Raw genomic sequence first — 230,062 nt, 5'->3', positions numbered from 1 at the left:
CCACGGTGTGCCGTCGCTCTGCAGCAGCACCTTGCCTGTGGTCACCGCGTGCCCGAGCAGATTGTTGACGACGACGTCCGCCCGCAACCGGCGCGAGAGACCGTACGCCGTGGCGTTCCGCAGATACACCGGCGTGAAGTCGTCGTCGGCGAGCCGGGACAGCTCCTGTTCGACCCGCACCTTCGATTCCCCGTACGGTGTCACGGGATTGAACGGCGCCCCTTCATCCAGTTCGAGATCGCTGCCCGCGCCGTACAGGCTGCACGAGGACGAGAACACGAACCGGCCGACGCCTGCCGTCTTGGCCGCTCTCGCGAGCCGGACGGAGGCCGCGAGGTTGATGTCGTACGTCAGGCTCGGATCGATGTCGGACAGTGGATCGTTCGACAGGGCGGCGAGGTGGACGACGGCGTCGAAACCGACGAGATCCGCCGGGGTGACGTCCCTCACGTCGATCCGCAGCGTCGGCAACGGATCGGGGGGTGCGAGGAAGTCGCACCCGTCGAAGTAGCCGGTGTCGAGGCCGACGACGTCGTGTCCGAGGCCGACGAGCAGCGGAGTCATCTCCACGCCCAGGTACCCTAAATTCCCGGTGACCAGAATTCGCAGGGGTGATGGTGCGCTGTCGGTCATTTCACCGGCTCCTCGCTGATCGTTCTACGTGACTTCGAGTACGGACGGATCGAATACGAGGACGCCGTCGGGGCTGCCGCCCTGGTCGTACATCGCGACGATGTCGTCGGGTACCCGGTCGTAGGTATCGGCGCGCAGGTAGTCGCGGACGGAGGTCCCGGTCGAATGGGAATCGACGTTCTTCGGGCCCGCCTGCGTAATCAGATCGTCGAGGCTGATCGTGCGGAAGTCGAAACTGAAGCGGGCCTGACCGGTGGTGTTCGGCACCGTTGCGTGCAGTTGGGCACCGGAGAACGACAGGATCGATCCGGCCTCACCGAGGATCCGGACTTCGCTGCCGGGATCCTGTCCGCTGAGCCGGGGATGCGGCCGCGGATCCTCCTTGATGTAGAGCGCGGCGTCGCGGCGGGAGGACCGGTTCCATTCGTAGGCGTCGAAGTCGGCGCTCGAATTGTCGGTCGGCCGCTGCCAGTACTCGGGATGGAATGCCATGCAGCTCCTGTCCGTCACTCCGACAATCGGTGCCCACCAGTTGTTCTGGCACTGCGGCGAGGAGTACCAGGTGTCGCGGTGCGGTGTGTAGTTGTATCCCAGGCCGGCGGTGAGATAAGACGCCGGCGGTACCGCGCGCAGTTTGGGCACATCGAAGTATGTCCGGGTGATGTCCGCTCCGAGGTCCACGAGAACGTTCCGCAGGAGTTCCTTGGAATGGGGATGGTGGGTGAAGCCGGTCTTCAGAGGTCCGAGGATGCGCACGTACTCCTCGACCGGGAGGTCGTCGTGGGCGGTCAGCGGATTGTGCGCGCCGAACGCGGCTTCGATAAGCTCCCAGGCGAATTCGCCGAAAGCGCGGACTGAGTCGCGGGGCGGGAAGCAGAACACCTCGCCCGAGAAGATTCGCGAACGTCGGGCCTCGTCCGTGACGTCGGACTCGGTGGAAATAACGAATGCCATGGGTTTGTCCTCACATCGTGTCGATACTCGGTGACTGTCGGAGGCAGCGCCGAATGACGCTCGACGGCATCGCCGTCCGCCGCCTGGTGTGCGGTGGCATAGACGGGCCCGAAAGCATCAGGGTCTCGCGCGTCGTTGTGAGCGCGTCATCCGATTTCGCCATCGTCTTGATCTCCCGCCCCGGCCCCCACCGGCCGGCGCGCCTACGAGGGGCGGTGTCGGCTCGGGTTCCGATCAGACCAGTCTTCCACATTTCTGAGACAAAACAAACCTATGCCCCGTTATTAGGGAAATTGTCGTTCTTTTCCCTCGTTTCTGGTGCTCAGCCGCCGGCGCCGGCTGCTCCCGAACCGGTGCGATCGAATTGGTAGACGATCGTGTGCTCGTCCTGCAACCGGATCGACCACTGCGGACTGTCCCGGAACTGACCCTCGAATTTTGCCACTGCCTCCGGTGTGAAGTACCGGTAGTAGTCGATGGCGTCCAGGGCCTGCCGTGTGAACACGAAATAGGTTTCTGCACTGCTCGATTCCGCGACCAGGGTGATGTCCTCGAACTGTCGGGCATCGGGAAATTTCACCGGAAACTCCGGCCATCGGTCCACAATCGGCGTGTCGAAATCCTGATCGTACTTGGCCAGATCGGCGTAGTCGGCGGTGCCGCGACTGGGGAATCCCGCCGAATCCAGACTGGTGATCATCGCGGGGCCATGGATGTCCGCGGTCAGGTCATCGAAAAGCGTGACCTGCGATCGGTACTCTACGACGAGAGACCACAGCCCGTAATACCCTTGCATTCCGGCGACAGCCGCACCAATCAGCGCGACTGCGGCGAATGATGCGGTCACTCGGTCGAGAACGGCATGACGACCGGTGTGCGTGACCGTCGTGACGAACAGGGGAGCGATCAGGATTGCGCACCCGGGAAGCGCGTACAAGTACACCCGGAAGATCGCCTCGCCGCCGTAATTCTGCAGGAAGAGCAGCGAGAACGAACTGAAGGCGATGATCACCGGTGCGAGGAACGGCCGGCCCTGACGCCACCACACGAAGATTCCGGCGACGGCGAGCACGATCACCGCGGCGGACATTCCCCGGCAGATCGTGGATGTGAACAGCTTGCCGAGCGAACCCGCGTACTCGACGTTGCTGGATCCGTTGGCCACGGGATTCACCCCCGAGAACAACCCGTGCGGGAGTACGACGTACATCCGCGGCACCAGGTAGCCGACGAGCATCGCCAGGTACGGGACTGGGAGCCACCAGGGCTTGATCTGCCGTGTCACGGCCAGCGCGACGATGACCCCGAGCAGCCAGTACGGCGTCAGCTGATGTGTCGGGATGAGCGCGGCGAACGCGAGAAGTGCGATATATCCGGCATGGTGGCTAGTCCGGGAGGCGATGAGCAGCGCCAGGATCGCGACGGCCATGAGCAGTGCAAACGCCTGGGGAGCGAAGTAGTCCTGCCCGACCCAGTTCACCAGTTCGATGATCATCGCGGCGGCGAGCGCGTGCCGGATCTCCAGCCCCAGCAACATCGCGAGGGCGCCGACGAGCAACGCCAGCAGGGCATGGATCACCGGCGCGAACCACTGTGCGACGAGCAGTGAGTCGACGGACGTGATCTCGCCGAACCACGCGAAGGCTGTGAAGAAGGCCGGCCATTCTCCGTACACGTCGATACCGCGCGGCGGAAGCGTCTGATGCTGCTGCAGGTAGTCCACGACGCCGATGTGCTTGTACGTCCATGTGTAGATCGGCGCCTCGGTGATCAGGCTGACGGTCGCGCGTTGCACGAGGATCACGGCGCCGATGATCGACACGGCGGTGACGAGGTGATTCCTTCGCAGCGCCCACGTGAAGGCCCCGACCATTGATGCCACGACGAGCACGAGTCCCGGCCCGGTGCCGACGGCCAGCAGACCGAACTCGGAATAGGGCACGTCGATCAACCCCGGCAGGACGGCCATCCAGGCGCCGATCATCGCCAGCGTCACGAGCAGGGGTGCGTTGCCCCGCAACGTCGTTCCCCGAAGTGCGGAGGGGGCGAGCGTGGCGAGTCCGCCCTCGTGGCGTGCGTGGAGGAGGGTCGAAACCGTCACCCCGGCGACGAGGGTCAGCAGGAACGGGACGGGAACCCAGCGATTCGCCCATCCGAGTACCGCCGTGAAGCCCGTCATCATCGACAGACCGGTCAGGGGTATTGCGGCGGCGACCGCGGGTGCCTGCAGTCTCATCCACGTCACCACGGCCAGGCCCGGCCCGGTGAGGATGAACGTCGCAAGCAGGATCGCGCGCAGTTCCGGCGAGAGCGGAGCCAGCGCCAGCGCACCGACCGCCGCCGACACGAGGGCGAGGATGTCGTAGCGTCCGGGCTCCTCGGCGTCGGCCGTGGCAGCGACGGGCGTGGGCCGGGTTGCGTCGAGCGGGGGCGCGGACCTAGTCACCGGTAACACGTACCCAGTCGACAACCATCGCGGCCGGGAAAGGTGTGCTGCTGTCGGGCGGGCCGGGCCACTCGCCGCCGACGGCCACGTTGAGCAGGAGGAAAAACGGCTTGTCGAACACCCACCGCTCGTCGGGCGGGAGGCTCGCCGCCGTGACGCCGCCGGTGATCTGGCCGTCCACCCCGAACGTCACCCGGCCAGGTGCCTTCTCCACCCAGTACGTGTGGAAGTCGTCCACGAATGTGGGAGCCACGTCGGTGGTGGGGCCCGCCTGCCAGTCGCCGCCGGTCGTCCGCGGCCCGATCACACTGCTGTACAACTGGCCGGCGCCGTTGACCGCCTCGACCACGTCGATCTCGCCGCTTTCCGGCCAGCCGACGACTCCGAGGTCTGTGCCGAGCAACCAGAACGCCGGATGCATTCCGGCTCCGCGAGGAAGCTTCGCCCGCGCCTCGGCGCGACCGTAGAGCAGGGACGTGCGTCCCTGAGTCGTCACGCGGGCGGACGTGTATGCGCCGCCGTCGTTGCGGACCTCGATCACCAGGTGCCCGGCACCGTCCAGCCTGACGTTCGACGGTGCCGCCGTGTAGGTCTGGGATTCGCCGTTGCCCCATCCGCCGCCGCCGGTGTCGTAGGTCCACAATTGCGGATTCGGTGGCGCTCCGGCGGGTCCGTTGAAGTCGTCGTACATCAGAGCCTGCTGCTTCTGGTACGACGAGACCGTCTGCACCGCGAGGTCGGCGGGCGGACCGGCCGCCTGTGCGATCAGCACGGCGCTCATGCCGATCAGCGACGCGCCAGCCGCTCGAGCCCACAATCGTCTACTCAACTCGCTCACCTCCCGGATCGTGTGCGGGAATCCCGTCGTACCCGCGTTCGGGTGAGGCCCGCCGAAGCCAGAGGATCACCGGACCGATCAGCAGCAGTGCCGACACCGCCTCGGCGGCGAGGTAGGCCCAGCCGACGCCGACGACACCGATCGCTCGCGTGCCGATCACGGAGCCGCCGACGATGATCAGGGTGGACACGCCGCGGACGACCAGCGCAAGTGTCAGCCTGCGGTGCACCCGCGCGAGCCCCTCGTAGACGGCGCCCACCACGGACAGGGGAATGAACACGCCGGCGAGGTAGAGCAAACCGGTGCTGTGGATGCGGTATTCCGCGCCGACGACACCGAGGAGGACAGGCCCGACGACCACTAGTCCGACCCCGCCGGCGCACGCCACCACTGCGAGCGTGCGCACCAGTCGGCGCGAGAGCGCCGCAACCCTGTCCGGATGGGCGGCGACTTCCGCCACGTACGGGCTGACGACCAGATGGACCATCAGATACAGCGCGCTGATCATCGCCCACGCGATCGCGAAGTACGCATTCGCCTCGGCGCCGACCTGGGTGACGACGATCAGCGGCACCACGAGAGGCCCGATCGCCCACAGCGCGGTGATGCCGAAGGACGAACCGAAATACGACCACAACTCACGGCGGGGCGGCAGGTTCGGCGTCGCGAGAAATCGGGGGTGGGACCGAGACCGCCGGTGCAGCGCAACCAGAATGCACAGGGCCGCGGCCGCCGCGGTCGCACCCCACGCGGATACGATGGACACGGCGACGTCGGTGCCGGCCAGCGCGAGCAGGGCGACGAGTTTCGCCGCCGCGTGGAAGGCGTTCTTCGCGGCCGACCATCTCGCCACCCCGAGTCCGGCGGTGGCCTTGTCCTGCAGGGTGAACACACCGAGCACCATCACGAAGACCGGGAAACAGATCTTCGCCCAGCCGGATTCGAACAGTGGGTCGCGGGGTCCGAACACCACGAGCGCGGTCCCCGACAGCAGAGACGTCGCCGAAACCAGGAGGAATCCGTGTTTGAGTAATGCTCCGGTGCGGGTGCCCGCCAATGGCAGGAACCGCTCGTACATCGTGTCGATACTGAGGATCGACAACGTCGACAGCATCACGGCGGACGTGATCAGCGCCGATGCCACCCCGACTTCGCGGGCGGGGAACAGCCGGGCGGCGGCGGCCCAGAAGGCGAGTCCGAGAAGGCCCGCCAGGGCATTGGCGAGAATCAGGGCGTTGGTGTTGAGGCGCAGGTTCCGCTCGGCGGGGTGCTCGGTGTCGGCACGCCGCGCCTCGATGGGAGGAATGCCGGGAGTCACAGTTCATCCATTGAACGACGCGGGAACGTACTTGGCGGCCGCGCGGTCCACTGCCGCAACGGCGCGGGCGACCGTCCCTCCCGACGCGCCGACCGATAGGCCCACGGTCCCTTCACGATCGACCGGAGGGTGGTGGAGCCGAGGCCCGCGGGCAGGAGTCCTGCCAGGTCGGTCGGGGGAGCCGTCTCGTTCGACGAGGCTCTGAGATGGCGAACGAATGCGCCGCCGCGCCGGGCCGCCGTCGTCGCGGCGAGCGTGGCCATCTCGGGGTCGCCCGCAATCTTCGCGAGCCACGCTCCCAGCCCGAGTCCGTAGCCGCGAGACTGGACGAGGAGCCCTTCACCGTCCGCACGGTGCCGATGCCACACGATCGCCGCCGGTTCGTGAACGAGTCGACGCCCCGAGCGCAGAATCCGGAAGAACATGTCGATGTCCTCGCCCCCGCCGGTCGGGGAGCCGGCCCCGAGCGCCTCGTCGAAACCCCCGAGGCGGCGAACCACATCCCGCTCCACCGCGAAGTTGGCACCCGTGCCGTAACAGCGAACGGTGAAGGGGAACAGGGGAACGTCGTCGGGCGGCGCGGTCCAGTCGAAGACCCGGGCGTCGGTCGAATCCGACCAGCCGACCCGCCGGTCGAAATAGGCCTGCGCCGGAGTCCGGATCTCGCCGGCGGGCACCATCCCGGACACACACGAGACGGACAGTGCCCGGCCGAACCCGTCGACCAGCGCGGACAGCCAGTGGCGGTCGACCACGACGTCGTCGTCGGTGTACGCGACGATGTCGCCTGTGGCCGCCGACAGCCCGGTGTTCCGCGCCCGCGACAGGCCCGGGAGGGGTTCACGGATCAGGCGTACCCTCGGATCCGCGAGACCGAGCACGTACTGCCGGGTGGCGTCGGTTCTGGGTGCGTTGTCGACGACGAGTACGTCGAACGCCGGATAGTCCACCGCGAGTACGGATCGGAGCGCCGCGCCCAGCATAGACACCCGGTCGCGTGTGCAGATGACGACCGTCACTGGCACGGCGTCGCCGTCGGCCACGCGAGCCGGACCGGTCCGCAGGGAACGGTCCGGCTCGGTGACTCGCAGGCCCGCGACTCGGCGCCTGAGCTCGCCGAAGTTCACCGAACCTTCCGACACCTCGATCTCGACGAATCCGAGCGGGCGACCGCAGGCACGCACGAGCAGTCGTGCCCGGCCGTAGCCCTCCGCGTCCGCCAGTCGGCAGCGGACCGGGATCCCCGCCGCGCGGTTGAGCCGTGCGGCATCCTCGATCGCGTCGACCCACACCTCGCCTGTCCACACCGCACCGTCCCACGCCGGGCGCTCGGGACTGTCCATGGCGGGGCGGAGCGTGAGAGCCGGTGCGGCGGGATCCATCAGGTCCTCCCGGTGCGTAGACGGATGGCGGCCCTGCCCTGTATGTACCCGGCGGTGGTGACTGCCAGACCCAACAGCAGGACCGTTGCCCGCGCGAGGCCGTCCCTTCGCATCGACAGCCCTTCGCGCAGCACCGCACGCGGCAGTACGTGAAGGGTGTAGCTGCGTTCGCTGCTCAGTGCGTCCGATGCGGTGGTTAGTTCCGCAACAACCGCCTTCGACAGTCCCTCGTGATGGCACCTCCGCACGAAATAGCGCAGGGTGGCGCGGTCCGCCGACACGTGGTGCTGAACCCGCATGTGCGGGTCGAACAGGATCCGATTGGAGTTCAGGTTCGCCCGGATGCGGATGCAGAGTTCGGTCTCCTCACCACCGACCGGAACCGAGCCGACGCGGCCTACCTCGGATCTGAATCCGCCGACCGAATACAGAACGGAGCGGCGCATCGACATGTTGCAGCCGATCGGGTTGCGAACGGGTGCGACCTGCGTCGGCAGGCCGACGTAGCTGCAGCCGACGACCCAGTCGAATTCCTCCGGTAGCCACGCGGGGCGTTCCCCGGGCCAGCTCGGGACCGCATACCCGCCCACGCTGGCAACTCCACGATTGCGGTAGTGGTGCATGAGGGCCTGCGTCCACCCCGGTTCGGCGCGGGCATCGTCGTCGACGAACGCAACCACGTCACCGTGGGCGGCTCGGACACCGGTGTTGCGTGCCCCGGACAGTCCGCGGGTATCCGCATTCGCCAGGACCGTCACCCGCTCGTCCGTGCGGAATCGGTTGCACGCGCGGACGTACAACTCGTCGCAGTGATCGATCACCAGGATGAGTTCCAGATCGGCACCCTCCTGACACAGCACCGACTGCACCGAGAGGCACAGGTCGAACCAGCGCCGAGTGGTGTAGGCGCAGATAACGACGGAGAGGGACTCGGCCGGGCCCACATCAGATTCGTCGGTCGGGTCCAGGAGCGAATGCCCGGCGGCCGGGACTTCATCGGGCAACGTAATCACCGCGATCGCGGGACCGCCACGAGTAGACGGATCGGCGGCTGAGCGAGGTGGGCCGCTCGACCGATTTCGCGGTCATTTTCGTGCCGTTGCGGTATTCCATTCGCACCGTCCGGAGCACTCGGAACCCGTCGCGCACGACGTTCAGATTGCTCTTGCCGCTGATCCGGCGCCGTTCGAAGCTCGGAATCTCGACAATGCCGAGGCCTGCAGTCGCCATCCGGACGTTGATCAGCGTCTCGATCTCGAAGCCGTCACCCCAGTGCGCGTCGGGGCGGTCTGTCTCGGGCAGCGACATCACGCTAACGTGCCGACGCCAGAACGCGTTGTATCCGTAGCAGAGATCGGTGAACGAGACGGCGAATTCCATGTTGACGAACGAGTTCAGCATCCAGTTGCCCAGCTTGCGGGTGAACGTGATGTCTGCGCTCCCGCCGCCGGCGATGAACCGGCTTCCCTTCGCGAAGTCCGCACCGTGGATCAGTGCGTCGACGAACGCCGGGATCTCGGCGGGGTCGGTGGATCCGTCGGCGTCGATCATCACCACGATGTCGGACGTCGCGTGCATGAACCCGCAGGCCAGCGCATTGCCCTTACCCTTGCGGGTCTGCGTCAGAATCTTCGCGTCGGGCCACAACCGCCGGGCGACCGCGACGGTGTCGTCGACGGAGTTTCCGTCGACGAACACGAGTTCGTCGATGCCTGTGGGCATCCGGGCCGCCACGAAAGGCAGGTTCTTCGCTTCGTTCAGTGCCGGCATCACCACTGACACGGTCGGTCTCGTTGTGCTCTTCCTCGGATTGTCGTTGGGGTGTATCTCGGTCACGTGTGCATCCATGGCCTTCACGTCCATTGCGTAATAGGGGCTTTCGAGTGCCCTTGTCTTGCTGAAGTTTGGGTCTTCTCCGGAGGAATGCCGCGGTCCGGAGGCTGATGGGTGAATCGTTCGTCGCAGTGAATCGTTCGTTTCCGGTAGAATTCACCCCGGTCGTTCCCGGCCCTTCTCCGATCCGAGTGCACGTCGGCGCCTCGACGCGCGGAGCGCGCTGAGGGCGAACAGCAGACTTCGGCGCATCTGCATGTCGTAGGCGTTGATTCGGCCGAGTATGCGGTCGGACAGCGGGACCTGCCACTCGGGGTCATGGACCAATCGGCTCGTGAACTCGAGTTGCTGAGCGAGTTGCGAACGCGCCGAGGTCAATGCAGTGGTGGATTCGCTGCCGATCCGGAACGACGCCAGTGTCCTCGGCACGCCGAAGAAGTCGCCTTTCCGGACGAGCCTCGACCAAAGGTCCAGCTCCATGGGAAAGAGGAGTTCGCCCCGGAACCCGCCGCATCTGTCGAAATCGACCCGCCGGAACATCCCGGCCACCGGGGGCCCGATGGGGTTGCTGCCGCTCCGGACGATTCGCCGGACCACGGTTCGTCCCGAATTGCGTCCGACGATTCCCCGGAGCCCCCGCGCTGGACGGAGTAGGGCGCCCTCGTCGTCAATGAAATCGGTTCGCACGGACACGAGCGCGACATTGTCGTCGGCCTCGAGTACCGCGACTTGTGTTGCGATGCAGTCGGGCTCGATGGTGTCGTCGGCGCAGATCAACTTGACGTATCGTCCCCGGCTCTCGCGGATCGCGAGGTTGAAATTGTCCACCATCGGCACCGTCGTCTTGTTCCGGATGATCCGGATACGGTTGTCGTGGAGTTTCTCCAGGATCTCGCGGGTGCCGTCCGAACTGTTGTTGTCGACGATCACGATTTCCAGGGCGGTGAAGGTCTGCGCCAGAACGCTGTCCAGGGTTGTCTGCAGATGACGCTCCGCCTGATAGGCGGGGATGCACAGCGAAACAGTCGGGGGCCGGTTCCGGCCCGGTCCGTGCCCTGTGTCGGCGCGCCTTGATGTGTGCGCGGCCTCCGAATTCGTCACCATGCTGTTCTCCCGCCCCGGCCCCGCACCCGCCGATTCGCGCAGGCCGCGGCTTCACTCAGACTGCGCTCTCGTCACCGGCCGCACGTCCATGCGCTGCCGTGAAGAGTGCCGTGGCTACAGCATTCTCGGCTTGGGTTCCGATCAGACCAGTGTTCCACATTCAATGCTAAAAACATACCTTTCCCCTGTTACTAAAGGAATTACTCAACTAGAGGCGGGTTTTGCTGAATATGGTTCCCGTTTGCCATCGTCGAAAATCCGTTGCCCGCCGCTGCCGTGGTCCGTAGTGTCACGAGGCTTTGTCCACCCGTCGACAGAAGGAGTTCTTTTCGTCATGGAACCCGTCACCGAACACGACATCAGGTCGTCGTTCATCAATTGCTCCAAAGGCGACGCCAAGCGCCTACCGGTTCCTCGTGACCTGGACGATCGGCCGTGGGAGGATCTCGACTTCCTCGGCTGGAGCGACCCGTCGTTTCCCGGCCGCTGCTATGTCGTCGTGCCGCGGGAGGGTCGTCTGGTCGGCGTCGCGCTGCGCTACGAGACGGGCGGTTATCGACGCGCGCAGATGTGCACGGTCTGCATGACGACGCATGCCAGTGGCGGCGTCTCACTGATGACCGCGCGTAAGTCGGGGGAGTCCGGACGCCGGGGCAACTCGATCGGCACGTACATGTGCGCCGATCTCGCGTGCTCGCTGTACGCGCGCCGGAAGAAGTCGCCCGCGCTCGGCAGGCAGTACCGCGAGGATCTCGAACCGGAGGAGAGGATCGCGCGGGTTCGCGACAACCTCGACGCCTTCATCTCGCGCGTCTACGGCTGATCGAACCCTGACACACCAATCTGCAGCCCGGCGGCTGCCGACAAACCCGCTACGCTCGCCGGCACCGAGAACTGAAGTGGGCGAATGCCTTCGCCATGATCGGGGTGGTGACGAGCATGATAACCAGGCGTAGCACCTGAGCGGCCGCGACGAACGTGACGTTGGAGGAGGTGGAGGCCGACACGGCCAGCACCGCCGCCAGACCGCCTGGGGTGGTGGCGAGATAGGCCTCGAGGAGGCTCGCTCCGGTGAGGTGGGCGAGGAGGACGCCCAGGCCTGCGCAGGCCGCCCCGACCAGGAGAGTGAGCAGCGCGGCGTACGGCAGGATTCGTCCGATCGCCCGCAGGCTCGCCCGGTCGAATGCGAGCCCGGCCTGCCAGCCGATGAGGATCAACGCGGCGGTCATCAGCATCGGCGGGACCGAGACCGCGTCGCTCCAGCCGCCGAGTTCGAATCCGGCGCTCACCGCCAGCGGCCCCAGCGTCGCGGGGGCGGGCAGTCGCAGGAGTGACGCCACGGCGGTGCCGCCCACGATGAACAGTGCCAGGAACGGCAGTGCCACATACCATTCGGCGCCGCCGCCGTCGGTGGCCGTCACCGTTCCCGTGCCGGTATCTGCGCGGAAGCCGAACGTGACGATCATCGGCATCGACACCACGACGAGCGCCACTCTCAGGTATTGCACCACCGCGACGATGCGGTCGTCGCCGCCGAGTTCGCGGGCCATCGCGACGAGTCCGGTGGCGCCGCCCGCCGTCATGGAAAGGGATCCGGTCACCGCGTCCACGTCGCGATGCAGCGCGAGGAGGGCGCCGGCCGCCACGCTGATCACCAGGGTCGCGGCCGCGATCGAGACCACCGGCACCCACAGCGAGCCCAGGGCGGCGATCGTCTCCCGGTGCACCATCAGCCCGACCGCGCTGGCCAGCACGCCCTGCGCAAGCTTGCCCAGCGAGCTCGGCACGCGGGACGGACCCCATCCGGTGACGGCCAGGGCTGCCGCGACGATCAGGGCGGCGAAGAGACCCGCTGCCGTGAGTCCGATGTTCTCGCCGAGCGCCCAGCCTCCTGCCGAGAGTGCGATCAGTGCAGCCCACCGGAGTCCGTGACGACGCAGTCGGGATGCGCGCGTCGGCACGGTTCGTTCGGGGGTGTGCACGTCGTTCACGATCGGACGCCTGCTTCGGGATAGTGTTCTTCAATGGTGTGCATCAATGTATACCTTAGCTCATACCACTGCGAACGTTAGGATGTATGCATGGCGGGCGAGAGCAAGAGTGAGCAGGTATACGGGCAGCTCAGGGCGGACATCCTGAACGGGGTTCTGTCGCCGGGGCAGTCGCTGAGCGCTCTCGACGTCGGCTCGCGATACTCGGCGTCCCGTACCCCCGTCCGGCAGGCCTTCCTTCGGCTCGAGGCGGAAGGGCTGGTCTCGCTCGTCGACCGGCAGGGCGCACGGGTCGCTCCCATCTCGATCAAGAGCGTCCGCGACCTCTTCGAACTGCGCATCCTGCTCGAGGCGGCCGCGGCGCGGATGGTCGCCGAGGCCGTCACGCGCGATCGTGTTGCGCGGCAGCAGTTCGAAGAGGTGGCGGAAGCGCTCGGGGCAATCGCCGAGGAGGCGCCGTCCGACTCCCGGCATGATCGCTTCTACGCGCTCACGGAAACCTACGACCAGGCCGTCATCGCGCACACCCGGAACGCGCAACTGGCCCGCTCGATCGCCGAACTCCGGCCGCACACCGAGCGACTGCGCAACATCGCTCACTCCCGCCCCGACCGCCTGGACGTCTCGTTGGCGGAGCACCTGACGATGTGCCGTGCGATCCTCGCGGGCGACGGACCGGCAGCCGCTGCGGCGTGCGCCGAGCACCTCACCCAGACGCAGAAGACCATCCTGGACGCCGTCGTCGACCCGCAGGGATCGGCCATCGCCATCGATTTGGTCACCGCGTAACCGGCGTGGTCAGAGCGCGAGGATGGCGGGAACGCTGAGGACCGCCACGTAGTACCCCATGAACAGGACGCCGGCGTGGATCTTGAACGCCCGTGACAGGAGACCGCCGACGAGTCCGACCGTGAGGGTGACGGCGAGTCCGAGGATGCCGCCCTCCCACACGCTGATGACGACGACCAGGCCGGTGAAGGTGGCGATGATCGCCTCGTGGCTGACGTGCCGGACGACGAGGGTGGCCGCGCGGTGGGCGAAGTTCATCGCGAACGGGTACGCGATGATCGCGGCGATCAGCACCGCGCCGAGACCGTAGAGAAGGAACTCCCAGTTCGTCAGTGCCGTGGACAGGTTGCGGATCTGCCCGGTGCCGTCGTCGGTGGTGAAGACCGGCGGGGCGTTGAACAGGGGAGCGGCAGGCCCTGCGGCGACCGGACTCAGTGGCAGGCCGAACGCGATGAGCGGGATGAGCGCTTCGGCGATGTACGTCGATTCGGTGGTCCCGTTGCGGGCGGCGATGACCGACGTCAACCGGTGGTAGCCCTGCTTGACCCGGGATCCGACGACCTCGCCCATGAGCACGGTCATGGCGACCGGGCTGAAGACGAACGTTGCGCTGGATACCGTCGCGGTCGCCGCGACGTGCGCCGTCTGCTTACTGTCGAGCATCCGGAACGGGTTCGGGAAATATCCGTTCCACCCCTTGATCTCGGGGGCGAGCCACACCGTCGCCGGGTCCTTCCGGGCCATGTCCTTGCGTCCCGACGCACCCAGCACGAGGAACAGATCCGCGATGAGGGGGCCGACCGCGATGCCGAGAAAGTAGCTGATGTTCAGGGAGACGTCGTAGCTCTTGGTCAGCGACTTCAGGGCAAGGACGAGAACGACGAACGGCACGAGCGCGGCCACCCCGGACCATTTGCCCGGGGACGTGTAGGCGATCGCGACGGCGGCCACGAGGAACAACCAGGGCGCGATGGACTGGACGGTGTCGGCGACCGGTGCGAGCAGGGTTGCGAACAGCACCGCGACGGGGACGGCGATGAACGCGGAGATGATCGCACCCGAGATCGCCTTGCGCAGAGCGATGTGCGGCACACCGAGGCTGCGCAGCAACCGTGCCTCGCGCATCAACGGCACGGCCATGGTGTCGCCGGGGATGCCGAGCAACGTGGTGGGCACCGCGTGGGTCATGTGCTTGGCGACGGCGCCGGCGAGGAAGAAGGTGAACACCGCCGCGGGCGGGGCGCCGAGCAGGATGACCAGCAGGGTCAGTGGTGCGATGGTGGCCGTCTCGTCGGTCCCGGACACCAGCCCGATCAGGGAGAACACGATGGCGCCGATCACGCCGAGCGCGATCGCGACGAGAACGTCGTTGGTGAACAGCACGCTCATGGTCGTCCGCCCGTCTCGTGGGTCCGATTCTCGGCCTCGACGAACCGGTCGTAGAGGTCGAGGTCCTTCAGTTCACGGACAGTCTGGGCGGGCAGATCGTCGACCGAACCCAGACCGCGGCGCTCCTCCTGCAGCACCCGGATGACGTCGCCGACCGCGTCGCCCTCCGACGAGTCGACGGCGATGTTCCGCTTGGGGCGGAACAACTTTCCGCTGACGACGCCCGCGACGAGGCATCCGGCGATCCCGACCAGAAGCGCATATGCGTCTGCCAGAGACGAATCCGCGACGAAGGAATTGAACAGCGCGGTCGCGCCGAGAAGCGCGCAGACGCTCAGGACGATACCGATGACGACCGAGACGGCGAGGTCTCGTCCGGCCACCGTGTCGCCCCACACCTCGAGGTAACGGGGGCGCGGCGCCTGATCGTCGGTGGGCGGGGGCGCCTGCGGTGCTGACTGGCTTTCGATGGACATCGTCTGTACTTCCGTGTGAGGGGGTGTCGTGCTCTAGGAACGGGCGGCGGTCAGGGCTGTCGCCACCCGCGACGGGCTGGGATGGCCGATGTGCCCGGCCATCCAGTGCGAGGTGTCGGTCAGGGTATCGAGGTCGATGCCCGTGTGGATGCCGAGGCCGTGCAGCATCCACACCAGGTCCTCGGTGGCGAGATTCCCGGTGGCCCCCTTCGCGTAGGGGCATCTGCCGAGTCCTCCCGCTGCGGTGTCGAATTCGGTGACTCCCGCGATCAGTGCGGCGTGGACGTTGGCGAGCGCCTGACCGTAGGTGTCGTGGAAGTGTCCGGCGATCGAGCCGATCGGAACACCCACGGCCTGCACGGCGTCGAGCACCGCGCGGACGTGACCGGGGGTGGCGACGCCGATGGTGTCACCGAGGGAGATCGACGTGCATCCCATGCCCGCCAGTTCCGCGGCGACAGCGGCGACGCGGCCGGGATCGACCCGTCCCTCCCACGGGTCACCGAAGCACATCGAAATGTAGCCGCGGGTCTCGATACCCGCGGCGTGCGCTCCCTCGACGACCGGCCGGGCATTGCCGAGAGCCCCGGCGACGGTGGTGTTCAGATTCTTCCGGGCAAATGTCTCGGTGGCGCTGACGAAGACGGCGATCTCGCGGGCCCCCGCGGTGAGCGCTCGCTCCAGCCCCCGCTGGTTGGGGGCCAGCACGACCTGGCGGACGGTGTCGGGCAGGTCGAGTTCGGCCATCAGCGACTCTGCGTCGGCGAGTTGCGGAATCCATTTCGGGGAAACGAAACTCGTCACCTCGAGTGAACGGACCCCGGCGGCCACGAGCCGGCGGCAGAACTCCGCCTTGACTGCGGTGGGCACGAGCGTCGACTCCGCCTGGAGCCCGTCACGCGGTCCGACTTCGTAGATGCGGACCGCGGACGGCAGCGACGGGTCGGCGAACTCGTGGGGCGCCGGACGCCACACCGGGTCGGGATTCGCGGGGGTGGTCATGTCAGTGTCCGGAACGGAGATCGGCGAGCACCTTTTCCGCGTGTTCGACGCGGATGCGCTGATCGTCGATGAGCCGCGTGACCACGAGTTCGAGTTCGTCGCCGGTGGCGCCGGCCGAGGCGGCGATGGTGCGGGCGTGCAGACTCATGTGGCCGCGCTGGATTCCCTCGGCGGCCAGGGCGCGGCACGCTCCCAGGTTCTGCGCGAGCCCCACCGCGACGATCACGTCCGCCAGCTCCGAGGCGGTGGAGACGCCGAGCATCTTCACCGCCGCCTGCGCGACGGGGTGCACCTTGGTGGCGCCGCCCACCAGCCCGACGGCCATCGGCACCTCGAGGGTGCCGGAGAGGTGACCGTCCGCGGTCTTCTCGAAGTGCGACAGCGCCGTGTACCGGCCGTCTGCGGCGACCGCATGCGAGTGGCAACCGGCCTCGACGGCGCGGGTGTCGTTTCCGGTGGCCAGGACGGCGGCGGTGATGCCGTTCATGATGCCCTTGTTGTGGGTCGCGGCGCGGTAGGGGTCGGATTCGGCGAGCGCGGACGCATGCACGATGTTGTCGACCACCTCTGCGCCGCCGAGCAGATCCTTGTCGAACACGGCCCGAGCCCGGGTGGTGCGGAGGTCCGCCTTGTTCGTCAAGATCCGCAGCAACGAACGCCCGCCGGAGATTTCGGCGAGCCGGGGAGCGATCGCCTCGGCCATGGTGTTGACGGCATTGGCGCCCATGGCATCTCGCACGTCGACGTGGATGTGCACCACCACGTGCACGCCGGTGCGGGTCGGGACGAGTCGCACGGTGAGGTCGCGGGCGCCGCCGCCGAATCGGACCAGCATCGGATCCTGGGCATTGGCCAGTTCGATGATCTCCGTGCGTGCCTCGAGCACCCGCAACCGGGACGCCTCGGGGTCGGGGCAGTCGAGGATCTGGATCTGGGCCTGCATCACCGGATCGGTGCTGGAGGTGTGGAAGCCCCCGTGTACCCGCGCCATCCGGGCGGCGTTGCTGGCCGCGGCCACCACGGACGGCTCCTCGGTGGCCATCGGGACGAGGTAGTCGCGCCCGTTGACGGTGAAATTGGTTGCGACACCCACCGGGATCGCCATGACCCCGACGACGTTCTCGATCATGTGATCGGCCTGATCGATGCCGAGACCCTGCCCGGGATCGAAGACGGCGACGTCGAGTTCGGACAGGCCGGTCCTCTGGGCGATCACTGTGCGGCGCTGCTGCGCGCTGGAATCCTTGAGACCGGGGATGCGGCTGTTGACGGGCACTGTGTTCCTCCACGTACTCACGGGCGGGGGCGTGTGGTGAGCCCCGACGGCAACCCTGTTCTGTGCTTCGGTTCACACAGTAGGGCCGCACCGACGACCTCGACATGTACTCATCGCACATGCTTGTCGGTCAGGAATGTGTGACCGTCACTGTCCCCTGAGTTCGTCGAGACGCACCGCTGCCGAGATCCGGAACAGGTGTTCGTCGGCGCGCCACTCGGGCCCCAGCAGCATCTCCAGCCTGTGGAGTCGCTGCAGAATCGTGTTGGTGTGGTAGTTCAGGGCCCGCGCCGTCTTCGTCGGGCTTCCCTCGTTGCGGACGAATGCACGCAACGTGGCGAGGAGGTCCGTTCCCTTGCCGTCGTCGTAGGCGCGCACCGGCCCGATCGTCTCGTCGATGAATGCGTTCAACGTCCGCGCATCGGTGTCGAACAGCAGCGCGTAGGGCAGATACGCGTCGGTGCTGACCGCCGCGTCGGTGGTGCCGAGCGCGGCAAGCAGACGGGAGGTGCGCAGCCCCGACTCGAATCGTGCGGGGAGCGCGTCCGGCAAACCTGCCCGGGGCGTCGTGATCGTCAGCACGGGGCCGTGCAACGTCTCGCGCAGGTGGTTGCGCAGGTCCGCGGTGAGCTCGGGTGGGGCGGTCGCGGTGAGAACGGCAACGACGACGCCCGCGTGTTCCCCGACGAGGCCGTGGCCGCCGACGAATGCGGTCGCGGCACGAGCAGCGGTGGCGCGGTCCTCGGCCGGGACGGCGATCAGCACCACGGTCTCGAGGGCTGCGAGGGCGACGTGCTGGGCGCGCGCCCGACGTTCCAGGTCACGGCGCCGTTCCGGTGCCGGGTCGAGCAGGTCGGCAACCAACTCGACCCGGGCACGGAGGTCCGCGTCGGCCATCGCGTTCTGTTGCAGAACCAGCAGTGCGCCGACCTGCGCCGCACGTTCGATGGTGCGCTCGTCGACCGGTCCCGGTTCGGTATCGCCGGCGCCGACCAGCACCGCGCCGAAATAGAGCTCGCCCGCGATCACCGCGGCCACGATCGGAGTGACGGGGTCGTCGACGCGGACGCAGTGGCCGGTGGTGCGGCTCGACGCGATGGCATCGCGCACCACCTGCGGCAACCGGACGGACAGCGGGTCGGCGGGCGCCGGGTGGGAGGCGACGGGATGCAGTTCCCGGTCGACGATCGTGACCGTACGTCCGAGTGCGGTGGAGAGTGTGCCTGCCACCTGCTCGAATCCGCCACCGACCAGAACCGCCTCGATCAGTTCCTGGTGCACCACGGTGGAGCGGTCCCGGTCCTGCAGATGGTCGGTCAGACGGTCGAGCGCGGTGCGGGCCTCGTCCTCGGACCTCCGGACCTGCTCGAGGGTGCTCGCGGTCTGCAGCACCACCGATGCGTGATCGGCGAGCGCGGACAGTACCGCGATCTCGTCCGGGGTGAACGTGTGTTCCTGGCGGGTGGCGGCGAACAGGACGCCGAGCACGTGACCGTCCGACAGCATGGGCACCCCGAGAATCGACACGATCCCCTCCGCGGAGACCGCGTCGTCGATCAGCTCCTCGTGCGGTCCCTCCGCGTAGTCCTGGTACCGCAGAACCCATTGTGCAGCACGGGAATCGGCAATCTGGCTGGCCAGTCCCATCCCCGGGGGAACGCGCAGGTGCTGGAACTGCGGCGTCACCGAGCCGACGGTCTTGCGGACGTTCAGTTCCCGGGTCGCGGGTTCGAACTCCGAGAGGTAGGTGACGTCGGTGCCCATCATCTCGTGGGCGCGGCTCACCAGCCGTCCGAGGAGTGCGTCGATGTCGCGGAGTTCGGCGAGTTCGCGGGCACTCGAGAACAACACCCCGAGTTCGCGTTCGCGCCTCCGCAAACGGGTCAGCTCGACCTGATGTCTACGCACCTTTTCCGCGAACGCCGCCCTGCCGGCCGGACCGGCCGCGACCTGCGCGAGTGCCTCGCGCACCGCGGCCGAGTCGACCGTCAGTTCGCCGGCCATCGCGTCGGCGAGTGTTGCCAGCGCATCGCCGCTCCCACGTGAGTCCATGCCTTCAGCCTGCCCTGACGGCCGGAATGCACCTACCGCCGGGGATCTAGCCGGGTGTATTGAACCGGTCTAGTTCGGGCTACTATGGGTTGCCGCGCGCATTCCGTGCACGAGCCGAACCGCCACCGTGGTTCCGCTTTCGGGTCGGATACGCTGTGGTGTCTCGTGGTCCGGCGAGGGTGAAGGGGCTGAGTATGCAACGCGACGACGACGCTCGGAGTGACGGCCCCGCGCAGGCTGCGAAACGCGCCGTCACGATGCAGGACATCGCCGACCGCGTGGGTGTGTCGAAGGCCCTGGTGTCCATGGTCTTCCGCCGTGTCGCCGGACCGAGTGCCGAGACCCGCAAACGCGTCCTCGAGGTGGCGGACGAGCTGGGTTACCGGCCGAACCGCACGGCCGCGTTGATGTCGCTTCGGCGTACGCATCTCGTCGGAGTGATGGCCGATATTCGCAGCAGTTTCCACGCCGAGATGGTCGAGTACCTCGTCGCCGCCGCGGACGAACACGGATACGAGGTGGTGCTGGGTGCGGTCACCCCGACCCACGGGGAAGAGAAGGTCGTCGAGACGCTCCTCGACTTCCGGTGCGAGGCGCTGATCCTGCTCGGTACCGAACTCGGCACCGGTGTGCTCGACGCACTCGCCGAGCGGGTTCCGGTGGTCGTGGTGGGGCGCCGGGTCGGCGGCAACGTCGACGTGGTGCGGACGGCCGACGGCAAGGGCATCGGGACCGTCGTCGACCACGTGGTGGGGCTCGGGCATCGCCGGATCGCGCACCTCAGCGGCGGTGACGGCACGATCGCGGCCGACCGGCGATCCGGGTACACGCGCGCGATGCGGCGGCACGGACTCGACGCCGACGTGGTGGACGGCGACTTCACCGACGGTGCTGGCACCGAGGCGGCGCGGACCCTCCTGGCGCGGCCGCAACTGCCGACCGCGGTGATCGCCGCCAACGACCGCAGCGCCATCGGGCTCATCACCGAACTGCGGCGGGTGGGCCTGCGGATTCCCGAGGACGTCTCGGTGTCGGGCTACGACGACAGCACCCTGGCGCAACTCGCGCACCTCGACCTGACGTCGGTCAATCAGCAACCGCGGGAGCAGGCCGCGAAGGCGGTCGCCGCCGTCATCGAACGTCTCGACCAGGGGCGCACCGAGCCCGCCTCGATCGTGCTGCGGCCCCAGCTCGTCGTGCGCCGGACCACCGGTCCGGTGTCGGCGTCGGTGGAGGGTCCGCGGTCCGGCGTGTCCTGATTCGGACTGCATACTCACGCAATACTTTTCGTCCGTCATCAACCCGCGGCTGCGCGCCTGTGGTCTGTCGTGACGGCCTCTCGACGTGTGCATTCGTGCGTCGCTCCGCGTAGGGCTTGACACCGCGGCGTGACTCAGCTCATAGTAGTCGTACTAGACCGGTCAAATAGACCGAACTAGCCGGAGGCTTCCGCACACGCTCGGGCACCTCCGAACCGGACACCCCGCTCGTTCATCACCCTCTCGAAAGGCCTCATTCATGACCTCCAACTCGATCGGTGTCGCCGTCATCGGCGGCGGCATGGCCGGACGAGCGCACGCCGCCGGGTACCGGACTGCGTCGACGCTGTTCGGCACCGACCGTCCCGACGTGCGGTTGGTCGCCGTCGCCGACACCAACGAGGCCGTGGCCGACGACACCGCCAAGCGGTACGGCTACGAGCGGGCCGAGTACAGCTGGCAGGCGATCGCCGAATCCCCGGACGTCGACGCGGTGAGCGTAGTCGTCGCCAACCAGTTGCACCGGGAGATCGTCGAAGGGCTCCTCGCCGCCGGGAAGCACGTGCTGTGCGAGAAGCCGCTGGCCGGGTCGATCGCGGACGCCGAGTCGATGGTCGCCGCGGCGGCGGACGCCGACACGATCGCGACCGTCGGATACACCTACCGCCGCTCACCCGCGATCCAGGCGATCCGGGACGAACTCGAGACCGGGCGTCTCGGCGAGATCATCCACTTCAACGGGCACTACTGGTGCGACTACGGCCTCGACCCCACCTCGCCGATCACCTGGCGGCACCGCGGCGGGCCCGGCACCGGCGCGCTCGCGGACGTCGGCAGCCACCTGCTCGACATGGCCGAGTTCGTGTGCGGCCCCATCGTCGAGATCAGCGGCGCGACCTTCGCCACGGTGATCACCGAACGTCCCGTCCCGGCCGGAGTCACGTACGGTCACACCAAGGCCGAGACCACCGGGGAGATGGCTCCCGTCGAGAACGAGGACCTCGCGACGTTCACCGCGCGCTTCCAGAACGGCGCGGTCGGCACGTTCTCCGCTTCCCGTGTCGCGCACCAGCTTCCGGACGGACTCGGATTCGAGTTGTTCGGGACGTCCGGCTCCGCCGCCTTCGATCTGGCGCGCGCCGCGGAGTTCTCGGTGTCCAGTGAGGGCATCGACAGCACCGTCAACGGTCAGCGGCGAGTGATCGTCGGCCCGCAGCACCCGTACATCCAGGGTGGCCTGCCGATGGACGCGGGCGGCGTCGGACACGGCAAGGCCGAGTTCTTCGCCTACCAGGCCCGCGCCTTCCTCGACCAGATCGCCGGCATCGACAACCTGGGACCGTTGCCGACGTTCGCCCACGCCCTACGCGGCATGCAGATCGTCACCGCCGTCGCCGAGTCCGCCCGCTCCCACGGGGCAGCCGTCAAGATCGGCTGACCCGGCCCCCTCGCCCGACCCACACTTTTCTCACCAGTAAGGACCACTCATGAAGCTCGGTGTCTACACCGCCATCCTGCACGACCGCAGCCTGCGCGAGGCCCTGGAGACCATCGCGTCCCTCGGGCTCGAGGGCGCGGAGATCAACGCGGGCGGATTCCTGCCCACCCCGCACCTGCCCGTCAAGGAACTCCTCTCCGGCGAGGTGTCGCCGCAGGAGTACCTGAAGGTGTTCGACGAGACCGGCGTCGCCATCGCCGGCCTGAACTGCAACGGCAACCCCCTGCATGCCGATCCGGAGGTCGGCGTCGAGGACGCCGAGGACCTGCGCAACGCCATCCGCGTCGCCGGCCTGCTCGGTGTCGACCGGGTGGTCACCATGTCCGGGCTGCCCGCCGCGCACCCGGGCGGTCAGTGGCCCGCGTGGCACGTGAACACCTGGGACAGCGGCTATCTCGACTCTCTCGACTACCAGTGGGATCAGGTCGCGGTGCCGTTCTGGAAGGAGATCGACGCGCTCGCTCGTGAGAACGGGGTCAAGGTCGCGATCGAGATGCATCCGCAGAACCTGGTGTTCAACCCGCCGACGCTGAAGCGTCTGGTCGAGAAGACCGGTGCGACGAACGTCGGTGCCGAGATGGACCCGTCGCACCTGTTCTGGCAGGGCATCGACCCGGTCGCCGCCGTCGACTGGCTCGGCGACCTCGTCTTCCACGCGGCGGCGAAGGACACCCGGATCAACGAGAACTGCAAGATCTACGGTGTTCTCGACGACCGGTTCACCCGGATCCCCGCCGACCAGAACCCCACCGGGCTCGGCGGCAAGCACGTGGTCAACAAGTGGCCCGAGGACTCGGCGTGGGACTTCGTCGCCGTCGGCCGCGGCCACGACGTCGACTTCTGGTCGCGGTTCCTCGCGGCGCTGCAGAAGGTCGACCCGGACATGGCCGTCAACATCGAGCATGAGGATGTCGAACTCGGACAGCTCGAAGGGCTGCAGGTCGCGGCCCGCACCCTGAAGGACGCCGCGTCCGCCGTCGCGTCACGCTAGGACCCCGGACTCCCCACCCGCCGCTGAGCGGGTGGGGAGTTTGTCCGTTGTGCGGCGAGGCGGTCGAGGACCAGTCGCAGCGGCGGCCAGGTGGACCTGCCGCGGCGGGTCACGGCGTACGCCGTCAGCACCACCTCTGGGTCGGCGAGCGGCAGGACGGTGACCTCTTCGCGGGTGGGACGGTCGGCGGGCAGCAGGCCCACGCCGTAGCCGGCGGTGATGAGGTCCTCGACGAGGTCGAGGCTGTCGATCTGGTGGGCGATCCGCGGGGTGAAACCCGCGAGCGAGGCCAGCGTGCGGACGGCGTCCTCGTCGGCGGTGTTGCGGGAGTTCACGATCCACGGCGAATCGGCGTACGACGCGACGTCGGCGGGTTCATCGGCGGCGGGTGCGGGGACGCCGAGTCCCCAGGCCGTCGACCACAGCGGGACGGCCTCGAGCGCCGCGCCGGGCGACGCCGGCGCCAGGTTGTAGTCGTAGGTCAGGGCGAGGTCGAGTTCGTCGTCGGCGAGCAGAGCGAACGCCTCGACCGGCTCGTATTCGCTGATCACCACGTCCACCTGTGCGTGGGTGAGCGCCAGTTCGGCGACGACGGGCAGCAGCGACACCCGGATCCCCGTCGCGAACCCCCCGACGCGCAGGGTGCCGACCGGTTCGGCGTGGGGGTCGAGGTCGAGCCGGGCGGCGTCGACGGCCGCCAGGATCGTGACGGCGTGATCGGCGAGCCGGCGACCGGCCGGGGTGAGCCGCACCCGTCGGCCGATCGGTTCGACGAGCGGCGCACCCGTCTCCTTCGCCAGCGCGGCGATCTGCTGGGAGACGGTCGAGGTGGTCAGCCGATGCGTCTCGGCGACCTCACGCATCGAGCCGAGGCGGGAGAGCTCGAGCAGGAGATGCAGGCGTCGGGTGTCCACCTACGTATTGTTCGCGATACCCGAACGGTTTGTCCAAGAAAGTCACGTGGACGTGAACGGTCGGGTTGTCATTCAATGCAGGGCATGACCAGGAACCCGACCCGCGTCGGCGCGACGATGGCGCTGACCTCGATGCTGTGCGTACAGACCGGACTCGCGATCTCCGTCGGCGTCTCCGAACGCGTCGGCGCCGAGGGCGCCGCCTGGTTGCGTCTGGCCTGGGCCGGGGTGCTGCTCGCCGTGATCGTGCGGCCCCGGCCGAAGGCATTCACGCGTTCCTCCCTCGTCGCGTGCATCCTGCTCGGGGTGGTCACGGCGGCGGTCACCCTGCTGTTCATGGCCGCGGTGGACCGGATCCCGCTGGGCACCGCGAGTGCGCTCGAGTTTCTGGGACCCCTCGGTGTCGCGGTCGTGCACGGGCGGGGTCGCCTCCGGTGGCCGGCGCTGGCGGCCGTGGGGGTGCTGCTGCTGACGCAACCGTGGGTGGGCGGCGTCGACCCGGTCGGAATCCTGTTCGCTCTGGGCGCGGCCGCGTGCTGGGCGTTCTACATCCTGCTCACCCAGCGCGTCGGGGACGAGGTGGCGGGTATCAACGGTCTCGCGGTGTCCATGCCGGTCGCCGGACTGGTCGCGACCGTGGTGGGCGGACCGTCGATGCTCGCGAAGATGACGCCCGACCTGTTGATCATCGGGCTGGGATTGGCGATACTGCTGCCGGTAGTGCCGTTCACGCTGGAGATGCTCGCCCTGCGCCGGCTGAACACGGCGGCGTTCGGGACGCTGATGAGTCTCGAACCGGCGTTCGCGTTGATCATCGGGCTCGTCGTGTTGCACCAGGTACCGGACCACGCGGCGGATGCCGGGATCTGTTTCGTCGTCGCGGCGGGGATCGGCGCAGCGCGGGCCGGGGCGCGCACGTCGCCCGATGTGGGCGAGGTGCAGGAGTCTGCCGCACCGTTGGCGGCGCCGACCTGCTACCTTGAACGTCGTTCAAGTTTGAAGCAAGAGGAGTCGTCATGACAGAAGTCGGGAGTGCTCGAGTGTCGAGGCTCGGTATCTCAGCGCGGGACATGGCGCAGATCGCGGTGTTCGCCGCACTGATCGCGGCACTGGGTCTGCCCGGCGCCATCACGGTCGGCTTCAGCGGCGTGCCGATCACGCTGCAGACGCTCGGGGTCATCCTCGCGGGCGCCGTGCTCGGGGCGCGCAAGGGCACCGCCGCCGTCGCGGTCTTCCTCGCACTGACCCTGATCGGACTCCCACTGCTGTCCGGCGGACGCACCGGACTGACGGCGCTCGCCGGTCCCAGCGCGGGATACCTCATCGGCTGGCTTCCCGCGACGCTGGTCATCGGCCTCCTCACCGCCCGGATCCTGCCGAAGTACCCGATCGCGCTCGGTCTGCTGATCAACGCCCTCGGCGGGATCGTGATCATCTACCTGTTCGGCACCATCGGTCTGCTGCTGCGCACCGACCTCGGTGTCGGCGCCGCCATCACCACCAACTTCGCGTTCATCCCCGGCGACGCGCTGAAGGTCGTCGTCGCCACCGTCGTCGCCAAGAGTGTGCACCGCGCGTACCCCGGCCTCATCCGTACGTGATTGCAGCACTCGGCGGCGCCGGCGATCAGCCTGCACTCGACGTCGACGGCCGCACGTACACCTACGCCCAACTCGACCGGGCGATCGACGAGCACTGCTCCGACGCGTCCGTCCACGACGCGTCGGAGTTGCCGCTTGCAGACGCGTTGATCTGCGTCTGCGCCGCCGCGCGGCGGGGGACCGCGGTGATCGTCGAGAACCCCGACGCCCGTCCCGACCGGCCCGAGGTTCCGCCGTCGGCTTTCCTGCTGGTGGCCACGTCCGGTTCCACCGGCAGGCCCCGCCCGCTCGCGCGTACCGCGGCGTCCTGGTACGACAGCTTCCCCGCCTTCACCGCGATCACCGGGATCGACGCCACGGACCACGTGCTGATCACCGGCCCGCTGCACGCCACGATGCACCTGTTCGGCGCAGTGCACGCACTGTGGCGTGGAGCGTGCGTCACCGACGACCCGTCGCGGGCGACGGTGGTGCACGCCGTGCCCGCCGTTCTCCGTGACGTGGTGGGGAAGGCCCCGAAGCTGCGCACCGCGATCGTCGCAGGCACCGCACTGGACGACGGCGCCCGCGCGGTGGCGGACGGGATCGAGATCGTCGAGTACTACGGCGCCGCGGAACTGTCCCTCGTCGCAGCGCGGCGGGTCCCCGAACCGCTGCGGCTGCTCGACGGGGTCGACGCCGACATCCGCGACGGACTGCTGTACGTCCGCTCGCCGTACAGCGTGATCGGGGCACCGGACTGGTTCGGCGTCGGTGACCTGGCCGAACTCCGCGACAACGGCGAGCTGATTGTCCGCGGCAGGGGCGAATCCGCGATCAACGTCGGCGGCACCACGGTGGTCGCCGAAGACGTCGAACGCATCCTGGAGACCCTCGACGGCGTCGACGCGGTCGCCGTCGTCGGATCGCCGCACGCGGTGCTCGGGGAGACCGTCACCGCCGTGGTGGAACTCGACGGCACCGAGGAGATCGCGGACATCCGTTCGCGCGCCCGCCGGGTGTTGTCGAAGGAAGCCATGCCCCGCCGCTGGGTGCCGATCGAGGCGTTGCCGCGGACCGCCAGTGGCAAGGTCGCCCGGGGCCGAGTGAGAGACTGGCTGGCATGAGCTCTGTCCCTGTACTGGTGGCGCCGCGCCGGACGCCGATCGGCAATGCCGGGCACGGGTTCGCCGATCTGACCACCACCGATCTGGCCGCCCCGGTATTGCGCGACGTCCTGGACTCGCTGCGCGGGTCGGGCCTCGACGCAGAGGTCGACGACGTCGTGCTCGGCAACTGTCTCGGACCGGGCGGTGACCCGGCGCGGGTCGCCGCCCTGCGGGCGGGGATGGGTGTGGAGGTTCCCGGGGTCACCGTCGACCGTCAGTGCGGTTCCGGCCTCGACGCGGTGATGCAGGCCGCGCTGCGCGTCCGCAGCGGCGCCGACGAGCTGATCCTCGCGGGTGGCGTCGAATCGGCGAGCACCGCGCCGTGGCGGTTCTGGCCGCCGGTCTCGGGCGCCGACCCGGTGCGCTACACCCGCGCTCCCTTTGCGCCGCACGGCTTTCCCGACCCCGACATGGGCGTGGCCGCCGACGATCTCGCCCGGGTTCGCGGCATCAGCCGTGAGCGGCAGGACGCGTACGCGGCGCGGTCGCACACCCTCGCGGCGGCCGCCGATTTCTCGTCGGAGATCGTGCCGATCGGCGACATCGCGAAGGACCAGCGCATTCGCGTCGGCATGACGGAGGCCCGGCTCGCGCGACTGCGCCCCAGTTTCGGTGCCGGCGGAACGGCCACCGCCGGGAACTCGTGCGGCATCTCCGACGGCGCCGCGGTGCTGGCCGTGACCACCGAGACGCTGGCCGCCGGACTGCCTGCGCTGCGGGTACTCGGCTCCGCGGTCGCGGGATCGGACCCCGCGTTGCCCGGGCTCGGCCCGGTTCCCGCGATCCGCAAACTCCTGAAGCGAACCGGACACGACGTGGCGGATCTGGGTGTTGTCGAGATCACCGAGGCGTTCGCGTCGGTGGTGCTGGCGGTGTCGGACGAACTCGGACTGGACGAATCCGTGCTCTGCCCGCAGGGCGGCGCCATCGCCATGGGACACCCGTGGGGGGCGTCGGGCGCGATCCTGCTGGTGCGCTTGGCAAGTCAGATGCTGCGCGAGGACGGACCGGCGCTTGGACTCGCCGCGTGCGCCATCGGCGGCGGGCAGGGCATCGCCGTGCTCGTGGAGCGTGTGTCGTGAGTGAGATCGTCTTCGACTCGGTGAGTCACGCGTTCGGTGACCGCCAGGTGCTGCGCGGCGTCGACCTGCGCTTCGCCGAGCGTCGCGTCGGCATCATCGGATCCAACGGTTCCGGCAAGTCGACGCTGGCGCGCATGATCAACGGGTTGCTGAAGCCCACGTCCGGCACCGTCACGGTCGACGGCGTCGACGCCGCCAGGAAGGGCGCGCAGGTGCGGCGCAAGGTCGGGTTCGTGTTCACCGACCCCGACACCCAGATCGTCATGCCCACCGTGTCCGAGGATCTGGCGTTCTCGCTGCGCCGGTCCGGTCTGAGCAAAGAGGAGATCGCGGCCCGCGTCGAGGAGATCCTGGTGCGGTTCCGGCTCGACAAGCACGCCGAGCATCCCGCGCACCTGCTGTCCGGGGGCCAGAAGCAGTTGCTCGCCATCGGCGCCGTCCTCATCCGCAGGCCCGAGGTGGTCATCGCCGACGAGCCGACCACGCTGCTGGATCTGCGGAACGCGCGCGTCGTCTCCGAGGCGCTCGATTCGATGGACCAGCAGGTGATCGTCGTGACCCACCAACTGGCGTTGCTGGAGAGTTTCGAACGGGTCATCGTCATCGACGACGGACTCGTCGCGTTCGACGGCAGCCCGGACGACGCCGTCCCCGCGTACCGGCAGCTGGTCGAATGATCGGGCTGTACCGGCCGGGCGACTCGCTGCTGCACCGGATGCCGGCCGGCCTGAAACTGCTGCTGTTGATCCTGTCGATCGTCGCGTCCACCGTGTTCGTGCGCACCCCGCTCGAGGTCGGCGTCGTCGTCGTTCTGGTCGGACTGCTGTTCGTGGTGGCCGCCATCCCGTGGCGGGTGGCGGTGGCGCAACTGCGCCCCGTCGTGTGGATGTTGTTGATCATCGCGGTGTTCCAAGTGTTGATCACGTCGCCGTCGCGGGCGGTCGTCGTGTGCGGGGTGCTGCTGATCTCGGTGGCGCTCGCCGCGTTGGTCACGCTCACCACCCGGGTCACCGACATGCTCGACACGGTCTCGCGCGCGCTCGGGCCGCTGCGGAGGGTCGGGGTCGACCCGGATCGGATCGGGCTGCTCCTCGCGCTGGCGATCCGGTGTATCCCGCTGCTCACCGGGATCGTGCAGGAGGTGGCGCAGGCGCGGAAGGCGCGAGGGTTGCAATGGTCGATGACGGCGCTGGCCACACCGGTTCTGGTGCGTGCACTCCGGACCGCGGACGCGATGGGCGACGCCCTCGTCGCACGGGGAGTGGACGATGACTGAGCTGCCCGCCGAACGCATCGCCCGACGCGCCGCCGGCAACCCGGAGGCGGTCGCGATCGTCTCGGCCCGCGAGACCGTCGACTACGGCCGGTTCTGGTCGCGCGTGGCCCGGACCGCGGCCGGGCTAGACGGCATGGACCGGGTCGCCGTGCTGCCGACGTCGGATGTCGGGTCGCTGGTCGTCGTGACGGCGGCGATGCACGCGGGCGTCAGCGTCGTCCTGCTGCACCGGCACCTGCTGCCCGCGCAGCTGACGCGGGTGCTCGAACTCGCGAAACCCGGAGCCGTCGTGGCCGCGCCGCACCAGCATCGCCGGCTGCGGAGACTGGGATTCGACGGGACCGTCGAGACGGCCGCCACCCTGGAATCCGACGGCATCGCCGGCCGGGCACACCCCGGCGCCGAACTGCTGGTCGGCATCACCTCCGGCACCACCGGCGAACCGAAGCTGTTCGTGCGCAGCCAGCGATCGTGGGCCACGACCCTCGACCGCTCCGACACGACGTTCGACATCGGCGGCGGCGACCGCGTGTCGGTGCCCGGGGTCCTCGACCACACCCATTTCCTGTACGGCGCGATCCACGGTCTCAGCCGCGGCGCGACCGTGGACCTGCGGCCGGTCACGCAGTCGCTGGGCGACGCGGCCACCCATCTGTACTCGGTGCCGACCATCGCCTGGGACGTCGTGCGGTCGGGGATCGGCCCCGTCGACAGTGTCCGCGAGGTGCTGTCCTCGGCGGCCCGGTGGCCGCGGACGGGGCGTGAGGCGTTGCAGGACGTCCTGCCGAATGCGTCGCTCGTGCATTTCTACGGAGCCTCCGAACTGAGTTTCGTGTCCTACGACCGGGGTCTCGGCGCCGCCGACGAGCATTCGGCGGGCGACCTGTTCGACGGCGTCGACGCCGAGATCCGCGAAGGCCTGGTGCACGTGCGCAGCGACATGCTGTTCGACGGGTACCTCACCGAGGACGGTGTGGTGAACGGCCCCGACGACGGGTGGATGACGGTGGGCGACCGCGGCCGGGTGGTGGGCAACAGCCTGCAGTTGTTGGGCCGCGACAGCGACACGGTCATCCGGGCGGGACTCAATGTCGAACCCGCGGCCGTCGAAGCGGCACTGACCGCGCTCCCCGGGATCTCGGAGGCCGCGTGCATCGGGGTTCCCGACGCGCGGATGGGGGAGGCGCCCGCCGCCGCGATCGTCGTGCACGGCGACGCCCCGAGCACCGCCGAGATCTGGCGGCATCTGCGCGCGACCCTCCCCAGCCCGAGCATGCCGGTCCAGGTCCTCGTGGTGGACAGCCTGCCGCGCACGCCGCGCGGCAAGCTCGATCGTCCCGCGCTCGCCGCCACCCTGGCCGGCTCGCGGAACCCGAACCCCGTTTAGACGCCCCGGATTTCGAGACTGAGCAGGTGGTAGCCCAGCGTCTTGCCGTGCCCGTCGAGTGCGGGTGAACCCGTGACGCCGCCGCCGAGGACGCCGGGCAGTTCGAACACCATCGCCAGCAGGTTGGGCTGGCGGGTGCGCCGGGCCGGTCCGGTGATCAGTTCACCGTAGTGGGCGGCGACGACGTCCGCGGCCAGTTTCCGCTCGAGGAGGTCGTAGGCGGCGCGGTCCCGGGCCAGCACGGCGACGATGAGCGTGTCGCCCTTGTCGCCGGCGCGGACGTCCGCGAGTGCGTCGATGCGTCGAACGGTTGTGGGCGTGGTCATTTCGACACCTCCGTGAGATGCACGCGGGTGGGCACGAGTTCGCGGGGGAGGGTGCAGGAGCGGATCGCGAGCACCTCGATCGACGAGCGCCGGGCACCGCCGCCACCTGCCGGTCCGTTGGTGTACAGGCTTTCCACCTCCCAGCCGACGAGGTCGGCTTCCTCGCGGGTCCGTGCCCGGGCGGTCACCCGAACGCGGACCTCGTGGGCATCCTCGTCCGTGTCGAGTCCGCGGAAAGCCGCACCGGCGCCGATGTATTCGACGGAGACGGCGTCCTCGGTGAAGCCGTGCACGTCGACGAGTCGTTCGGTGACGATCTCGGCGGCGAGCCGGGCCCGGGGGTAGGCGCGCGGTCCCGCGTAGCTGATCTGCCCCTCGCCGAGCCAGCCGCCGCGGAAGCCGAGAGTCACCTTCAGTTCCCGCGGGCGGGGGCGCCCGGTTGCACCGGTGATGGCGACGCGGTCGGGTCCGGCGCTGCCGAACGACACGTTGCCGAAGTCGGCGGTGACGTCCGGGGTCAGGTACGTCGTGGGATCACCCACCTCGTACAGCAGTTGCTCGGCGCAGGTTCGTTCGGTGAGGATGCCGCCCGAACCGTCGAGCTTGCCGAACGTCGCCGATCCGTCGGCGCGGACGTCGGCGAACGGGAAACCGAGATCGGCCATGCCCTTCACCGGTTTGGTGACGGGGTCCGCGTAGTACCCGCCGGTGAGCTGCCCGGCGCATTCGAGCAGGTGCCCGACTGCGGTTGCGGCGCCGATGGTTTCGTGATCAGCCAGGTCCCATCCGAAGTGGTGGGCGAGCGGGGCGACGTAGAGGGACGGGTCGGCGAGGCGGCCGGTGACGACGACGTCGGCGTCCAGTTCGAGCGCGGGGAGCACGGCCTCCGCACCGATGTACGCGTTCGCAGAGACGAGCACGTCCTCGTGCTCCGACAGGCGTTTTCCGGTTTCCCACACGACGGGGTCGTGGCGCCGCACCTGCTCGAGCACCGCATCGCCCGTGACCGCGGCGATGCGGACCGGCCGGTCGGCGGACCGGGATGCGATGCCGGAGACCAGTTCCGCGGCGGCGAGCGGGTTGGCGGCGCCGGCGTTGGTGATCACCGTGGTCCCGGACGCGAGGGTGTGCGGGAGCACCGCGCGCATGCGTGCGGCGAGCAGCGGATCGTAACCTTCGTCCGGGTTGTCCAGCCGGCGAGCGTTTCCGGCGGCGACGGTGCGCTCGCCGAGGCATTCGAAGATCAGGTAGTCGAGGTCGGCGTGCCGGGCGAGTTTCTCTGCGGGGTCGATGCGATCCCCGGAGAACCCGGATCCTGCGCCGAGTCGCACGCTCCGCGGGGCGCTGCCGTGGGTGCTCGATGGTGTCACGGGTTCAGAGTCCTTTGCTGGTTCGACGGGTGCGGTGGTGTCGCGGACGTTGGTGTTGCGGACGATCACAGCGAGATGGCACCGGTGAACAGGGCCACGACGGTCATCACGATCGTGGTCCCGAACGCCCAGCCGAAGATGAACCGTTGGTGCTTGCCGAGGTCCACCTTGCTCAGTCCGATCAGGATGAACGTCGCGGCGGTCAGCGGGCTGAGCGGAAATCCGGTCGTCATCTGGCCGAGGATGGCGGCACGGCCGATCTCGGCGGGGTCGCCACCGAACGACGCGGTGGTCTCCGCCAGCACCGGAACGACGCCGAAGTAGTAGGCGTCCGGGGTGAAGACCAGGCTGAGCGGCATCGACGTGACCGCGGTGATGACGGGGATCAGGGAGCCGGCGGACTGCGGAATCCAGGAGACGAACGTCTGCGCCATCGCGGTGATCATCCCGGTGCCGTTGAGAATTCCCGTGAGCACGCCCGCCGCGAGGATCATCACCACCACCATGGTGACGTTGCCGCCGTGCTTCGCGAACAGGGCCTGCTGATCGTCCCACTTCGGGCGATTGACGGCGAGCGCGAGCGCGAAGGCGATGGCGAACGCCACCTCCAGCGGCACGAGTTGGAACAGCAGGATCACGATCAGGACGAGGGTGAGCACCGTGTTGAACGCCATCACCGCCCGGTGGCGGCGGGTACGCACCGGCAGGTCGGAGACGTGCGGGGTGCCGGGACCGCCTTCGCCGGGAGAGACGAGTTCGGTGACGCCGAGCCGCTTCCGTTCCGTGCGGCCGATCATGTAGGCGGCGAACAGAACCCACAGGACCCCGGCGCCCATCGCGGGCAGGACGGGTGTGAAGATGTCGGCGCTGGTCAGGTCGAGCGCGGCCATGGCGCGGACGGTCGGGCCGCCCCACGGAATCATGTTCATCAGACCGGCGGCCAGGCAGACGATGCCGGTCAGGACGACCGGGCGCATCCCGAGTCGCTGGTAGATGGGCAGCAGCGCCGAGATGGTGATCAGGAAGGTCGAGGTTCCGTCGCCGTCGAGCGCGACGAGCAGCGTCAGCACCGCGGTTCCGACGGCGATCTTGGTGGGATTGCCCCCCGCCCACCGGACGATCCGGCGGATCGCCGGGTCGAACAGTCCCACGTCGACCATCAGACTGAAGTACAGGACCGCGAAGGCGATCATGATGGCGACGGGCGCGACCTTCAGGAGGCCGTCGCCCACCATCTCCCCGAGGTCGGGTGCCCACCCTCCCACGATCGCGAACGCGATGGGAACGAGGATCAGCGCGACGAGCACCGAGACCCGGCGGCTGAACGCCAGCGCCAGGAAACACGCGATCGTGGCGAACCCGAGTGCGGCAACCATGTGACCTCCTTCGAAACGGAGTCTCAGTGTCGCGCGCCTCACAATTGCGCGTCAAATATCAATGACTGATCGATTCATGATTCTGGCTCATTAATGGGTTGCGTGGATCGGCCGACGAACGGGACTGCTCGGCGCATGAATAGCGGCCATACTGATGCACATGAGCATCAATCTGGGGATCTCCCACCTGAGGAGCATCGTCGCCATCGCCGACTACGAGAGCTTCACGTCGGCTGCTCACGCCCTCGACGTGTCCCAGTCCTCGCTGAGCCGCTCGGTCGCCGAGGCTGAGCGCAGACTCGACGTCACGCTGTTCGAGCGCACCACCCGCCGCGTCGAACTGACCACGCACGGGCAGGAGATCATCGAGCACGCCCGGCGGATGCTCCACGACTTCGACGACGGGCTCACCCAGATCGAACGATTCGTCACCGGCGACCGCGGAATCGTGACGGTGGCGTGCCTGCCCTCGCTCGCGGCCACGTTCCTTCCCCCGTACGTGGTCAACTTCCGCGAGCAGCATCCCCATGTGCGGCTCCAGATCCGTGACGGCCTGCGTCAGGAGGTTCTCGACGCCGTGTACTCGGGGACGGTCGACCTCGCCCTGGTCACCACGTCGGGGATTCTGCCCGGCCTGCAACAGGACGTCCTGACGAGCGACTCCTTCTATTGCGCGGTCCCGCCGACACATCCGTTCGCCGAACGGCCGGTGCTGCAGTGGTCCGATCTCGCCGGGCAGCCGTTCATCGCGTTCGGTCCCGAGAGCAGCATCGCGGCGCCCGTCCGCCGGGCCGTCGAGGACGCCCGCATCGAACTCGGACCGGTCATGCAGGCGCAGAACATCGGCGCGGTAGCGGGATTGGCGGCCGCCGGGCTCGGCGTCACCGCGGTTCCCGAACTGGTGCTCCCCATGATCTCGTTCGCCGGGCTCGTCCACATCCCCCTGGAGCCGAGAGTCGAACGCACCATCTCCCTCGTCCAGGTCGCCGGCCGGCCGCAGACGGCAAGCACCCGCGGTTTCGTGCAGGCCCTCCTCGCCGGCCGGATCTAGTTCTGTTGTGCGACAGGGCCGGTGGTCGCGCGGCGGACCAGGTGCGGGGCGAGCACGAGGTCGACGGCCTCGCCCCCGGCGATCTGAGCCAGCGCCGCGTCGACCGCGGCGTCGGCCATGTGTGTGGCGTCCTGCGAGATCGTCGTCATCTGCACGTGCGGAATCCGCGCCAGGCGGGAGTCGTCGTAGCCGACGACGGAGATGTCCGCGGGCACGTCCCGGCCGCGGCGGACCAGTAGGTCGAGGACGCCGGTGGCGCACCGGTCGTTGAACGCGACGACCGCGGTCGGGGGAGCGGGCAACTCGAGCAGTTCGTGCATGCCCTGTGCGCCTTCGGTTTCCGTCGGCCCGCCGGCCACGACCGTTGCCGAATCCGACAGTCCGTGCCGGTCCATCGCGGCCAGGAAGCCGGCCCGCCGGTCGGCGCCGCCGGGAGCGTCGGCGCCGTCGATGTGGGCGATGTTCCGGTGCCCGAGTTCGGTGAGGTGGTCGACGGCCAGGGTGATGCCTGCGACGTCGTCGCCGCGCACGGCGCCGACTCCGGGTAGACCGCTGGCGCGTGCCACGACGAGGGCGGGCAGGCGGTCGGCCAGCGCGCCGAGTTCGTCGGTGTCGAACCGGGAGCCGAGGAGGATCGCGGCCTCGCAGCGTTCCCGCATCAGCGCCTGGACCGCGACCTGCTCGGCGCGACTCGGGGCGACGGCGCTGAGCATCACGTCGTAACCCCGGCGGGTGGCCGCCGCGTAGATCTGTTCGACGAGATCGCCGTGGAACGGTTGCTGCAGTTCGAACACGACGCCGAGGAGCCGGGAACTGGCCTGGCGCAATTTCTGTGCGCGACGGTCCGGCACGTAGCCCATCCCGTCGGCGATCTCGAGCACCCGCTGACGGGTCGCCTCGCTGGCGCCGGGAACCCCGCGCATCACGATCGAGACGAGCGCCGTGGAGACTCCGGCCGCTCGCGCGACGTCGCCCATCGTCGGACGGGCACCACCGGTCGATCCCGCCACCGGTTCGGCCACGTGCACGACTCCTGTCTCCCGGGCCCGCGCTCGGGGCCGCTCTTGACCAATGATCTCACGAGTTCTACGGTCTAGAACTAGAACGTACTAGTTCGCCTCTACCTCCACCCTTCACCGCTCTGGAGCGCATCCATGTCACTCACCGAAACCGCACCCGTCCGCACGGCGACGCCCGCTTCCCAGCCGGTCCGCATCGCGACGATCGGCGCCGGACGCATCGGCTCGAATCACGCGGAGATCGTGGCCCGCCTCGTCCCCGGAGCTTCGCTCGTCGCGGTCAGCGACCCGGTCGGCGAGTCGGCGCAGCGTCTCGCCGCGACGCTGGGCGCGCCGCTCGCCACCACGGCCGTGGACGACGTCCTGACCAGCGACGAGGTCGATGCGGTGCTGATCACCGCCCCCGCGCGGAGCCACACCGACCTGGTGGTCGCGGCGGCGGCCGCCGGCAAGCACGTCTTCGTCGAGAAGCCGATGGCCGTGACCCTCGAGGACGCCGACCGCGCCATCGCGGCGGCCGCCGACGCGGGCATCGTCCTGCAGGTCGGGTTCAATCGCCGGTTCGCTCCCGGGTTCGCCGCCGCCCGCGCGGCGATCGACGCGCAGAAGGTCGGCACCCCACACCTGCTGCGTTCGCTGACGCGCGACCCCGGCCCGTTCACCGTCGATCCGGCGCGCATCCCGCAGTGGACCATCTTCCTCGAAACGCTCATTCACGACTTCGACACCCTGTGCTTCCTCAATCCGGGTGCGCGACCGGTGCGGGTGCACGCGATCGCCGACGCCCTGGTGCGACCGGACGCCAAGAGCACGGGCCACCTCGACACCGCGGTCGTCACCGTGCAATTCGACAACGGTGCCATCGCCACGGCGGAGGCGAGTTTCAGCGCGCTGTACGGATACGACGTCCGCGCCGAGGTGTTCGGCTCCGGCGGCATGGTCACCGCGGGCAGCGGGCTCAGCACCGACATGACCTACTACGGCCCCGACGGGCAGCACGCCGACACCGCGCGCCGCGACACCGACCTCCTCCACACCGCCTACGTGGGCGAACTGACCGCGTTCGTCGGCGCGATCCGCGCCCACACACCGGCCGTCGTGACGGGCGAGGATGCCCGCACCGCGCTGTCGATCGCGCTCGCCGCGATCCGCAGCGTCGAGACCGGCGCCGCCGTCGAACTGGACCGGTGACCCCGATGACGTACTCGCTCGCCGCCAGCGCCGAAATGCTCTACCTCGAACTGCCGTTCGCGGACCGCGTCCAGCGCATCGCCGAACGCGGACTCCAGGTGGAGATCTGGGACTGGTCCACCAAGGACATCGATGCCCTCGCCGCGAGCGGTGCCGAATTCTCGTCGATGACGGGCTATCTGGAGGGCAACCTCACCGAACACGACGGCATCGAGGCGCTGCTCACCACCGCACGCCACTCCCTCGACGTCGCGAAACGGCTCGACTGCCCGAGGCTGAACCTGCACGGCACCGGACTCGACAACCGGGGACTGCCCGTTCGTCCCGTCGAAACCGTGACGCCCGCAATGTGGCTCACCGCCGCCGACACCCTGCGGAAGGTCGCCGAACTCGGCGAACAGGCGGGCCGGGTGTTCACGCTCGAGAACCTCAACCTCGCCGTCGACCATCCGGGCACCCCGTTCGCGACCGCGGCCGACACCCTCGCTCTCGTCCGGGCGGTCGACAGCCCGCATCTGCGCATGAATCTCGACCTGTATCACGCCCAGATCGGCGAGGGAAACCTCGTCGAGCTCGTCCGAAAAGCGCTGCCCTACATCGGCGAGATCCAGGTCGCCGACGTCCCCGGACGCTGCGAACCCGGAACCGGCGAAATCCACTATCCGGCCGTCGCCGCCGCCCTCCGCGACATCGGCTACACCGGCGTCGTCGGGCTCGAGGGCTGGGCGAAGAACGACCCGGACGACGCGCTCGACGCGTTCGAGGCTGCCTTCGCGTAGCCCTGGTTCCATTCAGTCCTGGTGGCATGCAGCAGTCACACCGGGGTCATCGTCGGCGGTCGCGTTCCGAGCGGCCGCCGGTCGCTCCGGTGGCCGGACGCGCGTCCGGTCGTGTGGGCTTCGATCATCTGTTGCTCGTCGCGCTGGGAGCCGCGAAGTCGCAGCGACGAGGCGGCCGCGGCGTCGAGGAGCGCGCGCAACGCAGGCTGCTCATTCGCCAGTTCGCGCCACGCCGCGTTCACGGGCGTGCCGTCCTCGACCGCCTGGTCGAGACGGGCGGCGAGATGGTTGCTCCACCGGTGCTGCAGGGCGAGCAGAATATTGTCGGACGAACCGAAAAGCTGGATCGCGCCGGGTACTTCGTCGAACCGCAACGCCAGCGCGGGGTCGACGTGTGCCCGCGCCAGGACCTCTTCGAGTACCGCCCGGCGTGCACGGAAATCGTTCCACGACATCTCGGCCACCTCCCTGGTTTCGTTGTTGCCCGCAACGCTACGGATCCGCGGAGGCGGTTTCGCCGTGCCACGGTCGCGTTCTCGTCTCCTACCGTGGGCGGAGGCCGCGTCCGCTCCGGAGACGACGCGGCCGGGGTGAGTGTTCGCCTACGCTGGTCGTGTGCAGGTGACGACATTTTTTCGTCGACGCGTGGCGGAGAGCGAGTACGACTACCCGCTCGCCGTGCCGGTGTTCGCGCACATCGCGGTCGTCGCCATTGCCGGTGCCGCTGTCGCGCAACGCGACGGCTTCGTGCCGCCGGGGTGGGTGCTGCTGTGCGGTCTGGTCGCCGCGGTGACCCCCGTTGCGGGAGACATGATCAGACTGGGCGTGGTGCTTCCGCGGCCGTTCCTGGCCGTCGTCGTGACCGCGGCGGCCGCATTGCTGCTCCTGCAGCAACCCGACACCGCGTTCGACTTCGCCCCGCTCATCCTGGTGATCCTCACCGGCGAGGTCGCGGCGACGGCGTCGCTGGGGGTCAGCCTCGCCACCCTGGTCAGCTCGATCGCGGTCCTGTCGGCGTTCGGCGTGGCGGGGCGACTCGACGGCGCGCCCTACGCCCTCGCCGGAGTCGTACTGGGCTGGGCTTTCGGGTATCTGATGCTCACCCAGTTGCGTCTCCTGCATCAGGAGCGGGCCTCGAAGGCGATTCAGTCGGAGCAGGCCGCCACCCGTGAGCGCCAGCGGATCGCCCGCGAGGTGCACGACGTCATCGCGCACTCGCTGAGCATCACGCTGCTGCATCTGACCGCGGCCCGCCGCGCGCTCGAGCAGGACCGCGACGTCGACGATGCCGTGGATGCGCTCTCCGACGCCGAGCGGCTCGGGCGGCAGGCGATGGCCGACATCCGCCGCACCGTCGGGTTGCTCGACGCGGGCCCGGCGGGTACCCGCCCCGAACCGGGGGTTGCCGACCTTCCCGAGCTGATCGACGACTTCCGCCGCGCGGGTCTCCCGGTGGACTTCGACCTGCAGGGCAACCTGTCCGCGGTGACCGGGACAGTCGGTCTCGGCCTGTACCGGATCACGCAGGAGTCGCTGGCGAACATCGCCAAACATGCGCCCGGCGCGGGCGCCGACGTGCGGCTCACGATCGAGCCGGAGCGGGCGATCCTCGCGATCCGCAACCCGATCCGGGGCCGGGGTTCGGTACCGGACAGCTCGCGCGGTTCCGGTCTGCGGGGCATGCGCGAGCGCGCCAAGTTGCTCGGTGGCACGCTCCGCGCCGGCCCGGACGGCAGGCGGTGGTCGGTGCACGCCGCGGTGCCACTGCCCCGAGACTCGTGCCGGCCGGCGATTCTCCGGCATATTCCGGGACTGTCGTGACGGGCCCGGAGATCAGGGTGCTGCTGGTCGACGACCAGGAACTGGTGCGGTCGGGACTGCGCCGGATCCTGCGGCGCAAGGACGGCTTCGTGATCGTCGGCGAATGCGCCGACGGCTCGGAGGTGCCGGGCGCGGTCGCGGAACACACTCCGGATGTCGTGCTCATGGACCTGCGGATGAAGAAGGTCGACGGCATCCGGGCGACCCGCGATCTCCGGTCCGCCGCCCAGCCGCCGCCGGTGCTGGTGCTCACCACGTTCGACGACGACGATCTGCTGTCCGGATCGCTCCGCGCCGGTGCCGCAGGGTTCATCCTCAAGGATTCGCCGGCCGAGGATCTGATTCGCGCCGTGCGCACCGTCGCCGAGGGCGGCGCCTGCCTCGACCCGGCTGTGACCGGACGGGTTCTCGCTACGTACCGCACCGTAGCGCCGTCGTCCGACGGGGACCGCAACCGCCTCACCGAGTTGACCGCGCGGGAACTCGACGTGCTCGCGCTGATCGGGCGCGGGCACAGCAACAGCGAGATCGGGCGTGAGCTGGGCATCTCGGGCGTAACGGTGAAGAGTCACGTCGGGCACATCTTCCTCAAACTCGATCTCCGCGATCGCGCGGCCGCCATCGTGTACGCGTTCGATCACGGCATCGTCTCCCCGGGCGACACCGGTCCGGCCGTGTGATCAGCTGCCGTGGTTCCCTGACACCGACAGCTTCCTGCGCCTAGGATTCGCATAAAAGCCCGAGCCACTCTCACAGAGGAATTGGCCATGATCGCAATCGGTGTGGTGCTCATCGTCGTCGGCTTGGTCGTCAAGATCTCGTCACTGTGGATCGCAGGCCTCATAGTCGGCGCAGTCGGCCTTCTCCTCCTGCTCCTCGGGCTGATGGGCCGCAAGGTGGGCGGACGCAAGTACTGGTACTGACGGGGTCTGGCCCCCGCCAGTCACGTTGTGGCCGTGTCGAATCGAAGCGTCGCGCGCGGCTACGGTCGGCGCACGGGGAATCGGTCACAGGGGAGGGTGGTGGGGGCAGCGGCGGCACCACCGACTGGCGGCACAACACCACCCCGCCGAACCTCAACGGTGGCAGCGGTGGCGGTGGACTGTTCCCCGTGCCGTCGGATTGTCCTCGCCGGATTCGGTCCCGTCAGTCGTGGTCACGTCCGAGCTTCCCTGACGGGTTGTCAGGCCACTCTCCGGTGATCGGCCACCATTTGTATGTAAGTGGAAGTCACGGCAAATTGTTTCCGCAAACTCTTTACTGAGTCCAGAAAAGTAGTCCATAGTGGGTGGGTGCCGTCGATGCCGGATTACGCAGCGTTACTGCGCGGGGCTGAGCTTCGCGTGACCCGCCCGCGGGTCGCGGTGTTGGAGGCGGTGCACGCACGTCCGCACGCCGATACGGAGACGATTTTCGGCGCGGTGCGCACGGTTCTGGACGGGGTGTCCCGGCAGGCCGTGTACGACGTGCTGCACGCAGTGACCGCGGTGGGATTGGTGCGCCGGATACAGCCGGCCGGCTCCGTGGCTCGTTACGAGTCGCGGGTCGGAGACAATCACCACCACGTGATCTGCCGGTCGTGTGGGGCAATTGCGGACGTCGACTGCGCCGTCGGCGAGGCGCCCTGCCTGACCGCGTCGGACGACAACGGTTTCCTCGTAGAGGAGGCCGAGGTCATCTACTGGGGTCTGTGCCCCGACTGCTCGACAACACAGACTTCTCGATCGAAACCCTGACCAACAGCCCAAATTGGTCTCTCCCGGAAGGAATGTTGTGTCCGATAGCTGCCCGGTCGCTCACGAGGGAAACACTCAGAGCACCAGTGAAAGTGAAAACCCCGCAATCCCGTCCCCCACTCCGACGGCGCACCGCCCGAGGACGAACCGTGACTGGTGGCCGAACCAGCCCGAGCTGTCGGTCCTGCACGCACATTCGTCCAAGTCCAACCCGATGGGCGAGAACTTCGACTACGCAGCGGAGTTCGCGAAGCTCGACGTCGAGGCACTCAAGCGCGACCTCACCGATCTGATGACGGATTCGCAGGACTGGTGGCCTGCCGACTTCGGCCACTACGGCGGTCTGTTCATCCGGATGAGCTGGCACGCCGCAGGTACCTACCGCATCGCCGACGGCCGCGGCGGCGGCGGCCAGGGCGCCCAGCGTTTCGCGCCCCTCAACAGCTGGCCCGACAACGCAAGCCTCGACAAGGCGCGCCGCCTGCTCTGGCCCGTGAAACAGAAGTACGGCAAGCAGATCTCGTGGTCCGACCTCCTCGTCTTCGCTGGCAACGTTGCACTGGAGTCGATGGGATTCAAGACCTTCGGGTTCGGATTCGGACGCGAGGACATCTGGGAGCCCGAGGAGATCTACTGGGGCCCCGAGGACACCTGGCTGGGCGACGAACGCTACAGCGGTGATCGTGACCTCTCGGGTCCGCTCGGGGCCGTGCAAATGGGTCTCATCTACGTGAACCCGGAGGGTCCCAACGGCCAGCCGGATCCACTCGCCGCCGCCCGCGACATCCGGGAGACGTTCGCCCGCATGGCGATGAACGACGAGGAGACCGCCGCGTTGATCGCCGGCGGCCACACGTTCGGCAAGACCCACGGTGCAGGCGACGCCGACCTGGTCGGTCCGGAACCGGAAGGTGCCCCGATCGAGCAGCAGGGCCTGGGCTGGAAGAGTGCTTACGGCACCGGCGTCGGCAAGGACGCGATCACCAGCGGTCTCGAGGTCGTGTGGACCCCCACACCGACGAAGTGGGACAACAGCTTCCTCGAGGTTCTGTACGGCTACGAGTGGGAGCTGACCAAGAGCCCCGCCGGTGCCTGGCAGTGGACCGCGAAGGACGGCGCGGGCGCCGGCACGATTCCCGACCCGTTCGATTCGTCGGCGGGACGCGCCCCCACGATGCTGACCACGGACCTCTCGCTGCGCATCGACCCGGCCTACGAGAAGATCACCCGCCGTTGGCTCGACAACCCGCAGGAGTTCGCCGACGCGTTCGCCAAGGCGTGGTACAAGTTGCTGCACCGCGACATGGGACCCGTCACGCGCTACCTCGGCCCGTGGGTCCCGGAGGCGCAGCTGTGGCAGGATCCGGTCCCTGCCGTCGATCACCAGTTGATCGGTGACAGCGAGATCGCCGCCCTGAAGGGCAAGATCCTCGACTCGGGGCTGTCCATCTCCCAGCTGGTGTCCACCGCCTGGGCGTCGGCCGCCACGTTCCGCGGCACCGACATGCGGGGCGGTGCCAACGGGGCCCGGATCCGGCTTGCGCCGCAGAAGGATTGGGAGATCAACAACCCGGCCGAGCTGTCCAAGGTTCTGCAGACCCTCGAACAGATCCAGCAGGACTTCAACTCGTCGCAGTCCGGCGGTGTGAAGGTCTCGCTCGCGGATCTGATCGTTCTGGCCGGTGCCGCGGCTGTCGAGAAGGCCGCGAAGGACGCCGGGCAGGACATCACTGTTCCGTTCACACCGGGCCGCACCGACGCCTCGCAGGAGCAGACCGACGTCGAGTCGTTCGCCGTCCTCGAACCGCGGGCCGACGGGTTCCGCAACTACCTGCGGCCGGGAGAGAAGTTGCCTGCCGAGGCGCTTCTGGTCGAGCGGGCCTACATGCTGAACCTCACCGCTCCCGAGCTGACGGTCCTGATCGGCGGCCTGCGTGCGCTGAACGCCAACTTCGGGCAGACGGCGCACGGCGTGTTCACCGACCGGCCCGGGGTGCTGACGAACGACTTCTTCGTCAACCTCCTCGACATGGGGACGGTGTGGAAGGGGGCCGCCTCCGCCGAGAACGTCTACGAGGGCAGTGACCGTGTCACGGGTGACGCCAAGTGGACCGCCACCGCCGTCGATCTCGTGTTCGGTTCCAACTCGCAACTGCGTTCCCTCGCCGAGGTCTACGCGACCGACGACGCGCAGCAGAAGTTCGTGCAGGACTTCGTTTCCGCGTGGGACAAGGTGATGAACCTCGACCGGTTCGACCTCGACTGATCACGGTGGTCGGTCGGCCCCGGGGCCGACCAACCGTCACCTGACCCGGCATCCCGCGAGCATCTGCTCGCGGGATGCCGGGGGTTCAGGCCATCGACAGTTTCTCGGCGTTGCGTACCGCGGTCTCGAGGTGCCTGTCCGCGGTGCTCAGATCCAGCCGGGCGTCGCTGAGGCTGTCGATCACCCCTTCCCGCGAAGCGCCGTCAACTGTGCTGTCGAGAAGGTCGAACGCGTCGGTCAACTCCTTGATCCGGTGCTCGAGTGCCTGCAGATCGGCCCGCAACCGGGCGGTGCGTTCGACGAGGTCGCCGGCGTCCACGGCTGCCCCCTTTCATCCCGAACTCACTGACGCGTCACCACCTCGTCTACCCGCGGTTGCGGCCGCGAAACCACCACCTCAGGGCGAGGCCTACCGGTACACGAGGCCGCCGTCGATCAGTCCGGCCTGCCCGGTCATGTAGTCGGAGTCCGGTCCGGCGAGATACGACACGTATGCGGCGACGTCCTCCGGTGTCTGTGCGCGACCGAGGGCGATGCCGCCGACGAACTTCTCGAACGTGGCACCCTTCGGCGCCCCGGTGAGGGCTGCGAAACGCTCGTCGATGGTGACCCACATGTCGGTGCCGACGACACCGGGGCAATAGGCGTTGACGGTGATGCCGTCGGACGCGTACTCCTTCGCCGCGGCCTGGGTGAGTGCGCGGACCGCGAACTTCGTCGCCGAGTACACGCCGAGCATCGCGAACCCCTCGTGGCCGGCGATCGACGACGCGTTGATGATCTTCCCGCCGTGCCCCCGCGCCCGGAACTTGTCGGCCGCGGCCTGGATTCCCCACAGCACACCTTCGACGTTCACCGCCAGGATCCGTGACACGTCCTCCGGCGTCGCGTCGGCGATCGGGTCGACCTGGGCGATGCCCGCGTTGTTGACGATGATGTCGAAGCCGCCCAGTTCGCGCTCCGTCCGGTCGACGGCGGACCGGACCTGATCGCGGTCCGTCACATCGGCGACCAAAGAGATCGCCTTCGAACCCGCCGCCCGGACCTCGTCGGCCACCGCGTCAATCCGGTCGGCGTTGACGTCGACGAGCGAGATGTCGGAGCCGTCCGACGCCAGCCGCAACGCGATCGCCCGTCCGATGCCCTGGCCCGCGCCGGTGATCAACGCGACTTTGCCCTCGATGCTCATCCCTAGCTCCTTTCCTATGTGACCGTGCTCACACGAGAGCCAAGCATTGCCGGCCGTGACTGTTCAAGGGTTGCAGTCGATTGCATTGTGACGAGATTAAGACCGATTACGTTCTCTCCCAATGAAAGTGTGTCCATAACGGTCATGGTTCGGCGCTCACATTCCCGGTAGGCTCCGAGGTGTGAGTACTACCGGTTCGGTTCGGCACCGCCTTCCCGCTGTCGGCTCGGGGGTGGATCTTCCCCGGCACGCAAGGTTGTTGAGTCAAGTGCACGATGCAGTGCTGTCGGGTCGGCGACCACCGGCGCAGCCGCGCGAGATCGTCGGCAGGTCGTGGTCGCGGTTACAAGCGGACGGGGTGAGTCCCGACAGTTGTGAGGACGTGGTGCTGGCCGACTGCGCCGAGGTCGAAGCCCGGCGGACGCGTACCGCCCTGCGTTCGATTCTTCCGGAGCTTCGCAGCGCGTTGACTCAGGTGGCGGAGGACGCGAATTTCATCGTGGTGATCGCGGACTCCGACGGGGTGGTTCTGTGGAGGGAAGGGTCCCGTGGCCTGCGGAAGGCCGCCGATGCCCTGGGATTCATGGAGGGCGCCCGATGGTCCGAGAGTTCGGTGGGTACTAACTCCATCGGGACGGCGTTGGTGGAAGATACTCCTGTGCAGCTGTTCTCGGCGGAGCATTACGCACGGTCTCATCGTGGCTGGTCGTGCACGGGCTCTCCGGTGCACGATCCGCGGAGCGGCGAAGTGCTCGGCGTCGTCGACATCAGTGGCTCGGCGATGTCGGTTCATCCGACGACGGTGGCGCTGGTGCAAACGGCGGTACGGTTGGCCGAGGCCACACTGTGGCAGGAGCACACGATCAACCTGGAGAAGCTTCGCGGTCATGCGGCGCCGGTGCTCGGGGCAACCGCCGGTCCGGCCCTCGTGGTGGACCGGCACGGCTGGGTCGCCGACGCTCGTGGGATCGCCGCCCCCGATCGGGTGTCACCTCCGTGCCCCGGCACGCCGCTGTTGGTCCCCGGATTGGGGCTGTGTGTGCCGGAACCGCTCGGTGACGGTTGGCTGGTACGGCGCGAAGGCAGGCCGGCGACCATCGGAGTGGAACTAGATCTCGGCGAGTCCCCCCGGGCAACGGTGCGGGGCGATACGAGTTGGACCCGCGCGCTCTCTCCGCGCCATGCGCAGATACTGCGAGTGCTGACCGAAAGCGGTTCCGCTGGAATCGATGCCGCGTCGCTGAGTGTGTCGTTGTTCGGTGACCGCGACCACGTGGTGGCCGTGCGCGCCGAGATCTCCCGTCTCCGAAAGAGTCTCGGCCCCATTCTGTCCACCCATCCGTACCGGTTCGCGGACGGCGTGGACGTGCACGTCGTCGGCTGAGGCGGACGTCCGAATCCCTGGCCTAGCGCCGCGCCGAGCGCACGGCGACGAAGTGACGCAGGTCCGCGCGCAGTTGTGGATCGAGCCGGTGACCGGCGGGTCCGGAAAGGATCCTGCCGAGCCGGGCCACGTAGCACGCGGGTGTCATCCCGAATTCGACGAGGAGATCGCCGGTGGTGCCACCGCCGTAGGGGAGCCAGCGCCGGGCGAATTCGACAACCCTTGCGTCGTCGATGACGGAGTCGTTCATCATGGAATCTCCTGCATGCTCGAGTTGCGGTGTTGGACTGCCTGCGCGTGGAGGCGGCCGGCGCGGTACGACGAGCGCACGAGCGGTCCGGCCATGACGCCGGCGAATCCGATCTCCTCGGCGGCCTGGGAGTGCTCGACGAACTCTTCGGGCTTGACCCACCGCTCGACGGGGTGGTGCCGGGGGGAGGGGCGCAGGTACTGGGTGATGGTGAGGATGTCGCAGCCGGCGGCGTGCAGGTCGAGCATCGCCTGGTGGACCTCGTCGGGGGTCTCGCCCATGCCGAGGATCAGGTTGGACTTGGTGACCAGTCCGAAGTCGCGGGCGGCGGTGATCACGCCGAGGGAGCGTTCGTAGCGGAACGCGGGGCGGATCCGTTTGAAGATGCGGGGCACGGTCTCGAGGTTGTGGGCGAGGACCTCGGGGCGGGAGTCGAAGACCTCGGCGAGCAGGTCCGGCTTGCCGTTGAAGTCGGGGATGAGGTTCTCGACGCCGGTGCCGGGGTTGAGCTGGTGGATCTGGCGGACCGTTTCGGCGTAGAGCCAGGCGCCGCCGTCGGGGAGGTCGTCGCGGGCGACGCCGGTGATGGTGGAGTACCGCAGTCCCATCGCCTGCACGGATTCGGCGACGCGGCGGGGTTCGTCGCGGTCGAGGTCTGTGGGTTTGCCGGTGTCGATTTGGCAGAAGTCGCAGCGGCGGGTGCACTGTTCGCCGCCGATGAGGAACGTCGCTTCGCGGTCTTCCCAGCATTCGTAGATGTTGGGGCAGCCGGCTTCTTCGCAGACGGTGTGCAAACCCTCGCGTTTGACGAGGCCCTCGAGCTCGGAGTATTCCGGGCCCATCTTCGCTCTCGTCTTGATCCAGTTCGGTTTGCGTTCGATCGGAGTCTCCGCGTTTCGGATCTCGAGGCGGAGCAATTTGCGGCCGGGCGGGGCCTGCACGGCCCCGGACGATGTTCGTGGTGTGGCAGTCACGTGTCGATTCCTGGGTGGTGGTTCCCACCGAACCGCGGTGCCGGAGGGCAACCACGGTTCGGCGGGGAGTGCTACATGTTGATCGGGCGGCCCAGCGCCGACAGGACCGACTCGTGCATGGCCTCGGACAGCGTCGGGTGCGCGAAGACCACGTCCGCGAGATCGTCACCGGTAGCCTCCAGGGATCGTGCGATGCCGAATCCCTGGATCTGCTCGGTGACTTCGGGCCCGACCATGTGGGCGCCCAGCAGTTCACCGCTGTCGGCGTCGAAGATGGTCTTGACGAAGCCTTCGGCTTCACCGATGGCGAGTGCCTTGCCGGAGGCCTGCAGATCGAACTGTCCGATCTGCAGGGAGCGCCCGGTTGCCCGTGCCTGGTCCTCGGTGAGGCCGAGGCTGGCGACCTGGGGCCGCGAGTACGTGCATCCGGGGACATAGTCTTTGTCCAACGGTGTCACGTGCGGGGCTCCCGCCAGCTTGTCGACACACAGCACGCCCTCGTGACTGGCTTTGTGGGCGAGGCACGGGGCGCCGGCGACGTCGCCGATGGCGTAGATCCCGAATGTGCTGGTGCGGCACCACTCGTCGGTGGTGACGAACCCGCGGTCCACCTCGACGCCGACGTCCGCGAGCCCGAGATTCTCGATGTTTCCCTGGATGCCGGCGGCGACCAGAACCCGCTCCACGACCCGTTCTTCGAGGGTTCCGTCCGCGCATTTCACCGTCACGGCGACGGAATCCGCGCCGACGGTGAGTTCGGACACCGAGGCGCCGGTGTGGATCTCGATCCCGCGCTTCTCGAACTGCCGGCGCACGTGGCCGGCCACCGTGGCATCCTCGACGGGCATGATCTGCGGTGCCAGTTCGACGAGGGTGACCGCACTGCCCAAATCGTGGTAGAGGCTCGCGAACTCGACGCCGATGGCACCGGAACCGATGACCAACAGCGACTTCGGAAGTTCCTGGGGTACGAGCGCGTCGAAGTAGGTCCAGACCCGATCGCCGTCCGGTGTCACCCCGGGCACCGACCGGGGGCGCGCACCCGTGGCGAGGATGATGTGATCGGCCCGGTACTCGGTGAGCGGCGACGCCGGGTCACCGCCCTCCCGAACACCCACCACGCCCTTTCCGGTGAGTCGCGCGGTGCCGCTGATCACGTCGATGCCGTTCTTCTTCATCAGATACCCGATGCCGTCGGACAACCGACCCGACACCCCGCGGCTGAACTCGACCAATTGCGCCATGTCGAATTCGACACCGCTGGTGGAGAATCCGAGGGGACGCAGATTCGCCAGCGTGTGCGCGACGTCGGCGCCGTGCAGCAGCGCCTTGGTGGGAATGCAACCCCAGTTCAGGCAGATGCCGCCGAGTCGGTCCCGTTCGATCACCGCTGTGCGGAGTCCGTGTTGGGCGGCGCGGATGGCGGCCACGTAGCCGCCGGGCCCGCTTCCGATCACCAGGACGTCGTATTTGTCAGTCATCAGCACTCCCTAGACCAGCATCAACGCGGGTGATTCGACGAAGCGCCGCAGTTCCTGCAGGAACGTCGCGCCGAGGGCGCCGTCGATCACGCGGTGGTCGCACGACAGCGTGACGGTCAGCATCGCGCGGACCTCCACCCGGCCGTCCACGACGACCGGCCGTTGCTGCCCCGCACCGACGGCGAGGATGGCGCCCTGCGGTGGGTTGATGATCGCGTCGAATTCGCGCACGCCGAACATACCGAGGTTCGAGATGGTGAACGTGCCACCCTGGAACTCCTCGGGCGTCAGCTTGCCGGTCTTGGCCTTGGTCACCAATGCGTGGACCTCACCGGAGATCTCGGCGAGGCTCTTGCTCTCCGCTCCGCGAACGATGGGCGTGATCAGGCCCGACGGCAGGGCGACGGCTACCGAGATGTCGGCGGCGGAGAATCTCAGCACCGATTGCGCCGCCTCGTCGAACTGGACGTTGACGTCCGGGACCTTGCGCAGCGCCGCAGCGCAGGCTTTGACCACGAAGTCGTTGACCGACAGCTTGACTGCCGGCACCGTTGCGTTGATCTCCGTGCGGAGTGCGAGGAGATTGTCGATCTCGAGGTCCGCGGTGAGCCGGAAGTGCGGGGCGTTGCGCTTCGATTCCTGCAGGCGCTGACCGATCGCCTTGCGCATCGAGTTGAACGGGATCGTCTCGAACTCGGGCAGCACGTGCGGGGCGTCCGCACGGCCGGCGGGCGCGGGCGCCGGTTCGGGAACCAGTCGGAACGTCCTTTCGGCTTCCCGGACGTCCGCCTCGCAGACTCGCCCCCGCGAACCGGTGGCCCGGCAGTCGTGCAGGTTGATGCCCAGGGATCTCGCCAGTCGACGTGCCACCGGTGTCGCATCGACCGTGCCGTCGTCCTCGGCGGAGCGTCCCGGCACACCAGACCGAGTGGGCGCCGGTGCGTCTGCGACGGTTCCGCCTGCCGAGCGAATCGCGTCGTGGACGTCCGCGACCGAGATCCGGCCGTCGCGGCCGGTCCCGGCCACCCGGCCCAGATCGAGTGACAATTCTTCGGCCAACCGCAGGGAGTGCGGCGTCGCGAAGACGTCACCATTCGTCCGTCCCCGTAGCGAATCCGGGACGGTGGTGGTGCCGGGTGGCCGCGCCGATTCCTGGGCCGCCGGAGCGGACGGGGTGGGCGTCACCCGCGGCTCTGCGGGAGTGGGCTGCCCGCCCGGTGTCCGCTCCGGCTCGGGCGCGGGGACGTGATCCGCTCCGATTCCGGTCAGGAACTCCTCGATCTCGGCATCGGAGACGGCCGCGTCCGCCGATACCGCCAAGACCGCACCCACCGGCAGCGTGGCGCCCGGCTTGGCGACGATGCGACGCAGTGCGCCGTCGAACGGCGCCTCCAACTCGTTGGTGATCTTGCTGGTTTCGATCTCGCAGATCAGATCGCCTTTCGCGAAGGGTGTTCCTTCGTCGATCAACCACTCGGTGACGGTGCCCTCGTCCATGGACAGGCCCCATTTGGGAACTTCGATCAGCTTGATGTCGCTCATGGTCAGGCAGTCACCACCTTGCGTACCGCGGCCTCGATGCGTGCCGCGTTGGGAAGCCATGCCTGTTCGAGCACGGGGGAGAACGGCACGGGGGTGTGCGGCGGGGTGACCAGTTCGATCGGTGCCTTCAGCGAACCGAACGCCTTGGTCGCGATCAGTGCGGCGACGTCGTGGCCGAATCCGCACCGCGCCGCGGACTCGTCGACGATCACGACCCGTCCGGTGGACGCGACGGATTCGAGGATGCCTTCCTCGTCGAGGGGTGAGACGGTCCGCGGGTCGACCACCTCGACGGAGATGCCCTCGGTGGCAAGTTTGTCGGCGGCCGTGTTGGCGGCGTTCACCATCGCCGAGAGCGCGATGATCGTGACGTCCGTGCCTTCACGGGTGTAGTTGGCGACACCGAACGGGATCGTGTACGGCTCGTCGGGAACCTCGCCCTTCAGGTCGTACAGGGTCTTGTGCTCGCAGAACACCACCGGGTCGTCGTCGCGAATGGACTGGATGAGAAGACCTTTGGCGTCATACGCGTTGGACGGGGCCACCACCTTGAGGCCGGGGACCGCGGCGAACACGTTGTACGGAGACTGCGAATGCTGCGCCGCCGCCGAGAATCCGGCACCGATCATGCCGCGCACCACGAGCGGGGTGCGGGCCTTGCCGCCGAACATGTAGCGGAACTTCGCCGCCTGGTTGTACAGGGCGTCGTAACAGACTCCGAAGAAGTCCATGAACATCAGTTCGGCGACCGGACGCAGCCCGGTCAGTGCGGCGCCGGCTGCCATGCCGATGATCGCGGACTCGGTGATCGGGGTGTCGATGACCCGGTCGGAACCGAATTCGGTCCACAGGCCCTTCGTCACACCCAGCACCCCGCCGAACGCCTCGAGTTTTCCGGACTCGAGTTCCGGATTGGTACCCGCCTGACCGCCACGTAGGTCTTCACCGATCTGCACAACCGTCGCGTCACGTTCCATCTCCTGGGCGAGCGCGGCCTTGATTGCTTCGCGGTACGTCGTCTTCGACGTTGTCATTTCTGTTCTCACTCTCAGTACGACACGTAGACGTCGGTCAGAAGGTTCGCCAACGGTGGATACTCGGCCTGCCGGGCCTTCGCCACGGCGTCGTCGACCCGGGCCCGCGCGTCGGCGTCGATCGCGTCGAGTTCCTTCGCGGACACCTTCTTGCTGTCCGGGTGGTTGCGGAAGTTCAGTAGCGGGTCTTTCGTCTTGCGCAGCTCCGCGACCTGGTCCGCGGTGCGGTACAGCTGCGCGTCACCCTCGAAGTGTCCGTGCCAGCGGTACGCGATCGCCTCGATCGACGTGGGCCCGCCTCCCATGCGCGCACGTTCGACGGCCTCACGGGTCGCCTCGTACACGGCGAAGAAGTCGGTTCCGTCGACGGTGACGGCAGGCATGCCGAACGACGCCGCACGGGAAGCGATACTGGGTGCGCCGACGGCGTAGTCCCGGCCGGTGGCTTCCCCGAAACCGTTGTTCTCGGTGACGAAGACGATGGGAAGGTCGAGCACGACGGCCATGTTCATGGCTTCGAAGACCGTCCCCTGGTTGGAGCCGCCGTCGCCGGTGAACGAAGCGGCGACGCCGCCGTTGCGCAGGGTCTTCGCGCTGAGCGCCGCACCGATGGCGAGGGAAGGCGCCCCGCCGACGATGGCGTTCGCGCCGAGCATGCCCACCGAAAGGTCGGCGATGTGCATCGAACCGCCCTTGCCGTGGCAGAGGCCGTCGTCCTTCCCGAAGATCTCCGCCATCATCCCGTGGAGGTCGCACCCCTTGGCGATGCAGTGCCCGTGACCGCGGTGGGTGGACCCGATATAGTCACTGTCCTGCAGGTTCTCGCACACACCGACGGCAATGGCTTCCTGACCGGAGTACAGGTGGATGAAGCCGGGAATGTCGCCGGTGGCGTTCTCCTCGTGAAGGCGGTCTTCGAACGCTCGGATCTCGGACATCTTCCGATACGCGCTCAGTAACGAATTCTTGTTCAGCGCCATTGCACTCCCTTGGTTTCTCCGTTGTCGCCGGCTACGTCGGGGCCGACCTCCGAGCGCGATGCGGCGCCGGAACGGTTCGTGCCTCGTGTAACCCGGGTCATGAATGTAGGGAGATATGACGAGCGCAATAAAGGTTGCAGCAGATTGCAATGGGGCGACCCTCCACGCGAAGGTCATCACCGAGGCGGAGGTGAAACAAGCAGCCGTTCGCAAACGCGCCCCCGCGGTGGCTTCGAACGGAGAATCTGGCTCGCGTGTCAGAACGGGTTATAGATCCACACCCCGCGGTAGTCCCACTCGCTCGACCCGGTCGGAATTTTCACCAGATCGAGTTTGTGCTCATTGCCGAGGTGGTCGAACTGGCGACACCAACCCTGCCCGTGGAAGGACGCACACTCGATCGTTCGGCTAGTGCCGTACGGACTCAGGATGATCGACTTGTCGGCGTTCGCGCCGAACGCTCCAGGGTCCAGGGGCGTGACGAAATAGGAAGTCCGATCCTTGTACCCGAACGGGTCGGGATCGACGGGATCGGCGGATGCCGTCGACACGCAGAGGCCGAAGGGGATGAGGGACAGGACGGTTGCCGCGATAGCCCGCTTCACTTGCACTCCATTCGCATTCGGGACGAACCGCCGTCCCTGACCGAGTCGATGCTCTCACTCGACTATCGCGCGCGGTCCGATTGCGTTACGCCGCATACCGCTACTCCAATGTGATGGGTGAATGCTCGTCGCTCTCTTCGCACGTCTGCTGCACCCTGAGCGCGGAAAGAGCTTTCGATGCACTGTCGGCCGGAGCGCCTAGTTCCCTAAGCGAATTATCGGTGACATCGCCGGCGGCGCGGAGGACAATAGAAACCGACCGGCCCCGGCACGTGGAGTCGGCCGTGGTCGTGTTGTGTCAGAGTCTCGTTCCGCAGGGGCCGAGGCTGCATGCCAGCGTGCCTCGCGTCAACCTGCATGGAGTTGAGATGTCTGATCGCAGCCCGACGTCGACAGCCTGCGAAGTTTCTGGACCTCCGACTCGACCGTGCACTTTCCGACCGGGACATGTCACGGGAGCGACGAGATCGCCGTCTACTTCGACCAGGTCTTCGCCGCCGTCTCCGACTTCGACCACTTCGTCGTCGCCGGCGGAAAGGTCGTCACCAACACGGTGCGCTACGACCAAATGGAGTTCGCCCGCCAGATCAAGTTGCTTCCGCCCGACGGTTCGATTGCGGATCGCGCGTTGAAGGCGGCTTTCAACGCCACAACCCGTGTAGTGGGTATCGCTCGTCGTCGCTAGCTCGCGATCACGGATTGAATCATTCGATGCAAGCTATAGAAGACCGGACAATCCTCGTTCGGGAACCGCGGTGGCCGAGACGAACTCGGCGACCGCGGGATCTCGCAGTCGAACTCGATCCGGGGCTTCATCTGATCTCGTGTCAGATCAGGGCGCAAACTTCCCGACGGCGTCGAGGTTAGCGAACACCTCACCGGGCTGGACGAGGTTGGCGCCGGCGGTGTCGTTGAAGACCTGCGCGAAATATGGGGTGAAGCGGAACGGCCAATATGTGGGGCCGATCCCTCCGCCGTGTGGCGTCATGAGCGTCGGCATCATTTCACCCACGTTGTAGGTGGCGACCATTCTCTCGCCCTGAGGGACCCCGTTGATCGTCACCAACCCGTAGGCGCCGTCCATCCGCAGCCAGATATTCTCGACCGCAACAGAATTCCCGGTCTTGCTGATCAATCTCGGACCGCCGGGGTAGTACACACCCTGGCATGCGTCGATATAGTTGGTGTGAGAGCCGATTGGCAGATAGAGACCGGTCTTCGCGGGTTTGGCCTCGAATGGTGTGATACCTTCGACCGCGATCTCGTTGTCGTTCAGCAGCGCAACCATTCGCGGGGGAAAATCGAAGTTGGCATATCCGAACGGCGTGAAGTACGGCATTCTCAGACACTCGGCCTGAGCAGTGGGCACAGGCGCGTGAAGAGACAGTCCCAGAACCAGAATGATCGCCCCAGCGATCCCTCCTACAAACGCACGCAAGATACGCATCTCTGCTCCAATCTTCGGGTTTGTATGGCGCGGCATCGGGCGACAAGTAGCACCGAGAAGCGCTAGGAAGCGCCGAGAAGCCTCATGTAGTAGATTACGCGCCCAGCGCCCGACATTGAATCGCTATTCTTGCTGGGCTGGATTTTCTGTTGGGAGAATTGGCGCTGGGCCTGAAGTTCAACTTCAACCTCAGCTTCCGTGCGAGGCGTCGTCAAGCGACCGGCACCCGTTGGCTGACCCCGAATCGCCCCAAATCTATTCCGCGTACTTACTTCTCGATGCGACCTCTCGGGTGACGCTGAGACGCATTCAGGCGATGCCGGATCGTCCACGCGAACGGCGGCTTGCCAATCTCGTTGCATACGCAAAGCAATTGGTTAACTGTGCCGAGTTCCGCGGCATTGCCTGAGCCCAACCCGGGTGCGGGGGAGCCTAGGTCGGCGCGATATGAACGCGACCGCCACCTCGGGTGAGGTGGCGGTCGCGGCTGTTGTACGTGGTGCTCAGAATATCGCGGGTACGGCTACCAGGATGAACCAGCACAGCGCCGGTGCGACTGCGACGACGATGCCTGCGTTGAGGAGAAGCTGGCGGTAGAACGCGGGGCGCTCGATGTTCTGGGCGTTGGCGAGGACGAGTGCGCCGTTCGTCGAGAACGGGGACACGTCGACGACGGTCGCCGAGATGGCGAGGGCCGCGACGACACCGACGACGGGGAGTGCGCCGGTCTGCAGTAGGGGCAGGGCGAGCGGGATGATCGCGGTGAGCAGTGCGGTCGAGGATGCGAACGCGGACGTGACGCCGATGACGTAGCAGAGGACGAACGCGACCAGCAGTGGTGCGCCGACGGTGATGGCCATTTCGGCGAGGTGGTCGATGGTGCCCATTTCCTCCATGATCGAGATGTAGGTGACCATTCCGGCGACGAGCAGGACGGTGGACCAGCTGATGCCGGCGATGGCTTCGTTCTGCTTCGACAGGTCGGTGAAGGCGAGGACCGCGCCTGCGGCGATGGCGACGAAGCTGATCGGCAGATGCAGCACCAGTACGAGTACGAGCACGGTGGCGATGAGGAACAGGGTGAGCTTCTGGACCCGGGTCACGGGGTGTGCGTCGGGGACGATGGTGGTCGCCGTGGGCTTGCGGGTGAGTACCTGCGTCCCGCCCGACGAGCCTGCGCCGCCGGTGGTCGGCGTCAGGTCCGGAGCCGCGCCGGTGGTGGGTCGCGTTGTACCGCTGCCGGTTTCGTCACTCGTTCCGGTGGCGGTGTATTCGAGGTCGCGGACTCGGGCGAGGACCGAGTAGCCCACGACGGTCAGCACCGACAGCAGGAGGTTGATGCCGTAGCTGGCGAGGAACAGGGTCCAGGGTGCGATGGTCAGACCGCTGGAGTTGACGATGTCGGTGACGAGGACACCGGAGACCGAGATCGGCGAGAACGCGCCGGCATGAGCGCCGTTAATCGTCATGATGCCCATCACGAGTGGGCTCATCCGGGTGCGGGCGGCGAAGGACATCGCCGCGGGTGAGATCAGCGCGACCGCTGCGGGGCTGAAGGTGCCCAGCGCCGTCAGTACGGAGGCGGAGAAGAAGAACACCCAGGGAACGATCACCGTCCGGCCGCCGACTGCGCGGATGCAGGCGTTGACGAGGAGGTCGATGGTGCCGTTCCTCTTGGCCATGCCGAAGAAGTAGGTGACGCCGATGATCGTGAGCACGATCGAACTCGGGAACGCGGCGAGGATTTCCTTGTCGTCGTAACCGAGGGCGAAGGCGCCGACGAGGAAGGCTCCGATGAAGCCCAGGATGCCGATGTTGATTGGGAAGATGGTGGCGGTCACGAACATCGCGACCAAGGCGATCAGGGGGAGTATTTCGATGGAGGTCATGGTCGTTCTTTCGCTTGCTGTCCGGCGGGGTCGCCTGCCCGGTCGTCGGCTGTTCCGGTGGCGTGAACAAGGGGGGCCTCGGCGCGTCCGCGGGCACTGAATGGCGGTGCCGTGGTGCGCGTCTGTGGTGTCTCCCGACTTGTGACGGGGTCACGGTGTGGGGTCAGAACGGGCGCGGTGGAATCGACCAGTTCGGTGGACAGCTCCTCGGCCCGGTCCCGGTCGGCGGGAACGTCTGCGCTTTGGGGTAGCGGGCTCGTGGTTCGCATGTCACATCCTCTCGTCGATCATGTCCTACATCACGTTAGAGACGACAGATGTTCAGAACAATGTCGCGTTTCTATCCGGGGGTTCAGTTCTGCTTAAGTCAGTGCGACAGGTCCGCGGCCTGTCGATCGCCGTGCGGGAGCTAGCCCCGCTTGGTTACCAGTAGCTATGCGCGCCGACTGGAGGGGCGATCGCCTCGCGATATAAGTCAAACTTAAGGGTGGTCCCCATATTCGAAATTGTGCTCCAGCCTGGTGTGGCACAGGGTTGACGGTGTCACCGCTGGAGATTCAGTTCCCTTACCCCGATCAGAGCCTTCGGCGGTGCCTCAGACTTCGTCCAAAAACGAAAGGCGGCCGGGCGGTGTTCACACTCCGTGGAACCTGGATGCGAGGCGGCACCAGCAAGTGCTGGCTCTTCAACGCTGTTGATGTCGACCCTCTGGTCGAACGGGCGGGCGGGCTCGACGCCATACTCACGTCGGCCTTCGGGTCGGGTGACCCCCGTCAGCTCGACGGCGTGGGCGGCGGCAGCTCGACGACGTCCAAGGCCGCGATCGTGCGCCGATCCGCCGAGCCGGGCATCGACGTCGAGTACCTGTTCGCGCAGGTAGCGATCGGTGATCGCCGGGTCGAGTGGGGTAGCAACTGCGGAAACTGCGCCACCGGGATAGGGCTGTATGCGCTGCAGTCGGGGCTCGTCGCGGTCGACAGCGCGACGACGATCGTGCGGATGCGCAACACCAACACCGGTGCAATCCTCACCGCCGAGATCGCGACCCCGGGCGGGGTGATCCCCACCGAGGGGGTTGCCGCCGTGCCGGGGACCAGTGCGCTCGGCGTTCCGGTTGCCCTGACCTTCACCGGCCTCGCCTCCGGTACCGCTCTGCTGCCCACCGGGTCGGTGTCCGATTCGATCACGCTCGGTGATCGCCGGTACCGGGGCACGATGGTGGCCGCCGGGGCGCCGGCCGCGTTGTTCGACGCCGCCGCTCTGGGCCTGAGCGGGGTGGAGGAGAATTCGGTGATCGCCGACCACCTCTCCGTACTCGTCGCGTTGCGGCGCGAATCGTCGCTTCGGATGGGACTGAGCAAGCCCGGCGACCCGATCTCGCATGCCATTCCGAAGGTCGGTGTGATCGGCCCGCCGCGGGACTATCGCACGAGCGCGGGCATCGACATCGCCGGCGAGGACTACGACGTCTCGGTCCGCATGCTCTCCATGCTCGCCCCGCATCCGGCGATCGGCCTGACATCCGCCGTCGCCGTCGCCGCGGCCGCCGCCGTGCGAGGGGGAGTGGTGGCAGACAACGCCCGGGTGCGGTGGCCCGGATCGCTGCGACTGGGAACGGCCGCCGGCGTCCTCGACATCGACCTCACCACCTCCCCCGACGGAGTGATCGAGGCGGTCTCACTACACCGCGCGGCACGGCGCATCGCGGCCGCTGAACTGTTCGTCGCCTCCCCGGCCGCCGTGCTGGCGGGATCCGCACGGTGACCCGGCCACAGCATCTCGCGGGGATCGGATCAACGATCACACCACCCACTACTGGTCGGACGACGTCGACCGCCTCGCGGGACTACCCGGCCCGGGCCGGGGTGATGCTCGCCAAGACCGAGGCGGCCGACCCGCTTGGCCGACGATCACGCACTCGCCATGCGCCTACGCGTCGGCGAACCCTTCCTCGAGGCGCCGCGCTGCCGCCATGCACTGCGTGATGGCCTCCTGGGCGGCCGGGCTCAGCCGCCGCTCGGTCAGATGCGCGACCAGGATGCGGCGCTGCGGAGAACGGGTGGCGAGCGGGATCGACCGGACGTCGGGGCGGGGATTGAGGACCGCGAGCCGCGGTGCGATGGCCACCCCCAGCTCGACCCCCACCATCGCCTGAACCTCCCCGTAGTCGTGGGCGAGGAAGCTTGTCCGGGGCGTGAATCCGCCTTGCTGGCAGAGCCGTTCGAGGGTGTGCGCCACCGGGTGATCGTCGGCGCGTACCACCCACGACTCGTCGCGGAGTTCGGTGATCCGGATCGACTCCCGGTCGGCGAGTCGGTGCTTCTCCGACACCAGCAGCAGGGTCGGGTCGTTCATCAGGTGGTGGTACGTCAGCAGCGGATCGTCGACCCGGTTCCACTCGTAGTCCCACAACAGGGACAGCTCCGTCTCCCGGCGGCGAAGCGATTCGACCAGCTGCGCGAATCGTCCACTGAGAACGCGCAGATCGATGCCGGGGTGGTGGGTCTTGAATTCCTTGACCACCAACGGCAGCAGCGTGGATCCTGCCGTGGGGAAGGTGCCTATTGCCAGCATTCCCGCGCGCAGTCCGCGGATCTCCGCAAGCTCGGCGTCCGTCGCCTCGAGTTCGACGAGGATCCGTTCGGTGTGTTTGACGACCGAGCGGCCCGCGTCGGTGAGCATGATGCCCCGGGCGTGCCGTTCCAGCAGCGGTTGCCCGGCCTCCTTCTCGAGCTTGGCGATCTGCTGCGAGACCGCCGAGGTGGTGTAACCGAGCGCGGCGGCAGCCGCGGTGATGGAGCCGTGCTTCGCGACCTCGCACAGCGTGAACATCCGCGTCGTGTCGAGCACGTCGGCCACCTGCCTTTAGAAGAATTTAAAGGGCGTCATGATACTTGCGATTGTACTTCACTCAGACGGGTGACGGATTGGAGTCCGCACACGCCGGACGGTGCGGCCCGACGGAAGGACGTCGGCATCGGCGACGGGGACACCCCGCTGGACGAACTCGCCTGGGCACGAAAGGTTGTGAACATCTTCGTGGAGTCCGGCGGAGCCGCCGTCCAGCTGCCGGACGGCGAATTCGTGGATCTGCCCGTCGCCGAGCGGGCTCGCGGAATCCTTCAGTCCACAGAGGGTGTTACTTGGCCGGCGTTTCGTAATCGACGGTGACGATCAGTTCACTGTTCGGGAACGAGAATTCTGTGAGCGCTTGGTGAGCGGGGTGAACGTAATACTCGCGTGCGTCTTCCCGGTTCTCGAACTGGGCGGCTGGGGCCTGTCCAACAGGACTGTTATCGCCGTCTACTTTGCGGTCAACTATGGCGACCGGACGGGCTGACCGCAGCCGGACTTCCGTTGAACGGAATGAGGTAGTCCCGTATGTCAGCGGCGCCGCGGTCGTGCGGGCCCACTGTCGGCCCCCAATGCACGGGAAATGCCGTGTGCAGCAGTCAGTAGTGCGGGGAGGGTGAAGGGCACGTTGGTCTCGCCGCGCGGAACGGTCGCGTTCAACACTGCGGCGATGTTGTTTCCGGCGCCGAAGACTGGAACGGCAATGCCCGTCCATTCCTTGACGGCGATCCCCGGTATCGCCGCGTAGCCGCGCTGGCGGATCTCGGCGAGGTGCCTCCGGATCACCTGCGGGTCCGTAATGGTCTCCCCGGTCACCTTTTCCAGCGGGCCGGCGAGAACTTCTTCCTGAAGCGCGGAGGGGGAGTAGGCCAGCAGCACCAATCCGGAGGACGTGGAATGGACGGGTGCCCGCTGCGCGATGTGCCCCGCGTCCAAGGCGTTTTCCAGAGCTGAATCCGGTGCCGAAAGGCGCTCGAGGTAGAGGACGGACCCGTGGTCCAGAATCGCCAGTGTGGTGTACCGGTGTACTGCGGCCTGAACGTCCTCCATGTAGGGCAGCGCGATTTCACGCAGCGTGAGGGCCCGGGAACCACGGGCCGCCAGTTCCCACAATCGCAGTCCCACGCGCAACTGTCCGTCAGGGTCCCGTTCGATCAATCCGTACTTGACCAGTTCCTCCACGAGGCGGTGGGCCGTGGTCAACGGCAGGGCGGCACGATGGGCGAGCCCGGACAGCGTCATCGACGGCTGTTGCCGGTCAAAGGCGTTCAGCAGTCGTACGACACGGCCAATCACCGAATCGCCGGTGGGGGAATTGGCCATGAATCGAGTTTGCCACACACGCTCGGGTGACTTCTTCCGTTCATCGGAAGAGCCTGCGGCCTCGGCAATCGCCGCTCCCTACAGTGTGATCGTCCTCATAACGACTGGGACGTCCCGAAGCTTCCGATTCCAGCGTTGGGGAAGTGGTCATGGGAGGACCACCCAGCGCTTCATTAGGAGAAACACATGTCAGCAATCACTGCCGCACCGCCGAAGAGCGGCAACGCGCTCTCTCGGGTCATTGCGGCGTCCATGGTCGGGACCGTCATCGAGTGGTACGACTTCTTCATCTTCGGCTCGATGGCTGCCCTCCTGCTCGGCCCCGTCTTCTTCCCGAGCGACAACGCGGCACTGAGCACCATGGCCGCGATGGCAACGTTCGCCGTCGCGTTCTTGGTCCGCCCATTGGGGGCGGTCGTGCTGGGGCACTTCGGGGACAAATTCGGCCGGCGTTCCACCCTGGTCCTGGCGCTGCTCCTGATGGGCGGCTCCACCCTCTTTGTGGGCCTGATTCCGACCTACGCGCAGATCGGTGTTGCAGCGCCGATCCTGCTGATCGTCTGCCGCGTCGTGCAGGGTTTCGCTTTGGGCGGCGAATACGGCGGGGCGGTGCTCATGGTCGTCGAGAACTCGCAGGCCCGCAACAGGCGTGGGTTCTTCGGTGCCTTCCTGAGCGCAGCATCCCCCGTCGGATTCCTGCTCGCGACCGCAGTCATCGCCCTGACTACCCTCACCACCACCGACGAGCAGATGGCCGCGTGGGGTTGGCGCATCCCGTTCCTCACCAGCGCCATCATGGTGGGCATCGGCTTGTACATCCGGATCAAGCTCGAGGAGTCCGATGCGTTCAAGGAACTCCAGGAGAAGGCAGACACCGAAGCGAAGTCGGCGCAGGACGTGCCGTTCATCGCGATGCTCCGTAGTTACCCGGTCCAGGTGCTCAAGTCGATCCTGGTGCCCATGGGTGTGCAGGCGGGGTACTACATGACCACGGTTTTCCTGCTGTCCTTCGCGCGCGACTTCGGCGGCTTCGACGTCGGGCAAGCCAACTCGATGGTCATGATCGCCGCACTGTTCTTCCTGCTGTTCATCTTCGTCGGAGGTCTCTGGTCGGACAACGCTCCACGATGGGTGCCCATGTCCGTTGGTCTCGGTGGGTTCGCCGTCGCGGTCTTCGTGATGTTCCCGATGGTCCAGTCCGGCAACTTTGTTCTGGCCACAGCGGCTTTCGTGCTGGGCCTGGCTTTCGTGGGCCTGCTCTACGGGCCCATGAGCATCTACATGGCCGAGCTGTTCGCCGGCGGTGTCCGCTACACCGGAATCTCCTTCGGCTACCAGACAGCCTCGGCCATCACCGGGGGACTGACGCCTGTATTCGCCGTCGCCCTACTCGAGCAGACCGGCTCGCATATTCCCGTTGCCGGCTACGCGGCCGTCATGATGGGCATCGCATTCGCCGGCCTGATGCTGCAACGCAACCGGACCAACTGGGACAAGGCCTGATGTTGGGCGTCAGGCAATGCGCCTGACGGTCTGTGCGGATTCAGGGTCGGTTGGTTCGGATACCAGTCGCGTGCCACGTTGCCGGGGGACCGACGTGCCACGAGTCCAGGACATTTCATCGCTTTTCCGCAGTTCTCGATCAATCCGTATGCTGTGCCGAACCCATGGGTCGGGACGCGAGGCCGTGTTCCCATCGGATGTTGTGTGAGTGCAGGTCGTGCTCACCCCGTACCTCGCCAAAACACCCGCCCCGGCCGCAGAGGCGCCGGGGCGGGTGTTCCAGAGGCCGGAAGTTGGCCCCCCGATCTGGTGGTCACACGCGGTGACCGAAATTCGGTGGTGCACTTCCAATGAATCGCAGTATCAGCGATCTTCGGCTTTTCAGAGGGTGAACGGGATGCGGAAGCGATGCCCAGTTTTGCATCAGCTCTTACGCTTTCGAACGATCTGAGTCGACTCGAGCACCTTCTCTCGCTTCTCCGCACGGCGTTCCTTGAGTGCCCGTGCGGACTGTTTCGAACTCTTGACGGCGGACTTGTCAGCCATTGTCGGTCCTTTCCGAATCGGCAACCGCGAACTGACCTCGACCATACTCAACAAAAGAAATAAGTCCAGATCCCGGGGTGTAAGGCGCGCAGGAGATTTCACGACTTGCTTATTTCTTGCCGATGGCTATGGTGCAGGTCAGGATGCCGCATCTATTTGGAGGACTGAAATGTGAACGCAGCTACCGACCGTCAGTGGGCGGTTCGTGACGCTGTTCTGAGTTGGCTTCTCGCGAAGACAAACGAGGGCTATCGCAGCCCGATTCTCGACGCGGATGCCATCGGCGCGGAAGTCGGGTGGGTAGCCTCGGCGCTCACTCACGACGAGGTGGCCGACGCCTCGATGTTTCTCTTCAAGGAGGCCTACGTCGCCGGCGTGCCGGTAATGGGAATCGGAATTCCACGACCGATACTGACGGTCGCGGGACGTCGGGTGGCCAAGGCCGGCAAACCTCTCAGGTACAAGGACGATGCTCGGCGAGCGAAGTTGCGCCGGCGTCCGCCGGCTCCGCTCGCAGAGACATCCGCAACGACGGCGACGGCGGTAGTCGAGTGAACGAGCGAAAGGTGCGGCCAGCTACTCGCCGATGAACGCGTGACGATGGGTTGAAGCCATTGTATTTGCTCCACCTCGACGAAGGATCTTCCCGTGAACCTCAATGTCGCCCTGCTGTTCCTTCTCCTCGCCGGCGGAATAGGTGGTACAGCCGCCGTCCAAGCCGTTTTACGCCGTTCTGCCGATCGCCGCCTGGCCGCGCCCAGGGTGCGGTGTTCCACGTCGATGGCTGATTGATCTTTCTCGTTACCACGGGTGCACGCCGCGCGATTACCGCGCGACTTGCTGGAATCTCCGCCGGCCACGGTCCCGGCGGAGGACCGTCAGCTCGCCGAAGCCGGCGCGCTGCGTGAAGGTGCCGGAAGCGTGCGTCGTCGTCAGCCTGCCACGGGTTCGGCGACGGGGGCGTTGACGGCGTCGTAGAACTGAAGTGCGCTGGCAACAGCGACGGGGCCACCCACGATGATGGTTCCGGCCACGGCTCCGATGGCGCCTGCCGCGGCCCCGGTCACCAGGCATCCGCCGAGGAATCCGGGGACGGCGAGGGTGCCGATTGTCGGGACGCCGACCGCGGTTCCGACGAGCGCTCCTCCGGCGATGCATCCGATGCCGGCCCCGATCGCTGTTCCGATCAGACTGCCCATCCCGATGCCGAGCGCCACTTCGGTTCCGAAGTTGACGATGGCAGCGGTGAATTCCGGCGATTGGACGTCCAAGGCGGTCGGCTGCAGTGGGAGCGCTGCATCCTCGAGCGGGGTGGCGGTTGCGGGGTCGGTGCTAGGTGTGAGTGTGGCACTCCTGCCGTCGATTTGAGCGGCAACCGGCCATTCTTTTCCATCCCTGGAGTAGGTCAGCGGGAAGCCGGCTACCAGATTTCCGGCGGCATCGAGTACCTGGAACTGGTTGCCCTGGGTGGTCAGTGAGCCGGCATCGGTGGTCAGGACGACGGACTTGTCGACGATGCTCGCGGTGTAGTGGATCCCGGGAAGAATGTCCGTTTCGAGTGTCGGTGCATTGTGTGGGTCGACCGGTGCGGGGGCGGCACTGGCGGTGCCGGCGGTTGCGACCGCTGCCGTAACGGCAAAGGCTGTCACCGCAATGAGGCGTGTCAACATTATGGATTCTCCATCGTGAGGGTTGGGGGAGAGGGCTGGACGGTGGGGTGGCCGAGTTGAGATTCAGTCGGAGATGCGGTGGGCCGTCGGCGTCCGAGGCAGTCGAAGCGCCGCGAGTGCGCCGGGGATCGACATCGCGGCGAGCAGGACGAGGATGACCCTCGGGGTGTCGAGGAACAACTGCGGGGCGAGCACGAAGACCACACCGCCGAGGTTGCCGGCGATCGAGAGGAATGCGGTTGCCGATGCGGCATTCGCAATGCCCGCGTGGATCTCCGACCACTCGAAGACGACGGGCATTGCCGCCATCATGAAGAAGCCGACGACGATGGCGAGCACCAGCAGAATCCCACGATTGCCCGTCGCCGCGAACGCCAGGAATCCGACGACCTGGACGACGCTGATGACGATCAGGGCGGTGCGCCTGGCGTCACGCCTGGCCGCGAAACCGGGGATGGTGATGGCGCCCGTGATGCCCCCAAGGGTCAGAGCGATCACGAGCGGTCCGCCGAACCCGGCATTGCCGAGGTGGTCCTGGACCGTCTCGATCCACGTGATGAACGCGTTGAACAGGCCGAAGAGGACGAACATCACTCCTCCGAGCAGCCAGAGTTCCCGGGTCCGGCGGAGGTGTCCCCGGACGACGGCCGGCTCGGGGTCCGTCACGACCGCGGGCACCCGAACCACGACAACCATGATCAGCAGCGCCGCGCCGGTCGCGGCGCCCAATGCCCCGTGGACTTCGACCAGCCGGTTGATTCCCCCGCGGTCGTACAGCGGCTGGCCCGTGACGGCGGCCAGGAGCACACCGGCGTAGAACGACGCCGAGAGCAGAGCGATTACCGTGGGCCGCTCCTGCGCGGAGAAGTACCGTGCCGGGTACTTGGTGATCGCGTTGGCGACGAACGGCGTGCCGGCGGCGAGCAGTACCTGTCCGGCGAGGGCCCATCTGTAGGACGAGGGATCGACGACGCGGAGCAGGGGCCCGGCAGCGATCATGGCGGCGCCCACAGCGAGCGTGGCATCGAACCGCCGGTCCAGGAATCGGCCGGAGAGGGGGCCCAGGAGCACGAGGAAGAGCGGGGAGAGCAGCGTGAGGTTCCCGACCGTCGCCTCGGTGACTCCGAAATCCTCTCGCACGCTCGGTGTGACCGAGGCGTAGGCCAGCACCGTCGTGGTGCTGGCGGTGAGCGCCGCAGCGTAGGCGGCCATCACCGCCCACCGTGTCGCGGACGGCTTGGTCGTGGTGTTGGGGTTCGTTGTTGTGCCCTGGGTCATCGGGCACTCCTTCCGGCGTCTGGTCACGTCGAAACTGGACTCGTTTGCCGGTTTCCGACGTTCGCGGTGCAGTCGTGGAGTGGTGAGGGCCGGGTTCGGCAGATCAGCTCCGGGACAGCGAATGTGAAGTAAGACACTCTCATTCGGGACCCGGTATGCGGCTACACCAATGTGCCCCAGTCTTTGGAACCGCGAGGTGCGGTTTGCCCCTCTCGGTCTGGCACAGCCGTTCGGCACGTCGCGGGCAGTGGGAGGCCTGGCGCTCGCCGAGCCCTTCGGTCACTATCGACTGGTGGACCGCACCGCCAGACTCACCCTCGCCGTCGAGCGGCAGGGTGGGCGATGCCTGTGGTGTGGGCGGCTTTTCGGACCGTTGATTCCGCCAACCACCGATCATCTGGTGCCGCGGCTCAAAGGCGGGCCCAGCATCGTGGCCAATGAGGCCGCCGCGTGCCGGCGGTGCAACGCGGACCGTGGCCACACCGGTCCGGTCGACTGGCTCGCGCAATCCCGGCGCCGCCATGGATGGGCTCCACAGGCAACCCTGCTCGCGACGCTGCTGAACGCGTTGGACATCGAGCTGGAGAACGTGGGTGGTCATCGCCGTGCCAGGCGGTACCTGTCCAGCCAATTACGACGCTGCCGGAGCAGTCACTGATGTGACTCGCCCAGGTGCGGTCGGTCGATCCGTTATCGTCTACGGATGAGCGATGACGCGACTTCGTCCGGTCCCACCCGCGCTCCGACGAGCACCCGGCGCGCGGTGCTCAACACGATGAAGGGTTCGGCAGGAAACCTCGTCGAGTGGTACGACGTGTACATCTACACGGTCTTCGCGACGTATTTCGAGGCGCAATTCTTCGACGAGAACGACTCCAACTCCACGGTGTACATCTATGCGATCTTCGCGGTCACCTTCGTCATGCGACCGGTGGGGTCCTGGTTCTTCGGCCGGTTCGCCGACCGTCGCGGGCGCAAGGCTGCGCTGATGCTCAGCATCACCATCATGTCTTCGTGTTCCTTCCTGGTGGCGGTCATGCCGACTCGCGAAACCATCGGGTATTGGGCGGCAGTCATTTTGGTTGTTGCCCGGCTTGTGCAGGGGTTCGCCACGGGTGGCGAGTACGGCACCTCGGCGACGTACATGTCCGAAGCGGCGACCGCGAATCGGCGTGGCTTCCTGTCGTCGTTCCAGTACGTGACCCTCGTGGGCGGTCACGTCCTCGCGCAGTTCACGCTCCTGATCGCGCTCAGCGTTCTCGACGTCGACGCGTTGCACGATTGGGGATGGCGGATCGGCTTCTTCATCGGCGGCGTCGCCGCCCTGGTCGTGCTGTGGATTCGGCGTTCGATGGACGAGTCGCTCAGCGAGTCGCATCTGAAGGCCATCCGTGCCGGTGAGGACCGGACGGCGGGTTCGTTGAAGGCGTTGTTCACCCAACACTGGCGTCCGCTGCTGCTGGTGTTCCTCATTACCGCGGGTGGCACGGTCGCGTTCTACACCTACAGTGTCAACGCGCCGGCGATCGTCAAGTCCACCTTCGGCGACGACCGGGCGCTGACGGCGACGTGGATCAACCTGATCGGACTGATCTTGCTGTTGTTGCTGCAGCCGGTCGGCGGCATCATCAGCGACCACGTCGGGCGCAAGCCGCTGTTGATCTTCTTCGGTGTGGGTGGCGTCCTCTACACGTATGTCCTGCTCACCTATCTTCCTAAGACCACCTCGCCGCTGTCGGCGTTCGCGCTGGTCGCGGTCGGCTACATCATCCTCACCGGGTACACCTCGATCAACGCGATCGTGAAGGCGGAGCTGTTCCCCGCCGACATCCGTGCCCTGGGTGTGGGGCTGGGCTACGCGCTCGCGAACTCCGTCTTCGGCGGTACGGCGCCGCTCCTGTACCAGGCGTCGAAGTCGGGCGGCCACGTCACCTGGTTCATCGTCTACGTGACGGTCGTGATCGGGATCAGCCTGCTGGTCTACATCTTCGGGCTGAAGAACAAGGCGGTCACCGTGCTCGATCGCGAACAAGGGAGCGCGTGGGGCGTGCCCGCATCTTCGAGTCCACGCTGATCCCGGCTGTCTCGATCCGGCGACGAGCCAGGATTCGCGCCGCACGATCGGTGTCGATGCCCTCGCTCTCGGCGAGCGAGTAGACCTCGGCAAGCGTGTCTCCGATGCGTCGGGTGCGTGCTCCGACTGTCTCCTCGCTCCAGCCGAGGACTTCTCGGCCGACCAAGTGAAACGCGCCGCCGGCGTTGGCGACGAAGTCGGGCGCGTACAAGACACCGCGCTGGTGGAGGATCGTTCCTGCCTCGACGTCGGCAAGGACATTGTTCGCGGCGCCGACCACTGCGGACGCGGGCAGTTCACCGGCGACCGCGCTGTCGATTACCCCGCCCATCGCGCAGGGCGCGAAGATGTCGCACGGCGTGGACAGGACGGCATCGATCCCGACCACGGTGTGACCGGCTTGCCGCGCCCAGGCCAAGCGCTCGGAGTCGGTATCGGAGACGAGGAGGCGCGCCCCGGCCTGCGACGCGAGGACGGCGAGTCCGCTGCCGACCGCGCCGAGGCCCTGAACAAGCACGGTGAGACCGTCGAGCGTCCCGAGTCCCCGGTGCGCGGCAGTCGCCTTCATCGCCTCGAAGACGCCCGACGACGTGTTGAGTGCACTGGAACCGGCACCGCCCCGCGCGGTGGAGCGGCCGAAGACGAACTCGGTGGTGTCGTTGAGAATGTCCATGTCCGAGGAGTTGGTATTGACGTCGGGCCCTGTCCAGTAGTTGCCCCCGAGTTTGTCGACGTTCTCGGCGTGCACAGTCAGGATTCGTTTCCATGTGCCCGGGGCGATCTCATTGCGTGGAGCCGGGAGAGCAATGACCGACTTGCCACCGCCCATCGGGAGGTTGCTGACGGCCATCTTCAACGTCATTGCACCCGCGAGTCTGCCGGCATCGTCGAGCGCCTCACCGAAGGAGGCGTACTGCGCCGCACGGGTGCCGCCGGCGGCGGGTCCGAGTCGGGTCGAGTCCAGGCGGATGACGAAGGACGCCCCGGTTTCCCGGTCGTGCCGCGTCACCGTCAGTTCGCCGTCCCAGCACAATGTCTCGTCGAGTCTCATAGTGTCACGCCCTTCGAAGGTTGTTTCGCGAAATCCACTGCTGTCCAGGCCATTGCGATGGCCCCCTCGAGAACGGCTCTGTCGGCTGCCGGGGCGACGCAGGCGGCGGTGAATTCAGGTTGGTGGTTGACCGCGGGGTGACAGTCCAGGCCGAGCATGGGGTGAATGGTGGGCACGGCGTGAGAGACGTTACCCATGTCGGTCGCTGCACCCGACATTCCCTCCGGCAGATCGGGGAAGGTGCGACCGAGGGCTTCTGCATTCGCCCGGTACAGGGCAAGCAGCCTGGCGTTCGGCCGCAGGTCCGCGTAGTCGGGTCCGCTGGGAGTGATCGACAGTGCGCATCCGGTGGCCAGCGCCCCGGCTTCGAAGCAGCGTTTCACGCGCGAAGTGAGCGTGGCGAGTTCCTCCGCGGTATCGGAACGGACGATCCAGCGTCCGGCCGCACCGTCAGGGATCACGTTGACGGCGGTGCCGGCATCGGTGACGATGCCCTGAATGCGGTCGGTTCCCCGAGTTTGTTGGCGCAGTTGACCTATCGCCACCTGCGCGATGAGCATCGCGTCGGCGGCATTGACCCCCAGTTCGGGATACGCCCCGGCATGGGCGGGCTTGCCCTTGTACGCAACTTCGAACTGGGAAATGGCGGTGCCGGGCATCGCCGCCATCTCGACGGCGGCGGGGTGGACCATCATCGCCGCGTGGAGCCCGTCGAAGGCACCGCGTTCGAGCATGAGGATCTTCCCGCCGCCACCCTCTTCGGCGGGGGTGCCGAGGAGGGTGACGGTCAACCCCAAGTCGTCGACGAAGTCGGCCAGGCCCAGGGCGGCACCGACGCCCGCTGCGGCGATGATGTTGTGGCCGCATGCGTGCCCGATCTCGGGGAGGGCGTCGTACTCGGCGCAGATTCCGACATGCACCGGACCCGATCCGATGGTGGCGCGCACCGCCGTCGGTAGGTCGTAGCAGCCACGCTGCACCTCGAATCTCCCGCTGTGGAGTTCGTCGGCGACCCACTCGCTGGCTCGGTACTCGTCGAATCCCAATTCGGGGTTCGCGTGGATGCGGTGAGACAGCTTCAGGAGCGTCCGTTCGTACCGTCGAATTCTGTCCTCGACAGCAGCCTTCGCTCCGACGGCAGCCGGTGTCATGAGAGCGTGGACGCAGTTGCGGGGGCGGCGTGAATCGTTGCGGGCCGGGTCGCGGCGTCGTATGCGGCCCGGGCGCCGGTTGCGCCCATGCCGCTGTCGCCTGCGGGTTCGTAGAGCCTCTCCGGGCCACCGCCCTGCCACTGGTTGATCCAGGTCACCCCGGCAGGGATTCGAGCGGCTGCGGCGGCGTGGTCGGGGTTGTGCGTGTAGACGGTGGCCCCGAGCGCAAAGCGCGACGAACCGGCGCGCTCGAGCGCCTCCTCGAACGAGGAGACGACAACGATCGGGGCGATCGGGCCGAACGTTTCCTCGGTCATCACCAGCATGGAGTCGTCGACGTCTGTGAGCACCGTGGCCGGGTAGAAGAACCCCTTCCGCTGCGGGATCGCGCCGCCGGTGTGGACGCGAGCGCCACGCTCGACGGCATCGGTGACGTGCCCGTGGACGATGTCGCGTTGGCGTGCATCGACCAACGGCCCCAGCACGGTGTCGGCGTCGTGGCCGTCGCCGAGGGTGTAGGTGGACGCAATGTGGACCAGGGCGTCGACGAATGCCTCGGCGATGTCCTGGTGGACGTAGATGCGTTCCATGGATGTGCAGATCTGTCCGGTGTTGACGAACGCGCCGAAGGCGACCGCGGCGGCGGTTGCGACAGGATCGACCCCGGAGTCGACGATGACCGGGTCCTTGCCGCCGAGTTCGAGGATCGATCGGCACAGTCGCCCACCGGTTCCGGCGCCGATCCGGCGGCCGGCCTCGACGGAACCCGTGAAGTGCACCAGCCGGATCTGTCCGTGCTCGACGAGCGGTGCCCCGGCCCGCGCGTCGCCGAGGACGAGGTTGACCACGCCGGCAGGCAACGTCGACAACTCGAACAGCCGGGCGGTGGACAGTGGAGACCGTTCGGACGGCTTGACCACGACGGTGTTGCCCGAGGCGAGCAGCGGCCCGAGCGCACCCAGGACCATCGGCACGGGGAAGTTCCACGGGGTGATGACGGCGGTGGCGCCGAGTGGGTGACGCAGGATCGTCGTTCCGCTGCCGTCCGCGCCGGGGAGGGTTTCGACGAACGGATAGGTCAGGGCCTCTTCGACCGCGGCGCGAAACCCGTGGACACCACCTTCGATGAAGGTTCTGCCGAGGGCGACCGGCTTCCCCATTTCCCGACATTCGAGCTCCGCGAGTTCCTCGGCGTGGTCGGCGATCTCCGCGGCCCACCGGGTCAGATATTCCACACGTTCGGCGACCGGCAACTCCGCCCACCCGGGCTGCGCCTCGACTGCCGCATCGACGGCGCGGTCGACGTCGTCGGCTGACCCTTCGGGGTAGCGTGCGATCACGTCTTCGGTGGCGGGGTTCACCAGATCATGGAGCGACACGCTGTGGGAGTCGACCCATTTTCCACCGATCAAGTTCTGCAAGGTCTTCATGTGAAAGGTACTGCCTTCCCTGTGATTACGAGTTAGCGGATGCGGTCGGCCATGAGCTCGCCGACCATGATCGCCGTCAGGTTGGTGTTTGCTCGCGGGACGGACGGGAAAATCGAGGCGTCGACCACCCGCAGCCCGTCGGTTCCGAGGACGCGGCAGGACGGGTCGACCACGGTGTCCGTGCTTCCGGTTGCACCCATCCGGCACGTACTGGTGGCGTGCTGAACATCGCTCACGGTCGCGAGCAGGTAGTCGTCGAGTTCGCTGTCACTGTCGAGCACCGAGAACAGGGCCCTGTTCTCGGTCACGAGCGGCCCGTGCGTGATAGCGGCGACCGCCGGGTCACGGGCGAGTTCGACCAGGTCGCGAATCCCGTCGCGCAAACGGACCAGATCCCGCTCGTCGGAGAGCATCCGGGTGTGAATCTGGGGTTGGTCCGCCGGGTCGGCCGACGTCAACGTCAACACACCGCGGGAGTACGCCTGGTTCACCCAGACACCGAACGCGCCTGCCAGGGCCCGCATATCGGGATTGGCCATGGCAACGACATTCTGATTCTGCGACACGAACATCATGTCGCCGGTGGGAGCGCCGGGCTCGCTCGTGTAGCGGACGCAGACGTTGGTGTGTCGGTCGTCCGGGCTTTGGATCCCTGCCTCGTCGATCAGAGGAATCGACACCACCGCCATCGGATGGTCCTGCAGGCCTCGCCCGACCGGAAGATCTTGGCGCACCTCGATTCCCAGCGAGCGCAGATGTCCGGACGGACCGATTCCGGAGCGCATGAGAATCGCCGGGGAGTGGACCGCGCCGGCGCTGAGCACCACGTCGTCGGCGTGCTCGGTCACCACCGTGCCGTCGACGATGATCCGGACGCCGATCGCGCGGCTTCCGGAGAAGAGCACCTGGTCGACCAGGGCGTTACCACGGATCGTCAGGGTCGAGGATTCGCGGGCGGCCTCGAGGTAGGCATCATTGACGGACACTCGGCGCCCGGATCGTGAGTTGATCGGATACGGCGAGACTCCGATCGCGTGGGGTGCGTTGACGTCCGCGGCCCACGCATGACCGGCGGCGAGGGCGGCCGCGCTCAGCGCGGTATCGACAGATCCCCAGTTCTCCTGTGGCGTACGGAAAATAGGAGTCGGACCGCCCCGGCCGTGATAGGCCTCGTCGCCGTAGTTCTCGTCGTCCTCGAGTTTGACGAAGTACGGGAGAACGTCCTCGGGGCCCCAGCCCGCGCAACCCCAGCCGACCCAATCGTCGAAGTCCTCCATCGGGGGTCGAATCGCGATCTGTCCGTTGATCGAAGAGCTGCCGCCGACCCCTCTACCTCGCCAGTAAGGTGCAGGCGCCTGCTTCTCGGTCCGCGCCGCGTCGAGCCCCGGCCAGACCAGATCTGCGGTTGCCGTCGGGTCGAGCAGTGCCCTGATCGGGTTGGGTGACCGCCACGCCTCGTGCATGTGCGCCGAGCGGTAGTCCGGTCCTGCCTCCAGGAGCAGGACCCGCTTGCCTTTCTCGGCGGATCGGACCGCGAGCGTGGCCCCCGCCGAACCTGCACCCACCACGATGACGTCCCAGCCTGTTTCGGTCACACCAAACCTCCGTAACGAGTTGCGCGAATGAGGTCTCCGGAAGCGCCCGGGTCCTGACGAGTAGGATTCCGCAGAAGGAGAGTTCAGTCAAGAGTGAATGTTCATTTTAAATTGATCTAATGGAGGTGGCGGTGTCCGACAGCGACAAGAGGGCTTCCCTCATCGAGGACTTCGGTGTGCATATCGGCGGTGCGATGGGCTGGCCTCCCATGGCGGGTCGAGCCGCGGGAGTGCTAATCCTCAGTGAAGCGCCGATGACCATGGCGCAATTGCAGGATGCACTCGATGCGAGCAAGGGATCGGTGTCGGAGACGACCCGGTTGCTCATGACCACCGGCACCGTCGAACGATTCAAGGAGCCGGGGAGTCGCCAGTTCGTCTACCGTTGGCGCGACGACGCCTGGATCGGGTGCTTGCAGCACCAGCTCGAGCAGACCACCGAACTGCTGGCGCTGGCGGAGAGTGCCCGAACCCGGGGACAGGACCTGCCGCCCGAACAGCGCGCCCGCTTCCACGCGATGCACGAGTACTACAGCTTCATGGTCAGCCGACTCGAGTCGCTCCTCGAGGAGTACACGGCCGCGTTCGAGGCTGCGCAACCCTGACCTGGCGGGCAGGCGTCGACAAGGCGTTTTCGGCTACGGGTACGGCGACCCCGCGGCGAGCCCCTGGGCGGCCGCCGCGGCACGCACGGCGTCGATCACCAGTTGCAGCGGCTGCCGGTGCGCTTCCGTCCCCCGATGGGCGATGGAGATCGTCCGCATGACCGGTTCGGTGAGCGCGACGACGTCCATGCCGGGCGGGCGCAGCGTCAGTCCGAGATCGGAGACGAGGGTGACGCCCAGACCCGCGGACACCATCGCGAGTGCCGTCGCCTGCTCGCCGACCTCGTGGTTGATCTTCGGTTCGAATCCGCAACGCTGACAGGCCGAGCGCACCGCGCGGCCGAAATGCGAAGTGGGTCCGGCGAGGATCCAGGGATGCTCGGCGAGGTCCGCCAGCGCCATCGTTCTGGCGGACACCGTTCCCGGGGGCAGCGCTGCGTGCAGTCGCTCCACCGCGATCACCACGCGGGTCAACTCCGGATCCCACGGCATCGGATAGTCGGAGTAGTTGATCACGAACGAGAAGTCCAGTGAGCCGTCCCGCACTGCGACTGCGGTGTCCTCCGGCGCGAGTTCCTTCGTCCGCACCTCGATGCCGGGATGTTCGGCGGCCAGCAACGACAGCGCACTCGGCAGCAGGCCCGACGCGACGGACGCCCACACGCCGACGGTCAATCGGGCGGTGACGCCCTCCTGCGTCTGTTCGAGGGCGGAGGTCGCGCGGTCCACCGACCGCATGATCTCCTCGGCGTGCTCGGCGAGGAGCAGGCCGATCTCGGTGAGCTGGACCCGCCGACCGCGCCGCTCGAATAGTTTTGCGCCGACGTCACGTTCGAGCTGGGTGAGCTGTTGGGATACCGCGGACGTGGTGTAGTGCAGGGCCTGCGCGGCGGCTGTCACGGTGCCTCGGCGGTGCAACTCCCGAAGCATCCGCAACCGGCGCAGAGACAGCTCCATGCCCCCACCCTATGCATCCGGTCCGAACCGTCAATCGGGCCACGCGGTGCGCTGTGTAGAAAGCGTGAACGCAATCATTCAAGATTCTTAACTGGACGCCTGGTCACCGGGGCGCGCACTCTGACGTCATCGGCTGAATGGTCGAAAACGGCGAAGTTTTTCCGAGGACGATTGGGGTAACTCGAGGTGACGACGACGACGGAATCCGGGTTCGGGCGCATCCCCGAGCACCGTGAGTACGACCACCGCGAGAACACAGCGACGCAGCGTCGGATCGACGTGGCGACCGCGCACAGCGGTGAGCCCCTGCTACGTATGACGTGGAACGATCCGGTCACCGGTGCTCGGGGCTACCTCGTCGTGCACACGTTGGTGTCCGGCCTGGCCACCGGGGGCACGCGCATGCGGGCAGGCTGCACGATGTCGGAGGTGGAGGACCTGGCCACCGGCATGGCCGCCAAGACCGCGGTTTTCGACCTGCCCGTCGGCGGCGCGAAGGGCGGCATCGACTTCGACCCGAAGGACCCCCGCGCCGTCGAGGTGCTGGAGCGGTTCTGTCAGGCGATGCGCCCGTGGCTGGACGCGCACTGGGTGACCGCGGAGGATCTGGGGGTGCCGCAGCATCTGATCGACGACGTCTTCGCGCGGCTGGGCCTTCAGCAGTCGTACCATGCGGCGATCAGGCGTGCGGAAGATCCGCAGAGGACTCTGCGCCGGGTGCACGCCGCGTTGAACGCCCCGGTGCCCGGTGGTTTTCTGCTGGGCGATGTGATCGGCGGTTACGGAGTCGCGCAGGCATGCATCGGTACGGTCAATGCCTGTGGATGGGTTCCGGCCGACACCACGGTGGCAATCCAGGGCATCGGCACCATGGGGGGCGGCGCGGCCTGGTACCTCCACGAGGCCGGTATGCGCGTGGTTGCTGTCGCCGACGCCGTCGGCACGCTGTACTGCCCCGACGGCTTGGATGTTCCCGCACTGCTCGACCTGCGGAACGGCTACGGCGAGATCGACCGCTCCCGCGTCCCCTCGCATGTTCAGCGGTTGCCGCGCGCGGCTGTGATCGCCACTGCGGCAGACATCCTCGTCCCGGCCGCGATCTCCTATGCGATCACGGCGGACAACGTCGACCGCGTCGCCGCGAAAGTCGTGATCGAAGCGGCAAATGCCGCGACGACCCCGCAGGCCGAGGCGGTGCTCACCGGCCGGGGCATTCCGGTGGTCCCGGACTTCGTCGCCAATGCCGGAGCAGTCGCCTGGGCCTGGTGGGTACTGCTCGGTCACGTCGGCACCGACCCGGAGGACTCGTTCCAGCGGTTGCGGACCGAAATGCTGGCCAAGATCGCGTTGCTGCTCGGGCAATGGATGCTGGACGGCGTGACGCCGCGGCACACCGCGTTGGACCTCGTCGCGGCCAACCGCCGCACACCGGCACCGGGCGATCCTCTGGCAGCGCCGCTCACCATTCCGTAAACGGACTCCGTTCTCAGGACAGCAGACCGCGTAGGAGGCTGCGCAAGGCATCCTCGAAGAGGTCCCGATCCGTGGGCGCAGGAGTCGCGTCCGCGGAGATCGCCCTGGCCACGTGTGGGTACGCATGGCTGTCGATCGGGGGAAGTGCGGGCTGCGAAGCGAGCTCGCTGCGAGCGAACAGCGTCGTGACTCCCGTTGCCATCGCGATCGCTTCGAATTTTGCCCGACCGGAGGCCGTGACCGGTTCGAGTACCTGCAGGCAGTGGTCCAGCCACGCCAGGGCTTCGGGGCCGAAGGCGGGCGATTGCTGGGTGACGTCGACGAGCCAGGAGTGACGCCGATACAGCTGCAACTGTCGGCGGGACATCTCGACCATGGCGTCCAACCACTGATCATGGCCGGCTGGGTACGGGCGGAGTTCGCGCATGACGTGATCGGTCATGAGCGCGAGTAGTTCGTCCCGTGACGCCACGTACCGGTACAGCGAAGCCGCACCGGTACCCAGCACCGCGGCAACGGACCGCATGGACAGGCCGGCCAGGCCTTCTCGATCCGTGAGTTCTATTGCGGCTGCGGCGATGTCATCACGGCTGTGTGCGGGGACCGGACCTCGTCGACGCCGCGGCGTCTCCCCGGCGGAGGCTGTGCGTTGGCGCGGTCGGTGTGGGTCGCTCACCTCACAATCCTAAACTGCGAACACTGTTTGCTATTGTTTGTGTACGCACTCAGGGAGGCAGCGATGCAAGAGCGGATCGAACGGGCGGGCGACGTCGTCCTGCACACGGTTGGTGACGGCCCCGCTCTGGTGGTCGTTCACGGCGGCGGGGTGACGATCGATTCCTATCGCCGACTGGCGCGCAAGCTGTCGGACAGGTTCACCGTGCACCTCTACAACCGACGCGGGCGCGGAGATGCGCCGCCCCGTTCGGAGCCCTACGACGTTCAGGAGGACGTCGACGACCTGCGGACGGTACTCGAAAACACCGGCGCAACTGACGTTATCGGCCACAGCAGCGGTGGGTTCATCGCCCTGACGGCTGCCCTGCAACTGCCCATCGCGCGTCTCGCTCTCTACGACGCAGCAGTGTCCGTGAACGGTCTCTTCCCCGCGCAGTGGCTGGAAGGCGCCAGAGCAGCGGCCCGGGACGGCGACGTTGCACGCGCGATGGCAATCACCGGGGCCGGCATCAACACCCAGTCGCGGGCGAGCGCCCTGCCACTGGGGGTGCAGATCGCCATGAGCCGACTGTTGTTGCGCACTCCCGTCGGGCGCACCATGGGAGCCTTGTTGCCCATGACGTTGGACGAGTCGCAGGCAATCGCACGCGCCGACGGTCCGGCGAGTCGCTGGGCGGGGGTGACTGCGGAGGTTCTGTTGGTGAGGGGCGCGGACGGACCGCCCTACTACGAACAACTCAACGATGCCCTTGCTGCCGCACTGCCCCACGGCCGTGCGGCAGCGGTCCGCGGGGGCCATGACGGCATCAACCGCGCCTCGGCCCAGCTGATCCAGACGTTCGCGGACTTCTTCGGACCTACGGCGCACGGTCAACGCTGACCATGCGCGCGTCGTGTCGAGAGCGCTACCGCAGTTGGTCGCGGCGGCGTGTCAGGTAGGCGGTCTCGGCGGTGTTGCCCGCCAGGTCGATTGCTTTGTCGTAGGCGGTGCGCGACTGCTGACTGCGGCCCAGTCGGCGGAGCAGGTCGGCGCGGGTGGCGTGGTAGGCGTGATAGCCGGACAACGTGGGTTCGAGACGGTCGACGGTTGCCAGTGCCACCTCCGGGCCGTCGAGTTCGGCGACCGCGACGGCCCGGTTGAGGGCGATGATCGGCGAGGGGTCGATGCGGACGAGTTGGTCGTAGAGGGCGAGGATCTGCGACCAGTCGGTGTCGCGCATGTCGCGGGCGGAGGTGTGGACGGCGTTGATCGCGGCGAGGATCTGGTAGCGACCCGGCGCGATCCCGGCGGCGGCAGCGGCGAGGCGCGCGCGGACCAGTCGATGGCCCTCGGCGATCAGTGCCGCGTCCCAGGACCCGCGGTCCTGCTCGTCGAGGGCGACCAGTTCGCCGCCGGCCGAAACCCGGGCGTTGCGGCGGGCGTCGGTGAGCAGCATCAGCGCCAACAGCCCGGTCACCTCCCCATCGTCGGGGAGTAGGGCTCGGATCAGGCGGGTGAGCCGGATCGCCTCGGCGGTCAGGTCGTGACGTACCGGATCGGTGTCGGGGCCGGTGGCCAGGTAGCCCTCGTTGAACACGAGGAACAGGACAGCGAGGACGCCGGACACCCGTGCGGGGAGATCGTCGGCGGACGGCACTCGATAGGGGATACGTGCCGCCTTGATCTTGTCTTTCGCGCGGGTGATCCGCCGCCCCATGGCACTTTCGGTGACCAGGAAGGCGCGGGCGATTTCGGGCACGGTCAGGCCGCCGACCATCCGTAGCGTCAGTGCCGCGCGGGTTTCCATCGCCAGCGCCGGGTGACAGCAGGTGAAGATCAGCCGGAGCCGGTCGTCGTCGATGGCGCCGAGAGGCTCGGGCGGGTCGTCGTCGTGCACCATCCGAGCCTCCTTGTGTTTGTCGTCGCGCTTGTTCTCGCGCCGGATCCGGTCGATGGCCTTGTGGTTGGCGGTGGTGGTGAGCCAGGCGCCGGGGTTGGGGGGTACGCCGTCGGCCGGCCACCGCTCCACGGCGGTCGCGAACGCCTCGGCGGCCGAATCTTCGGCGATGCCGAGGTCGCCGAACCGTCGGGTCAGGGCGGCGACGACCCGGGCCCACTCGTCGTGGTGGGCCCGGGTGATCGCCTCCCGGACCTCGCTCACTGGAATGGCCGCACCTCGATCTTGCGGTCGCAGATCTTCGACGCCTCGGTGGCGAGTTCGAGTGCGACATCCAGGTCGGGGGCCTCCCACACCCAGACGCCGGCAAGGTACTCCTTCGACTCGACGAACGGCCCGTCGCTGAACACCGGTTGCTCGCCCCGGTTGTCGATGACCGTGGCCGTGGTGGTGTCTGCGAGTCCGCCCGCGAAAACCCAGTAGCCGTCGGCGATCAGTCGTTCGTTGAACGCGCTGATGTCGGGCTGCCGGTCCGTGCTGCCGGGATTGCTCTTGTCATCGATCACGGAAACCAGATACTGCATCGGAAGGTCCTCTCCTGTGGTGTCGGACTGTGGGGTGTATCGGTTGGAGATTTCACGCTGGTGCGTACTGCGGGCGCCCGGCCGGCCGGTAGACCTGAATCGTCACGCCCTTCGAGTCGACTCGCGACTCGACCAGATCGAGCGCAAGGTCCGGTCCGGCCTCGGGGAACAACCGCGCGCCCTGGCCGAGGACCACGGGGACCACGATCAGGGTCATCTCGTCGATCAGATCGTTCTGCAGCAACCACCGGGTCAGGGCGCCGCTGCCGTGTACCTGCAGCTCACCTCCCGGTGTTGCCTTCAGGTCCGCGATGGCGGTGGCGAGGTTGTCGGACAAGACGGTGGTGCCCGACCATTCGGGATCGGCGAGCGTGGTCGATGCCACGTACTTGGGCTGTGTGTTCAATGCCCGCAGGACGGGCTCCCAGCCGGGGACATCCTGCTCCGTCAAGGACCCCCAGGAGCCGGCGAACAGCTCGTAGGTCCGGCGGCCGAGCAGGAACGCGTCGGCGCGTTGGTAGGTCTGGTTGATGAACGCGTGGGTGTCGTTGTCGCCCTTACCCCGGGCCCATCCGCCGCGGTCGAATCCGTTTCTGCGGTCCTCGTCCGACGCGCCGCCGTTTCCCTGCATCACTCCGTCGAGGGTTACCTGGGTCATGGTGGTGAGCTTCATGGTCGCGGTTCCTTTGCCTCGGCGCCGCCCCTCGTGGGCGGCCTCACCCCTTCTACGAACGCCACCGCCCCGATCGGACACCGCCTCCCAAGTTTCTTCGAAGAACTTTTCCGTTCCTCTGCCACACGGTGCGGCCGGGCCGCTCAGACCAGGTAACGATCACCCCGCTGGTCTGGGGTTTTTGCGCTGATTGGCGTTGAAGCGCGCCTTCTTCTGGCGATTCCCGCACGTGTTCATGTCACACCATTTGCGGGTGCGACTCTGGCTGGTGTCGAAGAAGGCGGCTTGGCAGGTCGGCGATGCGCACAGCGCCAATTTTCCGTCTCGTTCGCCTGCGATGATGCTGATCGCGTCGGCGGCGATCACGCCGAGGGCATCTTCCACGCAGGACGCCGAGCTGAGCCGCCATTGACGCTTGCCCTCGGGCGTCAGGATCGCCGCGGCCCGACCCCGAGCGCTGCGGTCATTGATGACGTGGACAGCAGACGCAGGGAGGGCGTCCCCGATCGCGGCCGCTGTCACGGTGGCGTGAATCGACTCCCGTAGTTCGCGAGCGAGGTCGAGTTGGGCGGTGGTGCAGGAGTCGACCGCGAGGCCGTTCACTGCCAGCCAGTCGACGAGTCGCTGCGGCGTGGGAATGCGCTCCACAGCGTCGCCGCGGCGCTCCGTCAGAGTCGCCGTGAAGCTGGTCGCCAGCACGCTACCGAGGCGGAAGTCGGGGAACTCGGCACGCATGGAACCACCTTAGCTGGTTGCATGCCGGCAGGAAGGCATGTTAGAACCGTCTTAGACGGTTCGCACTAGTTCCTAGCCGGTTCCACGGTGACCAGGAGGTCTCATGCCCCGCCTGACCAGCGACGTGCACGCATTCGAAGCCCACGCACCTGACGCTGACCTCGACGATCTGCGCGCGCGATTAGCCGCGGCGCGGCTACCGGAGGCCGAGACGGTCTATCGCGCCGCGCCCGACCCTCGCCGATGGGAACAGGGAGTTCCTCTCGCCGACCTCGTCGAGGTCGTGAACTACTGGCGCACCGGATACAACTGGCGGTCGTTCGAGGAGCGCCTCAACCGGATCGGCCAGTTCCGCACGACCATCGACGATCTGGGAATCCACTTCCTGCACCGCCGATCCGCGCGCGCCGATGCCACTCCGCTGATCCTGACGCACGGCTGGCCGGGCAGCATTGCCGAGTTCGTGGATGTGGTGGACGAACTGGCAGATCCGACAGACGCAGACGCGCCGGCGTTCCACGTCGTGGTCCCGTCGCTACCGGGCTTCGGTTACAGCGACAAGCCGGCCACCACCGGGTGGGGGACTGAAAAGATCGCGGCCGCATGGGTGGAACTGATGGGACGGCTCGGCTACGGAAAGTTCGCAGCCCACGGCGGCGACTGGGGAGGCAACATCACCACGGTCCTCGGCGGCCGGTTCCCCGCGCACGTTCTCGGCATCCACACATTGTTCGCGGAGGCACCACCCGGGTTGACGACGGACGGGCTGACGGAGGTCGAGCGCAGGTGGACCGAGGAGACCCGCAACTTCTGGCACCACCGCGCGGCGTACGCGAAGCAGCAGGCGACCCGACCCCAGACCATCGGCTACTCGCTCGTCGACTCGCCGGTCGGACTTCTCGCCTGGATCCTGGACAAATTCGCCGATTGGTCGGACACCGAAGACAGCCCGTTCGAGTCGATGTCCCGAGACAGAATTCTCGACGACGTCACCCTGTACTGGCTGACGCGGACCGGCGCGTCGTCGGCCCGCATCTACTACGAAAGTCACAACTCGCTCGACCCCGACCTCCGGGTCGACGTCCCGTCGGCAATCACCATGTATCCCCGCGACATCGAGAAGTGTCCGCGCCCCTGGGCGCAGGAGCGGTACCGGCAGATCGTCCGATGGAGGTCACCGGAATCCGGGGGACATTTCCCGTCGCTGGAGGTTCCCGAGTACTTCGTCAAGGACCTGCAGGACGGTCTCGCGGCAGTGCTGGCCGCTGGTCGGTGAACGCGGGCTCCCTCACCGTCGGTGCCGGAGGATTTGCACACTGTGAAGGGATCGCGGACCGTGAAGCCGTAGGTCGCCGACTCGGTGGCCTACGCGGGGCGGGCCGTATCCAGACCGGTCTGTCGTCACCGAGCGATCCGGCGGTTGGCCGGCAACTCACTTGCCGGTGGCGCTGTGCACGTTGTGACCGCGATGGATCAGGCCGACGCTGACGAGCGCTACAAATGCGAGGAGTACGACGTACACGGCGAATCTCCACGCGTTGCCGCGTTCTCCGTCGATCAGGGCCACCATGACGATGGGTGTGAGGCCTCCGATGACCGTGGCGATCTGGTATCCCAACGATGCACCTGAGTACCGTACGTGCGGGGGAAACATCTCCGCGAAGAGCGCGGCCTGTGGGCCGTAGCAGACGCTGATCAAGGCCGACGCGACGACGACGGACACCCAGATCGGCGCAGTGTTCTGCGGGGTCGCATGGCTGAAGATCCACCACATCGGTACGGACCACAGTCCGATCGCCACGACTCCGATCGTGTAGACACGAAGTCTGCCGAAGATGTCCGAGGCGAGCGCAGCCACCGGCATGAGAACGACCTGTACACCGGCGCCGACGAGGATGGGTAGCAGGACCTGGGGTGTCGCAATCTCGAGCACCACGTTCGCGTACTGCAGAGACGAGATGATCGTGGCGTAGAAGACGGCGTTCACCACGATGAACGTGCCCGCCGCTTGCAGAATCGTGGCGAAGTTGTTCCTCACAACTTGGAGCACGGGTGAGGTGGATTTCGCTGCGGATGCGAGGGACGTCTCGGCGGCGCGGAATGCCGGGGTTTCCTCGAGGTACCGGTGAATGTAGAGCCCGACTCCGAGCATCACGATGCTGATCCAGAACGGTATCCGCCACGCCCACGTCAGGAAGGCGTTTTCACCGACCGTCCCGTTCAACACCAGGAAGACCAGATTTCCCGTGAGCACGCCGATCGGCACCCCGATCTGCGCGAAGCTCCCGTAGAAGCCGCGGCGCTTTTCGGGGGCGTACTCGGTGGCGAGTAGCATCGCTCCTCCCCATTGGGCGCCGAGAGACAGTCCTTGCGCAACCCTGAGGACGATCAGGAACGTCGGCGCAAGCCAGAGCAGTTGGGTGTCCGGAGTGAATCCGGTGAGAAACGTCGCGACGGCCATCAGGATTATCGCGGTGATCAACACCGGTTTGCGGCCGACCTTGTCGCCGAAGTGTCCGGCAATCACACCACCGAAAGGCCGGGCAGCGAACGCAACGGCGAAAGTTGCGAAGGAATTGACTGCGGACATGACCGGGTCGCCGGTATCGAAGAACGTTTTGTTGAAGACGAGCGCGGCAGCGGTGCCGTAGATGAAGAAGTCGTACCACTCGAGCGACGAGGCGAGCGCGGCAGCGACCGAGGCCTTCCGGGCTTGTGCACGGAGGTTCGGTGGGGTGGCAGTGGCGGTGAAAGTCATTGCCCTACTGTGACGGTCCTCTCACCTGGTGGCGAGATGCGGCGGCGAAGATTGTGAGCATCCACGGGACAATTTGGGGGTGCGTCACAGGTCGGATGGCGCCCTCATTCTCACTTGTGTGGACGCACAGACGAGTTTGTCACCAATCCACTGGTGACGCAGAAGGCCTGTTCCTACAGTTCGTTTCATGGTCAATTCATCGGGGCAACCGCAGAGTCTGCCGGGTAGTGCCGCGGATGTCGACTGCGATCTGGGTTGGTCGGTCAGCACAGTTCAGCGCCACTTCAGCGGTCTCGTGGCGCCGGCTGTTGCCGATCTACCCCATGGCACACGGGGCTACCAATTGCTCCACACCGTGCTGCGCAAGGAATTGCCTACCCAGATCGGTCTTGCCGATTACCTCGGAATCGATCGCACCGTCATCACCTACGTGATCGATGCCCTGGTAGATGCCGGTCTCGTCGAGCGAGTACAGGATCCGGCGGACCGTCGTGCTCGCAAGATCGTCCCGACGGACCTCGGAACCGCTCACCATGCCGCCCTCGAACGCGATGTGCGCGTCGCCGAAGAGGCGGTTCTCCGCGTACTCGCCGCGGACGAGCGAGTTGTATTCCGTTCGCTACTCGGCAGAGTTGCCCGTGGTTCCCGCGACGACCTGACCTGACAACACTCAACTCACGACACGAATAGGACAGCACATGACAACTCGTTCGAAGGTTCTCGTCATCGTCACCAGCACCGGCGAGTACGAGAAGGTGGGTTACCGAACCGGTCTGTGGCTCGGGGAACTCACGCATTTCTGGGATGTGGCCGAGGAGGCCGGGCTGGATCTGACGATCGCCAGCATTGCGGGCGGACGCGTTCCCATCGACCCGGAGAGTCTGTCCCACGATTTCCTCGACGATCTCGGAACCGGAAACCGGTATGCGGATCGCGATTTCATGAATCGTCTCGACAAGACCGTGTCGGTGGCCGAGGTGGATGCGGCGGACTTCGACGCGATCTACCTGACCGGCGGACACGGTGTGATGTTCGACTTCCCGCAGAGCCGGACACTCGCCGAACTGATCGCACAGTTCTACGAGGCGGGGAAGATCGTGTCCGCGGTGTGCCACGGTCCGACCGGGTTGCTCGATGTCAAGATCGGCGACGACGAATACCTCGTGAAGGACCGCTCGGTGACGGGATTCACGTGGAAGGAGGAGGAACTTGCACAGCGGGGCGACGCGGTGCCGTTCAGTCTGGAAGACGAACTGCGCAGCCGCGGAGCTCGGTTCATCCTCGCACCGAACCCCTTCGACCCGTTCGTCGTCGAGGACGGCCGACTGATCACCGGGCAGAATCCGAGCAGTGCCCGCAAGGTGGGCGAGGCCGTAATCCGGCAACTCGGCTGAGTGAGGCTGCCGGCCGGGAGTCCGTCGCGGCTCCCGGCCGGCGGGCCGCTGATGCGTGGGCAGATTTCAGATTGGCTGCAGCGCCTTCACCACTGCTCGATTCGTTCGAGCAGAGACTGCATCCGTTCGGCACTCCACGAGTGGTCGGCGTCGAACAGTGCAACCGCTCTCCCGACCGCCGCTTCGAACGAGTCGGCAGTTCCGGCATCGATATCGATCTGTGCGAGTTCGCGAACCATGACACCCCTCGAGAATCGGCAAGCACCCATGTGCAGTGGCCCGATGGACGCACTACCGACACGGTAGGCGGCCTGAGCCGGGGGGCACAGTGTCCGAATCACAGACTGCCCTGTGAACGATCGACAACCGTGCATCGATGCGGGCCACTACGCGAGCCCGACGCCCTGGGCGCCGGTGGCGGTCCCGGCGCGGGTACGTTGACCGGCACCAAGCCTCATGCGACCGGACGCCCCACATGCGACCGGGCGGCGCCGTACCGGGCTAGCGTGTGAGGTATCCACAATGCCGAACGGCACACCGGTATGGCGCGTGGTGTCGTACCGGGACGCACATCGTTTTCGGCACTTCGATAGGGGTGACGCCCGTGGTCGACCGACCGCAGTCCGACGCACAGAACCTCACGCGCGAACTCGCACAGCACGTCCAGGACACCGTGCACGAGGTCGCCGCGCTCGCCGCGACCCGGATCTGCGAGCAGGTGCCGAGTTATCGGGACAATGCCGATCCCGGTTTGCGGGAGGACGTCGCCGCTCACTGCCGCGACGTCTTCGACACCTTCGCGCACAGCCTGGCGCAGGACCAATTCCCGTCGCGCGACGACTTCCGGATCACCGGAAACCACGCGCTGAGACGGGTGACGCAGTCGATTCCGCTCGCCGACTTCCTCCAGGCGTTCCGGATCAGCCAGTCGACTCTCTGGGAGAGTGTCCTCGACATCGCCCGGCAACACCCCGACCTTCAGGCCGCGGCGACCGACTCCGTCAAATTCATCATGGGCGTGATCGAAGCGGGCAGCACGATCGCTGCAGAGGGGTACCTGGAGGCGCAGCAGTTCCTACTCGCGGACGCTGCCAGGGCTGCGCGGGACCTCGTCGACGACCTGCTTGCCGGCAAGACTCCCACCGTGGGTTCCCGGCAGGCGACGCTGCGGACCGCGGGCCTCGAACTCGGCTCGACGATCGTCGTCGCGTCCGGTCTCTCGGCCTCGGACGGAGGAAGCCGACAGGCGATCGTTCGTGCGTTGGGCGCCACGGGCGCAGACCACACCCGCACCCGCGGCCTGATCGCTTTCCGGCACGGGGAATTCATCGGGATCTTTCCGGCGGATGACGGCAGCAGCGACACGGTCACCCAGGGCCTCACTCATGCCTTCGATACCCTGCGTGCACAGCGCATCGAACTGGCGATCGGCATCAGCACGGTGCACCGCGGTCTCGACGCCGTGCCTCGGGCCTACTGCGAAGCCGTCACCGCCCGCGAAGCGTTGGCCGATCGCCCGGGCGTCAAGCCGCTGAACGACCTGACGAGTTTCGAATACCTCATCACCAAACGCGACGACACCGCGCGCCGTCTCATCGATCCCACGGTCCGGCGTTTCGTGGAAGACGACCTTGCCGCCGATCGCGTGTACATCGACACCCTCGAGGCCTACGCCAAGGCCAACCTCAACGCGAAGGCGGCAGCCGAGACACTGTATGTCCACGGCAACACCGCCTACTACCGGCTGGACCGTATCGCGGAGCGGACCGGAAAGGACCTTCGGCGCTTCGACGACGTCCTGGATCTCCTCGTCGCCGTCAAGTTGCTCACCCCGCGCGGTCCGTCCGGTCGCGAGTCCTGAACTCTTCGAGGTAGAGAGCGGCTGCCGGTGCGTCGCCATCACGTGTGTGCGGTCTGTGGTCCGGGCACCAATTCGGTTGGTACTACACCACGAAATCGTCCGTCGGACGTTCGCATCGCTTCGATTCTGTGATTCGATCGAGTTCGTCTCGACGCGATTCCAGACAGTTGGTCTCGCCGTCGTCGGCGACCTCGGCCACGAGACTTCCGACGTCCCCTCATCGTCGGTAGATGCTCGAGGGGCTCACGCCCGCACGGTCTACCGTCACGCTCAATGCACATATCTTCGCTTTAAGGAGAGGGATGTCGACCTCCATCCACACGCGCGAACGCACCGCACCAACATCCGGAATCCTCGCCCTGCCGCTGTTGAGCGTGGAACTGCTCGCGTTCTTCTTCGCAGCGAGCGCTCCCTCGCCGCTGTTCGTCGTCTTCCGGAACCGCTGGTCCCTGGGCGCGTCCACCCTCACCATCATCTTCGCCGTGTACGCGATCGCGTTGCTGGTCGCACTGTTGACGGCCGGCGCCGTATCCGACCACATCGGACGAAAACCAGTCGTCATCATCGGCATTCTCGTACAGATCGGCGCCATGGCGATGTTCGTCGCGGCCGATGACGTCCACTGGATTATCGCCGCGCGAATCGTGCAGGGACTCGCGACGGGCATCGTCACCGGCGCACTGACCGCGGCGATCGTCGAGGCGGCGCCGCCGGACAAGAAGCACATCGGAGCCATGCTGGGCAGCGTCTCTCCGCTTGCAGGCCTCGCGCTCGGCGCTCTCAGTTCCGGGTTGATCCTTCAGTTGTCTGACACGCCGGTGCTGTCGACCTTCATCTCGCTCGCCGTGTTCTTCGCCGTCGCCGGCGTGCTGACCTTCTTCATCCCCGAATCGGCTACACCGCGCCCGGGCGCCCTCACCTCGCTCATCCCCCGAGTGTCGGTTCCACCCGCGGCCCGTGCGGTCTTTCTCGCCAGCGTCCCGGCCATCATCAGCGTGTGGATGCTCGGAGGTCTCTACCTTTCGCTGGTCCCGTCGACGATGACCGAGATTCTGCACATCCACGCCGGGCTCGCCAGCGGGGTTGCCATCGCCGTTCTCAACGGAGTGGGCGCACTGACTCCCATCATTCTGCGCAAACGTGACAGCCGAACCACCACGCTCATCGGTGCCGGCGCGCTGGCGGCGGGAGTGCCAATCACAATGACCGCCATCGGGTTCGGCTCTGCCCCCGTGTTCTTCATCGGCACCGCCGTGGCGGGTGTCGGCTTCGGGTCCGCCTTCGCCGGCAGCATTCAACGCCTCAGCCCACTGGTGGCACCCCACCAGCGTGCCGAGTTGTTCGCGGCGTTGTATGTCGTCAGCTATCTATCGTTCAGCATTCCGGCGATCATCGCCGGCCGCATGGTCGCACCGTTCGGCCTAGTGCAGACCGAACTCGTCTACGGCGCGGTCCTCGTCGCGATGGCGCTTGTCGCTCTGATCACCGGTCTCGTCGGGGGAAGAGGCCGAGGGAAGTAGTTCCATTCGCTCGTCGGGTTGCCGGCGGAACGCGGTGTAGGGGTGGGCCTGTGACCACGGTGTTGTGGATGCTGCCGATGCCGTCCACGGTCATGGTGACGGTGTCGCCGATGGTCAACGGTGGTGGTTGGCGGTCACCGCGCCATCCCCACAGTTCGGCGAGGCAGCCGCCGCCGCAGGTCCCGGAGCCGAGCACATCACCCGGCCGAACCCAGGTGCCCCGGCTGGCGTAGGCGATCAGCTCGGCGAACGTCCAGGCCATGTTCGCGAGGGTGTCGCCTCCGATGCGGGTGTCGTTCACGAAGACCTCCATCGCGAGGTCGTAATGACCGTCGCGCCGGAACCCGGTGAGCTCGTCCGGGGTAACCAGCGTGGGGCCCAGAGTGGTGGCGGTGTCCTTTCCCTTGGCCGGTCCGAGCCCGACGCCCATTTCGCGGCCCTGCAGGTCGCGGGCGGACCAGTCGTTGAGGATGGTGAATCCGGCGACGTGGCCGAGGGCTTCGTCGACGGACAGGTTGAATCCTGGTTTGCCGATCACGACCGCGACTTCCAACTCGAAATCGAACACCTCGCATCCCGGCGGCATCGGAACCACAGCTCCGGAGCCGATTGCCGCGTGGGGATTGGTGAAGTAGAAGGCGGGCGCGTCGTACCAGGCCTGCGGTATCTCGCTGGTGCCGGTGACCGATCGCAGGGATCCGGCGGTGTGTTGTTCGAAGGTGATGAAGTCGCGGATGCTGGCGACCGGGACCGGCACCGCCAGTTGTGCTGTGGGCTCCCACGGAAGGCGTGGGCCGGTCGCCGCGTCGCTCGGGTTGTCGGCGGCGAGTGCGGCGAAGACGTCGGTCGATTCGGGTAGCAGGGTGATGTGATCGTCGTCGACGATGCCGTAGCGCTGGATGTCGTCGACGTGCAGGGAGCCGATTATCATGCCTGCTCCTCGTCGAGGATCGCGACTGCGCGGGTCCAGCCGGCGGAGGCCTGGTGGATTTTCACGGGGAAGCACGCCACCTGGAAGCCCGAGGAGGGGATCGCGTCGAGGTTGCCGAGTTTCTCGATGTGGCAGTACCCGATCTCGCGTCCGGCGCGGTGCCCTTCCCAGATGATGCTCGGGTCGTGGTGGTCGGCGTACCGCCGGGCGGTATGCAGGAACGGCGCATCCCAGCTCCAGGCGTCGGTGCCGGTCACCCGCACACCCTGCCGGAGCAGGTGCAAGGTTGCGTCGCCGCCCATGCCGCAGCCGGAGTTCACGTAGTCGTCTCGGCCGTAGCGGCTGCCGGCGCTGGTATTGACCAGGACGATGTCGAAGGGGGCGAGGGTGAACCCGATCCGCTGCAATTCTTGATCGACGTCGTCGGGGGTGACGACGTAGCCGTCGTCGAGGTGCCGGAAGTCGAGTTTGACGCCGCGTCCGAAGCACCAGTCGAGAGGAACTTCGTCGATGGTGATGGCGCGTGTGCCGCTGTCCATCGTGGATGCGTAGTGGTAGGGGGCGTCGAGGTGGGTGCCGTTGTGGGTGGACAGGCGGACCCGTTCGATGGCCCACCCTTCCCCGTCGGGCAGGTCGTCGACCGTCGCGCCGGGGAAGAATTGCAGCATGTCGTCCCGGGTGTGGTGGTGGTCGAGGTAGTCGATCTCCGGCAGGTGGCCGGGTGGGTCGGAGGCGATGCCTGCCTGCAGGGTGACGGACAGGTCGACGATTCGGCGCATGAGGATTCCTCATCGGTTGGGGGAAAACGGGTGTTGTCGTCGAAGTTCGGGAGGGCTTGTCTAGGCCGGCGGCGGTATCACCGGCAGGAGCAGTGATGTGCGGGAGTGCGGGCCGGTGTGCAGTGTTGTTGTGCCGTCGTAGATTCCGGCCCGAAGGTCGTCGGGGTCGTCGTGCACGAAGACTCCGTTGCCGCGTTGTTCGATGCCGTACAGCACCGGCCAGGGGCCGTCGCCGGGCATCTGGAAGTCGCGGCCGGAGAGGGTGACGCCGAGCCGGTAGCCGGGTGGGATGACGAGGGAGGTGGGCCAGATCTCGACATCGACGTCGACGGGCTGCCCGGGGGTCAGGGGCAGTGTGCGGGTGTGGGAATGCCATGGCTGGTGGGGGAGGGTGCGTTGCTCGTCCAGTTCTCGGTGGGAGGCACGCAGCCACCCCACGGCGAGTACCCCGTGGGCGTCGATCGCGGAGACAAGCGACACCTCGTTCCCGCTGGGGTCTTGTACGCGCAGCGTGACGAACAGGTCCGCGTCGGTGGTCGTGGACGACACCCGGACCCGGGCCGAGGCGGGCCCGGTGATCTCCAGCGGGTCGGTCAGGGGAGCGGTCCAGAAATCGGCGCCTGGCCCGGGTGCCGGGAAGTCGGCCGTGTGCTCGGCGGTCGGCTCGGTGGTGCTCAACGTCGCCGACGCGGCGTCGAGGTAGAAGCGGGTCCACCGGGTTCGGGTGAGCGGCCACTGCTGTTCGTCGCGGCCCTCGAAGGAGCCGTCGACGTGGCGCACGTTCAGTCGAACCGGCGGCTGCTGCTCCCAGCCGGTCGCTTCGTCTTTGAGGAAGTGCCCGAAGAACCGCTTCTGGAGTGCGACACCGTAGTCGGTGTAGAACTCCGCATAGTGTTCGTGACCGTGCACTTCCAGCCACTTCCGGGGTGAGGACACCGTGGCGTAGCCGTCGAAGTTGCCGCGAGTGTGCAGATGGTGCGCCCAGTTCGCGGCGGACAGGACGGGCACCTCGATGCGGGTGAGGTCCGGGGTCCGTACACGGCTGAACTCGTCGAGCAACGCGCGGCGTTTCCCTTCCCCGATCGTCTCGACCCGGTTCGCGGCGAGTTCGTCCTCGCTCAGCGTCGGCGGACCGGCGACGAGTTCGCCGTTGTTGGGGTTGCGCCTGCCGCGCTCGCCGACCCCGTGCTGCACGGTGAAGATCTGGTGGTCCTGCCACGCCTGGCCGAAGCGGTTGAGGATGCCGCCGTGCCTGTTGAGGTCGCGGTAGAAGTCGGTGAAGCCCTCCCACGGGCAGATCGCCTCCAGGTGCGGCGGCCGCAGCGCCGCGACCAGCCATTGGTTGGCCGCGTAGTAGGAGATCCCGAGCAGGCCGACGCGACCACTCGACCAGCCCTGCACGCCCGCCCACTCGATCGCCTCGTAGTAGTCGCGGGCCTCCTGCTCGCTGAGCATGTCCAGAAGCCCGGCGGAGCGGCCGGCGCCGCGGGAATCGACCCGGATGCAGATGAACCCGTCCGGTACCCACTTCTCCGGGTCGGGCGTTTCCCACACCTGATAGGCGTTGGTCGAGCCGGCCACGGCATCGGGGTAGGCGGTCGCCAGGCGCTGCCACATCCCGGCGAAACCCTCCTGGAACGCCAGGCCCTTGCCGTACGGGCCGAGGGTCATCAGGACCGGATATTCGCCGTCGTCGTCCGGGCGGAAGACATCCGCCCGCAAGACCGCGCCGTCCGACATCGGCACGGGCACGTCCCAGTCGATGCGCATGCCGTTCACCGACTCGCCGCGCGGGGTGATCTCGTCACCGATCACCGTGGTCGTGAGTTCGGGTGTGATCGATCGTTGTGTGCTCATCTCCGCCTCCCATAAACGCAAGTTTCCTGCGTTAGAAGTATGCGCTGAGTCACACCGTAAACGCAAGAGACTTGCGTTAAGCTGGGGTATGACCGAACCCGGGAACCGGCGCCCCGGCGGCAGATCCGCCCGGGTCCGCCGCGCCGTACTCGACGCCACCCTCGACCTGCTGCACACGCACGGCATGGACGGCCTGACCGTCGCCGACGTCTCGGCTCGCGCCGAAGTGCACGAAACCACGATCTACCGCCGCTGGGGCACCCGCGAAAACCTCATGATCGACGCACTGCTCGAGGACGCCGAAGAATCACTCCCGATTCCCGACACCGGATCTCTGCGCGACGACCTGATCGGCTACCTCACCTCACTGGCGGTCTATCTCGGCACACCCCGGGGCAACGACTTCGATCGGGCACTCGCCGCCGCCGGCGACGACCCGGCGGCCAGTGCCGCCCGCAACCACTACTGGAACACCCGCTACGCGCGATCCGGCCACATCATCACCCGTGCCATCGACCGCGGCGAACTACCCGACACCACCGACCCCCGCCAGACAGTCGAAATGTTGGTCGCACCCCTGCATTTCAAGGTCGTGCTCACCCGCGAACCACTCGACCCGAACCTACCGGCTCGACTGGTCGACACACTCCTGCACGGGATCGCCGCAACCCAGCCCGCACCCATGACCACCACGCGCACCACGGGCATCTCCGAGTCAATGCGCCCCTGACCTGCGAACCGGAAACGCAGCGACAATCCGGCACAATCTTCGTGCGAACAACGTGGGCGGTGGACGTACACCCTTGCATCGGCTGAGGGCTGATGGACTGCTCCTGCCGTGCAACGTCGTCGTTCGCACCGGCCCCGCCGGCCGGTCTCGGTGCTGATCGGATCCGTGGTGGCGGGAGGGTCGGTCACCTGGGCTTTCAGTGTTCTTTCAGCTTGCGTGTGTGACGATCTGGCAAAGTGACCATCGACAACCGAACAGCGACTGCGGGATCGTCTCGCGCGCCATGCACTGCTCCCGTCCGGCATGGCGATCAGAACTGTGACAGCAGAATTCGTCTGTGTTGATCAGGGTTCGGTCGCCGCGCCGGCGAGAGGCTGAGAAGAAGGGGGCGTGGGTGATCATTCGTTTTCCGGGTGTCTATCGCCCCCAGCATGATTCGCAGATTCTCGTGGAATCACTCGCCGTCGAGCGGGTGCATCCGGGTACGCGGGTTCTGGATCTGTGCGCGGGTTCCGGGGTCGTCAGTGTGTGGGCAACGCAGTCCGGTGTTCGCCATGTGACCGCGGTCGATATCTCGCGCCGTGCGTTGGTCAGTACCTGGCTCAACACGGCAGTTCGTGGGCACCGTGTGCGCGTTGTTCGCGGCGATCTGGTGTCCCGGGTACGTCATCGGCGATTCGACTTGATCGTGGCGAACCCACCGTATGTTCCTGCCGAGCACGACGAGCTGCCGACAAGGGGTCGTGCGCGGTGCTGGGACGCCGGACATGAGGGGCGGGCGTTGTTGGACCGGATTTGCGCTGATGCCCCGGACCTCCTCGAGAACGGGGGGCGGCTGGTGGTCGTGCAATCGACGCTGAGCGGGCTGGAAAAGACGCGAGCAATGCTGGGGGAACGCGGCTTACGCGTCGAGATAGCACGCCGCATGCGTGTCCCGTTCGGGCCGGTACTGCAGCAGCGCCGAAGCCTTCTCGTTGCACGCGGTGTGATCTCGCCACAGCAGAGCACCGAGGAGCTCGTCGTGTTCCGGGCGGTCAAATGAGCACCCGGCAGATGTGGTCGGGCGTGCTCGCCGAGCGAGACCGAGGAGTCCGATGACAGCCCCAGGTCCGCCCGACCGCGTGGTTCCCCTGACCGCGGCGCAGCGGGCGATCTGGTTCGCCCAGAAGCTGACTCCCGACGTGCCCTACGTCATCGCCCAATACGTGGACCTTAGTGGACCCGTCCAGGTGGAGGCGCTGGTGCAGGCGCATGGGCGGGCGAGGGACGAACTCGCCGCGGAGGTCGTCCTGGTCGACGTCGACGGAATACCGCATCAACTCGCGGAACCTTCACCGGCCGGCCGGGTCCGTGTTCTGGACTTCCGCGCCGAACACGACCCCGCCGAGTCCGCCCGCGCGTGGATGCGCCGGGACTGCACGGTCCCGCTCGAGATGGACGGGCAGTCGCTGATCTTCTCGTGCGTGCTGCGGGTCGATGACGACCGTGTGTTCTGGTATTCCCGTGCGCACCACATCGCATTGGACGGATACGCGGCGATGCTGCTGATGCAGCGGACCGCCCAGTGGTACACCGCAGCACTCGGCGGCAAGGAGGCGGACCCGCACCGCGAGGTGGGGCCGGAGCAGGTCGAACGCGAGGATCGGGACTATCGATTGTCTCGTCGGTTCGATACCGATCGGGAACACTGGAGCCGCGTCGCCCACGATCTGCCACCCGTGGTCAGCCTCGCCGGCCGGGCCGCCTTGCCAGGTCCGGGTGTCCGGGTCACCGGTCCGCCGATGCGGGTTCCCTGCGCACCGATACTCACGGGTCGGTCGGTGCTCGACCGCACCGCAGTCCTCGTGGCGGCGTTCGCCGCGTACCTGGCGCGGATGCGAGATGTCGACGACGTCGTGGTGTCTCTTCCGGTGACGGCGCGCACTACCGGACTGTTGCGTGCTGCGGCGGGCTCGGTCTCGAATGTGGTGCCCGTGGCGCTGCCGGGAATCGGGGCCGGCACGGTGGATTCGGGCATCGACGTCGCCCGGTCGGCGGTGATCGCGGCACTACGCCGCCAACGGTATCGGCGTGAGGACATCGGCCGCGACGGCGGCACGGTGACCGGCGAGCTGACCTCGTTCGGGCCGGTGCTGAATCTGATGCTGTTCGAACCGGACATCCGCCTCGGTTCGGTCACCGGTCGCGTACACGTTCTCACGACCGGTCCGACTGCGGACCTGGCGGTGAACATCTACCCGGGCAGCACGGAGCTGATGCCGCGCATCGACTTCGAAGGCAATCCCGCCCTCTACAGCGAGAGGGAACTGAGCACTCACCACCGCCGGTTCACCCAGTTTCTGCACACGTTCGTGGCCGAGATCGGCCAGGGCTGCGCGGTGGCGGACCTCGAGATGTTCCTGCCCGGTGAACGCGAGGTCCTGGTACCGGCGTGCGGCCCGGTCGATGTCGAACCGGCGACCCTCGCACAATTGCTCACCATCACTCTCGGTGACTGCGGTGACCACGTCGCGGTCCGTGACGGTCAGCGATCCTTCTCGTACCGGGATCTCGACCGTCATGCGACCGCGTTGGCGGGCAAGCTGTCCGGCACCGGCATCGGTCCGGAAGATCTTGTCGCGGTCGCCGTCCCACGCTCGTACGAGTCGGTGGTCGCCGTGTGGGCGGTCGCGGCCACCGGCGCCGCTTCTGTGCCCATCGATCCGACGCATCCACGCGCACGCATTCAGTACATGCTCGACGACTGCGCGCCGGCGGTCGGTCTGACCGCTGCGGGCACCGACGGTCTCCCGGACACCCTGCGATGGCTCACCGTCGACCTGGACACCCTCGACGTGCCGCCCCCGAGCCCGGTGCGCCCCGTGTACACGGAAACCCCGGCGTACGTGATCTACACGTCCGGGTCGACGGGTGCGCCCAAGGGCGTCGCCGTCACCCACCAGGGATTGGCCAATCTCGCGCAGGAGATCCGCGACAGCTACGCCCTGTCCACCGCCTCCCGCGTCCTGCATTTCGCCTCGCCGAGCTTCGACACCGCTGTGGTCGAAGTCCTCGCCGCAGCCCTGGCCGGCGCCACCCTGGTGGTGACCCCACCGGATGTCGTCGGCGGCCACGAACTGGCCGACCTCCTGCGCACCGAACGCGTCACCCACGTGCTGTCGACGCCGTCGGCCCTGGCGACGCTGGACCCCGCAGGTCTCGACGATGTGGAATTGGTCCTGGTCGGCGGCGAGGCGTGCCCTCCGGAGTTGGTGACGCGCTGGGCGAGCGGGCGGACGATGCGCAATGCCTACGGGCCGACCGAAACCACGTGCAGTGTCACCCTCAGCTCGCCGATGGCAGCGGATCGGTCGGTGACGATCGGGGCATTGATGCGCGGCGTCGACGCGGTGGTGCTGGACCGGCGCCTGCGGCCGGTCCCGCCCGGGACGGTCGGCGAGTTGTACCTCGACACCCCGGGCCTGGCCCGCGGGTACGTGCGCCGAGCCGGGATGACCGCCGGCCGGTTCGTCGCAAATCCGTTCGGGAAACCCGGCTCGCGCCTGTTCCGCACCGGCGATCTGGTCCGATGGACACCGGAGATGACCCTCGAGTATCTCGGCCGCAGCGACGACCAGGTGAAGGTCCGCGGGTTCCGGATCGAACTCGGCGAGATCGACACCGCGTTACGCGACCATCCCGATGTGGAGTTCGCGACGACCGTGGTCCACGACAGGTCGGGGGATGCCCTGCTGGCCTCGTATGTGCTGCTGCGGGCGTCGTCGACGGTGACCCCGGCGAGTCTGCGGACGGCGGTGGCCCAGCTCCTGCCGGACTACATGGTGCCCGCCGTGATCACCGTCCTGGACGATGTGCCGCTGACACCGACGAAGAAACTCGACCGGGCGGCGTTGCCGACCCCAGATTTCGGCTCCGCCACCGGCTCGACGAGACCCCTGCGCACACCGGAGGAAAAGGCGGTGGCCCGGGTGCTCGCCCGGGTCCTGTCCACCGACGTGGTGGACGCGGAAGCGTCCTTCTTCGACCTCGGCGGCGATTCACTGTCCGCCACCCGGGCGGTCGCGGCGCTCAACACCGATTTCGGCGCCCGGCTCGGTGTGCGTGACCTGTTCGAGGTCCCTACCGTCGCCGCCCTCGCCCAGCGTCTCGCCGACGGACCCGCGGAGTCGAGTGATCTCTCGTCGCTGGACGAGTTCGCAACACAGGCGCTGCCCGCGCGGATCCCGCTGGCCCCGGCCCAGCAGTTCCTCGACCGCACCGCCACCCGCCCTGCCCTGTACAACCTGCCCTTCACCGTCACGATCCGCGGCACCCTCGACACCGAGGCGCTGCGACGCGCCACCACCGACGTGCTCGACCGACACCACCCGCTGCGCACGATCTACCCCGATTCGGCCGACGGCCCCTCCCAGCAGCTCCTCGATGCCACCGACACCGTCCCGGACCTCACGCCGATACGCGTGAGCGCATCCGCCGCCTCGACCCACATCCGTCCTCTGCTGCACAGTGGCTTCGACGTCCGCACCGAACCACCGCTGCGGGCCGCACTGCTCACCACCGGGCCCGAGGAGCACCTGCTCGCGTGCGTGATCCACCACATCTCCGCCGACGGATGGTCGCTGGCGGTCCTCGCCCGGGACCTGCTGGCGGCGTACGCGGCCCGCGCGGCCGGCACGGCACCGAACTGGGCCCCGCTGCCGGTGCAGTACGCGCACTACAGCCTCTGGCGGCACGACCTTCTCGGCGACGACGCCGACTCCGACAGCCTCGCGGCCCGTCAAATCGACTTCTGGACAGCAGAACTGGCAGGGCTGCCCGGGGAACTGAAGCTGCCGGTGGACCGACCCCGCCCGGGGCGCTGGACGTATGCGGCCGGCCGCATCGGCTTCGAGGTCGACGAACACACGCACCGGGCACTGCTGACCATCGCCCACGCCCGGCACGCGACCCTGTTCACGGTGCTGCACTCCGCGCTGGCCCTGCTCCTGGTGCGCCTGTCCTCCCAACCCACGATCGTGATCGGCACACCGACCGCCGGCCGCAGCCACCCCGACCTCGACGAAGTCGTCGGCATGTTCGTCAACACTCTCGTTCTCCGCTCGACGATCGACCCAGCCGCCACCCTTGCCGAGCTCCTCGACCAGTCGCGTACGACAGAGCTCAACGCGTTCGCGCACGCCGACGTCCAATTCGAGCGCCTCGTCGAAGTGCTCGACCCGCCCCGGTCGGAGTCGCTGCACCCGTTCTTCCAGGTGGCGTTGTCCCTGAACAACTTCACCGCCGCCACACTCGACTGCGACGGACTCGAATTCGCGATCGCGCCGCAACCGCTCGAGATCGCCAAATGCGATCTGCATTTCCATTTCACCGACCATCACAACGCAACAGGCGACCCGGCCGGCATCAGCGGCGAACTGGTGTACGCGGCCGATCTGTTCGACCACGACACCGTCGCCGGATTCCTCCCCGCGCTGCGGGCCATCCTCGCCGAAGCCCTCGCATGAAGTCCGACACCGCACCGACGCCAGGGCAGCGGTGGCGGTGTCGGTCACACTGAACACCATGGACCGCCGCAGCCTGCACCCCGGAAACTGGAACGTGCGGGTACGGTCCACCGCGGCCGCGGTCCTCGCCGTCACGCTGTGCCTACTCCTCGCCGGCGGGGCACTCCTCCTCGTGCTGTACCGCACGCTCGAACATTCCGCCCGCGACGCCGCCGACTCACGGGCCCGCCAGATCATCGAGCAACTCCACACCCAGACACCCCAGGAACTCGACTCATCGCTGCTGGCTACCGACGGCCAAGTCGGGGCCATCCAAATCCTGGACCACCGGGGAAACGTCGTCGCCACCTCGGCCGGTATCCCGTCGTCACCCGTCCTCGCCTCCCCGCTCCCACCCGGCGACACCGCCTACCTCGGAAACCTCCATTTCGGGCACGACCGCGACTACTGGGTGGCCGCCCATGGCACCACCTCCCCGAACGGTCCCGTCACCGTCGTCACCGGCGCCGACCGCGAACCGGTCGAAGGTGTCCTGGCCACCGTCGCGGTGCTCCTCGCGATCGGTGCCCCGATCGTCATCGGCTTCGTCGCGGTCGCCACCTACCGGCTCATCGGCGCGGCCCTGCGCCCGGTGGAGCGGATCCGGGCCCGTGTTTCGGCGATCTCGCCCGATCAACTCGCGGAACGGGTGCCCGTGCCCGCGGCCCGGGACGAGATCGCCGATCTCGCCGTCACCATGAACAGCATGCTCGCGCGGCTCGAGGCCGGGCACCTCGCCCAGCGGCGCTTCGTCAGCGACGCCTCCCACGAACTGCGCAGCCCGCTGGCCACCATCACCGCCGCGCTCGAACTCGCACAATCCCGCCCTGACCTGATCGACACCGCACTGGTCGACGAGTCATTGCTTCCCGAAGCCCGGCGGATGAGTGCGTTGCTCGAAGATCTCCTCCTGCTCGCCCGAGCCGACGAATACTCCCTTTCCGAGAACCGTGTCGATGTCGACATCGACGATCTGATCCTCGCCGAACGCGCCCGACTCCGGGGTGTTCCCGGCGTCGTGGTCACCGCCACCGTCGAACCGGTGCGGGTGTCGGGTGATCCGCAGCAGCTGGCGCGACTGGTCCGCAATCTCGTCGACAACGCCGTCCGCCACGCACATACCCGCATCACCCTCGGATGCCGACGATGCGAGAGCAACGCCGTCGTGGAGGTGACCGACGACGGCCCGGGCATCGCCCCGGCGGACCGGGCCCGGATCTTCGAACGATTCGTCCGCCTCGACACCCCCCGCACCCGTGCTTCCGGTGGTTCCGGACTCGGCCTCGCCATCGCCGCGGAAATCGCCGTCGCCCACCACGGATCGATCGACATCGGCGACCGAAAGGGTGGCGGTGCACAGTTCGTGGTCACACTGCCGATCGTCGACGAACCCTATGCTTCCGACCGCATCGAATAACCGACACCTCGCACCGTATCGATACTCCTCGTGCCGAACGGGGCATCGATCTTCCGCCGGAGATAGCCGATGTAGACCTCCACGATGTTGTCGTCACCCTCGTAATTGGAGTCCCAAACCGATTGCAGAATATCGTGTTTGGTGACGACCGCCCCGGAGTGGCGCATCAGGAACTCGAGCACGCTGTACTCGCGCGGAGTGAGCTGAAGGCGGGTGTCACCGCGGGTGACCCGCCGCATGGCCGGGTCCAACTCGAGCCCGGCGACACTCAAGACAGCCGGCCGCGGCGGGGCGCCGCGCCGCACCAGCGCCCGCAACCGCGCTACCAGCACCACGAACGAGAACGGTTTGACCAGATAGTCGTCGGCACCGAGGTCGAAGGCGTCGGCGAGGTCGTATTCACCGTCCTTGGCCGACAGCATCAGCACCGGCGTCCACACCTGCTGCCGGCGCATCTCCCGGACCACGTCGTACCCGTGTTTGCCGGGCAACATGATGTCGAGGACAACCACATCGAAACCGCCACCTGCCGCGGCCGCCAATCCGGCGACGCCATCGTGTTCGACCTGCACGGTAAATCCGTCGGCCGTCAGGCCGCGGCGCACCGTCTCGGCCAGTCGTGTTTCGTCCTCGACCAGCAACACCCGCACCGCAGCCTCCTCCATCCCATGCTCGCAACCAGTGGACCAACGGTACGACGGACGTCGCCGTCACCGCGCTACCGCCTGTGACCACCGAACTGCGCCGTGGGCGCGTCAGTCGACCGCGGCCACTTACGCCTGATGTCCCCGGTCTCGTCTGCGCGTTTCGTCGGGGTTGCGGAGGGTGTCATTCCGGCAGTCGCCAAACCCAGCAGCACCGCCGCCAGCGCGAGCACCAGCGGAGCGGTCGCGGGGGTACCACCGACCGCCCCGGTCGACGCCAGCCAGAGATGCTCCCAGCCGGGCAGCTGCGCCCAGTTGTATCGGTGGTTGAGGATCCCGGTCTCGAGATTCGCGCTCACATGCTCGTACACGCCGAACAGAGCCGCGGGGATGGCACACAGCGCAACCAGTCGGGCCTGCGCGATGGAAATCCGCGAGCGGGTGAACACGACGATCGACACCGAGCAGAACAGCACACCCAGCACAATCCACGGCACGATCTGCTCGGTGCTCTTCCAATGCCTCAACGAGGCCAGTTCGACCGCGACGAATGCGCATGACAGCGCGGACAGCGCGAGTAGTGCCGCCTGGAATCGCGCGACGAGCCGCGCGTGACGTGCATCGCCGCGGTCCGGGGCAATCCCATGGTGCACAGCCACCTCGTCACTCCTACTGTGGGGCCAAAACGCTGAGAATGGTGTTCAGCGTCTGTTCGTCGATGCCGTATTTGCCCAATTCCTTCGTCAGGGTGTCGGAGATCGTGTCGGGACTGTAGGGGCCGTACTCCGTGACCTCTTTCGCCCACTTTCCCGCGTTGCTGACGCCGGCCGCCTCGAACGCCGCCTGAATCTGACTCTGGCTTGCCGTGTTCGGATCGACCTGAGCGACCTCCGCGGCACTGCCGCCCGGGGCCATGGTGGAGGACACGACCACCGACGTTGTCGGGCTCGCCGACTGCGCGGTGTCACCGTCGTTGGAGCCGCACCCCGCGAGCAGGCCGGCGGCGAGCAAGACCGGAATACCGAACTGGACGATCCTTTTCGTCATGGCGGTCAACCTACTTTCGCTGTCCGGCAGCAACCTGGCTGCCGGCTGAGAACTAGCTGGCAGAACGCATCGCCATCATGCGCGGTGGCAGCTGAAAGAGCGCTGAAAGTCAGTGGCCGGCGTCCACACCGTCTACCGAGTGGGTTGTACCTGCTCGTCGCCGCCGGTGTAGGGAGCCCATTTCACGGCGAATGCGAGGACCTCTGTCTGGTAGCCGATCATGTCGATGTCAGAGGTGGCCTTCGACGAACTGCGCGATGCCGTTGCCGAAAGACCAGTCATCGCGCGTGTTCTCGACGACCGAGACGATCACATCGGTTGGCGCCATACCGGTCTCGGTGCGCAGTTGGTCGGCCAGCGCCCGGTACATCGCCTGCTTCTGGTCCACGCTTCTGCCCTGTTGAGCGATCTGCACGACGACGATGTCGTCGGTGCGCTCGAATCCCAGCCCGGTGTCCTCGGCGATGATCTGGCCTGGCTTGTGTTCGGTAATGAGTTGGTAGCGGTCTCGATCGGGTGCGGCGAAGTGTTCGAGCATCACATCCTGCACCACGTCCGCAAGGCGGCGAAGCTGCTCGGGAGTGCGCTTGTTTTCGATGACATGGATGTGGACGAGTGGCATGACGTGTTCCTCGCGTGTGCGGTGGTGTGTGGGGGCCTGCGCGGGGCGCGGTCCGAGATCCGCGCCCCGCACGGGTGATTGGTGGGGGTCTAGTTGTTCTGGGGGAATCCGAGGTTGAGGCCGCCGTGGCTGGGGTCGAGCCAGCGGGTGGTGACGACCTTGCCGCGGGTGAAGAAGTGGACGCCTTCGGCGCCGTGGGCGTGGGTGTCGCCGAACAGGGAGTTCTTCCAGCCGCCGAAGGAGTAGTAGGCCATCGGGACGGGGATGGGGACGTTGATGCCGACCATGCCGACCTCGACCTCGTTCTGGAATCGGCGTGCGGCGCCGCCGTCGTTGGTGAAGATGGCGGTGCCGTTGCCGAACTGGCTGGAGTTGACCAGTTCGAGGGCTTCGTCGTAGGAGTCGACGCGGATGACGGACAGGACGGGTCCGAAGATCTCGTCGGTGTAGACGCTCATGTCGGTGGTGACGTGGTCGATGAGGGTGGGGCCGAGCCAGAATCCGTCGGCGCCGCCGTCGGGTTGAACGGTGCGGCCGTCGACGACGATGGTGGCGCCGTCCTTTTCGCCGGCGTCGATGTAGGAGGCGACCTTGTCGCGGTGCACCTTGGTCACCAGCGGGCCCATGTCGGAATCTTTGGTGCCGTCGCCGATCTTGAGGGTGTTGGTGCGTTCGGTGATCTTCGCGACCAATTCGTCGGCGATGTCCCCGACCGCAACCAAAGCGCTGATCGCCATGCAGCGTTCACCGGCGGATCCGAAGCCGGCGTTGACCATGGCGTCGGCGGCGAGGTCGAGGTCGGCGTCGGGCAGGACGATGGCGTGGTTCTTCGCGCCGCCGAGTGCCTGGACGCGTTTGCCGTGGGCGGTGCCGGTGGCGTACACGTACTGCGCGATGGGGGTGGAGCCGACGAAGCTGATGGCCTTGATGGCGGGGTTGGTGAGGAGTTCGTCGACGGAAGTCTTGTCGCCCTGGAGGACGTTGAATACGCCGGCGGGGAGTCCGGCTTCGGCCCAGAGTTCGGCCATCCAGATGGCGGCGGTGGGGTCCTTCTCGGAGGGCTTGAGGACGACGGTGTTGCCGGTGGCGATGGCGATGGGGAAGAACCACATCGGGACCATGGCGGGGAAGTTGAAGGGGGAGATGATGCCGACGGGGCCGACGGGTTGGCGGAGGGAGGAGACGTCGACGTTGGTGGAGGCGTTTTCGGTCATGCCGCCCTTGAGCAGGTGGGCGATGCCGCAGGCGAATTCGACGACCTCCTGGCCGCGGCTCACCTCGCCGAGGGCGTCGGAGACGACCTTGCCGTGTTCGGAGGTGATGATCTCGGCGAGTTCGCCCTTGCGTTCGTTGAGCAGTTCCCGGAATTTGAAGATGATCTGGGTGCGCTTGGCGAGGGAGGTGTCGCGCCAGGCGGGGAAGGCGGCGGCGGCGGCGTCGATGACGGCGCGGGCGTCCTCGATGCTGGCGAGGGCGACCTGTCCGGTGACGGCACCGGTCGCGGGGTTGGTGACGGGGGCGGTGTTACCGCTGGTGCCGGGGAAGGTCTTGTTGTCGAACCAATGGGAGATCGTGGCGACCACGTGAATCCTCTCGAAGGAGTGGCGGAGTGCGAAGTTGGTTGCGGTGAGTGCGTCAGAAGATGGCGTAGGCCTTGCGCACGGTGTCGGTGACGTCCCAGCGGCTGGACCAGCCTGGGGGCAGGACGACGAAATCGCCTGCCGAGATTTCGGTCTTGGTGCCGGTCTCGTCGTCGGTCAGTGTCGCCCTACCGGAGATGATGTAGCAGGTTTCCGTGTTGGGCCGGTCGACGACGGGCCAGCCGCCCGGCCGGCATTCCCAGATTCCGATCTGGGCGTCGGTGCCGCCGTCGAGGGGCAGCGTGCTGAGTTGCGGGTCGCCGCTGTCTGCTCCGGGACGCTGCCCCGCGGGGGTCAGCTCGCCCTGAACTGTGCCGGCGGGCAGGTGGATCAGTGATGCCATGGTGTTTCTCCCGAACGGTGTGTGGGTGACGGTCAGTGGGCGCCGGTCAGCTTTTCGAGCAGCGCGGAGACTTTGGACGGTTTGTTGGTCACGCGCTCTTCGAGGTCGGCGGTCGCGGCGGCGCGCAGGCCCGCGTTCACGCCGAACCACCGGAACGGCTCGATCTCCCACTTCGGCGAGCGGTGGTTGACGACGGGGAGCGAATTCAGGTTGTCGCGCTTGTCGAGGATGAGGTTGCGCAGGATGCGTCCGGCGAGGTTGCTGGTAGCGACACCGTCACCGACGTACGGTCCGGCCCAGGCCGTCTTGTTGTTCTGGTCGTAGCCGACCGAGGGGAACCAGTCGCGGGGAACGCCGAGGGGGCCGCCCCATCGGTGCGTGATCGGTACGTCCCGCAGGGCCGGGAAGAACTCGTGCATCGTGTCGATGATCTTGTCGTGGATCTTCTCGTCGACGTCGAAGGACGAGTCGACCTTGGATCCGAAGTGGTACGGCGCTCCCCGGCCGCCGAACAGCAGGCGGCCGTCGCTGGTCGGGTGCGCATAGATTCGAAGGTTGCGCATGTCGTTGAACGCGGTGCGTCCGTCGAGTCCCAGATCCTCGCGAAGCCCCTGGAGTAGGGGCGCGGTGGCGACGACAAGCGAGTACAGCGGCGCTACGTTGCGCCGGTACGCCGGAAATTCGGGGGTGAACGCCTCGGTGGCGCGGATGACGACGGAGGCGGTGACCGAGCCTTGTTCGGTCCAGACGATGCCCTTGCCGATCTCGTCGACCGCGGTGTCTTCGTAGATGACGCCGCCGTGTTCCTCGACCCAGCCGGCGAGCCCGCGCACGAGTTTGTCCGGGTGCAGCAGTGCACAGTGCTCGGTGTAGATGCCGCCGAGGACGTTGGTGGCGTTGATCTTCTCCTGCGCCGCAGTGGAATCGAGTAGTTGCCACTGCCCGCGAGTGCCGAACTTCTCGGCACCGGCCACGGTCGCCTTCGCCCGCGCCCACTGTGCCTCGCTCCGCGCGAGGGAGACGAATCCGTCGCGGGCGTATTCGCAGTCGATGCCCTCGGCGTCGACGACCCGGCCGATCTCGGAGACCGTGTCGTTCATCGCGGCCTGCAGGTCCAGGGCGGCGCGGTGCGAATACAGCTGTTCGACGCGGGCGAGGGAGACCGGGAAGATCGACGACGCCCACCCGCCGTTACGCCCGGAGGCCCCGAATCCGGCGAATTCGCGTTCGAGCAGAACAACTTTCAGCGACGGGTCCGCCTGCAGCAGGTAGTAGGCCGCCCACAGTCCGGTGAACCCGGCGCCGACGATGGCGACATCGGCGGTGACGTTCCCGGGCAACGCCGGCCGCCGGGCAGTGAACTCTCGATCCTCGCGCCACAGGGGTGTACCGTGTGCGGCACCTGACACGTCGCGCCCGGGTTGGGTGTTACTGACTACCATCTAGAGCCTCCAGCCCTCATTCGTTTCGTGCGTCGGACTCCAGTGTCGTGTCAGCATGTGAGCCCCGACATACTCCGGATTCACAGACTTCGACCCGGCGCGCTGTACGTTTGTATGAGGAGGTGAGGGCGGTGATCTCCGTCGATCAACTGGTCGCGATCCCGTCGCTCGGGTTGCGGTATCTCGCCGGCGAGAGCGGCGGTACCCGCCTGGTGACCTGGGCGCACGCGTGCGACCTCCCCGATCCGTGGCTGTGGTTCGAAAGCGGCGACCTGGTCATGACGACCGGCGGCGGGCTGCCGGACAATCCCGCGGAGCAGTCCGAGTGGATGGCCCACCTCATCGACAGCCAGGTCAGTGCCCTGGTGATCGCACGAGGGCCCGGCACCCCGGAAGTCGCGCCCGCGCTGTTGGACGTCGCGCGTGAGCGGAGGTTCCCGGTGCTGTCCGCGAGCTTCGACCTGCAGTTCGTCACGTTGGCACGGACCGTCATCGAAAGCGCCGTCGAATCCGAACGCCAACGTCTGGCAACCATCACCCGCCTCTACGACGTGTACTGGCAGTCCCTCCACGCCCGTGGCAGCTTCGGTGACCGGATCTCCACGCTCGAAGGCACCACCGGGTGGGCGCTCGAAGTGCGGGATCACGACGCCGGGGGAGAGGTCGTGGTCAGCGGACGCCTGGCCCTGCACCAGCGCACCGTCGATCAGGACTCGTTGCCCGAGCGCGTCAACATTCCCATCCCGGGCGCCGGGGACGTCGTGCTGACCGCCCGTGCCGGCCGCAATCCGGTCAACGACCGGCCGCTTCTCCAGCATGTCGGCGGTTTGATCGCCCTCGAACTCGAGCACCATGCCGCCGAACGCGACCGACTCCGCGCCTCCGGGCAGGACCTACTGCTCGGACTGCTCGACGAGACCGTCACGCTCGCCGCGGTGTGGCCCGAACTGCGGCACCGGGGTATGCCCGATGCCACGGCGATCGCGTGCTGGAGCCCTGGGGAAAGCGCTGTGCTGCATCATGAGTCGATACATCGGCAGGTGTGTCTGCAGCAGTATGCGCCGCTTCTGTTGCCGTCCGGGACGATGCTGATGGGGCTGGTGCCGCGTGACCTCGAGTTGCTGGCCACGATCAGTGCCAAACTCGGCCCGGACTGCGCCGTCGGTGTCAGCACCGCCCTGACCGCGAATTCCAGTGTCGCCGAAGCGGCACGTCAAGCTCAGCTCGCGGTGGCCCGCGCGCACGAGCAGGGACAGACGGTCAACGTCTACGGGGACGACCGTGACGACGTCAGCTTCCTCCCGCGCAGCATCGAGGACACCCGCACCCTCGTGCGCCGGGTCCTCGGCCCGCTCATCACCCACGACAAGGACAACGAAGGAAGCCTGCTGGACTCGGTGCGGGTGTTCCTCCGCAACGACGGCGCCTGGCAGAAGAGCGCCGACGAGCTGAACATTCACCGGCAGACCCTGGTCTACCGGCTGCGTCGCGTCGAGCAACTCACCGGTCTCAAACCCACCTCCACCGAAGGGTCGGCGATGCTCTGGCTCACGCTGTCCGGGGCCGAACGTGCCAAGCTCTCACTCGACGACCTTCTCGAGTAACCGGGAGGCGGTCCCGTAGGCCCGGACGACGAGAAACACATCGACGGCAGACGCCGTCGATGTGTTTCCGGGTCGGGTGATTCGCTAGGAGGGATGGACGGGGGAGGGCGGAGTCTCGACGTCGGCTGAGCGGGCGGTATCGAGGTCACGGGATCCGCGGGCGGTGCGGGCCCTCTTCTTCACCAGGTAGATGACCGTCAGCACCACCCAGACGGCGACGCCCTGCATCAGCTCGATCCGGTTGGCGTCGCGCAGGCCCATGCTGACCAGCACCGCAACGATCGCGACGGTGACCAGGATCGGCAGGCCAGGGTACAGCCACATCCGGAACTCGAGGCCACCCGGGTTTTCTTTCTCCCACCGGCGACGCAGCCGGAGCTCGGAGATGCAGATCATGAAGTACACGAACAGGAACACCGCACCGGAGGCGTTGATCAGGAAGAGGAACACCGTGTCCGGGAACAGGGCGGCGAGCACCACGCATCCGTAGCCGACCACCGTGCACGAGAGGATCCCCTTCACCGGGACACCTCGCTTGTTGGTCGAGGTCATCCACGCCGGAGCGTCGCCGCGTCCGCCCATGACGAACAGCAGCCGCGAGGACGTGTAGAGACCGGAGTTCAGGACCGAGAGCACCGCAACCAGGATGACGAGGTTGAGCAGGTCCGCCGTACCCGGAATGCCGATCCGATCCAGGGCCGCGACGAACGGCGATTCCCCCGGAACCACCGAGTCCCACGGCACGATGACGGCGATCAGGAACGTCGAGATGACGAAGAAGGCGAGGATGCGGAACACCACCGAATTGACGGCCTTGCGGATCGATTTCGCCGGCTCCGCCGATTCGGCGGCCGCGATCGTGACGACCTCGACGCCGGTCATCGAGAAGATGACCACCACCACGCCGATGAACAGGGTGGCGAGGCCGTTCGGGAGGAGGCCGCCGTGGTCGGTGAAGTTGCCGAAGTCGACGTTTGCGCCGGGCCAGAGACCGAACACGAAGAGGGCGGCGACGGTGATGAAGGCGACGATGGCGACGACTTTGATGCTGGCGAACCAGTATTCGGCTTCACCGAATGCGCCGACCGAGAGCAAGTTCACGGCGGTCATGACCATCATCAGGGTGAGGGCGATGGCCCACACCGGTATCGACGGGATCCATTTGTTGATCATCTGACCGCCGACGACGGCCTCGAATCCGACGACGATGACCCAGAAGTACCAGTAGAGCCACCCCGTCGAGAACCCCGCCCATTCGCCCCACGCCATCCGCGCGTAGTCGGTGAACGAACCGGAACACGGTTTGGCGGCGGCCATTTCGCCGAGCATGCGCATCACCAGCAGCACGATCAGTCCCGTGATGGCGTACGTGATGAACGCGAGCGGCCCGGCCTGGTTGATGATTGCGCTCGAACCGACGAACAACCCCGCACCGATGACTCCACCGAGCGAGAGCATGGTCAGGTGACGCTGTTTGAGGCCGGGCTTGAGTTGATGGCCTCCGTCCGGAGTTGTACCCATGGCATTCCCTTCATCAGGTGCGTGCCCGCGTCCGTCGTAATCGCGGGCGGGATCGAGCGTGTGATGGCAATCACCCTTGCCGCCCGGGCGTGCGTTCACTATGCGCAAACGCGCTAACGGTGAAGGTGCCGGTTCATACAATCTGATGAACGTTCGAGCCGAAGATCTATCTGACCAGGCGTTCCGGCTCCGCGCACGGAACGAATTTCCAGTTCCCTACGACTAGGACGGAAGCGTCCGGGCAAGGAAGGTCTCCGGGATGGACGGCCAGTCGGGCTGCCAGCGGCCGCGGCGTTGATCGTCGGCGATGTCGGCGAGGAGTCCGGTGACGGGTTCGCCGCCGTCGGCGACCAGGCGGGGCAGTCCGTATTCGGCGCAGTCGGCGGCAACGGGAATGAGGACCTGTTTCGCGTCCGTGCCCCTGCCCGCGGCTGCCAGGCACTGGGCGAGCAGTATCTTGGCCTCGAGGAGGGCCCGCGGTCGCCGCGCTGTTTCGAGTGCCTGGACCACCGCTTCCGAACGGGCACAGGCTTGGTCGTAGTCGTGTGCGGTCAGGAGCAGCCGGATCTGGGAGTCTTCGTCGAGCTCGGTTGTCCTTGTGCCGAGGTCTGCGGGTCGGTGTTGTGCCGTCGATCGCTCGGTGCGAGTGCGGAATTCGGTGCCCGGTTCCAATCCGCAGCGAATCCGCTCGTTGTCGATCCGCGCGGCGAGCCGCGGCAGTGACAACTTCCGGGCGGTGTCGGCACCCTCGTCCAACCGCTGCACCGCCGCGGGCATGTCCCCACGTAAGGCCTTGATCCGGGCTCCGGTGCCGTAACTGGCGAGCATGAAATCTACGACTCCGCCCTCGGCGCCGAGTCGGTAACTGGCATCCAGCAGTTGCTCGGCCTCATCGATCCTGCCCCGCTGATACAGCAGGTCGCCGAGCAGGGCACCGGACAGCTGTGCCGCGTACGAGTGGACTCCGACCGAGGCAACGGCGAGGTCCCACGCGGCCCGGAAGTGGCCCTCGGCGGCGGCGACGTCGAGAAGTTCGTTGTCGGCGATGCCGGCGAAACAGTACCCGATCATCCCGAAATGCGGGCCGCGGGTCTGCTCGTGATAGCGCCGCGCCCAGGCCTGCCGGCGACGGGCGGCGGCGAACTCGAAGCTGCAGATCTCTGCAAACGAGGTGATGTCGGCCGCGGCGGCGACGACGAAGGGCGGCAGGGTGTCCGGTCGTTCCAGGCATTCACGGACCTGCTCGCCGGCCTCGTCGATGACGTCGGCGTGACACCGGCCGACGTCGGCGATGACCGCTGCCTCCACCCGTAGATCGATCGCCTGCGCGTCCGTCAGGGTGTGCTCGTCGAGGGCGGCTTCGACTCGCGCCAGGGCTACCTGCATCGGCTCGAGGCGATGCAGCAGGACGTTGGCCCACGCCACGATCAACTGGAGCCGGGCCCGGTTCTGTGCGAGCGATGCGGGCAGTTTCGTGACCAGCGCGAGGACCGTGCCCATCTTCGAGCTTTCGATCAAGGGCATCGCGTGCGACTCGATCAGGTCTACGGCACGGTCGTCATCGCCGGCGGCCAGTGCATGATCGACCGACTCACCGAGCGCGTTGTGGCCGGCAAACCAGTCCGACGCTTTCCGGTGCAACCGGACGAGCCGCTCGGGTGCGTCGCGCTCGAGCCGGCGTCGGAGAAACTCGGCGAACAGGTGGTGATAGCGGAACCAGTCGCCGTCGTCGTCGAGGCTGCGCAGGAACAGATCCCGCTCTTCGACCTCCTCGAGCAGCGCCTGCCCGCGGGTCGTGTCGGCAAGGATCCCCGCGAGTTCGCCGCAGACTCGTTCCGGAACCGAAGTGGCCATCAGGAAGTCGAGCAGTTCGGGTTCGAGTGCATTCAGAACGTTCTCGGCCAGGAACTCACCGATGGCATGATGTCGGCCCGACAGGTGCGCGATCAACTCTCCTGCTCCGGATCTGCCGCGGAGCGACAGGGACGCGAGCTGCAGTGCGGCGACCCATCCGTCGGTGGAGCGGGTCAGCGCCGCGAGCTCGGTGGCTTCGAGGGCAAGTCCGTTCACGTCCACGAGAAAGCGGGTGGATTCGTCGAGATCGAACCGCAGGTCCGCGGCCGTGACCTCGACCAGTTCGTCGCGAACCTTCATTCGACCGAGCGGCAGTCCGGATCGGGTCCGGCTGGTGACGATGAGCTGGAGGTGGTGGCAGCCGTTGTCGAGCAGGTAGCCCAGGGCGGCGAGGGTCGCGGAATCGGTGACCCGGTGCCAGTCGTCGATCACCACCGCCACCGGCAGCCCCCGGTCGTGCACCTCGTTGACCAGTGAGGTCAGCACGTAGCGGTCGGCGTCGTCGCCGCGGTCCTCGAGCACCTGACCGAGATCGTGACCCAGAGTGGGCTGCACACGCCGGATCGCCTCGATCAGATGCGCGAGAAACCACACGAGGTTGTTGTCGTCGTTGTCGACGGAGAGCCACGCCACTACCGTGCCTCCCTCGACGAGCACCTCGCGCCACTGGGCCGCGAGCGTGGACTTGCCGTATCCGGCGGGAGCATGGATGAGCACCAGCCGCCGCCGCCTCGCGGCCCGTAAAGCCTCGAGCAGCCGTGCCCGGGGTACCAGGGCCTTCGGTGCGGTGGGTGGCCGGAACTTCGTCGCCGGGGACGGCGGCGCAAACCTCCTCCGTTGCGTGCCGGCGAGCGGCTCGGCCGGCACGGACACCGAGGTCGGCGAACCTACATACACATCTGCGGGACCGCGGAGCGGCGGGTCTTCCTCGGCATGCGCTCCAGCCCGGGTCCGAGCGTCGCGCAATTCGTCCCCGAACTCCGCCGCCGTGCGTGGCCGCGCCGTGGGTTCTGTGGCCATGGCGTGTCCGATCACGGCCGTCACCGCATCGGGAATGGCCGGATCCCGCAAGTCCGGCACCGGCTCGGTGGTGATCCGGACGAACTGGGCGACGAGCTGTTCGCCGCTCCGGCGTTCGAACGCGGCGTGCCCGGTCAGCGCGCAGAACAAACTCGCGCCCAGGCTGTAGACGTCCGACGCGGGGGTGGGGCTCTGCCCGGCGAGGACCTCGGGGGCGGTGAACGCGGGCGAACCGGTGATCACACCGGTACCGGTCTCGAAGCCCCCGGGAATCCGGGCGATCCCGAAATCGGCCAACTGCGCGTCACCGTATTCGGTCAGCAGGACGTTCGCCGGTTTCACGTCGCGGTGCACGACCCCGGCCTGGTGGGCCGCCTCGAGCGCCCCGGCCAACGCGATCCCCATATTCAGCGTATCGGCCCAGCTCAGGGGGCCGGTGCGGCGGATCGTGGCATCGAGCGAGCCGTACCGGTGATACGGCATCACGAGATACGGTCGGCCCGCCGGCGTGGTGCCCGCCTCCAGAACGGTGACGATGTGGGGGTGCCCGGACAGTCGGCCCATCGCCCGCTGCTCGCGCAGGAACCGCTCCAGATCCTCCGGGTCCGGGTCCACGGCAAGTACCTTGACCGCGACCGTGCGGTCCAGATGCGGCTGACTGCATCGGTAGACGACGCCGAACCCACCGCGGCCGATCTCTTCGAGGTCGGTGAATCCGGCGGCCTCCAGCTCTGCCGTTATGTCCCCGGCGTCGTCACGCTGGGTGGCAAGCGGATCGAATTCGGCCATCGCACACCCCATCCCGGTCGGCGTCACCACACCGCTGGCCGGCTCGAGTCATCCCGTCGCAGGCGGACAGTGATCCCAGAGTATCCCCACACCGACACCAGGGGTACCGATCGCGGTGTCGCTCCCGCCCGCCAGGAGGCGCGGAACCCGCCTACGCGTTTGCGCAGCCGGGGCGACAGCTCGATTTGCACCGAGGGGAATGACCCGATCGTCGCGCCCGTGCACGATCGCGGATTCAGATACACCGGTGCCGGCCGATAGCGAGTTGGTCTGCGCCCGCGGGTGGGTGTCGCTCGGCGAGTGTTACCCCACCAGATACACATCGCAGGGGACTCCGTGCGGATGACGGACTGCGGAGCCGATTCCCAACCGGTGTTCGATTCCGCAAAGAGAGTCACTGTCTGCCTCGAATCGGAAGCCGAGTCGAAAGTAGTACTCGGCCGGGTCGACTATTTCGCCGGCACGAAACCTCGCAGAGGTGCTCGGGTCCGCGCAGCGCAATCCGAGCCCGTGGACGAGAAGGTGGGAGTCGTCCTCGGCTCGGACGGTGCACAGCCGGCAAAGCTGCCGTTCTTCCCACCGCCGGGACAGTTGGGCCAGCTGCCGTTCGTGCCGCCGCCCGGACTCTGGGACAAGCCGTGGAAATGGGTTCGTTGACGAGCCACGACATCAACAGATGGTCGAGCCTCTACCCGCAAGCCGTCCGGTTTGACGTTGCCCAAGACGGACCCCGGTGCCCGCTGAACGGCGCTTCGGCCCGTTCAGCTCCTCGACAGGGCTCGCGTGAGAGCTGATGCAGTCAATTGTTCGTGACCGTCAGCTACTCGTACCCGAGAGAGCGCGCGGATCTCCACGCGCAAGTCGGGTCGGACGTTGCTCCACAAGCTTGCAACCGGCAATGACTCAGTTACACCTGGAGAAAGCGTGGATTCGTCGGTCGGGTGTCACGGTCACATGATCGACTTCTCGCGTCGTGACCTGCGTTCCATCAGAGTATTTCGCGGTCGTAGTTCCGACGAAGGCCTGGGCTGCTGCACCCTGTGGCGACGTAGTGGAAATGCCGTGGCCTTCGGAAGTCGCAGTTACTTCGGGCAGCGAGGGGTCGAGCGGAATCCCGGTGATCGACTGCGTCAAGGTCGTTCGGACATGAAGACGGCCACCCGAGTTGGTGACGATGTCATCGGTCACGGTGAGGGTATCGGTGAGGGTGTAGATCGGGCCCCCGTCGCATGTCACCGGTCCATCGAAAGTGAATGTTTCGGTGAATGTTTCGGTGCTGTGTTGTGCGGGATCAGCATGCGCGGTGCCCGTGACAGCAATAACCCCACAGAGCACGAAGGCGGTTGCTGCCGCCATACCCTGAACAGGGTGACGTGCGCGGTTGCCCAGTCGCGGAAGACGCCTGAATGCAGTGTTCATGTGGTCCAATCCTCTCGACGGTGCGCACCACGGACGACGTAAACACAGTTGATTTTCAACGGGTGTGGTGCGTCATTTTGAAGATCGGCCGGCGAGTAGTGGTCGTTACCGAATTCGGCTTCCACGGTTCGTGGTCCACGGAAGTCTCACCCACCGGAACCGAACTCTTGGAACAGTCTCACCTGAGATCTCGGCAGTGTTGCGGGGACTTAGCCGCAGGGCGGGACCAATGGACGCGTTCTCGACGCTTTGTCGTGTCCGTGGTGACTCACAGCAGCGTAGGCGCGGTCACACTGGTCGAATGGGCATTACATGGTGTGACGATTTGTCGACTGCTCGCTGACTCGAGTAGCGAGACGAGGACTGGCGACGGCTGGCGGCTTGATGGCCAGTCGCCTTCGACAAGTACGCACGCCTAGTTCGTATCCCAGACCCGGCCTATCCGGCACAAACGGAATGTGATGCCCAGCGCGACCCGAAGGGGCTGTCAGACAACGAACAACTCGGGGTCGTTCTGGCCGAACTCCCGAAGCCCTGAGTCACCCTCCAATCCAACGTTCCTCGACCGCCCGAGCCAGGGACGCATCCAACGGCGCTGCGCCAGACATGACCTTCTGCACACTGGATAGGTCGTACTCGTCCGAGAGCGGCCTCTTCGGCAAAGAGCAATCGTCAACGAGGATTCATTGCTATGGAAGCACTCTACGAAGTCGTAGGGGTGTCGGGTCGAGGCCTCCAACGCGTGGGGGCTGGCCCGAATTCGTAGGTTTCGTCGGGGGCGTCGACCGGAAGGAGTTCGGTGTCGCCATCGTCGTAGATCACGAGAAAATGGGGCTGCTCTCGCGCGGTGGTTGTGGTGAGGATCCGCTTGGCCCCCACCAGCGACGCCGAACGCCGCAAGGCCCTCGACGCCGGACACGACCTCGACCGCATCCTGACCACCGACGACCTCGTCGCCGGGGACAACGCCTTCTTCGCCGCCACCGGCGTCACCGACGGCGACCTCCTGCGCGGGGTGCGCTACACCCACGCCGGCGCCACCACCGAATCCATTGTCATGCGCTCGAAATCGGGCACCGTCCGCACCATCGACTCCCAATACCGCCTACTGTGACCAGACCGGCCCGCAACGACCTTCCTCGACGACGCCATCAAGGACGCTCATGACCCTCACCGCTCACACGCCGACAACGGCGGATGGCCTGAACACCGAACCGGTGACGGCCCGCCGAGCCAAGTTCGTGTGCACCCTCGGCCCCGCGACCGCCACCGCGGACCGCATTCGGGAACTCGGAGCAGAACTACCACCGCCGCCGCCAAGCCTCGCAGCTGTCGGGCTCGCCGGTGAGGCATCCTCGTAGGCTGGCATCCCTTGCAGACGTCGGCGAGGATGGTGGGGGATCGGACCTCGGCCGGTTCGAAGTCCGGTGAGCACCGTCTTGCCCTTCTCCCGCCGAGCAAACTTGGCCTGTCGGCCAGACTCAGGTCTGCCGTTCTCGACACAGCTGCCGCTCGGGAATCCTGATCCGACCCGTCGCGGCATGAACGCCTTCTACCGGCCCGCAGCGACGCTCTCAATGCTTTGCGGCGGGCGCTCCCCGAACTGCTGCACAAAGCCCTGGCCCGCGGGTTCCGTGTCCGATCCTCATCGCTTCTGGCTGCGGATCGAGACGGCGGCGAACCGAGGGGGTGGAAACGGGCCCGAATTCCCGGGATGGTTGGAGGGGTGTTCACCTCTAGCGAATAACCGCAGGGGTGCCTTTGGCGATCATCGAAACCAGAGCGCCGACTCCCTTTCAACTGAACGAACGAACGAACAATTCTGTTGGACGAGTGATCAAAATGGAAAATGGACGACTGATCAAAATGTGTGCAAATTCCCGGGCGGCCGATCGGTCTGTGTTGGGCTATTGATGACGAATGCCTGCCACGAGTAGCGTAATAATCAGCGGCCGCGCGGCCGTCGGGACTATCGGATGCGTAGTCGTCCGCTTCGCGTTTCACCTCAGGCGCGAATCAAAGGAGTGCGGCCATGATCACCTTCGCAAGTCCAACTACCGGTCCGGGATCGGTAGGCCAGGGCATGCATGTTCGGCGTCGGCAGACGCGACGGCTCAGGACGCCAATGTTCGCACTCGGCGCCGCGGCCAGCGCGATGGTCCTGATGGCCACCCCTGCCGCAGCGGTTGCTGTCGATACAGCGACGGCGGTGTCCGTGCAGGGTACCGTCGCGACCACCTGTCCGGTCACGCTGACCGCGAAGATAACGCCCGTAAACGCCGCTGGCACGGTGGAGTTCAAGGACGGGAACACGGTAATTGTTCCCGCAGCCGTCGTGACGAACGGCACCGCCACAGCCAACCACACCTTCAATGCGACAGGCGTGCACGTCATCGGCGCCAAATTCAAAGGAACAGGAGACTTCAAAGAGTCGACGGGCAGCACGAACGTCACCGTCGCGACGGGACTCAATCTGGGCTCGATCTGTCTTCCGATAGGTTAATCGACGGCGGGCACCGCCCGATCGACTCCCAGGAATGGTTTGTCGAGCGAACCATCGAAAGACGCTCCGGTGCAGTAGGATCCGATGATCGGGACAAACGCGTCGCCCGCGGCCGAGGCGGAGTGGCTCGGCTCCCACCTGGCGAGTCGAGCCACCGCCGTCCAGACCGTATTACTGGTCAGCCAATTCCGATACCGCCTCCGAACGTGATACTCAACCACTTCAGGAACGCCCCGAAGGCGACGGCGATGTCAACACCTGCAGAACCCATGAACCCTTCACTCCTCTTGCTTTCTGTTATCGACGGGCACCGAACCCGCTTACTCCTATATCGGCGGTGGGCGCCCCAAGCGTTTCATAGAATGCCAAACAATTTTTCTCTCAAATTGAACGAAAGCCCACTTTAATTGGACGTGTGATCAAAATAGGAAATTGGACGACTGATCAGAATATTGAAAGATTTCATAGATCGACTGGCGCAACAGAGTGAGCCCTCTCGGCGATACGGTGACCGCGATCGGGTTGGCGCCAGGTTGCGATGCGGGCGCCGGCGATCTGTGCATCGCCCCTTCAGACGTGGTCGCCGCTGATCATTGTGGGATAAGCCCCCGGCCCGAGCGTCCGAGCATTTACGCTCGGCACATGGCGAAGAAGCTCCCCGCCGATGAGCGTCGCGCCCAACTTCTCGAGGCGGCGCTGGCAATAGCGGCCGAGCAGGGCGTCGACGCGCTGACCATGCGTCCACTCGCCGCCGCAGCGGGGACTTCCCTCGGGATCGTGCATTATCACTTCCACGACAAAGACACTCTCCTCACTCAGCTTGCCGAAACCCAGATCCTGCAGGTCAACGACGCGATGCAGCTGGCATTCGGGCACTACACCGAATCCGCCGGGCTGACCGGGACCCCTGCCCTCGAGAACCTGCTGCGCGCCGGAATGCGAGGACTGTGGCCGATCATCGAATCCACCCCCAACCATCAACTGCTGACCTATGAGATCACCGCCCACGCGCTCCGCCAACGCAGCGCCGGCAACGTGTCGGCCGGGGCGATCGCCGAGCGGCAGTACCGCACCATGGACGCCGAGGCCGTCGCGTTCCTGACCCTGTGCGCGAGGCGAGCGAACGTCACCTGGACCACTCCGGTCGATCAGGTTGCTCGATTCGCGCTGACGTGCATGAACGGGGTGGTGCTGCGCTGGCTCGTCGACCGGGACAGCGATGCCGCTCTCATCGCCCTCGACAACATCGTGCAGATCCTCACCACCAAAGCCAGCTGACCCTCAGTTGTCCGCGCGCGATCCGGCCAGCGCGCTCCTGGTCGTCGGATCCTGCGGCAATAGGCTGCGCACAGAGGCTAATCGGTGTTTCCGGCGTGCCGGCGGTGCCGCTCGCGGAAACGAGCGCGGTGCCGCTCGAGGGCGACGGCCTCGGTATCGCAAAGGATCTGCCGTTGCCCGCGGGCGATGGCGTATCGCAGGGCGGCACTTCGCTGTCGCAACTTCTGTGCGTGTGCGGCCGCCACGTCATCGTCGAACAGAATCGCTGCGGCCGTGTCGCACTCGATCAGCACCCACTCGTATGCCAACCGGGCGGGGGCGCCGTCATCGAAGAGTGCCGGCATCGCTACGTCGTCGAACAGGCGAAACGGCGCAGACGTGAGCCGATATTGGAGGCGGCCGAACGCTCGTGCTGCGCCTGCGACTCCCATGACGACGGATGATACACCGTACGACTAGTAGGCGGTATCAAATCCACAGCCTCACAGTCGAATCGGAGTTCGCGTCAGGCGTGACCGATGAGCCCCCCACCGGCGGCAAGTCGCGGGGAGTGCACCCCGAGGGAAGGCGCGACGACCCAGTCCGGCCAGGGACAGCGTGAGGTCTGCGGTACCGATCGGGATCCCGTCGAGTCCGGGTGTTGCGCAGATGGCGTCGGCGTAGGCCAAGCCGTTGGTGTCCTCGATCATCAGGTAGACCCTTTGAGGGGGCGCCGAGGCGGAACGTGATCACGCGAAACAGGAAAACCTGTCGTCTCAATTCGGCCGTGGGTGGGCGGCGTCAGGGCTGTGTGTCGGGCGGGGCCGCGAACGAGCCGGATGCCCCGAGGATGGCGTGGACCGCGGCACGGACCCGGTCCGAAACGGAGTCGGCGGAGAACTTGCCGTCGAGGTGTAAGAACGCCAAGCCGTGCACCAGCGCCCACACCGCATCTGCCATCGCATCTGGGTCTGCAGTAGGAAATGCCTGCTGCACAATAGATTTGACGTATTCATGGATCGCCGTTGTCGCGGCCACGCGCTCGGGATTGGTGGGGTCACAGGGTTCGGCGAACATCACGCGGAACAGCCCGGGCCGTGCGAGCGCGAACTGGACATAGGCAATGGCGATCGCCGCGAGGTCATCGGCGGTGGTCGGAACCGGATGCGCGGCGGCCAGCCGGTCGGCCAGGTCGCGGTATCCGACCGCGGCGACGGCGGACAACAGAGCATCGCGGTCGGAGAAATGCCGGTAGGGCGCGGCAGTGGACACGCCGGCGCGTCGAGCGGCGGCGCGGAGCGAGAGTTCGGCGGCGCCGTCCTCTTCGAGGAGTTCTACGGCCGCGCGCACCAGCGCGTTGTGTAGATCGCCGTGGTGATACGGCTGGATCGTCGTTGCCATAATCTCAATGTAGCAAGTGTTGACAACGCTTACATTTCCGCTCCCGGGGGTACGTCCCAGACTCAGAGCCAGGCGACGTGCTGCCATGGCCATGAGTTCGGGCGTGACCGTGTGCGGCGATGGGCCTTCCACCTCCACCTCGGCCAGGACCTTCCCGGACGACTCACGGGCGACCGCGACCGCGATGCGGGCTCAGCCCCCTTCGTAGAGGTCCGGTAGCGAAGTAGCCGATGTCGATGGACCACGTTGCTGCGCTGCCTTGTTCGGCGGCCTCGGCCGCTACCCACCCCACGCGTTCGAAGGGCCCGACGCCGGTGACGAGTACGTCGCCCGCCTCGATCAGAGCCTGCACGCCGGCGGGGTCGGCAACCCGGTACTCCAGGCCACTGTGCAGCGGACATGGTGGGGGACTCCGTCGAGTGGTGTCGGATGTCGAAGCCGATGCGATGCCGATTACCGGTTGCGGATCGAGAACGGGACCGGCATGTGCAACGCGGCTTGCGCCTCGGTGCTGACGTCGAACCGGATGGTGCGGATCGGCGCGAGTGCGCGCAGGTCGTCGGCCATGCGTCCGTCGCCGACGGTCAAGTCGAGCCCGCGCGGGAACATCGACGTTCCGGTAGCCAGCACGTTGGTCTGGTTCAGAGTGGACTGCCAGGTGCCATCGACCTTCGTGTACGAGGTCAGGGTGGACACCTTTTCGCCGCTGCGGGTGCGCTTCTGGGTCGGTGTCGGTGCGGAGAAAGCGAGGTCGACGCCGCCGTCGGCGTTGGCGATGCGGGCGGCGGTCCGGCTGTCGTCGATGTTCACGTCCAGCTCGGTGACCCATTTCGGAAAGCCGTAGCCGTGGTGGCCGCGCACCTGGGCGATGTCGGTGTTCACCGGTAGCGAGAGCACGTACGAGTGGAGGTGATCGTTCGCCAGCGCGGAGGCCACGTCTGCAACCGGGAGTTTGCCGTGACGGGCGGGGCGCACCGCGACCCCCACCGCTGCCTCGGTGTAGAAGTCGATGTCGCAGACGTCGTAGCGGAAGAACATCACCGACACCAGACCCACACCAGGAGCGATCTCCAGCGGGGCGAGCTCGCGCGGGATCCGGTTCCGGATCGCTCTGCTGGGAGCGATCATGGTCAGACGCGCCGACGACATCGCGTAATAGAAGTTCGGAGTCGAGGTGGGCCCGATACGGGACTCGACCCGGGTCTTGGGAAGTGTCCGGAAGAAGTCGACTCCGCTGACCCGCGGATCGCGCGCCACCTCGTCGAGGTCGGTGTCGATCCGGAAGCGCTCGAACAGGCCGCCGGCGGGGACTGTAACGGCGTGTCCACCCAGGTCGACCTCGACGGTGTTTTGCTCGATTGAAGTCATGTGTCGGTCCTTCACCAATCGGTATGTGTGCACTGCTTACATAAAGCTAGAACGGTAATGTAAGCAATGTCAACACCTTGGTCACGGCTCAACCTTCCGGGTTGTTGACGCCGCTTACATTCGAGCATAGTGTAAGCGGTGCTTACTTGCTTCAGGGGTCGACCCGAAGTTTCTGGCCGAAAGGGTTCGAGGTGTCCGAGAAAATATCCGCAACCGACTTGTTCCAGCCGATCACGTTGAGGTCCGGGCACATGCTGCCCAACCGAATCGTGAAGGCTGCGATGGAGGAGGGGATGGCTGCCATGGGTCAGCTGCCCACCGATGGACTGATCGAGCTGTACCGCCGCTGGGGTTCCGGGGGTGCCGGGGTGCTGATCACCGGGAACGTGATGGTGCACGCGGAGGCGCTCACTGGACCTGGGGGTGTTGTGCTCGACGAGGATTCGCCGCTGGGGCCGTTTACCGCCTGGGCGAAGGCGGGTAAGGCCGGTGGTGCCGCCATGTGGATGCAGATCAGTCACCCTGGTCGGCAGATTCAGGCGAACATGCCCGGCGTGATCTGGGGGCCGTCCGACAGGGCTGTGGACGTTGGCAAGCACTCGAAGAACTTCGGTCGCCCGACCGCCATGACCGCCCAGCAGATCCACGCCACCGTGGACCGGTTCGCAACCACCGCGCGGCGCGGGGAAGCGGCCGGATTCGACGGTGTCGAGATCCACGCCGCGCACGGCTACCTGCTGTCGCAGTTCCTCTCGCCACTGGTCAACACCCGCACCGACGGATGGGGTGGCTCGCTGGAGAACCGAGCGCGAATTCTCCTGGACATCGTGCGAGAGGTGCGCGCACGGGTATCACCGACCTTCGTGGTCGCGGTCAAACTCAATTCCGCTGATTTCCAACGCGGCGGGTTCGACGCCGATGACGCCCGCAGCGTGATCGCCATGCTGGCGCCACTCGGCGTCGACCTGGTCGAGGTGTCCGGTGGCAGCTACGAAAGCCCGGCGATGTCCGGACGCCCGGTGGACGGGCGCACCGCGGCCAGGGAAGCCTACTTCCTGGAATTAGCGGCCGAGCTTGCCCGGAACAGCCCCGTGCCACTCATGCTGACGGGGGGAATCACCCGCCGCGAGACCGCGGAGCACGTACTCGCCAACAACGTCGCGCTCGTCGGTATCGGCACCGCCCTCGCTGTGACACCCGATCTGCCGGCCCGCTGGCGCGCGGGAACCGACGCCACGGCCTCGCTCAAACCGGTCACATGGAAGGACAAGCCGCTGGCGTCCCTCGCCGGGATGGGCATGGTGCGCTATCAACTGCGCCGGTTGTCCCGCGGAAAGCAGCCCGCCGTCAACATCGGCCCCGCCCGCGCACTGTTTGCCGACCAGTTGGTCAAACGGCGCGCGCTTCGGCAGTACTCGAAATGGCTTGCTGCCCGGCCGCACAGCGAGATCGGTGCGTCTCGCGTGTGAACCCGCCTATACGGCGGAGGGGAACGAGCACTCGCAACTACCCGGGCAAAGACCAGGTGGAGTCGCCACGTACGCGGTTGACGCGGACGCACGCCCCGCGTACTGGACTTTCGGAGGAACACATCATGACAAAGGTCTTGTTCGTAGTAACCGCTGCCGACCGTTGGACGCTCGACGACGGCACCGTTCATCCGTCGGGCTATTGGGCCGAGGAACTCGCGGTGCCCCACCGCATCTTCTCGGAAGCCGGATGGGAGATCGCCGTGGCCACCCCCGGCGGCAGAACGCCGACCCTCGATCAGCTCAGCCTCGGTATCTCCGGAGGGATGCCGGGGAAGCGCCGCGAGGTGAAGAGCTACCTCGACAGCATCGCCGATGTGCTCTCCCACCCGGCATCGCTGGATTCGGTGGACCCAGACGAATTCGACCTGGTGTTCTATCCAGGCGGTCACGGTCCGATGGAAGATCTTGCCTACGACAAGACTTCAGGGGATCTGCTGACCCACCGTCTGGCGTCGGGCAAACCGCTGGCGCTGCTGTGCCACGCGCCGGCGGCGGTCCTGGCCGCGACCAACCCGGATGGCACCTCAGCCTTCGCCGGTTACCGGATGACCGGACTGTCCAACCGCGAAGAACTACTGAACCGGTTCGCCAAGAAAGCGCCGTGGTTGCTGGAGGACAGGTTGAAAGAAGCCGGCATCGAGTACTCCAAGAAATTGATCCCGCTGCGTCCGTACGTGGTCGTCGACCGCAATCTGTACACCGGGCAGAACCCTCAGTCCTCGGAGAAACTGGCGACCCACCTCGTCGAGGTCGTCGGCTCCGCGAAAGGCTCCACGGCCGGATAGGCTTGGCCGTGCTCGCATGTCGGTGTTGTTGTCGGCGATCATGCGTTGCTCGGCGCAATCAGGCAGGCCGTGCTGAGAACGGCGACGGCAGAGTGTGGTCCCGAGGCGTTCAGCTTCCCCTTTTCCTGCGATCAGAGCTCGAGAACCCTCGGGGGTGTCGGTTACCGCGACGAGCACTGTCATGACCGGATCCTTCTGGACGAAGTGTGGTCATGAGTACTTCGCGCGGAAATGGTCTTCGAGTTCTTCGAGGGAACGTCCGCGGGTTTCGGGAACCTGGGTGGTGAAGATCAGTGCGAGAAGGCCGAGTCCGGCAAAAATGAAGAATGTCATCGCGATGCCGATGGCGGCGACGACCGGCGGGAAGAACAGCGCCACGAGGGCGTTGGCGATCCAGAGGACGAAGATGCAGACACCGATGGCGAAGCTGCGGATCTTCAGTGGGAAGATCTCCGCGAGCATGAGCCAGGCCAGTGGTCCGATCGTGCCCTGCATGGAGAACACGAACAGGACGACGAATACGAGGATGCAGTAGGCCTTGACGGTGCCATCCGGCAGGAGCACCGCCGAGAGGCCGATCAGCAGGTGAAAGACGGTGATGAGTGCGAAACCGACGAACAGCATGGTGCGACGGTTGACCTTGTTCATCACCTTCAGCGCGATGGTGATACCGAGAACGCTGACCAGACCGTTGAGGGTGTTGGCGATGATGGCGGCGCTGGAGGAGAAACCGGCGTCCGCGAGTAGCTGGGTCCCGTAGTACATCACCGAGTTGATGCCGGTGAACTGCTGAAACACCCCGAGGCCGATCCCGATCAGGAGCAGGCGCCGGATCCACTTCACGGACAGGTCGATCGGGCCGCCGACCTGAGTGAGCTTCTCTTCTTCGGCGAGGGCTTCGACCTCCGCCATCTCGGCCTGGGCTTCTTCCGGTGTGCGGACCTGCTGAAGTACTGCGAGCGCGTCGTCGTGACGGCCCTGCGAGATCAGCCAGCGGGGGCTTTCGGGCATCCGGAGCATGCCGACCAGCAGGACGATCGCCGGGGCCACGGCGACCGCCAGCATGTACCGCCACACCGAATCGTGCTCACCCCAGATGTTGAAGATGATCGCGTTGATGACGAATGCGGCGAATTGACCCGAGACGATCATGAACTCGTTGCGTGAAACGATGCTGCCGCGACGTTCCGCTGGGGACAATTCGGCCAGATACACAGGAACGGTTGCCGACGCACCGCCGACGGCGAGGCCGAGGACGAATCGGAAGGCCGCCAACACCTCCCACGTCGGTGCGAGGACGCAGCCGAGGGTTCCGATCATGAACACGACCGAGAGCAACAGGATGTTATGGCGGCGACCGTATCGGTCGGAGAGCCGGCCGCCGATCAGTGCCCCGAACGCGGCGCCGAAGATGAGGATGCTGACCACGAACCCCTCGGTGACCGCGGTGAGTCCGAGGTCTTCCTTGAGCGGTTCGAGAGCGCCGTTGATGACACCCGTGTCGTATCCGAAGAGTAGGCCGCCGAACGTCGCGATGAAGGCGATGAAGCCGAGCCGCTTCGAGGGCCGGCTTTTGCGCGTCGGACTGGATGTGGCCACGGATACGTGGCCGGAGTCGGTCAACATGAAACATTCTCCTCGTCGCGCTTCAGGGCATGAAGTGCGAATTGCGCTGGCGTGGTCATGTGAAGCCTTTCCGCGGCGCCGGGGTCGGCGACCGGAGTATGCGTGCGGATGTCGAGGGAAGGTCCGCGGTGTCCTGGAAGTAGCGCTGGGACAACGTGTTCGGAAATCTTGTTCGGCCGACACGGCTTCCGATCCGACAGGTCGTCACAGCTTTCCTTTCGTCGTACCCCTGCTAGTCTTGCTGTGACATGAGCCTCAATCAACAGGCATTGTCCATCATTTTCACCTCGAGGGAGAAGTTGTGGCGCATAGTCGTTACAAGGTTCGGGAGATCGCCCAACAGGCGGGCCTCAGCGAGGCGACGGTCGACCGCGTGCTCCACAACCGTCCGGGAGTGCGGGAAGGCACTCGCGCGGAAGTCGCACAGGCGATCATCGACCTCGACAAACAACAGTCCCAGCTGCGGCTGGCGGGGCGAAAATACCTCTTCGACGTTGTCATGCAGGCACCGCCGCGATTCTCCGGAGCCTTCCGGGAGGCGGTGGAGGCGGTACTGCCGTCCCTCGCCCCCGCGGTGGTCCGGATCCGGTTTCACTTTCGGGAGACCGGCTCGGTGCCGGCCATGGTCGACGTGCTCGACAAGCTGATCAAACGCCCCTCCCACGGGATCATCGTGAAGTCGCCGGACACCCCGGAGGTCTCCGATGCCATCGACCGGCTCACCGAGGCGGGGATCCCGGTCGTCACCTATGCCACCGACGTGCCGGGCAGCAGTCGGGTCGGCTACGTCGGCATCGAGAACCGGGCGGCCGGGGAAACAGCCGCCTACCTGCTCGAGCAATGGCTGTACAACACCCCCTCGAGTGTGCTGATCACGCTCAGCAGCAACGCGTTTCGTGGAGAGGAAGAGCGCGAGATGGGATTTCGCGGCGCCCTGCGCCGCTCGGGCAGCGTCGGAGGGTTCGGATCGCAGCGCACCCTGATCGACATTTCCGAAAGCGAAGGCCTCGACACAACGGTCGAGCACCTCGTTCTCGACACCCTCGAACGTAACCCGGACATCGAGGCCGTCTATTCGATCGGCGGCGGCAACACGGCGACCGTGCGTGCCTTCGAGAAACTCGGCCGCAGTTGCCGCGTGTTCATCGCCCACGACCTCGACGAGGACAACAGGCAACTGCTCCGGGACAAGAAGATCTCCGCCGTCCTCGAACACGATCTTCGTTCGGACGCGAACCTCGCGTGCCGCATGCTGATTCAGGCACGCGGCGGACTGTCGGGAGTGACCACAGCGATGTCACCCATTCGCATCATCACCCCCTACAACATGCCCTGACGGCAAGACAGCACCGCCCCGATGGCGTCGGGGCGGTGCAGTCGTCGTAGCGAATGATGGAGTGGGTTCAGCGCCGTAGTTCGTGGGTGAGTGCTTCGAGTTCGTCGCCGCCGGCCATTTGCTGGGTGAGTTCTTCGAGGCTGATTTCGTCGAAGGTGCAGTCCAGTTTCTGGCGGCCGCGGTTGAGGAGCACGAAGTGGTCGCCGACCATGTAGGCGTGGTGCGGGTTGTGGGTGATGAACACCACCCCGAAGCCTTGTTCCTTGGCGGCGGAGATGTAGCGCAGGACCATCCCGGACTGTTTGACACCCAGGGCGGCGGTGGGCTCGTCGAGGATCAGGACGCGGGCGCCGAAGAAGATCGCCCGGGCGATCGCCACGCACTGGCGTTGACCGCCGGACAGCGATCCGATGGGGGCGTCGACGTCGGGCAGGTCGATGCCCATCTTGTGGAGTTCTTCCTTGGTGGTGGCGCGCATCGCGTTCGAGTCGAGGGACCGCAGCGGGCCCTTGCGCAGTTCCTGGCCGAGGAAGAAGTTCCGCCACACCGGCATCAGCGACACCACGGCCAGGTCCTGGTAGACGGTGGCGATGCCCTTGGACAGGGCCTCCTTCGGCGACCCGAACGTCAGCGGGTCGCCGTCGACGAGCAGGTCCCCGGAGCTCTGCTGGTGCAGGCCGGCCATGATCTTGATCAGGGTGGACTTGCCGGCCCCGTTGTCGCCGAGGACACCGGTGACCTCCCCGGCCTTGACGCGCAGGTTGATGTCTTCGAGGGCGATGATGTTGCCGTACTGCTTGCCGACGTGTTTGAGTTCGATCAGCGGGATCTTGCCGCCTCCACCGGGTTCGGTGTCGACGGGGATCTGTTCGGTGGTACTCATACCGGTCACCTCTTGGCGGCGTAGTTGCGGAAGGCGTTGTTGGCGATGACCGCGAACAGCAGCATCGCGCCGAGGAAGAATTTGAACCAGTCCGGGTTCCAGCCGGCGTAGACGATGCCCTGGTTGGTCATCCCGAAGATGAACGCGCCGATCGCGGCGCCGATCGCGGTGCCGTAGCCGCCGGTGAGCAGGCAGCCGCCGATGACCGCGGCGATGATGTACAGGAACTCGTTGCCGATTCCCTGCCCGGATTGGACGGTGTTGAACGAGAACAGCAGGTGCATGCCGACGAACCAGGCGGCGAACCCGACGGTCATGAACAACCCGATCTTGACCTTGGTGACCGGCACGCCGATGGCGCGGGCGGAGTCCTGGTTGCCGCCGACGGCGAAGATCCAGTTCCCGATCCGGGTCTTGAACAGCACCCAGGTGGCGATCGCGGTGAACAGCAGCCACCACACCACGGTGATCCGGACGGACACCCCACCTACGACGAACGAGGACGCGAATACCTTCTTCGCCGAGTCGAAGCCCTGCATGTCGGAGACGCTGGGGGTGGCGACCTGCCCGGTGATCAGTTTGGTGACCGCCAGGTTGATGCCGGTGAGCATCAGGAACGAGCTCAGGGTGATCAGGAAGCTGGGGATCTTCGTTTTCATCACCAGGTAGCCGTTGAAGAATCCGACGGCGAGGGACACCACCAGGGCGAGGGCGGCGCCGGCCCACAGGTTCAGGTGCAGGTTGTAGGCGATCATCGACGCGGCGAGGGAGCTGGTGGTGACCGCGACGCCGGCGGAGAGGTCGAATTCGCCGCCGATCATCAGCAGCGCGACCGCGCAGGCCATGATCCCGATGGTGGAGGAGGCGTAGAGGACGGTGGCCAGGGCCTCGGGGCTGCGGAACGGGGGTGCGACGATCATGAAGAAGATGAAGATCGCGATCGCACCGAACAGGGACCCGACTTCCGGGCGTACCAGCAGCCGTTGCAGGCGTTTTTGTTCCTTCACCCGCTCGTCGTGGACGACCTTGTGACTGGCAAGGTCCAGATCTTGCTGTGTGGACATGACTTTCCTTCCGTGACGCCGACGGTGCCCGGCACGCGGTGGTGTGCCGGGCACCGTGCTCAGCGGGTTCCGGCCTTGGCGTACTCGGCGATCGAGTCGATGTTGGACTGGTCGATGAAGGCGGGGCCGGTCAGAGTGGGCGTGCCGCCGCCGATGGTGTTGCGGTTGTTCAGGTACAGCCACAGCGAGTCCACTGCGAGGTAACCCTGCAGGAACGGCTGCTGGTCGATCGCCCACTGCACGTCGCCGGCCTTGATCGCGTCGACGAGGGCTGCGTTGGTGTCGAAGGTGACGATCGTCGCGTCGCTGCCGGCGTTGGCCTTGGATTGGATGGCCGTCAACGCAATTGGTGCGCCGAGTGCGACGACGTGATCGATCGAGGGGTCCTGCTGCAGTTTCGCGGTGATCGTCGCCTCGACCGAGGGCATGTCCTTGCTGTTGACGTTGAGGATCTCGGTCTGTCCCTTGAAGCCTTCGATCACACCCGCGCACCGGGTTTCGAGTGCGATCTGGCCCTGCTCCTGGATGACGCACAGCGCCTTCTTCGCGCCGTCGGCGGTCAGGCGCTTCCCGGCCGAGATGCCGGCGAGTTTCTCGTCCTGACCGAAGTACTGTGAAATGCCCTGTGCCTGGTACTGGTCCATTCCTCCGTTGAAGGCGACGATCGGGGTTCCCGCGTCGACGGCGGCCTTCACGGCCGGTGCCATCGCGTCCGGCTTGGCGAGCGTGACGGCGATGCCGTCGACCTTGCTGTCGAGGGCGCTCTGGACCAGGTTGGCCTGGTTCGGTGCCTCGGGGTCTGCGGAGTATCGCAGTTCGACGTTGTCTTTCGCCGCCGCGGTTTCGGCGCCCTTGCGGATCAGGTCCCAGAACGTGTCGCCCGGCACCTCGTGGGTGATCATGGCGATGGTAGCGCGGGGGGTGTCGGCGCTGCCGGAGGCCATTCCGCTACCGGTCGATTCGGGTTTCCCGCCGGAGCTCGAACATCCTGCGAGCAGCACGGCCGCGGCGACGCCCAGCGCCAGGGTGGTCACCCGGCGAGTGGTCGTCCGCGGGAGTGGGGTGTTCGGGCCGTTGTGTGTGTCCATGTCGTGGACCTTTCGGGAAGCGGCAACCATGCAGGCATGGCGACGCAGCGGGGGAGGGGGTAACACGGTGAGGCAAGGGTGTGGAGGTCCCGCCGGGCCGGACGTCGGAAGTCGGTTCTCACGGCCCGGCGGGGTGAAGGGGTCTACCGGAGGGGCAGGCCCGCGGCGCGGTACGCGGAGTCGATGAGCTCCATGGTGGTGACCGCGTCGTCGGCGTCGATCGGGAACGTGGTCCCGTCGGCAAGGTGTCGAGCGAAGGTGTCGAGCTGATAGGTGTACGTCGAACGGGTGCCGAGGTGCTCGACGGCGGTCCCGGCGTCGGTGGTGACGGTGATCCGGTCGTCGCCGGATTGGAGCATGTAGTCGTGCGCGAGGGCTTCACCGCGGTCCCCGACGAGTCGCAGGGTCATCTCGAACCGATCCCAGGTCATCGAGTTCGTGTTCGATCCCGTTGCGCCGCTGGGGAAGACGAGCTCGATGTCGCAGGACTCGTCGACTCCGGGGGTGCGTTCGACGGCGCGTGCTGCCACCACGGTGGGTTCGCCGCCGGCGAAGCGGGCGAGATGGCGGTGCACGTGCAAGCCGTAGCAGCCGAGGTCCATCACCGACCCGCCGGCGAGTTCGAGCCGCCACCGTGGGTCGTCGGGTTTGGGTTCGGGCATCCGCATGATCACCTCGACCCGTTGCAGGGTACCGAGGGTGCCGTCCTCGAGCAGCTCGAACATCCGCCCGACGATCGGGTGGAAGAGGTAGTGGAATCCCTCCATGATCGGCACACCGCGCTCGCGGGCCGCGCGGCGGACCCGATCGGCTTCGGTGGCGTTGCGGGCGAACGGTTTCTCGGTCAGCACCGCCTTGCCGGCCTCGATCGCCTTCAGATTCCATTCGGCGTGGAAGGCGTTGGCGAGGGGGTTGTAGATCACGTCGACTTCGGGGTCGGCGATCAGCTCGGCGTACGAGTCGACGACCCGCTCGACGGCGTGCGTCTGCGCGAACGTCTCGGCGCGGCCACGGTCGCGGGCGGCGACCGCGACCAGCCGGTGACCCAGGATCTGGGCGGGCTTCACGATCGCCATCTCCGCGATCCGGGAGGCGCCGAGGACGCCGATCCGCAGCTCGGTCACAGCTGCAGGCTCCGCAGGAATGCCGCGCTGGTCTTGACGTCCGTGACCGGTCCCTCACCGTCGGGTTCGCCGGCGAGGATGGTGTCCTGCTCGAGGGTGAACCAGCCGTCGAAGCCGGAGCCGACGAGGTGCCGGACGACGCCGGCGACGTCGACGTCACCGGTGCCGAGTGGGGTGTACATGCCCTGGGCGACGGCCTCGGTGTAGCTCAGCTCACCGGCCTGCACGCGGGCGGCGAACTCGGCGTCGACGTCCTTGAGGTGCGTGTGGGTGATCCGGTCGGCGGCGGCCCGGGCCAGCTCGAGCGGGTCGGTGCCGCCGATCAGCAGGTGCCCGGTGTCCAGGCACAGCGGAATCGAGGAGCCGTCGAGGACCCGCTGGACCTCGATGTTCTGCTCGATCATGGTGCCCACGTGCGGGTGCAGGACCGCCCGGATGCCCTGCTCGGCGGCGACGTCGTGCAGCCGGTCCAGGTTCGACAGCAAGGTCTTCCAGCCGGCGTCGTCGAGGTCGGGCCGCGAATCGTAGCCGTCGGTGCCGGTGATCGCGGCCAGCACCAGCACCTCGGCGCCGGCGGCGGTGAACGCGGCCAGGGTGCCGGTGATGTCGGGGACCGGGTCGTGGCCGGCGTCGTGCAGCAGGACCGGGGTGAAACCGCCGACCGCCTTCAGGTCGTACGAGGCGAGGGTGGCGGCCAGTTCCTGCGGGTCGGCGGGCAGGAATCCGTCGGGTCCGATCTCGGCGGCTTCGAGGCCGGCGTCGCGCATCTCCGAGAGCACCCGTTCGGGGCCGAGCTGGTGACCCCAGCCGGGAACTTCACAGACACCCCACGAAATAGGTGCTCCTGCAATACGAATCATCGTCGAACCTCACTCATCTGGACGGGTCGGTGGTGGGAGAGGGACAGCGTGGCCGCCTCGGCGATCCACGCCACCTCGAGGGCGTCGGCGGCGGTGCACGGCGAGGGTGCGGTGCCGGCGATCACCTCGAGGAACGCGCCGAGTTCGGCGCGGTAGGCGGAGGTGAAGCGGTCCATGAAGAACTGGTGCGGCGGGCCGTCGGGGAAGGCGATGCCGGGTTCGAGGTTGCGCACCGGGGCGTTCGCGTCCCAGCCGGCGACGACGCTGTCCTGGGAGCCATGGACCTCGAGGCGACAGTCGTAGCCGCGGGCGTTGTAGCGGGTGTTGGAGACGACCCCGAGGGTGCCGTTCTCGAAGGTCAGGGTGGTGGTGGCGGTGTCGACGTCGCCGTGGTCGGCGAAGATCGAGTCGCCCTGGTTGGTGCCGGCGGCATACACCTCGGTCACCTCGTGTCCGACGACCCAGCGGACGATGTCGAAGTCGTGGACGCTGCAGTCGCGGAAGATCCCACCGGACGCGGCCACGTACTCCGCCGGCGGCGGCGCCGGGTCGAGGGTGGTCGAGCGCACCGTGTGCAGCCAGCCGAGTTCCCCGCCGACGACGGCGTTGCGGGCGGCGACGAACGCGGGATCGAACCGGCGGTTGTACCCGATCTGCACCGGGACAGTCGAGGACTTCAGCCGCTCGACGACCTGGTAGCTCTCGTCGGCGGTGAACGCGACCGGCTTCTCGCAGAACACCGGAATCCCGGCATCGACGGCGGCCAGGATCAGCGGCGCATGTGCCGGGGTGGCGGCCGCGATCACCACCCCGTCCACGCCCGAGGCGAAGACCGCAGCGGCGTCCTCGACCGCGCGCGCCCCGAACTTCGCGGCCACGGCCGCGGTGACGTCCGGACGCTCGTCGGTGACGACGAGGCCGTCCACCCCCGGCAACTGAGCCAGGGTGTCGGTGTGGAATGCGCCGATCCGGCCGAGGCCGATCACGCCGAGTGTCGATCCCATCAGTCCTGCCCTCCGATAATGGTCTGGTCCCAGTCGATGACCGAGCCGGTGACGACGCCGCTGCGCTCCGAGAGCAGGAACACCACCATGTCGGCGATCTCGTCGACCTGCCCGAGTTTGCCCATCGGCACCTTCGCCGCGGCTTCGGCGGCCCAGTTGTCGTCGGCGCCGTGGAAGCGTTGCTGGATCGCGGTCTCGCCCTCGGTCTCGGTCCAGCCGATGTTGAGGCCGTTGATCCGGATCCGGTCGAAGCGGTGCGCGTAGGCGGCGTTGCGGGTCAGCCCCGCCAGCCCGGCCTTCGCCGACACGTACGGGGCCAGGTAGGACTGCCCGCCGTGCTGCGCGATGGAGATGATGTTGACGATCGTTCCCGGCGCCTTCCGTGCCACCATGTCCGCGACGGCGGCCTGCATGGTGAAGAACGGGGCCCGCAGGTTGACGGCCATGTGCTGGTCGAACAACTCCGGCGTGGTGTCGAGTAGGGTGCCGCGGGTGGTCAGGCCGGCCGCGTTGCACAGTGCGTCGATGCGGCCGAACTCCTCGATGGTCCGCGTCACCGAGTTTTTCGCCTCGGCCGGGTCGGCGAGGTCGGCTTGCACGAACCGGACCTGTGCGCCCTCGGATTCGAGTTCGGTGGCCAGGGTCTTACCGGCCTCGGCGCGGCGACCGGTGAACACGACCTTCGCGCCCTCGCGGGCCGCGGCTCGCACGACGCCTGCGCCGACACCTTGCGTCCCTCCGCTGATCAGAACTACTTTCCCGTCCAACAGGGTGGCCACTGGATTCCTTTCGATCTGTCCCTACCGACATCAGTGCCGGTGGGTCGGTCATGCACACGTCCGGTCCGCGTATCAACAGCGTCGGCGGGTGCTGTCTGTGTGCCCTTGTCAGTCTTGTTGTGACTTACGCCTCAATCAAGACGGTATTTCCATCATTTTCGCCTCATCGTCGCGGACGGGATGGCGACGGGAGATCCGCTGAGATCAGGTGTTGCCCTGTTTCGCGGCCACCGCGTCGGCGATCTCGAAGCACTGCAGGACGCCGCCGCGTGCCCGGGTGAGGGCGTCGACGACGGGCAGCTGCCGGAACTCCTGCGACATGTGCTCGACTCCCCACGGTCCGTCGAAGCCGATCCGGCGGACCGCGTGGATGAATTTCGGGACGTCGAATTCGCCCTCACCGCAGGGAACTCGGTTGTCGAAGGTGTCCTCGAGGTCGGTTCCCCGGACAGTGGACCAGCCGTCGTCGAGTTCGACTCCGAACACGAACCGCGATGGAACGAGCTGCGGAAGCGTGTCGTAGTCGGTGCCGCCCCGGAAGGCGTGCCAGATGTCGAGGATGAGTCCGCCGTTGGGGTTGTCGACGTCCTGGACGAACTGCGCCGCCTGTTCGGTCGTCTTGACGTGGTGCGAGAACGGGGTGTTCTCGAACGCGATCTTGACGCCCGCAGCCGCACCGTCGGTCGCCAGGGCATCGAACTGCTCGCAGAGCAGGTCCCGGGAGACCGGGACACCGTCGTCGTCCGCGCCGACCTTGATATTGTCGACACCGAGGATGGGGGCGGCCTCGAACAGATCCCGGCGGACCTCGTCGGAGGCCGCGCGGGCGTCGCCGGTGGTCCACCAGTTGGTGATCCACTCGAGCTGCACATGGGTGATGCCGTTGTCGGCCAGCATCTTCGCGACCTCACCGAGCCCTACCGTTTCCCGGGCGGCGACCAGATCGGGGCGGGTCAATCCGAACCCGGTGTAGCCGGTTCGGGCGACGGCCTCGATGCGCTCGCGGATCGGGATCGGACTCAGGTCCAAGCCTCGCGCCGGCATCACATTGCCGGCGGAGGTCCAACAGGCGGCTAATAGTTCCGGACGTGGTGAGTTGATCATGCCCCGTACCCTTCGGTGGTCGTCTCGATCGTAAAACGCGGATGGCGAGTAAGTCGTAGAGCGACGGTCATGAATTCCTCACCGGGGTGACGGCGCCAGCGTTGTTCATCGAGTCGATCAAGGCGGCGGCGACCTCGGTGGCCCGCAATCCGTCGCGGGCGGTCGCCAAGGGGGTGGGTGTGTCTGCGGCGAGCGATTCGACCCAGGCCTGCAACTGGCGTCGGTAGGCGTCGGCGAACAGCGGCCGCCAGTCCTCCGGGTACGTGGCCGCCGAACGCAGCGACGAGTCGACCGTCAGGGCATGACTCGGTGCCAGACTGACCGCTCCGGTTTCGCCGACGACCTCGCAGCGCACGTCGTAGCCGTAGCGGGCATTGACGAAGACGTCGACCAAGGTCAAGGCGCCGTCGGCGGTCCTCAGCAGGAGCACCTGCGGGTCCTGCCGCGAGGTGTCGTGGGACGTCGAGCGCGGTGCATGCCAGCTGACCTCCACGATCGGCACCCCGAGAAGCCAGCTGGTGATGTCGATTTCGTGGATGGCGGAGTTGGTGACGGTGCTCGCCGAGTCTCCACCGGGATACGCGGCGACGTTGCGGTGCGAGCTGCGCACGAGCAAGGGAGTGCCGATGGACCCGGACCGCACTTCGTCGGCCAAGGCCACGTAGGGGTGGTGGAATCTGCGCATGAATCCCACCGAGACGAGTGGTTTCGCGAGAGCGAGCGCATCTTCCTTCGCGACCAGGTCTCGGCATTCGTCGACAGTCGGGGCCAGCGGCTTCTCGCAGAGCACCGGCTTGCGGTGATCGAGGCACAGACCAACCTGCTCGGCGTGGGCGGAGTCGTGGGACGCGATGATCACCGCGTCGACGTCGGGGGCGGCGATCAACTCTGCCGCGGTTGCGACGGTGCGGGCGCCGACCTCTTCGGCGATCGCGGCGGCGCGGGAGGCGTCGAAGTCGGTGACCGCGGTGACCGTTGCCCCGGAGACCACCGTGTGCAGTGTCCGGACGTGATCGGCGCCCATCACCCCGACGCCGATCACCCCCACCCGGACTGTCATGACGCCACCGCGGCCGGTTCGCGGCCGTCGAGGACCGCAACTGCGCCCTCGACGGCCGCACGGATGGTCAGGGCCATCGCGCGGTCGGTGAATCCCATCAGGTGTGGACTGAGGACCGTGTTGGCGTGATCGAACACCGGGTGGTGCTGCGGCGGTTCGGGGTCGAAGACGTCGAGGCCGAGCCCGGCCAGCTGTCCGGATGCCAGCGCCGCGTGCGCGGCATCGAGGTCGATCAGCGCGCCCCGGCTGCAGTTGACCAGGATCGTTCCCGGTCGCATTGCAGCCAGCCGGGTTTCGTTGATCAGATGGTGGTTTTCCGCGGTCAGCGGCGTGTGCAGGGTGACGAAGTCACTCGCGGCGAGTACCTCGTCCACGCCGGCGCAGTGGTACGCCTGTGGGATGTCGGCGAACGGGTCGTAGGCGCGGACGTTCAGGTCGAACGCCTCGGCGATCTGCGCGACCTTGCGGCCGATCCGTCCGAACCCGACGATGCCCAAGGTCGCCCCCTCGAGATCCCCGACGGTCACCTGCCCCCGCTCGGCCCAGCGGCCGCCCCGCACCAGGCCGGACAGCGTCGGCAGCCGCTTCACCAACGACAGCAGGTGCGCGAAGACACCCTCGGCGACCGAGACGGTGTTGCTGCCCGGGGTGATGACCACCGGAATCCCGCGCCGCCGCGCCTCGGCGACATCGACGAGGTCGGTGCCGACACCGGTGCGGGCGAGGACTTTCAGCGCAGGCATCCGGTCGAGCATCGCGGCGTCGACGGTGAACGCCGCCCGCACGATCGCCGCCTCGGCGACCGCCAGCTGTTCCTCGGTGGGATCGAGAACCAGCGTTTGATGCTCAGCCAGGAACGGGTCGACGAGTTCCCGGTCGAGTGGGCCCAGGCCGACGAACAGCTGTGTCGAGGTGGTCGTAGTCATCGGAATCCTTGCAGATGTCGAAATGGTGCGGGGCGGGATGGACGGCGCGGTGGGCCGTCAGGCGGTGCGGGACGCGGTGGTGCCGGCGATGTCGTCGAGCTTCTGCCACTGCCCGGTGGCGGCGGAGGTCTCGGCGGCGGTGACGATCGCAGCGGCCGACGCGGCGTCGTGCACGTTCGAATTCTCCTGCGGCCCACCGGTGACGGCGAGCAGGAACTTCTTCGCCTCGATCGTCTTGAGGTCGTCGAAGCCGAGGGCGTTGCCCGGTCCGGGCTGGAAGCGGGAGTAGTCGCCGTGCTTCGGGCTGGCGTTGACCGTCGTGTAGCCCTGTTCGGCGTTGGTGCGTCCCAGGCAGACCTTCAGCTCGTTCATCCGCTCGAAGTCCCACTTCAGGGATCCCTCGGTGCCGTAGATCTCGATCTGGTAGCCGCACTCGGGTCCGACGATGACCCGGGAGGCCTCGATGGTGCCCACCGCACCCGATCCCGGCCCCTCGGAGCCGAATCGCACCAGCGCGGCGGCGTAGTCCTCGTTCTCCACCGGGCCCATCTCACCGTTCTCGATGACCGCGAAGTGGGTTCCGCTGCCCATCGCCAGCTTCGGGCGTTCGGTGTAGACCGTGCTGGTGAGCGCGTTGATCTCGGCGATCGGCCCGACCACGTACTGGCACAGGTCGCTGGCGTGGCTGAACAGGTCCGCCAGCACACCGGAGCCGGCGAGTTCGCGGTCGAATCGCCACGACAGGGCGCCGTTGGGTTCGTTGGCGTATCCGGAGAAGAACGAGGCCCGCACGTTGGTGATCCGGCCGAGGCTGCCCTCGGCGATCAGCTTCCGGGCGTGCTCGACGGCAGGGGCGTGCCGGTAGTTGTAGCCGATCGAGGTGATCACCCCGGCGTCGGTGGCCGCCGCCTCGATCGCCGCGGTCTCGGTGTAGCTGCGTCCGACGGGCTTTTCGATCCAGAAGTGCTTGCCCGCCTTCGCCGCGGCGATGCCGATTTCGGCGTGCAGAAAGTTGGGTGCGCAGATGGAGACGACGTCGACGTCCGGGTGCGCGAGCACCTCGCGGTAGTCGGTGGTCCCCTCGGCGAAACCGAGGACATTCTTGGCAAACTCGACGCGGCTGTCGGCGGTGTCGGCGGCGATCACCAGCTTCGGGGTGACCCCCAGTTCGGGGTAGACGATCGGGACATCGCGGTAGGCGCGGGCGTGCAGCTGGCCCATCCAGCCGACGCTGATCAGTCCGACTCCGACGGTGCGGGTTGTGTTCACGATGACTTCCTTTGCGGGTCTTGTTCGGGGCGGGCGGTGGCGAAGGCCTCGGTCAGGGCCGCGGCGAGCAGGGTCGAGTCGGAGCCGATGGCCACGAATCGGAATCCGAGTTCGACGTAGCCGGCGGCCAGGGCGGCGTTGGCGGCGAGGATGCCCGCGGTCTTGCCGTGCTGGTGGGCGGCTTCGAGCACCCGCCCGAGGGCGGTGGTGAACACCGGGCTGTCGAACTGCAGCGGCACTCCCAGGGCGAACGACAGATCCAGCGGGCCGACGAACAGCACGTCGACACCGTCCTGGGCGGCGATCTCGTCGACCGCGTCGAGGGCGGCGAGGGTTTCGATCTGGATGACCCCGAGCGAGGCCTGTTCTTCGGCGAGCAGCACGGAGCGATCCATGCCCCACCGGCAGGAGCGGTTGTAGGTGGCGACCCCGCGGTCGCCGCGCGGCGGATACGCGAGGTGGGTGATCGCGTCGACCACCTGATCGGGCTTGTCCAGGCGCGGCACCATCACCCCGGCGGCGCCCTGATCGAGGACCCGTCCGATTCGGATACGTTCCCCGGATTCGACCCGCACCACCGTCGGCACCCCGTAGGCGCCGGCGGCGAGGATCGAATCACGCAGGGCGTCTTCCGATCCGGCACCGTGTTCGAGGTCGAGCAGGATCCAATCGGCACCCGCCGCGGCACACACCTCGGCCGCGGTCGAGGAGGCCATGCCGACGAACGTGCCGACGGTCGTCTCACCCTGCGCCAGACGCTGACGCAGGGTTCCCGCGTCGAGAGGACTGTTGTTGCTCATCCGAACCACCTCTGCCGTCCCACGGCGTTGTCGTAATCGGCGCGCAGGGTCTGTACCCATTCCTGGTTCGAGACTTCGGCGGGGGCCACGTCCCACCAGACGTCCCCGCCGGGCAGATCCACGTGCGGCACTGTCGGAACCACGATGACGACCGGACCGGACACCTTGCGGGTGTCGGCCAGCGCGGCGCGGACGTCGGCCGTGGTGGTGGCCCGGATCGCGGTGGCGCCGAGGCCTTCCGCGATCTGGCGCAGGTCGACCTTCAGGTAGTCGCCCTCGAGGCGCGCCTTGTCCCCGCTGCCGGCGAGGAGGTCACCGTCGGTGCGGTAGCGGAACTCGTTGCCGAACTCGCGTCCGTTGCGGTTCATCTGCAGGCGGTGGATGACCTGGTAGCCGTGGTTCTCGGAGACGACGATGGTGACGTCGAGGCCCTCCTGGGCGGCGGTGACCAGTTCGGTCGGGGCCATCAGGTAGGTGCCGTCGCCGATGAAGGTGACGATCCGCTGGCCCTGGTTTCCCTCGGCCAGGCGCACGCCCATCGCGGCCGGGATCTCGTAACCCATGCAGGAGAACCCGAATTCGATGTGGCAGTGCCGATTTCCGGTGGCGTCCCAGACCTTCTGCAGGTCGCCGGGCGGGCCGCCGGCCGCAGCGATGATGGTGTCGCCGTCGCGGGCCTGTTCCTGCAGGATCCCGATCAGTTGCGGCTGGGTGAGCACCGCGCCGGTGACCGGTGCGTCCGGGTGCTCGGCGGGGTCGAACGCGGTGTCCGGGTCGAGGGCGGCGGCCCGGATCGGAGCCCAGTCCGCCTTCGCCGTCCGCACCGTCTCCTGCCACGCCGTGCTGGTGGTGTGTCCGGCCAGCGCGGCGGTCAGCGCGTCGAGGCCGAGGCGGGCGTCGGCGAGGATTCCGGTGGCACCCTGCTTGCGGGTGTCGGCGTCGACCACGTTCAGCGATGCGAAGCGGACGGTGTCGTTCTCGAAGATCGACTGCGAACCGGTGACGAAGTCGGTCAGCCGGGTGCCGACACTGATCACCAGGTCGGCCTGCTTGACCAGCTTGTTCGAGGCGAAGTTGCCCTCGAGGCCGACACCGCCGACCTGCCACCACTCGTCGCGGCTGACCGCGCCCTTGCCGCCGAACGACTCGACGACCGGAATCCCGACCTGCTCGGCGAGCTCCTCGAGGGCGGCGGTGGCATCCGAATAGTGCACGCCGCCACCGGCGATGATCACCGGACGCTCCGCCTCCCGGATCTGGGCGGCGACCTCGTCGACCTCGGCGGGGTCGGGGAGCGGGCGGCGGATCTTCCAGTCACGGGGTTCGAAGAACTCGACGGGAAAGTCGAAGGCGTGGGACTGGATGTCCTGCGGCAGCGACAGCACCACGGCACCGGTGTCGGTGGGGCTGGTCAGCACCCGCATCGCCTGCGGGAGCGCGGTCAGCAGTTGCTCGGGGCGGGTGATGCGGTCGAAGAACTTCGCCACCGGACGGAACGTGTCGTTGACCGTGAGGTCGGATTCGCTGGCGTGCTCGAGTTGCTGGAGCACCGGACCCTGGTGCCGGGTGGCGTAGGTGTCACCGGGCACCAGCAGCAGTGGGAGCCGGTTGATCGTCGCCAGCCCGGCGGCCGTGACCAGATTCAGTGCGCCCGGTCCGATGGAGGCGGTGACCGCGAGGGTGGCGCGGCGGCGGCTGGCCTTGGCGTAGGCGGTGGCGATGTGCGCGAGGTACTGCTCGTGCCGGCCTTGGATGAACGGCAGGTCGTCGGACAGTTCGTCGAGGGCCTGTCCGAGGCCGGCGACGTTGCCGTGTCCGAAGATGCCCAGTGCGGCCGGGATGAGGCGGCGGCGGTCGCCGTCGGCGACGGAGTACTGCGCCGCGAGGTACTTCACGACCGCCTGGGCGGTGGTCAGCCGGATGGTCTTGTGGGTGCTCAGTGGTGTCATGTCGTCGTTTTCTGTGAGTGCCACGAAAGTGTCTGAGGGGGAGTCGGTTACCAGGGGCGGCCGTGCAGGATGATGGTCTTCTCCTCGGTCATTTCCTCGACCGCGGAGCGGACGCCTTCCTTGCCGATGCCGCTGCCCTTGAGGCCGCCGTAGGGCATGAGGTCGGCGCGCCAGAGCGGGGTCCAGTTGATGTGGATGTTGCCGGCGTCGATCTGCCGCATCGCCCGCGTCGTGGCGCTGACGTCGGAGGTGAACAGCCCTGCGCCGAGGCCGTAGTCGTTGTCGTTGGCGAGGGCGATCGCCGACTCGATATCGGGGGCGGACGAGACGGCGACCGCGGGGCCGAACAGTTCGTCGCGGCTGAACGGGGAGGTCGGGTCGACGCCGGCGACGACGGTCGGGGTGACGACGGCGCCGTCCCGGTCACCGCCGGTGAGGACCTTCGCCCCGGCCAGCGCGGCCTCGGCGATCGCCGAATGCACCCGCGTCGCTTCGGCTTCGGAGATCAGCGAGCCGAGCTTGGTGTCGGCGTTCGCGGGGTCGCCGACGACGATGTTCTCGACCTTCGGGACCAGGGCGTCGAGGAAATCGGCCTCGACGGACTGATCCACGATGACCCGCTGCACGCTGATGCAGACCTGGCCGGCGTTAATGTAACCACCGGCCGCGACCGCGGAGGCGGCGAGTTCGATGTCGGCGTCGGGGAGAACGATGACGGGGCAGGAGGCACCCAGCTCGAGCGACAGCTTCTTGACACCGGCGATGGACGCGATGCGGGTGCCGATTCCGGTGGAGCCGGTGAAGGACACCTTGCGCACCCGTGGGTCGGTGACCAGGACGTCACCGAGAGCGGAGCCCGAGCCGGTCAGCACCGACAGGGCCTCGGGGGCGAGGCCGGCGTCGACGAAGCACTCGGCCAGCTTCAGCGCGGTCAGCGGGGTGGTGCGGGCAGGCTTGAGCACCACCGCATTACCCGCCGCCAGCGCGGGCGCGATCTTGTGCAGCACCAACAGTGCCGGGTAGTTGAACGGGGTGATCGCTACGACGATCCCGCACGGCTGGCGCAGCGTGAACCCGACCTTCTCGAGCCCGGTTCCCGGGTTGGCGTCCAGCGGCAGCGTCGAACCGTACAGCTGGCTGCCCTCGAACGCGGCCAACCGGATGATGCTGCCCGACCGGCTCGCCTCGCCGCGGGCTTCGCTGATCGGCTTCCCGGTCTCGGCGCTGATGGTCTGCGCGATGTCCTCCGCGCGTTCGTCGGCCAGATCGGCGGCGCGCATCAAGATCGCCACCCGCTCGTGCGCCGGGGTGGCGCGCTGGACCCGGGCACCGACCTCGGCCCGGTCGAGGGCGAAGGCGGCGTCGCCGACGGTGGCAACCGGAACCGAATCGACCGCGTGACCGTCGAACGGGGACCGGACGTTCTCGGTGACGTTGTCAGCGGCGCCGCGCCACTGACCGGCAAGCAACATATCCATGTCGGACTCCATATCGGGACTCGTTCGCCGTCACACCGCCGCAGCGGCAAGACGACACGACAGAACAAACGGGTGAAAAACAGTGGTGTCGAATCGAATACATCCGTCGCGTTCGGCGACGGCTTTGTGTCGAATCGGAAAGGGGACTCGCACTCAGGACGGAGGGACCGTCCGGGACGAGATAACTGAGGGGAGGGCGTGCGTGGTTGGACTACTGCTCGTGCTCATGCAGTTAGTCTTGCTGTGACTCGCGCCTCAATCAAGGTGGGAAACACCTCAAATTCACCTCATGAGCTCTCGAAGACGTGTAGAGGTCCGAATTCACCACGACGTCCAGGCTTGCCCATTTCCACGCGTCGAGCACCGTTCGATGGAACCGACCGCGGACACAGTCGCACCTCGACTCACAACTCGGCACAGGCCAAGATGTAATGACCTCGTGTGAGGAGGACGCATGTAGAAGACGCGAAGGCCGCGGCGTTGTCGGCGTGCCCGACCCCCGTGGCAGCACCCTCACCGAGTCCGAGTCGACGTAGGAGGAGTTGTGTTTGTCCCGTTCAGTGTCAACGATTTTCTCGACCGCGCGGCGACCGTGTACGGGGATCGGATCGGTGTGGTCGACGAACCCGACCAACCCGCCCCGTCCCAGGGGTCGCTGACCTACGCCGAGATCGCCGACCTGGCCAGCCGCCAAGCCGCCAAGCTCGACGAACTCGGCATCGGCGCCGGTGAGCGGGTCGCGATCGTCAGCCACAACTCGAGCCGGCTGATGACCTCGTTCTTCGGGGTCAGCGGATCGGGGAGGGTGCTGGTCCCGGTCAATTTCCGGCTGCGCCCCGACGAGGTCCGCTACATCGTCGAGAACTCCGGCGCCCGCGTCCTCTACGTCGACCCCGAACTCGAGGAGGCGCTCGAGGAGGTCGACTGCGAGCACAAGTTCGTCCTCGGCTCGGACACCGACCTCTACGCCGCCCCCGGAACGGCCCCTCAGCCGTGGGAGCCCGACGAATCCGCCACCGCCACCATCAACTACACCTCCGGCACCACCGCCCGCCCGAAGGGTGTGCAGATCACCCACCGCAACATCTGGGTCAACGCGGTCACGTTCGGGTTGCACGCGGGGATCGGTGACCGGGACGTGTACCTGCACACGCTGCCGATGTTCCATTGCAACGGCTGGGGTCAACCGTTCGCGCTGACCGGCGTCGGGGCCCGGCACATCATCCTGCGCAAGGTCGACGGCGCCGAGATCCTGCGCCGGGTCCGCGACCACGGAGTCACGGTGCTCTGTGCGGCGCCGGCGGTCGCGTCCGCGGTCCTCGAGGCCGCGCAGACCTGGGAAGGCGAGATCCCCGGCCGGGACCGGGTGCGGATCATCATGGCCGGTGCGCCGCCGCCGACGAAGACCGTCGTGCGGGTCGAGGAGGAACTCGGCTGGGAATTCATCCAGATCTACGGCCTCACCGAAACCTCGCCGCTGCTGACCGTCAACCGCACCCGAGCCGAATGGGACGACCTCGACCCCGAAGCCCGGGCGGCGAAACTGATCCGGGCCGGCGCCCCGGCACTCGGTGTCCGGCTGGAGATCGAGGAGGCTGATGAGGGTGCCGGGGAGGTGCTGGCCCGGTCCAACGTGGTGATGGACGGCTACTGGAACAAGCCCGAGGAGACCGAGTCCGCGTTGGCCGGTGGCTGGTTCCACACCGGCGACGGCGGCGCGATCGGCGACGACGGGTATCTGACCATCGCCGACCGCAAGAAGGACGTGATCATCACCGGCGGTGAGAACGTGTCCTCGATCGAGGTCGAGGACTGCCTGTTCTCGCACCCGGCGGTGTCCGAGGTGGCCGTGATCGCGGTGCCGAGCGAGAAGTGGGGAGAGACGATCAAGGCCCTGGTGGTACTGCACCCGGACGTGGAGCCTGGCGACAGCACCGAGGCGGAACTGATCGGCTGGTGCAAGCAGCACCTCGCCGGATACAAGGCACCGACCTCGGTGGAGTTCCGAGATGAGTTGGCCCGCACCGCGACCGGGAAACTGCAGAAGTTCAAGCTGCGTAGCCCGTACTGGGACGGACACGGACGTCAGGTCAACTGACATCGAGTTTTCAGTGTTGGACGTACCGACCGTGTAGGTCGGCACGTCCCACACCTCAAAGAACCAGCGGTCGAAATTCGTAGAAGGTGGCAGAAAGTGTCGCCCAGTACGGCAACCGGATTCGTGGGCACCGACCTGTGAGTCCGTCGTCGGCACCAACACGCGGCCGGAGATTGACGGAGCCAGCGTTTCCTATCGGCGCTGCGCCCGTGATGTGGTCCGATTGCCCGCGGGGTCGGTGATCGTTGCAGCGTCGACGCGGACCCTGAATGGGCTGGCTTAGTACTCAAGTTCGAGGAAACGATGTTCTTCCGCGGCTTCGACCTGCACGTGATCACCGAGGTGCCGTCCGCTCTGGATTCGCGGTTGGATTCGATATCTGTCAATATTGACGCATGTCGAAACAGAGACTGGCGGCTGAGGCCGAGCCGTGCTGCTCCCCGCTGGTCCGCGAACCGTTGACCGAGGACTGGGCCGGGGATCTGGCCCGGATGTTCAGGGCGCTCGGGGACCCGGTCCGGTTGCGGCTGCTGTCGCTGGTCGCCTCCCATGCGGGCGGCGAGGCGTGTGTCTGCGATATCTCCGAGACGTTCGACCTGACGCAGCCGACGATCTCCCATCACCTGAAGGTGCTGCGCTCGGCCGGACTGCTGGACTGCGAGCGCCGCGGCACCTGGGTCTACTACTGGGTGATCCCGTCCGCGCTGCAACAGCTTTCGGCGGTGCTGCTGACCGAGAGTGGCCCCGCGGTGCCGTCCGCCGCCTGCGCGTCGACGGAGGTCCCGGCGTGACTGAGGCCACCACCGAGCAGCACCCGGCCGTCGTCGGGAAACTCTCCACCCTCGACCGGTTCCTGCCCGTGTGGATCGGCGTCGCCATGGTCGCCGGCCTGCTGCTGGGCCGGATGATCCCCGGCCTCGGGGGCGCCCTGTCCGCGGTGGAGATCGACGGTATCTCGCTGCCGATCGCCGCCGGGCTGCTGATCATGATGTACCCGGTGCTCGCGAAGGTCCGCTACGACCGCCTCGACACCGTCACCGGCGACCGCCGCTTGCTGATCGGCTCCCTGGTGCTGAACTGGGTCCTCGGCCCGGCGCTGATGTTCGCCCTGGCCTGGCTGCTGCTGCCGGACCTGCCGGAGTACCGCACCGGCCTGATCATCGTCGGTCTCGCCCGCTGCATCGCGATGGTGATCATCTGGAACGACCTCGCCTGCGGCGACCGGGAGGCCGCTGCCGTCCTGGTCGCGCTCAACTCGATCTTCCAGGTGATCATGTTCGCGGTCCTGGGCTGGTTCTACCTCGACGTCCTGCCCGGCTGGCTCGGGCTCGAGCAGACCACCATCGACACCTCACCGTGGCAGATCGCGAAATCGGTGCTGATCTTTCTCGGCATCCCGCTGCTCGCCGGCTACCTCACCCGCCGGTTCGGCGAAAAAGCCAAGGGCCGCACCTGGTACGAGACCAAGCTGATCCCGCGGATCGGACCGTGGGCCCTCTACGGCTTGCTGTTCACCATCGTGATCCTCTTCGCCCTCCAGGGCGACCAGATCACCTCCCGACTGCTCGACGTCGTGCGCATCGCGATCCCGCTGCTCGCGTACTTCGCGATCATGTGGGGCGGCGGCTACCTGCTCGGCGCCGTCATGGGCCTGGGCTACGAGCGCACCACCACACTCGCATTCACCGCCGCGGGCAACAACTTCGAACTCGCCATCGCCGTCGCGATCGCCACCTACGGTGCCACCTCGGGGCAGGCCCTCGCCGGGGTCGTCGGCCCGCTGATCGAGGTCCCCGTCCTCGTCGGCCTGGTCTACGTTTCCCTCGCCCTGCGCAACCGATTCGCCCCGACCGCGGGAAAGGTGCCTACCCCGTGATCGACAAGCCGAGTGTGCTGTTCGTCTGCGTCCACAACGCCGGCCGTTCCCAGATGGCTGCCGGCTTCCTCGCACACCTCGCCGGTGATCGGATCGAGGTCCGCTCCGCCGGGTCCGCCCCGGCCTATCGGGTGAACCCGGCCGCCGTGGCGGCGATGGCCGAATTGGGTATCGACATCTCCACCGCGTCCCCGAAGATCCTCACCGTGGACGCGGTGCAGGCCTCGGACGTGGTGATCACCATGGGTTGCGGAGACACCTGCCCGGTGTTCCCCGGAAAGAGTAACCGGGACTGGGTCCTCGACGACCCGGCCGGCAAAGGCGTCGACGCGGTCCGCCCGATACGCGACCAGATCCGCACCAGGGTCGAGGACCTGATCACCGAACTCCTGCCTGTCGAGGCTTCCTGAACCTGAACCACCCGTGCATGGGTCGACGGGGTCCGCCGGCAAGGTCGTGCCCGCCGACCCATGTTCGTCAGGGCCGGCATTCAGCAGCAGGACGCAGTGCCCGCGTTCTCGGCCGATGCGTCGCTCTCGGCGGCCGCGGTGGTGCCGCAGCACATGCCGCCTTCCGAATCCCCGTCCTGGTGTCGAGGGCTGTGGCCGAAGCTCTCGGAATCGGCCAGCACGGTGTAGACCTCCCATTTCTCCCCGGCCGGGCCGGTCACCCACACCTTGTCCTGGGTGGCGAAACAACACGTGGTGCCGATCTCCTCCTCGGTGAACAGGCCCTCGCCGCTCAGGCGGGCGATCTCCGCGTGCACCTTCTCCGAGGACTCCACCTCCACCCCGAGGTGATTGAGGGTGCCCCCGGAACCGGGGTTCTCGATCAACACCAACTTCAGCGGGGGCTCGGCGATCGCGAAGTTCGCGTAGCCCGGCTTGACCTTGGCCGGTTGGGCATTGAACAGCGTCGAGTAGAACGTGACCGCCTCCTCGATGTTGTCGACGTTGAGGGCGAGCTGGGTGCGGGACATGACACTCTCCAACCTGTGTGACTTATGTCGAATTAGTGGGCAACTTCAGAATCTCACCTTTTCGACATAAGTCAAGAAGCTGGGTAGACTTTTCCGTATGCCGAAGACACTGCCCGTGGTCGATGTCAGTGCCCCGATCTGCTGCGCACCGGTGTCGGCCGCACCGATGGACGACGACGCCGCCCTGCAGGTCGCGTTGCGGCTCAAGGCGCTGGCCGATCCGGTGCGGATCAAGCTGATGTCGATCCTGTTCACCGCCGACGACGGCGAGGTCTGCACCTGCGATCTCGCTACCGGTGTCGGCCTGTCGGAATCGACCGTCAGCCACCACCTCGGCCAACTGAAAAAGGCCGGCATGGTCGAGGCGACCCGCCGCGGCATGAACGTCTACTACTGCGCCCGCGGCGACGCCCTCAATGCGCTGCGGCAGGTGCTCGACCCGAACTGCTGCATTTAGGCCCTGCCCTAGCACACGGGGTCGGTCTCCGATCCCCATCGCGTCGTGCTGCCGATCGTGGGCGCAGTCCGAGGAGATCAACAACGTCCTCGACGTGCGCGCGCCGGGATGCGATGTGGTCTTCGCGAAGCTCTGCGAGTAGAAACGGGCCCGAATCCCCAGAGGCCAGGACCCGGCGGCCGTTCGCAGGGTGCGTCGGAGGTGATGGCGTCAATTGGTATCGCTGAATCAGATGTGTGCGCACCATGTCGATGTGCGGCCGTTCGGTGACGTCCATGGCAGAAATTGTGGTCGCATCGGTGACGGTGGGAAAGAGTTTCCTGGTTCTAACAGCGAGTACGCACTTCTTTGGCATTGTGGGTGGCGCGCGCGGCCGAGGCGGGGTGGGCTAGCACTCGACCTCGGCCCGCGCGCGGCGGGACACCCCGCGGGCCGAGGGGTTCGGCGGCCGGAGCGGGGCTGGCCGCCCGGTCCGCCATTACGGCGCGGGGCGGCGTACTCAGCGGGTACCCGCATGCAACTGCGCTACGCGGGTTTCCCTGAAAACCTCAGACCTGGCGGTCGGTTGGTGTCCTCCTGTCCGGACCGGATAGCGGTAATCAACGAGTTGCTCGCCGAGCACGAGGAGAAGTTCGCCTCCGCTCTCCACGAACTGGAGGGCTGCGCCCAGTACCTGGTGAGGGGCCGCTGCGTCGAGGAGACCATCACCAGGGAGATCGTCGACGAGATCCCGGAGGCCACTCGCCTACCGGAGTCGATCCGCGACCAGCCCGAGAAAACTGACCTTGGGAGTCCGGATAGCGTTGGTATCAGCAGGTTTTCACCGTTTCGGCGCATACGCGCGGCCAGGTGCTCGAGGCGGAACGGCCTCCCGAGCCACTTGGGGTCCTGGCTTGCGTCGTCGGCGACTGTCCCGGCTCGGGCAACGTTCCGTGGCGGATTGAGCGTCGCCGCCCCGGGGTAGTCGGCGGGGGAACGAACGCACCACCCACCGACCACGGCCCCCACCCTTTCGCCGACGCCGGCGCCGAGGTGCACCACATCTACTCGACAAAGGGGTTGGGCGATGACAGGCAAAGGTCAGATGGCGTTGGCCGTGGGCGCGGGATACATGCTGGGCCGCACGCACAAGATGAAGCTGGCGCTGATGCTCGCGGGCGCCGGAGCATCCAGCCGGTTTCCCTCCGGATCACTCGGTGTGCTCGGTCAGGCCGGCAAGCTGCTCGCGGATTCGCCCGAGGTCGCCAAGCTCGGAGCGACGGTCCGCAAGGAGTTGATGAACGCGGCGAAGACGGCCGCGGTGACCGCAGCCAGTCACCGGATCGATTCGCTCAACTCCCGGTTGCAATCGGGCGGCGACGATGCCTCGGGTGGGAAGGGGTCCAAGCGCGGGCGTCGTGAGGAGCCCGAGGACGACTACGACGACGAGTACGAGGAGAACGAGACCGCCGAGGACGACGAAGCCGAGGACGAGGCGCCCCGCGCCCGCAAGCGCCCGGCCCCGCGCCGCCGCACCTCGAGCAGCGGTAGTTCCCGGCCCCGATCACGGTCCCGGTCGTCGACGAATAACGACGACGACGAGGACGAAACCGCCACCGGCGCCCGGAAGGCGCGCGCCAAGACGACGACCGATGTTATCCCCATTCGACGCACCCGGAAGTGACGACGATGACTGCGAACCTTGACAGTGCGGCGAAGAAGCTGCGTAAGAACGTCTCCGGTGCCTCCGGCAAGGCCGCATCGGTGTCACCGCTGCAGAAGGCGGCACAGGGCCTGCTCGGCACCGTGACCGACAAAGCGGTCTCCGCCGTCTCCGACAAGGTGGCGGGCGCCACCGACCGGCTCACCGACTACGCCGAGGGCGGCGGCGGAAGCCTGCTGTCCGCAGTCACCGGCAAAGAACACAACGGCAACGGCAACGGTGACGGCAACGGCGACGGTGACGGGAAGGGCGACGGCAAGTCACTGTTCTCCGGGCTGACCGACAAGGTGAAGGACACCGCGTCGAATCTGAAGGACGCGGTCAGCGGCGGCGGTGGCGGTAAGGGCAAGAAGCTCAAGTTGACCAACATCGTCGAAACGATCGATGTCGGTGTCCCGGTGCAGGTGGCCTACAACCAGTGGACTCAATTCGCCGACTTTCCCTCCTTCATGAAGAAGGTCGAGCGGGTGGAACAGGAATCGGACGAGAAGCTCGAGTGGAAGGCCCAGATTTTCCTCTCGCATCGAACGTGGGAAGCGTCGATTCTCGAGCAGGTTCCCGATGAGCGGATCGTGTGGCGGTCGAAGGGGGCCAAGGGTTTCATCGATGGTGCGGTGACGTTCCACGAGGTGACTCCCGATCTCACCCGCATCCTGCTGATACTGGAGTATCACCCGAAGGGCTTGTTCGAGAGGACGGGAAACCTGTGGCGTGCACAGGGGCGGCGAGCGCGGCTGGAGTTGAAGCATTTTGGGCGTCATGTCATGACGCAGTCCATTCTCCATCCTGACGAACTCGAGGGCTGGCGCGGGGAGATCCGGGACGGCAAGGTGGTCGAGCCGGAGGAGGACGAAGCGCGGCCCGACGAGGACGAGCAGGACGAAGCGCAGCTGGACGAGGGCGACGAGGACGAGACCGACGACTCTGCCGAAACAGACGAGGACGAGTCCGAGGAGCCGGAGGAATCAGACGAGGACGAGGAGTCTGCCGAAACGGACGAAGGCGAGCCTGAGGAGCCGGAGGAATCAGACGAGGACGAGGAGCCGGAGGAGGCTGAGGACAAGCCGCCGGCTCGCCGTGGCCGCCCGCGTAAGACGGCGGCCGCGAGTGAGGACAAGCCGCCGGCTCGCCGTGGCCGCCCGCGTAAGACCGCGGCGAAGTCTGCCGGCTCGAAGCAAGGAGCGCGGCGATGACGTCAATACAACCGGCAGGTCGTGGCGGTGGCGGCGGCGGAGTCAGCGGCGGGCCCAGCTCGAGTAGCCTCGCCGACGTCATCGACACCATCCTGGACAAGGGCCTTGTGATCGATGCGTACGTGCGGGTCTCGCTGGTCGGCATCGAACTGCTGACCATCGACGCCCGCGTCGTCGTCGCCAGCGTGGACACCTACCTGCGGTTCGCGGAAGCGGTGAACCGGCTCGAGATCGGCAGCGAGCCCAAGGGCCTGACGGACCTGGCTGGGGGCGGCGCCGAGGACGGCGCCGAAGATGGTGCCGAGTCGAAAACCCAGGGCGCACTCGGGGCCGTCGGTGAGAAACTCGGCGACATCCTCGGCGGCGGGAAGGAAGAACCTGAGCGCGAACGGGTTTCACGCAAGTCCACGCGGGAGGACAAGTGATGTCGACGTCGGAACAGGCCAACGTCGCACCCGAGGAGCCACGCACCAGTGGTGTCTACGTGTACGGCATCGCGCCGGCCGACGTGGAGACCGACGAGGACGCGGTCGGTGTGCGTGACGGGTCGGTCAGCATCGTCACCCGCGGCGACATCGCGGCACTCGTCAGCGAAATTTCGGTGGACAGGCCGCTCGGCACACCCGAGGACCTGCGGGCGCACGCGCATCTTCTGGACGGCACGTCGGGTGTCGCACCCGTCCTCCCGCTTCGTTTCGGGGCAGTCATGACCGATGAAGACGCCGTCGAGGAGGAACTGCTCGCCGCGCACGCTGACGAGTTCGCTGCGGCGTTGAAGGAACTGGAGGGTCGGGCTCAGTACGTCGTGAAGGGGCGCTACGTCGAGAAGGCGATTCTGCGTGAGGTGATCGACGAGAACGCACAGGCCGGCGAACTGCGTGACACCATCCGCGATCAGCCCGAGGAAACCACCCGCGATGCGCGGATGGCGCTCGGCGAGATCGTGAGCAACGCCATCGTGGCCAAGCGGGACGAAGACACCGCGAAGGTGGTCGAAACGCTCACCCCGCTCGCGGGTTCGGTCAACGTGCGGGAACCCACGCATGAGGAGGAGGCGGCGCAGGTCGCCGTCCTGGTCGAGGTCGCCCGGCAGGAGGAACTCGAGGAGGCGGTGGAAGCATTGGCGAAGGAGTGGGACGGCCGGGTCGATATGCGTCTGCTCGGGCCGATGGCCGCCTACGACTTCGTGGTGACCCGGAAGCCGGACTGAGGCTGCTTGCTTGACCGACCAGTCGACGAGGAACGACACAATACCCGGGTGGGCGGCGTTTCGAGGAGCCGACCGATCGGACTGTTTCACGCGGGGTGCATCCGCCGAATTACTCAGTCCCTCTCGGTCTTTGATCGATTGAACAATTGTCGTTCGGGGTAGTCCGGTGGTCCGCACTGACGTCTCGGTGAGAGCGCAGAGCGGGCCGAGGAACGACCGGTACCGCGAGAAGGCGCTAGCGGGGCAGGGAGGAGCACGAGGATGACCACAGCGGGTGGGCCGAGTTCGAGCAGCCTCGCCGACGTCATCGACACCATCTTGGACAAGGGCCTGGTGATCGATGCGTACGTGCGGGTCTCGCTGGTCGGGATCGAACTGCTGACCATCGACGCCCGCGTCGTGGTCGCCAGTGTCGATACCTACCTGCGGTTCGCGGAAGCGGCGAACCGGCTCGCGATCGGAAGTGAACCGAAGGGGCTGTCCGATCTGGTGTCGGGCGGGACGGAGAAGATCGCGAAGTCGAAGACGAAGGGTGCACTCGAATCGGCGGGAGAGAAGCTTGGTGATCTGCTCGGCGGATCGAGCAGCGAACGCGAACCCACACCCCGCCGGAGCCACAAATGACCTCCCCAGAGGACACCGAGACAGACACCGACGACGACGGGGCCACGGCGGAAGCATCCGGGATCTACGTGTACGGCATCGTGCCCGCCGACGTGCAACCCGAAGACGACGCCACCGGCATCCACGACGCCCCGATCGAGATCGTCACCCACGGCGACATCGCGGCATTGGTCAGCGAGATCGACCCGGACCAACGACTCGGCACCCCCGCAGACCTGCAGGCCCACGCCCACATCCTGGACGGCACCTCGCACGTCGCGCCGGTGCTGCCGCTGCGGTTCGGTGCCGTCCTGTCCGACCGCGACGCGGTGATCAACGAACTGCTCGCCGATCACGACGACGCGTTCACCTCCGCCCTGAACGAACTCGAGGGCTGCGCCCAATACCTGGTGAAGGGCCGCTACGTCGAGGAGACGATCATCCGGGAGATCGTCAACGAGAACCCGAAGGCCTCCACCCTGTTGGAGTCGATCCGCGACCAACCCGAGGAACTGACCCGGGATGCCCGGACGGCCCTGGGGGAGATCATCGGCCACGCCCTCGAGGCCAAGCGGGAGACGGACACCGGCACCGCTCTCGACGCGCTGTCGCCGCTGACCGAGACCGTCACCGTCCGCGAACCCACCCACGACGAGGACGCCGTCCAGATCGCGGTGCTGGTCGAGGTGGACCGACAGGACGAACTCGAACAGACGGTCGGAGACCTGGCCGCACGCTGGGACGACCGGATCACTATGCGCCTCGTCGGCCCGATGGCGCCCTACGACTTCGTGGTGACACCGAAGCCGGAGGGCTGACCGGGGGATGTGCTGTCCTTCCTCTGTCACGCTTCCCAGCCGGTGAACGGTGTGATCTCGCGGACGGAATTGATCCAGCGGCCAGATCGCGCAGGCGGTGCACGATCCGGCGGCGGTTCGACGTGCGCTCGAGGAACTCGAAGAGGCCGCCCCGCGGGCAGGAATGGATGGATGGATGTGGATGGAGGGGTGTTCACCTATTGCGAGCAATGTTGCGGGCATTAGTAGTTCAGTGAACGGACTGGCCGGTAATCACGCGTAACAGGCACCCGAATCACACGTGATTCCGGTTCTCGATGTGGACCTGGACCAGGGCTACTACGACCGCGGCATCACAGCCCGCCGCGACGCCCACACCCACCTCGAGGGCGTCATCGACATGCTCGTCGGTTTCGAAGACGAAGCTGACAAACCCTCACCGATCTACTGATGCTGCGCAACCACACCGGGGCTGACAAGCCTGTCTGGATCACGAGTGCATGACATTTGAAAGACGGGCGGCCGGGTCATGCGACTCACTCCTCGAGTACGTCACGGGTGCGCCGGATACTCGGCCAGTCCCGACCACGTGACTCCCGCTAGAGGGCAGTGATGAAGTGCCACGGGTCGTCGGCGCCGGTGGCGGTGTTCCCGAGTGTGCGGGACCATTCGGTTTCGTTGCCGAATTCTTCGCGCCAGGACCAGAGTCGGGTAGTGGCGAGTCGGAGTTGGTGTTCGTGGGTGGTGCCGATGGCGCCGTGGATTTGGTGGGCGAGTTCGGCGACGACGCCCGCTCCGCGGCAAGCGTTTATGCGGGCGGCAGCGATGGCGGGTGAGCCATCCGGGCGCTCGGCGGCTTTGCGTGTTGCGCTGGCGACACTGACGTCGAGGATGGTGGCCTCCCCGGCGATCTGGGCGAGGTGTTGTTGGACGGCTTGGAATTGGGCGATCGGGCGGCCGAACTGGGTCCGTTGTCCGGCGTATTCCACGCTGTGGTCGAGCGCTCGTTGCGCGGCGCCGCTGATCTGGATGCTGCGGGCCAGTGCGCCGCGCGATCGTAGGTTCAGCCGGTAGGGGAGGGTGCCGACGTCGTCGGTATCGATGGTGACGCCGTCGAGCCGAATGTCGTCGCGGGGTTCTCCGGCCAGGTTCTCGCCCTCGGTGATGGTGCATGTGTTCGGTTCGATCAAGCAGACCCGCTCGTCGGTGGCGATCACAATCCTGGTGGCGCGGCGGGCCCAGGGCACGCGGTTGAGCGTGCCGTCGAGCCGTAAGCTCGATCCGTCCCGGCTCGCGTGCACCCGCAGGTCGCCACCAGTGGCGTTCGCGATGGTCAGGGGGCCATCGGGTATCGGCATCCGGGCATCGGCGAGAATCGGGGCGGCCAGCCAGAGTGTTTCGGCGAGCGGGATCCGCGCGGCGTGATAGGCCGCCGCCCGCAGCACGATTCGTGCTTGGTCGGTGGTGCCGCCGCTGCCGCCGAGGTGCTCGGGGATGCCGATGCGGGTCAGGCCCATGACCTCGATCTGCTGCCATGCGTCGGCGCCATCGGTCAGCGCGCCGAACACCTGGTGTGCGGTGTCGGACAGCAGCTTGGTTTCGGTGTTCATCGCACTCCTAGCGCACGCGCGATGACTCCGCGCAGAATTTCGTTGGTGCCGCCACGCAGCGTGGCCGTCGGCGAGCTGGTGATCGCCTGGGCGAGCAGCCGGGCGAGTGGATCGTCGGAGCGGTGGTCGGGTTCGAGGCCGGTAGCGCGGGCGGCCTCGACGACCTCACGTTCGAAGCGGGTGCCGAGGTCTTTGACGATGGCTGCGGCGGTGCCGGGGGCCTGCCCTGAGGTCAGCGCGAATGCAATCGAGATCGACGCTTCTCGTAGCGACCACATGCGTGAGACGAGCCGGCCCAGTGTCGGTGGGTCGATTGCGTTGCGGCGGGCGAGTTGGCGCAGCAATACCGTCGTGGACAGGATTCGCTCCGGGCCGCTGCGTTCGAAGGCGAGTTCGGCGGTGATCTGTTGCCAGCCGGATCCGACCTGACCGAGCACCATCGCGTCGGGCACGAATACGTCGTCGAAGATGACTTCGTTGAAGTGGTGCTCGCCGCTGAGCGAGTAGATCGGTCGGATGACGATGCGGTCGTCGGGAACTTCGATGATCATCTGGGTCAGTCCCTCGTGTCGGCTCGGTCCTGCGTTGCCGGTGCGCACGAGTGTGACGATGGCGTCGGCGAGATGCGCGGCGCTGGTCCAGATCTTGGTTCCGGTGACCTTCCAGCCGCCGTCGACCTTCGCGCCGCGGGTGCGGACCGAGGCCAGGTCGGAGCCGCTGTCGGGTTCGCTCAGTCCGATCGCGGCGATGAACTCACCGCTTGCGATTCGGGGTAGGAATCGGTGGCGCTGCTCTTCGGTACCGAAGTTGAGCAGCGCGGGTGCGATCTGCCGGTCACCGCCCCAGTGCAGGTTCACCGGTGCGCCGGCCGCGAGCAGTTCCTCGGAGATGACGAACCGTTCGAGCATCGATTTCTCGTGCCCACCGTACCGAGCTGGGATCGCCATCCCGAGCCAGCCGCGGGCGGCCAGCTTCCTGGTGAAGGCGCGGTCGGGGTGGATCACCCAGCAGTCCGGTTTCGGGGTGAAGCTCCCGGCGGCCAGCTCGGCCGCCAGGAACGAGCGGACTTCGGCCCGCAGCGGTTCGAGCTCTGCCGGCAGTAGTTCCGGAACGAGCTCCACGGTGGTTTTCGAGGGTACTGCCGTACTCATGGATCACACCTCAACTAGGTTCTCGACGAACGACTTTGCCCATCGGTAGTCTGGTTTGCCCGCCGGTGAGCGGGGGATGGCACCGACCTCGATGAAGATCTTTGGCCGCTTGTAACGCGCGATCTGATCGGACATCGCTTCCACCAGTTCCGAGTGCGCGACGGGTGCGTCGAGCACGACGACCGCGACGACCTGTTCGCCCCATCGCGGGTGCGGCCGTCCCACCACGATCACATCGCGCACACGCGGGTGTCGCCGGACCGCGCGCTCGACCTCCTCGGCAAAAATCTTCTCCCCACCGGAGTTGATAGTGACCGAATCGCGTCCGAGCAGTCTCAGCCCACCGCCGTCGAGCAGCATTGCGCGGTCTCCCGTGAGGGCGATCCGCTCGCCGGCGACCTCGATGAACGTGGTCGCGGTTTTCGCGGGATCGTGTAGGTAGCCGACCGGAAGCGGCCCACGTGCGCCGAGCCATCCGTGCTCTCCCGACCCTGCTTCGGCGAAGCGTGACCGATCCGCGCTGATCACACACGCCCGCGGGGACAGGGCGAAGGTGCCAGATGTGGCAACGTCCCCGGGTTGGGCGGTCGCTCGCAGGATGCCACCGGTCTCGGACGACCCCGCGGAGTCGACGAGTTCGGCGTTCGGCATCGCCGCCATGAGCGCACTCTTGGTCTCCATGGTGGTGATCCCTCCGCCGAGACCGACGAAAGTGACGCAGTCGAGGTCGTACTTGTTCTCCGTCAGGTGCCGGGCCATCGGGTTGGCGAACGCCTCGGCGACGAGCAGCACGCAGTTGATGCGTTCATGTTCGATCAGCGCACACGCTTGGGCCTCGTCGAAGCGGGTAACCGCGTCGGGGATGACGACCGTGCCGCCCTGCGCCAGAACGCGCATCAAGAACCACAGTCCGGCACCGTGCATGAACGGTGCGGACGCCAGGAACTTCGGCCCGGGAACCTCGTCGGCGAGACGACCCATCTGCGCGGCCGTGATATCCGCCGGGTAATCCGCACCGCCGCAGGCGGCGATCCACAGATCGTGGTTACGCCACATGACGCCCTTCGGTCGGCCGGTGGTCCCGCCGGTGTACACGAGGACGAGGTCCTCACCGGACGGTTCGGGTAGCTGGGCCGTCGGCGCAGTCGTCAGTGCGTCGCCGAACCAGACTGCACCGGGGAGCAGTGGGTAGTCCGAATGGTCCGGCACCTGAACCAGGACCGGTCGGTGCGGCAGCTCGGGCAGCACGTCGATGAGTGTGGCCGCGAACATCGAGTGGTAGACGATGACGGCTGGCGCGGCATCGTCGAAGATCGCGACGAGCTCCGTTGCGGTGTACCGGTAGTTGACGTTGAAGGGCGCCGCCCGCGCCGCCATCGCCCCGTACAGTGCCTCGGCGAACTCGAGCCCGTTGTGCAAGTACAGCGCGAGCCGTTTCTGGTTGGTATCGAACGCGCCGGTATCGGTGCACGCCTCCTCGCACCCCGCACCGCGAGAGACGAGGTAGCGGGCGAACGCATCGACGTTCGCGACCACTTCGGCGTACGTGCGACGCGTCCGACCGTGCACGACGGCCTCACGATCGCCCACCGTGGCGGCGACCGCACGAAGGATTTCGACGACTCCGGGCCGGGGCCCGGACCTCGCCTCGTGAGTCGCAGTCACAGCGACAGGTCCTTCGCGATCACAGTCTTCATGATCTCGCTCGAGCCCGCCGCGATCCTCGCCAGGCGGATGTCGGCATAGAGTCGTGCGATCGGATATTCGAGCATGTAGCCGTAGCCGCCGTGCAGCTGCAAGCACTTGTCGACGACACGACCGGCCATCTCGGTGGCGAACAGTTTCACCTTGGCGACATCTGCGACGGTGAGTGTCTTGTCGTTGTAGGCGAGAATCGCCCGGTCGACCAGCGCTTGGGCGGCTTCGATCTCGGTGGCGCATTCGGCGAGCACGAACTTGGTGTTCTGGAACTGCGAGACGGTTTGACCGAAGACTTTGCGCTCCTTGACATATGGGATCGCCTGGTTCATGGCGGCGCGGGCCGTGGCGACGGCGGCGATGGCCTGGATGAGTCGCTCTGCGATGAGGTTGAAGGTGAGGTATCCGAAGCCTTTGCCTTCCTCACCGAGCATGTTGGTGTTCGGCACCCGCACGTTCTCGAAGTGCAGTTCGGCGGTGTCGGTGGAGCGGCATCCGAGTTTGTCGAGTTTGCGGCCCTTGGTGAAGCCCGGCATGCCGTCTTCGATCACGAGCAGGCTCATTCCGCCGCGCCGGTCTTCCTCGCTACGCGAGGTGCGGCAGGCGACGACTACCAGGTCCGCGTTGATGCCGCCGGTGATGAAGGTTTTGGCGCCGTTGACTATCCAGTCGTCGCCATCCCGGACCGCGGTGGTCTTGATACCGGACAGGTCCGATCCGGCACCGGGTTCGGTCATGGCAATCGAGCACATCTTGCGGCCGGCGGCGATGTCGGGCAGCCAACGCTTTTTCTGCACGTCGTCGGCGCAGTTGAGGAAGTAGGGTGTCACGACCTGGGTGTGCACCCCGAGGCCGCCGATGCCGGAATAGGTCAGGTGCACCTCCTCGATGAATACCGCGTTGAAGCGGAAATCGTCGACACCGCCGCCGCCGTATTCCTCCGGGATGTTCAGCCCGGCCAGGCCGAGGTCGCCGAAACGCTGGAAGATGTTCTTCGGCAGCAGGCCGTCCTGCTCCCACTGCGGCATGTGCGGTGCGACTTCGGCCTCGAGGAAGCTCCGCACCATCGCGCGGAAGTCGTTGTGATCCTGTTCGAAAAGAGTGCGTTCCATCATGTGTATTGCTCCAGTGTTGTGATGTCGGGTTCAGGACGCCGGCTCGGCGCCGACGACGGAAATAAAGCTCACGCAGTCGCCGGGTCGTCCGCCCAGGTTGTGGGTCAGGCCGAGCTTCCGTTCGCCGGTGACGATGCTCTGGACCTGTCGTTCCGGCGGTGCCTGCTGCCGTAGTTGCAGCCAGCATTCGAAGAGCATCCGCAGGCCGGACGCGCCGATCGGGTGGCCGAAGCTCTTGAGGCCGCCGTCCGGGTTGACCGGTAGCGCGCCGTCGAGGTCGAACGCGCCGTCCATCACGTCGCGCCATGCTTCGCCCTTTTCACTGAACCCGAGGTCTTCCATGAGCACCAGTTCGGTGGGGGTGAAGCAGTCGTGCACTTCGGCCATCGCGATCTCTTCGCGGGGATTGCGCACACCGGCTTCGGCGTAGGCGGCGTCGGCGCATTTGACGACCTCGCGGATGGAGGTGTAGTCGAAGGTCGGGTCCATTGGACCGTCTCCGGGGCCGGCGACCATCGACAGTGCCTTGACGAAGATCGGCTTGTCGGTGTACTGGTAGGCGTCCTCGGCGCGGACGATGATTGCCGCTGCCGAGCCGTCCGAGACACCGGAGCAGTCGAGCACGCCGAGCATGCCGGACACTTTGGGGCTGTTGCGGATTGCCTCCATCGACAGCTCCTTGCGGAACTGTGCGCGTGGGTTGCGCGCACCGTTGTAGTGGTTCTTCCAGGCTATGCGGGTGATGACCTCTTTGAGGGTGTCGTCGTCGAGCCCGGCCATCTTTGCGTAGGCGGGAGCGAGCAAGCCGAATGCGGCCGGAGTGGTGATCGCGACCGCGGTGCCGTCGTGCGGTGGCGGCGTGGACACCAGACCGGAGTAGCCGGAGTCCTTGAGTTTTTCGACGCCGATCGCCATCGCCACGTCCACAGCGCCGGATGCGACGGCGTAGCAGGCGTTGCGGAAGGCCTCCGATCCGGTGGCGCAGAAGTTCTCCACACGGGTGACCGGCTTGTAATCGAGTTTCAGTGTGCGCGAGAGCAACTGGCCCGAGTATCCGGATCCCATCGTGCCGAGCCAGTACGCGTCGATGTCGGCCTGGGCGAGGCCGGCCGAGGCGAGCGCCTCGGTGTTGGCGTCGACGAGAAGGTCCTCGGCGCTCTTGCTCCAGTGCTCGCCGAACGGGGTACATCCCATGCCGACGATGGCGACCTTGTCGCGAATTCCGTGGGTGGCCATGTGCTCACGCCTCCTTGTCGGCGTCGGTGGCGCGGCCGACCGGGCGCGCCTTCCAGAAATAGTTGTGCACGCCGTCGCCGGTGGTGTACAGGCGGCGGAACGTCATCTCGACCTCGTCACCGATCTTCAGGGTCGAAGCGTCGGCGTCGGTCACCTCGCACATCAGTCGGCCACCACCGGCGAAGTTGACCGCAGCCCCGATGAGCGGTGGGCTCAGGGTGTAGGCGAGCAGATCGGCCTGATATGTCGCGATGGTGCCGCGCTCGTCGGCCACCCGCTCCCGGTCCATCTGATCGACGCTGTGGCAGTGACGGCACACCCGGATGGCCGGCATGTGCCGGGTGCCGCACGACCGGCAGCGGGACGCAGCGAGCCCGAACTTCCAGTCCGCGTTGCGGGCCGACGGTGGGGCCGCGGGACGGTCCGGGTCCGGTCGCCGCGGCGCTTCCCGCCTGAGGTAGCCGCGCCAGGTCAGGTAGCGCTGGTAGTCGACGGTGCGGCCGCCGGTTACCTGCTCGGAGACCGATTTCGCCGTGCGGTTCTCCCGGAATGCCGGCAGCGAGGCGGTGGCCTCGAACACGAGCGCATCGGCACCGTCCGCCAGGTTCACAATGAGGATGGTCTCCTCCGGCGCCGCCTCGTCGAGCGCGGTGGCGAGCAGGATGCCCGGCTGCGCGGTGCCGGTGGCACCGATGGTGTCGGACAGGTCGTCGACCAGCAGGAACGGAGCCTGCGGATCCACCGAGTGTGCGGCCGCCTCACGCGAGAGCGACTTGGCGAACGCCTTGACCGCGCGGCGGTGGAGACCCCCCACTGCGACCCGGTCGATGTCGGCCATCGTCAAACCGGCGGCCTTGAGTGCGCCGTCGACGGCTTCCTTCGCGAGTTCGAGGTACGCGCCCTCGGCGAACCGTTCTTCCCACAGCTTGCTGCTGGACTCGCCCGGAATCCGCCAACGGTCCAGGAACTCGGCGGAGGCGGAGCCGTGCCCGATCAGTGCGGCGACAACGTCGTCGCCGGTTCCGAACAGCAGCGCCGCGGCGCCGTCACCGCCCTCGCGCTCGTCCGCCGAACTCGGCATGCCGGTGCGGACGTCGGACAGCACGGCCAGGGTCGGGCGACCTGCGGCGCCGGCGTCGGCGGCGGCAACGATGGCGCCGACCCCCGAGCGTGAGGCGCCGACGAAGTCGTATGCCGACACCGACCGGTCGAGGCCGAGCGCGGCGTGCACGATTGCGGCGTTGGACTTGTCGGCGTATGCCGCTGTTGCGGTGGCGAATACGATTCCGCTCGCACGGCCGGCGCGGCCGAGGGCCGCTCGGCCGGCCTCTACACCCATCGACGTGGAGTCCTCGTCGTCGGCGGCCGCCGAGCGGGAACCGTGTCCGCCGCCGGAGCCGAGGGCTGCACCGATGTCCTTGCGCTGCAGGCGCCAGATCGGCAGATACACGCCGTACGCGGTGACCCCGATCGGTGGTGTCCTCATGTGTAACTCCTTACGATTTCGGCGGTTTCAGGGCCAGGAAGCCAGAATTCGGCGGATCCGTCGATGGCCACGCCGCCGGTCTGGCGGGTGCAGGTGAGCGTGATTTCGACGGTGCTGCCGCCGTCGCCCGCATGCACATCGGTGACCTCGCCGGTGCAGGTCAGCGTGTCGCCGGGCCACACCTGTTCCTTGAAGCGGGTGGTGAAGCGTCGCACGTTCTCGGCCCCGAGCCAGTTCGCGGCGAACGTGGCGAGCAGGCCGGCCTGGAACATGCCGATGGAGAAGATGCCGGCAAACCCGGCCGCCTTGGCGGCGGCTTCGTCGTGGTGCAGCGGGTTCATGTCGCCCGAGGCGCCGGCGTAGCGGACGATGTCCGTGATGGTCAGCGGGCCGAAGGTGTGTTCGGTCGCCTTGTCGCCCACGGTGACGGCACGAGTTTCGGTCGTCGTCATGGCTCAGGCCTCCTTGGGTGCGTGTGAGGTCTGCACGCCGGTCGAGCGCTGCTCGGCGACGAGGCGACCGGTCTTGTCGCGGAATTCGACGACCGTCTCGACGAAGGTGAGCGTGCCGCCGCGGCGGCCCTCCTTGGTGTAACGGTCGAGGATGCGCGCCTGTGCGGTGAGTTCGTCACCGGCACGGGGCGGCTCGCCGTGGAAGATGTATTCCTGCTCGGCGTGCAGCGTGCGCTTCGGGTCGAGGCCGTGTGCGCCTGCTTCCTTGGATTCGGCTGTTTGCCAGAAGAATCCGGCGGTTGTGAGGAACGTCGGTGGGATCACCGGGTTGGCGCCCTGGTACGCCTGGTTGTCCGACATGGTCGCCTTGGCGAACTCGCGGATCTTGCCCCGTTCCACCGGCATGTCGAAGATGGGCACGTTCTGCTCGCTCACTACTTGCCCATCTTGTCGGCGTGCTTGCCGGGGATGGCGTTCGACGGCCTGGACGGCATGTGCTTGGTCGCGGCGGCGAGTTCCTCGATGGTCCAGCGCGCGTCGCTGGTGACCTCGTCGACGACGGTCCAGCCCTGGTACAGGCCCACCTCGCCACCGAGCACGCGGAACGCGTGGCCGGTGAACTCGCAGTTCTCTGCTGCGAGCAGCGCAACCAGCGGCGAGATGTTCGCGGGGTGCCACTCGTCGAAGTCCTTGTCGATGGACTCGACCATCACCTGGCCGAGACCCGGAGTTGCCTCGGTGAGGCGGGTGCGGGCCACCGGCGCGATGCAGTTGGACCGCACGTGGTAGCGCTCGAGTTCCTTGGCGGCGATCTGGGTCATCGCGGCGATGCCGGCCTTGGCGGAGGCGTAGTTGACCTGGCCGGGGTTGCCGTGCAGGCCCGATCCCGACGAGGTGTTGATCAACGACCGGTCGATTTCCTTGCCGGCCTTGGCCTGGTCACGCCAGTAGGCGGCGGCGTGGCGGGTGACCGCGAAGGTGCCCTTGAGGTGTACGTCGACGACCGTGTCGAACTCTTCCTCGGTCATGTTGACCAGGGTGCGGTCGCGCAGGATGCCGGCGTTGTTCACGACGACGTGCAGGTCGCCGAACTCCTCGACGGCCGTGTCGATCAACCGCTTGGCGCTCGCCCAGTCGGTCACGCTGTCCCGGTTGGCGACGGCCTTTCCGCCCGCCGCGGTGATCTCGTCGACGACCGACTGTGCGGCCGAGATGTCCGAGCCATCGCCGATCGCGCTTCCGCCGAGATCGTTCACTACGACCGTCGCACCCTCCTTGGCGAAGAGCAGCGCGTGCTCCCGCCCGAGGCCCCGGCCACCTCCGGTGACGATTGCCACTCGGCCATCCAAAGTTCCCATTGTCCAATCCTTTCGAGTGTGCGAGGTCGTGTTGCAAGAGCGTGGCGAGAGACGGCCACCTGACGTCGAGTCGCTCTCGTCCCGAGAGACCTCGATCTCAATCCAATGTAAATGATCGTTAATTAGAAGAAAAGTGCCAATCTTCCTTGAGCGGTGTTAGGTTCTGGTTATGGATCGGCGACATCTCACGAACTTCATCACCGTGGCCGACGCGGGCAGCCTCTCGGAGGCCGCCCGGCGACTGCACCTGAGTCAGCCGTCCGTCTCCCAGACCATCAAGGACCTCGAACGCGACCTCGGCACCGTGCTCTTCGTGCGGGGCCGCCGCATGACTCTCACCCCCGCGGGCCGCGCGCTGGTCGGCCCCGCACGTCAGACGCTGCGCGCGTTCGACAACGCGCGTGCCGCCGTCGAGGCAGTCGAGTCCCTCGACTCCGGGCGCCTCGACATCGCCGTGGTCTCCGGATACGCGGTCGATCCACTGTCACGGCTGCTCGAACAGTTCCACACCCGACATCCCCGGGTGACGTTGCGCGTCATCGGCGCCGCTTTCGGCACCGAGGGGTTCGAAACGCTGCGACGCGGTGAAGCCGAATTGCTGCTCAGCGACCACCCCGGGCCCTATCCGCGGCATTCGGCGATCTCGGTGCCGACCGCGCGACTGATGGCGGTATTTGCGCCAGGCGTCGGCGATGTCGGCGCCGGACCTCGAATCTCCTTGGCAGAACTGCTGCGTCATCCCCTCATCAACGGTTTGTCTGCCGAGTCCGCCGCGCTGGGTCGCTTCGTGGCTTACCTTGCGCGAGAGGGCCTCCCGCTGCCGACCTCGGTGCTCGAAACCGACCACCGCGATCTGATCCAGCACCTGCTGTTGGCAGGCTTCGGGGCCGCCCTGCTGCCGGAACCGGAAGCTGATGCCGCGCGTGAGCTGGGTGCCGAGGTGCGCGAGCTGGATCTCCCCGAACTGCGCAAGGCCTTCCTCTATTACCGGGAGGACCCGCTGTCGCCAGCCGCGCGCGCGTTCGTCGAGCTCGTACCGAGCAGCGGTGCTAGCGGCCGGTGAACATGGGGGTCCGCTTCTCTTTCATGGCGGCGATCGCCTCACGTGCGTCTTCGCTGGTCGCGACCAGGCCCATATGCGACGAGATGAGGTCCAGGCTGGTGCGTAGATCGGTGTCGAGGCTGCGGTACACGGCGCGTTTGATCATCCGGATCGCGAGCGGCGGGCCGGCGGCCAGGCGCGCGGCGAAGGTCTGGGTCTCCTTCAGCAGCGACTCGTCGTCGACAACTCGAGCGACCAGGCCGATCCGCAACGCTTCGTCCGCGTCGACGAAGTCGCCGGTGAGCAGAAGTTCCAAAGCCTTTGCCGTTCCCACGATGCGCGGTAGGTAGTACGCACCCCCGTCACCGGGGACGAGGCCGAGCTTGACGTACCCTTCGCCCATCCGTGCGCTGCGGGCCATGAATCGGATGTCGCACATCAGCGCCATATCCATGCCCGCACCGACCGCGACACCGTTCACCGCCGCAATGGTCGGCTTGTCCATCGCCTCCATCGCGAAGGCGACGCGGTGGATACGGTTCGCGAGGGCCTCCTTGCCGGCCATCGCCCGGGAGGTCATGTCCGATATCGTGCTCAGATCACCGCCCGCGCAGAACGCATCGCCGGCGCCTGTGAGCACCAACGCCCCCACTGCCGGATCCCGATGCGCCTGCTGCACGTACTCGGCCCACATATCGACCATGTCCAGCGTGAATGCGTTCTTCGCCGTCGGTCGGTCGAGCGTGATGGTGGCGACACCGTCCTCGACGGCGTAGCGGATCCCGTCCATGAATTCTGCCCTTTCGAAATCGGAAGCAACGCCCTCCGGCGGTTCCCGGCGCCATTCGGACGCACGACCCGAGCGTATGACGCAGTATCACGAGAGTCAATGATCGTTAACTAGACTGCGCGAAAACTTAGCGAACACCCTGCAAAAGGTGTCGTCCTATACGATCGGATTCATGAAAGGTCGTTCACCACTGCGGAGGCGCCGATGAACTCCCGAAACGGGCAAGCCGGCCGTGCGCCAGGCAGCCGCCGCAAACGGTTGCCCGCGGCCGAGCGCCGGGTCGAGATCCTCACCCGCTCCGCTCGACTGTTCTATCAACGTGGCTACACCGGCGTCAGCGTCGACGACATCGGCGCCGACATCGGCATCAGCGGTCCGGCACTGTACCGCCACTTCGCTGGCAAGGAAGCGATCCTCCTCGCCATCGGTGTGGGTGTGCTAGACGACCTTGTGTCCATCGTCGACGCCACCCTCGCGGACGCCGCCGAACTGTCCGCGCGGCAGAGACTGGACCGGACGATCGGCCCGGTCGTCGAGTACTGCCTTGGACACCGAGCCGAACTCGCCGTCGCGCTGCGCCACGTGCGCAACCTCAACCCGGACCGGCGCGCCGAGATCACCCGCAGACGGGACGAACTCGGCGATCGCCTCGTACCGATCCTGCTCGACGTGCACCCGCAGCTCGGGATCGCCGACGCCGAACTCTACGTCCGGGCAAGCGCGGGTGGCGTGATCGGACTGGCGCGTGTCGGCCACCGCAACATTCCGCGTGCCCGGCTCGTCGAACTGGCGACCGGCCTCGTCTCGGCCGTCCTCTCGGTGTCGCTCGCGCCCGGGGCCGAAGGTCCGGTAGCCCACACGATTGGCTGGGTACGCTCGTCTCGCCGAGAGCAGATCCTGCACACGGCGATCGGTCTGTTCCGTGAGCGAGGCTTCCGCGGGGTGTCCATGGTGGACATCGCCGAGGCCGTCGGCGTCACCGCCGCCGCGCCGTACCGTCACTTCAAGAACAAGGAGGACATTCTCGCGACCGCCCTGCATCGCGCCGGTGAGCGCGTGACCCTCGGCATGGACGCCGCCCTCGCCGGCGCCGATTCCGCGGATTCCGCGATGAACCGGCTGCTCCGGTCCTACATCGACGTCATGCTGGAGATCCCGGATCTCATCGTGGTCGCGGCCGCGGAGCAGCATCACCTCGGACCGGACGCTCAGGCAGAACGCCAGCGCAAGCAACAGGTGTTCATCGAGGAGTGGACGCACTGCCTGACCACCACCCGACCCGACCTGTCGCCGAGCGACGGGGCGGCGATGGTATCGGCGATCGCCGGCATGTTGAACGAGGTGATGCTGTCCGAAACTCTCGCGGCCCGACCCGGCATCTCCGACGAACTCTTCCAACTCTGCCACGCCGCGCTGTATCCGACCGTCGACGACGAGGCTATCGGGGAGACCGTGGGGCAGTGAGGACGCTATCCACGAGCGGATCCGACCTCCCATCCTGCGAAATTCCGAACATCCGCAACGCCTCCGCGACCGAGCTCGGGTCCGCCGTCGGCGGCTCCGGAACGCCGGGCGGCGTCGCGTCGAATCGAGGCGCCGGCATCGGCTGCACGATGCCGTCGAGTGCTGCGAAGGTCCGTCGCGCCGAGACATGCGGATGCGCGGCGGCCTCCCTCATCGCCAGAACCGGCGTGGTGCAGGCCTCGGTGTCGGCGAAGACCGCCTCCCATTCCGTGCGAGGTCTGCTCGCGAACAGTCCAGCGATCCGCTCGCTCTGCTGCGGCCAGGCGTCCCGGTCGAACTGATCGGCGAACAACTCGTCACCGTCGAGCCCCAGGATCTGCAGGAATTCCCGGTAGAACTGGTCCTCCACACACCCGACCGCCATGTGCCGGTCGTCGGCACAACGGTAGGTGCGATAGAACGGCGCCGCCCCGTCGAGCATGTTCGAGCCACGCTCGTCGACCATGGACCCGTCCGCGTAATGACCGTATGCCATCGCCATCAGCAGTGACGCACCGTCCACCATCGCGGCGTCCACCACCTGGCCGGAGCCGGTCGCGGCCGCACTGACCAAGGCGCACGCGATCCCGTAGGCCAGCAGCATCCCACCACCGCCGAAATCGGCGACCAGGTTCAGCGGCGGCACCGGATCCCCACCCTTGGGCCCGATGGCGTGCAGTGCACCGGTCAAGGAGAGGTAGTTGATGTCGTGCCCCGGCGCCTGCGCCCAGGGTCCGTCCTGACCCCAGCCGGTCATCCGGCCGTAGACCAATTTCGGGTTGATGTCGTGAAGCTCCTTGGGCCCGAGCCCGAGTCGCTCCGCGACGCCCGGGCGGAAACCCTCCACCACGACGTCGCTGTGCTCGGCGAGCCGGCGCACCGCGGCGACACCCGAAGGGTCCTTCAGGTCGACCTCGACGGTGACCCGCCCGCGGTTGAGGATCGGGTTCCGGCTGCTCCATCCCGCACCACGAACGATCCGGATCACCGTGGCACCCATGTCTGCGAGCATCATCGACGCGAACGGCCCCGGCCCGATACCGCCGAGCTCGAGCACCCGCACACCCGCCAGGGGGCCTGCTTTTCTCGCCGCCATGTCAGACCTTCTCCGTGCCGACGATGGACATGAACGAGACGCACTCGCCCGGGAATCCGCCCAGGTTGTGGCCCGAGGCGTCGATCGGATGGCCGAAGCTCACGAGTCCGCCGTCCGGGTTCACCGGCAGCTCGCCGTTGCGGTCGAAGAGGCCGTTCTGGACGTCCTTCCAGCCCTCACCGCGTTCGGAGAATCCGAGGTCCTCCATCAGGACCAGTTCGGTCGGCGTGAAGCAGACATCGGCACAGAACACGTCCTGACCGAGCCGGAGAGCCGCCGCGATTGCGGTGGCGTCGGTCCTGTCCTGATGGGCCGTCTTCGTCGTGGCGAACAGCACGTTCGCCGGTCGCGGTGCGGCCCCCGCCGACGCGACAATTCGGTGTGTGGGACCCATTTCTGTTGCTCCTCGAGAGACTGGATGAAAGTTCCGTGGTCCCTGCACGTTCAGTTGGTGCTCCACCAAGTGACGAGCGCAGACAATGCGCTCACGAGCGCGAGCGGGCGCTCGAGCATCAGGCTGTGGCCGCAGTCCGGGATGTCGAACGCCACTGCGCGGGGACCGAGCCGCTCGACCAGTCGGCGGCACATCGCCGCGTCGAGTGAGCCGTGCTCGGCACGGACAACGGCCACCGGACACGACGTGGGAAGCACCTCGTCGATCAGCATCGGCGTGCACTCGAAGATCTTGGGATCGAAATGCCAGCTGTAGCCGTTCTCTCTGCGTCGCACCGATTCTCGCCCCACGTATCGTTCGAGGTGGGGCGCGATCGGGCGCGACTGCGGCAGCGCCGTGAAGCGGTCGGCGAGTTCGTCTGCGCTGGCGTGGATCCGGTGCGGACGGCGTGCCCGCTCACGCAGCGGCAAGGTTTGGGCGTGACTGTCCTTCACCGGCGAATCCACCACGACGACGCCGCCGAGTTCCGCCCCGTGGCAGGCGGCGGCGTCGAGCACAACAAATCCACCGAGGCTGTGCCCGATCACGATCGGACGCGGCCCGGACGCCTGCGCCACCGCCATCACCTCGGCGACCCACTGAGCGCGACTGTAGGAGTCGCGGTGATCACTGTCACCGTGCCCGCTCAGGTCGAGTGCGAACACTCGTCGGTTCGTCGCCAGCCACGGAGCCAGATGATCCCACCAACGCGAGTGCGCCGCGCTCCCGTGCACGAGGACCACGGCGCGATCGCCGTCCTCACCCCAGACGCGGTACGCGATCCTGGCACCGTCGACGACGATCTCGCCTTTGCCGGGAGGCACCGCGGTCACTCGGTCGAACCACGTCCGGTCGGGGTCCGCGCACTCCGATTCGACAGCAGGCCCGTCGCACGCCGAGGACGCCGTCACGAGACGTACTCGTCGCGAAGCTTGCGCTTGAGAATCTTGCCGACCGGCGACAGCGGCATTGCATCGACAATGCTCACCGTGCGCGGTGCCTTGTAGCGGGCGATGCGCTCGCCGACGAAATCGCGCAGATCTTCGGCCGTCAGTGTGTGCCGCGGTTCGAGGACGACGACGCAATGCACCCGCTCGCCCCAGACCTCGTCGGGAACTCCGATCACAGCACAGCTCGCGACGGCGGGATGTGTGTGAACGACCTTCTCGACCTCGGCCGAGTAGACGTTCTCACCACCACTGACGATCATGTCTTTGAGCCTGTCGACCAAGAAGAGATAGCCGTGGTCGTCCATGTAGCCGGCGTCGCCGGTGTGCATCCAGCCACCGCGCAGGGCCCGGGCGGATTCCTCCGGGAGGTTGAGATAGCCGAGCATCATGTGCTTGCCACGGACCACGACCTCCCCGACGGTGCCGCGCGGCACCTCCACGTCGCCGGGATCGACGATCCGGACCTCCGCGTGGGCGGCGGCGCGGCCGACCGAGCGCAGCCGCTCGGGATGATCGCGGTCGTAGTGATCAGCATTGGTGAGAATCGTTGCCGCCGGCGCCAGCTCGGTCATGCCGTAGACCTGACGCAGACGGATTCCCGGAATTTCATCGATCAACTTGCGCACCAACGGTTCCGGCATCGGGGCAGTGCCGTAGCTCATGCACTGCAGACTGGACAGGTCGGTCCCGTGCTCGGCCGCGTAGTCGAGCAGCCACTGCAGCATCGTCGGCACCAGAGTCGTCATCGTCACGCGCCTGGTCGAAATCACCTCGGCCAGTGCCTCGACGGTGAAGTCGCCGATCAAGACGTGCGTCGAACCGATCATGATGTGCTGAAGCGCTCCGCAGTAGGCTGCGAGGTGGAAAAAGGGCGCGACGTGCAGGACGCGCTGCGCCTGGTTGTCCAGGCTCGCCGTGATCGTGGCGCCCATCGCCGAGACCATCACCTGGCCGGAGGTGAGCATCACGCCCTTGGACCGGCCCGTGGTGCCACCGGTGTACATCAGCAGGGCGAGCTCGTCGGGGTCGACGAAGCTGTCCTCGATGGGTTCCGCGTCCGCGATCATCCGCTCATAGTCGACGGCGGACCCGTCGGTATCGTCACCGTCGATGCACACCAGGGTGTGCAACTCCGCTCGGCGCGTCCGTAGTTCCTTCGCGGTCTCGAGTCGGGGCTTGTCCACGACGAGAATGCCGATGCCGGCGTCCTCGATCTGGAAGGCCATCTCGTCGAGGCTCCATCGGTTGTTCACCGGGGAGGAGATGACGCCCAGCCACGCACACGCGAGTATGTACTCGATGTACTCCACCCGGTTGGTGGCGAGGATGCCGACCCGGTCACCGGGCCGGGCGCCGAGAGACTGCAATCCACCGGCCAGTCGCGCGACGCGTGCACGTAATTCCCGGAAGGTGACCTCGCGGTCTCCGTCGATCACGGCGGCGCGGTCGGGGTTCTGCTGAACCGACCGGTGCAGGCCTTGGGTGAAGTACATGTCGAACCAACCTCTTGTGCCTCAGTAGAGTGCGACTTGTGTCTACACTCGTTCACTTGAACCATTTCTGAATTTGTGGACAGTCGTCCGCGTGACGGGCCACGTTGCGAATTTCAGTGGGGATACGTCGCGGCATTGCTCACGTCACACCGTATCCCCACTGTCCATCACAGTCAATGGTCGTTAACTAATCGATCGAGCGAGCCGCAAGGGAACCGACATCGCCCTGCGCAACCCGCCCGGGGCGATCACGCACCGGATCGATCAGCAGACCGCCCAGGACACCGCCGACGATCACGACAAGGCCGAGAAGCCCGAACCCGCTCCGGTAGCCGGCCATGGGGGTCTCCGCACCACCGACGATCGCACCCAGCACCAGAGGCGCGAACACACCCGCCATGCTGTAGAACGCGACGAGAGCACCCATCACCGAACCACGCTGACTCTGCGGCACCACATCGGAGACCGCCGACATCGCCACACCGGCCGACGCACTCGCCAGCGAGGCTCCCACGACGATCAGGAGCAGATTCGGCAGGCCACGGCCCAGCTGGGCGAAGACGAGCGTGCTGACACCGGCAGCAACGACGAGCGATGCCGGGAACACGCCACGCGAGAGGCGGTACTGCACACCACGCTTGGTCATGACCCGGGACACCCACCCCGTGACGAGTACCATGACGGCGACGGCGAGATACGTCAGGGCCACGAAGCGTCCGGCGCTCGCCGCGTCGTAGCCGAGTCCTTGCCGGAAGTACACGGGCAGCCAGCTCAGTTTGATTGCGGCCGACGAGTACATCGCGAACATCAGGACAGCGACTCCGATCAGGGTGCGGTTGGTGAGCAGCTTCATTGCCGGGATCCGCTCCTCCGACCCCGCAGCGATCCGGGCCACCGGCTCGGAGTCCGCGTCACCCCAACGGCCGAACGCCATCCACAGCGGAAGCCAGAGCGCGCCTACAAGAACGAGGGCACCGAAGGCAGCGTGCCAGCTGTGGTTGACGATCACCGTGGTCAGCAACGGCGCCGCGAGCAGTGGGCCGATGCCCGCGCCGGCGGTGACGATGGACGTCGGAATGGTGCGCTTGTCGGCTGTGAACCAGGAGTGCACCACCGCGAGCGCCATCGCAGTGGCCGGGCCCTCCGCCAACCCGAGCATCATCCGGGACGCGATCAGCACCGCGAAACTCTCGCTCCACAGCATCGGGAGCATCGCCAGCGCCCACAGGGCGGCCGTTCCGGACAGCAACCACTTGGCGGGAACTCGCCCGATGAGCAGGCCACCACCGATCGAGCCGATTGCGAACAGCCAGTAGAAGCTGCTCTGCACGAGTCCGAACTGAGCGGGGGTGATGTCGAGGTCGCGCATCAGCTCGACGCCGGCCAGGCCGACCACGACCTTGTCCGCGAAGTTGACGAGAATGAAGACGGTGACGAGACCGACGATCAACCAGGCACGCGACGGTCGAGCGCCGGCCCGGCCGGGTTCTGATTCGACGGGATTCGTCGACATGGTGTCGAAATGCGAAGACATTCGGTGCCCTCCAGGAGTTGCGCACCCGTCCGGGTGCTGAGTATGGCAAGTTGAGACGTTGTCGCCGAGGGACGCGTCACCCCGGCCGGCAGCAACACTGTGGTCCGGATCACTGCCCGTTCAGTTGACCAATAAATGACGATAAAAGCAACCCACGCAACGCAATTGATTCCACTCGGGGGTCAGCCCGACGAATCGTGTGAACGCCGTCCGCACTTTTGTCGGAGAAACGACGACGCCCGCCCCGATCGAATCAGGCGGGCGTCGCGGTCCTCCGCGGGCGGTGGGTCACACACCGATCCCGACGGGCCGATCACCGACAATCGAAATACGTTCCATCATGCGCTGGTTGGGGTGATAGTCGCTCGATGCGTAGTGTTGGCAGGCCCGGTTGTCCCAGAAGGCGATGGTGTTCTTGCGCCACCGCAGCCGGACCTGGAACTCCGGACGCATGACGTGCCGGTACAGCAGGCGCAGCAGCTCGTCGGATCGCTGCGTCGACATGCCGAGGATGCGTTGCGTGAAACTGACGTTGACGAAGAGCGCCCGTCGGCCCGTCTCGGGGATGACCCGGACCACCGGGTGCTCGATCGCCGGAAACTCCGGACGCAGCTTGGCCACGACGTCGGGATCCATCAGGCGACCGAAGCTGTTGATCCAATCGTGTTCGGCCGTAGAGTTGTCGATCTCATCCTTGATGTCCTGCGGCAGCAGATCGTAGGCGGCACCGGTGTCCGCCCACAGCGTGTCACCCCCTACGGCCGGGATCTCCACGGCACGCAGGACCGCGGCGAATGACGGGTACTCGTGCCACGTCACATCGTTGTGCCAATTGTTCTCGTAGCCCGCCGTGGTCGCGTTCTTCGCGAAGGTCGCCACATCGACGTCGGATTGCCCCGGCATCATGTGCTTGAAGAAGGGGTGCTGCTCGAGCTCACCCCACCGTGCCGCGAAGGCGCGGTGGTCATCACGACTGATGTCCTGATCCCGGAAGAACAGCACTTTCCAGTCAGTCAGCGCACGTCGGATCTCCGCCATGGTCTCGTCGTCGAGAGAACCGGAGAGCCGAACTCCCGCGATGTCCGCGCCGATCGTGGGCGCGACCGGTTCGACGGTGATTCGCGAATAACCGGATGTGTCGGCCGGTGGGCGGGCGACCAGCGGCCCGGAAGCCTTGAGCGGGTCGGCACCGGTCCGAACCATCCGGAGGGTATCGAGAGAACTGGTGACAGCGGTCATGGATTGACTCCTTTGACGGGATTCAGAGTGATGGACCAGCAGTGAACTCGGCCGAGTACGAGCGCCGCTCAGTAGTCGGCCTCGGTGTACTCGATGATGCCGCGGATATTGCGGCCCTCGAGCATGTCGGCATAGCCCTCGTTGATCTGGTCGTGCCGGTAGGTTCGAGTGACCAGATCGTCGAGATTGAGAATGCCGCTACGATACAGGTTGAGCAGTGTAGGGATCTGCGACCGTGGGCTCGCTCCACCGAAAATCGCACCTTGCAAACGCTTTTCGTAGAGAGTGAACATCGTCGAGTTGAACGGAACCCCCTCGGCCATCGTGGCCATGCCGGCGAGCGCGGTGACCACTACGGTTCCACCCTTGCCGGTGAGATCAAGTGCCTGCTGAATCATCTCCGGCTCGATCACGCCCGGGGTCAGGATCGTGACGTCCGACATGACGCCCCAGGTCAGATCCGGCAACTGGACGGCGGCCTCCTCAATCGACGCGAACGCATGCGTGGCACCGAACTTCAGAGCCTGCTCCCGCTTGAACTCGACCGGATCGACTGCGACGACGAACCGTGCGCCGGCATGGGAGGCTCCCTGTACGGCGTTGATGCCGATACCCCCCACACCGATCACGACGACGTTGTCGCCGGGCTGCACACCGCCGGCCGAAACCGCCGAGCCCCAGCCGGTGCACACTCCACAGCCGAGCAGCGCCGCGCGGTTCAGCGGGATGTCGTTCTCGATCTTGATCACACTCGAGTGATGGGTGGTCACGTACGGCGCGAAAGTCCCGAGGCCCGACACGCGGTTGAGCGGGTTCCCTCCGAGGTGCGCCCTGTAGGTGCCGTCGACGGACAGTCCGGTGGAGTTGTCGGCGCCGCGGTCGCACAGGTTCTGCCGTCCGCGTGCGCACATCCGGCAGGTTCCGCAGGCAGGCAGGAAGGCGAGCACGACATGGTCGCCCTCGGCGAGCCCCTCGACGCCGACACCCACCTTCGTCACGACACCGGCGCCCTCGTGCCCGGCCAGCAACGGGAAGAAGGCGGGCGGCAGGTCGCCGGTCCGGAAGTGATGGTCGGAGTGGCAGAGCCCGCTGGCTGCCAGCCGGACCTGCACCTCACCGGCCACCGGGCCGCCGAGCTCGAACTCCTCGAGCGTCCATTCCCGCCCGACTCCATGCAGGATTGCGCCACTGATTTTCATGATATGTCCTGTCTCCCTGTCTATCCGGCGATCGAAATGGACTTGGCCTCCAGAAACGAACGGAGCCCTTCCTCGCCGAGCTCGCGGCCGATGCCCGAGTTCTTGAATCCACCGAACGGTGCGGTCGGCTCGGTGGCGAATCCGTTGACCGTCAACGTGCCGGTGCGGATCCGGCGTGCCACCTCGATGCCGTGCGCGGAGTTCGCGGTAAAGACCGCGCCGGAGAGGCCGTAGTCGGAGTCATTGGCGATTCGGATGGCGTCCTCTTCGTCGTCGTACGGAATCAGGCAGACGACCGGGCCGAAGATCTCCTCCTGCGCGATCCGCATCGAGTTGTCCACGTCGCCGAAGACCGTCGGCCTGACGTAGCAACCTTGCTCGAGCCCCTCCGGGACACCGCCCCCGGTGAGCAGCGTGGCGCCCTCCTCCCGGCCGATCCGGATGTAATCGAGGACACGCTGCTGCTGACGACGCGACACCAAGGGCCCCACCTGGGTCTTCGGGTCCTCTGGATCCCCGACGACCGCCGCCTTCGCTGCTTCGGTCAACCGGCGAGCGATCTCGTCGTAGCGTGATCGCGGTGCGAGCACGCGGGTAAGCGCCACACAGGCCTGGCCGTTGTTCAGCGCCCACGACGCGGCACCGATCGTGCTCACCGCATGGTCGAGGTCAGCGTCATCCAGGATGATGGCCGCCGACTTGCCACCGAGCTCGAGGGTGACCCGGGTGAGGTTCGCCGCGGCGACCTCCATAATTCGCTTTCCCGCACCGACCGACCCGGTGAACGACACCTTGTCGATTCCAGGATGCGCCACCAGATACTCGCTGACCTCGCGGTCGGCCGGCAGCACACTCAGCACGCCCTCGGGCAGGCCCACCTCCTCGGCGATCTCAGCGAGGATGTAGGCATCCAAGGGTGTCTCGGGAGACGGCTTGAGCACGACGGCACACCCCGCAGCGAGTGCGGGCGCCAGCTTGTTCATGGAGACGAACGCCGGCGCGTTCCACGGAACGACCGCGGCGACGACACCGACCGGTTCGTATCGGACGATGACCTCGTTGCGGAGCCCGGCGCGACGCACTTCGAACGCAAACGCCCGTGCGGTCTGCACGGCCAGTCCGCACACCGTTGCCGGCGCACCGGCCTGTGAGGCCAACGCCCACGTAATCGCCGAACCGTTCTCACTGGAAATCACCGCTGCCAGCTGCGGGATTCGAGTCTGAAGGGCGGCAGCGAACCGCTCGAGCACCACGAGACGCTCCTCGAGCGGCAGCCGCGGCCAAGGCCCGGAATCGAATGCTCTGCGCGCCAACGTGACCGAACGGTCGACGTCCTCACGGGACGCATGCGGCACCCGCCCGACGATCTCACCCGACGACGGACTGACGACCTCGATCACATCGTTGCCCGACGGGGCCTCCCAGCGCCCACCGATGAACAGTTCCTTGTGTTCGACGAATTCCCGGACCATGTCTCCCTCTCGTATCTTGTCGGAATATCAATGATCGTTAACTTAAATGAACATGAGAGTAGAGACGGCTCCACTTGTGCTTATTAGTACAGATATTGGTCCAAAGCGGCTCGATCGTCGCCAGACCTGCGACGCCACGAAAGTCAATGATCGCTAACTAACGTCGATACTACCTAGCCGTTGTCAATTCGCAAGACCCAATTTGCAATACCCTCTGTGGATTCCAATCGTCATATGCGGCAGCGGTTGCCAAGCGCGGTCGAGCCCACGGGGCCCACCGTTCGAGGTCAGCCTCACTCTCCCAGTAGCAGATCGGAGACGTCGTTCCCTGCGTCTCGTGATGCTCTCGAACCGTTCTCGACCCGCAGTGCGTGCCGCCCTACTCCCGTGGTCCCGTCAACACGGCGACGCATGAGTCGACAAGGGTATCGACGACGCGATCTGACATCTCACCCGAACCTTCATATCGGGCCAACGCGAAACTGGCGAGAATCACGACGTGCTCAACTTTCGCGCGGCCCACAGGACCTCCGCCAGCGGCGATTTCCAACCTTTTGATGACGTCGTTAACGCTTCCAGCATTTACGTGGTTTCGGGCAATTTCCGCGAGTGAGGGGTCTGCAACGACCTGCGCTAGAAAACGCGCATATCTGCTGCCCGGTCTGCCGACTGTGTTGTCGGCCAATGGTCGCACGAGAGCGTCGGTCAATTGTCTTACAGCTGGTTCACTCTCGGCCGTATCGAGTTTGTCGAGCAACTCTCGACGCGCACGATCGACCGGGCCCATTCGATCCTCGAGGATGGCGCTGATCAGTCCTTCGCGAGACCCGAAGTGATATTGCGCTGCGGTTCTGTTGGCTTGGCCCGCCGCTTCCTGGACCTTTCGTAGGGTCATTGCCGGCATTCCCCGCTCGGCGACGATGCGCTCGGCAGCATCGATCATCAGCTGTCTCGCGGTGGCGTGCGTCACACAAGGCAGATTAGTGCGGTCGCATTAACCTGTCAACGGTCCGCGGTGACTAACCCAGAAAGCTGGAGTCTCGGCTACGCCACCATCTACGACCGGCACCCGCGGCAACCCGGAACGGACCCGGGCTCGAAGGGCAGCGACACCATTTGGATCGACGGTGTCCTCTACCCGACCAGCCTTCCGGAAGGGCTGCACGACACCGAGCCGATCGACGCCAAGATGGACGTTGGGGTTCACCACTTCGTTGAACGACTCGGACTACCCTGACATGCGGATGCCGTTCCAGCGCGGCACCCTCGCGTGGGAGGCGTCCTATCACCGCAGGGTCGGCATCGAGAGCCTGTGCGCCGACCTCAAGCGCAACCGCCTCGATGTGCACCGCGGGTACTTCCGCGGCTTCGGACAACCCGAGCGCCGACCCCGCCGGCGGCGTCGCAGCACCCACTCCGCCACGCGCCACGCAACATCCCTGGCCGCCACGGGACCGGGCAGATAGCGATCCCGCCCCGGCACCGGAATCCACGGATCCCGGTAGCCGACCTCGCCTGTCCGCCGAAAATGACCCAATCTCAGGCACGGGTTCTCCAAATTTGCTGCTCTCGCAGCGTCGAACGTCTCGCACATTGACAGGAGATCCGCTGGAAACGGGCGTCACAGCGTTGAATGCGCCGATATCAGGATCCGAATCCGATCCCGGGCCCAATAGGTGAACCCAACAGGCGCTATTGGGTGAACACCCCGTGTGAGGGGCGTTTACCTATTGCGAGCGATGATGTGGGCAGTGGTCGTTCGACGAACTGACTGACCGGTAATCACGCGTAACAGGGACCTCTAATCACACCTGATTCCGCTTGCTGTGGGCGAGGGCGCGCACTACGGGCGAGGGGCGTGGACTGGCTAACCGCAGTGTCCGCACCAGAGAACAGCACACTTCCGGTACGGGGCCTACGGGCCTGCCGGACGACGGGGTTGGTGCTGTAGAAACCATTTACGCAGCGTCTCGTGAAGACGTGCAGATCAGCGCAGTTTTTGCGTTGCTGCGACTTCGACGGCTCCCTTGTGGTGGGAAACGGCCAGTCGGCCCGTGACCCGCCTCTGGGGCCGTCGGTCGGAGTCGGTGAGACTCGGGCCGGTGGTGCGTTAGTCGTCGTCGGTGGGCCTGTGTCCTCGCCTGATGGGTTCGGTCCGGCGGGCGTACTCCTCCTCGGTCAGCTCGGCGAGGCCGGGAACGACTGGTCCTGCCCAGCCACTGGGGATCATATATGCCGAATACGGTGCGCAGGGGTGTGGTCCCAAGTTCTCTACACGGGCACTAGCGAACGTACGTACGTTTGCCGTAGTGTTGGGGGCCACAGCAACACCTGTACGGCTAAGGAGAATGATGTTTACTCTCGTCGACGCTATTCGTCGCAACGAGCGGCTGGTGCCTGGGCGTGAAGCGATCTTCGACGGGACGCGACGGCTTACCCATGGAGAACTCGCCGACCGAGCGTGGCGGATCGCCGCGGGCCTGCGGACGCAGGGCGTCCAGCCAGGTGACACCGTCGGTGTCCTGGCCGGCAACACCGCCTTCAGTATCGAGACCTTCCTGGGAATCGTCGCTGCCGGCGCCGCCTTCGTCCCATACAACTGGCGATGGGCGACCGAAGAGCTCGCTCACGGCATCAACGAGACCGGCGCCCGCGTCGTGCTCGTCGGTGACGGCTTCGACGGCGCCATCGCGGAGGCGTTGGCCGGCGGTGGTCTGAATGCGCCCGTCACCGTCGTGCACGAGGGCGACGAGTTCGACCACCTGCTGCGGTCGGAACCGATCAGGGAAGTTCAGGTCGGAGCGTCGGACGCGGCCTGCATCTTGTTCACCGGCGGAACCACGGGGTTCTCCAAGGGAGTCGTGCTCTCGCACTCGGCGATCCTGACCAATGCCGTCAACGAAATCGCCGACTGCCGCATCGGCGGCCGCCCCAACGATCGCGGCCTTGTCGTCACACCGCTCTTCCACTCCGCCGCTCTCCTGTGCTGGTTCCTGCCCCTCTATGTCACGGGGAACAGTTCGGTGCTCGTCCACAAGTTTGTGGAAGAGGAGATCGCGGATCTCGTCGGGCGCGAGTCGATCACCAACATGTTCCTCGTGCCCAACATGATCCGGCGCATGCTCAAGTCGGGCACGTTCGATACCGACGGGTTCCGCAACAATTTCAAGGCACTGCACACCGGTGCCGGGTTGCTCCGCATGCCGGACAAACTGGCAGTGTCAGCGCTGATCCCGGATGTCGACCTGTACTTCCGCTACGGCCTCACCGAAGCCGGGCCGATGGTCACCCGATTGCTCCCGCAGGACATGCTCCGGCCGGAAATCGACGGCTCGATCGGCACCGAATACCTCCTCACCGAGGTCGAGCTGCGTGACCTCTACGACGGAACGCCCACGGCCGTGGGGGAGATCGGGGAGATCTGTGTTCGTGGCCCCAACCTGATGACTGGATACTTCGGTCGCCCGGAGGCCACCAAGGAAGTCCTGGAGGGCGGCTGGCTGCGTACCGGTGACCTCGCTGTCCGCGATGAGAACGGGTACCTGTATTTCCGTGACCGGGCCAAGGACATGATCAAGACCGGTGGCGAGAACGTGTACAGCTCGGAGATCGAGCAACTGCTCCACACGCACCCAGCTGTCATGGAAGCCGCTGTTCTCGGCGTTCCGAGTGAGGAGTGGGACGAGGAGGTGCGGGCGGTGATCGCCGTGCGGCCTGGTCAGACTGTCACCGAGACAGAGATCGCGACGTTCCTGCGCAAACACTTGGCCGGATACAAGGTTCCCAAGATGATCGCGCTCGTGGGCCCGAACGCCCTGCCGATGAATCCCAGCGGCAAGATTGTCAAGACCAACATCCGGGCAACGATGGGCTGGTAACAACCGCGTTACCAATCGGTGAGAACAACTATCGACTAACGTACGATTGTTCCTGAGACCGCTTGCCGGCCCCTGCGGGGACCGACCAATTTACCTCGGAGGGGCACAGTGACTCGAGCAGCTCGGGTGACACGCGGCGGCGCGCGCACCAACGTCGCCATTCGGGAGGCCGCGGCCAGCCTGTTCTACGAACATGGCTACGAGGCCACGTCGCTACGCACTGTTGCGAGCGAGGTCGGCATCCAGGTCGGCAGCCTCTACAACCACATCAGTGGTAAGGAAGAGTTGCTGACCGACATCATGGTGTCGGTCATGGACGAACTGCTCGACGCGGTGAACCAGGCGCTCGTCGGTGTCGACGGGAGTGCGCTGGACCGGTTCAAGGCGGCGGTCGACTGCCACATCCGCTATCACGCGGAGCATGCGCGGGAGACGTTCATCGGCAATACCGAACTCCGGGCCCTGAGCGACGGAGACCTGGAGCTGGTCCTCGCCAAGCGTGCCGAGTACGAGCGTCTGCTGCAGAAACTCATCAAGGATGTGGCCAAGGAGACCGGCGCGGACATCCTCGATGCCAAACTGCAGACGTACTCGATACTGGCTCAGGGTGCACATGTGTCCTCCTGGTACAAGCCCGGCGGGCCCAAGTCGCTCGACAAGGTCGTCAACACCTACATCAAGATGGCGCTGCGACAGCTCGGCGTCGAGAGCGACAGTTGACCTGACCCGTATCCCCGGCCTCCATCGTGTGGGTCTCCGGCGGGCTGGGGGTACGGCGACGACATGAACTTGTGGCCGATAGGTCGCGCCGGGCATCGACCACCGCACCGCCGTCGGATGGCGCCGCGTGCCGTCGAGTGCAGGGCGATCGGCAAGGCGGTGGCGGCCCCTTCGTCGGCTGTCATCAGAACCATCTGACCGTGATGTTCCGGTCTCGTTACAGCCGGGTATTTCATTGGCGTGGAACGCGTTTCCCGGTGCCTCTCCGATTCTCTATTGACGGCCGCCCCTGATGCGCACTCTTCGGGAGTGTCAGCAGCGGCATCATCACCTGGTTGACATTTGTTGTCGCTCAGATCACACTCAATATAAACAAACGCACGTACGTTTTTATCAGTTACTCCGCCGAAATCGGCAGGGAAGTACATCGAGAGAGATGGGAAACGCAATGAGCCGCTTGGAGGGCAAGGTCGCCCTGATCACCGGGGCCGCACGCGGCCAGGGTCGTTCGCACGCACTCGGACTGGCGAAAGAGGGCGCTGACATCATCGCCATCGACATCGCCGACCAGATCGGTAGCGTGCCGTACCCGATGGCCTCGCTCGACGACCTGAAGGAAACGGCGCGACTAGTCGAGGAACTGGGCCGCCGCGTCGTCATCGCCCAGGCCGATGTCCGAAACCTGCAGCAGATGGAATCCGCGGTCGCCGACGGCCTCGCCGAATTCGGCAAGATCGACATCGTCTGCGCCAACGCGGGCATCATCTCGGCCAACAAGGTCCTGGATCTGACCGAAGACCAGTGGAACGACATGATCGACACCAACCTCACGGGTGTCTTCCACACCGTCAAGGCCGCGGTCCCGAACATGGTCGAGCGCGGTGAAGGCGGCTCGGTCATCTTCACCGGATCGACGTCGAGCCTGAACGGATACCCGAACGTCGGCCACTACGTCACCGCGAAGCACGGCATCGTCGGGCTGATGCACACACTCGCAAATGAGCTTGGCCCCAAGGGTATCCGCGTCAATGCGGTCCACCCGACGAACGTCAACACCAAGCTCCTGCAGAACGAGACCTTCTACGGACTCTTCCGCCCCGACCTCGCGCACCCGACGCTCGAGGACTCCCGCGACGCCTTCGCAACCATGCATTCGCTGCCGAACATCCCGTGGGTCGAGCCCATCGACATCACCAACGCCGTGCTGTTCCTGGCCTCGGACGAATCGCGGTACATCACCGGAATCAACCTGCCCATCGACGCCGGCGCAAGTCAGAAGGTCGGCGGCTAGATCGACCGGCCCCCGCGGTACGCGAGCCTGACCGCGGGGCCATCTCTCCACACTTCCTTGGAGTCCACAAAGGCAGTGGAGAAACGAACAGCGCATCTCCGCACCGCCTCCGCCCACGCCGAGCGGCCGGAGATGATCATAGAGACGTACTGCCCGCACCCTGGCTGACACTCCGGGGGTGCGGGCAGTATTCGTTTACTCACCAAGCGGTGGCACGTTCACCCACCGCGCTCGCCGAGCCGGGGGACCAAGATATTGCCGAGCGCGACGGAGTTCGCTCGCCCTGGTCAGCGGGGGTATCCGGGCGCTCTTCGCCAGGGGGCGGCACGAGAGAAATCCCGGACCGTCGGTGACGGTCCGGGATTCGGGAGGAGATCGGTGGGAGGCGCTATCCGAGAGACATTCCGCCGTCGACGGGAAGCACCACACCGGTCGTCCAGTCGTCTTCGAGTGCGAAACGGGCGATCCACCTGGCGGTGTCGACGGGATCGCCTACACGGCGCAGCGGGATCGCGGCCGCACGCTCACGCAGCAGCGTCGACTCCTGCTCGGCACTCATCCCCGCCGTCCGGTAGATGGCGGTGGGCGTCGGGCCCGGGGCGACGGAATTGACCCGGACACCCTCGGGGCCCAGTTCGAGTGCCCAGCAACGCGTCAGGTGCGCCACCGCCGCCTTGGAGGCTGCGTAATGCGCATTGCTGGCGGTGGGCTTGAGCGCGACCGCACTCGCCACATTCACGATTGCACCCTTGCTGCTCTTCAGTGCGGGGAGCAGTGCCTGTGTGACGAGCGTGGTACCGAGTACGTTGACGTCGAACAGGGAGCGTACTGATTCCGCGTTCACCTCGGCCAGCGGGCCCACCAAGAAGGCGCCCGCACAGTTGACAACGAAATCTATTTGATCCCACTGCTTCTCCGCTGCTGCGGCCGCCGAAGCGACCGCAGCAGCATCGGTGACGTCGACAGTGCGGGCTGCGACATCCTTGCGTCCGGCAAGATCTGCCAACGCCTCGTCGCTACGATCCCACGCGTCGACGCGGGCACCGTGGTCGACCAGCAGTTCCAGGCAAGCCCGACCGATCCCGGTGCCCGCACCGGTGACGACACCGGTGAGGCCTTCCCGCCGCGGTGCGAGCACCGGTGCACTCATACCGGGGTGACGCCGTTGCGGCGGGCCGGGGCGGTGCGGTCCCGCTTGCGGTAGAGGGCGAGGCGCTGGGTGAGTTCGTTGCGGAGTTCGTTCGCGGGCACGACCGCTTCGACGGCGTTCTCGTTGGCGATCTTGAACACGTCGATCCCGGCGGCGTACTCGGCCTGCTTCTCGGCGATGAACGCGGCCCGCTCCTCCGGGTCCTCGATGGCCTGGATACGGTTGTAGTGGATGCCGTTGACGGCGGCGTCCGGGCCCATCAGGGCGGGCTTGGCCGTCGGCAGCGCGATCAGGGCGTCGGGCTGCATCGGGGCACCGGACATCGCCAGGTAGCCGCCGCCGTACGCCTTGCGCAGCAGCACGGTGATGCGCGGGACGCGGGCCTCGGAGACGGCGAAGATCATCTTCGCGCCGTGCCGGATGATGCCCTGGCGTTCGACCTCGGACCCGATCATGTAGCCGGCGATGTCGACCAGGAACAGGATCGGGATGTTGTAGGCGTTGCAGATCCAGATGAACCGGGCGGCCTTGTCGGAGGAGTCGGGGAAGATCACCCCACCCTTGACGGTGGGCTGGTTGGCGACGATGCCGACGCTTTGGCCGTTCAGGCGGGCGAAACCGGTGACCAGTTCCTGGGCGAACAGGTCCTTGTACGGGAAGAAGCTGGCGTCGTCGACGAGGGAGTCGATGAGCTCGTGGATGTCGAATATCTCGGATTCGACCTCGGGGACGATCTCCTTGATGGTCCGCAGTCCGGACGGTTCCGCCGGTGCGGTGACCGGGGGCTCCTGCTGCCAGTTCGACGGCAGGAAGGACAGCCACACCCGGACCGCGGCGATCGCTTCCGCGTCGTCCTCGACCAGGACGTCGGACAGGCCCGAGACGGTCGAGTGCATCTCCGCCCCACCCATTTCCTCGAGGGTGACGTCTTCGCCGGTCACCATCTGGGCAAGTCGGGGCGAGCCGAGGTAGGCGGTCGCGTGACCGCGGACCATGATCGTCAGATCGCACAGGGCGGGTACATAGGCCGAGCCGGCGGGGGAGGGGCCGAAGAGGGCGCAGACCTGGGGGACACGACCGGAGATCTGGACCTGGTTGTAGAAGATGTTGCCCCAGGCGCGGCGACCGACGAAGCTTTCGAACTGCTCGTCGATGCGGGCGCCGGCGGAGTCGAACAGGTACACGATCGGGGTACCGGTGGAGTCGGCGAGTTCCTGTGCCCGCACGATCTTCTCGAAGGTCCGCTTGCCCCAGGTGCCGGCCTTGACGGTGTAGTCGTTGGCGATCACGACGATGTCGCGGCCGTCGACCTTGCCGACGGCGGTGACGACGGCATCGCCCGGCAGGCCCTCGTCGTAGCGGGCGAGCAGGCCGTCCTCGAAGGACCAGCCGTTGTCGAAGAGCAGCTCGAGGCGGTCGCGGACCAGCATCTTGCCGGCGTCGATCTGCTTCTGGCGCTGTTTCTCCGAGCCGCCGAGGCGCGCCGCGGCGAGGCGGGCGTCGAGTTCTTCGTGCGGTCCCACCGGGGCTGCGGTGGTCTTCTCGTCGAGAATGTCAGTCATGATCTTTCCAAACTGTATGGGATGTAGTGGATTACGAATCGGTGGTGCGGGTCAGCGATAGCTGAACAGGAGCGAGGCGCCGCCGTCGATCACGGTGGTGGTGCCGTTGACCCCGCGGGAGGAGCGGCCGGCGAGGAAGCCGATGACCGCGGCGACATCGTCGGGTTCGAGGATGCGTCCGGTCGGCGTCTTCTCTGCCATCCGCTGCGCCGCCGCGTGATCGAGCATCGGGGTGACCATGGCGCCGGGGGCGACGGCGTTCACGGTGACCGCGGTGCCCCAGAAGTCGAACAGCAGCGAACTGGTCAGGTTGATCAGTGCGGCCTTCGACGCGGCGTAGGCGGGGTACTCGTAGCCGCGGGTGCCGGCGAAGGAGGCGCAGTTGATCACTCGTCCGTATTCGGCGGACTTCAGGTCGTCTGCGAAGGCCTGGGTGAGCAGGAACGGGGCGGTGACGTTGACGTCCATGACCTGTCGCCAGGATGCCGCGTCGGTGTCGGCCAGATGCGTGCGGCGCAGAATTCCGGCGATGTTGACCAGATGCGAGACCTGTCCGAGGTCGGCGTGTACGGCCTCGGACAGTGCGCCGGCCGCCGATTCCGAGGTGATGTCCACGCCGTAGGCCGTGCTGGTCACGCCGCGGTCGTTCAGTTCGGTGGCGGTGCGCTTGGCGGCCACCTCGTCGATGTCCACACAGGCGACGGCGAGCCCGAGGTCGCCGAGGATCGAGGCGGTGATCGCGCCGAGGCCACCCCCGGCACCGGTGACCACGGCGACCTGCTGTCCGAATCGGGTCATGTCACTGCGCTTCCGGAACGACGGTGGCCAGAGCGACTCCGGCGGCCACGACCTGGCCGACCTCGACGTGCAGGGACTCGACGACACCGGTGATGGCGGCACGGATCGGGTTCTGCATCTTCATCGCCTCGAGGACCATGAGGATCTGCCCCGCCTCGACCGGGGCGCCGACCTCGACGTCGATCTGCGCGACCGTGCCCTGCATCGGGCTCTTGACGTCACCGGTCGCGGCAGCGCCCCCGCCGCGCTTCTTCCGCGGCCCGCTGCCCGCGCCGGTCGCACGCCTGGCCGGGGCCTCGGCCGCCGGGGCGCCGGGAACTGCTGCGGCAGTGGGCGAGAAGAACGGGATCACGTAGCGGCGATCGCCGACCCACACCTCGTTGCGGAGTTGCACCTCGTCGGCGTCCTCGTCGTCAGGGTCGGCGGGGTCCTCGACCGGCGGCAGCAACGAGGCGAAGTCGATGTCGCGTTCGAGCCAGTTGGTGTGCATGGCGACATTGCGGAAATCCTTGTGCGCGATGATCTGTCGCGCGGCCGGAACGGTGGTGGGAACCCCGTCGATGACCAGCTCGTCGAGTGCGAGGGTCAACCGGTCCAGGGCCCGGTCCCGGGTGGGGGCCCACACGATGAGCTTGCCGACCAGGCTGTCGTAGTAGGGCTGGACCTCGTCGCCGGATTCGTAGCCGCCGTCCCAGCGGACTCCGGCCCGGGTGGGTGCCTGCACCGCGGCGATGGGGCCGGGACTGGGCATGAACAGGGCGCCGCGGGTGTCCTCGGCGTTGACGCGGACCTCGATGGCGTGTCCGCGCGGGGTGGCGCCGGAGTCGGTGATCGACAGCGGTTCGCCGGCGGCGACGGCGAGTTGTTCGGCGACCAGATCCAGGCCCAGGGTCATCTCGGTGACCGGGTGCTCGACCTGGATTCGGGTGTTCATCTCCAGGAAGTAGAAGGCGTCCCGGTCGGCCTCGACGAGGAATTCGACGGTGCCGGCGCCGACGTAGCCGACCTGTTGGGCCAGGCGGACCGATGCTTCACCCATGGCGCGGCGCAACTCGTCCGACAGGCCGGGGGCGGGAGCCTCCTCGATCAGCTTCTGATGCCGGCGCTGGACCGAGCAGTCGCGGTCACCGATCCACACCGCGTTGCCGTGGGTGTCGGCGAAAACCTGGACCTCGACGTGGCGGGCACTGGAGAGGTATCGCTCGAGGTAGACGTCGTCGCGGCCGAACGCCGCAGCGGACTCCTGCTTGGCGGAGGCGAACGCGGATTCGGCGTCCGCGGCGGAGGCGACCGTGCGCATGCCGCGGCCACCGCCGCCGTAGGTGGCCTTGATCGCGACCGGGTAGCCGTGCTCGTCGCCGAACGCGATCACGTCGGCTGCCGAGTCGATGGTCTCCGGCGAGCCCGGAACCTGCGGGACCTCGGCCTTCGCGGCGATCTCCCGGGCGGCGATCTTCGAGCCCATCACCTCGATCGCCGACGAAGGGGGTCCGATGAAGATCAAACCGGCGTCTTCGACCGCCTTCGCGAACCCGGCGTTCTCGGCCAGGAAGCCGTACCCGGGGTGCACGGCCTGCGCGCCGGTGCTCTTGGCCGCCTCGATGATCTTGTCGATCGCCAGGTACGACTCGGATGCCGGCGCCGCGCCGAGCAGCACCGCCTCGTCGGCCAGTCGCACGTGGAGCGCCTTTTCGTCGGCCTCCGAGTACACCGCGACGCTGGCGATGCCGGCCTCTGCACACGTGCGAATGATGCGGACCGCGATTTCGCCGCGGTTGGCGACGAGGACCTTGGACAACATGCCCGGACTCCTTGGGGTTTTGAAATACCTGTGCCGATGAACGCCCCGGGATGGGGTCGCCTTCGTATGACCGTATCGCTTAGACAAACAATCGTACGTTCGCTTACGGTACCGTTCGAGGGGGAACTGGTCAACGATGGTTCCCGCCCCGCCCCGTGGGGCGGGGTCGACGACAAGGAGGGCGCTGACGGTGATTGCCTCGGCCGAACAACTCGAATCGCTGGTCGACGCGCTGCGTGTGACTCCCACCGGGGGTAACCGGTTCCATGGACCGACCGCGGTGCGCAGACTTCCTCGGCTCTTCGGTGGGCAGGTGCTCGCCCAGGCCGTGATGGCGGCCGGGGCGACAGTGCCCGAGGGTCGGTACCCGCATTCGCTGCACACGCTGTTCCTGCGTGGCGGAAACCCGGAGGTACCCGTCAGCTACCAGGTGACGGTTCTGCGCGACGGCCGCTCCTTCAGCGCCCGCTTGGTCACCGCTACCCAGGGTGATGCAGTGCTGGCGACGCTGCAGCTGTCGTTCGCCACCGAGCAGAGCGGCCCGGAGCACGAATGGTCCCCGCCGCTGACCGAGACGGCACCGGACGAGCTGTTGCCGCTGTACCAGCGGCTCGAGGTGGAGTTCGCGGCGCTGCCGGCGTGGTGGTCGCAGCCTCATCCGTTCGATTTCCGCTTTCTCGAGCATCCTGAGGCGCTGGCCGCGGCGGGTACCCGCGAGCCCGAGCAGCGGTTTTGGGTGCGCGCGGCGGCTCAGGTTCCGGACGAGCCGCTGTTGCACGCCGCGCTGCTGGCGTATGTCAGCGACCTGACCTTGCTCGATCCGGCGCTGATGCCGCACGGGCGCTCCTGGTACGGCAACCGGGTGATCGCCGGTGCCAGCATCGACCACGCGATGTGGTTTCACCGCCAGTTCTCCATGAACGACTGGATGCTGTGTCGGCAGACCAGCCCGATCGCCACCGGCGGTCGGTGCCTGTGCACCTGCGACTTCACCACCGAAGCGGGTGCGCGCATCGCCTCGGCAACCCAGGAGGGCGTGCTGCGCGAACCCTGAGCTAGACGGAGCCGTCAGACCGGCACGATCTCCGACTCGGAGGCGAGGAACCAGGTGATCTCGCCGATGAACTCTTCCTCGTGCTCGCGCACCGCGTCGGCCTCCGGTGAGGAGAACGCCTGGGCCACTGCGGCGACCGAGGGGAACCACAGCTCCGCCATCCCGTCGTACGCCCAGTCCTTGCGGTGCTCGATGGCCGGGTTCTGCACGTAGCGCTCGAGTTCGGGGAGCTTCCAGACGTAGTGGGGGTGCTCGACGTTCCAATACCGGAGGAATTCGTCGCGAGAGAGCTCGGACTTCGAGGTGATGAGCGCAACGATCTTGACGGACATGCATTTCTCCTTTTGTCGGGGTCGGCGAGGGGATCGGCGACCAATCGGGCATGCACGGCGGCGTTCGACCGGAGAGCACAAGTTCCGGTCGAACGCCGCCGTGGGGGATCAGTGCGAGAGGGTCTTCGTCTTGTCCAGACCTGCCCCGGTCAGGGCCCGCACTTGAAGTTCGTCGAAGGCGGCGTCGTCGGCAGGCTCGCGACTGAGGTAGCTGCCCACGATGCAGCCGAGGAATCCTGCAGGCACCGACAGCAGAATGGGGAAGGCCAGCGGGAACGGGGCGGTGGTTGACAGCGAATCCGACAGCAGCGGTGCCAGGCTCGGCCACACGAGTGGACCGGTCAGGATCAAAGCCAGCGCCGTCAGTAGACCCGACAATGCGCCGACTACGGCCCCGAGGGTGCGCATCCGCCGCCAGAGCAGTGTCATGATCAGCACGGGGAAGTTCGCGCTCGCCGCGGTCGACGTCGCCAGCGTGGCCAGGAAGGTCACGTTCTGGGTGCCGCCGATCGCCAGGGTGACGCCGACGGTGACGATCACCAATGCCACTGCGGCGATCCGGCCGACCGTCATTTCCTCCCGTTCGGGACGGTGGAACGTCTTGGCCCACAGGTCGTGGGCGATCGTGCTGGACGCGCTGAGCACCAGGCCGGCGGATACGGCCAGGAGTGTGGCGATCGAGACCGCGACCACCAGTGCCAGCAGCAGGTCGGATGCGAAGCCGTCGCCGCCGCCGAGCCACACGGTCAGGGCGGGCAGGGCGAGATTGCCGCCCTTGCCGGCGATTTCTTCCCCGCCGGCACCGAGGGCGGCGCGCGCGGAGATGCCGAGGAAGGCGATGAGGACGTTGAATCCGCCGATCAGGCTGATCGCCCAGATCGCGGACTTGCGGGCCTCGATGGCGTCGGGGACGGTGAAGAACCGCATCAGCACGTGGGGCAGGCCCACGGCGGACAACGTCACGGCCACCGCCATGGAGATGATGTTCCAGGGCCCCTTGAAGGAGTTGCCGGTCGCCAGGTAGTGGTCGCCGAATTTACTCTGTGAGATCGCCTGCTCGATGATGTTGAGCGGGTTGGGGTCGATCCGGACGAGAACCAGGATCACCAGTAGTGCGACGACGCTCATCAAGGCGACGGCCTTGATGATCTGCAGCCACGTGGTGGCGAGCATGCCGCCGAAGAGCACATAGGTCAGCATCAGGACTGCGGCGATCACGACGCCCCAGGAGAAGTCGATTCCGGCGAGTGCCTCCATCAGCACGCCGCCGGCGACCATCTGGGCGAGCAGGTAGAAGACGCAGATGAACAGCGTCGAGATCGCCGAGACGATGCGGACCGGACCGGACCGCAGCCGGGTGGCGAGGGCGTCGGCGAACGTGAAACGCCCAAGGTTGCGGAGCTTTTCGGCGATCAGGAACATCACCATCAGGAAGATCCCGCACGCGAAGATCGCGTAGACGATGCCGTCCATGCCGTAGAGGTAGGCCAGCCCGGCGTACCCCAGCAGCGAGGCCGAGGACAGGAAATCGCCGGCGATGGCGGTGCCGTTCTTGCGTCCGGTCATACCGCCGCCGGCCGTCCAGAACTCCGCCGAGGTCTTCGTACGGCGCGAGGCGAAGTAGGTCGCCACGAAGGTGATCGCCAGCAGCAGGACGGTGACGGCAACGGCGGTGGTGTTGAATCCGTCAGACATTGCCCGTGACCTCCCGCTCCCGAGTGGTGGTGGGCGTGCTCAGCACGGCTGCGGCGAGAGTGTCCCAATGACGTGCGCGGCGCACGTACCAGGCGCCGAGGCTCATCACGGTCGCGACATAGGTCAAGGCGAGGATCAGTCCGATGCTCAGGCCCGGCACAGGGCGTTTCGCGATGATCTCCGGGGCGAAGGCCGCGAAGCCGACGAGTGCGAAGAAGGCCACCGCGAACACGCTCCAGGCGATGGTGAAGAAGCTGCGGCGGTCATCTCGCAGGCGGAGCATCGCCGGATCGGACCAGAGCCGACTCCAGTCGACGGCGGTCTCGGTGAAAGGCATGGTCACCCTTTCTCGTGGTCGGTGCCGTCTCTCGCGCGTGTACCGCGAGTTCACGACGAGTGAGAGCGGGGCCGAGACGGGTTGTCGAACCGTGCGGCCTACACGCCCTCTGTAATGGGCATCACACACGTTATACGAACGGGTGTTTGTTTGTCTAGACCGGAGGAAAGGCCTCCTGGCACCTTGGAAAAACGTGCGTTCGTTTGTATCGTGGGATGCGTGACCAGGTCACAGCCCGGCGGCCGCACCTTCGCCCCGGAAGGGCGCCGTCACCCGAGTTGGAGGAGTCCCATGATTGGAAGCGGCACGCTGCCGGACACCACGGAGCAAGCGGATCTGCGCGAGATGGTGCGCGAGATCATCGAGAAGGTCGCACCTGCGCAGCGGGTCAGGGAACTCGACGACGCGAACGCGTTCGACCTCGAGTTGTACCGTGCCCTCGGGGAGGCCGGCCTGATCGGACTCGACGCCCAGGCCGACGGCACCACCGGCGCCGACCCACGACTTCAGATCATCGTCCTCGAAGAGCTCGCCGCGGGCCCGACCTCGATGGCGGTGTGCCTGGTCGTGCAGTACATGGGAGTGGGACTGCTCACCGAGTATGGCACCGACCAGCAGCGCAGCACGGTCCTGGCCCCACTCCTCGACGGCCACGAACGGGTGGCGTTCGCGCTGACCGAACCAGACGGCGGCACCGACGTCGCCCGCGTCATGCGGACCCGGGCGACGCAGTCCGACGACGGCCGGTGGATTCTCAACGGCGCCAAGACATGGATCTCGGGCCCGCAGCACGCGAGGAATCTCATCGTTCTGGCCCGGACCTCGACGCCGGAGTCCTCTCCGATCGACGGCATCACCATGTTCGTTGTCCCCACCGACACCCCGGGCATCACGGTGAAAGAACTCGACACCTTCGCCATCCACAGTCTCGACACCTGCGAAGTCATCTTCGACAACGTCGAAGTCGACGCCACCGCCGTGCTCGGGCAGATCGACCAGGGGTTCCGGCAGGTGCTCGGCACCCTGAACGGGGAACGGCTCAACGCCGCTGCTGCCGCCCTCGGGATCGCCCGGGGCGCTCTGGAAGCGGCCGTCGACTACGGCCGCCAGCGTCAGGTCTTCGGGCGCCCGGTCGGCAGCTTCCAGGCCGGCCAGCACCGCCTCGTCGACGGCGCCATCGCGATCGAGTCGGCCCGCGCCCTGATGCTCCAGGCCGCCGAGGCCACCGCCACCGGCAAGCGCGCCGACATTCTCAGCGCCATGGCCAAGATCGCCGCCTCCGACGCCGCGGTCGCCGTCACCGACGCCGGGATGCGCCTGATGGGCGGATCGGGGTTCAGCAAGGAGTACCCGATGGAGCGGTTGTTCCGAGACGCCCGCCTCTACACCTTCGCCCCGCTGACCAACGAGATGCTCCGTAACCACATCGGTGAGAAGTATCTGGGATTGCCCCGGTCGTTCTGACATACATACCCGCACAACACAACACAGAAAGACACGTCACCATGACCGCAATCACCCCCTTCGCCGACGAACTCAACGCACTGCCGCCGATGGCCTCGCGGTACGTCGACGTCGACGCTTTGCCCTGGCGGCCCTCCGGGTACGAGGGCATCGACATCAAGGTGCTGCTCAAGGACGAGGAGAGCGGCCTGCTCACGGCTCTGTTCCGGTGGCAGCCCGGTTCGGTCCTGCCGCTGCACGAGCACGTCCGGATCGAACAGACCTGGGTGCTCGAAGGCAGCATCGTCGACGAGGAGGGCGAGACTACCGTCGGGAACTTCTCCTGGCGCCCGCAGGGCAATCAGCACCGCGCCTCCGCACCGAACGGAGCCCTGGTGCTGTGCTTCTTCCTGACTCCCAACAAGTTCCTCGAGGGCCCGAACGCCGGCTCCACGCTGGAATGACCGCACCACCGCGACCTGAGGAGCTTGCGTTGTCTCAACCCACCATTCATCGCACCCGGCTGTTCTCACCGCTGACCCTGCGCGGTGTGACCTTCCGTAACCGCCTCTGGGTGGCACCGATGTGCCAGTTCTCCGCCGACGACGGCGTACCCGACGACTGGCATCTGGTGCACCTCGGCTCGTTCGCCAAGGGTAAGGCCGGGCTGGTGCTGACCGAGGCGACCGGAGTCAGTCCGGAAGGGCGGATCAGCCCCAAGTGCACCGGGCTGTGGAACGACACGCAGCTCGAGGCGTTTGCGCGCATCAACAGGTTCGTCACCGAGCACGGATCGATCCCCGGTATTCAACTCGCGCATGCCGGCCGCAAGGCCTCGGCCTACGTTCCGTGGGAGGGTGACGGCACCGTCCCGATTAGCGAGGGCGGCTGGGAGACAGTCGGTCCGTCGGCGACGGCCTGGGGGGACCAGGCCGTGCCGCGCGAGATGACCGTGGCCGATATCGCGAAGGTGGTCACCGACTTCGCCGACGCTGCCGCCCGTGCGCTGGCCGCAGGCTTCCGGGTCGTCGAGATCCACGCCGCACACGGCTACCTGCTCCATCAGTTCCTGTCACCGATCACCAACCGGCGCACCGACGACTACGGCGGAGACCCCGACCGCCGCGCCCGGCTGCTGCGGGAAATCATCGCCGCGGTCCGCTCTGTCTGGCCGGAGGAGTTGCCGCTGTTGCTTCGGATCTCCGCTACCGACTGGGCCGAGGACGGCTGGGACGTCGACGACAGCGTCGCATTGATTCGCTCGCTCGAGGGTTCCGGCATCGACCTCGTCGACGTTTCCAGCGGAGGCCTGACCCCGGAGCAGAAAATCACCGTCGGACCCGGATATCAGGTGCCGTTCGCTCGCCGGATCCGCAACGAGACCACCATTCCGGTCGCGGCTGTCGGGTTGATCACCGACTCCTCCCAGGCCGAGCAACTCCTCGTCGACGGGGCCGCCGACGCCGTCTTCGTCGGGCGGAACCTGCTGCGCGAGCCGATGTGGCCGCTCAGGGCGGCAAAGGAACTCGGCGTCGAGGACACGCTCGACTGGCCGACCCCGTACCGATCTGCCCGCTACCGCGGCAACATCCCCTGATCGTCTGGTGGGCGCAATCGTTGACATGGACGGGTGCCCACCCGGTACCGTAAGAAAACAATCGTTCGTATGTGGTAAGTGCGGCGGGTCCCGAGGGCTTCCGCGCGCGCCCGGCGGCACCCACGGCCGCATCATCACCGCCAGCGTTCGTGTGTTCGCCGAGAGCTCTACCCGAAGGAGAAAAGATGTCCGAGACCAGCCCGAGCCGTCATCAACTACTGATCGACGGTAAATGGGTGGATCCGGTCGAAGGTGGCACCGTCGACGTCTTCAACCCGTCGACCGGAGAAAAGCTCGCTGAGATCGCCGCCGGCGGCCCGCACGACGTCGAACTGGCGGTGCAGGCCGCACGCCGTGCATTCGACGACGGCCCGTGGCGCCGGATGCCGGCCGAGGCCCGCGCCCGGATCCTGCACCGATTCGCGGACCTCATCGAGGCCAACGCAGACGAGATCGCGCTCATCGACACCCAGGACTGCGGAAAGCCCTACGCGTTCATCCGCGATATCGACCTGCCGAACATGGCCGACCTGGTGCGCTACATGGCCGGGTGGACCACCAAGCTCGAGGGGCGCACCATCCCGCTGTCGCGGCAGAACCCCGGAGACTTCTTCTCCTACACCCGGCGGCAGCCGGTCGGCGTCGTTGCCCAGATCATCCCCTGGAACGGCGCCGCCCTCGCCGCGATCTGGAAGCTCGCCCCGGCGCTGGCCGCCGGATGCACCGTGGTTCTCAAACCCGCCGAACTCGCCTCCCTGGCCCCACTGCGCCTGGCGGAGTTGGCTGTCGAAGCCGGTGTACCCGACGGGGTGGTCAACGTGATCACCGGAACGGGCGCGGCCGCCGGTGCCCCACTGGCCGGTCATCCGCAGGTCGACAAGGTCGCATTCACTGGCTCGGTCGAGACCGGTAAGCGGATCGTCGTCGCGGCGGCATCGAACCTGAGCAAGCTGACCCTCGAGCTCGGCGGCAAATCCCCCAATGTCATCTACGACGACGCCGATCTCGACATCGCGGTCGACGGAGTGCTCGGTGCCGTCCTCTATGCCCAGGGTGAGGCCTGCACGGCAGGGTCGCGGCTGTATGTGCAGCGCAAGGTCTACGACGAGGTCCAGACCCGCATCGCCGCCAAGGTGCCGCAGATCAAGATCGGTCCCAGCGCCGAGCGCGGCGTCCTCGTCGGCCCGATGATTTCCGACCAGCACCGCACCAAGGTCAAGACCTTCGTCGAGGGCGCGCTCAGTGACGGAGCGCAGATCATCGCCGGTGGTGCCCAGACCCGCGAACCCGGCTACTACCTCGAGCCGACCGTGCTCGGCGGGGTCGACGACGACATGACCATCGCCCGGGAAGAGATCTTCGGCCCGGTGGTTTCGCTGATGCCGTTCGATGACGAAGCCGAGGTGCTGCGCCGCGCGAACGACACCACCTTCGGTCTGGCGGCCGGAGTGTGGACGAGCAACGTCGGTCGCGCCCACCGCTTCGCCGAGTCGGTCAACGCAGGTGCGGTCTGGGTCAACTGCTACAACGTCTTCGACGCCGCGCTGCCGTTCGGCGGATTCAAGCAATCCGGCTGGGGCAAGGAAATGGGCGGCGAAGCCCTCGACGGCTACCTGCAGAGCAAAGCGGTCACCATTTCCCTCGCCTGACACCGTTCGATGCCTCGTGAACGCCCGGCTGGTGCACCAGCCGGGCGTTCGCATGTTCTGAGACCGAATACGACTCGACCTTCTTGATCGCCGCGCCGCGGGTTGAGTCCGGTCGCACGCCTCGTTGTGATCGTTGACACGACAGTCGAGATAGAACTAACATACGTACGTTCGTTTTTTGGTTGACGATTCCCTCTCGCGCCGGCGCCTGTCAGTCGTTTCGAGTGCGGCGCACGGTCGAATCCTTTCCGTGCCATGTGCATTTCGGCTCTTCGCAACCATTCCGACGCCACCTCCTGCCGTGTCGGCGGAGGATCCAGCTACTAGGAGCCACGTCATGACAACATCGACGCTCACCGGCGCGCGTGTGACCTACACGCGCGCGCCCCTCTACAGTTGGTGGGTCCTGCTGGTCAGCCTGCTGTGCTTCATGTGCTGCTTCATCGGTCTGAACACCGTCGCCGTGTTCGGCACAGTCATCCAGGACGACTGGGGGATCAACGCCACCCAGCTGTCGTTGCTCACCACCGCATCGATGCTCACGTTCTGCGTGGTTCCGGTCTTCGCCGGCAAGTGGGCCGCCCGTATCGGGGTGAAGAAGATCGTCGTCATCGGCCTGCTCTGCAACGCCGTCTCGGCGCTGTTGATCCCGGTGGTCGGTGAGTCCTACGCCGGCATGCTCGTACTGCGTCTGCTCCTGGGCTGCTGCGGCGGTGTGATGAATGCGTCCCTGGCCACGCACGCCTCCTTGTGGTTCCCCAAGAACCGGCGCGGGTTCGCGACCGGCCTGCTGATGGGCTTCCTCGGCGTCGGCTTCTCCATCACCTCGTTCGCCGGGCCGCTGCTCACCGACGGCGGCATGTCGTGGGAGATCGCCTCGATGTGGCTGACCGTGGTCCCGAGCGTCGCCTGCGGTGCGTTGTTCGTGCTCACGGTCAGGGACTTCCGCATGGCTCACCCCGGTGTGCCCTCGATGGACGCCCTCGTGGCCGAACCCGTCGGGCTCCGCCGCCCGCACTCGACCCGTTTCGATGCGCTGCCCAAGCCGGGATCGCTGGCCGAGGCGCTTCGCAGCTCCCGGGTGTGGTGGTCCTCGCTGTACGGGGCAGGGACGGCGATCACCCTCTACGGCCTCTCCTACGCCCTGCCATTGTTCCTCGAACAAGACCGCGGCATGACACTGCTCGAAGCCTCGGCGATCATCGGCGTCACCTTCATGTTCAAACTCGTCGCCGCCCCCGTCGGCGGGCTGATGTCGGACCGACTCTTCCGCGGCGAACGCTTCCAGACGAACATGATCGGTGCCGGCCTGGCCGGCATCATGGTGGTCGCACTGCCCGGGATTCCCGCGAGCACCCTCGGGATCTACCTGTGCATGATGTTTCTGGCCGCCTCGTTGTACGGTGGCACCTACTGGGCGTGGGCAGCGGAACTGTCTCAGCCGCAGGCGAATTACCAGACGAGTGGACTTATCGTGACCGTCAGCAATGTCGGCGCCGTACTGGCCGCCCCGATGCTGGGGCTGATCATCGACACCACCGGCAGTGCCACCTACGCCATGGTCACCATCGGAGTACTCGGGCTGTTGAGCGTGGAGTGCGCTCGCCGCTCCCGGCTCTAGACCCACTCCACCCCTGATCGTCGACCCCGCGAGGCCGCCTACCAGCCGTTGCGCCATCCTCGTGGGTCGGCTCCCAAACGCTCTCCGGTTCCGGACGGTTCACACCACGGCGACGCATGCCGGAGCCGGAGAGCACTCCCGCGCATTTCCGCGGGGCCGCGCTCGACCCCACCCGAGATGCCCACGGCACGACGGGGACGAGCACGGCGAAAAGGGGGGGCTCGGACCGCGATCCGGTCCGAGCCCCCCTTTATCGTCGACGAAGGAAAGTCAACGGATGGTCCAGCCGCCGTCTGCGACGTAAACCGCCCCGTGTACGAAGCTCGCCTCGTCGCTGACCAGGAACAGCGCGACGTTCGCCAACTCCTCGGGCTGTGCGTGCCGGCCGGCCGGTGCACTGCGCAGCGCCTCGACGACCGGCAGATCGTCGTTGTACAAGATGTCCTTGGACATCCCGGTCTCCACCGCACCGGGCGCGATCGCGTTCACCCGCACATTCTGGTGTGCGTAGTCGAACGACATCTGCCGGGTGAAGCCGACGACACCATGCTTGGAGCTGGTGTACGCGGTACCGCCCCCACCGGCGATGAACGCGGCGACCGAGGCGGTGTTGACGATCGACCCGCCGCCAGCGGCGAGCATCGACGGCAATACCGCGCGGGTCACCAGAAACATACCTTTGAGGTTGACGCCGATGATGCGGTCCCACAGGGCCTCGTCGGTGTCGAGGAGCGGAGCATAGTCGTCGAGCACACCCGCGTTGTTCATCAGCACCGTCACCTCTCCCGCTACCGCCGTAGTCTCGGCGGCCGCCGCTGCCACCGCGGACGCGTCGGAGATATCGACAGCCACCCCGTGAGCCCGTCCGCCCGCCTGGCGGATTTCGGTGACCACTGCCTCGATCCCGACCGGATCGAGGTCCCATACAACGACCTCGGCGCCTTCGGACGCGAACCGTAGCGCGCTCGCCCGGCCGATCCCCGACGCGCCGCCGGTGATCACCGCCGTCCGATCGGCAAGACGAGTCCCGGTCCCACTGGCAGTTTCGATCACAATTTCCTCCCCTGAATATGTCGAGTGATGAATACACAGCCACCTGTCGCGCCGGCCGCTCCACCGCCACGTGCGGATCGGTACGGTCTCGGTGCTGCTCAGGCGTTCGTAGACCGCGGGTAGTGCTCGGCGATGTTCCGCGCGTCCTCTGGAGCACAGTCGCCGTCGGCCATGATCTGCCAGAGTGCGGCGACGAACTGATCCTCTGCCAGTCCGAAGTGCACCAGCAGTTCCTCGGCGGGAACGCCACCGTAGGGCAGCCAGGCCAGCGCCACACGAACCATCGCGTGCGCATCGGTTTCCGCCGGAGGACGCGTCCTCCTACGTTCGCCGTCCCTCTTGATGCGCCGCAGCCGCTTGTAACGCTCGACTTCAGCGTCGACATCAATCGACGCTGTTCCACCGAATTGTCTGGGCTGCATAGCAATTACTTTCGAATGCGCTGAATCGTGCGATCATCCATAATCTCGGGCGACAGCAAGTGCGAGGTCCGCCGTCGAAGAATGTCATCAGCGGACCGGTGGATAGAGTGTTGTGCCATCTCCGTCGCGGAGGTGACGCGCAGTGTGCGGGGCGACGGAGATGTCCCCGTAGCCCCGCACAGACAACCCCTGCCTCGTTTGGTCGAGCTGCCGAGCGGCTGCCGTAGCCGTCAGTCGCGGAAGGGCTGCTTGACCCAGCCCTGGTCCCAGTTCGATACCTGGTGGGTGCGGCCACGCAGTTCCTGGAAATACCAGGCGCCGTCCCGCTTGACGAACTGATCGGTGTAGTTGATCGTCAGAATGACCGGATCCTTCTTGGTGGCGTCCTGACTGTTCTCGATGGTGCACAGGCACAGCAGGTAGAAGTATCCGGTTGCGCTCTGGCCGTCCTCGGCGAGTTCCACACGGGGGGCGATCATGTAGTGCAGAGCCCAGGTGATCTTGTCCGACAACGCCCGGAAATGCGCCTTGATCTCCTCGTGGCCGGTCATGGAGCCACCCTCGCCGTCCACGACCCACCGGCCGTCTTCGACGAACAGGGTGGCAATACCTTCCGGGTCGTAGCCGTTGTCGCAGAACCCGGCATAGCGGTACTTGAGCTGCTCGATTGCGCGGACGTCTTCGAGTCGCGTGAGGCGCTCGGCGAGCTCGCTGACGCTCACGTCCGCGGTGGTGGTGTTCATGGTGTCGAATCCTCCTGTGAGGGTGTAGGTCTGGGAAGATTAATCAGGAGATTTGCGCGAGGACTTTGGAGACCTTTTCGAGGTTGCGCATACCCTCGCCCGGGTCATCTGCCGGATCGACCCACAGCACGGCCCGCTCGATCCCCAATTCTCGATAGCTTTCGAGCACTGCGGGGTCCGGGGGCGCCGAGGCGGCCGCGATCCCGACCGATGCGGGATCGCGGCCAGTTTCTTCGACGAGCCGGCGGAACTCGGACACGCTCTTGTCCAGCGTCGGGTCCTCGACGCTGGGTACGACGTACCAGGCATCGGCCCACTCGGCGGCGTGCCGCATGGTGGTGGGCCCGGCGCCACCGAGATAGGTGCGTGGACCATTCGGTTGCGCGGGTTTGGGCCATGCCCAGGAGGGGGCGAGGGACGCCCGCTGCCCGTCGTAACTCGCCTCCTCCTGGGTCCACAGCGCCTGCATGACCTTGAGTTTGTCGCGCACGGTCGAATAGCGCTGCTTCCAGACGACGCCGTGTGCCTCGGCCTCCTCGACGTTCCACCCCATTCCGACGCCGCAGATGACGCGGCCGTCGGAGAGGTGGTCGAGGGTGGCGATCTGCTTGGCTTTGGCGATCGGGTCGTGCTGGGCGAGCAGGCAGATTCCGGTGCCCAGCATGATCGTCTGCGTGTGCGCGGCGATCATCGACATCGTGACGATCTGGTCATAGGTGCGCAGGTAGAACCCGGGCAGTTCGGGCCCGCCATAGGGAATCGGGTAGTCGGTTTTCCGGGACACCGGGAAATGTGTGTGTTCGGGCACGAACAGGGACTCGAATCCGTATCCTTCCGCGGCCTGCCCGAACTCGATGGGGTCCGGACCCTGATCGGTGAAGAAATAAACTACGCCCACATCCATGACGGGCTCCTAACTGAAGTGTCTGCGTATTAGGGACGCCGAGCGATTCAGGCGTCGCCGACGACGACGTGGTCCTCGAGAACCACCACGTAGTGCTTGCCGATGAAGTTCTCGACGTCCGCCAAGGCCGCCTGACCGGCCTCGGACGCCCAACCGGCGTCCATCGCCTCGGCGCTCTCGTATTCGAGAACGGCCAGACCGTCGATCCCGAATCCGTTGTCGGGTTCGGTGGCACCTTCCTGCGGAACGACGTGCCGCTGCACGTAACGGATCACACCGGGCACCTGCGCGGCGAGGGGAGCGTGCTTTTCCCGCCAGTACTCGTCGAACTGGGCGAACGACATACCCGGCTTGCGCCCGATCAGTGCGATCGTGCGGACCGGTCCACCATTGGCTGTCATTGATCTTCGTCCTTCTCTGTTGGGGTCTGGTGACGGAAAATGCGGTCGTCAGCCGGGGTACTTTGCGAGCATCCCGGCATCGACGGGCAGGGCCGTTCCGGTCACATACCGCGACTCGTCACAGGCCAGCCACAGGACGGCCTCGGAGATGTCGGCAGAGTCCACCCACGGCACCGGCAGCAGATTGATGCGGCCGAGCACGTCGACACCGTCGTCGAGGGTCGGGTTCTCGAGGTCGGGCCGGAAGATCTTCGCCGCCGTCGGGTTGTCGATCATGTCGGTGCGGACGTTGGTCGGATGCACGGTGTTAACGCGGATATTGTGCGGTGCAACCTCGTTCGCGACCGAGCCGACCAGTCCGACCAGGGCATGCTTGGCGGCGCTGTAGTGCGCCACGTGCGGGACTCCGCGGATCCCGGCGATGGAACTGATCGCGATGATCGAACCACCATTGCCACCGGCGATGATGTGCGGCAACGCCGCCTTCATCGTCTGCCAGACACCGGTGAGGTTGATGTCGATCAGGGTGTCCCATTCGGCGCGGGTGAGCTCCCAGGAGAGTTTCGCTGCTCCGAGGACGCCGGCATTGGCGACGACGATATCGAGGCGCCCCAGCTCGGCGGCGCCGTCGGCGACCGCGTCGATCATCGACTCGTCACGGACGTCGGCTTCGATCAGCACGGCCCGCCGGCCCAGCTCCTCGACCAGGCGCGCGGTCTCCTTCAGGTCCGCATGCTCGGGCATTGCGTAGCTGACCTGGTCGATGGGGCGTACCGAGTCGAGCAGGATGAGGTCCGCGCCTTCGCCTGCGAGGGCCAGTGCGTGCGACCGGCCTTGGCCGCGTGCGGCGCCGGTCACGAACGCCACCTTGCCGTTCAGTCGCTGACCGATGTTCGTCATGAAGGATCCTTTCCGGGAATCAAACGATGGAGGATGTGGCGTAGGTCCAACTGCTGTGCTCCCACCGCGACGGCGATGACCACGGCCTGGACGAGGAACTGGGTCGAGGACGGTGCGCCGAGGGAGAGCACCAGTTGGGTGAGCTGGCTCAGGAACAGGGCCCCGACAGCCGTGCCGATGATGTTGCCGCGGCCACCGGTGAGGGCGGTGCCGCCGACGACGACCGCCGCGATCGCCGGCAGAAGGTAGCTGGTGCCGGCGTTGGTGTTCGGAGTGCTTACATACCCGGCCAGCAGGACCCCGGCACCGCTGTAGCACAGCGCCGCGGCGACGTATCCGCTGATCTTGATCCGCGCGGTGCGCACACCCGCGGCGTGGGCGGTCCGCTCGTTCGACCCGACAGCGATCACCCGGCGTCCCCACGCGGTGCGGCCGGTCGCGAACACGGTCACGATCATCAGCGCGACCGCGAGCCACACCGTGTTGGAGACACCGAGAGTCTTCTCCAGTGCGAAGTCGGACACGCTTTGCGGGGCGCGGGTCGGTGTGCCACCGGAGTAGGCCAGCGCGGCGCCCATCAGGACGGCATTGACCGCCAGGGTGGCCACCAACGGGGTCACCGAGAACGCCGAGACAACAATGCCGTTGACCAGGCCGACGACGACGGCGATGGCGGCGACGACGAGCAACGCGGTGAGGATGCTGCCGTGGTCCTGGGCGTATTGGCTGCTGACCAGGGCGGCCATCGTCATCATGCCGGGCAGCGACAGATCGATGCCCTTGAGCATGACCACGATGGTCTGCCCGATCGCGGCGATTGCCAGGATCCCGGCGAAGGGAAGTAGCGAGTCGATCGCGCTGCCGGAGACGCTGCCGGGTGCGATGAGCCAGCTGAAGCCGAACAGGGCCACGGTGATCGCGATGACCGAGCTGGTGCCGTTCCAGGTCGGTGTCCACCGGCGAGAGCCGGAGTCCTTCGGTTCGGTGTCCGGGAGTACTTGTGGTGCGTGCGTTGCGCTCACGGCGTCAGCTCCGCTCTGCGAGGGTTCGGGACTTGGAGTAGAAGGCGGCTGCGGCGATGGTCAGCCCGCCGAGCAGCCACTGCTGCCAGTACAGCGGCAAGCCGATGAACTGCACCACCGTGTTGATCTGGATCACGAGTACCGCGCCGAGGCAGGCGCCGATGAACGAGCCACGGCCACCGAAGATCGAGGCCCCGCCGAGTACCGCGGCACCGATGCTCGCAAGGGTGTAGCTGTCGCCGATGCTGGCGTTGCCGGTCCCGGCCTGCGCCATCAGCAGCACGGCCGCCGGGACGGCGAGCACCGAGCAGCCCACGTACGCGATGAGCGTGATCCGCTTGGTGCGCACACCGATCCGATCCGCGGTGGCATGCGCGGATCCGGTGGCGCGCAGGCGGATACCGAACAGGCTCCGGTACATCGCGAACTCGAGCAGCACCGCGACGACGATCGCCAGCACGATCATGATCGGGATGAATCCGAGCTTGGTGGACACGTACGACAGGAAGATCGGGTCGATCTTGCCCGCGGGCAACGGTCGCAGCAGGTACGCGATGCCCTGGATAGCGGTATAGGTCACCAGGGTGGCGATCAGGGGGTTGATCTTGACGATCACCGCCAAGGTCCAGTTGACCAGACCGACGACCGCGGCCACTATGGCGAGCACGATCAGCCCGATGATCATCCCGACCGGTGTCTTGTACGCCGACAGGACGAACGAACCGACCACGACCAGCAGGCCCGCCAGCGGCCCGACCGATAGGTCGATGCCCCCGACCATCATCACCACCTGCTGGGCCATCGCGAAGAACGCCAAGGTGGCTAGCAGTGGCAAGATCAGCCCGAAATTGCGTGTGGTGAGGTAGAACTCGCTCTGGCTGATCGCCACACCCGCGAGCAGGATGGTCGCGATCGCGAGAATCGCCGCGGGGGTGAGGTCGTTACGGGCCAGCTTCCGTCCGAGGGTGACCTTCCGCAGGGCGGTGCCGACGCGACTGCGACTGCCGGTGGCACTGAGTGCGGCCTGGGCGATGCCGTGCTCGGACAGGTCGTCGCCGACGAGTTCCTTCTCGGCCTTGCCGCGGGAGAAGACGATGACTCGATCGCAGAGCTGCTCGAGTTCAGCCGCAGAGGAGGAGAGCACGATGATCGCGGCGCCGCGGGCCGCCGCCTCCCGCAGGATGGTGTAGATCTCCTCGCGGGCGCCGATGTCGACGCCCTGGGTGGGTTCGTCGGCCAGGATCAGCTTCGACTCGGTCATCAGTACTCGGCTGAGCACGACCTTCTGCTGGTTTCCGCCCGAGAGGGTGGCGATGTCGACCTCGGCGGAGGGCGCCTTGACCCGCATCGACGCGAACGTTTCGGAGGTGGCCCTGCGTTCGCGCAGGCGCGAGAGCACGCCGAGGCGGGACAACCGCCCCAGCGACGACAGCGAGGCGTTCTCCCGCAGGCTCAGGCCCGGCAGAATGCCCTCGTGGTGCCGGTCGTGGGGAAGGTAGGCGATGCCCCCGGCCAGTGCCGCGGTCGGGCTCGACGTCTTGACCGTCCGGCCGCCGAGTTCGATGGTGCCGCGGCCGGTGACGAGGCCGCCGAGCGCACGCAGGACCTCGCGTTGCCCCTGGCCCTCGACACCGGCGAACCCGACGATCTCGCCGGCGCGGACGGTCAGGTCCAGGTCGTCGAACCCGTCGCCGGAGAATCCGGTGACCTGCAGCAATGTCTCCCCGAGTGCGGCCGTGCGGGTCTCGGCGCGGGTGTGTGCGCGGGTGAGCTCGCGGCCGACGACGAGGTTGACCACGTCCTGCTCGGTGACCTCGGCGCCGTCGAAGGTTCCGACCAACGCACCGTCGCGCAGAACCGACACCGTGTGGGCGATCTGCTTGACCTCGTTGAGCCGGTGCGAGATGTACACGACCGCGCCACCGGCATCGATCAACTCCGACACCAGGCGGAACAACTCGGCCACCGCGGGCGGCAGCAGATGTTCGGTGGGCTCGTCGAGGACGATGACCTTGGGCTCTTCCGCCAGGGCCTTCGCAATCTCGACGACGAACCGCGCATCGGGCTGCAGTTCGCGGACCGGGGTGCGCGGATCGATCGAGGCCACGCTGCTCCACCGCGAGAGGATGCCTTCCGCCCAGCCGACCTGCTCGCCGACCGGAGGGCGGCGGTCCTCGGGCATGCTCAGGCGCATGTTCTCGGCCACCGTCAGATCCGGAAGTAGCGCCGGCTCTTGGTAGACGATGGCGAGCCCTTGCTCCCGGCACCAGGCCGGGGACGGGTCGGTGGCGGCGACGCCACCGATCTCCACCGTCCCCGAATCGGCGGTGATCGAACCGGCCGCAATGCCGACGAGTGTGGACTTGCCCGCCCCGTTCTGGCCGACCAGCGCATGGATCTCACCGCGCCGGACGGTGAGTGAGACACCCTTGATCGCGTGGACGCCCGGGTACTTCTTGTCCACCGCGTCCAGCCGCAGGACGATGTCCTGATCGGCGATATCGTGTACCGGATCTTCCTGAACCTGTACGTCACTCACGTACATCACATCCTCGACGATCTCTTGCTGAGTCACTGTTGACCACTCCTCGTCCCTCGTGCCCGGCTTCTACTTGAAGACGGCCGAGAGCTGCTCGGGCGAGAGCGCCGAGGACAGGTCGGCGTCCGGCGGAAGATCCTCGCGGCAGGTCGGAAGCTTGCCGCCCAGAGTGTCGACGAATGTCGGCAGTTCGAAGTTCTCCGGCTCGTTATCGGGCTGTCCATTGAGCGCGGCCAGCGCCTTGCGGGCCGCGATGCGCACGACGGTCGTGGTGCCGTCGAGGGTCAGCAACTGGAAATCCGGGTTTGCCTGGTGGTACTGCAACCACATGCAACTAAGTTCGTTGTCGGTCGCCGATGTCGCCAACGGCGGGATGGGCCGGCCGGCGTTGATGAAGGCGCGCAGGCCACCCTTCGATGCGACACCGTAATCCGATGCCAGAGCGTTGATCTCGGGGTACTTGGTCAACGCACCTGCCATCGCACGCTGCTCGTAGGCGGCGTCCCAGCTCGACGGCTGCGGTTCGTTGGTCAGCGAGGTGAAGGGATCGCCGAGTTCCTTCGAGGTCTCGTTGACTCCGTCCCACAGGGCGACCGTCGAGGGGCTTCCGCCCGGCAGCCCACCACTGAAGAGCAGCTTGCTGCCCGGCTGAACCTGGCCGCCCAACCACTTGGCCATCGTGTCGCCCTCGACGTCGAAGTCGTACTGGACGTATCCGTCGTAATCGACACCGACCTCACCGCCGGGATCGGCGATGTAGGGCACGACGACGACACCGGAGTCATGGGCGTTCTTCAGGGCGCTCAGCGCCTGGCTACCGAAGTCGTCGTAGGTGACGATCGCGTCGAAGCCCTGTGCGGTATACGAGTTGATCGCGGTGATGTACTTCTGCAGGTCGTTGTCGGCCTGGGTGTACTCCAAGGTCACATTCGGGCACGCGGCGAGCTCGTCGGTGAGTTCGGCCTGCGTGATCTTGCGCCAGGAGTTGGCGCCGAAACCGGCGACATGCGCGATCTTCAGGGGACGGTCGCCGCAGAGTTGTGCGACCGGCAGGGCCTGGCCGCCGTCGCTCGTCGACCCCCCGGAGGTACCGCTCGATTCGGCTGGGGCGCTGGCCGTGCACGCCGCAACGCTCAGGACTGCGCTGAAAGCAACTCCGGCAAGGGCCGCGCGACGACAAGACAGAGCTTTCATGGATTTTCCTTCTCGATGCCAGATACTGACGAACGTTTGCTCGTTTGTTTGTATTGTGGCGTAGAGCACACCATTCGTCAACGGGTGATCTGCGGCATGCCGCTACCAGGAGAATCAGCCACTTCTTTGCCGTCCCACGCCTGCCGGACTGCAGCCGCGCCTGGCTTGCCCGTCGTCGATTCACCAACTCCGTTGCGTCGGTGAGCAACCGCACGTGCGCCCAGGTTGCCGCGGGGTAGAGGCGACCGTGAGCGAACGCCTGGGCAGGAACCTGCCTTTCGCGATCTGGGGTCGGAGAGAGCTCGAACGATGCACGCGGGAGCGACGGCCACTAGCCCTCCCGGTCCGTGGTGGACCGGGAGGGCTGGACGGTGTCGTATTCGATTGTGGAACGCAGAGTGGCGGTCAGCCGACCGGGACCGGGGCGGCAACGCGCACGGTGTTGCGCAGCGTGCCCAGGCCGGTGATCTCCGTGGTGAGGGTCTGGCCATCGGACAGATGTGTTCCGGTCGGGTGGCCGACCCCGCCGGGGGTGCCGGTCAAGATCACGTCTCCGGCCTGCAGGGTGACGATGTGGGAGATGTACTCGATCAACCGGGCGGGGGTGAACACCAGGTCGCCGGTCGAGTCCGCCTGGACCGTGGTGCCGTCGACGACGGTGTTCAGTGTGGCGCCGAGCGAAAACTCGTCCGGGGTCACCAGCGTCGGACCGAGCGGGCAGGTTCCTTCGAAGGTCTTGCCCTGCAGCCACTGTTGCGTTCGATACTGGTAGTCGCGCATGGTGACATCATTGGCGACCGCGAAGCCGGCGATGTACTCGCCGGCATCGGCGGCCAGGACCGTTCTCGCAGTCTTGCCGATGACGACGGCGAGCTCTCCTTCCCAATCCACCTGCTGATCGGCGTAGGAGGGAACGTGGATGTCGTCGTAGGCGCCGATAAGTGCTTCGGGGAATTTGGCGAACAACGTCGGGTAGCGGGGGAGTTCGCGGCCCATCTCCTCGATGTGATTCGCATAGTTCAGGCCCACGCACACGATCTTCGTCGGGTGCGGAACCACGGGCGCGTACTCCACGGCACCGAGCTCGACGACCTGCCCGGCTGCCTCGGTGGCGATGCGCTGCCAGTGCGGGTCGCGCAGCAGATCCGAAAGGCTGGGGAACGGCTCGATCAGCACCGCCTGTTCGCCGTCGATCCGGGCGGCGGCGGTCGAGCCGTTCAGGCGCAGCGTGGCCAGCCTCATGAGACAGCGACCTCGGCGGGCTTCTTGAGCATCAGGCCGGACCGCTGCACGCGGCACACCAGCTTGTCGTTCTGGTTGAACCCGCGGTGCTCGAATCGCACGATGCCGGTGTCCGGGCGCGACTTCGACTCACGGCGAGACAGGATCTGGGTCTCGACCCGAAGGGTATCGCCGATCAGCACGGGCGCAGGGAAGGCGATCTCCTCGAACCCGAGATTGCCAAGTGTGGTTCCGAGGGTGGTCTCCTGCACCGGGATGCCGACCACGACGCCGAGGGTGAAGACGCTGTTGACGATGCGCTCGCCGTACATGCTGTTCTTGGCGAACTCGGCGTCGAGATGCAGGGGCTGGACGTTCAAGGTGAGCGTCGTGAACAGCAGATTGTCGGTCTCGGTGACGGTGCGGGTCACCGCGTGCTTGATGACGAGCTCCGGTTCGAGCTCTTCGAAGTACAGTCCACTCATTGTCGGTTCCTTACGAGGTTGTTGCGGTTACTGCGAACTGATGGATTCGGCGAGGGCGACCACGCCGCGGGCGGTCTTGACGTGCGCGATATCGACGTGTTCGCCCTCGAAGAGGGCGGCTGCCTGGCCCTGCGCCTGGGCCTGTTCGAAAGCCTCGATCATGCGCCGGAAGCGGTCGACGACTTTCGGGTCCGGGGCATAGACGTCATTGACCGTCTCGATGTGCGAGGGGTGGATGAGGACCTGGCCGGTAAAGCCGAGTCGACGGTTGCCCTCGGCGAATCGGCGCAATCCGTCCAGATCGGAGATCTCCTGCCACAGCCCCACGATGGGGTGGGCCAAGCCGGCGGCACGACAAGCGAGCACCGCTTTGCTGCGGTAATGAAGTGTCTCGAGGCCCTCGGCCGTCCACTCGAAACCGACCTCGCGCGAGACGTCGGCATCGCGGGCGGCGGCCACCATCAGCGACGCGACCCGCGGATGCGCGGCGGCAATCGCCTCGCAGTTCACCAGCGACTTCGCGGTCTCGAGGGTGGGGATCACCTCCACACTGCCGCGGACGAGTGCAGCCTCGATCTCGAAGTGCTCGAGCAGAGCCGCGAAATCGAGCACCTCCCGCGCGCCGTAGATCTTCGGCAGAAGCAGACCGCCGAGCCCGGCGCGGACGACGGCGTGGAGATCTTTGCCGAAGTGGTCGGTATCGAGGGGGTTCGGGCGCACCAGCACCGTCACCTCGGGGTGCTCGCGTCGCAGGGTGTCGATCGTCGCGGCTGCCAGTGCACGGGCATCGGCCTTGCTCGGCTCGGGGACCGAATCCTCGAGATCGAGGATCACCGCGTCGGCGCCGGCGCGCACTGCCTTCTGCGCCCAGCCCTCACGATGAGCCGGCACGAACTGGAGAGAACGTAGGGGTCGCATTACTTCCTCACTCGATAGGGCACCGCCGGTGCGGGGACGTCACTGATTCCCCACACGGTCCCGGGTGATACCGCCGATCGCCGCACCGACCACCCGGAGGAAACCGCACCCACCATGAATGAGGTGCGGAACCTTGTGGTGTGCGGCATCTCGTCACATCCAGACATCGTGGTGCAAAGCTTTGACCAAATGATTGACCAGCGGGTTGGCGGCCCGTACTGTTAAACGAACAATCGCTCGTACGTTAACACGGCCGGCGGCGCCGGCGCTATGAGGAGTTTCGATGACAATCAACGACGTCAGCACTGCCGCCCGAGTGATCGGGCAGCCCGATCGCTGGTGGGAGGACCTCGACCTGGGGGACGTACTCCGCGGCCCCGGCATGACTGTCACCGACGCACACCTGGTGCAGTGGGCGGGGCTGACCTGCGACATCGTCTCCCTGCACCTCGACGAGGAGTACGCCGCCGGCACCCAGTTCGGGCAGCGGATCGCGCACGGACCGTTCACGCTCTCGCTCGCCCTGGGGCTGACGACCCAGACCGGCTACTTCAACAACGTCGTCGCCTGGCTCGGCCTCGACGAGGTGCGCGCCGTGCGTCCGGTGCTCATCGGCGACACCCTGCATCCCGAAGCCGAGCTCATTGCCGCCCGCCCCACCAAGAAGCCCGACCAGGGCATCTGGTCCTTCGCCTACAGCGCACTCAATCAGCGAGGCGAAGCGGTGATGACCTTCCGTAGCAGCTTCATGATTCGCCGACGCCCCGAATTGCTTCACTGACGCGTGCAGTTTACGGAGTGCAACCGTCGCGCACCCTTGCCTGAACACGGGTGCACTCGTACGCTGCATAAAAAGCGAACGTTTGTTCTTGAAAGGAATCAAGCATGGCCGAACACGACAAGCCGGTAGTCACTCGCAAGGGACAGGAAGCGCAGAACACGGGCCAATCCGGTGGCGCCGTGCGTGTCTCCGGGGTCAGCGTCCAGCACACGCCGGCCACGAAGATTTGGTTCGGGAAAGTCTTCAACGAGCCCGGATATCGATCCCTGCCGCACCATCACGGTGAGGCCGAAACCGGCGGGTACGTTCTGGCCGGCAAGGCGCGAATCTACTTCGGTGAAAACTTTAGCGAGTACATCGACATGTCCGAAGGGGACTTCGTCTTCGTCCCACCGTTCATGCCGCACGTTGAAGCCAACATGAGTACCACCGAGGAACTCATCTGGCTCACCACCCGCACGCCCGAGAACATCGTCGTCAATCTGCCCGAGGTCGACGACAGCTCGCTCGCCGGATACGTCCGAGTCGGCACCCACGCAGAGGCGCACTGACCTTCCCGTCACCGCGTCATTCGTCGGCAGTTCTTTCGCTGCGGCTCAATATCGTCACCACGGAAGTCCTCCGGTTGAATCACGACCGGAGGACTTCCGTGTGTCGTGCCGCGAAACGCAGATCTGCCTGGACCGAGGCGGCGAATCGAGGGACAGGTCAGCGCACGCCGATGCCGGTTGTCATTCTCGCCACCGCCGCGGTGCGATTGGTCACCGACATCTTGCGCAGTATGTTGCTGACGTGAAACCGGACCGTGTTTCTCGAAATGTAGAGGTCGCGACCAATTTCTGCGTTCGATGCACCATCGGCCATCATTCCCAGTATCTCGTGCTCGCGACCGGTCAACGGCTCGTCGTGAACGGAGGGGCGCGCGGTATCGGCGCGGACCGGGAGGTCGGTGTGCACACACGAATCGGCGTGGACACCGGCGAGCAGGACCCTCTCCAGCGCCGATGCGGCACGAAGGCGTGCCGCCCGGTCATCCACGCGCTCAGAGTGGAGTAGGTCGAGGATTCGCCTCAGCTCGGCGTGCATCGTCATCGGATTCCGTTAACCTCCGGGTCCGTCCAGGCCATGGACGCTCCGGTGCGGATTTCGGAACCAGCTGAAATGCGGCCTAAAATGGTTGGCCGACAGGGGGTTCCTTGCCATCCGCCGGGGAGAGTCGTAGAGTCAAGCAAACAAACACTCGTAAGTTTAGGCGGGTGTCGGGCACCGAAGCAACTCCACTGAAAGAAGCGGTTCCATGTCGCTCGCCATTGGGGATCGAACAACGCACCTCCCGCTCGAGTTAACCAGCTTTGTCGGGAGGCGCACCGAACTCGCTGACGCCAAAAGACTTCTCGGAACCCACCGGCTGGTCACCGTGACCGGAATCGGGGGAGTGGGGAAAACACGTCTGGCGTTGCGCGTGGCGGCAGACGTCGCGCACACGTTCACAGGCGGTGTCCGGCTCGTCGAACTCGGCGACGTGCACGACGCCGGGGCACTGGTCGATACCACCCTCGGTTGCAACGGCGACGACGAGGCTGCAGCCACCTACCTCGAAGAAGCCCTCGTAATCTCCTACGCACACGGCGAATCAGTGAACCGGGCACTTGCCCACACGGCCCTCGCTGTCATCTCCGAGGCGGGTGCACCCACACGGGCAGCTGATCACCTCGAGCGTGCGCTACATCTGACGCGGCAGCTGCGAAGTCCGGTTCTTGCAGCCGATCTTCTGCATATCGCCGCGACCCTCACCGCCGACCGCCACGCCGAACGCGCCGCCGTGTTGTTCGAAGCCGCAGAAGCATGGCAACACCATGTCGGCCGAATCCCCACCGGAGCAACGGCAAACCGCGGAGATGTGCACGCACGGACCACGCTGAGACTCGGCGAGCGGGAGCACTCCCAAGCGCAGCAGCGAGGGCGACGCTTCAGCCTCGACCAGGCCATGGCGTACGCACTCGGCGAACAACCCGACCGAGATGAGCGCTGCGTCCGCGCCGGTGATCTGTTGACCCCACGTGAGTGGCAGGTCGCCCAGCTGATCAGGCAGGGGTTGACCAACAAGGCGATCGCCAAAACTCTGGTCATTTCGCAGCGCACAGCTCAAGGCCACGTCGAGCGGATACTCAACAAGCTCGGATTCACCTCCCGCGTCCACGTTGCCGCATGGCTGACAGAGCGCGATGCCGTCGACCCCGAGGCGGTCCTGGAAGTCGGCTTTGCCGGGAGGTGACCCAATCACGTGAATGCTCGTCGGGTGACCGATGCGCTCTCGAGTCACATCAACGCGGGGGGCGAGGTTTGAAGGGCTTATGGAGTCGTGGAATCGCCCGCCACGTCTGCGCTGAGCAGCCATATGCGGGCGAGTCCATATGAACGAGACCGGCGCCGACCGTCAACATGTCGTGCGTGAGTTCGCCCGTGCGGCGCCGTCGCAATGCTCGAGGTGATGACCGGCTGCTGGAACCAATTGAAGGGACGATCTAGAGTCTCTGCGGCGACGAGGCCTTCGCCATGTTCACGAGGAATGCGGCCGGTACGTGTGTCCAATCGCTGCACCATTTCCCGGCGACCTGATCCTCCCTCAGTGCCGCGATGAGCGAGACGATGTGTGGTCCACCGTCGGGAAGATGACGGATGAGGCCTAGCTCGGCGCATTGTGCTGCGATCGAGGCGAGCAGCTCCTTGGCTTCGTCGATCCGGCCTGAGGCGGCCAAACATGCCACGAGCAGTCTCCTGGCCTGCATCAACAGTCGGTGTGCACCGCGGCCTTCGAGCCGGTTCGCCCACTCCTGTGCCCAGGTGCAGGCGAGCTCGGCCTGATCCGGTGAACGCTCATCGAGCAGCAGCCTGATGGCGGTTGCTTCTTCGATCTGTGCCGTCAGTGCCTCGATACCGTCGACCGGTCGTCGACGAGAGGAGTGTTGAGTGGGCGGTGAGACCGGTATGTCGGAGCTCAGCGGAAGCCCCAACCTGACCCGTTCGTTCTCGACGTTGGCGCGCAGCCGCGGAAGAGACAGTGTCACAGCGATCCTCGCCCCTTCATCGAGCCGCTGCGCTGCCGCTATCCGGTCGCCCCGCAGAGCCTTGATACGCGCCCCGAGGACATACCGAGGGATCTTGAATTCCACGAGGCCGCCCTCGCCCCCGAGCTCGTAGCCTTCGTCGAGCAAGCTTTCGGCCTGATCGATCTCACCCCGCTCGTACAGCAGCGCGCCGAGGAGGGAATCGGCCAGGCGCGCGGCCTCCGAGTGCTTACCTCCCAACCTCCTTGCCACACGCACCCCCGCCCGGAAGCTGCGCTCTGCCGCCACGACATCGAGTTGTTCGAAGGCGGCAAGGCCGGCGAAACAGTGCCCGTGCATCACCAGATACGGGCCGTTGGTTCGCGCATGAAATTCAGAGGCCCATTCCTGCAGTCGGCGCGCTTCGCTGAAGTCGAACTGATATGTCGCTCGATAGGTTGCGATGTTCGCGGCACTCGACACAACCCACGGCCGCAACGTGTCCAGCCGCGGCAGGCATGCCTGGACCAACTCATTCGCGCCGTCCATTCGATCCGCGCGAAACCGAATAACGCCTCGCATCACAGCCACCTCCACCCGCAGGTCGGCGATCTCGTCGGTGGAGGGAACACGATCGAGCGTTGATTCGACAAGGTCGAGTGCCCGTTGGGCAGGTAAGGCCCGATGTAGCATGATATTGGCCCAGGCCACTGCGAGTTGCAACCACGGACGCGATTCGGTGAGCGCGGGAGGAAGCTTCGCAACCATCCCGAGGAGGGTCGTCATGTGCGAATACTCGATCAGGTGCATCCCATCCCGCTCGACGAGTTCGACGGCCCGGACCTGATCCCCAGCCAGGAGCGCGTGATCGACGGCCTCTCCGAGCAACTCGTGATCGGCGAACCACGCCGACGCCGTGCGATGGAGCTCGTCGATCCGCTCGGGGTGATCACGCTCGAGTCGTCGTCGCAGGAACTCGGCGAACACGTGGTTGTACCGGAACCACACTCCGTCCTCGTCTACCCGTCGCAGGAACAGATCCCGCTCCTCGACTACTTCGAGTAGCGCCTGCCCACGCGGCACCTGCGCCAGCGCGGCCGCGAGACTGCCACTGATCCGCTCAGTGACCGAGGTCGTGAGCAGAAAATCGAGGATCTCCGGTTCCAACGTGTCGAGGACGTTCTCGGCGAGGAATTCGCCGATGGCGTGATGCCGACCCGACAGGTGCCCGATCAACTCTGCGGGATCGTCGCGTCCTCGTAGTGACAGGTACGCCAATTGCAACGCCGCCACCCACCCGTCCGTCGAGTCCCGCAGATCCGTGACATCCTCTATGTCCAGGTCCAGCCCGCCGAGATCGACCAAGAAGGAGCGGGCCTCATTGTCATCGAAACGTAATGCGGTGTAATCGATTTCGACGAGTTCGTCACGGACACGCATCCTGCTCATCGGAAGGCCGGCCCGCGTGCGGCTTGCCACGACGACCTGGATGTGGTGACAGCCGTTATCGAGCAGAAACCCCAGGGCACCTCGTGTCGTGGCGTCGGTGACCCGGTGCCAGTCGTCGATCACGACCACCACCCGCTCATCGCGAGCATGGATCTCGTTGATCAGCGACGACAGGACGTACTGCTCGGCCTCGTCGCCGTGCTCCTCGAGCGCCTGCACGAGGTTGCGAGCCAGGGTCGAGCGTACCCGTCGGATCGCCTCGACCAGATGCGAGAGGAACCACACCACGTTGTTGTCATCGTGATCGACCGTCAGCCACGCAACCGACACCCCCTCCCCGGTCAGCACGTCCCCCCATTGCGCGGCAAGCGTGCTCTTGCCGAATCCGGCCGGCGCATGAATGACCGTCAACCGGCGCCGCTGTCCGGCCCTCAGGGTGTCGAGCAGGTGTCTCCGCTCCACCAGCTGCCGGGTCGGCGTGGGCGGACGGAATCTGGTCGAGGGCGCAGGCGGCGGCCCGGTCGTCACCGCATAATGCCTGCCGCCCGTCGTCATCAGGTCGGTCCCGCCTGACGCGGTCCTGAGCGAGGCGCGGCGATGTTCAGTGGGGGGCCGAGTGCCGAGGTCGGCGGGCAGGGCCATCTCGTCGACGGGCAGGCCGTTGCGGAGTTCGGCCTCGCGCAATTGCTCCCCGAACTCGATGGCGGTCGCGGCGCGGCTGGCCGGGTCCCGAGACATCGCCCTCTCGATTGCAGCACAGACGTCGTCGGGAATGTCCGCACCACGCATATCCGGTATCGGCTGGGAGGTGATCCGCAGGAATTGGGCCACCACCTGTTCGCCGCTGCGGCGCTCGAACGCGGCATGACCGGTGATCGCGCAGAACAGAGTCGCGCCGAGGCCGTACACATCCGATGCCGGGGTGGGGGGTCCGCCCTCGAGCACTTCGGGGGCGGTGAACGCCGGTGAGCCGACCACCGCGCGCGTGGAGGTTTCGAAACCACCCGCGATGCGTGCGATCCCGAAGTCGGTCAACTGCGGCTCACCGTAGTCCGTGAGCAGGATGTTCGCGGGTTTGACGTCCCGATGCACGGTGCCGATCCGGTGCGCAGTCTCGAGCGCGCCCGCGACCTTTACTCCGAGCCGGACCGCCTCGTCCCAGCCTATCGGCCCGGAGCGGTGAATTCGGGAAGCGAGAGATCCGTGCGCGTGAAGGTGCATCACGAGGTACGGCTGCCCGCTGGCGGTCGCACCGACCTGCAGAATGTTGGCGATGTTCGGATGCCCGGACAGTCGACCCATCGCCCGTTGCTCCCGAATGAACCGCTCGACGTTGTCCTGATCCAGGTCGGCAGTGAGGACCTTGACCGCGACGATGCGATCGAGGGACGGCTGCAGACAGCGGTAGACGACGCCGAAGCCGCCTCGTCCGATCTCCTGGGCATCGTCGAACCCCGCCGCAGCCAACTCCGCGGCGATACCCGGGGTCAGATCACGCTGCGTCGCCGTTGGATCGTATTCGGCCACGGCAGACCTCGATCTTGTGCCTCGGTGTCCACAATCCCTGGGTCATGCAAATCGCCTCTCGAGCATCGATGCGAGCATAACCCCAATCCGAACCCTCGAATCGTCGGTGAGTAGTCAGATCGCGCGGCTGGTGTGGTCGGTCGAGGTTGGTGGTCCGTCCGGTCAAGATCAAGTAGCGCTTCCCGCTCTCCCGTTCTGATATCCGGTGAGTACGCCTGCCCGGACGACTCAGCGGTGGCACGCCCGCATGCCGAGCAACCGCTTGCGGTCGAGCGCCCACCACCAGCAGCTCAGTGGGGAAGCATGTTCCGTGAAGAACAGGCACGGGGTACTTGTGTGTTTCGGCATCGAGACGCCGCCGATGATTTACCGGGTGGGCATGTACACGAGGTGGCGTGGGCTGGAAGCAACGTGGTGGCCGGCCGAAGTAATCCGGCTCGGCCACCACACTGCGTTGTTGACTACCCCACGGCGGTCGGCGACCAATCCGGATAATCGATGTAGCCCTTGTCGCCACCCGAGTAGAAGGTCTCGAGATCGGGTTCGGCCAGCTCGAGATCGTCGCGCAGGCGACGAACCAAGTCGGGGTTGGAGATGAAGTACCGGCCGAAGGCGATCAAGTCGGCGCCTCGCGCGAGCCACCGGTCCGCGTCTGCCTTGTTGGCGAACTCCGAGCTCGCGACCAGGGCAGGGTTGACGATCAGCGGTCCGGTCCAGAGACCGCGCAGCGTGTCGTTGATTTCGTCCGACGCCGTCTCGAGGATGTGCAAGTAGGCCAGTCCGAGCGGATTGAGGGCCTCGAGCACGATGGTGTACAGGCCGGCAGGATCGCTCTCGTTCATGTCGTGGAACTTCCCACCGGGGGAGAACCGGATGCCGACCCGGTCGGCCCCGATCGCCTCGCTGACGGCGGTGACCACCTCGATCGCAAAGCGCGCCCGGTTTTCGGGTGATCCGCCGTACCGGTCGGTGCGCTGGTTGCTGTTGTCCGAGAGGAACTGCTGGATCAGGTAGCCGTTGGCGCCATGGAGTTCCACTCCGTCGAATCCGGCGGCGATCGCCCGCTTCGCCGTATCGACGAACACTCTGATCTGTTCCTGGATCTGCTCGATCGTCATCTCGACGGGCGTTACGAATGCGAGGCGGCCGCCGGAGTTGAAGATCCTGCCCTGTGCTGCGATCGCGGAGGCCCCCAGTGGCTGCATTCCGTTGATCTCGGGATGACCGATTCGGCCACCGTGCATGATCTGAGCGAAGATCCGTCCGCCCGCGTCATGCACCGCCTTCGTGATCGGGCGCCACGCGGCTTCCTGCTCGTCGTTGTAGAGACCGGGAATATTCGGTTCGGACTGTCCCTGCTTGGACGGGGAGATGCCTTCACTGACGATCAGTCCCGCGGATGCGCGCTGAGCGTAGTAGAGCGCGGTACTGGGGGACGGCAAGCCGGTCGCGGAGGCGCGCACGCGCGTCATCGGCGCCATGACGACTCGATTCTGCAGCTCGATCGAGCCTAGCTTGATGTTGTCGAACAGCATGCTTGAGAACTCCTTCATGGGGATGGGCTTTGCCCGCGAGCATCGATTACGAACACGACAGGAGATTTCCACCGCACCGGACCATCGGCCGGCATCTCGGGATCAGGCTCCGGCATTTTCGCGGATGTAGTCGCGAACTTCTGTCGGTTGCCGACGCCCCGCCGAGCGGAAGGTCGGGAATTGGCTCGAACGTCCATCGGTGCTGCCGAGCTGATGGCCGTGGTTGCAATCCCTTTCGAGATTAAACGTACGGACGTTCGTAAGTATCGAGTGTGTCGAGCGTTTGTGTCAACCCTCACAATGGTCGAGAGGCGCATCCGCGATCGCAGTACGTGACTGACGGAGCGGGGCATTTGGTCGCGTCGGGATTCCGCGGTTCGGATTCGCGAGCGCGCACACATACAGATTCCTCTGCGCTATAGGGGAAGTCGTGTTCACGCACCCGTCTACCCAGTGCCTGACCGGGCGGAAGCCCCCCTTGCGTGAGGGCCCGCTATGATCTACGTTACATAAAACTAACTAGTGTTTGTCTGTCGGAGTTGAGCGATACTCAACGGTTCCCGCGACGAACGAAGGTGTCTTCAACACGGTTCCATTGGATCCTCATGTGGCCAGCATCGATGCATGTCACCGTCGTTGGGACGACGCGACCCAGGAGGAATTTTGATCGGCTCCAGATCAACTGCTTTCGGTCGAGATGTGGACCGGGAGTATGCAGCAATCGTGCTCGAGAAGCTCTGCGCGATCGAGGACATCCGGCACTTGAAGTCGCGCTATTTCCAAGCGGTCGACGAGAAGGACTGGGCTGCCATCGAGGACATGTTCACCGCCGACGCGCAGGTCGATTTCGGTGGCGAGGGGCAATATCACATCGGTCATCACGGGGTCACAGCCGCGGACATCGAGCCGGCGGACGGGGTCGTCACCGGCGGCGCGGAGACGGCGCGGGTCATTGCGGGTGCGGTATCGCAAGTCATCTCGGTCCATCATGGGCACGACCCGCAGATCGAGCTGACCGGCCCCGACGAGGCCGTCGGGCGTTGGTCGATGTACGACTGTCTCGAGTACGCCGACGAAGTCATGCACGGCTACGGGCATTATCACGAGCGGTACACCCGCGTCGACAACCAGTGGAAGTTTGCTGCCCTGACCCTCACCCGTCTCCGCGTGAACTGGTCGCCGAAGGTCTGATGTGGCGGACCGTGGAGGCTGGCTACCGGAAGGACATCAGCCGTGATCCGCCGGAGATCGACAGCGGCTTGTGGCTGACCCAAGATCGCTGCCGCCTACGGCGAGCGCGTCGAACTCGCGCGGCAGTGGTCGTTTTCGCCGGATTCTGTGGACGTGAATCAGCTTGGTCGAGCCCAGGGTGCCGGGCGGGAACCCGCCATGATGGCAACGAGTTCATCCCGGCCGGTACCGGCCTCGCCCCAGCAACGCGTTGTCGACCTGCCGCACCATCGCATCCGGGCGTCGACCGGGTCGACGATGAAGGTCTCGGTGGCGCACGTCAGCGACAACTGGGTGTGCAACCGCGCCGTCATGTGCACCGTCTCCATCGCGTACCCGCCGATCGACGTCCCACCGGGGAGCATCGCCGCGTCCGCACCGTCAAGGACCGCGTTCGCGACATCGGAGGTCTCCGCGCGGGTCCGCCGCGAGTTTCTCGATCATCGACTTCAGCCTCTGCGTGGCCACGATCACCGGCTTCGCGTGCTTCCTGGCTATCTGAATGGCCCGCTTGCGTTAATATCCGGCCGTTGCGTCGACGATGTTGCGGAGCGGTTGGTCGTTGACGAATCGCGCCACATTGTCGAGGAGAATCTGCTCACCGCGGCGAGCCGTGCCGTCCGTCGTGGCGCCATTGTGTGGGGTGATGATGACGTTGGGGAGTGTCCACAGGGCAGACTGCGCGGGCAAGGGTTCGATCTCGTGCGCATCGAGACCCGCGCCAGCAAGCCGACTGTCACTGAGGCGCGCAATCAACGCGTCCTCATCGATGATGCCGCCGCGGGACACGCAGACGACAAACGCGTGTGCTGGCAGCATCGCGAGTACCGATTCCCCTACCAGGCCGGTGGTAGATGGGGTCAGGGGCGCGGCGACGACAAGGAAGTCGGCTTCGGCGGCGACGTCGACGAGATGGTCTGACGTGACAATCTGGTCGACGTCTTCGATCGGGTCGTGGGGGCGTCGTGTCACACCGATCACACGCATGTGGCAGGCGACCGCTTTCCGGGCGAGATCGCGCCCGACCGCGCCCATTCCGACGATGACCACAGTGCGGCCCGCGAGTTCGCCGTGAGGGTATCGGTCCCACTGTTTGTGCTGCTGAGCGCGGTACCAGCGGGAGGTATCGCGCCCTAGCATCATCATGAGCATGAGAGCGTGTTCGGCAAGTGCGATGCCTCCATTGCCGGCGGAGGACGTCAGGGTCACGTCGCGCTCGAGCAGCGACGGGGTGAGAAATGCGTCAATCCCCGCTGTCGCTGTATGGATCCACCGCAGCGATGGGTACGGTGCTGGATCCACCGGATGGGGGAGATTGACGATCGCGACCGTATCGGCTGGCGGGGTGCGCACGTCGTCGAGTGTGGAGGCCGTCTCGATGGCCACCGATCTCGCGGCTGTGCGTACCCGGTGTTCCAGGTCGGGATTCGAGGTCAGGACGACTATGCCCATTCGGTACTCCTTGTGAGAGAGGTAGTTCGCGGTGACGACGGCGCGTGGGTTGCGCCGGCACCGCGGTCGCTGCTCGACGTGCTGGGATTTACTCCCACGTGAGGTCAACAACTTCGAGTAGTTCGATGCTCGGTACGGTGAACTCGACGTGGCCGGCGATGATGTCTGAGGCGACTCCTGTGGGGGTCGTCAAAGTCCGGATCGTTGCGGTGGTCACGAAGTCAGGCACACGGAAGACGACCGTCTGTGGCCCGATGGGGCGATGGGCGCGCAGTTGTCCCCGCAGGGCATTGGGATTATCGAGGTTGACCAGCGACACGGTCACGCCTTTGGCAGATTCGCGAACGCCGATGTCGATCAGACCGTCCCCGGTGACCGTGACAGGTCGATCGTCGGCAAGCACCCAGCGAACGAGGTGGGTGATGAGGGTGCCGTGGTCGGATTGAAGTGTCTCCCAGAACAATGACGCGACGTTGAAGGAGACGTAGGCGGTGCGGCCGCCGCCCGCGTGCTCACGCAGCACGATCGCCGGGTCACGCGCCCGGTCGCGGGGATAAACTTCCTCCATCGGCAGATCGGGAAAGTCGGGGACGAACCGGAAGGGCACGGTGGTGTCCGCGGCGGCGCGGACGGGGACGATTGCAGTTCCTCCGAGGATCCGCGACGCCGGCGCGAAGGGTGCGGCGATCTCGTGCGCGGGGTCCATCACAGCCACGTAGTTGTTTTGAACGGCGCGCCGCGTCGGAGCAACCACTTCGATCCCAATCAGGTCGGCGAGCCCGTTGTCGGTCCCGTCCACGCGGTTCACGGCATCGGAGTCGACGAGAAGATTCCCCCCGGCGGCGACGAACCGACGCAGGAGAGCGACATGCTCTTCGGACAGTTCGGCACTTTCGGGAACCATCACGACGGAATATTTGCCGAGACGTTCCGTGGTGGCTGAATCGGCATCGACGTACTCGAACGGGATCCTGGCCTCGACAAGTGAATGGTAGAGGCCGTCCTCCGCCGCGTCCTCGCCGATGTAGACCGACAAGGGGGAGCCGGAAGTCTCCGGCGGCACCGAGTCGAAGATCGCGACCCGGGCGGCCGGGGTCTTGTCGCCGTAGAGGTCCTCGGCTCGCGCGTGCAGATCAAATGCCCGCGTGATCGGTTCCACCCAGCGTCTGTCGGGGACGGACGCATTGAACTTGGTGAACCATGGTTTCGCGTCGTGGACGAAGCCGTCGACAATCCATGCCTCCAACTCGGCAGCGGAGGCGACCGAATCCTTCCAGCGGTGCGTGTGATTCTCGGGCCCGACCGAACTGATCAGCGTGACCGGCCGGTCGGGATACATGCCTCGTGCCCGCTTGCCGACACGGCCCGCGGCCCAGATGGCCTCGCGCGGCGCCCGCCCTTGTTTGTCGACGTAGAACGCCGGATACATGTCCTTGACCAGTTCGGGATTGAGATCGCGGGTGAGCTTGCCACCCCGGTTGGGAATGAAGTTTCCTTTCGGGTTGATCTCGCGCACAGCCCGATCCCATTCGACGATCGTTCGGCTGAGGTAATCCGATCGCCAGGACACGAACTCAGCCCACTCCGGCGTCCTGCGGTCGGATCCCGTGGGCAACGACTTTCCGGTTGCGTCGAAGTATTGACGGCGGGCGCCTTCGCTGTAGGAGATGATGTCGCTTCCCTCCCACCGGTTGGCGAAGACGGCGTCGACGTCGTACTCCCGGGTGATCTCCCGGGTTACCTCGATGAGGAAATCGCTGTAGTAGGTGCTGAAGGGACAGGTCAGCCACACGTCGGGAAAGGACCAATGTTCGAGTGGATTGCCCTCCTCGTCCCGTGCTATCCATTCGGGGTGCGCCTCGGCGGCGTCGTGGTGGACGGCGTGGGGGTCCACCCTGGCCATGACATCCATCCCGAGCCGGCGGGCGTCGTCATTGACCATCCCGAACAGGTCCATGTCACCGAGGTGTCTGCTCTTGTAGTGATACGGCACTTGCGTCGGGTAAAAGGCCATGTACCCGCCGGCGCTGATGCAGGCACCGTTCGAGCGGGTGCTGCGCATGACCTCGACCCAGAACTCACGATCAAAGTGCAGGGGATCGTCCTCGACGAACGTCAGCTGCGTCCATCGCCGTGCACGGCGATACCAGGGTTCGTCGGTACCGGAGCCGGCGTGCGTTGCGCGAGTCTCGATAGTCACGCAGTCCTCCTCAATTCAAATTCTGTACGAAAAATGGCAATCGATAGACCTGTCTCGGGCGCCGAGGATCGACATCGTCGCGTGATCCTGCTGTCCACGGATTTCCGGGGCCTTATGTCCCTGCGGCCACGCCGCCGCAGAACGTGGCTCGGCTTTCGAGCCACGCCGCCCGGCGTTGACGCTGCTCGCGCGGATCCGCCACAGGCGAGGCGAGAAGCAGTCGCTTGGTGTAATCGTGCATGGGATTTCCTGTGACCGAGCGTGTCTCACCTTGTTCGACGATGTCGCCGCGGTACATCACCGCCACCCGGTGGCTGATATGGCGAACCACCGACAGGTCGTGCGTGATGAACAGGTACCCGACGCCGGTCTCGCGCTGGATCTCGATCAACAGATCCAAGATCACCGCCTGGGTGGTCAGGTCGAGCGCAGACACCGGTTCGTCACAGACGATCAGTTTCGGGCGCAGCGCGAGCGCCCGGGCAATCGCGACGCGCTGCCGCTGCCCACCGCTGAACTCCCGCGGAAGGCGACTACCGGCATCTTTCGGCAAGCGGACTCGGTCGAGTAGGTCGTTCACTCGCGCGGTCGCTTCAGCCCGCCCGACGCCCTGGGCCTTGAGCGGCTCGCTCAAGGTATCGGCGATCGTCAATGACGGGCTCAACGATGTGTACGGATCCTGGAACACCACTTGCACCGCCTGGGCGTGTGCGCGGCGCTCCACCTTGCTCATCGAGCCTGTGACCGGTCGTCCGGCGACCGTGACCGAGCCGGCCAAAGGCGGGATCAGGCCCAGCACCGCCCGACCGATGGTCGTTTTGCCCGAGCCGGACTCACCCACCAGCCCGAGTGTCTCACCGGTGTCCACTGCCAGGTCGACGCCGTGGACGACCTCCTTGGCCCGCCGCCCGCGCCCGTACCCGATCTTCAATCCTTGGATCTCGAGAAGGCTCATGCGGATACTCCCGTCGGCGCGTCGGATTCGCGGACCACATCGACGTCGAGGATGGCGTCGAGCAACGCGCGGGTGGTTGAGTCCTTCGGATGGTCGAAGACCTGTTGCGTCTCACCGGTTTCGACGATGACCCCGCTCTTCATCACAGCCACCCGGTCACACAGATCAGCCACGACTCCGAAGTTGTGGGTAACGAGCAGGACTGCCATACCGTGTTCTTCCTGTAGATCGCGGAGCAGTTCGAGGATCTCCGCCTGGACCGTGACGTCGAGCGCAGTCGTCGGCTCGTCCGCGATGAGCAGCTCCGGCTCGGGTGCGATCGCGCCGGCAATCAATACACGCTGCGCCATGCCCCCGGAAATCTGATGGGGATAGGAGTCGAAGGTTCGGGCGGGATCTGCGATGCCGACCTTCTCGAGCAGCTCGAGCGCATAGGCCTTCGCCCCGCCCTTCGTCCGCGAGGTCGTCGCCCGAATGCCCTCGACGAGTTGTTGTCCAATAGTGAACGAGGGGTCGAGATTGCTGCGCGGCTCCTGAGCGATATAGGCGACCGAGTGGCCCAATGCCGCGGCGCGCGTCTGAGAACCACAGGGTCGACGCAGCGCCAACCGTAATGATCCGGCCGCGATCCGCGCCTCTGCCGGTAGCAGGTCGAGGACGGCGAATGCGGACTGCGATTTACCCGAACCCGACTCGCCGATGAGACCGAGTACCTCGCCACGGGCGACCGTCAACGACACGTCGTGCACGACCCGCTTCCAGCCATGATCGGTGCGATATTCAACCGCGAGGCCATCGAGAGTGAGGACAGGTTCGTCACCCTGTGCGGTGACGATCTCGACGTCCAGTCGGGACGCGCATTCTTTCCGCCGCATGCGCGGCTTGCTTCCTTCGAGGGTATCGCGCAGGCAGTTGCCGAGCACGATCAACGCCGAGACCACCAGAGCCAGCGCAATACCCGGCCACACCAGCTGTACCGGTGCGATGTAAATGTTCGTGAACGCTTCGAGGAGCATGCCACCCCAGCTGGGTGTCCCGGCGTCACCCAATCCGAGGAACTCGAGTCCCGCTTGCAGCGCGATCGCCACCCCGGCCGCGAACGCTGCCTGCACGATGATCGGGCCGCGGACCGCGTACAACACGTGCCGCGCGATGATTCGGGTGTCGCCCAGACCGGACACCCGTGCGGCGTCGACATAGTACTCGTTGCGGACTGACATCGTCATCGCCCGGACAAGGCGGAAGAAGTTCGGGGCCAGCAGAATTCCCAGGGCGACCATCGCCACACGCTGGTTGGAACCAACGGCTGCATAGAGCGTGATGAGCACGATGATGCCGGGCACTGCGATGAGTATGTTGGCGATCCAGGATCCGATCACGTCCGCGGTCCGGCCGTAGTATCCGGCCACTAGCCCGGTGATCACGCCGAGCAGGACTGCGACGATGGTCGCGATCAACGCGGCTTGGACCGTGGCCTGGGTGGAGTAGATCAGCCGGCTGAGGATGTCACGGCCACTGCGGTCGCCGCCGAGCCAGTACGTGCCGTTGGGCAGGGAGTTCGTCAGCCGCAGATGTGTCTTGTCGGGATCGAATGGTGCCAGAACGGGCGCGAGGATCGCGACCAGCACGATCAGAAGCAAGACCGTTGCCGATGCCACAGCGACCGGTCGGCGCGCCAGAGTGCGCAGGGTCCCGACTTTCGGGCGTGGTGGTTCTACGGGACCGGTGGATACGAGAGCGGTGGTGTCAGACATCGATGCGCACCTTCGGGTTCAAGACACCCTGGAGGATGTCGACAAGGAGGTTGACGACGACCACCACGACAACGGTGAACGCGACCGTTCCCATCACCACGGGAACGTCGCCGCGGAGGGCGGACGTGGAGGCCAGAATCCCGATTCCGGGCAGGGCGAAGACGCGCTCGATGATGATGACACCACCGAGCATGCCGATGAACTGGAGGGACAGGACGGTCAGGGCCGGACCCGCTGCGTTCCGGAGGGCGTGCCGGTAGAAGATGGAACGATCGGAGATGCCTCTACTGCGGAGCGTACGGATGTAGTCCAGTCTCAGCACGTCCACCATGGATCCGCGGATCTGCTGAGCGACGGCACCGATGCCGCCGATTGCGAGTGCGAGCGCTGGCAGGGTCGCCGTTCCCAGCCATCCGACAACCGAGTCGCCGATCGACACGAACCCGGTCGGTGGGAACACCGCCGGCAGCGGGATCGCCACGACGAGGACCAGGACCAACGCGATCCAGTAGCTCGGAAGAGCGAACCCGATGACGGATAGGGACTGCACGGCACTGTCTATCGCACCACCTCGGCGGGCTGCGACGACGCCGGCGACGATGCTCGCCGCCAAGATCAGCACCATCGCGAAGAGCACCAGGGACACCGTCACCGGTACTCGTACGGCAAGCGCACTCCATACCGATTCTTCGGTGAAGTAGCTTGTTCCGAGGTCGCCGGTGAGGGCACTTCCCAACCAGTCGAAGTACTGAACGAAGACCGGCCGGTCGAGACCGAGCTGGGTGGTCGTGGCGGCGATGTCTTCCGGGGTCGCGGTTTCGCCGAGAATGTTCACGGCGATGTTGGTTCCGTTCGCGAAGACCATCGCGAAGGTGATCGCCGTGACGATCAGAATGAGCGCGGCACCGGTTGCGAGCCGTCGCGCGATGAACATGAGCATGGTCAATTCTCCTCGAACCGATTCGGTCAGTCAGCCGGCGCGGGCGCGGCGGGCGCGTAGTTCTGCAGAGGCAAGATGTTGACGCCCAACTGCGGCGTCACCTGAATCCCGTCGATATGACCGATCAGTTGCGACGAATTGAAAAGCGGTACGTACCAAGCATTGTCGAACAGATACTGTCCGACCGCCTTCTCCGCCGCAGTCCGCTCTTCAGGGGTGGCATACTGTGCAGTTTTCAGCAACGCGTCCAGTTCCGGCGTCTCGATATGGAACGGATTGAACGGGGCGTCCGGGAGTATGTGTCGACTGAAGTCCAACCACGCCGCGTCCTGGGAGTAACGGGTCTCGGTTGCCGAGTACTTGCGGGAAAACAGGAGCGAGTTCACCTGGTCCGCCGGGACTGCCTCGAACCGGGCACGGATTCCGATCTCACTGAGGGAGTCGATGATGATCGGCTCGAGATACGAAACGACCGACACGCTCGGCATCACCAGGTCGAATCCGTCTTCGTAGCCGGCTTCCGCCATCAGCTGACGTGCACGCTCGAGGTCATAGGGGTAGCTGTGTCCGTCGTAGTACGCAGACGAGCCGTCTCGGAACATCTGGCTGTTCGGCTCCACTGTGCCCAGCATGAGGTACCGGGCGATCGCTTCGCGATCGAATGCGAGATTCATCGCCTGGCGGACCCGACGGTCGGCCAGGGCGGGTGTGAGTTCACCGTTGCGGTCGAACAGGATCATGCCCTCCCACGCCGAGGATTGCGTGGTGACCTGGAAGCCGAGTGTTTTCATTTCCGCGACCGACTGCGCGTCGATCAAGGTGGCATCGACCTGTCCCGATCGCAGAGCGTTGATTCGAGCTGTCGGGTCCAGCAGAATCTTGAGCGAGATTTCCTCGAACGGCCATGCTCCGGGATTCCAGTAGTACGGGTTGCGGACGTAGGTGTACTCGACTCCGGGAGTGGTCCGGCCATTGTCCAGGACATATGCTCCGGATTCCGCGGGGTCGAGAGCAACGTTGGACTTGTCGAACTCGGCGGGGTTCGCGATCGCCCCGGACGTCGAGGTGAGCTTGTAGAGCAGGCTGGGATCGGGCTCGCTCAGATCGAGTATCACGGTCTTATCCGTTGTTGCCGTGATCGCAGTAATTCCGGCGAGGTTTCCGGCGTCCGGACCGCCACCGTTGCGGAACCGGTCCATGCTTGCGACGACCTGGTCTGCCGTGATCGGTGACCCGTCCGCAAACCGCAGGCCGTCGCGGAGATTAAGGGTCAGGGCCGTCCGGTCTGCGTCGTAGCTCCAGTCCGCCATGTTGGGCTGCACCTCGCCGCCGGGCTCTCGTCGAAGCAGAGTGTCGTACACCGGCGCCCAGAACTGGACCGCGGTCCCGGGGCTGCTTTTGAGGCCGACTGGATCGAACGAGCCGGCCTCGGCGGTCACTCCGAGTGTCAGCACGTTCGGATCGGAATCGGCGATCGTGCGACATCCGGCGAGTGTCGCAACAGCTGCCGCGCAGATCGCAACGAAGCCGATGGTCTTTTTGAAGGGCATGGTCTTCCTCACTGAGATGGGGCCGGTGCCAGAGACGGCCAGCTCCCCTTCATGTCAAGAGGGAACGTAGAAATTGTGATTAGGACGATATTCCGGATTGCTATACAAGTCAACAAATCTGACAACTTTTGACGCAATCAAATTGCGCTCCGATGAACGCGTTCACGGCGTCGAGATCCGGCGTCGCGTTCACTCGCCGAGCGGATGGATTCTTGCCCGCCGATCAGGGCGCCGAAAGAGCATGAAGTGACGCGGGCGGGCACGGGGTCTGGCGCGACGGCACTCTTCGCAAGAGATGAATACTGCTGCACCGCAATGCGATCTGGTGTCTTTCTGCGGGCTTCTCGTGCGGTGTAATGGATGTTTGGTCCGATCCTTGCGGCGACCGGCATTGTTGATGCTCGTAAAATCGGCCCAGTCCAGCGAGAACTATTGCTGCCCAGTTCAACCCAGGAAACTCACGTGCGAGCACCAGGGCTTGGCTGCGTCGTACGGCCGTTCTCGAATGTGCCCCGGACGTTTCGCCGATCGGCGATCGGGCCACGGGGCCATCCTCCGAGCCCTCGAGCGTTGAGGTCAGCCGATTGGATCAGGCCGGGGTGTTGGTCCGGCGAAGCCAGGTCAGTGACGCAGAGGTGGTGGGTGTGCTCGGCTTGTATTCGACTCCGACTCGTCCGGTGTAGCCGGCCCGCGCCAGGGCGTCCAGGCATGCATCGATCGGAAGTTCGCCGGTACCGGGTGCGCCGCGCCCGGGATCGTCTGCGATCTGGACATGACCGATGCGGGCGGCGTGGGTATCGGCGGCGGCCACGATGTCCTCACCGTTGTGCCCGAGATGGAAGGTATCGAACAGCAGCGCAGTGCCGGCAGCATCGACGTAATCGTCGAGGAAGGAGAGCGCGTCACCGATCGTACGAATCGGATATGCGCCGTTCAGGTCGTGCGCGAGCGGCTCGAGCAGAATGGTCCCCCCGAGGGGCCTGAGTGCGGCGACAGCCTCACGAAACGCCTCAGCGGCAACCTCGGCGGCCGCGCCCGGAGACTGCTCCGAGGCGAGCTGGCCGTAGAGCAGGTTGAAGTGGCGGCATCCCGTTGTGGCGGCGATGTCCGCGACGAGCGCGATGTTCGCCCGGAGTTCGTCGTGGCGATCGGCGTGCACAGCCATGCCCCGCTGACCGGCCGCCATATCGCCGGCCCAGAAGTTCAACCCGGTCAGGCGAACCCCGGCCGAGTCGACCGCGGCGAGAAACTCGTTGAGGCTTCGGCGCGGAGGAGTCGGCGTCGCAAACGGCCACCAGGTTTCCACGGCATCGAATCCGGCCGCACGTGCGGCGGCGAAGCGATCGAGGTAGTCGTACTCGGTGAACAGGATCGACACGTTCGCACTCAATTGGTGCCTACGGTATTGCATGATGACCTCCACTTTGTTAGTCAAATATTCTCGTAACTCAGGTATACGAGACTGGTCGGCAAGTAGATGCGACTTGACAGGCCGGATATGACACCATGTGTGTGTGCCTCCGACCACCTACTCCCTCGAGACGTCGTCGTTGGTCGACGCGTTGTATTCATCCATGCGGACTCGGATCATCACCGGCGAAATCGCTCAGGGTGAGCGCCTCACCGAAAAGAGGATCGCGACCGAATACGACGTCGCACGTCCGACCGCCAAGGCGTGTCTGGAACGCCTCATCGTGGTAGGGCTCGTCAGGCGCTCAGCCCACAAGACCGCCGTGGTCCCGACACTCGGGGAAGCCGACGTTCGGGATCTGTTCTTTACGCGCGAACTCGTCGAAACTGCCGCAGTGGCGATATTGGCCGAACAGCACCCCACCCCGGCAAGTGTGCGCCGCACCCAGGATGCAATGGAGATCGCGACCCGAACCGGTGTCTTCGAAGACCAGGTCGCAGCGGATATCGACTTCCACTCGAGCCTCGTCTTGGAAACCGGCAGCGAGCGGCTGGTTCGGATGCACGACCTGATCCTCGGCGAAGTGCAAATGACGATGGGACTGCACTCGGCACACAAGGTGGTCTCCCCATCGTCTGTTGCGGCCGAGCACGCGGCGGTCATCGAAGCAATCGATGCCGGTGACGCCGATCTTGCCGCCACCCGCCTGCGGGACCACCTCGACGCCGCTCGTGAGCGTTTGCTGGCCAGACTGAAGGCGGAGCGGGCGGAATGATTCGGCCGTCGCCCGCCCCGGATGCCGACGCTATCGCCTGACACGAGCCCAAGGCGTCCACACCCCGAGTGTGAACGGAGCCCCCACGGCCGACGCCGTCCGCCGGCATCCAGACCACACAGGTATCCAGCGCTGATCCGGGTCACGACCACGTCTGCGCCACTTCCGCGACACCCATGTGGTGATCGCCGGCGAGATGATGGCGGATCGCTGTCTGGGCTGCGCGAGTGACCCACAGCGCTGGTTCGGTTACCGCCGCCGCAGCCGATCCCGCCTCCGCCAGGGTGCTGGCCGCGACACTGATGCCGTTCGCGGCCAGGCTGTGTTCGTCGACCGTGAGTTCGCCGACGACCGCGAGCACCGGGATGGAGCGTGCGCGGGCCCGCCGGGCGAGTGCGATCGGCGCCTTGCCGGTGATCGACTGGTGATCGAGTCTGCCCTCACCGACGACCACCAGATCAGTGTGGTCGAGCCGGCGATCGAGGTCGAGAAGATCTGCAACCCGGTCGAAACCAGACTCGAACCGTGATCCGAGCGCGGCGTAGAGTCCCCCGGCGACACCGCCCGCCGCGCCGCCCCAGGCGATCGAAGCCGCGTCCCGGCCGGTCCTGTCCCGCAGCGCCGTGGCGAGGTTTGCCAAGCCGGCGTCCAACTCCGCCACCGTGGCAAAATCCGCACCCTTCTGCGGGCCGTAGACCGCTGCCGCACCCGTGAGACCGAGCAGCGGAGCCTCGACATCGCAACATGCCACGATCTCCGCCTCCCCCAGTCGAGTGTCGAGTCCGGCGAGATCGACCTCGGTGATCGAGCGCAGGTTCGCCCCATTGGGTGTGATCTCCCGGCCATCAGGACCGAGAAACCGGGCACCGAGTGCATGAAGCAGCCCGGTGCCACCATCGGTGCTCGCCGATCCACCGAGCCCGAGGGCGATCCGGCGAAACCCCTGGTCCAGGGCATCGAGGATCATCTCCCCGGCGCCTTCGGTGTTCGCCAGGCGCGCGGTCTCGATGCTCGGCTCCAGAAGTTGTAGCCCGCACGCCGCGGCGAGCTCGACAACCGCCCAGCCGCCGATGCTTGCCCAGTCCGCTCGGAACACCCCGCCAACAGGGCCTTTGACGCTGCACGAATGCCGCAGTCCGCCGGCGGCGTCGACGACATCGACGGTCCCTTCCCCGCCATCGGCGATGGGGAGTTCCTGGACGACGGCGTCAGGCATCACCGCACAGATCCCGGACGCAATGGCCGAGGCGGCGTCGACGGCTGTCAATGTTCCCTTGAATTTGTCCGGGGCGATGAGTATCCGCAGCGACTCAGCCATGTCGCACCGTTCCAGAGACGCTCGGTAACACCCATTGGGTCATGAGAATTCGCTTCCACTCGCTCACGTGAGAGTCAGAACTTCGAACAGGCCGATCTCCGGCAAGGCCACGGTGACTGCCGCGCCCTCCGACGACGACTCGGGATGTAGATCCGCGCCAGCCACCAGAGCGCGAACCGATTGGATCTCGCCGTTCCGCAGAGTGAGGCGATGACCCGCCTTGATCGTGACGGGGTCACCGAACGACTGGTGCCGGAGCCCGGTGAGGTTGCGCAGGTGGATCACCATGCCGGTGGCCGAGCGGCCCACGACAACCTCCACCTGCGCGGGCAGGTCAGTCTCGACCTCGAGTCGACCCCCCAGCAGCTCGCGCGCGGCATCTGCAAGGACATCGCCCAACCCGCCGAGGCCCACTTCCCGATAAGCGCGGCCAGGGGTCCACGGGAGTGCGATGGTTCGACCGTGTCCGTGTGCGAACTCGAGCCACGCGGGATGATCCACAGGGAGATGCCCGTAGCATTTTTCCGGTGGCCCGTACGGTGCCCGGGAGAGGACCGACATTTCAGCTGTCGCCTGAGCTTTCGCGCGAACCACATGGAAGGCACCCAAGATCGGCAACGGCGATGCGGCCGCACCCACGGAATCGTGGCGCACGACGGCGGAAGACCAAGTCGTTTCGGGGGTGTCCATAGTGACCAGCCGTTCGGCCACCCCGCTCGAGGCCAGCTGAGACCGGTCGGTGTCCAACCCCGTCGCCCCGATGATCAGCAGGGCACCACCTCGCTCGACGTATGCGTCAAGCTCCCTCGCGGTCGAGGAATCCAGGACACCGAGATCGGGCAGCACCAGCAGCGCGTACCGATCGAGTTCACCAGATGCGCCGAGCTCGGCAAGACGGATCTCCGGTAGCGCATCGAAAGGAATGTGACGCTCGAGTAGCGCCGTCCATGCCCCCTGGAACTCGGATTCGGCGTGAGCCGGGTCGGATCCGCCCGGCTTGAGCGGGTCCGGTCGCACGATGGCGGTACTCGCAGCCGGAACCAGGCGGGTATAGACCTCCGGATGGTCGCGGTGGAAGCGGGTCACACCCGATCCGGCTGCCAAGCAGTCGTAGTCGAAGTCGTCTTGGGTGCCCATGATGTACGTCGAGGGAATCGCCCCGCGAGTGGCGGCCTGCAGGAGATACTGCTCGAACATGCGCGGCTCCTCGCTGACCAGCCGATACGGCATGTCCAGGAACGCCACCGAGTTGACCAATACCGGAACATCCGGTCGGTAGCTGCGAGCCACACTGACCCAT

211 protein-coding genes and 3 pseudogenes (2 of these 214 only partly in view) are annotated in these 230,062 nt (G+C 66.4%); 80 read left to right on the top strand and 134 right to left on the bottom strand.

The features are described 5' to 3' along the window. The 9 genes from JWS13_RS15875 to JWS13_RS15835 all read right to left on the bottom strand — a co-directional run. Positions 1–633, bottom strand: partial view of an NAD-dependent epimerase/dehydratase family protein gene (locus JWS13_RS15875; protein ID WP_308114967.1) — the 5' portion only. Its footprint begins 420 nt before the window's first position; only the first 633 of its 1,053 coding nucleotides appear in the window; the start codon lies at positions 631–633; the stop codon falls past the left edge of the window. A gap of 24 nt (positions 634–657) precedes the next feature. Further along, positions 658–1,587 (bottom strand): hypothetical protein, encoded by a 930-nt coding sequence (locus JWS13_RS15870; protein ID WP_206006509.1) that lies wholly within the window; start codon positions 1,585–1,587, stop codon positions 658–660. Between the two features lie 322 nt (positions 1,588–1,909). Then, a complete protein-coding gene (locus tag JWS13_RS15865) occupies positions 1,910–4,033 on the bottom strand; it encodes a hypothetical protein (protein ID WP_225929385.1) in 2,124 nt (707 codons plus the stop codon). After that, a complete protein-coding gene (locus JWS13_RS15860) occupies positions 4,026–4,871 on the bottom strand; it encodes a glycoside hydrolase family 16 protein (RefSeq protein ID WP_241032222.1) in 846 nt (281 codons plus the stop codon). Before JWS13_RS15860 ends, JWS13_RS15865 begins: the two co-directional genes overlap by 8 nt. After that, the gene (locus tag JWS13_RS15855) at positions 4,855–6,189 is read right to left on the bottom strand and encodes a lipopolysaccharide biosynthesis protein (protein ID WP_206006508.1); all 1,335 of its coding nucleotides are present in this window, start codon (positions 6,187–6,189) and stop codon (positions 4,855–4,857) included. Before JWS13_RS15855 ends, JWS13_RS15860 begins: the two co-directional genes overlap by 17 nt. Further along, positions 6,186–7,571: a glycosyltransferase family 2 protein gene (locus JWS13_RS15850; protein ID WP_206006507.1), complete on the bottom strand. Its 1,386-nt coding sequence runs from the start codon at positions 7,569–7,571 to the stop codon at positions 6,186–6,188. Before JWS13_RS15850 ends, JWS13_RS15855 begins: the two co-directional genes overlap by 4 nt. Continuing rightward, positions 7,571–8,575, bottom strand: coding sequence for a glycosyltransferase family 2 protein (locus tag JWS13_RS15845; RefSeq protein ID WP_225929384.1), 1,005 nt, complete (start codon positions 8,573–8,575; stop codon positions 7,571–7,573). Before JWS13_RS15845 ends, JWS13_RS15850 begins: the two co-directional genes overlap by 1 nt. Then, positions 8,565–9,419, bottom strand: a complete 855-nt coding sequence (locus JWS13_RS15840) for a glycosyltransferase family 2 protein (protein ID WP_225929383.1) — start codon at positions 9,417–9,419, stop codon at positions 8,565–8,567. Before JWS13_RS15840 ends, JWS13_RS15845 begins: the two co-directional genes overlap by 11 nt. Positions 9,420–9,560: 141 nt before the next feature. After that, entirely contained in the window at positions 9,561–10,508 is a 948-nt protein-coding gene (locus JWS13_RS15835) for a glycosyltransferase family 2 protein (protein ID WP_206006505.1), read from the bottom strand. 334 nt (positions 10,509–10,842) lie between these two features. Between JWS13_RS15835 and JWS13_RS15830 the strand changes: the two genes are divergently transcribed. Continuing rightward, the gene (locus JWS13_RS15830; protein ID WP_087555057.1) at positions 10,843–11,331 is read left to right on the top strand and encodes an FBP domain-containing protein; all 489 of its coding nucleotides are present in this window, start codon (positions 10,843–10,845) and stop codon (positions 11,329–11,331) included. Positions 11,332–11,380: 49 nt separating this feature from the next. Here JWS13_RS15830 and JWS13_RS15825 read toward each other — a convergent pair whose 3' ends face one another. Beyond that, the gene (locus JWS13_RS15825; protein WP_206006504.1) at positions 11,381–12,499 is read right to left on the bottom strand and encodes an AbrB family transcriptional regulator; all 1,119 of its coding nucleotides are present in this window, start codon (positions 12,497–12,499) and stop codon (positions 11,381–11,383) included. A 90-nt stretch (positions 12,500–12,589) separates the two neighbouring features. Between JWS13_RS15825 and JWS13_RS15820 the strand changes: the two genes are divergently transcribed. Beyond that, complete coding sequence (locus JWS13_RS15820; RefSeq protein WP_206006503.1) at positions 12,590–13,288, top strand: GntR family transcriptional regulator; 699 nt, start codon at positions 12,590–12,592, stop codon at positions 13,286–13,288. Between the two features lie 9 nt (positions 13,289–13,297). Here JWS13_RS15820 and JWS13_RS15815 read toward each other — a convergent pair whose 3' ends face one another. From JWS13_RS15815 to JWS13_RS15795, 5 genes are all read right to left on the bottom strand, one after another. After that, on the bottom strand, positions 13,298–14,677 hold the full coding sequence (locus JWS13_RS15815) for a tripartite tricarboxylate transporter permease (RefSeq protein ID WP_206006502.1): 1,380 nt from the start codon (positions 14,675–14,677) through the stop codon (positions 13,298–13,300). Next, positions 14,674–15,153 (bottom strand): hypothetical protein, encoded by a 480-nt coding sequence (locus JWS13_RS15810; protein WP_206006501.1) that lies wholly within the window; start codon positions 15,151–15,153, stop codon positions 14,674–14,676. Before JWS13_RS15810 ends, JWS13_RS15815 begins: the two co-directional genes overlap by 4 nt. A 33-nt stretch (positions 15,154–15,186) precedes the next feature. After that, positions 15,187–16,155 (bottom strand): hydroxymethylglutaryl-CoA lyase, encoded by a 969-nt coding sequence (locus JWS13_RS15805; protein ID WP_206006500.1) that lies wholly within the window; start codon positions 16,153–16,155, stop codon positions 15,187–15,189. A 1-nt stretch (position 16,156) separates the two neighbouring features. Beyond that, entirely contained in the window at positions 16,157–17,431 is a 1,275-nt protein-coding gene (locus JWS13_RS15800; RefSeq protein WP_206006499.1) for a hydroxymethylglutaryl-CoA reductase, degradative, read from the bottom strand. A gap of 147 nt (positions 17,432–17,578) precedes the next feature. Continuing rightward, positions 17,579–19,483, bottom strand: coding sequence for a helix-turn-helix domain-containing protein (locus JWS13_RS15795; protein WP_206006498.1), 1,905 nt, complete (start codon positions 19,481–19,483; stop codon positions 17,579–17,581). A 194-nt stretch (positions 19,484–19,677) separates the two neighbouring features. Here JWS13_RS15795 and JWS13_RS15790 point away from each other — a divergent pair, with 194 nt between their 5' ends. The 3 genes from JWS13_RS15790 (at position 19,678) to JWS13_RS15780 (ending at position 23,231) form a co-directional block, all read left to right on the top strand. Next, positions 19,678–20,742 (top strand): LacI family DNA-binding transcriptional regulator, encoded by a 1,065-nt coding sequence (locus JWS13_RS15790; protein ID WP_206006497.1) that lies wholly within the window; start codon positions 19,678–19,680, stop codon positions 20,740–20,742. A 259-nt stretch (positions 20,743–21,001) separates the two neighbouring features. Then, entirely contained in the window at positions 21,002–22,180 is a 1,179-nt protein-coding gene (locus tag JWS13_RS15785) for a Gfo/Idh/MocA family protein (protein ID WP_206006496.1), read from the top strand. Between the two features lie 49 nt (positions 22,181–22,229). After that, positions 22,230–23,231, top strand: coding sequence for a sugar phosphate isomerase/epimerase family protein (locus tag JWS13_RS15780; RefSeq protein ID WP_124392493.1), 1,002 nt, complete (start codon positions 22,230–22,232; stop codon positions 23,229–23,231). Here JWS13_RS15780 and JWS13_RS15775 read toward each other — a convergent pair. Then, complete coding sequence (locus JWS13_RS15775) at positions 23,228–24,145, bottom strand: LysR family transcriptional regulator (RefSeq protein ID WP_206006495.1); 918 nt, start codon at positions 24,143–24,145, stop codon at positions 23,228–23,230. The two genes, JWS13_RS15780 and JWS13_RS15775, sit on opposite strands and share 4 nt — an antisense overlap. A gap of 84 nt (positions 24,146–24,229) precedes the next feature. Here JWS13_RS15775 and JWS13_RS15770 point away from each other — a divergent pair, with 84 nt between their 5' ends. Genes JWS13_RS15770 through JWS13_RS15740 form a run of 7 tightly spaced genes read left to right on the top strand, consistent with a single transcriptional unit; the run spans position 24,230 to position 30,639 of the window. Beyond that, entirely contained in the window at positions 24,230–25,165 is a 936-nt protein-coding gene (locus JWS13_RS15770) for an EamA family transporter (RefSeq protein ID WP_206006494.1), read from the top strand. After that, complete coding sequence (locus JWS13_RS15765) at positions 25,162–25,746, top strand: biotin transporter BioY (RefSeq protein ID WP_083395608.1); 585 nt, start codon at positions 25,162–25,164, stop codon at positions 25,744–25,746. Before JWS13_RS15770 ends, JWS13_RS15765 begins: the two co-directional genes overlap by 4 nt. Further along, entirely contained in the window at positions 25,743–26,852 is a 1,110-nt protein-coding gene (locus tag JWS13_RS15760) for an AMP-binding enzyme (protein WP_206006493.1), read from the top strand. Before JWS13_RS15765 ends, JWS13_RS15760 begins: the two co-directional genes overlap by 4 nt. Beyond that, positions 26,849–27,976 carry a thiolase family protein gene (locus tag JWS13_RS15755; RefSeq protein ID WP_206006492.1) on the top strand — a complete coding sequence of 376 codons (1,128 nt, stop codon included), beginning with the start codon at positions 26,849–26,851 and terminating at the stop codon, positions 27,974–27,976. The genes JWS13_RS15760 and JWS13_RS15755 overlap by 4 nt, the downstream gene beginning before the upstream one ends. Beyond that, positions 27,973–28,653, top strand: a complete 681-nt coding sequence (locus JWS13_RS15750; protein ID WP_087555067.1) for an energy-coupling factor ABC transporter ATP-binding protein — start codon at positions 27,973–27,975, stop codon at positions 28,651–28,653. Before JWS13_RS15755 ends, JWS13_RS15750 begins: the two co-directional genes overlap by 4 nt. Then, positions 28,650–29,252, top strand: coding sequence for an energy-coupling factor transporter transmembrane component T family protein (locus JWS13_RS15745; protein WP_206006491.1), 603 nt, complete (start codon positions 28,650–28,652; stop codon positions 29,250–29,252). Before JWS13_RS15750 ends, JWS13_RS15745 begins: the two co-directional genes overlap by 4 nt. Beyond that, positions 29,245–30,639: an AMP-binding protein gene (locus JWS13_RS15740; RefSeq protein WP_206006490.1), complete on the top strand. Its 1,395-nt coding sequence runs from the start codon at positions 29,245–29,247 to the stop codon at positions 30,637–30,639. The genes JWS13_RS15745 and JWS13_RS15740 overlap by 8 nt, the downstream gene beginning before the upstream one ends. Here JWS13_RS15740 and JWS13_RS15735 read toward each other — a convergent pair. The 3 genes from JWS13_RS15735 to JWS13_RS15725 form a co-directional block, all read right to left on the bottom strand. Then, on the bottom strand, positions 30,636–30,965 hold the full coding sequence (locus JWS13_RS15735) for an AtuA-related protein (RefSeq protein WP_206006489.1): 330 nt from the start codon (positions 30,963–30,965) through the stop codon (positions 30,636–30,638). The genes JWS13_RS15740 and JWS13_RS15735 overlap by 4 nt on opposite strands. After that, positions 30,962–32,335, bottom strand: coding sequence for an acyclic terpene utilization AtuA family protein (locus JWS13_RS15730; RefSeq protein WP_206006488.1), 1,374 nt, complete (start codon positions 32,333–32,335; stop codon positions 30,962–30,964). The genes JWS13_RS15735 and JWS13_RS15730 overlap by 4 nt, the downstream gene beginning before the upstream one ends. A 65-nt stretch (positions 32,336–32,400) precedes the next feature. Further along, on the bottom strand, positions 32,401–33,711 hold the full coding sequence (locus JWS13_RS15725) for a CitMHS family transporter (protein WP_206006487.1): 1,311 nt from the start codon (positions 33,709–33,711) through the stop codon (positions 32,401–32,403). A gap of 154 nt (positions 33,712–33,865) precedes the next feature. Between JWS13_RS15725 and JWS13_RS15720 the strand changes: the two genes are divergently transcribed. Beyond that, the gene (locus tag JWS13_RS15720; protein WP_206006486.1) at positions 33,866–34,762 is read left to right on the top strand and encodes a LysR family transcriptional regulator; all 897 of its coding nucleotides are present in this window, start codon (positions 33,866–33,868) and stop codon (positions 34,760–34,762) included. On the opposite strand, the gene JWS13_RS15715 is transcribed toward JWS13_RS15720, so the two are convergent. Continuing rightward, the gene (locus tag JWS13_RS15715) at positions 34,759–35,784 is read right to left on the bottom strand and encodes a LacI family DNA-binding transcriptional regulator (protein ID WP_241032220.1); all 1,026 of its coding nucleotides are present in this window, start codon (positions 35,782–35,784) and stop codon (positions 34,759–34,761) included. The two genes, JWS13_RS15720 and JWS13_RS15715, sit on opposite strands and share 4 nt — an antisense overlap. Positions 35,785–35,916: 132 nt before the next feature. Between JWS13_RS15715 and JWS13_RS15710 the strand changes: the two genes are divergently transcribed. Further along, a complete protein-coding gene (locus tag JWS13_RS15710) occupies positions 35,917–36,972 on the top strand; it encodes a Gfo/Idh/MocA family oxidoreductase (RefSeq protein WP_206006485.1) in 1,056 nt (351 codons plus the stop codon). 5 nt (positions 36,973–36,977) lie between these two features. Continuing rightward, positions 36,978–37,751 (top strand): TIM barrel protein, encoded by a 774-nt coding sequence (locus tag JWS13_RS15705; protein WP_206006484.1) that lies wholly within the window; start codon positions 36,978–36,980, stop codon positions 37,749–37,751. A 35-nt stretch (positions 37,752–37,786) separates the two neighbouring features. Here JWS13_RS15705 and JWS13_RS15700 read toward each other — a convergent pair whose 3' ends face one another. Next, positions 37,787–38,215, bottom strand: coding sequence for a hypothetical protein (locus tag JWS13_RS15700; protein ID WP_206006483.1), 429 nt, complete (start codon positions 38,213–38,215; stop codon positions 37,787–37,789). A 181-nt stretch (positions 38,216–38,396) separates the two neighbouring features. Between JWS13_RS15700 and JWS13_RS15695 the strand changes: the two genes are divergently transcribed. From JWS13_RS15695 to katG, 5 genes are all read left to right on the top strand, one after another. Further along, the gene (locus JWS13_RS15695) at positions 38,397–39,572 is read left to right on the top strand and encodes a sensor histidine kinase (RefSeq protein WP_206006482.1); all 1,176 of its coding nucleotides are present in this window, start codon (positions 38,397–38,399) and stop codon (positions 39,570–39,572) included. Between the two features lie 17 nt (positions 39,573–39,589). Then, positions 39,590–40,252, top strand: coding sequence for a response regulator (locus JWS13_RS15690; RefSeq protein ID WP_206011618.1), 663 nt, complete (start codon positions 39,590–39,592; stop codon positions 40,250–40,252). Positions 40,253–40,339: 87 nt separating this feature from the next. Then, positions 40,340–40,495: a hypothetical protein gene (locus JWS13_RS15685; RefSeq protein WP_179220070.1), complete on the top strand. Its 156-nt coding sequence runs from the start codon at positions 40,340–40,342 to the stop codon at positions 40,493–40,495. 369 nt (positions 40,496–40,864) lie between these two features. Further along, positions 40,865–41,308 carry a Fur family transcriptional regulator gene (locus JWS13_RS15680; RefSeq protein WP_087555081.1) on the top strand — a complete coding sequence of 148 codons (444 nt, stop codon included), beginning with the start codon at positions 40,865–40,867 and terminating at the stop codon, positions 41,306–41,308. Between the two features lie 37 nt (positions 41,309–41,345). Then, positions 41,346–43,574: a catalase/peroxidase HPI gene (katG, locus tag JWS13_RS15675; RefSeq protein ID WP_206006481.1), complete on the top strand. Its 2,229-nt coding sequence runs from the start codon at positions 41,346–41,348 to the stop codon at positions 43,572–43,574. An 85-nt stretch (positions 43,575–43,659) separates the two neighbouring features. On the opposite strand, the gene JWS13_RS15670 is transcribed toward katG, so the two are convergent. Both JWS13_RS15670 and JWS13_RS15665 read right to left on the bottom strand, forming a co-directional pair. Further along, positions 43,660–43,893: a hypothetical protein gene (locus JWS13_RS15670; protein WP_206006480.1), complete on the bottom strand. Its 234-nt coding sequence runs from the start codon at positions 43,891–43,893 to the stop codon at positions 43,660–43,662. Between the two features lie 90 nt (positions 43,894–43,983). Further along, positions 43,984–44,763: an acetoin reductase gene (locus JWS13_RS15665; RefSeq protein ID WP_206006479.1), complete on the bottom strand. Its 780-nt coding sequence runs from the start codon at positions 44,761–44,763 to the stop codon at positions 43,984–43,986. A 268-nt stretch (positions 44,764–45,031) separates the two neighbouring features. Between JWS13_RS15665 and JWS13_RS15660 the strand changes: the two genes are divergently transcribed. Then, the gene (locus JWS13_RS15660) at positions 45,032–46,147 is read left to right on the top strand and encodes a GAF domain-containing protein (RefSeq protein WP_241032219.1); all 1,116 of its coding nucleotides are present in this window, start codon (positions 45,032–45,034) and stop codon (positions 46,145–46,147) included. Positions 46,148–46,169: 22 nt separating this feature from the next. On the opposite strand, the gene JWS13_RS15655 is transcribed toward JWS13_RS15660, so the two are convergent. The 7 genes from JWS13_RS15655 to JWS13_RS15625 all read right to left on the bottom strand — a co-directional run bounded on the left by JWS13_RS15655 (position 46,170) and on the right by JWS13_RS15625 (position 53,013). Continuing rightward, positions 46,170–46,400 (bottom strand): DUF3263 domain-containing protein, encoded by a 231-nt coding sequence (locus tag JWS13_RS15655; RefSeq protein ID WP_206006478.1) that lies wholly within the window; start codon positions 46,398–46,400, stop codon positions 46,170–46,172. Then, complete coding sequence (gene lipA, locus JWS13_RS15650) at positions 46,397–47,371, bottom strand: lipoyl synthase (protein ID WP_206006477.1); 975 nt, start codon at positions 47,369–47,371, stop codon at positions 46,397–46,399. Before lipA ends, JWS13_RS15655 begins: the two co-directional genes overlap by 4 nt. Before the next feature lie 71 nt (positions 47,372–47,442). Continuing rightward, positions 47,443–48,852 (bottom strand): dihydrolipoyl dehydrogenase, encoded by a 1,410-nt coding sequence (lpdA, locus tag JWS13_RS15645; RefSeq protein WP_206006476.1) that lies wholly within the window; start codon positions 48,850–48,852, stop codon positions 47,443–47,445. Positions 48,853–48,861: 9 nt separating this feature from the next. After that, entirely contained in the window at positions 48,862–50,394 is a 1,533-nt protein-coding gene (locus tag JWS13_RS15640; protein ID WP_206006475.1) for a 2-oxo acid dehydrogenase subunit E2, read from the bottom strand. A 2-nt stretch (positions 50,395–50,396) separates the two neighbouring features. Continuing rightward, on the bottom strand, positions 50,397–51,428 hold the full coding sequence (locus JWS13_RS15635) for an alpha-ketoacid dehydrogenase subunit beta (protein ID WP_005243580.1): 1,032 nt from the start codon (positions 51,426–51,428) through the stop codon (positions 50,397–50,399). 14 nt (positions 51,429–51,442) lie between these two features. Then, a complete protein-coding gene (locus tag JWS13_RS15630) occupies positions 51,443–52,408 on the bottom strand; it encodes a thiamine pyrophosphate-dependent dehydrogenase E1 component subunit alpha (protein ID WP_095863522.1) in 966 nt (321 codons plus the stop codon). Between the two features lie 257 nt (positions 52,409–52,665). Continuing rightward, positions 52,666–53,013 (bottom strand): hypothetical protein, encoded by a 348-nt coding sequence (locus JWS13_RS15625; protein WP_241032218.1) that lies wholly within the window; start codon positions 53,011–53,013, stop codon positions 52,666–52,668. Positions 53,014–53,407: 394 nt separating this feature from the next. Here JWS13_RS15625 and JWS13_RS15620 point away from each other — a divergent pair. Next, positions 53,408–53,698, top strand: a pseudogene (locus tag JWS13_RS15620) (ester cyclase); the annotation flags it as partial. 147 nt (positions 53,699–53,845) lie between these two features. On the opposite strand, the gene JWS13_RS15615 reads toward JWS13_RS15620, so the two are convergent. From JWS13_RS15615 to JWS13_RS15605, 3 genes are all read right to left on the bottom strand, one after another. Beyond that, positions 53,846–54,352 carry a hypothetical protein gene (locus JWS13_RS15615; RefSeq protein ID WP_225929103.1) on the bottom strand — a complete coding sequence of 169 codons (507 nt, stop codon included), beginning with the start codon at positions 54,350–54,352 and terminating at the stop codon, positions 53,846–53,848. A gap of 611 nt (positions 54,353–54,963) precedes the next feature. Continuing rightward, positions 54,964–56,349 (bottom strand): SLC13 family permease, encoded by a 1,386-nt coding sequence (locus JWS13_RS15610; RefSeq protein WP_206006473.1) that lies wholly within the window; start codon positions 56,347–56,349, stop codon positions 54,964–54,966. Then, on the bottom strand, positions 56,346–56,618 hold the full coding sequence (locus JWS13_RS15605; protein WP_206006472.1) for a hypothetical protein: 273 nt from the start codon (positions 56,616–56,618) through the stop codon (positions 56,346–56,348). The genes JWS13_RS15610 and JWS13_RS15605 overlap by 4 nt, the downstream gene beginning before the upstream one ends. Before the next feature lie 385 nt (positions 56,619–57,003). Here JWS13_RS15605 and JWS13_RS15600 point away from each other — a divergent pair, with 385 nt between their 5' ends. Continuing rightward, the gene (locus tag JWS13_RS15600) at positions 57,004–58,113 is read left to right on the top strand and encodes a PrpF domain-containing protein (protein ID WP_206011615.1); all 1,110 of its coding nucleotides are present in this window, start codon (positions 57,004–57,006) and stop codon (positions 58,111–58,113) included. Between the two features lie 165 nt (positions 58,114–58,278). On the opposite strand, the gene JWS13_RS15595 is transcribed toward JWS13_RS15600, so the two are convergent. Further along, on the bottom strand, positions 58,279–59,199 hold the full coding sequence (locus tag JWS13_RS15595) for a LysR family transcriptional regulator (RefSeq protein WP_206006471.1): 921 nt from the start codon (positions 59,197–59,199) through the stop codon (positions 58,279–58,281). A gap of 69 nt (positions 59,200–59,268) precedes the next feature. On the opposite strand from JWS13_RS15595, the gene JWS13_RS15590 reads away from it, so the two are divergent. Continuing rightward, positions 59,269–59,520 carry a hypothetical protein gene (locus JWS13_RS15590; RefSeq protein WP_206006470.1) on the top strand — a complete coding sequence of 84 codons (252 nt, stop codon included), beginning with the start codon at positions 59,269–59,271 and terminating at the stop codon, positions 59,518–59,520. Between the two features lie 213 nt (positions 59,521–59,733). On the opposite strand, the gene JWS13_RS15585 is transcribed toward JWS13_RS15590, so the two are convergent. After that, a complete protein-coding gene (locus JWS13_RS15585) occupies positions 59,734–60,525 on the bottom strand; it encodes an IclR family transcriptional regulator (RefSeq protein WP_206006469.1) in 792 nt (263 codons plus the stop codon). Between the two features lie 186 nt (positions 60,526–60,711). On the opposite strand from JWS13_RS15585, the gene JWS13_RS15580 reads away from it, so the two are divergent. Next, the gene (locus JWS13_RS15580; protein WP_206006468.1) at positions 60,712–62,028 is read left to right on the top strand and encodes an MFS transporter; all 1,317 of its coding nucleotides are present in this window, start codon (positions 60,712–60,714) and stop codon (positions 62,026–62,028) included. A gap of 717 nt (positions 62,029–62,745) precedes the next feature. Beyond that, positions 62,746–63,129: a serine recombinase gene (locus tag JWS13_RS15575; protein ID WP_206006467.1), complete on the top strand. Its 384-nt coding sequence runs from the start codon at positions 62,746–62,748 to the stop codon at positions 63,127–63,129. A gap of 377 nt (positions 63,130–63,506) precedes the next feature. On the opposite strand, the gene JWS13_RS15570 is transcribed toward JWS13_RS15575, so the two are convergent. Then, a complete protein-coding gene (locus JWS13_RS15570; protein WP_241032216.1) occupies positions 63,507–64,244 on the bottom strand; it encodes a DUF8020 domain-containing protein in 738 nt (245 codons plus the stop codon). Positions 64,245–64,307: 63 nt separating this feature from the next. Next, positions 64,308–65,522 (bottom strand): MFS transporter, encoded by a 1,215-nt coding sequence (locus JWS13_RS15565; RefSeq protein ID WP_206006466.1) that lies wholly within the window; start codon positions 65,520–65,522, stop codon positions 64,308–64,310. Between the two features lie 292 nt (positions 65,523–65,814). Here JWS13_RS15565 and JWS13_RS15560 point away from each other — a divergent pair, with 292 nt between their 5' ends. Then, positions 65,815–66,180 (top strand): HNH endonuclease, encoded by a 366-nt coding sequence (locus tag JWS13_RS15560; RefSeq protein WP_206006465.1) that lies wholly within the window; start codon positions 65,815–65,817, stop codon positions 66,178–66,180. Between the two features lie 45 nt (positions 66,181–66,225). Beyond that, positions 66,226–67,596 (top strand): MFS transporter, encoded by a 1,371-nt coding sequence (locus JWS13_RS15555; RefSeq protein ID WP_206006464.1) that lies wholly within the window; start codon positions 66,226–66,228, stop codon positions 67,594–67,596. Here the strand turns inward: JWS13_RS15555 and JWS13_RS15550 are convergent. The 4 genes from JWS13_RS15550 to JWS13_RS15535 are packed head-to-tail and all read right to left on the bottom strand — an operon-like array spanning position 67,532 to position 72,823. Continuing rightward, positions 67,532–68,647, bottom strand: coding sequence for a Glu/Leu/Phe/Val dehydrogenase family protein (locus JWS13_RS15550; protein WP_241032215.1), 1,116 nt, complete (start codon positions 68,645–68,647; stop codon positions 67,532–67,534). The two genes, JWS13_RS15555 and JWS13_RS15550, sit on opposite strands and share 65 nt — an antisense overlap. Further along, positions 68,644–69,798, bottom strand: coding sequence for a M20 family metallopeptidase (locus JWS13_RS15545; protein ID WP_206006463.1), 1,155 nt, complete (start codon positions 69,796–69,798; stop codon positions 68,644–68,646). The genes JWS13_RS15550 and JWS13_RS15545 overlap by 4 nt, the downstream gene beginning before the upstream one ends. Then, positions 69,795–71,228, bottom strand: a complete 1,434-nt coding sequence (locus tag JWS13_RS15540; RefSeq protein WP_206006462.1) for an aldehyde dehydrogenase family protein — start codon at positions 71,226–71,228, stop codon at positions 69,795–69,797. The genes JWS13_RS15545 and JWS13_RS15540 overlap by 4 nt, the downstream gene beginning before the upstream one ends. 32 nt (positions 71,229–71,260) lie before the next feature. Further along, complete coding sequence (locus JWS13_RS15535; protein WP_206006461.1) at positions 71,261–72,823, bottom strand: GMC family oxidoreductase; 1,563 nt, start codon at positions 72,821–72,823, stop codon at positions 71,261–71,263. 131 nt (positions 72,824–72,954) lie between these two features. On the opposite strand from JWS13_RS15535, the gene JWS13_RS15530 reads away from it, so the two are divergent. After that, positions 72,955–73,428 carry a GbsR/MarR family transcriptional regulator gene (locus tag JWS13_RS15530; RefSeq protein ID WP_241032214.1) on the top strand — a complete coding sequence of 158 codons (474 nt, stop codon included), beginning with the start codon at positions 72,955–72,957 and terminating at the stop codon, positions 73,426–73,428. Positions 73,429–73,461: 33 nt separating this feature from the next. Here JWS13_RS15530 and JWS13_RS15525 read toward each other — a convergent pair whose 3' ends face one another. Further along, on the bottom strand, positions 73,462–74,385 hold the full coding sequence (locus tag JWS13_RS15525; protein WP_087555106.1) for a LysR family transcriptional regulator: 924 nt from the start codon (positions 74,383–74,385) through the stop codon (positions 73,462–73,464). Positions 74,386–74,571: 186 nt separating this feature from the next. Between JWS13_RS15525 and JWS13_RS15520 the strand changes: the two genes are divergently transcribed. Then, positions 74,572–75,858: a glutamate dehydrogenase gene (locus tag JWS13_RS15520; RefSeq protein ID WP_206006459.1), complete on the top strand. Its 1,287-nt coding sequence runs from the start codon at positions 74,572–74,574 to the stop codon at positions 75,856–75,858. Positions 75,859–75,871: 13 nt separating this feature from the next. On the opposite strand, the gene JWS13_RS15515 is transcribed toward JWS13_RS15520, so the two are convergent. Continuing rightward, positions 75,872–76,534, bottom strand: coding sequence for a TetR/AcrR family transcriptional regulator (locus JWS13_RS15515; protein WP_206006458.1), 663 nt, complete (start codon positions 76,532–76,534; stop codon positions 75,872–75,874). A 63-nt stretch (positions 76,535–76,597) separates the two neighbouring features. Here JWS13_RS15515 and JWS13_RS15510 point away from each other — a divergent pair, with 63 nt between their 5' ends. Further along, positions 76,598–77,416, top strand: coding sequence for an alpha/beta fold hydrolase (locus JWS13_RS15510; protein WP_206006457.1), 819 nt, complete (start codon positions 76,598–76,600; stop codon positions 77,414–77,416). A gap of 25 nt (positions 77,417–77,441) precedes the next feature. On the opposite strand, the gene JWS13_RS15505 is transcribed toward JWS13_RS15510, so the two are convergent. The 4 genes from JWS13_RS15505 to JWS13_RS15490 all read right to left on the bottom strand — a co-directional run bounded on the left by JWS13_RS15505 (position 77,442) and on the right by JWS13_RS15490 (position 80,405). Further along, positions 77,442–78,677 carry an RNA polymerase sigma factor gene (locus JWS13_RS15505; RefSeq protein ID WP_206006456.1) on the bottom strand — a complete coding sequence of 412 codons (1,236 nt, stop codon included), beginning with the start codon at positions 78,675–78,677 and terminating at the stop codon, positions 77,442–77,444. Continuing rightward, positions 78,674–78,997, bottom strand: a complete 324-nt coding sequence (locus JWS13_RS15500; protein WP_206006455.1) for a YciI family protein — start codon at positions 78,995–78,997, stop codon at positions 78,674–78,676. Before JWS13_RS15500 ends, JWS13_RS15505 begins: the two co-directional genes overlap by 4 nt. Positions 78,998–79,049: 52 nt before the next feature. Further along, a complete protein-coding gene (locus JWS13_RS15495) occupies positions 79,050–79,670 on the bottom strand; it encodes a dihydrofolate reductase family protein (protein ID WP_206006454.1) in 621 nt (206 codons plus the stop codon). 159 nt (positions 79,671–79,829) lie between these two features. Then, positions 79,830–80,405: a CGNR zinc finger domain-containing protein gene (locus JWS13_RS15490; protein ID WP_206006453.1), complete on the bottom strand. Its 576-nt coding sequence runs from the start codon at positions 80,403–80,405 to the stop codon at positions 79,830–79,832. 103 nt (positions 80,406–80,508) lie between these two features. Here JWS13_RS15490 and JWS13_RS15485 point away from each other — a divergent pair, with 103 nt between their 5' ends. Continuing rightward, on the top strand, positions 80,509–81,681 hold the full coding sequence (locus JWS13_RS15485; RefSeq protein ID WP_206006452.1) for an epoxide hydrolase family protein: 1,173 nt from the start codon (positions 80,509–80,511) through the stop codon (positions 81,679–81,681). Between the two features lie 156 nt (positions 81,682–81,837). Here the strand turns inward: JWS13_RS15485 and JWS13_RS15480 are convergent, their stop codons facing one another. Beyond that, positions 81,838–83,163 carry an MFS transporter gene (locus JWS13_RS15480; protein ID WP_206006451.1) on the bottom strand — a complete coding sequence of 442 codons (1,326 nt, stop codon included), beginning with the start codon at positions 83,161–83,163 and terminating at the stop codon, positions 81,838–81,840. A gap of 187 nt (positions 83,164–83,350) precedes the next feature. On the opposite strand from JWS13_RS15480, the gene JWS13_RS15475 reads away from it, so the two are divergent. Together JWS13_RS15475 and JWS13_RS15470 are read left to right on the top strand one after the other, a co-directional pair. Further along, on the top strand, positions 83,351–83,827 hold the full coding sequence (locus JWS13_RS15475; RefSeq protein ID WP_206006450.1) for a MarR family winged helix-turn-helix transcriptional regulator: 477 nt from the start codon (positions 83,351–83,353) through the stop codon (positions 83,825–83,827). 34 nt (positions 83,828–83,861) lie between these two features. After that, positions 83,862–84,557, top strand: coding sequence for a type 1 glutamine amidotransferase domain-containing protein (locus tag JWS13_RS15470; RefSeq protein ID WP_206006449.1), 696 nt, complete (start codon positions 83,862–83,864; stop codon positions 84,555–84,557). An 86-nt stretch (positions 84,558–84,643) separates the two neighbouring features. Here the strand turns inward: JWS13_RS15470 and JWS13_RS15465 are convergent, their stop codons facing one another. Beyond that, the gene (locus JWS13_RS15465; protein ID WP_206006448.1) at positions 84,644–84,796 is read right to left on the bottom strand and encodes a hypothetical protein; all 153 of its coding nucleotides are present in this window, start codon (positions 84,794–84,796) and stop codon (positions 84,644–84,646) included. A 365-nt stretch (positions 84,797–85,161) separates the two neighbouring features. Here JWS13_RS15465 and JWS13_RS15460 point away from each other — a divergent pair, with 365 nt between their 5' ends. Both JWS13_RS15460 and JWS13_RS15455 read left to right on the top strand, forming a co-directional pair. Then, positions 85,162–86,418 carry a PucR family transcriptional regulator gene (locus tag JWS13_RS15460; protein WP_206006447.1) on the top strand — a complete coding sequence of 419 codons (1,257 nt, stop codon included), beginning with the start codon at positions 85,162–85,164 and terminating at the stop codon, positions 86,416–86,418. A gap of 230 nt (positions 86,419–86,648) precedes the next feature. After that, positions 86,649–87,938, top strand: a complete 1,290-nt coding sequence (locus JWS13_RS15455) for an MFS transporter (RefSeq protein WP_206006446.1) — start codon at positions 86,649–86,651, stop codon at positions 87,936–87,938. Here JWS13_RS15455 and JWS13_RS15450 read toward each other — a convergent pair. Genes JWS13_RS15450 through JWS13_RS15440 form a run of 3 tightly spaced genes read right to left on the bottom strand, consistent with a single transcriptional unit; the run spans position 87,901 to position 91,505 of the window. Next, on the bottom strand, positions 87,901–88,869 hold the full coding sequence (locus JWS13_RS15450) for a fumarylacetoacetate hydrolase family protein (RefSeq protein WP_206006445.1): 969 nt from the start codon (positions 88,867–88,869) through the stop codon (positions 87,901–87,903). The two genes, JWS13_RS15455 and JWS13_RS15450, sit on opposite strands and share 38 nt — an antisense overlap. Further along, positions 88,866–89,648, bottom strand: a complete 783-nt coding sequence (locus JWS13_RS15445; protein WP_206006444.1) for a cyclase family protein — start codon at positions 89,646–89,648, stop codon at positions 88,866–88,868. The genes JWS13_RS15450 and JWS13_RS15445 overlap by 4 nt, the downstream gene beginning before the upstream one ends. A 60-nt stretch (positions 89,649–89,708) precedes the next feature. Further along, the gene (locus JWS13_RS15440; protein ID WP_241032213.1) at positions 89,709–91,505 is read right to left on the bottom strand and encodes a CocE/NonD family hydrolase; all 1,797 of its coding nucleotides are present in this window, start codon (positions 91,503–91,505) and stop codon (positions 89,709–89,711) included. Between the two features lie 88 nt (positions 91,506–91,593). On the opposite strand from JWS13_RS15440, the gene JWS13_RS15435 reads away from it, so the two are divergent. The 4 genes from JWS13_RS15435 to JWS13_RS15420 all read left to right on the top strand — a co-directional run bounded on the left by JWS13_RS15435 (position 91,594) and on the right by JWS13_RS15420 (position 99,195). Beyond that, the gene (locus JWS13_RS15435; protein WP_206006443.1) at positions 91,594–92,235 is read left to right on the top strand and encodes a TetR/AcrR family transcriptional regulator; all 642 of its coding nucleotides are present in this window, start codon (positions 91,594–91,596) and stop codon (positions 92,233–92,235) included. Positions 92,236–92,629: 394 nt separating this feature from the next. Further along, a complete protein-coding gene (locus tag JWS13_RS15430; protein ID WP_206006442.1) occupies positions 92,630–93,277 on the top strand; it encodes a HemK2/MTQ2 family protein methyltransferase in 648 nt (215 codons plus the stop codon). A gap of 52 nt (positions 93,278–93,329) precedes the next feature. Beyond that, positions 93,330–97,739, top strand: a complete 4,410-nt coding sequence (locus tag JWS13_RS15425; RefSeq protein WP_206006441.1) for a non-ribosomal peptide synthetase — start codon at positions 93,330–93,332, stop codon at positions 97,737–97,739. Positions 97,740–97,776: 37 nt separating this feature from the next. Continuing rightward, positions 97,777–99,195 carry a sensor histidine kinase gene (locus tag JWS13_RS15420; protein ID WP_206006440.1) on the top strand — a complete coding sequence of 473 codons (1,419 nt, stop codon included), beginning with the start codon at positions 97,777–97,779 and terminating at the stop codon, positions 99,193–99,195. Here JWS13_RS15420 and JWS13_RS15415 read toward each other — a convergent pair. From JWS13_RS15415 to JWS13_RS15385, 7 genes are all read right to left on the bottom strand, one after another. After that, on the bottom strand, positions 99,171–99,845 hold the full coding sequence (locus JWS13_RS15415; RefSeq protein ID WP_206006439.1) for a response regulator transcription factor: 675 nt from the start codon (positions 99,843–99,845) through the stop codon (positions 99,171–99,173). The genes JWS13_RS15420 and JWS13_RS15415 overlap by 25 nt on opposite strands. 68 nt (positions 99,846–99,913) lie before the next feature. Then, the gene (locus JWS13_RS15410; RefSeq protein ID WP_241032212.1) at positions 99,914–100,498 is read right to left on the bottom strand and encodes a hypothetical protein; all 585 of its coding nucleotides are present in this window, start codon (positions 100,496–100,498) and stop codon (positions 99,914–99,916) included. 10 nt (positions 100,499–100,508) lie between these two features. Next, on the bottom strand, positions 100,509–100,886 hold the full coding sequence (locus JWS13_RS15405) for a putative periplasmic lipoprotein (RefSeq protein WP_206006438.1): 378 nt from the start codon (positions 100,884–100,886) through the stop codon (positions 100,509–100,511). Between the two features lie 229 nt (positions 100,887–101,115). Continuing rightward, positions 101,116–101,508 carry a tautomerase family protein gene (locus JWS13_RS15400; protein ID WP_206006437.1) on the bottom strand — a complete coding sequence of 131 codons (393 nt, stop codon included), beginning with the start codon at positions 101,506–101,508 and terminating at the stop codon, positions 101,116–101,118. 89 nt (positions 101,509–101,597) lie between these two features. Then, positions 101,598–103,091: a CoA-acylating methylmalonate-semialdehyde dehydrogenase gene (locus tag JWS13_RS15395; protein WP_206006436.1), complete on the bottom strand. Its 1,494-nt coding sequence runs from the start codon at positions 103,089–103,091 to the stop codon at positions 101,598–101,600. 52 nt (positions 103,092–103,143) lie between these two features. After that, positions 103,144–103,491: a cupin domain-containing protein gene (locus JWS13_RS15390; RefSeq protein ID WP_206006435.1), complete on the bottom strand. Its 348-nt coding sequence runs from the start codon at positions 103,489–103,491 to the stop codon at positions 103,144–103,146. Between the two features lie 32 nt (positions 103,492–103,523). Continuing rightward, positions 103,524–104,933 (bottom strand): NAD(P)/FAD-dependent oxidoreductase, encoded by a 1,410-nt coding sequence (locus JWS13_RS15385; protein WP_206006434.1) that lies wholly within the window; start codon positions 104,931–104,933, stop codon positions 103,524–103,526. A 131-nt stretch (positions 104,934–105,064) separates the two neighbouring features. Between JWS13_RS15385 and JWS13_RS15380 the strand changes: the two genes are divergently transcribed. After that, the gene (locus tag JWS13_RS15380) at positions 105,065–106,537 is read left to right on the top strand and encodes a PucR family transcriptional regulator (protein ID WP_206006433.1); all 1,473 of its coding nucleotides are present in this window, start codon (positions 105,065–105,067) and stop codon (positions 106,535–106,537) included. A gap of 84 nt (positions 106,538–106,621) precedes the next feature. Here the strand turns inward: JWS13_RS15380 and JWS13_RS15375 are convergent, their stop codons facing one another. From JWS13_RS15375 to JWS13_RS46440, 3 genes are all read right to left on the bottom strand, one after another. Continuing rightward, on the bottom strand, positions 106,622–108,058 hold the full coding sequence (locus JWS13_RS15375) for an amino acid permease (protein WP_241032211.1): 1,437 nt from the start codon (positions 108,056–108,058) through the stop codon (positions 106,622–106,624). Positions 108,059–108,280: 222 nt separating this feature from the next. Next, positions 108,281–111,721, bottom strand: a complete 3,441-nt coding sequence (locus JWS13_RS15370) for a serine/threonine-protein kinase (protein WP_206006432.1) — start codon at positions 111,719–111,721, stop codon at positions 108,281–108,283. Positions 111,722–112,024: 303 nt separating this feature from the next. Beyond that, the gene (locus tag JWS13_RS46440) at positions 112,025–112,222 is read right to left on the bottom strand and encodes a DUF3237 family protein (RefSeq protein ID WP_420855005.1); all 198 of its coding nucleotides are present in this window, start codon (positions 112,220–112,222) and stop codon (positions 112,025–112,027) included. A 9-nt stretch (positions 112,223–112,231) separates the two neighbouring features. Between JWS13_RS46440 and JWS13_RS45525 the strand changes: the two genes are divergently transcribed. Continuing rightward, positions 112,232–112,378: a hypothetical protein gene (locus tag JWS13_RS45525; protein WP_241032210.1), complete on the top strand. Its 147-nt coding sequence runs from the start codon at positions 112,232–112,234 to the stop codon at positions 112,376–112,378. Positions 112,379–112,624: 246 nt separating this feature from the next. Here the strand turns inward: JWS13_RS45525 and JWS13_RS15360 are convergent, their stop codons facing one another. Further along, complete coding sequence (locus JWS13_RS15360; protein WP_206006431.1) at positions 112,625–113,140, bottom strand: hypothetical protein; 516 nt, start codon at positions 113,138–113,140, stop codon at positions 112,625–112,627. An 865-nt stretch (positions 113,141–114,005) separates the two neighbouring features. Here JWS13_RS15360 and JWS13_RS15355 point away from each other — a divergent pair. The 4 genes and pseudogenes from JWS13_RS15355 to JWS13_RS15340 form a co-directional block, all read left to right on the top strand. Beyond that, positions 114,006–114,254: pseudogene (locus tag JWS13_RS15355) on the top strand (fructose-bisphosphatase class II); the annotation flags it as partial. A gap of 49 nt (positions 114,255–114,303) precedes the next feature. Beyond that, entirely contained in the window at positions 114,304–114,501 is a 198-nt protein-coding gene (locus JWS13_RS15350; protein WP_206006430.1) for a hypothetical protein, read from the top strand. 671 nt (positions 114,502–115,172) lie between these two features. Next, positions 115,173–115,643 (top strand): Ig-like domain-containing protein, encoded by a 471-nt coding sequence (locus JWS13_RS15345; RefSeq protein WP_206006429.1) that lies wholly within the window; start codon positions 115,173–115,175, stop codon positions 115,641–115,643. A gap of 642 nt (positions 115,644–116,285) precedes the next feature. Then, positions 116,286–116,921: a TetR family transcriptional regulator gene (locus JWS13_RS15340; protein WP_206006428.1), complete on the top strand. Its 636-nt coding sequence runs from the start codon at positions 116,286–116,288 to the stop codon at positions 116,919–116,921. A 77-nt stretch (positions 116,922–116,998) separates the two neighbouring features. Here JWS13_RS15340 and JWS13_RS15335 read toward each other — a convergent pair whose 3' ends face one another. The 4 genes from JWS13_RS15335 to JWS13_RS15315 all read right to left on the bottom strand — a co-directional run bounded on the left by JWS13_RS15335 (position 116,999) and on the right by JWS13_RS15315 (position 119,669). Further along, on the bottom strand, positions 116,999–117,352 hold the full coding sequence (locus tag JWS13_RS15335) for a hypothetical protein (protein ID WP_206006427.1): 354 nt from the start codon (positions 117,350–117,352) through the stop codon (positions 116,999–117,001). 349 nt (positions 117,353–117,701) lie between these two features. Beyond that, positions 117,702–118,301: a TetR/AcrR family transcriptional regulator gene (locus JWS13_RS15325; protein ID WP_206011610.1), complete on the bottom strand. Its 600-nt coding sequence runs from the start codon at positions 118,299–118,301 to the stop codon at positions 117,702–117,704. 163 nt (positions 118,302–118,464) lie between these two features. Beyond that, complete coding sequence (locus tag JWS13_RS45520; RefSeq protein WP_241032209.1) at positions 118,465–118,653, bottom strand: hypothetical protein; 189 nt, start codon at positions 118,651–118,653, stop codon at positions 118,465–118,467. Between the two features lie 101 nt (positions 118,654–118,754). Beyond that, positions 118,755–119,669, bottom strand: a complete 915-nt coding sequence (locus tag JWS13_RS15315) for an acetoacetate decarboxylase family protein (protein ID WP_206006426.1) — start codon at positions 119,667–119,669, stop codon at positions 118,755–118,757. Between the two features lie 191 nt (positions 119,670–119,860). Between JWS13_RS15315 and JWS13_RS15310 the strand changes: the two genes are divergently transcribed. Continuing rightward, positions 119,861–121,138 carry an NADH:flavin oxidoreductase/NADH oxidase family protein gene (locus JWS13_RS15310; RefSeq protein WP_206006425.1) on the top strand — a complete coding sequence of 426 codons (1,278 nt, stop codon included), beginning with the start codon at positions 119,861–119,863 and terminating at the stop codon, positions 121,136–121,138. Between the two features lie 125 nt (positions 121,139–121,263). After that, a complete protein-coding gene (locus JWS13_RS15305) occupies positions 121,264–121,986 on the top strand; it encodes a type 1 glutamine amidotransferase domain-containing protein (RefSeq protein ID WP_206006424.1) in 723 nt (240 codons plus the stop codon). 210 nt (positions 121,987–122,196) lie between these two features. Here JWS13_RS15305 and JWS13_RS15300 read toward each other — a convergent pair whose 3' ends face one another. Next, positions 122,197–123,612, bottom strand: coding sequence for a sugar porter family MFS transporter (locus JWS13_RS15300; RefSeq protein WP_206006423.1), 1,416 nt, complete (start codon positions 123,610–123,612; stop codon positions 122,197–122,199). A 301-nt stretch (positions 123,613–123,913) separates the two neighbouring features. On the opposite strand from JWS13_RS15300, the gene JWS13_RS15295 reads away from it, so the two are divergent. Further along, positions 123,914–124,948: a LacI family DNA-binding transcriptional regulator gene (locus JWS13_RS15295; protein WP_206006422.1), complete on the top strand. Its 1,035-nt coding sequence runs from the start codon at positions 123,914–123,916 to the stop codon at positions 124,946–124,948. A 67-nt stretch (positions 124,949–125,015) separates the two neighbouring features. Here the strand turns inward: JWS13_RS15295 and JWS13_RS15290 are convergent, their stop codons facing one another. The 14 genes from JWS13_RS15290 to JWS13_RS15225 all read right to left on the bottom strand — a co-directional run bounded on the left by JWS13_RS15290 (position 125,016) and on the right by JWS13_RS15225 (position 140,336). Further along, complete coding sequence (locus JWS13_RS15290) at positions 125,016–125,831, bottom strand: ATP-binding cassette domain-containing protein (protein ID WP_206006421.1); 816 nt, start codon at positions 125,829–125,831, stop codon at positions 125,016–125,018. 5 nt (positions 125,832–125,836) lie between these two features. After that, positions 125,837–126,895 carry an ABC transporter permease gene (locus tag JWS13_RS15285; RefSeq protein WP_087559484.1) on the bottom strand — a complete coding sequence of 353 codons (1,059 nt, stop codon included), beginning with the start codon at positions 126,893–126,895 and terminating at the stop codon, positions 125,837–125,839. Positions 126,896–126,954: 59 nt separating this feature from the next. Then, positions 126,955–127,983 (bottom strand): substrate-binding domain-containing protein, encoded by a 1,029-nt coding sequence (locus tag JWS13_RS15280; protein ID WP_241032207.1) that lies wholly within the window; start codon positions 127,981–127,983, stop codon positions 126,955–126,957. Between the two features lie 143 nt (positions 127,984–128,126). After that, positions 128,127–129,107, bottom strand: coding sequence for a Gfo/Idh/MocA family protein (locus tag JWS13_RS15275; RefSeq protein ID WP_206006420.1), 981 nt, complete (start codon positions 129,105–129,107; stop codon positions 128,127–128,129). Then, a complete protein-coding gene (locus tag JWS13_RS15270; RefSeq protein WP_206006419.1) occupies positions 129,104–129,967 on the bottom strand; it encodes a sugar phosphate isomerase/epimerase family protein in 864 nt (287 codons plus the stop codon). The genes JWS13_RS15275 and JWS13_RS15270 overlap by 4 nt, the downstream gene beginning before the upstream one ends. After that, on the bottom strand, positions 129,964–130,971 hold the full coding sequence (locus tag JWS13_RS15265) for a Gfo/Idh/MocA family protein (protein WP_206006418.1): 1,008 nt from the start codon (positions 130,969–130,971) through the stop codon (positions 129,964–129,966). The genes JWS13_RS15270 and JWS13_RS15265 overlap by 4 nt, the downstream gene beginning before the upstream one ends. Continuing rightward, entirely contained in the window at positions 130,971–131,750 is a 780-nt protein-coding gene (locus JWS13_RS15260) for an SDR family oxidoreductase (protein ID WP_206006417.1), read from the bottom strand. Before JWS13_RS15260 ends, JWS13_RS15265 begins: the two co-directional genes overlap by 1 nt. 204 nt (positions 131,751–131,954) lie before the next feature. Then, positions 131,955–132,779 carry a sugar phosphate isomerase/epimerase family protein gene (locus tag JWS13_RS15255; RefSeq protein WP_241032206.1) on the bottom strand — a complete coding sequence of 275 codons (825 nt, stop codon included), beginning with the start codon at positions 132,777–132,779 and terminating at the stop codon, positions 131,955–131,957. Positions 132,780–132,921: 142 nt separating this feature from the next. Further along, a complete protein-coding gene (locus JWS13_RS15250) occupies positions 132,922–133,914 on the bottom strand; it encodes a Gfo/Idh/MocA family protein (RefSeq protein ID WP_206006415.1) in 993 nt (330 codons plus the stop codon). After that, positions 133,911–134,840: an NAD(P)-dependent oxidoreductase gene (locus JWS13_RS15245; RefSeq protein ID WP_206006414.1), complete on the bottom strand. Its 930-nt coding sequence runs from the start codon at positions 134,838–134,840 to the stop codon at positions 133,911–133,913. The genes JWS13_RS15250 and JWS13_RS15245 overlap by 4 nt, the downstream gene beginning before the upstream one ends. Before the next feature lie 57 nt (positions 134,841–134,897). Then, complete coding sequence (locus JWS13_RS15240; RefSeq protein ID WP_206006413.1) at positions 134,898–136,109, bottom strand: Gfo/Idh/MocA family protein; 1,212 nt, start codon at positions 136,107–136,109, stop codon at positions 134,898–134,900. Continuing rightward, positions 136,106–136,909: an HpcH/HpaI aldolase family protein gene (locus tag JWS13_RS15235; RefSeq protein WP_206006412.1), complete on the bottom strand. Its 804-nt coding sequence runs from the start codon at positions 136,907–136,909 to the stop codon at positions 136,106–136,108. Before JWS13_RS15235 ends, JWS13_RS15240 begins: the two co-directional genes overlap by 4 nt. Continuing rightward, complete coding sequence (gene iolD / locus JWS13_RS15230) at positions 136,906–138,882, bottom strand: 3D-(3,5/4)-trihydroxycyclohexane-1,2-dione acylhydrolase (decyclizing) (RefSeq protein WP_241032205.1); 1,977 nt, start codon at positions 138,880–138,882, stop codon at positions 136,906–136,908. The genes JWS13_RS15235 and iolD overlap by 4 nt, the downstream gene beginning before the upstream one ends. Positions 138,883–138,905: 23 nt before the next feature. Further along, the gene (locus tag JWS13_RS15225) at positions 138,906–140,336 is read right to left on the bottom strand and encodes an aldehyde dehydrogenase family protein (RefSeq protein WP_206006411.1); all 1,431 of its coding nucleotides are present in this window, start codon (positions 140,334–140,336) and stop codon (positions 138,906–138,908) included. 544 nt (positions 140,337–140,880) lie between these two features. Here JWS13_RS15225 and JWS13_RS15220 point away from each other — a divergent pair. The 4 genes from JWS13_RS15220 (at position 140,881) to JWS13_RS15205 (ending at position 144,720) form a co-directional block, all read left to right on the top strand. Continuing rightward, positions 140,881–142,434, top strand: coding sequence for an AMP-binding protein (locus JWS13_RS15220; RefSeq protein ID WP_206006410.1), 1,554 nt, complete (start codon positions 140,881–140,883; stop codon positions 142,432–142,434). 395 nt (positions 142,435–142,829) lie between these two features. Beyond that, positions 142,830–143,225, top strand: coding sequence for an ArsR/SmtB family transcription factor (locus JWS13_RS15215; RefSeq protein ID WP_206006409.1), 396 nt, complete (start codon positions 142,830–142,832; stop codon positions 143,223–143,225). Beyond that, positions 143,222–144,310, top strand: coding sequence for an ACR3 family arsenite efflux transporter (arsB, locus tag JWS13_RS15210; RefSeq protein ID WP_206006408.1), 1,089 nt, complete (start codon positions 143,222–143,224; stop codon positions 144,308–144,310). The genes JWS13_RS15215 and arsB overlap by 4 nt, the downstream gene beginning before the upstream one ends. After that, the gene (locus tag JWS13_RS15205) at positions 144,307–144,720 is read left to right on the top strand and encodes an arsenate reductase ArsC (RefSeq protein ID WP_206006407.1); all 414 of its coding nucleotides are present in this window, start codon (positions 144,307–144,309) and stop codon (positions 144,718–144,720) included. The genes arsB and JWS13_RS15205 overlap by 4 nt, the downstream gene beginning before the upstream one ends. A gap of 80 nt (positions 144,721–144,800) precedes the next feature. Here JWS13_RS15205 and JWS13_RS15200 read toward each other — a convergent pair whose 3' ends face one another. Continuing rightward, positions 144,801–145,289, bottom strand: a complete 489-nt coding sequence (locus tag JWS13_RS15200) for an ArsI/CadI family heavy metal resistance metalloenzyme (RefSeq protein WP_206006406.1) — start codon at positions 145,287–145,289, stop codon at positions 144,801–144,803. Positions 145,290–145,386: 97 nt separating this feature from the next. Here JWS13_RS15200 and JWS13_RS15195 point away from each other — a divergent pair, with 97 nt between their 5' ends. The 9 genes from JWS13_RS15195 (at position 145,387) to JWS13_RS45990 (ending at position 151,702) form a co-directional block, all read left to right on the top strand. Beyond that, on the top strand, positions 145,387–145,746 hold the full coding sequence (locus JWS13_RS15195) for an Rv2640c family ArsR-like transcriptional regulator (RefSeq protein ID WP_206006405.1): 360 nt from the start codon (positions 145,387–145,389) through the stop codon (positions 145,744–145,746). A gap of 514 nt (positions 145,747–146,260) precedes the next feature. Then, on the top strand, positions 146,261–146,710 hold the full coding sequence (locus tag JWS13_RS15190; RefSeq protein WP_206006404.1) for a GvpL/GvpF family gas vesicle protein: 450 nt from the start codon (positions 146,261–146,263) through the stop codon (positions 146,708–146,710). A gap of 102 nt (positions 146,711–146,812) precedes the next feature. Then, the gene (locus tag JWS13_RS15185) at positions 146,813–147,409 is read left to right on the top strand and encodes a hypothetical protein (protein WP_206006403.1); all 597 of its coding nucleotides are present in this window, start codon (positions 146,813–146,815) and stop codon (positions 147,407–147,409) included. Between the two features lie 5 nt (positions 147,410–147,414). Continuing rightward, positions 147,415–148,641 carry an SRPBCC family protein gene (locus JWS13_RS15180; RefSeq protein WP_206006402.1) on the top strand — a complete coding sequence of 409 codons (1,227 nt, stop codon included), beginning with the start codon at positions 147,415–147,417 and terminating at the stop codon, positions 148,639–148,641. Next, a complete protein-coding gene (gene gvpJ, locus JWS13_RS15175) occupies positions 148,638–149,066 on the top strand; it encodes a gas vesicle protein GvpJ (protein WP_206006401.1) in 429 nt (142 codons plus the stop codon). Before JWS13_RS15180 ends, gvpJ (JWS13_RS15175) begins: the two co-directional genes overlap by 4 nt. After that, positions 149,066–149,851: a GvpL/GvpF family gas vesicle protein gene (locus JWS13_RS15170; RefSeq protein ID WP_206006400.1), complete on the top strand. Its 786-nt coding sequence runs from the start codon at positions 149,066–149,068 to the stop codon at positions 149,849–149,851. Before gvpJ (JWS13_RS15175) ends, JWS13_RS15170 begins: the two co-directional genes overlap by 1 nt. A gap of 261 nt (positions 149,852–150,112) precedes the next feature. Then, a complete protein-coding gene (gene gvpJ, locus JWS13_RS15165; RefSeq protein WP_206006399.1) occupies positions 150,113–150,475 on the top strand; it encodes a gas vesicle protein GvpJ in 363 nt (120 codons plus the stop codon). Then, a complete protein-coding gene (locus JWS13_RS15160; RefSeq protein WP_206006398.1) occupies positions 150,472–151,272 on the top strand; it encodes a GvpL/GvpF family gas vesicle protein in 801 nt (266 codons plus the stop codon). The genes gvpJ (JWS13_RS15165) and JWS13_RS15160 overlap by 4 nt, the downstream gene beginning before the upstream one ends. Before the next feature lie 298 nt (positions 151,273–151,570). Next, positions 151,571–151,702, top strand: coding sequence for a hypothetical protein (locus JWS13_RS45990; RefSeq protein ID WP_259375225.1), 132 nt, complete (start codon positions 151,571–151,573; stop codon positions 151,700–151,702). A gap of 148 nt (positions 151,703–151,850) precedes the next feature. On the opposite strand, the gene JWS13_RS15155 is transcribed toward JWS13_RS45990, so the two are convergent. The 9 genes from JWS13_RS15155 to JWS13_RS15115 are packed head-to-tail and all read right to left on the bottom strand — an operon-like array spanning position 151,851 to position 161,357. After that, the gene (locus JWS13_RS15155; RefSeq protein WP_206006397.1) at positions 151,851–152,861 is read right to left on the bottom strand and encodes an acyl-CoA dehydrogenase family protein; all 1,011 of its coding nucleotides are present in this window, start codon (positions 152,859–152,861) and stop codon (positions 151,851–151,853) included. Continuing rightward, positions 152,858–154,012: an acyl-CoA dehydrogenase family protein gene (locus JWS13_RS15150; RefSeq protein ID WP_206006396.1), complete on the bottom strand. Its 1,155-nt coding sequence runs from the start codon at positions 154,010–154,012 to the stop codon at positions 152,858–152,860. Before JWS13_RS15150 ends, JWS13_RS15155 begins: the two co-directional genes overlap by 4 nt. A 3-nt stretch (positions 154,013–154,015) precedes the next feature. Further along, a complete protein-coding gene (locus JWS13_RS15145) occupies positions 154,016–155,677 on the bottom strand; it encodes an AMP-binding protein (RefSeq protein ID WP_206006395.1) in 1,662 nt (553 codons plus the stop codon). After that, positions 155,674–156,822: an acyl-CoA dehydrogenase family protein gene (locus JWS13_RS15140; RefSeq protein WP_206011607.1), complete on the bottom strand. Its 1,149-nt coding sequence runs from the start codon at positions 156,820–156,822 to the stop codon at positions 155,674–155,676. The genes JWS13_RS15145 and JWS13_RS15140 overlap by 4 nt, the downstream gene beginning before the upstream one ends. Positions 156,823–156,855: 33 nt before the next feature. Further along, complete coding sequence (locus tag JWS13_RS15135; RefSeq protein WP_206006394.1) at positions 156,856–158,061, bottom strand: acetyl-CoA acetyltransferase; 1,206 nt, start codon at positions 158,059–158,061, stop codon at positions 156,856–156,858. Positions 158,062–158,065: 4 nt separating this feature from the next. Further along, positions 158,066–159,547, bottom strand: a complete 1,482-nt coding sequence (locus JWS13_RS15130; protein ID WP_206006393.1) for an OB-fold domain-containing protein — start codon at positions 159,545–159,547, stop codon at positions 158,066–158,068. Next, positions 159,544–159,999: a MaoC/PaaZ C-terminal domain-containing protein gene (locus tag JWS13_RS15125; protein ID WP_206006392.1), complete on the bottom strand. Its 456-nt coding sequence runs from the start codon at positions 159,997–159,999 to the stop codon at positions 159,544–159,546. Before JWS13_RS15125 ends, JWS13_RS15130 begins: the two co-directional genes overlap by 4 nt. 3 nt (positions 160,000–160,002) lie before the next feature. Continuing rightward, the gene (locus tag JWS13_RS15120; RefSeq protein ID WP_206011606.1) at positions 160,003–160,404 is read right to left on the bottom strand and encodes an FAS1-like dehydratase domain-containing protein; all 402 of its coding nucleotides are present in this window, start codon (positions 160,402–160,404) and stop codon (positions 160,003–160,005) included. A 29-nt stretch (positions 160,405–160,433) separates the two neighbouring features. Next, positions 160,434–161,357, bottom strand: coding sequence for an SDR family oxidoreductase (locus tag JWS13_RS15115; protein ID WP_206006391.1), 924 nt, complete (start codon positions 161,355–161,357; stop codon positions 160,434–160,436). 169 nt (positions 161,358–161,526) lie between these two features. Here JWS13_RS15115 and JWS13_RS15110 point away from each other — a divergent pair, with 169 nt between their 5' ends. After that, entirely contained in the window at positions 161,527–162,420 is an 894-nt protein-coding gene (locus JWS13_RS15110) for a LysR family transcriptional regulator (RefSeq protein ID WP_206006390.1), read from the top strand. Here JWS13_RS15110 and JWS13_RS15105 read toward each other — a convergent pair. Continuing rightward, positions 162,407–163,189 (bottom strand): enoyl-CoA hydratase/isomerase family protein, encoded by a 783-nt coding sequence (locus tag JWS13_RS15105; RefSeq protein ID WP_206006389.1) that lies wholly within the window; start codon positions 163,187–163,189, stop codon positions 162,407–162,409. The two genes, JWS13_RS15110 and JWS13_RS15105, sit on opposite strands and share 14 nt — an antisense overlap. A gap of 204 nt (positions 163,190–163,393) precedes the next feature. On the opposite strand from JWS13_RS15105, the gene JWS13_RS15100 reads away from it, so the two are divergent. Further along, positions 163,394–164,653 carry a TetR/AcrR family transcriptional regulator gene (locus tag JWS13_RS15100; RefSeq protein ID WP_206006388.1) on the top strand — a complete coding sequence of 420 codons (1,260 nt, stop codon included), beginning with the start codon at positions 163,394–163,396 and terminating at the stop codon, positions 164,651–164,653. Here JWS13_RS15100 and JWS13_RS15095 read toward each other — a convergent pair. The 9 genes from JWS13_RS15095 to JWS13_RS15055 form a co-directional block, all read right to left on the bottom strand. After that, complete coding sequence (locus JWS13_RS15095) at positions 164,628–165,788, bottom strand: CaiB/BaiF CoA transferase family protein (RefSeq protein WP_206006387.1); 1,161 nt, start codon at positions 165,786–165,788, stop codon at positions 164,628–164,630. The genes JWS13_RS15100 and JWS13_RS15095 overlap by 26 nt on opposite strands. A 1-nt stretch (position 165,789) precedes the next feature. After that, on the bottom strand, positions 165,790–166,182 hold the full coding sequence (locus JWS13_RS15090; protein ID WP_374229639.1) for a thiolase C-terminal domain-containing protein: 393 nt from the start codon (positions 166,180–166,182) through the stop codon (positions 165,790–165,792). Between the two features lie 50 nt (positions 166,183–166,232). Further along, the gene (locus JWS13_RS15085) at positions 166,233–167,132 is read right to left on the bottom strand and encodes an alpha/beta fold hydrolase (protein WP_206006386.1); all 900 of its coding nucleotides are present in this window, start codon (positions 167,130–167,132) and stop codon (positions 166,233–166,235) included. After that, positions 167,129–168,664: an acyl-CoA synthetase gene (locus JWS13_RS15080; RefSeq protein WP_206006385.1), complete on the bottom strand. Its 1,536-nt coding sequence runs from the start codon at positions 168,662–168,664 to the stop codon at positions 167,129–167,131. The genes JWS13_RS15085 and JWS13_RS15080 overlap by 4 nt, the downstream gene beginning before the upstream one ends. A gap of 187 nt (positions 168,665–168,851) precedes the next feature. Next, the gene (locus JWS13_RS15075; protein WP_241032203.1) at positions 168,852–170,198 is read right to left on the bottom strand and encodes an MFS transporter; all 1,347 of its coding nucleotides are present in this window, start codon (positions 170,196–170,198) and stop codon (positions 168,852–168,854) included. Positions 170,199–170,486: 288 nt separating this feature from the next. Further along, positions 170,487–171,437, bottom strand: coding sequence for a TauD/TfdA dioxygenase family protein (locus JWS13_RS15070; RefSeq protein ID WP_206006384.1), 951 nt, complete (start codon positions 171,435–171,437; stop codon positions 170,487–170,489). 68 nt (positions 171,438–171,505) lie between these two features. Then, positions 171,506–172,636, bottom strand: coding sequence for an NDMA-dependent alcohol dehydrogenase (locus JWS13_RS15065; protein ID WP_206006383.1), 1,131 nt, complete (start codon positions 172,634–172,636; stop codon positions 171,506–171,508). Between the two features lie 20 nt (positions 172,637–172,656). Next, positions 172,657–174,108 (bottom strand): aldehyde dehydrogenase, encoded by a 1,452-nt coding sequence (locus JWS13_RS15060; RefSeq protein ID WP_206006382.1) that lies wholly within the window; start codon positions 174,106–174,108, stop codon positions 172,657–172,659. A 379-nt stretch (positions 174,109–174,487) separates the two neighbouring features. Then, positions 174,488–175,078, bottom strand: a complete 591-nt coding sequence (locus JWS13_RS15055; RefSeq protein ID WP_241032202.1) for a TetR/AcrR family transcriptional regulator — start codon at positions 175,076–175,078, stop codon at positions 174,488–174,490. A 45-nt stretch (positions 175,079–175,123) separates the two neighbouring features. On the opposite strand from JWS13_RS15055, the gene JWS13_RS15050 reads away from it, so the two are divergent. From JWS13_RS15050 to JWS13_RS15030, 5 genes are all read left to right on the top strand, one after another. Continuing rightward, positions 175,124–175,345 carry a hypothetical protein gene (locus JWS13_RS15050; RefSeq protein ID WP_206006381.1) on the top strand — a complete coding sequence of 74 codons (222 nt, stop codon included), beginning with the start codon at positions 175,124–175,126 and terminating at the stop codon, positions 175,343–175,345. A gap of 7 nt (positions 175,346–175,352) precedes the next feature. Continuing rightward, positions 175,353–175,574: a hypothetical protein gene (locus JWS13_RS15045; protein ID WP_206006380.1), complete on the top strand. Its 222-nt coding sequence runs from the start codon at positions 175,353–175,355 to the stop codon at positions 175,572–175,574. A gap of 885 nt (positions 175,575–176,459) precedes the next feature. Continuing rightward, a complete protein-coding gene (locus JWS13_RS15040) occupies positions 176,460–177,986 on the top strand; it encodes a class I adenylate-forming enzyme family protein (protein WP_206006379.1) in 1,527 nt (508 codons plus the stop codon). Between the two features lie 108 nt (positions 177,987–178,094). Continuing rightward, entirely contained in the window at positions 178,095–178,706 is a 612-nt protein-coding gene (locus tag JWS13_RS15035; protein ID WP_241032201.1) for a TetR/AcrR family transcriptional regulator, read from the top strand. Between the two features lie 448 nt (positions 178,707–179,154). Then, complete coding sequence (locus JWS13_RS15030) at positions 179,155–179,997, top strand: mycofactocin-coupled SDR family oxidoreductase (protein ID WP_206006377.1); 843 nt, start codon at positions 179,155–179,157, stop codon at positions 179,995–179,997. A 388-nt stretch (positions 179,998–180,385) separates the two neighbouring features. Here the strand turns inward: JWS13_RS15030 and JWS13_RS15025 are convergent, their stop codons facing one another. The 4 genes from JWS13_RS15025 to JWS13_RS15010 are packed head-to-tail and all read right to left on the bottom strand — an operon-like array spanning position 180,386 to position 185,308. After that, complete coding sequence (locus tag JWS13_RS15025; protein ID WP_206006375.1) at positions 180,386–181,147, bottom strand: SDR family NAD(P)-dependent oxidoreductase; 762 nt, start codon at positions 181,145–181,147, stop codon at positions 180,386–180,388. Next, the gene (locus JWS13_RS15020) at positions 181,144–182,709 is read right to left on the bottom strand and encodes an acyl-CoA carboxylase subunit beta (RefSeq protein WP_206006374.1); all 1,566 of its coding nucleotides are present in this window, start codon (positions 182,707–182,709) and stop codon (positions 181,144–181,146) included. Before JWS13_RS15020 ends, JWS13_RS15025 begins: the two co-directional genes overlap by 4 nt. A gap of 51 nt (positions 182,710–182,760) precedes the next feature. Beyond that, on the bottom strand, positions 182,761–183,507 hold the full coding sequence (locus JWS13_RS15015) for an SDR family NAD(P)-dependent oxidoreductase (RefSeq protein ID WP_206006373.1): 747 nt from the start codon (positions 183,505–183,507) through the stop codon (positions 182,761–182,763). A gap of 1 nt (position 183,508) precedes the next feature. Further along, positions 183,509–185,308 carry an acetyl/propionyl/methylcrotonyl-CoA carboxylase subunit alpha gene (locus JWS13_RS15010; RefSeq protein WP_206006371.1) on the bottom strand — a complete coding sequence of 600 codons (1,800 nt, stop codon included), beginning with the start codon at positions 185,306–185,308 and terminating at the stop codon, positions 183,509–183,511. 190 nt (positions 185,309–185,498) lie between these two features. On the opposite strand from JWS13_RS15010, the gene JWS13_RS15005 reads away from it, so the two are divergent. Continuing rightward, complete coding sequence (locus JWS13_RS15005; protein ID WP_206006369.1) at positions 185,499–186,362, top strand: acyl-CoA thioesterase; 864 nt, start codon at positions 185,499–185,501, stop codon at positions 186,360–186,362. 14 nt (positions 186,363–186,376) lie between these two features. Here JWS13_RS15005 and JWS13_RS15000 read toward each other — a convergent pair whose 3' ends face one another. The 3 genes from JWS13_RS15000 to JWS13_RS14990 all read right to left on the bottom strand — a co-directional run bounded on the left by JWS13_RS15000 (position 186,377) and on the right by JWS13_RS14990 (position 188,726). Next, complete coding sequence (locus tag JWS13_RS15000; protein WP_206006367.1) at positions 186,377–186,694, bottom strand: EthD family reductase; 318 nt, start codon at positions 186,692–186,694, stop codon at positions 186,377–186,379. A gap of 108 nt (positions 186,695–186,802) precedes the next feature. Beyond that, positions 186,803–188,389 carry a solute symporter family protein gene (locus tag JWS13_RS14995; protein ID WP_206006365.1) on the bottom strand — a complete coding sequence of 529 codons (1,587 nt, stop codon included), beginning with the start codon at positions 188,387–188,389 and terminating at the stop codon, positions 186,803–186,805. Next, a complete protein-coding gene (locus tag JWS13_RS14990) occupies positions 188,382–188,726 on the bottom strand; it encodes a DUF485 domain-containing protein (protein ID WP_206006363.1) in 345 nt (114 codons plus the stop codon). Before JWS13_RS14990 ends, JWS13_RS14995 begins: the two co-directional genes overlap by 8 nt. Positions 188,727–189,017: 291 nt before the next feature. On the opposite strand from JWS13_RS14990, the gene JWS13_RS14985 reads away from it, so the two are divergent. The 5 genes from JWS13_RS14985 (at position 189,018) to JWS13_RS14965 (ending at position 195,036) form a co-directional block, all read left to right on the top strand. Then, positions 189,018–190,190: an acyl-CoA dehydrogenase family protein gene (locus JWS13_RS14985; RefSeq protein WP_206006361.1), complete on the top strand. Its 1,173-nt coding sequence runs from the start codon at positions 189,018–189,020 to the stop codon at positions 190,188–190,190. Between the two features lie 41 nt (positions 190,191–190,231). Then, entirely contained in the window at positions 190,232–190,633 is a 402-nt protein-coding gene (locus JWS13_RS14980; RefSeq protein ID WP_206006359.1) for a cupin domain-containing protein, read from the top strand. Between the two features lie 29 nt (positions 190,634–190,662). Then, positions 190,663–191,766, top strand: coding sequence for an NADH:flavin oxidoreductase/NADH oxidase (locus JWS13_RS14975; RefSeq protein WP_241032200.1), 1,104 nt, complete (start codon positions 190,663–190,665; stop codon positions 191,764–191,766). Positions 191,767–191,951: 185 nt separating this feature from the next. Next, positions 191,952–193,415: an aldehyde dehydrogenase family protein gene (locus tag JWS13_RS14970; RefSeq protein ID WP_206006355.1), complete on the top strand. Its 1,464-nt coding sequence runs from the start codon at positions 191,952–191,954 to the stop codon at positions 193,413–193,415. A gap of 337 nt (positions 193,416–193,752) precedes the next feature. Next, the gene (locus tag JWS13_RS14965; RefSeq protein WP_206006353.1) at positions 193,753–195,036 is read left to right on the top strand and encodes an MFS transporter; all 1,284 of its coding nucleotides are present in this window, start codon (positions 193,753–193,755) and stop codon (positions 195,034–195,036) included. A gap of 270 nt (positions 195,037–195,306) precedes the next feature. On the opposite strand, the gene JWS13_RS14960 is transcribed toward JWS13_RS14965, so the two are convergent. From JWS13_RS14960 to JWS13_RS14905, 12 genes are all read right to left on the bottom strand, one after another. After that, positions 195,307–196,089, bottom strand: a complete 783-nt coding sequence (locus tag JWS13_RS14960) for an SDR family NAD(P)-dependent oxidoreductase (RefSeq protein ID WP_206006351.1) — start codon at positions 196,087–196,089, stop codon at positions 195,307–195,309. A 98-nt stretch (positions 196,090–196,187) separates the two neighbouring features. Continuing rightward, positions 196,188–196,511, bottom strand: coding sequence for a hypothetical protein (locus JWS13_RS14955; RefSeq protein ID WP_206006349.1), 324 nt, complete (start codon positions 196,509–196,511; stop codon positions 196,188–196,190). Positions 196,512–196,741: 230 nt separating this feature from the next. Continuing rightward, a complete protein-coding gene (locus JWS13_RS14950; RefSeq protein WP_206006347.1) occupies positions 196,742–197,254 on the bottom strand; it encodes a nuclear transport factor 2 family protein in 513 nt (170 codons plus the stop codon). 43 nt (positions 197,255–197,297) lie between these two features. Then, positions 197,298–198,158, bottom strand: a complete 861-nt coding sequence (locus JWS13_RS14945) for an LLM class F420-dependent oxidoreductase (RefSeq protein WP_206006345.1) — start codon at positions 198,156–198,158, stop codon at positions 197,298–197,300. Between the two features lie 47 nt (positions 198,159–198,205). Further along, positions 198,206–198,559, bottom strand: coding sequence for an EthD family reductase (locus JWS13_RS14940; RefSeq protein WP_206006334.1), 354 nt, complete (start codon positions 198,557–198,559; stop codon positions 198,206–198,208). Positions 198,560–198,607: 48 nt separating this feature from the next. Beyond that, positions 198,608–199,459: a mycofactocin-coupled SDR family oxidoreductase gene (locus JWS13_RS14935; RefSeq protein WP_206006332.1), complete on the bottom strand. Its 852-nt coding sequence runs from the start codon at positions 199,457–199,459 to the stop codon at positions 198,608–198,610. After that, positions 199,456–200,481 (bottom strand): ABC transporter permease, encoded by a 1,026-nt coding sequence (locus JWS13_RS14930; RefSeq protein ID WP_206006331.1) that lies wholly within the window; start codon positions 200,479–200,481, stop codon positions 199,456–199,458. The genes JWS13_RS14935 and JWS13_RS14930 overlap by 4 nt, the downstream gene beginning before the upstream one ends. A gap of 4 nt (positions 200,482–200,485) precedes the next feature. Next, positions 200,486–203,026 carry an ATP-binding cassette domain-containing protein gene (locus tag JWS13_RS14925; RefSeq protein WP_206011602.1) on the bottom strand — a complete coding sequence of 847 codons (2,541 nt, stop codon included), beginning with the start codon at positions 203,024–203,026 and terminating at the stop codon, positions 200,486–200,488. Between the two features lie 63 nt (positions 203,027–203,089). Further along, the gene (locus JWS13_RS14920; protein ID WP_206006329.1) at positions 203,090–204,214 is read right to left on the bottom strand and encodes a substrate-binding domain-containing protein; all 1,125 of its coding nucleotides are present in this window, start codon (positions 204,212–204,214) and stop codon (positions 203,090–203,092) included. Positions 204,215–204,619: 405 nt separating this feature from the next. Then, the gene (locus JWS13_RS14915; protein ID WP_206006327.1) at positions 204,620–205,456 is read right to left on the bottom strand and encodes a fumarylacetoacetate hydrolase family protein; all 837 of its coding nucleotides are present in this window, start codon (positions 205,454–205,456) and stop codon (positions 204,620–204,622) included. Further along, positions 205,453–205,920 (bottom strand): MaoC family dehydratase, encoded by a 468-nt coding sequence (locus JWS13_RS14910; RefSeq protein ID WP_206006325.1) that lies wholly within the window; start codon positions 205,918–205,920, stop codon positions 205,453–205,455. Before JWS13_RS14910 ends, JWS13_RS14915 begins: the two co-directional genes overlap by 4 nt. Before the next feature lie 27 nt (positions 205,921–205,947). After that, positions 205,948–206,838, bottom strand: a complete 891-nt coding sequence (locus JWS13_RS14905; RefSeq protein ID WP_206006323.1) for an HpcH/HpaI aldolase/citrate lyase family protein — start codon at positions 206,836–206,838, stop codon at positions 205,948–205,950. A 283-nt stretch (positions 206,839–207,121) separates the two neighbouring features. Between JWS13_RS14905 and JWS13_RS14900 the strand changes: the two genes are divergently transcribed. Together JWS13_RS14900 and JWS13_RS14895 are read left to right on the top strand one after the other, a co-directional pair. After that, entirely contained in the window at positions 207,122–207,619 is a 498-nt protein-coding gene (locus JWS13_RS14900; protein WP_206006322.1) for a MaoC/PaaZ C-terminal domain-containing protein, read from the top strand. Between the two features lie 104 nt (positions 207,620–207,723). Continuing rightward, positions 207,724–208,170: a cupin domain-containing protein gene (locus JWS13_RS14895; protein WP_206006320.1), complete on the top strand. Its 447-nt coding sequence runs from the start codon at positions 207,724–207,726 to the stop codon at positions 208,168–208,170. A gap of 157 nt (positions 208,171–208,327) precedes the next feature. Here the strand turns inward: JWS13_RS14895 and JWS13_RS46085 are convergent, their stop codons facing one another. Beyond that, the gene (locus JWS13_RS46085; RefSeq protein ID WP_206006318.1) at positions 208,328–208,711 is read right to left on the bottom strand and encodes a helix-turn-helix transcriptional regulator; all 384 of its coding nucleotides are present in this window, start codon (positions 208,709–208,711) and stop codon (positions 208,328–208,330) included. 343 nt (positions 208,712–209,054) lie between these two features. Between JWS13_RS46085 and JWS13_RS14885 the strand changes: the two genes are divergently transcribed. Beyond that, positions 209,055–209,894 (top strand): helix-turn-helix transcriptional regulator, encoded by an 840-nt coding sequence (locus tag JWS13_RS14885; RefSeq protein ID WP_206006316.1) that lies wholly within the window; start codon positions 209,055–209,057, stop codon positions 209,892–209,894. 250 nt (positions 209,895–210,144) lie between these two features. Here the strand turns inward: JWS13_RS14885 and JWS13_RS14880 are convergent, their stop codons facing one another. Both JWS13_RS14880 and JWS13_RS14875 read right to left on the bottom strand, forming a co-directional pair. Then, a complete protein-coding gene (locus tag JWS13_RS14880; RefSeq protein WP_206006314.1) occupies positions 210,145–213,642 on the bottom strand; it encodes a serine/threonine-protein kinase in 3,498 nt (1,165 codons plus the stop codon). Between the two features lie 461 nt (positions 213,643–214,103). After that, complete coding sequence (locus tag JWS13_RS14875; protein WP_206006312.1) at positions 214,104–215,177, bottom strand: alkene reductase; 1,074 nt, start codon at positions 215,175–215,177, stop codon at positions 214,104–214,106. A 723-nt stretch (positions 215,178–215,900) separates the two neighbouring features. Here JWS13_RS14875 and JWS13_RS14870 point away from each other — a divergent pair. Further along, on the top strand, positions 215,901–216,368 hold the full coding sequence (locus tag JWS13_RS14870; RefSeq protein WP_241032198.1) for a nuclear transport factor 2 family protein: 468 nt from the start codon (positions 215,901–215,903) through the stop codon (positions 216,366–216,368). A 95-nt stretch (positions 216,369–216,463) separates the two neighbouring features. On the opposite strand, the pseudogene JWS13_RS14865 reads toward JWS13_RS14870, so the two are convergent. The 8 genes and pseudogenes from JWS13_RS14865 to JWS13_RS14830 all read right to left on the bottom strand — a co-directional run. After that, positions 216,464–216,923, bottom strand: a pseudogene (locus tag JWS13_RS14865) (pyruvate kinase); the annotation flags it as partial. Continuing rightward, complete coding sequence (locus JWS13_RS14860; RefSeq protein ID WP_206006309.1) at positions 216,924–217,793, bottom strand: D-2-hydroxyacid dehydrogenase; 870 nt, start codon at positions 217,791–217,793, stop codon at positions 216,924–216,926. Between the two features lie 154 nt (positions 217,794–217,947). Then, positions 217,948–220,059, bottom strand: coding sequence for an alpha-amylase family protein (locus JWS13_RS14855; RefSeq protein ID WP_206006307.1), 2,112 nt, complete (start codon positions 220,057–220,059; stop codon positions 217,948–217,950). Between the two features lie 112 nt (positions 220,060–220,171). After that, on the bottom strand, positions 220,172–221,014 hold the full coding sequence (locus JWS13_RS14850) for an ATP-binding cassette domain-containing protein (protein WP_206006305.1): 843 nt from the start codon (positions 221,012–221,014) through the stop codon (positions 220,172–220,174). Then, positions 221,011–222,768: a dipeptide/oligopeptide/nickel ABC transporter permease/ATP-binding protein gene (locus JWS13_RS14845; RefSeq protein WP_206006303.1), complete on the bottom strand. Its 1,758-nt coding sequence runs from the start codon at positions 222,766–222,768 to the stop codon at positions 221,011–221,013. Before JWS13_RS14845 ends, JWS13_RS14850 begins: the two co-directional genes overlap by 4 nt. Next, positions 222,761–223,708 (bottom strand): ABC transporter permease, encoded by a 948-nt coding sequence (locus JWS13_RS14840; RefSeq protein WP_206006301.1) that lies wholly within the window; start codon positions 223,706–223,708, stop codon positions 222,761–222,763. The genes JWS13_RS14845 and JWS13_RS14840 overlap by 8 nt, the downstream gene beginning before the upstream one ends. Before the next feature lie 26 nt (positions 223,709–223,734). Next, a complete protein-coding gene (locus JWS13_RS14835; RefSeq protein ID WP_206006299.1) occupies positions 223,735–225,258 on the bottom strand; it encodes an ABC transporter substrate-binding protein in 1,524 nt (507 codons plus the stop codon). Positions 225,259–225,847: 589 nt separating this feature from the next. Next, a complete protein-coding gene (locus JWS13_RS14830) occupies positions 225,848–226,669 on the bottom strand; it encodes a TIM barrel protein (protein ID WP_206006297.1) in 822 nt (273 codons plus the stop codon). Positions 226,670–226,772: 103 nt separating this feature from the next. Between JWS13_RS14830 and JWS13_RS14825 the strand changes: the two genes are divergently transcribed. Beyond that, on the top strand, positions 226,773–227,444 hold the full coding sequence (locus tag JWS13_RS14825; protein WP_206006295.1) for a GntR family transcriptional regulator: 672 nt from the start codon (positions 226,773–226,775) through the stop codon (positions 227,442–227,444). Between the two features lie 142 nt (positions 227,445–227,586). On the opposite strand, the gene JWS13_RS14820 is transcribed toward JWS13_RS14825, so the two are convergent. Both JWS13_RS14820 and JWS13_RS14815 read right to left on the bottom strand, forming a co-directional pair. Further along, entirely contained in the window at positions 227,587–228,762 is a 1,176-nt protein-coding gene (locus tag JWS13_RS14820) for a glycerate kinase (RefSeq protein ID WP_206006293.1), read from the bottom strand. Positions 228,763–228,825: 63 nt separating this feature from the next. Beyond that, a protein-coding gene (locus JWS13_RS14815; RefSeq protein ID WP_206006291.1) for an alpha-amylase family protein crosses the window boundary here: on the bottom strand, positions 228,826–230,062 show its 3' portion. Its footprint extends 851 nt past the window's final position; 1,237 of the gene's 2,088 nt are visible here — the last part of the coding sequence; the start codon falls outside the window, past its right edge; the stop codon is at positions 228,826–228,828.

The sequence above is a fragment of the Rhodococcus pseudokoreensis genome (assembly GCF_017068395.1).
GTDB classification, from domain to species: domain Bacteria; phylum Actinomycetota; class Actinomycetes; order Mycobacteriales; family Mycobacteriaceae; genus Rhodococcus_F; species Rhodococcus_F pseudokoreensis.
The sequence above is the reverse complement of the archived record's forward strand: the minus strand, read 5'-3'. Positions and strand labels throughout refer to the sequence as shown.

What these genes read in the sequence shown, in the direction of transcription:
- JWS13_RS15500 (WP_206006455.1), bottom strand. Translation starts at nt 78,997, where the DNA reads ATGCAGTATCTGGTTTCCGTGATCGATGACAAGAGCAATCCCGGCAGC.
- JWS13_RS15130 (WP_206006393.1), bottom strand. Translation starts at nt 159,547, where the DNA reads ATGAGGACACCACCGATCGGGGTCACCGCGTACGGCGTGTATCTGCCG.
- JWS13_RS15440 (WP_241032213.1), bottom strand. Translation starts at nt 91,505, where the DNA reads ATGAGCACACAACGATCGATCACACCCGAACTCACGACCACGGTGATC.
- JWS13_RS15580 (WP_206006468.1), top strand. Translation starts at nt 60,712, where the DNA reads ATGTCAGCAATCACTGCCGCACCGCCGAAGAGCGGCAACGCGCTCTCT.
- JWS13_RS15605 (WP_206006472.1), bottom strand. Translation starts at nt 56,618, where the DNA reads ATGCGAACCACGAGCCCGCTACCCCAAAGCGCAGACGTTCCCGCCGAC.
- JWS13_RS15610 (WP_206006473.1), bottom strand. Translation starts at nt 56,349, where the DNA reads ATGACCTCCATCGAAATACTCCCCCTGATCGCCTTGGTCGCGATGTTC.
- JWS13_RS15105 (WP_206006389.1), bottom strand. Translation starts at nt 163,189, where the DNA reads ATGGACGGGATCCGCTACGCCGTCGAGGACGGTGTCGCCACCATCACG.
- JWS13_RS15830 (WP_087555057.1), top strand. Translation starts at nt 10,843, where the DNA reads ATGGAACCCGTCACCGAACACGACATCAGGTCGTCGTTCATCAATTGC.
- JWS13_RS14990 (WP_206006363.1), bottom strand. Translation starts at nt 188,726, where the DNA reads ATGCCTTTCACCGAGACCGCCGTCGACTGGAGTCGGCTCTGGTCCGAT.
- JWS13_RS15370 (WP_206006432.1), bottom strand. Translation starts at nt 111,721, where the DNA reads ATGGCCGAATTCGATCCGCTTGCCACCCAGCGTGACGACGCCGGGGAC.
- JWS13_RS15135 (WP_206006394.1), bottom strand. Translation starts at nt 158,061, where the DNA reads ATGGCCACCCACGGAATTCGCGACAAGGTCGCCATCGTCGGCATGGGA.
- JWS13_RS15170 (WP_206006400.1), top strand. Translation starts at nt 149,066, where the DNA reads ATGTCGACGTCGGAACAGGCCAACGTCGCACCCGAGGAGCCACGCACC.
- JWS13_RS15615 (WP_225929103.1), bottom strand. Translation starts at nt 54,352, where the DNA reads ATGCCGTACTTCACGCCGTTCGGATATGCCAACTTCGATTTTCCCCCG.
- JWS13_RS15745 (WP_206006491.1), top strand. Translation starts at nt 28,650, where the DNA reads ATGATCGGGCTGTACCGGCCGGGCGACTCGCTGCTGCACCGGATGCCG.
- JWS13_RS14920 (WP_206006329.1), bottom strand. Translation starts at nt 204,214, where the DNA reads ATGAAAGCTCTGTCTTGTCGTCGCGCGGCCCTTGCCGGAGTTGCTTTC.
- JWS13_RS15795 (WP_206006498.1), bottom strand. Translation starts at nt 19,483, where the DNA reads ATGGACTCACGTGGGAGCGGCGATGCGCTGGCAACACTCGCCGACGCG.
- JWS13_RS15740 (WP_206006490.1), top strand. Translation starts at nt 29,245, where the DNA reads ATGACTGAGCTGCCCGCCGAACGCATCGCCCGACGCGCCGCCGGCAAC.
- JWS13_RS15495 (WP_206006454.1), bottom strand. Translation starts at nt 79,670, where the DNA reads ATGAAGCTCACCACCATGACCCAGGTAACCCTCGACGGAGTGATGCAG.
- JWS13_RS15755 (WP_206006492.1), top strand. Translation starts at nt 26,849, where the DNA reads ATGAGCTCTGTCCCTGTACTGGTGGCGCCGCGCCGGACGCCGATCGGC.
- JWS13_RS15000 (WP_206006367.1), bottom strand. Translation starts at nt 186,694, where the DNA reads ATGTCCGTCAAGATCGTTGCGCTCATCACCTCGAAGTCCGAGCTCTCT.
- JWS13_RS15095 (WP_206006387.1), bottom strand. Translation starts at nt 165,788, where the DNA reads ATGGCGGCGAGAAAAGCAGGCCCCCTGGCGGGTGTGCGGGTGCTCGAG.
- JWS13_RS15385 (WP_206006434.1), bottom strand. Translation starts at nt 104,933, where the DNA reads ATGGTAGTCAGTAACACCCAACCCGGGCGCGACGTGTCAGGTGCCGCA.
- JWS13_RS14875 (WP_206006312.1), bottom strand. Translation starts at nt 215,177, where the DNA reads ATGCTGTTCGACAACATCAAGCTAGGCTCGATCGAGCTGCAGAATCGA.
- JWS13_RS15805 (WP_206006500.1), bottom strand. Translation starts at nt 16,155, where the DNA reads ATGACCACCCCCGCGAATCCCGACCCGGTGTGGCGTCCGGCGCCCCAC.
- JWS13_RS15225 (WP_206006411.1), bottom strand. Translation starts at nt 140,336, where the DNA reads ATGGATATGTTGCTTGCCGGTCAGTGGCGCGGCGCCGCTGACAACGTC.
- JWS13_RS15720 (WP_206006486.1), top strand. Translation starts at nt 33,866, where the DNA reads ATGCACATGAGCATCAATCTGGGGATCTCCCACCTGAGGAGCATCGTC.
- JWS13_RS15685 (WP_179220070.1), top strand. Translation starts at nt 40,340, where the DNA reads ATGATCGCAATCGGTGTGGTGCTCATCGTCGTCGGCTTGGTCGTCAAG.
- JWS13_RS14940 (WP_206006334.1), bottom strand. Translation starts at nt 198,559, where the DNA reads ATGACAGCCAATGGTGGACCGGTCCGCACGATCGCACTGATCGGGCGC.
- JWS13_RS14835 (WP_206006299.1), bottom strand. Translation starts at nt 225,258, where the DNA reads ATGCCCTTCAAAAAGACCATCGGCTTCGTTGCGATCTGCGCGGCAGCT.
- JWS13_RS15565 (WP_206006466.1), bottom strand. Translation starts at nt 65,522, where the DNA reads ATGACCCAGGGCACAACAACGAACCCCAACACCACGACCAAGCCGTCC.
- JWS13_RS15070 (WP_206006384.1), bottom strand. Translation starts at nt 171,437, where the DNA reads ATGACCGCTGTCACCAGTTCTCTCGATACCCTCCGGATGGTTCGGACC.
- JWS13_RS15340 (WP_206006428.1), top strand. Translation starts at nt 116,286, where the DNA reads ATGGCGAAGAAGCTCCCCGCCGATGAGCGTCGCGCCCAACTTCTCGAG.
- JWS13_RS14970 (WP_206006355.1), top strand. Translation starts at nt 191,952, where the DNA reads ATGTCCGAGACCAGCCCGAGCCGTCATCAACTACTGATCGACGGTAAA.
- JWS13_RS15300 (WP_206006423.1), bottom strand. Translation starts at nt 123,612, where the DNA reads ATGTTGACCGACTCCGGCCACGTATCCGTGGCCACATCCAGTCCGACG.
- gvpJ (WP_206006399.1), top strand. Translation starts at nt 150,113, where the DNA reads ATGACCACAGCGGGTGGGCCGAGTTCGAGCAGCCTCGCCGACGTCATC.
- JWS13_RS14915 (WP_206006327.1), bottom strand. Translation starts at nt 205,456, where the DNA reads ATGAGGCTGGCCACGCTGCGCCTGAACGGCTCGACCGCCGCCGCCCGG.
- JWS13_RS14820 (WP_206006293.1), bottom strand. Translation starts at nt 228,762, where the DNA reads ATGGCTGAGTCGCTGCGGATACTCATCGCCCCGGACAAATTCAAGGGA.
- JWS13_RS15850 (WP_206006507.1), bottom strand. Translation starts at nt 7,571, where the DNA reads ATGGATCCCGCCGCACCGGCTCTCACGCTCCGCCCCGCCATGGACAGT.
- JWS13_RS15820 (WP_206006503.1), top strand. Translation starts at nt 12,590, where the DNA reads ATGGCGGGCGAGAGCAAGAGTGAGCAGGTATACGGGCAGCTCAGGGCG.
- JWS13_RS15425 (WP_206006441.1), top strand. Translation starts at nt 93,330, where the DNA reads ATGACAGCCCCAGGTCCGCCCGACCGCGTGGTTCCCCTGACCGCGGCG.
- JWS13_RS15835 (WP_206006505.1), bottom strand. Translation starts at nt 10,508, where the DNA reads ATGGTGACGAATTCGGAGGCCGCGCACACATCAAGGCGCGCCGACACA.
- JWS13_RS15455 (WP_206006446.1), top strand. Translation starts at nt 86,649, where the DNA reads ATGCTCGAGGGGCTCACGCCCGCACGGTCTACCGTCACGCTCAATGCA.
- JWS13_RS15635 (WP_005243580.1), bottom strand. Translation starts at nt 51,428, where the DNA reads ATGACAACGTCGAAGACGACGTACCGCGAAGCAATCAAGGCCGCGCTC.
- JWS13_RS15285 (WP_087559484.1), bottom strand. Translation starts at nt 126,895, where the DNA reads ATGTCCACACAGCAAGATCTGGACCTTGCCAGTCACAAGGTCGTCCAC.
- JWS13_RS15735 (WP_206006489.1), bottom strand. Translation starts at nt 30,965, where the DNA reads ATGACCACGCCCACAACCGTTCGACGCATCGACGCACTCGCGGACGTC.
- JWS13_RS15485 (WP_206006452.1), top strand. Translation starts at nt 80,509, where the DNA reads ATGCCCCGCCTGACCAGCGACGTGCACGCATTCGAAGCCCACGCACCT.
- JWS13_RS14850 (WP_206006305.1), bottom strand. Translation starts at nt 221,014, where the DNA reads ATGAGCCTTCTCGAGATCCAAGGATTGAAGATCGGGTACGGGCGCGGG.
- JWS13_RS14945 (WP_206006345.1), bottom strand. Translation starts at nt 198,158, where the DNA reads ATGGATGTGGGCGTAGTTTATTTCTTCACCGATCAGGGTCCGGACCCC.
- JWS13_RS15815 (WP_206006502.1), bottom strand. Translation starts at nt 14,677, where the DNA reads ATGAGCGTGCTGTTCACCAACGACGTTCTCGTCGCGATCGCGCTCGGC.
- JWS13_RS15100 (WP_206006388.1), top strand. Translation starts at nt 163,394, where the DNA reads ATGAACTCCCGAAACGGGCAAGCCGGCCGTGCGCCAGGCAGCCGCCGC.
- JWS13_RS15400 (WP_206006437.1), bottom strand. Translation starts at nt 101,508, where the DNA reads ATGCCACTCGTCCACATCCATGTCATCGAAAACAAGCGCACTCCCGAG.
- JWS13_RS15490 (WP_206006453.1), bottom strand. Translation starts at nt 80,405, where the DNA reads ATGCGTGCCGAGTTCCCCGACTTCCGCCTCGGTAGCGTGCTGGCGACC.
- JWS13_RS14995 (WP_206006365.1), bottom strand. Translation starts at nt 188,389, where the DNA reads ATGTCTGACGGATTCAACACCACCGCCGTTGCCGTCACCGTCCTGCTG.
- JWS13_RS15115 (WP_206006391.1), bottom strand. Translation starts at nt 161,357, where the DNA reads ATGGGAACTTTGGATGGCCGAGTGGCAATCGTCACCGGAGGTGGCCGG.
- JWS13_RS15060 (WP_206006382.1), bottom strand. Translation starts at nt 174,108, where the DNA reads ATGGTCCGGGAATTCGTCGAACACAAGGAACTGTTCATCGGTGGGCGC.
- JWS13_RS15325 (WP_206011610.1), bottom strand. Translation starts at nt 118,301, where the DNA reads ATGGCAACGACGATCCAGCCGTATCACCACGGCGATCTACACAACGCG.
- JWS13_RS15025 (WP_206006375.1), bottom strand. Translation starts at nt 181,147, where the DNA reads ATGAGTGCACCGGTGCTCGCACCGCGGCGGGAAGGCCTCACCGGTGTC.
- JWS13_RS15245 (WP_206006414.1), bottom strand. Translation starts at nt 134,840, where the DNA reads ATGACTACGACCACCTCGACACAGCTGTTCGTCGGCCTGGGCCCACTC.
- JWS13_RS15600 (WP_206011615.1), top strand. Translation starts at nt 57,004, where the DNA reads ATGCGAGGCGGCACCAGCAAGTGCTGGCTCTTCAACGCTGTTGATGTC.
- JWS13_RS15235 (WP_206006412.1), bottom strand. Translation starts at nt 136,909, where the DNA reads ATGAGCAACAACAGTCCTCTCGACGCGGGAACCCTGCGTCAGCGTCTG.
- JWS13_RS15550 (WP_241032215.1), bottom strand. Translation starts at nt 68,647, where the DNA reads ATGAGACTCGACGAGACATTGTGCTGGGACGGCGAACTGACGGTGACG.
- JWS13_RS15405 (WP_206006438.1), bottom strand. Translation starts at nt 100,886, where the DNA reads ATGACGAAAAGGATCGTCCAGTTCGGTATTCCGGTCTTGCTCGCCGCC.
- JWS13_RS14955 (WP_206006349.1), bottom strand. Translation starts at nt 196,511, where the DNA reads ATGCAGCCCAGACAATTCGGTGGAACAGCGTCGATTGATGTCGACGCT.
- JWS13_RS15270 (WP_206006419.1), bottom strand. Translation starts at nt 129,967, where the DNA reads ATGATTCGTATTGCAGGAGCACCTATTTCGTGGGGTGTCTGTGAAGTT.
- lpdA (WP_206006476.1), bottom strand. Translation starts at nt 48,852, where the DNA reads ATGACTGACAAATACGACGTCCTGGTGATCGGAAGCGGGCCCGGCGGC.
- JWS13_RS15665 (WP_206006479.1), bottom strand. Translation starts at nt 44,763, where the DNA reads ATGAGCATCGAGGGCAAAGTCGCGTTGATCACCGGCGCGGGCCAGGGC.
- JWS13_RS15555 (WP_206006464.1), top strand. Translation starts at nt 66,226, where the DNA reads ATGAGCGATGACGCGACTTCGTCCGGTCCCACCCGCGCTCCGACGAGC.
- JWS13_RS15510 (WP_206006457.1), top strand. Translation starts at nt 76,598, where the DNA reads ATGCAAGAGCGGATCGAACGGGCGGGCGACGTCGTCCTGCACACGGTT.
- JWS13_RS15200 (WP_206006406.1), bottom strand. Translation starts at nt 145,289, where the DNA reads ATGTCCCGCACCCAGCTCGCCCTCAACGTCGACAACATCGAGGAGGCG.
- JWS13_RS15335 (WP_206006427.1), bottom strand. Translation starts at nt 117,352, where the DNA reads ATGGGAGTCGCAGGCGCAGCACGAGCGTTCGGCCGCCTCCAATATCGG.
- JWS13_RS15305 (WP_206006424.1), top strand. Translation starts at nt 121,264, where the DNA reads ATGACAAAGGTCTTGTTCGTAGTAACCGCTGCCGACCGTTGGACGCTC.
- JWS13_RS15585 (WP_206006469.1), bottom strand. Translation starts at nt 60,525, where the DNA reads ATGGCCAATTCCCCCACCGGCGATTCGGTGATTGGCCGTGTCGTACGA.
- JWS13_RS15150 (WP_206006396.1), bottom strand. Translation starts at nt 154,012, where the DNA reads ATGAGTACGGCAGTACCCTCGAAAACCACCGTGGAGCTCGTTCCGGAA.
- JWS13_RS14895 (WP_206006320.1), top strand. Translation starts at nt 207,724, where the DNA reads ATGGCCGAACACGACAAGCCGGTAGTCACTCGCAAGGGACAGGAAGCG.
- JWS13_RS15360 (WP_206006431.1), bottom strand. Translation starts at nt 113,140, where the DNA reads ATGAACACTGCATTCAGGCGTCTTCCGCGACTGGGCAACCGCGCACGT.
- JWS13_RS15125 (WP_206006392.1), bottom strand. Translation starts at nt 159,999, where the DNA reads ATGACGACGACCGAAACTCGTGCCGTCACCGTGGGCGACAAGGCGACC.
- JWS13_RS15705 (WP_206006484.1), top strand. Translation starts at nt 36,978, where the DNA reads ATGACGTACTCGCTCGCCGCCAGCGCCGAAATGCTCTACCTCGAACTG.
- JWS13_RS15250 (WP_206006415.1), bottom strand. Translation starts at nt 133,914, where the DNA reads ATGACAGTCCGGGTGGGGGTGATCGGCGTCGGGGTGATGGGCGCCGAT.
- JWS13_RS15445 (WP_206006444.1), bottom strand. Translation starts at nt 89,648, where the DNA reads ATGCGCCGAATCGTCGACCTGTCCGTCACCCTGCAGGCAGGCATCGCC.
- JWS13_RS15790 (WP_206006497.1), top strand. Translation starts at nt 19,678, where the DNA reads ATGCAACGCGACGACGACGCTCGGAGTGACGGCCCCGCGCAGGCTGCG.
- JWS13_RS15090 (WP_374229639.1), bottom strand. Translation starts at nt 166,182, where the DNA reads ATGGGTCCCACACACCGAATTGTCGCGTCGGCGGGGGCCGCACCGCGA.
- JWS13_RS15140 (WP_206011607.1), bottom strand. Translation starts at nt 156,822, where the DNA reads ATGGAACGCACTCTTTTCGAACAGGATCACAACGACTTCCGCGCGATG.
- JWS13_RS14985 (WP_206006361.1), top strand. Translation starts at nt 189,018, where the DNA reads ATGATTGGAAGCGGCACGCTGCCGGACACCACGGAGCAAGCGGATCTG.
- JWS13_RS15160 (WP_206006398.1), top strand. Translation starts at nt 150,472, where the DNA reads ATGACCTCCCCAGAGGACACCGAGACAGACACCGACGACGACGGGGCC.
- JWS13_RS15030 (WP_206006377.1), top strand. Translation starts at nt 179,155, where the DNA reads ATGAGCCGCTTGGAGGGCAAGGTCGCCCTGATCACCGGGGCCGCACGC.
- JWS13_RS15045 (WP_206006380.1), top strand. Translation starts at nt 175,353, where the DNA reads ATGCCGTTCCAGCGCGGCACCCTCGCGTGGGAGGCGTCCTATCACCGC.
- JWS13_RS14840 (WP_206006301.1), bottom strand. Translation starts at nt 223,708, where the DNA reads ATGCTCATGTTCATCGCGCGACGGCTCGCAACCGGTGCCGCGCTCATT.
- JWS13_RS15810 (WP_206006501.1), bottom strand. Translation starts at nt 15,153, where the DNA reads ATGTCCATCGAAAGCCAGTCAGCACCGCAGGCGCCCCCGCCCACCGAC.
- JWS13_RS15545 (WP_206006463.1), bottom strand. Translation starts at nt 69,798, where the DNA reads ATGACACCGGCTGCCGTCGGAGCGAAGGCTGCTGTCGAGGACAGAATT.
- JWS13_RS15010 (WP_206006371.1), bottom strand. Translation starts at nt 185,308, where the DNA reads ATGTTGTCCAAGGTCCTCGTCGCCAACCGCGGCGAAATCGCGGTCCGC.
- JWS13_RS15290 (WP_206006421.1), bottom strand. Translation starts at nt 125,831, where the DNA reads ATGAGTACCACCGAACAGATCCCCGTCGACACCGAACCCGGTGGAGGC.
- JWS13_RS15120 (WP_206011606.1), bottom strand. Translation starts at nt 160,404, where the DNA reads ATGCCGGTGGAACGGGGCAAGATCCGCGAGTTCGCCAAGGCGACCATG.
- JWS13_RS15075 (WP_241032203.1), bottom strand. Translation starts at nt 170,198, where the DNA reads ATGTCTTCGCATTTCGACACCATGTCGACGAATCCCGTCGAATCAGAA.
- JWS13_RS15375 (WP_241032211.1), bottom strand. Translation starts at nt 108,058, where the DNA reads ATGGGTACAACTCCGGACGGAGGCCATCAACTCAAGCCCGGCCTCAAA.
- JWS13_RS15080 (WP_206006385.1), bottom strand. Translation starts at nt 168,664, where the DNA reads ATGTACTTCACCCAAGGCCTGCACCGGTCGGTTCAGCAGAACCCCGAC.
- JWS13_RS15770 (WP_206006494.1), top strand. Translation starts at nt 24,230, where the DNA reads ATGACCAGGAACCCGACCCGCGTCGGCGCGACGATGGCGCTGACCTCG.
- JWS13_RS15630 (WP_095863522.1), bottom strand. Translation starts at nt 52,408, where the DNA reads ATGGCGCTGAACAAGAATTCGTTACTGAGCGCGTATCGGAAGATGTCC.
- JWS13_RS15785 (WP_206006496.1), top strand. Translation starts at nt 21,002, where the DNA reads ATGACCTCCAACTCGATCGGTGTCGCCGTCATCGGCGGCGGCATGGCC.
- JWS13_RS15185 (WP_206006403.1), top strand. Translation starts at nt 146,813, where the DNA reads ATGACAGGCAAAGGTCAGATGGCGTTGGCCGTGGGCGCGGGATACATG.
- JWS13_RS14965 (WP_206006353.1), top strand. Translation starts at nt 193,753, where the DNA reads ATGACAACATCGACGCTCACCGGCGCGCGTGTGACCTACACGCGCGCG.
- JWS13_RS15195 (WP_206006405.1), top strand. Translation starts at nt 145,387, where the DNA reads ATGCCGAAGACACTGCCCGTGGTCGATGTCAGTGCCCCGATCTGCTGC.
- JWS13_RS15180 (WP_206006402.1), top strand. Translation starts at nt 147,415, where the DNA reads ATGACTGCGAACCTTGACAGTGCGGCGAAGAAGCTGCGTAAGAACGTC.
- JWS13_RS15280 (WP_241032207.1), bottom strand. Translation starts at nt 127,983, where the DNA reads ATGGACACACACAACGGCCCGAACACCCCACTCCCGCGGACGACCACT.
- JWS13_RS15065 (WP_206006383.1), bottom strand. Translation starts at nt 172,636, where the DNA reads ATGAAAATCAGTGGCGCAATCCTGCATGGAGTCGGGCGGGAATGGACG.
- JWS13_RS15470 (WP_206006449.1), top strand. Translation starts at nt 83,862, where the DNA reads ATGACAACTCGTTCGAAGGTTCTCGTCATCGTCACCAGCACCGGCGAG.
- JWS13_RS15155 (WP_206006397.1), bottom strand. Translation starts at nt 152,861, where the DNA reads ATGAACACCGAAACCAAGCTGCTGTCCGACACCGCACACCAGGTGTTC.
- JWS13_RS15110 (WP_206006390.1), top strand. Translation starts at nt 161,527, where the DNA reads ATGGATCGGCGACATCTCACGAACTTCATCACCGTGGCCGACGCGGGC.
- JWS13_RS15435 (WP_206006443.1), top strand. Translation starts at nt 91,594, where the DNA reads ATGACCGAACCCGGGAACCGGCGCCCCGGCGGCAGATCCGCCCGGGTC.
- JWS13_RS14980 (WP_206006359.1), top strand. Translation starts at nt 190,232, where the DNA reads ATGACCGCAATCACCCCCTTCGCCGACGAACTCAACGCACTGCCGCCG.
- JWS13_RS14910 (WP_206006325.1), bottom strand. Translation starts at nt 205,920, where the DNA reads ATGAGTGGACTGTACTTCGAAGAGCTCGAACCGGAGCTCGTCATCAAG.
- JWS13_RS15540 (WP_206006462.1), bottom strand. Translation starts at nt 71,228, where the DNA reads ATGAAGACCTTGCAGAACTTGATCGGTGGAAAATGGGTCGACTCCCAC.
- JWS13_RS14905 (WP_206006323.1), bottom strand. Translation starts at nt 206,838, where the DNA reads ATGCGACCCCTACGTTCTCTCCAGTTCGTGCCGGCTCATCGTGAGGGC.
- JWS13_RS14935 (WP_206006332.1), bottom strand. Translation starts at nt 199,459, where the DNA reads ATGACGAACATCGGTCAGCGACTGAACGGCAAGGTGGCGTTCGTGACC.
- JWS13_RS46085 (WP_206006318.1), bottom strand. Translation starts at nt 208,711, where the DNA reads ATGACGATGCACGCCGAGCTGAGGCGAATCCTCGACCTACTCCACTCT.
- JWS13_RS15215 (WP_206006409.1), top strand. Translation starts at nt 142,830, where the DNA reads ATGTCGAAACAGAGACTGGCGGCTGAGGCCGAGCCGTGCTGCTCCCCG.
- JWS13_RS15710 (WP_206006485.1), top strand. Translation starts at nt 35,917, where the DNA reads ATGTCACTCACCGAAACCGCACCCGTCCGCACGGCGACGCCCGCTTCC.
- JWS13_RS14925 (WP_206011602.1), bottom strand. Translation starts at nt 203,026, where the DNA reads ATGTACGTGAGTGACGTACAGGTTCAGGAAGATCCGGTACACGATATC.
- JWS13_RS14950 (WP_206006347.1), bottom strand. Translation starts at nt 197,254, where the DNA reads ATGAACACCACCACCGCGGACGTGAGCGTCAGCGAGCTCGCCGAGCGC.
- JWS13_RS15345 (WP_206006429.1), top strand. Translation starts at nt 115,173, where the DNA reads ATGATCACCTTCGCAAGTCCAACTACCGGTCCGGGATCGGTAGGCCAG.
- JWS13_RS15475 (WP_206006450.1), top strand. Translation starts at nt 83,351, where the DNA reads ATGGTCAATTCATCGGGGCAACCGCAGAGTCTGCCGGGTAGTGCCGCG.
- JWS13_RS15655 (WP_206006478.1), bottom strand. Translation starts at nt 46,400, where the DNA reads ATGATGAACGACTCCGTCATCGACGACGCAAGGGTTGTCGAATTCGCC.
- JWS13_RS15040 (WP_206006379.1), top strand. Translation starts at nt 176,460, where the DNA reads ATGTTTACTCTCGTCGACGCTATTCGTCGCAACGAGCGGCTGGTGCCT.
- JWS13_RS15725 (WP_206006487.1), bottom strand. Translation starts at nt 33,711, where the DNA reads ATGGTTGCCGCACTCGGGTTCGCCACGATCGCGTGTTTCCTGGCGCTG.
- JWS13_RS15450 (WP_206006445.1), bottom strand. Translation starts at nt 88,869, where the DNA reads ATGATAATCGGCTCCCTGCACGTCGACGACATCCAGCGCTACGGCATC.
- JWS13_RS15265 (WP_206006418.1), bottom strand. Translation starts at nt 130,971, where the DNA reads ATGGGATCGACACTCGGCGTGATCGGCCTCGGCCGGATCGGCGCATTC.
- JWS13_RS15840 (WP_225929383.1), bottom strand. Translation starts at nt 9,419, where the DNA reads ATGGATGCACACGTGACCGAGATACACCCCAACGACAATCCGAGGAAG.
- JWS13_RS14900 (WP_206006322.1), top strand. Translation starts at nt 207,122, where the DNA reads ATGACAATCAACGACGTCAGCACTGCCGCCCGAGTGATCGGGCAGCCC.
- JWS13_RS15465 (WP_206006448.1), bottom strand. Translation starts at nt 84,796, where the DNA reads ATGGTTCGCGAACTCGCACAGATCGATATCGATGCCGGAACTGCCGAC.
- JWS13_RS15780 (WP_124392493.1), top strand. Translation starts at nt 22,230, where the DNA reads ATGAAGCTCGGTGTCTACACCGCCATCCTGCACGACCGCAGCCTGCGC.
- JWS13_RS15640 (WP_206006475.1), bottom strand. Translation starts at nt 50,394, where the DNA reads ATGAGCGACATCAAGCTGATCGAAGTTCCCAAATGGGGCCTGTCCATG.
- gvpJ (WP_206006401.1), top strand. Translation starts at nt 148,638, where the DNA reads ATGACGTCAATACAACCGGCAGGTCGTGGCGGTGGCGGCGGCGGAGTC.
- JWS13_RS15525 (WP_087555106.1), bottom strand. Translation starts at nt 74,385, where the DNA reads ATGGAGCTGTCTCTGCGCCGGTTGCGGATGCTTCGGGAGTTGCACCGC.
- JWS13_RS14830 (WP_206006297.1), bottom strand. Translation starts at nt 226,669, where the DNA reads ATGCAATACCGTAGGCACCAATTGAGTGCGAACGTGTCGATCCTGTTC.
- JWS13_RS15315 (WP_206006426.1), bottom strand. Translation starts at nt 119,669, where the DNA reads ATGACTTCAATCGAGCAAAACACCGTCGAGGTCGACCTGGGTGGACAC.
- JWS13_RS15020 (WP_206006374.1), bottom strand. Translation starts at nt 182,709, where the DNA reads ATGACTGACATTCTCGACGAGAAGACCACCGCAGCCCCGGTGGGACCG.
- JWS13_RS15480 (WP_206006451.1), bottom strand. Translation starts at nt 83,163, where the DNA reads ATGACTTTCACCGCCACTGCCACCCCACCGAACCTCCGTGCACAAGCC.
- JWS13_RS15350 (WP_206006430.1), top strand. Translation starts at nt 114,304, where the DNA reads ATGACCCTCACCGCTCACACGCCGACAACGGCGGATGGCCTGAACACC.
- JWS13_RS15765 (WP_083395608.1), top strand. Translation starts at nt 25,162, where the DNA reads ATGACAGAAGTCGGGAGTGCTCGAGTGTCGAGGCTCGGTATCTCAGCG.
- JWS13_RS14845 (WP_206006303.1), bottom strand. Translation starts at nt 222,768, where the DNA reads ATGTCTGACACCACCGCTCTCGTATCCACCGGTCCCGTAGAACCACCA.
- JWS13_RS15190 (WP_206006404.1), top strand. Translation starts at nt 146,261, where the DNA reads ATGCAACTGCGCTACGCGGGTTTCCCTGAAAACCTCAGACCTGGCGGT.
- JWS13_RS15570 (WP_241032216.1), bottom strand. Translation starts at nt 64,244, where the DNA reads ATGTTGACACGCCTCATTGCGGTGACAGCCTTTGCCGTTACGGCAGCG.
- JWS13_RS15870 (WP_206006509.1), bottom strand. Translation starts at nt 1,587, where the DNA reads ATGGCATTCGTTATTTCCACCGAGTCCGACGTCACGGACGAGGCCCGA.
- JWS13_RS15390 (WP_206006435.1), bottom strand. Translation starts at nt 103,491, where the DNA reads ATGGCATCACTGATCCACCTGCCCGCCGGCACAGTTCAGGGCGAGCTG.
- JWS13_RS15015 (WP_206006373.1), bottom strand. Translation starts at nt 183,507, where the DNA reads ATGACCCGATTCGGACAGCAGGTCGCCGTGGTCACCGGTGCCGGGGGT.